Genomic DNA, 228548 nt, shown 5'->3' with positions numbered 1-228548 from the left:
GCGTGCGGGTCGCCGTAGCGCAGCGCGTACTCCTCCACCGTGTCGGTGTCGTCGTACGTCTTCAAATGCGCCATCAGCCATGAGCCGCCGCGCTTGATGGCGGTGTTCGCGTTGAAGTCCCCCAGCACCACGGCGTGCGCGACCTCACGGTGGCGCAGCAGCGCGTTGAGCTGGCGGAGGTTTCGCGCGTTGATTCCAGAGTCCCCCAGCGTGTGGTGCACGTTGTAGAGGACCACCGGGTGGCCCTCCGCCTCCAGGCGGACGTAGAGCGCGCCGCGGTCCTCCGGAATCTCGCACGGGTCTCCGTTCCGGCGGGCGATGGCGGCCTCCCGCTCCCCGTCCGGAATGGAGTAGGTGAAGTGGGCCGCGTCCACCAGCGGGTGGCGGCTGAGGAAGGCCTTGCCGTTGACGAGCCGCCCGCTGGCGCCGCCGTCATGGCCCTGGTAGGCCATGTGGAACCCATAGCGCCGCGCCAGCAGCACGGTGATGGGCACGTTGGCTTCCTGCAGGCCGATGACGTCCGGCATCCGGCCCTGTTCCTCCAGGTGGTCGAAGTACGCCAGCAGCGCTTCGCGGCGCTGCCCGCCGAGCAGGATGTTGTAGGACATCACCGTCAGCCCGGGCCCCCGTGGCGGCCGGGGAGACGGGCTCCGGACGATGAAGGTACGGCCATCCCCCAGCTCCCGTTCCGAGTTCGGCTGGGGAACGGCGTCGAAGTCAGGGAACGTGACGGTGGGCTCGCGACGGATGGGGGGCTCCTCATGCCCGGCCGGCATGCGGGTGAGCAGGGGGCCCACCCCCGGCAGATGCTCCAGCAGCTCGGGCACCTTCATACACGCTCCCCCTCCGGGAGCCGCGCGTGCGGAGCGAAGACAGAACAGTCATGCTGGATGTCGACGTGGGACACCGGTCCTCCTGTGTGGCCTCAAGTTCTGTGCTGATCCGCACGGCGGCCAGGGGGCACACGGGCCTTTGAGGGCCGGCCGGTCCGCCTTGTCAGCAAGAGGGGCGAGCGGGCAGCCGACCGGAGGTCATCGCTCCCTCCATGCGGCGCTCGGTGGGGACCGGGGGACCACGCCAGGGCAGGACGTCCGCTATGCCGGGCACGGCAGGAGGACGGGCAGGCGGCCTCGGGGCGCCCGTGGTTGAATGGCCGCCATGCGGCACATGTGGCTCATGGCGGTGATGGCTCCCCTGCTGGTGGCATGTGCCACGAAGGGGCCGGTATCTCCTGTCACGGCCTGCCAGAAGGGCGTGGCCTCCGCCTGCGGCGAGTGGGGCGACGAGCTCCTCCGCCAGGGCGCGCGGAGCGAAGCGGACACGGCATTCGGCGCGGCGTGCGAGCGGGGGGACCTGGAGTCCTGCCTGGCCCAGGGGCAGTTGCGGATGGAGGACGGCGACCTGGCCGGCGCCGAGCCTCCCCTCGTCAGGGCGTACGAGGCCGACTGGGAGCAGGGCGCCGAGGCGCTGGCGGACCTGCGCGAGGCCCGGGGCGGAGCGGGAGACCTGGAGGCCGCGGCGCGGCTGCGGCGGGAGGCCCCCGCGCTCGACAAGCCTGCCTTCGAGTTCGTCTTCGCGTACCGGGTGGACGTGTCGAACGGCGTGGGGCCCGACATCGCCCTCAACATCCAGCCCATGGGCCTGTTCGAGCGGCGGCTGTCCTTCGGCGCCCAGACCGCCTTCACCCACTCCGGGGCGGGGGAGCTCAACGGCTTCGTGGGCTACCAGCACTTCCTGTCGTCCTGGCTGGTGACCTACGCGCGGTTCATGATGGGCGCCGCCCTGCACGCCGCTCCCGGCCAGGGGCCCAATGTCGGGGCCGAGGTGGGCGCCAAGCTGTGCCTGGGCTCCATCGGCCACCTGAACCTGGCCGCGGGCAGCTCGCGGGTCAACCCCGGCTACGTGTCGATGGGATTCGGTCTCGACGGCATCCTCGTCCTCATCATCGCGGCGCACGCGCGCTGACTCAGCGCGTGGGCATGCCCAGCACGTAGCTGATGAGGGGCTTGCCGGGCGCCCGCGCCTCGCCCACCTCCCAGGTGTAGCCCTCGCGCGCCAGCGACGCCGTCAGCGCGCGCAGCTCCTCCGGACGGTGGACCCGCAGCGCGGACACCAGCCCGTCCCAGAAGATGATGAGCGGCGCCACCGGAATCACATACGTGAGCAGCAGGCGCAGCGGCGTCACCGGACGCACCATGGGCGTGAAGAGCAGCACCAGCAGCGGCACCAGCAGCATGGACAGGATGCCCGAGGGCGTGCGCCGCACCGTCTCGAAGGCGGCGAAGGGGACACTCCGGGCCTGCGCGTCCGCCAGCACCGCGCGGGCGTCCTCCGGCCGGAAGTGGTGCAGGGCGTTGAAGAGGGTGCGCATGCCGCGCAGGTCCGCCGGGACGCGCAGGGCGTCCACGGAGCGCTCCAGGTAGGTGGCACCCTCCGCGCGGGCCCGCTCCGCGGCCTGGGCGTTGGGGTACTTGTCCGTGAGCACGGCGTCCGCTTCCAGGCCGTACTGCTCCGCCAGCAGCCGCCGCAGGCGGGGCAGGGGCCCCCGGCCGCCGGAGGCCAGGTCCAGCAACTGATTTCCGCCCGAGGCGCGCAGGCCTCGCGCCAGCACCTCCGCCGCGGCGTCGAAGAGGCCCAGGCGGGCGCTGACGGTGTGGAGGTAGTCGGTCGTCAAATCCCTCAGCGCGGAGGGCCACCAATCCTGGTCCGTGAACTCGAAGAGATGGATGCGGGGAACCAGGGCCATGGAAGGAGTCTCGTTCATGGGGCAAGGGTGCCGGCCCGGGAGCGTCCTCGCACTGTCCGCTGACGACAGAATGGCTTGCCGCGCGCGCCAGCCCGCCGCTACGGTGGCCCGCGTGGCGAAGGTGCCCACATCGTCCGTGTCCGAGCCCTCCCTCTCCGCCCGGATGGCGCGCCAGGCGCTCCGGCTGGCCGTCCAGCTCGGGCTGCCGGTGGAGTCCCTCTGCCGCGAGGCCGGCCTGCGCATGGAGGACCTGGATGACCCCGAGCTGCGCATCCCCTACAGCGTCCTGGACCACCTGACGGAGCGGATGGTGGCGCTGTCCGGGGACGCCAACCTGGGCCTGCACCTGTCCCGCATGGACATGGCGGACCTGGACGACCCGGCCACCTTCGTCGTCCTCACCAGCGCCACGCTGCGCGACTCCATGGAGCGGGGCTTCCGGTACCAGCGCGTGTGGGGGGACGGGGAGCGCTTCCGCCTGGAGGACACGGAGCGCGGGGTGCGCATGCGCTTCACGCCCATCGGCGTCTGGCGCCCCGCCCACCGGCACCTCGCCGAGGTCGCGCTCGCGCAGTTCGCCACCGGCGTGCGCTTCCTCACCGGTGAGGACGTGCGGCCCCTGCGCGTGCGCTTCGTCCACCCCGCCCCGGAGGACACCCGCGAGCACGAGGCCGTCTTCGGCGGCCCTCTGGAGTTCGGCGCGCCCGCCAACGACATCGAGTTCTCCCAGGAGGACGCGCGGCGGCCCTTCGTCCACGCCGACGCGCTGCTGAACGCGATGTTCGAGCGCCAGGCCCGCCACGCGCTGGAGCGCCTGCCCCAGCCCACCACCGCCAGCGAGCGGGTGCGCGAGGAGGTGCGGCGTACGCTGTCCGGAGGAGACTTCTCCTTCGCCGCGGTGGCCCGGGCCCTGCGCCTGCCGCCGCGCACGCTCCAGCGGCGCCTCGCGGACGAGGGGCAATCCTACGCCTCCATCGTCGAGTCGCTGCGCCGCGAGCTGGCCGAGGCCTATCTCCGGCGCCGCATGTCCATCGCCGAGGTGTCCTTCCTCCTCGGTTATGCGGAGCCGGCGGCGTTCCACCGCGCCTTCAAGCGCTGGTGGGGCACCAGCCCGGAGTCCTTCCGGCGCGGGCTGAACGCTCCCTGAGAATAGGGAAGCTCCACCGTGGCGGCGTCGCGGTAGCATCGGCGGTCCGCCCACGGAGGTTCCCATATGTCCACGCTGAAGCCGGTCCTTCGCTCCGTCCTCTTCGCCTCGGTACTGCTCGGCGCCGCCGCCGCCCGCGCCGAGGACGTCATCCACAGCATCGTCGCCGTGACGTACGAGGGCGACTGCACGAGCGCGCTCGGCTACGTGGTGGAAGTGGGGGACGCCGACAAGGTGGCGAAGGCGGCGGAGGAGAAGGCCCGGGCGCGGTACCCGGCGCTGAAGCGCCTCCACCACAAGGACAACGACAAGAAGGGCAAGAGCCTGGGGCGGTACATGGTGGTGGTGTCCGCCGGGGTGGGCAAGCCGGGCTGCACCGGACGCGCCATGGGCGTGGGGTTCGGCACCGACGAGGCCACCGCGCGCAAGGATGCCCGGAAGAACCTGGGCAAGAACTTCCCGCTCCACGCCGGGGACGTGAAGGTCGAGCACAGCCAGGCCTACTGAGCCCCTCCTGGCGGGCAACCGCGAGGAGGGCGGGCCGGGACGCGAGCCCGGCAGGTGCCCCTGCCGGTGGCGCGGGAGCGTCCCCATGATGCAGTCATGCACCGTGTTCCCCGCTCGGTTCCAGGGCCCACGCAGGGGGCGGCGGCGACGCAGGTGTGCGAGAAGGTCCTCCTGCCCCGGCTCGGCGTGGAGGAACATGCGTGCCTGCGGTCGGCGCTCAGCTCCCTGGGATGCGAGCCCGTGGAAGCCGAGACGGCCGAGCGGGCGTCGGAGCTCCTGCGGGACGGGAGCATCGAGCTGCTGGTGCTCGATGCCGAGGCGGAGGACTGGAGCGCCTGGGCGCGGAGCATCCAGGGGGCCATGCGAGCGCGGGAGGGGATGGCGCTGCTGCTGCTCGTCTCCTCCGCGCGCCCCGAGGGCGCGTTCCTGTCGGCGGTCCTGGCGGGTGCCCTGGCGTATGCGGTGCGGCCCCTCTCCCCCGATGCGGTGGCCCACGCCCTGCGCTCGTTGCTGGAGGGGGATGCGGCACTCCGTGAGCAGCGGGGCGAAGCGGTGAACCTGCTGGCCTCGGAGTGGAAGGCGGAGCTGCGCCGCGAGCGGCGGGCCCGGGCGGCCGTGGAAGTCCGGCTGCGGGAGCTGCTGCGAACCGAGAAGCGCCTGCACGCCTTGCTGGAAGCGACGACGAGCGTGATGTGGACGCTGACGCTCACGGGCGCCGCCGTCGAGCGGAGCCAGTCGTGGGAGTCCTTCACGGGCAAGCGCTTCGAGGACTACCAGGGCTACGGCTACATGAACCTCATCCATCCCGAGGACCGCGAGCGCGTCCGGAGGGACTGGGCCCGGGTCATGGGGAAGAGCACTCCCTACGTCTCCGAGTACCGGCTGCTGCGCCACGATGGGCGCTGGCGGCAGGTGCGGTCGCGCGGCGTCCCGGTGCTGGGCCCGGACGGGCGCGTGCGGGAATGGGTGGGCTGGCTGGTGGACATCACGGAGGAGCGGGAGCGCGAGCAGGCCCTCCGGGAGAGCGAGGCGCAGGCCCAGCGCGCCATCCGGCTCCGCGACGAGTTCCTGTCCATCGCCAGCCATGAGCTGAAGACGCCCCTCACGCCGCTCGCGCTCAAGCTGCAGGGCATGGTCCGCTCGCTCTCGGTGGAGGAGCTGGGGAACGCGGCGGAGCGCCTGCGCGCGGACCTGGAGATGGCCCAGCGGCAGGTCCGCCGGCTGGCGGAGCTCATCGACGGGCTCCTCGACGTGTCGCGCATCTGCGAGGGGGGGCTCCATCTCCTGCTGGAGGAGGTGGACCTGGCCGTGCTCCTCCGGGAGATGGCGGCGCGCTACGAGCCCCAGGCGCAGCGCGCCGGGTGCCGCCTGTACGTCCGGGCCGGCCACCCCGTGGTGGGGCGGTGGGACCGCTCCCGGCTGGAGCAGGTGGTCTCCAACCTGATCTCCAATTCCCTCAAGTACGGCGCCGGGAGGCCGGTGCACCTCAGGGTGGAGGCCAGCGACGGGATGGCCCGGCTCATCGTTCGCGACGAGGGAATCGGCATCGAGCCGCAGTCGCTCACCCGCATCTTCCAGCGCTTCGAGCGCGCCGTGTCGGACAGGCACTATGGGGGCCTGGGCCTGGGGCTCTACATCACCCGGCAGATTGTCGAGGCCCACGGCGGGACGGTCGTGGCCGAGAGCGCTCCGGGCCAGGGAGCGGCCTTCACCGTCATCCTCCCGCTGGAGGGCCCCGCGCGGGAGCCGGCCCCGGAGTGCTTCCAGGGGGATTGAGCGCGCGGGGCGCCGGGCTTCACGCCGCCTCGCGCCCGTCCTCCTTCGCGCCGCGAGCCAGCCGCTTCTGGATGGCGAGGAACAGCGCCTCGTGCGTGGCGGGCGAGGCCAGGTCCACCTCACCGCCGGGCTTGCCGAACGCGGCCACCGCGTCCCGCAGCGCCTCGCGGGCGGCCAGCGCGAGCATCAGCGGCGGCTCCCCCACGGCCTTGCTGCCATGAATCGTGTTGTGCTGGCGCGCGTTCTCCAGCAGCCGCACGCGGAAGTCGATGGGCGCGTCGCTGAAGGCCGGCACCGCGTACGTGCTGGCCGAGTGCGTCAGCAGCCGGCCGTTGGCGTCCCAGCGCAGGTCCTCGCCGGTGAGCCACCCGAGCCCCTGCACGAAGCCGCCTTCAATCTGCCCGCGGTCCACGCCCGGGTTGAGCGAGTCGCCCACGTCCTCCAGCACGTCCACGCGCAGCACGCGCTTCATGCCGGTGTAGCCGTCCACCTCCACCTCGCACACCGCGGCGCCGTAGGCGAAGTAGAGGAACGGCCGGCCCCGGCCGCGGGCCTTGTCGTAGCCGATGCCCGGCGTCTGGTAGTAGCCCGTCACGGACAGGCCCACGCGGGCCAGGTACGCGGCCTCGGCCACGGCCGCGAAGGGCAGGGCGGCCTCGGGCTCACCCGGCGGCCCCACGCGTCCGTCCTGGAACACCAGCGCCTCCGGGGCCACGGAGCGCCCGTGCTTCTCCGCGAGGAGCCGCGCCGCCACGGGGGCCAGCCGCTCCCGCAGGGGGACGCACGCGTCGCGCACGGCGGCGCCATTCAGGTCCGAGCCGCTGGAGGCCGCGGTCGCGGACGTGTTGGGCACCTTGTCCGTCGCCGTCTTCGCCATCCGCACGGCGCTGGCGGGCAGGCCCAGCTCGCGCATGGCCACGCCCTGCACCTTGGTGTGCAGGCCCTGGCCCATCTCCGTGCCGCCGTGGGACACCATCACCGAGCCGTCGCGGTACACGTGCACCAGCGCGCCGGCCTGGTTGAGGAAGGTGGCGGTGAAGGAGATGCCGAACTTCATCGGCGTGAGCGCCAGGCCCCGCTTGATGCGGGGCGACCGGGCGTTGAAGGCCTCCACCTCCTGACGCCGCCGCGCGAAGTCCGAGGACTCCTTCAGCTCGCGCCACAGCTTCGGCAGGCGCTCGTCCTCCAGCTCCTGCCCGTAGTGCGTGGTGTTCGTCTCACCCGAGCCCGAATAGAAGTTGCGCTCGCGCACCTCGTCCGGAGGCAGGCCCACGGCGCGGGCCACGCGGCCGAGAATCTCCTCGCACACCAGCATGCCCTGGGGGCCGCCGAAGCCCCGGAAGGCCGTGTTGGACACCAGGTGCGTCTTCGCCACCCGGCCCGAGAACTCCACGGCCGGTACGTAGTAGGCGTTGTCCAGGTGGAAGAGGGCGCGGTCGAGGATGGACTCGGACAGGTCCAGGGACCAGCCGCCGTTGGACACCAGTCGCGCGCGCAGCGCGAGCAGCCGTCCCTGCCCGTCGAAGCCGGCCTCGAAGGTGGCATGGAAGGGGTGGCGCTTGCCGGTGAGCATCATGTCCACGTCGCGGTCGAGCATCCACCGCACCGGCCGGCCCGTGTGCCACGCGGCCAGCGACACCAGCGCGGCGGGGGCATTGCCCTGCGTCTCCTTGCCACCGAAGCCGCCACCCATGCGCGGGGCCTGCACCACCACCCGGCTGCGCGGCAGGTCCAGCACGTGCGACACCACGGCCTGCACCTCGGACGGGTGCTGGGTGGAGGACGTCACCGTGAGGTCGCCGTCGTCGCCGCGCTCGGCGAAGGCGGCGTGCGTCTCCAGGTAGAAGTGCTCCTGGCCGCCGATGGAGAGCGTGCCGGACAGGCGATGGGGGCTGCTCGCGAGCGCCGCGTCCACGTCACCCCGGCGGATGACGTGCGGCTCCGTGTGGTAGCTGCCCTGGGCGATGGCGTCCTCCACGGTGAGGACGGCGGGCAGCGGCTCGTACTCCACCACCACCGCGCGAGCGGCGGCGCGGCAGGCGTCCACGGACTCGCCCACCACCAGCGCCACCACCTGTCCGTGGAAGAGCACCTCCCGGTCCGCGAGCAGCGGCTCGTCGTGGCGGATGGGGCCGGTGTCGTTCATGCCGGGGATGTCCTCGGCCATCAGCACCGCCACCACGCCCGGCAGCTTCCGCGCCGCGATGGGGTCCCTCCGGAGGATGCGGGCACGCGCGTGCGGCGAGCACACGGGCCACACCTCCAGCATGGGCCGTTGCTGCGCCAGGTCATCCACGTACCGCGCGGCGCCCGTCACGTGGCCCAGCGCGCTCTCGTGCCGCAGCTCTCGCCCGGCGTCGGCCGGGGCCCCCGGCTCGCCCAGGGTGAAGCGGGGCGCGGCATCGATGGACGGGCTGCGCTCGCCGGAGAAGAACTTCTCGAAGAGGCCCGCCACCAGCCCGCGCCGGTACTCCGCGCTGCCGCGCAAATCACTGATGGGGGTGATTTCCTCCGACAGCACGGGCAGCACCCGCGCCACCGTCTCCCGGGTCCACGGCTGCCCGGTGAGCAGCTCCTCGGCACGGCGCGCGCGCACCGGGGTGGCCGCCACGCCGCCGTAGGCCAGCCGCGCCAGCCGCACCACGCCGTCCGCGTCCAGCTCCACGCGGAAGCCCGCGGCGACGATGCTGATGTCCAGCTCGCGCCGCTTGGACACCTTGAAGGAGTCGGACAGCCGCTGGCCGCCGGCCGGAGCGGAGGCGTGGGGAATGACGATGTGGCGCACCAGCTCGTCCGGCCGCAGCGCCGTCTTGCGGTACGCGAGGAAGAAGTCCGCCAGGGGCACCACGCGCTCGCCCTTCACCGAGGCGAGCACGAGCTTCGCGTCCAGCGCGAGCAGCACGGGCGCCATGTCGCCGATGGGCGAGGCCGTCACCAGATTCCCAGCCAGCGTGGCGCGCTGGCGGATCTGCCGCGAGGCGAAGACGTTGAGCATCTTCGCCACCTCCGGGAAGCCGGCGCCGAGCGCGTCCTCCAGCTCCACGAGCGAGGCCGCGCCGCCCACGTACCACCCGTCCGCCTCGCGGCGGATGGCGCGCAGGGACTCCACGCCCTCGGTGGAGATGAGGAACGGGTAGCGGCGGGCCTTCTTGGTGATGTCCACGCCCAGCTCGGTGGCGCCGGCCACGAGGTGCGCCTCGGGGTGCGCGGCCCGCAGCGCGAGCAGCTCCTCGTAGGACGTGGGACGGAGGAAGGTCTGCCCACGCGCCTCGTAGCGCAGGGACGGCAGCGAGGTGGCGGGGCCGCCCAGCGGAAGGCCCGGGAGAGGCTCGCGCGTGGCGGCGGCGTCACGCCCCGCGAGCGCCTCCATCATCGCGTCGCGGATGGGGCGGTAGCCGGTGCAGCGGCAGAGGTTTCCGCAGAGCTGGTCCGCCACGGCCTCGGGCGTGCAGACCTCCTTGCGCGAGTACGCCTCCGCCATGGAGACGATGAAGCCCGGCGTGCAGAAGCCGCACTGCGAGCCGTAGTGCTTCACCATCGCCTGCTGCACGGGGTGGGGCTGCTCGCGGCGGCCCACGCCCTCCACCGTCACCACCTCCCGGCCGGCGACCATGGGCAGCAGGGCAATGCAGCTATTGAAGGCGCGGAGGACGCGCTGGCCCTGGGCGTCCCGGTCCACCATGGCCACGGTGCACGCGCCGCAGTCGCCCTCGGCGCAGCCCTGCTTCGTGCCGGTGTGCCCGCGCGAGCGCAGGAACTCCAGCAGGGTGGTGTTGGGGGACACGCCGTCGACGCAGACGGGCGTGCCGTTGAGCAGGAACTCGAACATGTCGCTCATTCTCCCGAGGATACCTCTCGCAAGCGGGGCGGCTCGGACGCCGCGGTATCGGAGTGTGTCTGGGCGCTCTGCCCGTGGTGCACCTGGAGCAGGCCCGCGGCGATGCTCACCGCGACCTCCTGCGGCGACTTGCCGCCAATCTGCACTCCCATGGGGCACTGGACCCGGTCCATCTGCCGCGCCGTCATGCCCCGGGCCTCCAGCCGCTGGCGGAAGCGGGCCCACTTCGTCCGGCTGCCGATGAGCCCCAGGTAGCGCGCGGGCTTCTCCACGGCGAAGGCGATGATGTCCTGGTCCAGGTCGTGCCGGTGCGTCATCACCGCGACGTAGGTGCGGCGCGCGTCCCAGCGGGCGCGGGAGGCGAACACGTCCCAGGGCTCCTCGTGGCGCACCACGGAGGCGGGGATGCGCTCCCCGTGGAGCCACTCGGGTCGCTCATCCACCAGGTGGATGCGGAAGGGGGTGTCCTCCAGCGTGCGGCACAGCGCCTGGCCCACGTGCCCGGCGCCGAAGAGGTACAGGCGGGGGCCGTGGTTGACGGGCTCCACGAAGACGTCCACCACGCCGCCGCAGCACTGGCCCAGCTTCGCGCCCAGGGGGTAGCGGAAGCCGCGCGCCTCGCCCTTCTCCAGGCAGGCCCGCGCGTCCGCGAGCACCAGCTGCTCCAGGTGTCCGCCTCCGACGGTGCCGTGGAATGCCCCATCCGCGCGGACGAGCAGCTTCGCGCCGGGCTCGGCGGGCGTGCTGCCCTGATGGCCCGTCACGGTGGCGACGGCGAAGGGCTCATCGGCTTGTGACCACTCCGCGAGCTTGCGGACCCAATCCCACATGGTCCGAGCGAGTCTGCCACAGCCCGGGCCCCCACCGTCATGACTCTCACGGGTGGTGTGGGTCGGAGAGCATGTCCCACCCGGGACGAGCCCACCCTTGGCGACGAGCACGAGGACGAGGCCGGGGACCTCGTCCCCGAGGCCGCCGCCGGCTCCGAGGACGTGGCGGCCGGCGAGCCGTAGCTCAGAAGACCAGGGGGACGTCGAGCTGGAAGACGGAGTAGCTCGCCGTCTTCATGGGGGCGTCGAGCGCGAAGGCGTAGGACAGCCCGGGGCGGAGCACCAGGCTGTCGCTCAGCTTGAAGTGGAGGCGCGGGCCCGCGGCGACCGTGAGGTTGTCTCGCAGCTCCTCCGACGTCACCGTCGACGGAGTGGACAGCCAGCGCTGGTAGCGCAGCTCCCCGCCCAGCGACACGGCGGGGTGGACGAAGTAGCCCAGGTGCAGGCCCGAGGTGAAGTTGGTCCTCGCCTTGTCCTGCTGCACCGCCTCGCCGCGCACGCGCGTGAGCTGCAGCACCGTGGCCTCCACCTGGGCCGTGAAGCCTCCCGCCACGTACGACAGGCCCACGCCCGGGAAGACGGTGAAGTCGTTCACCGCGAACATGGCGTTGTCCATCGCCGAGCGCGTCAGCACACCCGAGCGCGCCGCCGCCGCCGTCGCGGCCCTGGGCGTGTTGCCGCCCCCCATGCCCACGGGCAGGGTGAAGCCGAGGAAGAAGCCCAGCCGCAGCGTCTCGCTCAGGTCGTGCGAATAGATTGCGCCGAGCACGGGATTCACCAGCGCCGCGCCCGGGCTGCCCGTCCCCGGCGCATGGTCCACGTAGCCCACGCGCACCAGCGGCGCCAGGCTCGGGGTGACCTTGTAGCTCACCAGCAGCAGGGTGGCCGTGGTGACGCTGTCACCCGTCGCATCCGCCGAGGACAGGGCGAGCGACGTGTCCGAGCGCACCACACTCACCGCCGCCGTCGGGCGCAGCTGCCAGGGCAGTGAGTAGGGCGCCCGGGGCGCGGCCCGGGCGGACAGCGGCCCGAGCGCGGCGAGGAGGGAGAGTGAAGCGAGGGCCCGGGAGATGTTCGAACGCATGGGAATCCTCCAGCTCACGCGTGGGGCGTGGGCTCACCGAGAGAGAGGGGGACGAGGAAGAAGGCCCACAGCGCCGTCGCGGCGAGGAAGGCCGCCGCCGCGATGCCCAGCCAGAGCGTGAAGTGTCCGGCGGTGAAGGGCACGAGCAGCCGCGCCACCATGGCCACCCCCATCAGCGCGCCCACGGTCCCCACCTGCCACGGGTGGCCCATGAGCAGCCTGCCGTGCCCGCCGTGCGCGAGCACCACGTGCGTGGAGACCGCGAGCGCCATCAGCGCGAAGCAGCCGAGGAAGACGACGTGCAGCCCCGCCGTGCGCAGCTCGGGCCGCAGCGCCACCGCGGAGTAGCCCAGCGGCAGCAGCCACGCGGAGGCCCAGATGAGCCAGCGGTGGAGCCCGGACTGCGACGGCGCGCGCCACAGCCGCGTCGGCCCCACCAGGGCCGCCGCCACCACCACGGCCCGCAGGCCATGGCCCCACCGCGAGGACACCAGCGGCTCGACGAGGAAGCTCGCCACGAAGCAGAGCGCCGCGGCCACGTGGAGGCCCTGCCTCACGCGCCGCCGCGCTCCGGTGGCCACGCCCGGGGGCTCGCCGTGGAGGAACATGGGCAGCAACATGCCGCCGACGCCCAGCACCAGCCCCGCGAACAGGCCCTGGAGCAGCAGCCCCGTGCCCAGGGCGTGCAGCCAGGGCGGCCCCATTCCCGGAGGCACGGCCGTCAGCACCGCGCCGGCCGCGCCCAGGCCCAGGGCGATGGGCACCCACACCATGCCCTCCGGTACCGTGCGGCCCGGCCCCGGTGCGCGCAGGCGCGGCACGATGAAGGACAGCAGCACGCCGAGCTGCGCCAGGAAGAAGGCCTCCGTCAGCCACCAGGCCTCCCACCACGCGCTCGCGGTGACGGCCACCGGCAGGAACAGGGAGACGCCCACCCGCGCGGCCGACGGGCCCTCCGTCCCCGTGCGGCGGGGGATGAAGGTGTAGAGGAAGCCCAGCGCGAAGCAGAGCATGAAGCCCTGCACCAGGGTCAGCGCGTGCGACGTGGAGCGCCACGTGGAGTCGACGCCCAGGGCGTACAGCAGCCAGTGCACCACGCCCACCTGGCCCAGCACCACGCCCAGCGGGAAGAACAACCGGTACGGCTCCCGGCGCCACACGGGCTCGGGCTTGGACGAGGACGGGGGCATCATCATGGCTCTCCTCCTTTGCCTCGGGGACTCGTCCCCGGGGCCCGCCGCGCGCGCATCTCGGCCAGCACCGCGCGTGCTTCCTCGGGCGGGAGCAGCTTCCGGGCCTCGGGGAAGAGGGACTGCTCCTCCAGGTACAGGTGCGCCTCGAGCCGTGCCGCGAGCCGCTCGCTGTCCCCGGCCAGCTCCGGCGCCAGCGCCGGGTGTCGCCCGGGCGCGGCGGCCAGCTCGCTCCAGACGGGGAGCAGCGCCGCCAGCAGGGCTTCGATGTCCGCGTGTTGCCGGGACATCTCCGCGAGCGCCTCCCGGCCCGCTGGAGAGAGGCCGGCCTGGAGCAGCCGCGGCGCCAGGGATTCGTCCTCATCCGCTACATGCCGGGGAAGCGCCTCGGTGAAGTAGCGCGTCAGACGTCCGGCGGCCTCTGAACGCTCGTGCGGTGGCGCCTCCACCTGGCGGGCGAGCCTCAGCGCGACGAGGCAGAACTCGCGGATCCGCACATGACACTCGAGGAGGAGCTGGAAGGCGTCCTCGGGTGCGGCTTCGGCGGGCTTGAAGCGAAGCTGGATGTGCATGGCGTCTCCAGCTCCGTGTCCTGCAACGCGGGCGCCAGCCCCGGGTACGAGCGCGGGGCACGTCCCTCGAGCGCAGAACCTGCGGCCCGCCGGAAGGTCACGCAGGTCATGCGCCGCCGGGAGGGAGCTCTCCCTCTCAGACGGCGGTGGGCGCCCGGTGTGCCGTGTAGGTGTCGCGGCGCATCGGTTGGGCCTTCCCGTACGTCAGGGAGCGCCACACCCACTCCACGGGGCCGAAGCGGAAGCGCGACAGCCACAGGTGGCTCCACACCACCTGCACCGCGAAGATGGGCAGGCAGAGCGCCGCGCAGGCGGCGGGGCCGAGCTTCGTTATCTGCCCCAGGCCGTACCCGTAGAAGATGAAGAGGCTGATGACGGTCTGCGACAGGTAGTTCGTCAGCGCCATGCGGCCCACGGGCGCCAGCACTCCCAGGAGGCGCTGCCACGTGGCGCGCTGGAAGAGCAGGGTGAGGCCCGACACGTAGACGGCCGCGAAGCCCAGCTCGCCCACGTGCCGCAGCGGCGCCATGGCGAGGGGCAGCCACACGGGCAGGGTCTCCGGGGTGAGAATCTTCCGCATCATGAGCTGCTGGAAGACCAGCCCGGTGCTACTGCCAATGATTCCGGCCACCAGCCCCCAGACGAGCAGCCGGCGGAAGAGGCGCAGGTGCTGGTGCGCGTCATGGAAGATGCGGCGGCGCCCCGCCACCAGGCCCAGCAGGAACCGGCCGAAGGTGGCGAGCATGGTGGCGGCAATCATCGGCAGGAAGTCGCGCACATAGAAGTTGCCGCCTGACCTCACCACGTCCCACCAGCTTCCTCCCGAGAATGCCGCCAAAGCCTCCGCCTTGATGGCCGCCGAGCGCTCCGCGGCCGCCTTCGCGATGGCCGCGCCGGCTTCGGGCGTCTCCGCGAGGAGCTGCGGCAGCCGCAGGATGGCCATGCCGATGATGGGCCAGACGAGGACCAGCACCGCCGTGAGGATGAGCAGCGTCCGGTCCGAGCGCTTCCGGAGCAGCAGCAGCCCGAGGCCCAGCACCGCGTACGTGCTGAGGATGTCGCCGTACCAGAGCAGGAACAGGTGGGCGAGGCCCATCACCAGCATCACCACCAGCCGCCGCGAGTACACCGGGACGATGGAGGCGCCCCGGTCCTCCGCGCGCCCGAGCTGCACCGCGAAGCCCAGGCCGAAGAGGAACGAGAAGAGGGTGATGAACTTCCCGGACACCAGCAGCATGAAGGCTTGCAGGGTGACGGTGTCCGGGAGCGAGGCGTTCGCGAACGCCGCCTCCATCTGGGGCCGCGGCAGGAAGGTCCTGCCGCTGAACCACATCATGACGTTGGAGACGAACACGCCGCAGAGCGCGAAGCCCCGCAGCGTGTCGAGCAGCGCCAGACGCTCGCTGGACTCGATGGGACCGGCGGAAGGAGCTGGGTTCATGTCAGCGCGGCCGAACCCGAGCCCGGCTGCCTGTATTCCCTGCGCTCATGCGTCCCATGAGCGGACAATCATGTCCCGCAACCGGTCACACGCCGATGCGCGGACAGAGGTCCTTGAAGATGCACTCCTCGCACTTCGGCTTCTTCGCCGTGCAGGTGTACCGGCCATGGAGCACGGTGGCGGGACCGAAGAAGGTCCACTGCTCCTGGGGCACCAGCTTCATCAGGTCCTGCTCGATGACGTCCGGCTTGTCGTGCTTCGTCAGCCCCATGCGCTGGCTGACGCGGGCGACGTGGGTGTCGACGATGATGCCGGAGGGCAGGTTGAAGGCGGTGTTGAGGACGACGTTCGCCGTCTTCCGCGCCACGCCGGGCAGCGTCACCAGCTCCTCCACGGTGCGCGGCACCTCGCCGCCGAAGTCCTCCAGCAGCGCGCGGCTCATGGCCTGCACGGACTTCGTCTTCTGCTTGTAGAAGCCCGTGGGCTTGAGGTCCTCCTCCAGCTCCGCCGTGTCCGCTTCCGCGAGCGCCTTCGGGCCCGGGTACTTCGGAAAGAGGGTGGCCGTCACGCGGTTGACGCGCTCGTCCGTGCACTGCGCCGCCAGGATGGTGGCGACGAGCAGCTCGAAGGGGGTGGACCAGTTGAGCTCGTAGCGCGCGTCCGGGTGGGCTTCGCGGAGGCGCTCGAGGAGGACGGGGATTTTCTCGGCGGGTTTCATGGTGGCTCGCTTGTCCAGAAACCTACCTGGGGTGTCTGACACGCGTCACGCATTCCGCGCGCCGCGCCGGCACCCCGTGGAGCCTCCGTCCTCCTCGTGTGTGGGCGGGGTCAGCCGCCCCGGGGCGCGAGCTGCTGGAGCAGGCGGACCGTCTCTGGCGCGGCCAGCGCCGGCGCGTACGCGGTGAGCGCGACGCCGGACACCACGCGGGTGATGTTGTGGTCCACCCGGCCCGCCTGGGACCAGACCTCGGCGGTGGGGGCGGTGATGTACGCGGAGAAGGTGTGGTGGCCCGTGCCGGGACGCTCGCCGATGACGTGGATGATGGCGCGGTGCGTGGCGGGGTCTCCCAGGCCGCTGTAGAGCGCCTCGCCCACGCGGTAGCCGGCGCGCACGCGGCCGGAGGTGAGCAGCAGGTGCTCCGGGGCCACGGTGTAGCCGGCGGTGGTGAGCGCGGAGCGCAGCGCGTCCAGGTAGGGCAGCAGCTGCCCGTCGTCCATGATGGCCAGCGCGTTGAGCCCGTCGGACACCATGAGCTGCACGTCGTACCGGCCACCGTGCCGCGCGCGCAGCGAGCGCAGCGCGTCCAGCGACGCGGCGTCGAGCTGCTCACCCGTGTCCGGGTGGAGGATGTACTCCGTGCGGTCCTTCGACTTCGTCACCAGCCGCACGCCATCCGGCACCGTGGTGATGAAGGACTGCGTCAGCTCCGTCCACAGGCTCTTCTTGGAGTCCGCGTAGACGCGGCGCAACTCCGTCTCCAGCGCGGGCTCCAGGTCCCACGGGTTCGCGCCATGCCCCCGGGCGATGGCCACGCCCCGGGCGCGAATCTCCTCGAGCCTCAGGGTGCCCTCGGCGCGGATGTCCGCCTCGGGCCGTGTGTCGCCCTTCGCGCGCAGGTACTGCAGGTAGACCCAGAGCGGGTCTCCGAAGTGCTCGGTGGGCCGGCCTTCCGAGTCGATGACGCCCAGGCGCTGGAAGAAGGCCCACATCCGGTCCTCCACCTTGTAGCCGAAGCGCTCTCGCAGCCGGACGTGGTCCTGGAAGCCGGTGGTGAGGTAGCCCAGCATCGGGTCGTTCTTGGTGGGCAGCCCCATGAGGTACGCCGGGTTGGCCGGCATGATGCGCTCCAGGCACCAGTCCAGGTCGTCCAGCGACACGTCCATGTGGAGCGTGGAGCAGACGTCCAGGCCGATGGTGAGCCCGTGCAGCTTGCCCATGACGATGTCCTCCAGGCAGCAGCGCACGAGCTGCTCCCGGGTGCGGAACACCTCCGGACCGATGAAGCCCGCCACGTCGTTGAGGTGGACCCACGGCGCGGCGGCGCGGCCCGCGCGCTCCTGGGCCCGGGCCACGCGCCGGGTCAGCGCCCGCGCGAAGCCGTACTTTCGCGACTCGTGCAGCACCATGTCGTAGCCGTGCGCATGGCCGTTGGTGAAGTCCGCGCCCTGGCCCGTCTCGAAGTAGAGGCCGTACTTCCCGGTGCGGCCGTCCGCGTACCCGAGCATCTTCTCCACGGAGATGTCGAAGGTGCCATTGGCGGTGTCGCTGCCGGCGATGCTCTGGAACCAGATGCCGGTGCTGCCGGGCTGCTGGCGCTCCACCTCCGCCTGCACGTCGATGTGGGCCAGCACGCAGTGGGGCAGCACGTCCTCCAGGCCGAACGTCACCAGCAACTCGTGCAGGGCGGACTCGATGGCGCCCACCGACTCCGGCGCGGAGGACACCGGGTTGCAGCCGAGCACCACGTCGCCCACCGCGTACGCGAAGCCGTCGAACACCTGCCAGCGGATGTCGTCCACGTTGTCCGTGGGCGAGTTGGGCTGGATGCGCGCGCCCAGGTAGCCCCGCGCGCCGAGGTTGCTGCCCGGCAGCGGGTTGAACACCTTCCGGGCCACGGCGATGAGCTCCTCGTCGCTCATCAGCTTGACGACGCAGGCGATGACGTCGCTGCCCAGGCCCGGCATGAGGGACTTGATGGCGGCCTCGTCGCTCTCCAGCAGGAACTGCTTCAGCCGGCCCAGCGTCCAGCCCTCCGCGGCGGCGGCCGCCACGCGGTCCTCCGTCTCCAGCAGCAGCGCGTGGAGCTGGTCCTTCCGCACCGGGTGGCCCTCCAGGTCCACCAGGCGCGTGTTCTCCAGGAGCCGCCGCGCATTCTCACGCGAGGCGTCGTCCGCCGCGGCCACGCCCACCAGCGCGTCGCCCTCCTTGAAGGCGTTGGCGGCGCCCAGCACCTGTTTGTAGAGCGTCTCGTCGAAGGCGCCCTTCACGCGCTGGACGTAGCCGAAGACGTCCTCGCCGGGACGCACCTCGGGAATGAGCACTCCTTCGGGCGGCGGGCCCGGAGGTGGGCGGACCACGGCGGAGTCCTTGCCGCAGCCCAGCAGGGACGCCGCCGTGCCGCCCAACATCGCGGCCAGCACGGTGCGCCGGTGCAAAAGGAACCGAGGTCCCGAAGCCATGTCCTGTCCTCGCTTGTGACGCGCTCCAGGAGGCTCCGGCCTCCCTTCCCCCGCGCGTCATCCGGACATGCTCCGTGCATCCAGCAAGCACCGACAACCCGGCATCCAGGGACAATGACGTGCAGCTGACGCCTACAGGCCCGGCGGGCGGAGCCGGGCCGCGAGCGCCGGACAGTGCGTCTCGTACCTCCCTGTCGGATTCCGGGCGGACGCGGACCTCGCGGTGCGAGTGGCGGCCCTCCGGGGGCCTCGCGGCCGGTGGTTACGGCGTGTCCACGGCGCTGGCGACGTTCTCCGGCATTCCGTCCGGGTGCGTGCGCACGTCGAAGGTGGCGCGGACCGTCGTGCCGGGTGGGAGCGACCGGCGGAGGAACGCCTCGACGGACTGCTCCCTCGGGATGCGCCTGCCGTCCAGGCGCGTCGCGTGCGTGACGCGCAGGGGGACGGCCGGCCCGCGCTCGCTCTCGATATAGAGGACGCCCGGGCTCGCCCCGAGCACCCGGCCGCGAAGCTCCTTCTGCTCACCCTCGGGAGTCTCGGTGTCGGACCCGGCGGGGAGTGCCGGAGTGGAGCTTTCGCCCTGCGCGGCCGGTGGTCGCTCCTGGGCCGGCAGGGCAGGGGAGCCCCACGCCACCGCCTGGGCGCCCAGCAGGAGCCCGGCGAGCAACCCCACGCTCTTGCGCTTCATCCGCTGCCACCCCCTGCGCGGCCGCACGCCCCGCCACGGCGGAAGCTGGCCATCACCCGGAGTGCCGGCAGCGCGCGCTTCCCTGGACGGACGCTGGCACCGGGCCTACCGTCCGCGGCCGTTCAACCTCTTTCCCAGAGTGACACAGCCATGGTCTCGGCCATCTTCAACCCGGCCCGTTGGAAGCCCGTCGAGGGCTTCAAGTTCAAGGACATCACCTTCCACCGCGCGGTGGACCAGGGCACCGTGCGCATCGCCTTCAACCGGCCCGAGGTGCGCAACGCCTTCCGCCCCCGCACCGTGGACGAGCTGTCCCGCGCGCTGGAGGCCACGCGCTTCATGACGGACGTGGGCTGCGTGCTCATCACCGGCAACGGGCCCTCGCCCAAGGACGGAGGCTGGGCCTTCTGCTCCGGTGGGGACCAGCGCATCCGCGGCAAGGACGGCTACAAGTACGAGGGCGAGGAAGGTGAGTCCGACCCGGCACGTCTGGGCCGGCTCCACATCCTGGAGGTGCAGCGGCAGATCCGCTTCCTCCCCAAGGCCGTCATCGCCGTGGTGCCGGGCTGGGCGGTGGGCGGCGGCCACAGCCTGCACGTGGTCTGCGACATGACCATCGCCAGCAAGGAGCACGCCGTCTTCAAGCAGACCGACGCGGACGTGGCCAGCTTCGACGGCGGCTACGGCTCCGCGCTGCTGGCCCGGCAGGTAGGCCAGAAGCGCGCGCGCGAAATCTTCTTCGTGGGTGCCAACTACTCCGCGGACGAGGCCCACCAGATGGGTATGGTCAACGCGGTGGTGCCACACGCGCAGCTCGAGGACTTCGCGCTGGACTGGGCGGCGGAGATCAACACGAAGAGCCCCACCGCCATCAAGATGCTGAAGTACGCCTTCAACCTCCCCGACGACGGCATGGTGGGACAGCAGCTCTTCGCCGGCGAGGCCACGCGCCTGGCCTACGGCACCGACGAGGCACAGGAAGGCCGCGACGCCTTCGTGCAGAAGCGCAAGCGCGACTTCAAGCGCTTCCCCTGGACGTACTGACGCGTCCGCGCGTTGGCTCATCGCGTTTCATGCGGCGCGTCACCTGAAACGCCTCTTTGTTTCAGCCTGTGATTTCACGGACTTGAGGTCATTTCTGAACCTCGAGTCCGTGAGGTATTGACTATGTGAATGGAAGGATTTAGAAACACGGAAATACAGAGCGCGGTGCAAAACGGACTCAGGGGGCTCAAGAAGGAGTCCGGGCGTGCCGCGATCACCAGGAGAACGCACCTTGGTCCTTCCACGAGCAGTGGCCGGTGTCATGGTCCAGCAGCAGCAGGACGCGTACTTCCTCCTGGACACCGAAGGTGGCGAAGTCTTCCGGGTAAACGAAACCGCCGCTCGCATCTTCGAGCTGTGCCGTAGCGGGAGCACGCTCGAGGCCGCGGTGGATGCGCTCGCCAGCAATCTGGGCGCATCTGCTCCGCGACATGAAATCGCCGAGGACGTTCAGAGTACTGTAGCTCAGTTCCTGGAGCTCGGACTCTGCGAGGCGTCCGGAGTTTCCTGAGACGTCCCCCCACCCAATGTAACGCATCAGGTTCTTCCCTGGCCTGTCTGGCCATGGCCGCGCCTTGCGCGAAGAACCGCCAGCTGTGTGTGTTTCGCCTTGTGAAACACACACGAAGCCTGTGACGCGGAACGAGGTGTTTCACTGCACAGGCCCAACCCAACACCGATGAGGTTCACCATGTACGTCAAGGCCCAGATCGTCCGCGTCTCCGCGTCGTCCGACAAGTGCTCCTGCGGCGGCACCATGACGGTGCTCACCGTCGCTGAGTAGTCTCCGCGCGGTAACCCGAATCACTACCGGGCGGGGAGGATTTCCTCTTCGCTCCAATCCCTCTCAGCACCTCGTCCGCATCAGCCGGCTCGCCGGAACGGGAGAGGTGTGTCTCCACACCCGAAATCGAAGAGGTCCACCATGTACGTGAAGGCCGAGATCGTCCGCGTTGCCGCGTCGTCCGACAAGTGCTCCTGCGGCGGCACCATGACCACTGTCAGGGTGCTCGAGTAGTAGTGACGGTGCGGCGCGAAGAAATCCTTCGCGCCGTGTCGCCCGTAGTGCCCCGTGCGCGCTCCGGCTCATCGGCGCGCGTGCGGGTTCAACCCCAACACCGAAAGAGGTCCACACATGTACGTCAAGGCCCAGATCGTCCGCGTCTCCGCGTCGTCCGACAAGTGCTCCTGCGGCGGCACCATGTCCGTCGATACCGCCACGGTCATCCAGTAGTCGCCACGCGGTTGCAGTTCCGCAGTCGTCGTGCCGGGCGAAAGCCCTCAACCCGCAACACCGAAAGAGGTCCACACATGTACGTCAAGGCCCAGATCGTTCGCGTTTCCGCCTCCTCCGACAAGTGCTCCTGCGGCGGCACCATGACCGCGACGGTGCAGGTCGCGGAGTAGTTCTCACCACGGGCGGGGAGGGCTTCCTCCCCGCCCGTGTCGTTCGCGGAACCCTCAACCCCACACCCGAAAGAGGTTCGCCATGTACGTGAAGGCTCAGGTCGTTCGCGTTGCCGCGTCGTCCGACAAGTGCTCCTGCGGCGGCACCATGACCGTGTCCACCGACACGCGCACCGTGGAGTAGTCGCGGCTCGCGGGCGGGCGGCACCCTCAGCGGCGCGGCCCGCCCGTGGTTTCCCAATCCCTTCCTTTCTTCCTTCCCGTCCCGTGACTTCTTCTTCCACGCCACTCCTGCTGCTCACCCAGGCGGACCTCCAGGGCGCCCCGCTGTTCCGCGCCGTGTCCGTCGACGTGTCCGTGCGCCCGGGGGAAGGGCGGCTCTGGGTGGACCTGTCCCGGGACACCGGCTACGCGCCGGTCTGGCAGCAGCACCTGCGCCACCTGGCGGCCGTGGGCCGCGGGCGCTACGCGCTGCCCTGGGACGAGACGGACCTGTTCGTGTCGGTGCGGGGCCGCAGGGTGCTGCTCGACGGGCGCAGCGCGTCCCTCCCGCTGTTCGTCGCGTGGGTGGCGCTGCTGGCCGGGCGCGAGCTGCCCTCGCCCTTCCTGGCCACCGGCGTGGCGCTGGACGCGGGGGACGCACTCCTCGCCGCGCCGCTCGAGAAGCTCCAGGGCAAGCTGGTGGTGGCGGATGGTTATGTGCGCCAGGTCCACCCGGCCGCCGGGCGCGTGCCGGTGTGGGTCCCCGCCGGCAGCCAGTGGGACGCCGCGCCGCTCGTGTCGCTGGATGTCCGCCCCGTCCCCAGCCTCACCGCGGGCGCCGAGGCCGTGCTGGGCGCGCTGCCGCTCCGTCAGGATGCCGCGGCCACCAGGGGAGCCGGAGGGGGGGCGGCATGATTGCCCGGGGCGTCCGCGCGGTGCGCGAGATGTACGAGCTGTCGCGCGGGCTGGGCAACCTCCGCGTGCTGCTCGTGTCCGGCCTGGTGGGCACGGTGGCCGGGGGCCTGCTCAACCCGGTGATGCCGCTCTATCTCCAGTCTCGCGGGCTGGACCTGCAAGGCATCGGGCTGGTGTACACGGCGGGCTCGCTGGTGCCCATCTTCCTGCAGCCGGTGATGGGGGCGCTGTCGGACCGCTACAACCGCAAGGCGTTCGTGGTGGGCCTGTCGCTGGTCACCTCGCTGCTGGTGCCGCTGATGGCGCTGTTCTCTCACCCGCTGCCGCTGGCCGCGGCGCTGTCGCTCAAGCTGCTGCTGGCGCGCAGCGCGCAGCCGGTGAACGGCGCGCTGGTGGCGGACTTCGCGCCGTCGAAGAAGCGCGCCACCATCTTCTCCCTCCTGGACGCCACCAGCAGCCTCACCTTCGTGGTGGCGCTGTGGGCCTCCGCGCCCGTCATCCGCTGGCTGTCCACGCGCTACACCTTCTTCCTCGCCGGCGCGCTCTTCCTCGTCAGCAGCCTGCTCCTGCTGCGCCTCCAGGAGCCGGCGCGCGAGGCCCCGAAGGCGCGCGCGTCCGGCGGCCACCTGCGCACGGCGCTGGAGGCGGTGCGCGCCCCGCTGGACTACATGCGGAGCTCGCCGCGGCTGGTGGGGCTGTTCGCCTGGCAGTTCTTCTTCGCCTTCTCCCTCAACCTCTTCCCCATCTACATCCCGCTCTACGCGCAGCAGCTGGGCGCGCCGCCCGAGGCCGTGGGGCCGCTGGTCTCCGTCTCCTGGCTCGTCTACGCCTTCGCCCAGCCCTTCGGCGGGCGGCTGTCGGACGCGCTGCCCCGGCGCAACGGGCTCATCCTCGCGGGGCTCGCGGGCATGGTGCTGATGAGCACCGTCCTCGGGCTGGCCGGGTGGCTGCCGGCGCCGTACGGCCTCGCCGTCATGGTGGCCGCCTGGGCGCTGCTGGCGGTGCCGGACGGCCTGCACCGTCCTTCCGCGCAGGCGGTGGTGGTGGAGGTGGCCCCGGCCCCGGAGCGCGGCCGCTTCCTGGGCGCGCTGGGCGCGTGCGCGGCGCTCGCCCAGGTCCTGGCCCCGCTCAGCTACGGCTTCGTCGCCCGGAACGCCGGGCTGTCCAGTGCCTTCCTGTTGTCCTCCGGCGCGTTGCTCCTGTCCCTGGTCGCCATGGCCTGGGCACCGGACCGAACCGCGCCGGCCGCAGTGCCCCACACCCCCGTCCTCACCCCATCCCAGGAGCCCGGATGAAAACCTCAACCCGAGTCTGGGGCGCCGCGCTGCTCGGCGCGTGTCTGCCCACCCTGGCCCTCGCCGACTCACCCGCGGACAAGCAGCACTACAACTACAAGGCCACCTTCACGCCCGACCCCATCACCATCGACGGCAAGCCGGACGAGGCCGTGTGGCAGACGGCCCCGGAGGTCGACGGCTGGCACCTCACGCGCATCGACTACGGGCAGCCCGCGCGTGACGACACCCGGGTCCGCATCCTCTACGACAAGCACAACCTGTACGTGCTCTTCCACTGCCTGGACAAGGACCCGTCGAAAATCACGGCCTACAGCGTCCAGAACGAGAGCTTCCTCCACCAGGAGGACAACATCACGGTGATGCTGGACACCTTCCAGGACCACCGCAACGCGTACTACTTCTGGACCAACCCGCTGGGCGTGCGCACCGACGGGCGCATCGTCGCGGACGGCGAGGCCTTCACCACCTCCTGGGCGGGCGAGTGGGAGTCCAAGTCCACCATCGTCGATGACGGATGGATTGCCGAGGTGCGCATCCCCTTCGCCAACTTCCAGTTCCCGGAGAAGGAGGAGATGACGTTCGGCCTGATGCTGGACCGCGAGCAGGCCCGCACCCAGGAGTGGAGCAACTGGACGCCCGACGGCGTCAACAGCGCCAAGGTGAGCCGCTTCCCGCACCTGACGGGCCTCAAGGGAATCGAGGGGCGCCGCAAGTGGAGCGTCACCCCGTACGTGGCCACGGACCTGGCGCTCCAGACCACCGAGGACCGGAAGATGTTCCGGCCCAAGGCCGGCTTCGACGCGCGCCTGGACCCGGTGCCCTGGGCGGCGCTGAAGCTGACCGTCAACCCGGACTTCTCCGACGTGGAGGCGGACCAGGACCGGCTGCTGCTGGACACCGAGGAGCCGCTGCTGCCCGAGCGCCGGCCCTTCTTCGTGGAGAGCGAGCACCTCTTCCTGGCGCCCATCAAGATCTTCACGTCCCGCCGCATCGCCATGAAGCCGCATGACCAGGTGCTCGGCGGCGCGCAGCTCACCGGCAAGGTGGGCGGCCTGGGCTTCGCGCTCCTCGACGTGCAGCACAAGGACGACCCGGGGGACGGCACCAACATCAAGGAGAACCTCAACTCCGGCATCATCCGCCTCCAGCAGGACATCGGGAAGCGCTCGGCCATCAACCTCATCGGTGTCAGCCGCTACGGCGACAAGTACGGCTGGTTCCGCACCACGGGCGTCGACGCCAACATCCACATCTGGGAGGAGATCTTCATCCAGGCCCAGGCGCTGAAGAGCTGGAGCGACGTGGCGGGCTCGAAGGACTCGGACGCGTACAAGTTCGCCATCCACCGCTTCGACACCAACTCCGAGTTCTGGATCCACCTGGAGGACATCGGCGCGCGGTACGCCAACCCGCTGGGCTACACGCCGGTGCTCGACAAGCAGGGCTGGAACACGCACCTGTACCTGACGCCGTTCCCCAAGCTGCGCTTCCTGCCGCAGGTGAACATCACCTGGGACACCCTCTGGCGGCGCAACCACGAGCACGTGCGCACCCGCTACCGGCAGCGCTTCAACCTCCAGCCCTACCTGCACCACAACTTCGCCCTCTACGCGGACTACGTGCACGACGACAACGAGGGCTTCGAGGACCGGGTGGCCACGGGCGGCTTCATCCTCTTCCCCAACGACTGGCAGAGCCTGACGCTCACGGCCTTCGGCGGCCGCTTCCTGGGCGGCCCGGTGCGCGGCGTCAACGGCGCGCTCAACCTCAAGGTTGGACCTCGCTTCCAGGCCCGCCTCAGCGGCTTCTACAGCCGCAGCGAGGACGTCCCGGAGAACAGCGAGCTGTATGGCGACTCCGGCACCGGATACTCGTGGAGCGGCTACGCCCAGCTCCGCTACCAGTTCAACCCCAACCTCTACACCCGCCTCACCCTGCAGCACGGCAAGGTGCACGAGCTGGCCGACTACAGCAACGTGAAGGGCACGCTGGTGGACGCCGTCTTCGGCTGGCACTACCGCCAGTGGAGCGACATCTTCCTCGTCTACTCGGACCAGCCCTTCAACGGCGCGCAGGAGCGCCGCATCCTCTCGAAAGTCTCCTTCACGTACTGAAGCCGCCGGAGAGCCCCGACATGAGCACCGCCACCGTTCCCCAGCCCCAGTCCATCTCCAGCCGCTACGACCAGGTGTCGTCCACGTACAACGCCAGCAACTACACCAAGGCGGCCCACAAGCTGTTCTGGGTGGTCTACGAGCACCTCACCTGGAAGGCGGTGGAGAAGGTGCTGCCCCCGGCCGGCACCGTCTGGCGCGTGCTGGACGCGGGCGGCGGCGGCGGCAAGTTCAGCGCGCGCTTCGCGGAGGCCGGCCACCAGGTCACCGTGCTGGACATCTCCGCGGGCATGCTGGACGCGGCGAAGGCGCACCTGTCCTCCAAGGGGCTCCTGGAGCGGGCCACCTTCATCGAGGGCACGGTGGCGGAACTGCCCTTCGAGGACGCGTCGTTCGACCTGGTCTTCAGCGAGGGCGACCCGGTGTCCTACTGCCTGGACCAGTACCCCAAGGCCATGAGCGAGCTGGTGCGCGTGGTGAAGCCGCGCGGGCCGGTCATCATGGGCGTGGACAACCGGCACGAGCACTTCATGTTCGAGCTGAAGCACGGCAAGAAGGCCGAGGCCCTGAAGATGCTGCTGACGGGGCGCGGCAAGTGCCCGTACGGGTTGCCGGTGCACCTCTTCACCCTCAAGGAGCTGCATGACGGCGTGACGGCCGCGGGCGCGGAGGTGGAGGAAATCTTCGGCAAGCCCGTCATGTACTTCGAGATGCTGGAGGCGATGCAGGCCGAGCGCGGGCCGGACTTCGACGTGTGGGCGGCGCGCGACGAAATCATCGCGCTGCAGGAGAAGTTCGCGCACGAGGGCTTCGCGTTGCAGGGGCAGCACTTCCAGGTGATGGCGCGCAGGAAGTAGGAGGTCCGTCGTGGCGGCGATTCCATACCTCGGAGTGGGGCTCAGCTACCGCTGGGACTTCCAACCGCACCTCGGCCGGGGCAACCCGGGCGTGGACTGGCTGGAGGTGATGCCGGAGCACTTCTTCCCGCTGACGGAAGACACGGTGCGGCGGCTGGAGGTGCTGGCGAAGCGTTACCCGCTGGCCGGCCACGGACTGGAGCTGTCCGTGGGCTCGGACGGCGTGGACGGGCCGGACTACCGGGAGAGCCTCAAGCGGCTCCTGGGCCTCACCCGGGCGGCGTGGCACTCGGACCACCTGTGCTTCACGCGGGCGGGCGAGCTGCCGGTGCGCTCGCTCACTCCGGTGCCCTTCACCGAGGAGGCGCTGGAGACGTGCGTGCGCAACATCCGCCGTGTCCAGGCGGAGCTGGCGCAGCCCTTCATCGTGGAGAACATCGCCTGGTTGTTCGACACGCCGCTGAGCACGCTGGACGAGGCGGACTTCCTCACCCGCGTGGTGACGGGCGCGGACTGCGGCCTGCTCCTGGACCTGCACAACGTCTACGCCAACGCGGTGAACCACAAGTTCGACCCGTACCGCTTCGTGGACCGGCTCCCGCTGGACAGGGTGGTGCAGATTCACCTGGCGGGTGGGGTGACGATGGAGGGCGTGTACGTGGACAGCCACTCCTCGGTATCGCCGGACGAGGTGTGGCGGCTCTTGGAGTACGTGGCGCCGCGCTGCCCGGTGCGCGGGGTGAACTTCGAGATGGACAGCGGCTTCCCGCCCTTCCCGCGGCTGGTGGAGGAGCTGGCCCGTGCGCGGGCCATCCTCGAGCGCTGCGGCGCGAGCGCGGCCTGAGGGGACGACACCATGGGTTACTCGGAGACGCTGGAGGTGCTGGCGCGGCTTCACGTGGATGCGCGCTTCCGCGAGGCCTGGCTGAGGGACGCGAACGCCGCCCTGGCGCCGTACGCGCTGACGCCGCGTGAGCGCGAGGGCCTGGCCGCCACGGACGCCATCGTGGTGGAGCGGGCGGGGCGGATGCTGGACGGACACCGCCTGTCGCGCGTGCACGAGCACCTGCCGTGGGCGGACCCCGCCGTTCGGCCCGGCCTGCTGCCGGTGCTGCGCGGCTTCCTCCAGGACGCGCTGCCGGAGCTGCTCAACCGCGAGGAGGCCATCGCCTTCTGCCGCTACCTGGAGGCGGCCCCGCGCGGGACGCTGCCGGCGTACATGGCGGACCTGGCCCGCTGTGAGCGGCTGCGCATCGCGCTCGCGTGGGGCCTGCATCCCATGTCCGGGCCGAGCCACTTCGAGGACTTCCAGTACCCGGTGACGGAGCTGCTGGCCGCGCTGGCGCAGCCGGGCTGGCCGGAGGTGCCGGTGCGCCCCACGCGCGTGGAGTTCCTCAAGGTGCCGGGCCTGCCCGCGGTGCTGGTGCGCGCGTAGCTCACCGGCTCCACAGGACGTCGATGAGCACGCCGTAGTGCACGCCGGCGGCGGCGATGACCATGAGGTGGAACACCTCGTGGTAGCCGAACACCGTGGGCTTCGGGTCGGGCCACCGGCGCGCGTAGACGCCCGCGCCCAGCGCATAGAGGACGCCGCCGGTGACGAGCCAGGCGACGCGCCCCGGGCCGATGACGTCCGGCAGCAGCAGCATCACCGGCGCCGCCACCGTGCCCAGGGCGACGTAGAGCGCGGAGCGCAGCCCCCGTGACGTGGAGATGCCGAGCAGGGTGAGTGACGCGCCGAGGAGGGCGCCACCCCACATCACCGCGAGGAGTGTCCCGCTCCAGCCGCTCTTCGTCTCCAGCGTGGCCATGGGCGTGAAGCTGCCGGCGATGAGGAGGTAGATGGCGGCGTGGTCACACCGCTGGAGGCGCCGGTAGGCGGCGGGGCCCCAGGTAGGCCAGTGGTACGTCCCGCTGACACCGAACATCAGCACCAGGCTGACGCCGAACACCAGGGCCGCCAGGTACTGAGCACCCTGGGCGGGGGCCAGCGCGAGCTGGATGCAGCCGGCGAGCGCCGCCACCGCCGCGAGCAGGTGCGACAGGCCCCGCAGCCGGGGCTTCACGCTTTCATCGATGAAGAAGGGGTGGAGGGCTTCTCGGGGCGCCATGACCTGGACGTATGCACTCCAGGTCACGGAGGCGTCAGCGAGTGGGCCGTGCGTCCACGGCTGGACGCACGCCGTGCCGGAGCGTCGACCTCTTCACATGGAATTCCATGGGGTTCCTCCTCGGTGGTATGGCGAAGCGGACATGAAGCCCCGCCTGCTGACCTTCTTTTGTGAGCTGGAGTCCCGTCCGCTGTGTGAGCTGTTCGCCACTCCGGGCGTCGTCGAGGACCTGGTGGCGCTGCAATCCGGGGTGAGCCTCGGCCTGCTCGACCTGGGGCCGGAGCGCGCGGAGGTGGTCCGGCACCTGAACCGGGAGGGCATCCCCGTCACGGCGTGGCTGCTGCTGCCGGAGGAACAGGGCTACTTCTTCCACGTGGGAAACCTGGCCCAGGCCTCGGCGCGCTACGACGCCTTCCTCGCATGGACGGCGGAGCACGGGCTGAAGTGGGCTGGAGTGGGTCTGGACCTCGAGCCCGACATCCAGGAGCTGCGAGGCTTCATGGAGGGCAGGTGGCGGCGGCTGCCGCGGCTGCTCCCCAGGCTGCTGCTCGGCTCGCGCCTGCGGAGGGGCCGCGCCGGCTACTCCGCGCTGGTGGAGCGCATCCGGGCGGACGGCTACAAGGTGGATACGTACCAGTTCCCCTTCATCGTGGACGAGCGGCAGTCCCGCTCCACGCTGCTTCAACGTGTGTCCGGAGTGCTGGACCTGCCGGCGGACCGCGAGGTGCTGATGCTCTACACCAGCTTCGCGCGCCCCCATGGGGCGGCGGTGCTGTGGAGCTACGGTCCCGGCGCCGCCTCCATCGCGGTGGGCATCACGGGAGGCGGCATCGAGTTCCCGGGCGCGAAGCTGCCTCCGCCGCTGGACTGGACGGAGCTGTCGCGTGACCTGCGGCTGGCGGTGCGGTGGACGCACGACCTCCATGTCTTCAGCCTGGAGGGCTGCGTGCGGCAGGGCTTCCTGTCGCGGCTGCGCACGTTCGACTGGGACGCTCCGGTGGACCCGCCCGCACTCCCGGCGCGACGGGTGGACGCGGTCCGCCGGATGGCGCGCGCCGTGCTCCGCGCGAGCGCCCACGTGCTCCGCTGACACCCCTCCAACCAGCCGAGGGGGCAAGGCGCTGCGCGTCATGTCCTCCCAGGTACGCTCGCGGAGACGGTGAAGGTTGACGCTTGGGGGAGGGGGAATGGAACCTCCATTCCATGACCGACCCCCGCAAGACGTCGACGAGGCTCCTCGGCGCGCTCCTCGTGTCCGTGGGCGCGCTCCACGCGACGCCCTCCCTGGCGGCACCCGCCGCCACACCCATTCCGGTGCCCAACGGCGGCTTCGAGCTGGCGGGCGGCACGTCGGGACTCCCCGCGTTCTGGACGTCGAAGGGGCAGGGCAAGGTGTCCGGCTCTGGAGAGGCGAAGGTGGAAGGCGCCCGGGGTCTGGCCATTGAAAGCCCGCAGGGCGGCGCGGAGACCACCGTCGAGTCCGAGGCCATGAAGCTCCAGGTGGGCCAGCTCTACCGGGTCAGCGCCTGGGTGCGCACGCGCGGCGTCCAGGCGGACCCGCAGGCGCGCTACCCCACGGCCCACGGCGCCTGCCTCTCCATGAAGAGCTTCCCCTTCACCAACTGCACGCCCGCTCCGGCCACCGAGGCGGGCGGCCGTGTGTCGGCGCTCTTCTTCGCCACCCAGGGCTCGGACCGCGTGCAGCTCCACCTGGGCCGAAACGGCAAGGCCACCGGCACCGCGTGGTTCGACGACGTGCGCGTGGAGAAGGTGGACGACATCACCGCCTACGTCCCGCTGGAGTCCGTGCGCTGGGCGGGCAAGGGCTTCCGCTACGACGACGGCGGGTGGATCTACGTCCACATCGAGGGCGAGCCGTACGAGCGCGGCCATCAGCTCGGCGAGCTCACGGCGCGCGAAATCGTCAGCTACATGGAGAAGCTCGGCATCCAGAAGGACAAGACGGATGCGGCGAAGGGGTGGGGCCACGCGCGGCTGCTCGCGGACGCGCTCTTCCTGCGCAAGTACGACGCCGAGTACCTGGAGGAGATGAAGGGCATCGCCGACGGCGCCAACAAGGCCGGCGTGAAGTTCAAGGACCGCGAGCTGGACCTGCTGGACATCGTCACCCTCAACTCCGCGGTGGACGCGGGCCAACTGGAGGAGGCCAATCGCGCCACGGCCACGCCCCTGTCCGGCCGCACCTTCCTCAAGGCGGAGGACGAGACGGAGCGCGCCGGCAAGGGCGACCACTGCTCCTCGTTCGTGGCCACGAAGTCCGCCACGAAGGATGGCCGCGCCATCATCGGGCAGATCTTCATGTGGAACGGCTACACCGGCGTCCACTGGGATGTGATTCTGGACGTGCAGCCCACCAAGGGGCACCGCTTCGTGATGCAGACCTTCCCGGGCGGCATCCACAGCGGCGCGGACTGGTACGTCAACTCCGCGGGCATCGTCATCGGAGAGACGACGGTGGGCCAGACGCCCTTCGACATGAACGGCTCGCCGCAGAGCAATCGCATCCGCAAGGCGGCGCAGTACGCGTCCAGCATCGACGACGTGGCGCGCATCATGAAGGACGGGAACAACGGCCTCTACACCAACGACTGGACGATGGCCGACACCAAGACGGACGAGGGCGCCTGCCTCCTGCTCGGCACGAAGAAGACGCGGCTGTGGCGCACGGGCAGCAAGGGCAACGCCGCGGACACGCCGGGCAACCTCAAGGACTTCATCTGGGCCAACAACAACAACCGGGACATGGAGGTGCGCAAGGAGTACGTGCCCAACCCGGACAACGCCCCGGTGGACCTGGCCTTCAACACGTGGAACCGGGACATCGCCTTCTGGGAGTACTACGCGAAGTACGGCAAGAAGGGCTTCGACCTGGACACGTCCATCCGGATGCTGGCCTCCAGCCCCATCAACCGGCCGCACGCGTGTGACGGGAAGATCACCACGTCCGAGATGGCCGAGAAGCTGATGTTCCTGGCCCACTACGGGAAGACGACGCTGCGCGAGAAGATGATTGGCAGCCGGTTCATGCCGGACCTGCCGGGCGCCACGCCGCACCTGTCCCTGGGCTACACCGCCTTCAGTCCCGTCGTCGTCGCGGACCGCCTGAAGGAGGCGCGCAAGGGCTGGAAGGCCCCGGAGGAGCCGGCCACGCCGAAGCGCGACCTGTCGAAGGTGAAGGACGCCGTCCGCTTCGACTCGAAGCTGCTGTGGTCCAACACGGTGTTCCCCGCCTCGGACGCGGACAACTGGCTGGCCAGCGGCACCTCGGCCTACTGGAAGCTGCTGAAGGAACTGCCGGAGGGCGAGGACAAGGCGTTCGAGCAGCAGCGCGACGCGCTGGCGGAGCTGAACGCGCGCTTCCTCTTCATGTCCTCGCGCGAGCCGGACGTGGCGCCGGTGAACGCGAAGACGGACTACGGCCGTTATGGCGCCTATTCGGTGCCGCGCATCAAGGGCACCGTCGCGCTGCACCAGCTCCGGCTGCTGCTGGGCAACGAGGCGTTCGGCAAGGCGATGGGCGCCGTGCATGCGCGCTACGCGAACAAGGACATCAGCACCGCGGACTTCAAGCGCACCGTGCTGGAGGCCACCAACAAGGACGTGGGGGCCTTCGTCGCGCAGTGGCTGGAGCGCACGGGGCTGCCCCAGCCGCGCATCCGCGCCACCGCCGCCCAGGGGAAGGACGGCTACGAGGTGACGCTGAAGGTGGAGCAGCCGGGGGCCCGGCCGTGGCACTTCATCACGATGGTGGAGGTGCGCACCGCGAAGGGCTCCACCTTCGAGCGCGTGGAGGTGAAGGGGCCGAATGAGACCTTCACCTCCCGCACGGCGGAGGCGCCGGTGCGCGTGGTCTTCAACGCGTCCAACGACATCCCCGTGCCGCGCGAGCGCTTCCAGGTGCTCTACAACCAGACGGATGCCTGGGAGCGGCTGCTCCTGGTGCACGGCACCGCGCGGCAGACGGAGTCCATGCGCACGCTGGCGCTGGGCTACCGCGACGTGCTGGCGGATGCCTTCACGGAGCTGCTGCCCCCCGTCAAGCCGGACGGCGAGGTGACGGACGCGGAGCTGGCGGACCGGGACCTCATCCTCTTCGGCGGAGCGGAGGACAACGCGCTGCTGGCGCGGCTGGCCGAGGAGAAGAAGCTGCCGGTGGAGCTGGGCCGGCGCTACTTCCGATGGCAGGGGAAGACCTACGGCCGTCCGGATGACGGGCTGGCCCTGGCGCTGCCCAACCCGTGGAACCCGAAGCGGACGCTCTACGTGTACACGGCGAACAGCGCCCTCCAGCTCTGGCGGATGACGCGTACCTTCCAGCGCAACCTCCAGGGCTGGGCTCGCTTCCAGGGCACGGACGTGAGCGCCAAGGGCTTCCACGACCTGGAGTCGCTGGCGCAGGACCTCACGGTGACGCCCGCGCCGGCCCCCGCGCCGACTCCGGCCCCGCAGCCCGCCCCGCCCGCCGGACCGCCGGCTCCCAAGCTGGGACAGCTCATTCAGTGAGGGCGTCCGCTGGCGGCCTGGTGGGCTGTCCGCCCGGGCCGCCGCTCCGCGCGGGTGCCGGCGTACGGCCGCGAGCGTGCACGAAGTCCTCGGCCGGGACGCACCTTGCGTGGGGACGGGGAGGGAGGTGAAGGCCGCCAGGAAGGCGAGGGGCCGGGTGGACAGTCCTTCGCGGGTGCTTAGGCTGGGCGACACTCCTGATAGAGGTCCTGTGTGAGCTCCCTCGTCATCCGGCTGGTCTGTGGCCTGCTGTTCTCCGCGATTGTGCTGGGAGCCGTCGTCCGGCCACCCGACAACCTCACGCAGGGCCTGGGAATGCTCCTGCCCGCGGCCATGCTGCTGAGCGTCGCCCTCAAGGGGCCGCGGCGCTCCATCATCCCGAAGAAGAAGCGCGCTCCGGCCCCCGTGCCCACGGGGGAGCTTCCTCCCGGAGTCTGACTCCGGAGGACTGGCGCGCCTCGCGCGCCCCGCTCCCGGGCTCAGGCCTTCTTCGCGGACGGCTTGTTGATGTTGGCGAAGAAGTCGTTGCCCTTGTCGTCCACGACGATGAAGGCGGGGAAGTCGACGACGTCGATCTTCCAGACGGCCTCCATGCCCAGCTCCTGGTACTCCAGGACCTCCACCTTCTTGATGCAGTCCTGGGCCAGCCGCGCCGCCGGGCCGCCGATGGAGCCGAGGTAGAAGCCGCCGTGCTTCTTGCACGCCTCGGTGACGGCGGGCGAGCGGTTGCCCTTGGCCAGCATCACGAAGCTGCCGCCCTGGGCCTGGAACTGGTCCACGTAGGCGTCCATGCGTCCCGCCGTCGTCGGGCCGAAGGAGCCGGAGGCGTAGCCCTCGGGCGTCTTCGCCGGGCCGGCGTAGTAGACCATGTAGTCCTTGAGGTACTGCGGCATGCCCTGGCCGGCGTCCAGGCGCTCCTTGAGCTTCGCGTGGGCGATGTCGCGCGCCACCACCATGGGGCCGGTGAGCGACAGGCGCGTCTTGATGGGGTAGCGGGACAGCTCGGCGCGAATCTCGCTCATGGGCTTGTTGAGGTCGATCTTCACCACCTCGCCGCCCAGGTCCGAGTCCGTCGTCTCCGGCAGGTACTTCGCCGGGTCGGCCTCGAGCTGCTCCAGGAAGATGCCGTCGCGGGTGATCTTCCCCAGCGCCTGCCGGTCCGCCGAGCACGACACGGCGATGGCCACCGGGCAGGACGCGCCGTGGCGGGGCAGGCGGATGACGCGCACGTCATGGCAGAAGTACTTGCCGCCGAACTGCGCGCCGATGCCCATGCGCTGCGTGAGCTTCAGCACCTCCTGCTCCAGCTCCACGTCACGGAAGCCGCGGCCCTGGGCGTTGCCCTCGCGCGGCAGCGTGTCCAGGTAGCGGGCGGAGGCGTACTTGGCCGTCTTGAGGGCGAACTCGGCGGAGGTGCCGCCGATGACGATGGCCAGGTGGTACGGCGGGCACGCGGCGGTGCCCAGCGAGCGGATCTTCTGGTCGAGGAAGTTGAGCAGGCTCTGCGGATTCAGCAGCGCCTTGGTCTCCTGGTAGAGGTAGCTCTTGTTCGCGGAGCCACCGCCCTTGGCCATGAAGAGGAACTTGTAGGCGTCGCCCCCGGTCGCGTAGAGCTCGATCTGCGCGGGGAGGTTGTTGTTGGTGTTGACCTCCCGGTACATGTCCAGCGGCGCCATCTGCGAGTAGCGCAGGTTGGACGTCTGGTACGTGTCGAAGACGCCGCGGGAGATGGCCTCCTCGTCGTTGCCGGTGGTGAGGACGTACTGGCCCTTCTTGCCCATGACGATGGCGGTGCCCGTGTCCTGGCAGGAGGGCAGCACGCCGCCGGCGGCGATGTTGGCGTTCTTCAGCAGCTCCAGGGCGACGAAGCGGTCATTGGAGGACGCCTCGGGGTCCTTGAGGATGTGGGCGAGCTGGCCCAGGTGGCCTGGACGCAGCAGGTGCGCGATGTCGCGCATGGCCTGGCGGGTCAGCAGGGTGAGCCCCTCGGGCTCGACCTGGAGGAAGGTGCGCCCCCCGGCCTCGAACGTGGAGACGTAGTCCTTCGTGAGGAGCCGGAAGGGCGTCTCGTCCTTGCCCAGCGGCAGCATTTCCTGGAACTGGAAGTCGGTCATCGCGTGGCCTCTGCGAGAGTGCTGAGGGGTGTAGGCGTAGCGCCGATGCCCCCCGGTTGGGTAGCTGGAAGGCGGCTGCCCGGAGGGCGTGCCGGGGCGAGGCGAGAACCTCTCCCCATGGGAGCTACAAGCAGGGGTGGGGGAGTGTCAGTCTTCCAGGGGCTCGAAGCCGGCCTGGGTGGCGCCCTCCGGGGGGCGGGGAGGAGGGCGAAGGGTCGGCTGGTCGTCAGCCCCGCGTGCCGACAACTCGCGATATGGCCGGGTTGTGAGATGCTGTAGCCCCCCGTGGCTTCTCTCTCCTATCAGGCACCGCTTCTCGTCATCGTGGGACTGCTCGCCGCCAACGCGCGCGCGGCCGAGCCTTCGTCCGTGGAGCAGCGGGCGCGCGAAGACCTCGACAGGCAACTCCAGGCGCTCGTGCAGACGCCGCCGCCAGAGGTGGTCATCTCCTACGAGGGGCTCCCCGGCGCCGGTACGACGCGTGGCTACAAGCTGGTGGAGGCGGATTTCTCCCTCAACGGCCAGCCGCTGGCGGTCCCCGGGCCGGACAAGCTGAACGCGCCGGGGGTGCACCGGCTGGCGGTGGTGAAGGTGGAGGAGGGCTCCTTCACGCTCGTGTCGCGCGTCACCTATGCGAACGACGCGTGGAACCTCTTCAGCGAGGAGAGCGGCTTCCTGTGGAAGCTGACGGCGTCGGTGACGTTCCAGGTGCAGAAGGGGCTGCGGGTGCGGGTGAAGGTGATGCCCGGCATCAACCCCACGGCGCCGGACCCGCGGCTGAAGCTGAAGCTGTCGCATGATGTAGCGGCGGAGATGACCGCGCAGCTCGCGGACGTGGCCATTCCGGATGCGCCGGATGCGGGGACACCCTCGAAGGTGGCGCAGACGCCCACGACGCCCGTCACCTCGCCGGTGCAGCCGGTGTCGGGGACGCAGCCGGCCTCGGGGAAGGCGCCGGTGGTCCTGGCGGCGGAGCGCCCGGAGGAGGGCCCCGCGGCGCCCGCGCGGCTGTTGCTGAAGGTGCTCGCGGGGAAGAAGCCGCTGGCCGCCACGGTGTACCTGCGCGGGAAGGGCGCGCCGAAGCAGGTGCTGGTGGACGCCAAGGCGCGCAAGCCCACGCCGGTGCTGCTGCCGCCGGGCGAGTACACGGTGGACGTGCTGTCGCGGGGCTACCTGGCGCAGACGCGCAAGGTGAAGCTGACGCGGGAGACGGAGCCCACGGTGTCCTTCACGCTGGCGAAGGCGCCGGCGAAGAAGACGCAGCAGGCCCGTGTGAAGAACGAGCGCGTGGAGCTGCCAAAGGAGCCGCGCTTCGAGGAGAAGCAGTCCGCGCCGCGCAAGGGCACCACGGTGGGGCTGGCGCTGCTGGTGGACATGCTGGTGCGTGACGAGTCGCTGCGCCTGCGCATCGAGGGCCACACGGACAACCGCGAGGGCCCGGCCGCGTCCCGGCAGGCGCTCTCCGAGGCCCGTGCGAAGGCCGTGGCGGCGCTGCTGGTGGACTCGGGGCTGGACGCTTCGCGCATCGAGACCGGGGGCATGGGGGATACCCGGCCCAAGGCGCCGAACCTGATTCCCAAGGGCCGCGAGCTGAACCGCCGCGTGGAGTTCGTGCTGCTGCGCGGGAAGTAGGCGCGCCGCTTCTCGTTGGGGCTACAGGCCGCTCGGGAGCCGGGAGCGCCAGTCGCGGTAGCGCTGGCGGGCGGCGTTTCGCTCCTCGGGGTTGCGGAAGAAGAGGCCGGCTCCGCCATCGTAGGGAGCGTACACGTGTCCGGTCGTGCACGAGGCGAGGAGCACCATCCGGGGCGCGTCCTCGGCGACGGCTCGTAGTCCATGGCGGCAGCCTACCTTCGCGTTAGCGGCCTGGCTTTGTGTTTCGTGAGGTGGCGCGCTGGCCAATCTCCGGGAAGCGCTCGTAGGCGCGCACCCGCGTGTCGAGGTCGAGCGGCGCTTCGGTGAGCCGGACGATCCACCCGCCTTCGTGGTGTGCCGCGCTCGGGAGAGCAGGTCCGCGTCGCGCGATGAGTCCGGGAACCCATGGCGTGAGACTTCTATTCGTCCCCTGGCCTGGTTTCCCGGGGCAGTTCAAGAAGCGGCCTGATTCAGGACGCGGATGGGTCCTGCCATGGAGCCGCCTCGGCCACGCGGTAGCCGCAACGGTAACTCGGGCATGTTCGGAGTGCCGGGAGACCGAGGACCCGCGAAGCTCCAGGCCCTGTCTCCCATGCCACGACTTCTGGCCATGTCAGTCCCCGAGCGGCCATGCGCGGAATGGAGCGTCCATTCCGCATGTCCTGTCAGGCGCTCATCGCTCATGGGCCCGGCCTCACCGTCCGGCACGTCAACCCCGGGCCGCCATGCACGGAATGGAGCGTCCGTTCCGCGTGGTGCGCGCAGTCCTCACCGCTTCACCAGCCTGACCTCCCCCACCTTGTCATCTGTTCCTGGCCGCCATGCGCGGAATGGAGCGTCCATTCCGCGTGACCCTCCGGGTCCTCGCCGGTGGCGGGCTCCAGCCTCCCCGCCATGTCAGACCCCTGGGGGAGACACCATGCCGCGGGAGGAGTGCCCCTTTCTGCGGAGCGCCACCCCAGGGGCGAGAGGGAGGGGAAGGGGTATGTGGACGGCGGAGCAGTTGTACCTCATGCGCATGCGGGACCCGGCGGCGGTGCTGGCACCGTGGGGCTCCAGCACGCTTGCGCCTGGAGCGGAGCACGTCGAACCCGTCATTGAGGGCCGCCCCGTTCGCGCCTTCTCCGATGCACCGCCATGGCCCAGGCACCGCCAGGCGGCGCCCTGCCTCGTGCGAATTCCTGCCGCGCCACGCATGAGTCGAGGCCCGGGACCGCCATTCTCGAGTTCTCGTCGGGGGGGGCCTGCATCGTCGAGTTCTTCCGGTAGACTCCCGCCTCACCGAAGAGCCCGGATGCCGTGCGCCGATGGGCGGCGCCGCTCTGGAAGAGGGGGCCCATGCAGAGCTCGAAAGAACCGGTGCGCAACGAGTACCTGGACCAGGTGCGCGAGCAGCAACAGCGCCTCGAAGTGGACCTGAAGGCGCGCAAGGTGATGTCGCCCATGCAGGCGCAGGCCAACGCGCTTCCCATGCGGCGCGCGGCGGGGCCGGCGGCCGTGGCGGAGCGGACGGGGAACGCGGTGGACGTGCGTATCACCGGCTTCTGGCGGTGGAAGACGGTCATCGTCCCGCCGAACGCCTACGTCGTGCACACGCGGCGGGGCCACTCGCAGCCGCTGCACATCGGTCTTGGGGTGTCGTTCCGGTTCGACCCGGCGCAGGACTCGTTCATCGTCGCACCGGGGGCGATGCAGACCATTATCATCAACGCGCACTGCATCTGCCGCGAGCTGCAGGGGCTGCTGGTGCAGGGCTATGTGCAGTGGATCATCGAGGATTTCGGCACCGCGTACCGGAAGCTGGACTTCACGGACGCGGAGGACCCGATGCGCGTGGTCAACGTGCAGCTCCGCGAGCAGGCGGAGGCGGCCATCAAGGACAAGGTGGCCACGATGAGCATCGACGCGGTGCTCTCCGACAAGCAGCCCATCATCGAGGAGCTCACGGCGCGGCTCCGGCACGTGGCGGAGGGCGGTGGCGGCGGAGACAAGGGCCTGGGCCTGCGCATCGTCACGGTGCAGATCAAGGAGGCGGTGGTGAGCTCCGCGCGCCTCTGGGAGAGCCTCCAGACGCCGTTCCGCGCCGAGCGCGAGCGGATTGCCCGGCTGGCGGCGCTGGGGACCGAGGAGGCCCTGGCCCAGCGCGAGCTGGAGGTGGAGCAGGCTCGGGAGCGGATGCGGCTGGAGAGTGATGGTGAGCTGGCCATGCTGAAGGCCCACAAGGACGCGGAGGCGTACGATCGCGAGCAGACCGAGCGGCTGCGGCGCCAGCAGCGCGAGGAGGAGGACGCGCGGAGGCTGGCGGTGGAGCGGCAGCAGTCCGCGCTCCAGGCCGCGGAGCTGGAGAAGGCCCGGCTCGCCGTGGAGGCGGAGCTGACGCGGCTGAAGCAGGAGGCCGAGGCCGTGAGGCTCAAGCGCGAGGCGCTGGCCGCCACGGAGGCCGGTGACGTGCAGCGCGCGGCGAGCAACCGCCAGGCACGCGTGGAGCTGGAGCTGCTGGAGGCGCGGCAGCACATCCTCAACGGGCTCACTCCCGCCAACGTGCAGGCGCGGCTGGTGGAACTGCTGCCCGACATCGCGGAGAAGCTGCCGAAGCCCCAGGAGCTGCGTTCGGTCTCCATCGGAGGCAGCGGCGGTGCGCAGGATGGGCAGGGCGTGACCACGCTGGTCGCGCAGATGATGGCCCTGATGAACGTTCTCAAGGCCGAGGGCTCCGGCCGTGCGCCGACGACGGCCGCGCGGGAAGGGCAGGGCGGAACCTCGAAGGAGCCCGAGCTTCGCTGAGTCCATCCGCGATGTGGCCCATACCCTGGATCACTTCACGGCTGCGGGCTCAGGCATCGGCGTGGCGCGACGTGCACGTGCGACTTGCCCGCGGCAACTTCGCTATGGCACCCACTGCGTGTCGTATGCGGGGCCGGCCGCCAAGAATGCGTTGCGAGGAATGCGGCATGATGCGGTCTGGCTGGAGCGCGGGAGCGTGCTGGTGGCATCACGCCTATGCCCACACGAACCACTCCCAGTCGTCCTCATCCACCGTGACGCCGCTCCACCGTCTCCACGCGAGCACCTCCGCCTGCCACACCTCCACTCCTCCCTCGATGGGCCGCAGCACCGTCTCGGGGGACTCCACGAGCGCGCGGCCCGTGCGCCGCGCCCAGGCTTCCCACCAGGGTGGGGGCCCCGGTGTGTGCGTCACGGCGCGAAGCAACAATCCCGGGCCCGCGACGGGCAGGTACCAGTCCTCGGTGTCATCGGGGGGAATGACACGCCCGGATTCATGCGTCCCACCTCACAGGCGAGGGGGGATGATGCCCGGAGTCGGGTTGCTTTCGACAGTCCACGGCTGCCATTCCGTGGAGGGGCCCGTTGCGGCCCACCAGGTACAGGCTGACCTCGTGTTCGGCCATTGATTTCCGCGGAGGGCTCGCATCTTCTCGTAGGGCAGGGGAACCCCAGGAACCATGCTGCAACCACAGCCCGATGCCACGTTGAAGACCCGTCTCGCCCAGCTCCGTGACTGTCTTTCCACGGACCTCATCGAGCGAGAGACACCCATCCGCCTCGCGCTGTTAGCCGCGCTGGCCGGAGAGCACCTGCTGCTGGTCGGACCTCCCGGCACGGCGAAGAGTGAGCTCGCTCGCCGCCTGCGCCTGGCCTTCCGGGATGCCCCTCTCTTCGAGCGCCTGCTGACGCGCTTCACGGTGCCCGAGGAGTTGTTCGGCCCACTCTCCATCAAGGCGCTGGAGGAGGATCGCTACCACCGGCAGACGGAGGGCTACCTGCCGTCGGCGGCGTTCGCCTTCCTCGACGAAATCTTCAAGGCGAACAGCGCCATCCTCAACTCGCTGCTGACGCTGCTGAACGAGCGCGAGTTCGACAACGGCACGCAGCGGGTTCCGACGCCGCTCATCTGCGTCATCGGCGCCAGCAACGAACTGCCCGAGGGCGAGGAGTTGGGCGCGCTCTATGATCGCTTCCTGCTGCGCTGCCGCGTTCCTCCGGTCTCGGCCGAGGGCTTCGATGCGCTGCTGAACCTGCGGAGCACCCGGCCTATGGAGCCGGACGTGGCCCTGCGTCTGACGAGGGCCGAGCTGGAACAGTTCCGCGAGGCGGCTCGGGCGGTGGTGCTGCCCCCGGACGTCAGCGCCCTCATCAAGGCCCTGCGTGCCTTCCTGGAGACCCAGAAGATCGCCGTTTCGGACCGGCGGTGGCGGAAGATTGTCTATCTTTTGCAGGTGTCGGCCCTCAGCCACGGCCGCATGGAGGTGTCTGTCTGGGATGGTTGGCTGTTACAACACTGTGTCTGGGAAAAGCCCGAGCAGTGCGCCGCCATCTTCGACTGGTACCAGTCCCGGCTGGGGACGGCCTCCGCCTCGGAGCCCGAGCGCTTCACTCGACTGGTTGCGGCCCTCGAGAACCAGCTTGAGTTCGAGAAGAAGACCCGCTCCCAGGCACGGGATGAGAAGGGACATCCGCTCTACGTCGACCACAAGGGCAAGCCCACCGCCGAGGCGCAGGGCTGGAAGCGGAAGGCCAACTCGGCTCAGGAGCCGTTGTTCCTCGCGCCTCCGGGGCGGAACGCGGACCGGACCGTCGGCGGTGAGGGTATGACGCGGCAGGAGATCCGCGCGTATTTCAGTAACAACTACCATCTGGATGCCGACTGGCAGAAGTATGTCGCCAACGAGAACAACTTCTACTTCGAGTCCACGACGCTGCCGCCCTTGATGGAGCCGACCCGATATTCACAGCTCCACATCGATGGCCGTGTGCGGCAGGTGTACGAGCTGTCCGCGGAGCTGGCGGCGTATTCGCGCGGGCTCGACGAGCAGATTCAATCGGTGACCTCGGTGGTGGAGAGTCATCTGTGGATCGCCCCGGGCTTCTCCCGCCCCGCGCGCGCCAACCTGGAGCTGCGCCGGGAGCACGTGAAGCGCCTCGAGGGCCGGCTGACAGCGCTCCACGCGGGGTTCCTCGGGCTGCCCCGGAGTGAGGTGTGAGCGCCGTCAGCGCCTTCGACGCGGGCGCCTTGGAGCAGCGCTACACGCTGCTGGACCGGCTGCCGGAGTCGCTCTTCCACGCCGCCGCGACGCACCTGCACGGCACGCTGCGGGAGCGGGTGGACGGGTTGCTGCAATGGCATGACGCGCTCCTGAAGGGGGCGCTGCCCGAGCTGGACGGGCTGAAGTGGCCGGACCGTTCGAGCGCGGAGCTGATTCGCGCCGAGCTTACCGCGCTGCGTCTCCCGCACTTCTGTCAGGGCGAGAAGTCCCTGGTGGAGGCGCTGCTGCTGGATGTGCTGGAGGCGGCTTCGACGGGCATTCTTCCCCGCTCGGAGTGGCAGGCCCAGTTGCTCCAGCAGTTGCGGGAGCAGCGGGGGCCTCGCGTTCGGAGGAAGGTGTCTGGGCGGGCAGCGCCGGCCGAAAAACGTGGCCAGGGTGCCTCTGGGACCGGACACGCCCGGGAGCGGGAGGTTCCTCCGGGGGAGGGGGCGTCCGCGAGTGGAGGGGGCACCTCCCCGGGAGAGGGGAGTGGGGACGCCGGTGGTGTCGCGGAGCAGGAACTGGATGCGGAGACCCTGGCGGAGCTCGAAGCCGAGGCTTCGCGGCTCGCGGACCTCCGGGTGGCGGACTCGATCCGCAAGAGATTGCGAAGTCCCTGGGAGGAACGCGTTCGTCTCTGGGCCGACCTGGAGGACGTCTTCGGCGAGCTGGCGATGCTGCTGGGGCGAGGCTGGGACCTGACGCGCGGCCTGCTGCGCTCACAGGGCTGGCTGGAGGTGGTGCGGCTGCGCGAGCTGCTGGAGCGGCTTCCCGCACTGCGTGAGCTCGTCCGGGTGCTCGGGAGGATGCAGACGTCGGAAGACCCGAACGTGCCTCCCGTCATGGAGTCCATCATCGGTCCCCTGCGGCGCATCTTCGAGGAGCGCCGCGAGGTATACAGCCCGCTCGCGCGCTCGGAGACGCGGGGCATCGAACGCTCGGACGACGTGCAGCGCATGTTACCCTTCGAGGCCGCACTGTTGGGACATCCGGTGTTGCGGCTGCTGTGGCATGCGCGCCGGGCGGAGCGGGCGCTGCTCACCTACCGGGTCGAGGGGCTGGATTTCGAGCGCGTCCAGGTCGAGACCGAGGTGCACGCGTCCCAGCAGCATGTCCGACCCGCGGAGACGCGAGGGCCCATCTTGATATGTCTCGACACGTCCGGTTCCATGGAAGGCACGCCGGAGGTGGTCGCCAAGGCGCTGGTGCTGGAGGCGATGCGCGTGGCCTTCGGGGAGAAGCGGGCCTGCTACCTGTATGCCTTCAGTGGGCCAGGTGACGTGGCGGAGCACGCACTGGAGATGACGGAGGCCGGGCTTACCCGGCTGATGGCCTTTCTCACGCAGTCCTTCTCGGGAGGCACGGATGTGACGGCACCCCTCGTGCGCGCCGTCTCCAAGCTCGACGCCGAAGGATGGGAGCGTGCGGACCTGTTGCTCGTCAGCGACGGCGAGTTTGCGGTGCCTCCAGCCACCCGCGAGCTGCTGACCCGGGCCAGCTCACAGAAGGGGCTGCGGTCTCACGGCCTCCTCATCGGCGCAGGGGAGGGGGCGGCAATGGCGGCCATCTGTTCGCCAGTGCACCGTTTCAACGACTGGTCGGTACTCCTGGGCAATCACTCCGCGCGGTGACACTCCGGCGAGCCCCCGGTGTTCCCTGGGAGTCCACCCCAGCGGAGACATACCCATGGTTCGCAGGCGCGTCATCGCGTGTCTGACGAGTGCGCTCGCACTCGGCGGATTTTCCGGATGTACGGACCCGATTCAGACCGAAGCTCGGGCACCGGAGGTCCCGCCCACGGCGGAAGCCCACGCCGTCACCCAGTCCCAGGCTGAACTGGGAAGCACCCACACCGGCAGAAGGCTTTTCAGTCAGGCCTTTCCCGACACCAATGGGCGCTCCTGTGCCACGTGTCATGTGCTCGATGAGAGCACGGCCCTCAGGCCCGCGAACGTCGAGGCGCGGCTGGCCGCCAATCCCAGCGACCCGCTGTTCAACCGCATCGACGCGGATGACCCGAACGCGGCCGTGCCCACCTATGAGCACCTCAAGAAGGGGCTCGTCCGCGTCGTGCTGCCGCTCCCCGCGAACATGGACGTCATCGACGTCGACGGCAACGTCGTCACTCCTGCTGACCGGAAGGTCGCCGTCTGGCGCGCGGTTCCGAGCATCCAGGACACCGCCATCACAGGCGCATTCCAGTACGACGGCCGCGAGGCGAGCCTGGAAGGGCAGGCGCAATCCGCCATCACCAGTCACAGCGAAGGCGGCCAGGTGGCGCTGTCTCAGTTGCGCGCCATCGCGGACTTCCAAAGGGGCGTGTTCTCGTCACCCCGCGCACGGTTCGTCTCGGAATGGCTGGATTATGGCGTCCCGCGTGAGCAGGTCCCCATCCCGGAGGACTCCATGCCGCTCACTGCCCAGGAGCGGCGCGGCCGGGAGGTCTTCAAGCTCGCCTGTCAGGGCTGCCACGGTGGTGCACCGATGACCGACATCACGCACCCCGGGCTGAACGAGTTCGCGCGGCAGGGCCGCGTGACAAAGCCCGACGGCAATGTCGTGTTCAGCATCATCCCGGGTGTCGGCCCCGTCCCGGTGACGGCGTCACGCGCGGATGACAAGTTCATCAACGTGGGGGCTGGGCTCTTCTCCTACCTGGGACAGATTGGTCAGTTCCCGGCGTTCAACGCCCCCGTGGAGTTGCCGCGGTACCGCTTCCGCTTCTACACGGACAGCACGCGCCAGCAGCAGGTGACGGACCTCCCGCCCATCCCGGTGACCGCCAGCGGTCACCCATACGACGTGAACCCGGCGCTGGACGAGAACGGGGCCCCCATTGTTGGTCCCAACCTCCTGCCCCAGTGGTTCACCACCGATCCGGGCCGCGCCCTCATCACCGGAGACCCACTGGACTTCGAGGCCTTCGACGTCCCGGCGCTTCGAGGCGTCGCGCGGACGGCACCGTACTTCCACGACAACAGCCATGAGACGCTGCGGGACGTCGTCAACACCTACAGCCAGTTCATCCTGCAGTTCACCCCTCCGTTGAACCTGCCCGCGGTCCACCCGCCGGAGACGCCCACCGGGCCCCCCGAGTCGCTCAGTCCCGCCCAGAAGCAGGACCTGCTCCAGTTCTTGAACAGGCTCTGAGCGACCCGGGCGCGTGCGCTACGAGGTGACGGCGTCGTACTCCTCCCAGTTGGGGATGGGGGGAGGGATGTCCTCGGCGGGACGTCCCTCCTGCCGCGCCAGATGGCACTCCAGCGCCCGGTCCATCATCGGGGAACCCCAGCTCCGCACCGATGCATCGAGCAGGGCGGAGAGGTCCTCGGTCGAGCCCAGCCGCGAGAGCGCCCAGGCCGCTTCGTTCAATTCCGCAATGCGCTGCCTGGAAGGCCGGAGTTCGTCCTCGGCGAGCACCTTCCTCAGCACGGGTCGGCTGGCGTCCGCGTCCACATGGGCAAGCCAGCGCACCGCCTCGGCGCGCAGTCGCGGCTCGGAGGGGTCGAGGGCTGTCTGCTGGACCAGCGGGAGCCACTCGCGCTTGCCCTCTCGTGCGAGGCACGCGGCCGCGCGGAGGCGCACCCGGGCATGGTTCGAGTGGACCAGGGAAGTAAGCCGGTCGCACCAACCGGCCCCGGTTTCGCCCAATGCGAACAGCCCCTCCAGGGCGGAGGCCCGTGCCTCGTCATCCGTGCCTCGCAGCGCGGCCAGGAACAGGGGACGGTCTCCAAGCTCCGGCTCTTGGGCCGCGCGCCGGAGGACGAAGCGGACGAGGGGCGCGTTGTCGGGGTACCTCGCCGCGACGAGAGTCCAGCGGACCACCATGTCGCGGTCGTGGTCTAAGAGGTGGTCGAGCAGCGCGCGACGTACCCCCTCCGCGATGTTGAAGTCGCAGAGGAGGGAGCAGAGGAGCGGGCGGGCGTCCCGCCATTCCACCAGCAATTTCACCGCTCGGGAGAAACCCGGTGGGCTCCTCATGATTCTGTAGGAAACGGTCTGGGCAACGCTCTCCGCGCGCGCGATGCGGCGCAGGCGGCGCAGCAGCACTTCCTGGCCGAAGTGGGCGAGCAGGTCCGGAAGCGGCAGCCGGAGCAGGTCAGCGGCACATTGCTGGAGCTGGGGATTCGCGCGGACAAGGCGTGCCAGTTCTTCGGCGGACATGATCCGGAACTCGAGCCATTCCAGCTCCTGGGTGGCCATGTCGCGGAGCCACTCATCGAGGAGCATCCCTGCCTCCGGGCGTTCACGATGGGCCAGCGCCACCTTGAGGTTGGCCTCGCTGCCTCGGGGCCCTTCCGCCGCGAGTTGATGGCGGTCGCACGAGTACCAACGCGTGTAGAGCCACTCGACGAGCGGGGAGGGCAGGGGTGTGGTTTCCGTAGCGGTAAGCACGCTCGTCCGCTCATGGGGCGAGACCTCTTGCAATGCGGCCTCGGCGGCTGCCCATGCATCCTCCGTTTGCGCCAGGGTGAGGACGGATTCCAGCGGTGGGCGACAGCACGGACACATGTGCGACAGGGGCAGTTCGAGCAACCGGGTGAGCTCTGGCCCGGAGAGCCGCTGACCATGCGTCGCCAGGACTCGTAGCGCCACGCTTCGAGTGGTGAGGTGCTCCCGGGAGTCGAAAACCAGCGGGAGCAGGAGCGAGGACAACTCCGGCCCTCCGAAGATGCCGAGCAGGCGGACGAGCCGGCGCCGAAGCTCGGCGTTCTCCGGTGGAGTTGTTCGCAGGATGGACAGCAGTTGCGCGCGGATGTTCTCGCGCGAGGACCACACCAGACTGGGGATTGGGGACACTCCAGACGCCGAGTTGGGGCCGGCTGGCGAGACCGGCTGCGAGGATGCAGGAATGCCCGTAAGGTAGCCGGCGTCTGTCCCGACGGCAACCCGGGCTGAAGGAATGGCGGTCATCGTGAACAGGAAGAGCCCAGGAGGTGCATCGTGATGGCGGAGCGCGTGGCGGACCTGCTCCGTGAGCTCGCGGCGGTACTGCCGGCCGAGTCCTTCGTCACGGACGCGGACGTCCTCGAAGCGCATCGTCGAGACCAGGCCGAGTGGGCTCCGGCCGGAGTGCCTCACGTCCTGGTCCGCCCGTCCTCCACCGCCGAGGTGCAGGCCACGCTCCGCGTCGCCTCCGCCCTCCGCGTTCCCGTGGTGCCGCGAGGCGCGGGCTCGGGGTTGTCGGGTGGCGCGAATGCCGTGGACGGTTGCATCGTCCTCTCGCTCGCGCGGATGAACCGGGTGCTGGAGGTGGACCGGCGCGGCATGTTCGCCGTCGTCCAGCCCGGCGCGCTCAACGCGGCGGTCAAGGCCGCGGCGGCGGAGCAGGGGCTCTGGTACGCGCCCGACCCCGCGAGCTGGGAGTTCTCCTCCATCGGCGGCAACCTGGCCACCAACGCGGGCGGCCTGTGCTGCGTGAAGTACGGCGTGACGGGGGATGCCGTGCTGGGGCTGGAGGCCGTGCTCGCGGATGGCTCGGTCGTCCGCACCGGCGGGCGCACGATGAAGAGCTCCGCTGGCTACGGCCTCACCCGGTTGTTCGTCGGCTCCGAGGGGACGCTCGGCGTCATCACCGAAGCCACGCTGAAGCTGCGGCCCCGGCCGCCGAAGGCGACGACACTCGTGGCCTCGTTCCCGACGCTCGTCGGCGCCGGGGTGGCGGTGACGGAGATCATGGCCTCCGTTCGCCCCTCGCTCCTGGAGCTCATGGACCGCGCCACCGTCCGCGCCGTCGAGTCCTTCGGCTCCATGGGCCTGGACGTGGATGCCGCCGCGCTCCTGCTGGCCCGCTCCGACGCGGGAGGCGAGCAGGGCATCGCGGAGATCTCCCAGATGGCCGCGGCCTGTGAGGCCGCCGGAGCCACCTTCGTCGCGCACTCCGCCGACGAGGCCGAGGGTGAGCTCCTGATGCAGGCCCGCCGGCTCGCCTATCCCGCGCTGGAGAAGCAGGGGGCCACGCTGCTCGATGACGTGGGGGTTCCGCTCTCGCGCATCGCGGACCTGTTGGCCGCCGTCGAGCGGATTGCCCTGGAGCGGGGCGTGCTCATCGGCACCTTCGGCCATGCGGGCGACGGCAACATGCACCCCACCGTGGTCTTCGACCGGAACGACCCGGCCGAGCTGGAGCGGGCGAGGGCGGCCTTCGACGACATCCTCCGCGCCGCGCTCGAGCTGGGCGGCACCATCACCGGCGAGCACGGCGTTGGCGCGCTCAAGCGCCCCTTCCTGGGCGAGCAGCTCGGCCCGGGAGGTCTCCGCCTCCACCACGCCATCAAGGCCGCGCTGGACCCGCTCGGCATCCTCAACCCCGGCAAGGTGTTCTGACCTCCGGGCCGGCGTCCGTGCCAGAGTACGCCCCCGGAGACACCCCATGCCCCGCCTCGTTCCACTCCTCGCCGCCCTCGCCCTGGGAGCCCTCGCCTGCGAGCGGAAGGCTCCGCCCGCAGCGCCGCCGGCGCAGCAGGCCGCCCCCCAGCAGCGGATCGCCTCGGGGTCGGGCCCCATCGTCATCGGCACCCTCGGCAGTCTCACGGGCTCGGAGGCGTCGTTCGGCACCGTGGTGCTCGACGGCATCCAGTTCGCGGTGGAGGAGGTGAACGCGGCGGGTGGGGTGAAGGGCCGGAAGGTGGAGCTGCGCTCCTACGACAGCCAGGGCCGCATCGAGGAGTCCGTGGCCGCCGCCCAGCGCCTGCTCACGCAGGACCGCGTGGTGCTCATCCTCGGGGACGTGACGTCGTCCGGCTCGCTGGCCATCGCGGACGCGGTGCAGGCGGCGCGGGTGCCCATGGTGACGCCCTCCTCCACGCACCCGGACGTGACGAAGAAGGGCGACTACATCTTCCGTACCTGCTTCATCGACCCCTTCCAGGGAGGCGCCATGGCGCGCTTCGCCCGGGAGAACCTCAAGCTGGACCGGGTGGCGGTACTGCACGACGCCAAGAACGCGTCCTCGCTCGGTCTGAGCGAGGCCTTCCAGGACGCCTTCAAGAAGCTGGGCGGCACGGTGGTCGCCGTGGAGAGCTACGCCAAGGGTGACACCGACTACCGCGCGCCGCTGCTGGCGGTGAAGAAGGTGAAGCCGCAGGCCCTGTACCTGCCGGGCTTCTACAGCGAGGTGGGTGTCATCGCCCGCCAGGCCCGCGAGCTGGGCATGACGCAGCCCCTGCTGGGCGGAGATGGCTGGGAGTCCGACCGCATCTTCGAACTGGCGGGCGGCTCGCTGGAGGGCGCGTACTACTCGTCGCACTACGCGGAGGACAACCCCGCGCCGGAGCTGCAGCGCTTCATCTCCGCGTTCCGCACCCGCTACGGCCGCTCACCCGAGGCCGCGTCCGCGCTGGGGTATGACGCCGCCCGGGTCGCGCTCGCGGCCATGGAGCGGGCGGAGTCCCTCACCGGCCCCGCCATCCGCGACGCGCTCGCCGCCACGAAGGACTTCCCCAGCGCCACGGGCACGCTCACGCTCGATGCCAATCGCAACCCCGTGAAGCCCGCCGTCATCCTGACCATCCGCGACGGCAAGCGGAAGTTCGCCGCCGCCGTGACGCCCTGACGTCACCGGCGCGTGCTGCTCGCACCGCGAGCCTGGCGCGCCGGCTTCACCACGTAGGCGCCCGTCTTCGGGTCCACCGACGTCACCGGGAGGTGCCGGGCCTCCTCGAAGAAGGTGTAGGCCGGCTGGAGGCTGCGCCAGAACGCCACGAGCGGGTCGGTGCTCGAACGGCCTCCCTCCAGGGCCTTCATGCCCTTGTCATCGAGCCGGCGCGGGAAGATGTGGATGGGGACGTTCCGCTTCGTCTTCTCGCGGGTGTCCAGCACCATCAGGTACAGCTCCTGGATGGGTTCATCCTCGATGGCGATGCAGCCGATGCTCACGCAGTCACCGTGGACGAAGATGTTCCCTCCCGGGTCCGCGGCCGTCTTGTGGCGCTTGTCCGCCTCGTTCGGATAGCTGACGCGCATGGACAGGTGGTAGTCGCTCCACGGGTTGAACAGGTCGATGGTGTAGAAGCCCTCGGGTACCTGCAGGTCGCCGCGCTGGCGCTTCGGCCCCAGCTCGCCCGACGCGGCGCAGAACGGGTACGTCTTCACCTTCACCAGCGGGCCCGCCTTCGCGCCCGCCCAGACCTCCAGCTCGCGCTCGTGCTTGAAGGCCCGCACGTACATCTGCTCCGGGGGCCAGGCCACCCCCGCGGCCTTGAAGAGCCCGGCGACGACGGGCGCCTTGCTCTTCCTCGCGGAGGCGACCCGGGGGGGCTCCGCGTGTGCGGAGAGGGCGAAGAACATCAGCAGGCAGGTGGCAAGCGTCCTCATGCCGCCTGGGACACCCCGGGTGTGCCGGCCGTTCCCCGGGCCTTGCTCAGCGTGCATGCCGCTCCCTCCTCAGGGGTCTCCAGCGGTAGGCGCACTCGGTGAGGTGCAGCACCGAGTCCAGCCTCGCGCCCGGAGCCAGCGGCCCCTCGTCGAAGTACTCGCAGTAGAGCTGGACGGGCCTGACGAAGCGCGCGTTCCATGGCTCGCGGTCGATGGTGAGCACGTAGACGAACCCCTCCGCCACGCCGAGCGCGTCGTAGCACTCGACCAGCGGCTCGTGCAGGTCCTCCAGCCCCCGCCACACGCTGCCCGCGGGGGGCAGGGTGCTCGGGCGCGTGTCGAAGACGCCCACCAGCCGGCCGCCGGGGAACTCCGGTTCCGGGTCCACCGTGGTCGTGAGCAGGTCCCCCTCGCGGGCCATCACCATCCGCGCCTCGCCGAACTCGTGGAACTTGAACTCCTTCAGCGCGTTGCCCACGCGGCGCATCACCGGGTCGTTCGTCTCACTGCGCACGAAGTAGCCGCCGCGCCGCCAGTCCCCGTTCGCGTTCCGGTAGCGCACCGCCGCGCGGTAGCTCACCTGGTAGAAGCACACGCCCAGCAGCGGAATCAGCCCCTGGGGCCGCATGTCCCGCAGGGACGACATCAGCACCTGCACCCACGCGGTGCCGTGGAATACCTCCGGCTCCAGCGGCGCGGGCAGCAGGCGGGCCAGGCGCTCCGGCTCCACCGCGTAGTTGATGGACACCGCCTCCACCCAGTGCGTCTGTACCTGGGTGAGCCAGGGCACTGACGGGCACTCCTCCATGCCCGGCGTGGTGGGGCTCGGGTCATGCGCTCCCGCGAGCGCATCGTGCGCCAGGCGCAGGGCCTCGTGTCCCGCCGGGCTCAGCGACCACAGGCGTCCCTCCGCGCGAGCCAGTCCCGCGCCGGTGAGCCCCCGCAACACCGCGCCCGGGTCCTTCACCCCGGCGTCCGCCAGCCGCTGGCGGAGCGACTCCTCGGGAAGCCCGAGCGGCTCCACGGCCAGCGCCACCAGCGCCGCGAGCGACTCCGGGCTCATACCAGCCGTGCCCCGACGCTCCCCGAGGCCAGCCTGCGCAGGCGGGCGCGGTGGAGGGCGAACCCGCCGCCGAACTGCACGGCGAACCACAGCCCCGCCAGCACGAGGAAGGCCTGGTCCGGAACCCGGGTCATCCCCAGCGCGGCCAGCGCGAAGGCGGCGGCCACCAGGAACCAGACGCGGCCCATCAGCGCCCCCATCATGGAGAACGCCGTGGCGAAGAGGACGCAGGCCATCGCCGGCATGAAGAGCCGGTCCAATCCCAGCAGCCAGTTGATGAGCGCCACCAGCACCATGCCTCCGATGAAGGTGGTCCAGATGGCCCAGATCTGCCGCTCGACGAAGGAGCGCGCTCCAGCCGTCTGCCCGCGCTTCAGGATGAAGATGGTGAGGATGTTGAAGCCGAGCAGTCCGGCCCAGAGGAGGGCGTAGGGGCCGGGCACGCGGTGGCCCTGGCTCCAGAGCCAGTGGGTACCCACGAAGCCCCCGGCGTTGACGAAGGCGTGGAGCATCCAGATGACGCCCCAGTTCTGCAAGGCGGTGTCGTCGCGAGCCTGGGCGACGACGCGCCGGATGAGCTCGAGGGCCTGGTTCGCTTCTGCGCGGTTCATCGTGCGCGGCAGTGTATGCCACCGCCACGCGTCCTGCTGGGGCCCGCTCCCGGCGAAAGGCCCGGGGCGGTAGAGTGCCCGGCGGCGCCTCTCCCAGCGCCCAGGCGGGAGCCCCGTGACGAGACGCTTCAGGCAGGTGGCCGGCATCACCCTGTTGGGCCTGGCCATGCGCCTGTGGGGCGCCCTCGCGCAGCCCATGGACTACGACGAGCCGTTCTATCTCGGCGCGGGGCTGGACTACGCACGGTTGATGCGCGACGGGCGCTGGGCGGACATCCCCCGGTACACGCTCAACATGGAGCACCCGGCGTTTTTCAAGCTGGTGTACGGCGCCGCCATCGCGTCGCTGGGGCCGGTGCCGGAAAAGCGCGAGGTGTTCCAGGGCAACACCTTCTCCCGGCCCGTGGGCCTGAGGTACGGCGGCACCGCGCGTGGAATCTCCGTCCTGTTCGGCACGCTCGCGGTGCTCGTGCTGGCGCTGGCGCATCCGCTGGCGGGGCTGGCGCTGGCGCTGCATCCGCTCGGCATCAAGTACACCAGTCAGATCTATCTGGAGGCGCTGCCGCTGCTCACCAGCCTGCTGGTAGCGCGCTACTACCTGCGCTGGCGCGAGGCGCCGCCCGGGGCCGCGCGTTGGGGGGCTCTGGGGCTGTCCGGCTTCTTCCTCGGCATGACAGCGGCCTCCAAGTTCGTCTATTGCGTGGTGGGTCTGGTGGTGGTGGCCCACGCCGTGGGAGCGGCCCTGCGCCAGCGGCGGGGCGGGTGGTGGCGGCCGCTGCTCGCCTGGGGCGTGCTGTCGCTGGCGACCTTCCTCGCCCTCAACCCCGTGCTGTGGCCCGCGCCGCTCACGCTCCTGTCGCGGGTGCTGGACTACCACGTCGGTTTCTCACAAGGCGGCTACGTCCAGGCGCGCGCGTGGCCGGTGTGGCAGCCCCTGGCCTGGCTGGCGATGCCGCTGGGGCCCGCGGAGAACTTCCTCTACGGAAACTCGCTGAGCACCCTCCGGCTCTTCAACGTGAGCCTCACCGCGCTGGCGCTGCTGGGACTGCCCCGTCTCTTCCAGCGCGACCGGTTCCACTTCGTCTGGCTGGTGATGGGGCTCGTGGTGGTGCTCTCCTGGCCCACCAAGTGGGCCCAGTACCTGCTCATTCTCATCGTGCCCCTGTGTGTCTCGGCGGGCCACGCGCTGGAGGCCGCGGGCGAGTGGCTGGAGCGCTGGGAGGAACGGCGGGTCAGCGCCTGAGGATGTGCGGCCCGGGGGCGGACCTCGGAGCCGGGAGGGTCCACCTCGTTCGGCCAGGGGATGTGGCCGAACGAGGGGATGCGGGGTCCCCCGAAAAATTTACTCGCCGAATTTCCCGCAAGCGCGGAGGGTCTTCTCCGACCGCGCGACCCGGCCTGGAGACACAAATGTCTCGGCTATTTTGATTTCAAAACGATTTCAGGGATTCCTTGCGGGATTCTATTTAAAGGAAAAATCCTTTATCATTGAACCGTCTCCCCCCCACAGCACGTCGTCCCCCATCACCGTCAGGAGCGAGGATGTCTCAGCTGAAGAAATGGCACCGGTTGGTCGCAGCAGCGGCAGTGGTCCTGAGTGGGTCTTCCATGGCGGGTGAGAAGGATGATCCCAACGGCCGCCGGCGGGCCATGGACGAGTGGTACAACGAGTCGTACGGCAAGACCTACGGCAAGTCGAAGAAGGGCGGCCCGTGGTCGGCTGAGTTCCGCAGGCACATGAACGAGGCCGCGGCGAAGGAGCGCGCGAAGTACTCGTCGCTGCTGCCGGGCACCGCCACCTCCATCACCGCCTCGGGCGACCCGACGGCCGCGCTGGCCGCCACCGGCACGACGTGGGTGAACATCGGCCCCACGAAGTCCGACTACATCCAGAACGGCAGCTACTCGCTGAACAAGACGGACACGGGCCGCGTCCGCGACATCGTCATCGACCCGACCAACCCGTCCATCATCTATGTCGCCTTCTCCGGCGGCGGCGTCTGGAAGACCACCGACGGCGGCGCGACCTGGACTCCCAAGTCCGATACGCTGGGCAGCCTGTCCACGGGCTCGCTGGCGATGGACCCCAACAACAACAACACGCTGTACGTGGGCCTGGGCGACCCGTTCGACGGCACGGGCATCGGCCTGGTGAAGTCCACGGACGGCGGCAACACCTGGTTCAACCCGGTGTACCTGGGTAGCGCCACGGAGATTCCGGACCTCATCGTGGCGCCGGGCAACAGCAACATCGTGCTGGCGGCCACCAACGCGGGCCTGTTCCGCTCGGTGGACGCGGGCGCGACCTGGTCCGCCATCTCCCTGAGCACCGGCTACACCGGCGCCGCGTACGGCTGGTCCATCGAGTGGGCCGGTGGCACGAAGTTCGTCGCCGCCATCGACGCGGACCCGGCGGCGGCCAGCGGCACCAACCAGGGGCAGATCTGGGTCTCCAGCGACAACGGCGCCACCTGGACGCGCAGCACCGGCATCACCTCCAGCGCGGGCATCGAGCGCATCACCATCGCCTCGGCGCCCTCCAACCGCAACACGCTGTACGCGCTGGCGGCCAACCCCAGCGGCGGCCTGGCGGACATCTTCAAGTCCACCAACGGCGGCACGAGCTGGACGGCGCTGTCCGCCGGCGGCAAGCGCTACAAGAACGGCAACGCCGAGGGCCGCACCGTCAGCACCATCTTCAACGGCCAGGGCTGGTACGACCACATGATCGTCGTCCACCCGACGAACCCGAACCTGGTGTTCTTCGGCGGCGCGCTGCACATGGCCAAGACGACGGACGGCGGCACCACGTACTACCAGGTCACCAACTGGCTCGGCCAGTTCAGCCTGCCGTACGTGCACGCGGACTTCCACGCCGCGGCCTTCGACGCGTCCGGCAAGCTCTACGTCGGCAATGACGGCGGCATCCACGTCTCCAGCGACAGCGGCGCCACCTTCAGCGACGCGCTCAACGTGGGCATCGCCTCGCACCTCATCTACGACATCGGCATCTCCGGCGCCAACCGCAACGCCGTCATCGCGGGCCTCCAGGACAACGGCACCCGCGTGCGCGTGGGTGACACCGGCGTCTACAACCAGGAGATTGGCGGCGACGGCTTCGACTGCGAGATCCACCCCACCAACGCCAGCCTGATGCTGGGCTCGCTGTACTACTCGCGCATCCAGCGCAGCACCGACGGCGGCCTGAACTGGGTGTCCTCGTGCTCCGGCATCACCGAGTGCAACAACAGCAGCAGCGCGCCGTTCGTCACCCGCATGGCGCTGGGCCCCGCTGACGCCACGGGCAACACCGTGTTCACCCACACCAACGCCAAGGTGTACAAGTCCACGAACTTCGGCAGCTCGTGGACGGCGCTCGGCACGAGCGGCCTGCCCACCACCAGCCTCTACCTGCGCAACGTGGGCGCGGCGAAGTCGAACGCGAACGTCATCGGCACGGTGGCCAACGGCGGCCGCGTGTTCCTCACCAACGATGGCGGCTCCACCTGGACCCAGGCCGCGGCGCTGCCGAACAACGGCCTGAGCCTGAGCGACATCACCTTCGACCCCACCGACGCCAACGTCATCTACGTCGGCTCGGTGGCCGCGGACGGCACGAAGAACCACCTGTGGAAGTCCACGGACTTCGGCGCCAGCTGGACGGTCATCGAGAATGGCCTGCCCGCCGGCGTGCCGGTGAACACCGTCACCGTGGACCCGGGCAGCAACGTCACGCTGTACGCCGCCACGCACCTGGGCGTGTACCGCTCCACCGACGCGGGCGCTTCCTGGACCCGCTTCGGCGCCGGCATGCCGCTGGTCAACGTGACGGACGTGCAGATCCTCCCGGACTCCAGCCTGGTGCGCGCCGCCACGTACGGCCGCTCCGTCTGGGAGCTGCGGCCGTAATCCCGGCCACACCGGCCTGAAGTGACGGGGGCTCGGACCACGCAGGTCCGGGCCCCTTCTTCTTTCAGGGCCTCCGTCCCCGATGTGGCCTCCACGACGTGGCAGCCGGTCCCCTCGAGGTCTCGGCGCCTGGACCTGCCGGGAGCGGGAGCCACTGCCCCCGGCCCTCGCTCAGGGACTGTTCGAATAAAGGCGGACGCCTCCCGTCCATCTTCAAGAACAGGACAGCGGGCCCGAGAGCCCATGAGGACACCGCCATGAACCGCATCTCTTCCGCACTGGTCGCCGCCCTTCTCTTCGCTGGCAGTGCGCAGGCCCAGGAGCGGCGCAACCACACGGAGCGTGCGCAGGACCGGCGCGAGATTCGTCAGGACCGGCGTGAGGTGAGGGACGACCGCCGCGACCTGGAGGAACTGCGCGGCGTCCTCACGCGCTTCGACAGCGCCTGGTCCCGCCGCAACGAGCGCGACATGTCCGAGGTGGAAGCCACGCTGCGCAAGCTGCTCCGCGCCGAGCTGGCGGAGAGCCACGCCGAGCTGGAGGCGGACCGGGCCGAGGCCCGGCGCAGCTACCGCGAGGTGCGCGGGGCCCGGTGGGAGGCCCGCGACGACGCGGGGTGGCGCCGGCGCAACGTGGATGACCGGAAGGACCTGCGGGACGACCGGCGCGACGCGCGGGACGACGCGCGGGACGTGAGGGCGGAGGCGGCCATGCTGCGCACGCGCAAGGCCATTGCCCGCGAGCTGGCGGCCATCGAGGGAATGCGGCAGGGCGGGGCGCTGCACCGCAAGCGCGACCTCATCGTGGAGCTCATCCAGCTCGGTGAGAAGGAGCTTCGTGATGGAAAGCAGGAGCTGCGCGAGGACCGGCGCGAGCTGCGCGAGGACCGCCGCGAGACGCGTGAGGACCGCCGCGACCCGTACGGGCACCGCCGCCACACCGTCGGTGGTTGGCGCCGCGCATAGTCCCGGAGGGTGACTGTCGCCTGGGGAGAACGCTGTTCTCCCTTTCGCCGGAATCAGGCGTGGTGTTTGCCTGTCGCTGCTGGTGGGCCTGGGGCTGGAGACGTGGCTGCGCCTCAGTCACGCCTTCGCGGGCACGGGCTCGAAGTGGATGCGCCCGCCCCCAGGGCGGGCGAAGAAGAGGCGCACCGTCATGTGCGGGTACGCCTTGTGCAGTTCCTCGGCGGCGTGGCGCAGGTCGGTGATCTGCTGCTCGGCGATGAACTCCGGGCCCAGGGCGCCGTGCCGGGCCCGGTAGTAGCCGCAGCCCGCGTGGGCCAGCAGCAGCACCTCGGTGATGTGGTGGCCCTCGATGAGGAAGCGCGCGGCGCGGGTGACGACGTCGCTCTCCAGGTAGTCCGCCACCCAGCGGTTGAGCAGCGCGGGGCCGCCGGGAATCGTGAGCGTGTCGATGCGGTCGTGTCCCAGCGCCTGCGCCAGGTCCTCGACGCCGTCCGTGAACCGCCCGTCCGAGCAGTAGATGGCGAGGACCGTCGGGTGCGTCTCTTCGTAGGGGACCTTGGAGATGAAGGGCTGTTCGTCGGACATACCCTCCACCTTATCCGCCACGTCAGGCCGGGTGCAGCACGATGGGGAGGGTGGCGGGGCCGCGGACCACCAGCGTGCGGTGCCACGTCATCGGCTCGGGGCCGCGCTCCAGCCGGCCCACCCGGTCCAGCAGCGTCTCCAGGGCCAGCCGTCCCTCCATGCGCGCGAGCTGCGCGCCCAGGCAGAAGTGCACGCCGTGGCCGAAGGGCAGGTTCTGCGGACCGGGCCGGTCCATGTCGAAGCGGTCGCCGTCCGGGAACTGCGCGTCGTCATGGCAGGCCGAGCCGATGAGCACCAGCACGCGCGAGCCCGCGGGGAGGTGGACGCCTCCCAGCTCCACGTCCTGGGTGGTGACGCGGGGGGCGGCCTGCGCGGGCGGCTCGTAGCGGAGGATTTCCTCGATGAATGCGGGGATGCGCGAGCGGTCCGCGCGCAGCGTGGCCAGCAACTCCGGCTGCTCCAGCAGCACCACGAGCGAGGCGCCCAGCATGTGCACCGCGGTCTCGATGCCGCCCACGAGCAGCAGGGAGCAGAAGGCGATGAGCTCGTCCTTCGTCAGGGACTCGCCCTCCACGCGGGCACGGACGAGGTCGCTGAGGATGTCCTCACCGGGCTCCACGCGGCGCCGGTCCAGCAGCTCGCCGAAGTAGCCCTTCAGCTCCTTCACCGCGTCGCGCGCGAGCTGCTTGCGGTCCTCCTCGTCCGGGCGGACGGTGGTGACGCCGCCGGTGATGAGGTCCGCCCACCGCTTGAGGCGGGTGTGCATCGCGGGCTCCACGCCCAGCAGGTCGCCGATGACGCTGGCGGGGATGCGCAGGGCGTAGGGCGGCATGATGTCGAAGGGCTGGTCCAGGGGCAGCTCGACCACGGCCTCTCGGGCGAAGGTGCGCACGCGCTGCTCCATGCGGGCCATGGCGGTGACGCCGAAGGCGCGGGAGACGAGCCCCCGCAGCCGCCCGTGCTGGGGCGGGTCCATTGCGAGCATCGACTCGGAGAACGGGTTGCCGCCGAGCCAGGGCGGGTTCGTCGCCGCGCCGAAGCCCTTGGACGAGAAGACCTGCGGGTTCTTCAGCACGTGCATCACGTCTTCGTACCGGGACACGGCCCACATCCCACCCGGGTCCACCTGGCACACCGGGGCGTTGCGGCGCAGGTCCGCGTACGCGGGGTACGGGTTGGTCTTCAGCTCGGGTGACAGCAGGTTGTAGCGGGCGGTCATCGTGGGCGTCTCGCGGGTGGGGCCAGTCAAGGAGGATACGAAGGAAAAGGCCATTCCTGGCCATGGGAACGTCCGGTACCGGCGTCCGGGCCACGCGCGTCCCGGTCCGAGACACCCCATGGATGGCCCCGGGGGCTCGGCGGGCCGGCCGCCCGGCTTCAGGGGCCCAGGGGCATGCACATGATGGGGGTGGTGTCACCCCTGGAGGGGGTCCACCCCCTGCCGGGCTGACAGGCACCGCGCCGCATGTCAGCCTTCACTCATGAGGACACAGCCCATGAAGAACAAGAACTTCCCCGGCAAGGCGTCGACGTCGAGCTGGCGTCCGCCCTGGCCCAAGAAGCAGGGCAACCCGGTCTCGAAGATGACGCAGGTGGCGGGGCGCCGCATCGGGGGCGCGCTCCGCGCGGAGCAGGCGCGCCAGCAGAAGCGCCGCGACAGCCGCTGACACACTTCTTTACACGGGCCGGGTGGCCAGGGGAGCGCGGAGGCGTTAGACACGCGCCATGGCTCTTTCTGGACTCCGACTCGAGCGGGTGCGCGCCTCCAGGCAGTTCGCGGACGGCCGCTTCCGCAACACGGCGCCCGTTGGCCCCGGCATCCAGGGCAACCCGCTGCCGTTGCTGGGTGAGTACTTCTTCAAGGGCGCGCAGCGGACGCCCCCCGCGCCCCTGCCGCTGCTGAGCCCGCTGGAGGCGTGGACGCGCCGGCCGGAGAGTGGCTTCCGCGTGACGTGGCTGGGCCACAGCACGATGCTCCTGGAGCTGGACGGCGCGCGCATCCTGACCGACCCCGTCTTTGGCGAGCGTGCCTCGCCGATGGCCTTCGCCGGGCCGAAGCGGTTCCACCCGGTGCCGGTGCCGCTGGAGTCCCTGCCGGAGCTGGACGTGGTGCTGGTGTCGCACGACCACTACGACCACCTGTGCCGCGCCACCATCGCCGCGCTCGCGAAGCGGCGGGTGCCGTTCATCACCGCCCTGGGCGTGGGTGCGCACCTGGAGGCGTACGGGGTGGCGCCGGAGTTGATTACCGAGCTGGACTGGTGGGAGGAGGCGCGGGTGGGGCCGGTGGGCTTCACGGCCACGCCCGCCCAGCACTTCTCCGGCCGGGGCCTGGGGGACCGGAACGGGACGCTCTGGGCGTCCTGGGTGCTGACCACCGACAGGCGCCGCGTCTTCTTCAGCGGGGACACGGGGCTGACGTCGGAGTTCGAGGAGATTGGCCGCCGGCACGGGCCCTTCGACCTGGTGATGCTGGAGGTGGGCGCGTACCACCCGAGCTGGGGCGGCATCCACCTGGGGCCGGAGAACGCGCTCAAGGCGCACGCGATGCTCGGCGGCGGCCTGCTGATGCCGGTGCACTGGGGCACCTTCAACCTGGCGCTCCACGCCTGGGACGAGCCGGCGGAGACGCTCGTGCGTCTGGCCGAGGAGCAGCGCGTGCGCCTCTTCACGCCGCGCCTGGGCTCCGCCGCCGAGCCCGCGCACGTGGAGAGAGCGACGCCGTGGTGGCGCGAGGTGGGCGCGGTGGAGCTGGCGATGCGGCCGGCGACGGGCGGGTAGGGGAGACGGCGGGTCTGCTATCGCGCGGCGCGCGCCGCCATCCACCGCTCGATTTCAGCGAGCTCCGCGGCGCGCTTTCGCGGGAACCTCCGGTTGTACTCGCGCGCGGCGTCAGCGAGCCGCCGCGCCTTCTCCAGCTCCCCGGCCTCGCTCGCGAGCGCCTGGGCGAGCGCGAAGCGCGCATCCGCCAGGTCGTCATCGGACGTCCCGGCCGGCTGGCGCTCGAGGAGTGCGACCGCGCGCTCCAGCGGCGCGCGGGCCTTTCTCGGCGCCTTCAGCCCCAGGAAGTCCCTGCCCAGCCCCATCAGGTCGATGGCCACCGGTGGGCTCTCCGGACCCAGGGCCGCTTCACGAATGGCGAGCGCGCGCTGGTGATGTTCCGCCGCTTCCGCGTAGCGCCCCTGCTTCGCGAGCGCGCGCCCCATGCCCGACAGCGAGGCCGCGAGCTTCGCGTCCCGGGGCCCCAGCTCCTTCTCCCGGATCTTCGCCGCGCGCTCGAAGGAGTGGAGCGCCTCCTCCGCGCGGTCCAGCTCGAGCAGGAAGCCTCCCAGGTTGTGGAGGGTCCCCGCCGTCATCGGGTGCTCGTCGCCGTAGACGCGCTGGAAGATGCCCAGGGCCCGGCGCCCATGCTCCAGCGCCCGCTCGGGGGCGCCGGCCTGCACATGGTGGACGGCGATGGTGTCCAGGACAACGGCCAGGTTGGGGTGCTCCGGGCCATAGGTCCTTCCGTAGACGGACTCCGCTTCGAGCAGGAAGGGAAGTCCCTCCTCAGGGCGCCCGAGCAGCCCGAGCATCTGGCCCACGCTGAGCAGGGCCGTGGCGAGCTCCGGCTCCTCCGCGGTGTAGACCTTCCGAGCCATGTCGAGCGCGCGGTGACTCTCCGCCAGGGCCTCCTCCATCCGGCCCCGGGCGCGATGCAGACTGGCGAGGTTCATGGAGAGCGTGGCCTCGATTCGCGCATCGCCTCCCAGCCGCTTCAGGGCCGCCGCCGCGTGGCGTGGAGTCTCCTCGTCCGGGTCCAGGTCCGCGCCCACGAAGCTCAGGAGCCGGACCAGCCCGGCCCAGGACTCCGCGGCCTGCCGGTCATGCCGGCTCGCCTCCGCCGCCTGGATGGCCCGGTGCAGCGTCCGGATGGCCTCCCGGTACTGACGCGCCTGCCCCTGCGTCTCCGCGAAGAGGTCGAGGACCTCGGCCTCCAGGGGGCCGTAACCCACGTCGTGGGCCTCCCGGGCCACCGCCGGCGCGAGCTCCAGCGCGAGCTTCACCTGACCGGCGTTGAGCTTCGCCCGCACCGTGGCACGCCGGGTCCGGAGGTCTTCCATCCGGCGCCGGGTCTCGTCATCCAGGGGAGGGGGCTCGGGAGAGGCGAGGGTCGCGATGTCCGCGCACGGGGCCAGACCCTCCAGGCCATGGGCCGCGCGGGCCGCGTTCTGGATGACCTGGGCGTCCGCGGCCGCCAGCGTGTCCACCACGGCCGCCAGGTCCTTGAGCCGCTGGTCCAGGCAGACGACACGCCGGTCGAGCAGCCGCTCCGGCTGGTGCCCCGCCACCCGCGTGGCCACGCACGCCTCGTGGCTCGCGGCCACCCAGTCCCGCGAGTAGCCGTCCAGCGTGCGCTCCACCTCGCTCCAGGCGCCGCGGGCGTAGGGCAGGGGACTGGCCTCGAAGACGGCCCGCACGGCGCTCTTCCGGGGCGCGTCCCAGACGCCGGCGAGCGCCTGCTCGCTGCCTCCACACGGGTCCCCCGACGTGGACCGGTGGAGGACCGCTCCCCCGGCGACGAGCGCCAGGCCCGCGGCGACGGCCACGCCGGCCCGGCGCCACTTCGCGCCCGGCGCGGCGCTGAGTCGCCGGAGCAGCACGTCCATGGAGGCATGTCGCGCCTCCGGCGACTCGGAGAGCCCCTGAAGGATGGCTCGATGCACCCACGCCGGTACGCCGGAGTCGCGCGGTGGCCGGGGACCGGAGGCCCGCTTCACTTCCTCCCCACCGGTACCGTTCGCCTGAGCGGGAGGGGAAGGCCGCTTCCCATACAGCGCTTCGTGGAGCGCGACGCAGTAGCTGTACTGGTCGCTCCGGGCGTCGGAGAGCTCCCCTCGCGTCTGCTCCGGCGCCATGTAGGCCGGCGTGCCCAGCACCAGGTCCGAGCGTGTGAGCAGCCCGTGCCGGAGGTCCCCCGAAGCCGGCTCCCGGGCGTCGTCCATGCCCTCGATGATGCGCGCGAGGCCGAAGTCGGTGATGCGCACGCGCCCGTCGCGGCCCACCAGGACGTTGTCGGGCTTGAAGTCCCGGTGGACGAGTCCCTGGGCGTGCGCCGCGGCCAGCCCCCGTCCCGCCTGGAGGAACAGCCCCAGCAGCTCACGCCAGCGCCCCGGGCCGCGCTGGCGGTGCATGTGCTCGCGCAGGGTGGTGCCGTCCACCAGCTCCATGGCCAGGAACACGTGCTCGCCGAAACGGCCCACGTCATGGATGGTGATGACGTTGGGGTGGACGACGCGGGCCGTGGCCTGCGCTTCCCGCAGCAGCCGGGCCTGGGCCTGCTCCTGCTTCGCCGGGCTCACCGCGTCGATGCGGATCAGCTTGAGCGCGACCCGCCGGTCCAGCTCGGGGTCGTACGCGGCGTGGACGACCCCCATCCCTCCCGCGCCGATGCGCTCGAGCACCACGTAGCGGCCCAGGAGGGCGCCTCGCTCGAGCCACGAGTGGACCGGCCCCGACGCCGCGTGTGGGGGGCTGGAGGGCGCTGTCCGCGCTCCGCTGGGAGCACGGGCGGCTTCCGCGACGAGCGCTCGACAGACGGCGCAGGAATCAAGATGCTGCTCCACCGACACCGCTGCTTCGGCGCCCATCTCACCTTGTGCGAAGGCGAAGAGCTGTCGGGTGTCGAAACAGTCCATGGCGGGCGCAAGATACCCGACGTGGGTGGCGGTGACGATGAACGGCACGGACCTTCAGGAAGACCTGGCCTTCGCGAGAGCCTGTGCCCGGGGCGACGCGGAGGCGCTCGCCGGCTTCGAGTCACGCTTCATCCCCCCGCTCCGGAAGTCCCTGCTCCAGCGGGGAATGGACATCGCCACCACGGAGGAAGCCCTCCAGCTGCTGCGCGTGAAGCTCTTCCTGCCCAGCGGAGAGCGGCCTCCCCGCATCGCCGACTACGGCGGGCAGGGCTCCCTGCTGGCCTGGCTCCGCGTGGCCGCCCTGCGCACCGCCCTCAATCTTCTCCGCGAGCGGAAGGTCGCGGTCGGCCTGGACGATTCCAGGCTCGAGGAGGCCGTCTCTCCCGCCGACGAGGCGGACCGGCGCTACATCAAGGACCGCTACCGCAAGGACTTCACCGAGTCCTTCCAGGAGGCGCTCAAGGCGCTGGAGCCCCGGGCGCGGACGCTGCTGCGGCTGCACCTGGTGGACGGGCTGGGCACGGCCGAGATTGCCCGGGCCTATCGCGTCGACCGCTCCACGGTGAAGCGCTGGCTCGCACAGTCCCGTGAATGGCTGCGCGGCGAGGTCCGCGCGCGCCTCGCGGCCCGCATCGGCGTGGACACGCCCGCGCTCGGCAGCCTCCTGCACGAGCTCCAGAGCCAGCTCGACCTGAGCATCCGCTCCGCGATGCGCGAACCGACGCCCGGCTGATTCACGGCCATGTGCGGGCAGGTGGCCCGGTGCCGCCACGCGGCTCGACGCCGGGTGGCGGCCGAGGGGGACTGCCGCTCCTGTCCGTTACTCGGTCCAGTAGGTCTCCGTCAGCACACTGAAGCCGGACTCCGTGTCGACGAAGAACGCGACATTGTTCCCGCTCCACGGGTCGTTCGAGTAGCCGAAGTAGCAGCCCTTGAACGAGCGCCCGGCGATCCGCGCGTCGAGGTTCGCCATCCCGCTGGCAATCACGCTGCTGGAGAGCTGGCCGCGACGGTTGGCATGGTTCACGGAGCTCTCGACCTCGGTACGCACCTCGGCGGCGTCGGCCAGGTTCGGCCGGATGCTCGCCCCGTAGGGAAGGTGGTTCGGGTCGAGGCCGAAGCACTCCAGGTAGTTGAGCCGGTAGCTGCCCTGGCTCCACACGATGTCGTACCGGTCGAAGTGGCGGGCCATCTTCGCGCCGAAGTCAGGCTGCGGCAGCGCGTTCACCGCGTTGATGAGCTGCTCCAGGGGCCGGCTCAGCGTGGCGGCGTTCCGGATGTCGCGGAGGCTCTCCACGCCGATGCCCGCCGTATTGGAGATGGCACGGGCCGAGGTGAAGGGGCGCAGGTTGAGGAGGTTCACCGCGCCATTCCACGCGTACGGCAGGATGTCATGCAGCTCGGTGGAGCTGATGCCGTTCACCAGCGCCACCATCGCCGCCTCGTCGTCGGCGGAGATGGCCAGCTCGTCCATGATGCCGATGCAGGAGGGGCCGATGAAGCCCTCGGTCCGGGCGCCGAGCTCGAGCTCCGCGAGGCGGCTCTCGCCCACCAGCCGGACGGAGGAGACGTCCTCCAGCGACACGAAGGGCAGCGCCGTACGCCGGGTGACGAGGTTGGTGACGACGTCGCTCGGCAGATACGCATCCAGCGTCTCGAATGGCGCCGTGTTCACGAAGGTGAGGAGGCCCTGGCACTCCGGGGCGACATCCACGTCCGTCTCGGTGAGCGGCGCCTGCTGGCGCTCGACGGACTCAGGGGAAGACGGTTGGGTGTCGGTACCACCACAACCCACGAACAGACTCACGGCAAGAAGGGTCGAGCCAAGACGACGCATCGGGGGAGCTCCTCGGGGTGAAACAGCAAATGGAGACGGCTTGATACACCGGCACACCGACATGCCGGCTACACGACTGCCAGCGTTGGCGGGCGACTGTGGGGAAGGAACCCCAACGTGTGGGGCGCATCCCCCGGCCGGCCCCCGCAATCGCTCGAAGCGCGCGTGTCGCCCGCCATGGTGCTCGGGCGCGACTCCGGCGTCGTGAGTCCGTGGCACATGAGTTGCTCAGCGGCGGCGGATGAACCCGCGCATCTCGAACGTACGCAACGCTCGCCAGGCGCCACCTGCCCCGCGTCGCGGGCCGCTGCCCACCGCGAGTCCTCTCTGGTGGGCCCTGCCCTTGATGGTCTGTGTGGCCTGCTCCGGTGGAGGCAACGCGCCCAATGACCCGCCTGGAGATTCCCAGGACGCGGGCTGTGTCGAGCCCCCTCCCACGGACACCTCCGACGCTGGCGAGAAGAGCGACGTCCTCACGCCGAGCCGCCTGTTGCGGCGTGCCTCGCTCGCGCTGCGCGGCACTCCCCCGACCGACGAGGAGTATGCGGAACTGGAGGCGGCGGGCGACGAGGCCGCGCAGCGGGCGTTCGTCGACGCCTTCGTCGACCGGATGCTGCACCAGCCCTCCTTCTACCGGACGATGTTCGAGCAGGCGCGAGACTGGTTCAACCTTCCGCTCACCCCGCGGACCGCCGACGCGCCGGAGTACGGGGTGCAGCAGCAGCGCTCCATCCAACGGTGTCCGGCGGGCACGGCCAGGGCCGGTGCCTGGAAGTACGTCCGGGGCGACACGTCTGCGTGCAGCGGCCAGAAGGCGGATGGCTCGCCGGTGGATGAGCGCTCCATCGAGCCGTGGTGGGCGCCCGGCACGACGGTGACGCTGGTGGGCTTCGCGGCCAGCACCTCGGCCACCGGTACCACGTCCGTCAACGGCAACCCCGTGACGATTGCCTGCGCCACCTCCGGCCCGGAGGGCACCTGCGGCTGTGGCCCGAACGCCGTGCTGTGCCATGCCGACTACCAGCAGTACCCGGGGCACGAGGACTACGTGGCCCACAACCCGGAGGGCCAGCGGCGGCTCGTCTCCGAGGAGCCCGCCCGCCTCTTCGCCCACCTCGCGTGGCACGACCGGCCGGCGACGGACCTCATCCTCGGCACCTACTCCGTCGCGCCGACCCGCCTCCAGGCCGCCTATGTGATGCAGGGCCTCGCGGGAGGCGTGACGAGCCTGCTCGACGACGATTCGTGGTGGCGGCCGTCCCGCTTCTCCGACGCGCCGGTGGACCCCGAGCACGCCCAGGGAGACCCGCTCGCGTGGCGCGAGTACCAGGTCCCCTCGCGCAACCCCTTCTTCCTCGCGGAGCGCGACTACCGGTTCGACCCCCGCACCCAGACGGCCGCCTCGCGGGGCATTCCCGCCGCGGGCATGCTCACCAGCCTGGGTTTCCTCACGGCCTACCCGCGTGAGCGCGTGCGCGGCGCCCGGGCGCTGGAGACGCTGGCGTGCGAGGTCCTCGCGCCGCCCTCGGAGCAGAGGTTCAACGAGTACCGGAGGGACCCGGGGACGGAGGGGCCGTGCCAGCATTGCCACCGCCGGCTCGACCCCGCGGCCATCCACTTCAAGCGCTACGCGAAGCAGGGCGCGGCCTTCGAGGGCTGGGGCGCGAAGTACCTGATGCCCGGTGTCGGCACGGTGTGGCACTGGCCGGCGCGGTGGCGCGCGGGTGCGTACCCCTACGGGGGCGACCCGTTCAGCCACTGGAACCGGTGGTACACGCCCGACACGTTGCTCACGCCCGTCACCGAGGCCCAGGCGCAGGCGAACCCCGAGGCGCTCTTCCTCGACTTCCTGCCGCCGGAGCAGACCCTGCTCGGGCAGGTCAGTGACGGGACGGTGGGCCCGCTCGGCTTCGCCAAGCTCATCGTCGCGGCGGGCACCTTCGACCGGTGTGTCGTGCGGCACCTGCATGCCCAGGTGATGGGACGGGACATCGACCCGGCGAGAGAGGCGGGCTACCTGGACGACCAGGTGGCGCGCTTCGTCGCGGGAGGACGCAAGGTCCGGCCCTTCGTCAAGTCACTCACCCAGTCGAACCTGTTCCAGAGGGGGCGCTGACATGAACCGCTTCATATTCCTCCTCGTGATGTCCGGGTTGCTCTCGTGTGGCGGGGAAGGTGCCCCGCAGGCGCTCCGCGCGCAGGGACAGGCGGCGTGCTCCACGCCGGCCACCTCGGAGACGGTGCGCATCATGCAGGGCCTCAAGCCCCACTGCGAGGGCTGCCACGCGCAGGGCGCGCGCGGCTACTTCGCGTCCACCGAGACCTTCCAGGCCCTGCTGGTGTCCGACGTCCGGATGGTGAAGCCCGGCAGCCCGGACGACAGCGAGCTGGTGCGGCTGCTGGAAGGCCGGGGCACCGGCGCGTTCAAGCAGATGCCCATTGGCCAGAAGTCCTATGCCCAGCTCGTCGCGGACGGCACGGCGACACTGTCCGTGGCCGAGGTCCGCGCGTGGATTCAGGGGCTCGCGACGCAGCAGCGGGACTCGCGTCCGGACCCCGACGCGCCGCGCATCACCCGCCTCAGCGCCACCCAGATGCAGCGGGCGCTCTACCAGCAGTTGGGCCTGAGCCACGAAGACTTCTTCACCGCGGCGAACGAGTACGGCATTCCCATGGCGGAGTCGCGGGGCGACGACTTCTATCCGCTGCAGCCGCCGGATGCCCTCCCCACGCCGAGGCAGAACGCCACCGCGGAGCGCTATCACGCGCTGGGGGGCGGCTCCGTCCTCAACCAGGTGTCCCAGGACCGGAGCGCGGCTCCGTCCTTCGTGCTCACACTGACGCAGGTCTCCCAGCGGTGGTGCCGCCGCGCGCTGGCCAAGACGGGGAATCAGGCGCTGTTCTCCACGGGCACGCCGCGCACCGCCAACCCCGAGGACGTGAAGGCCACGCTGCGGCGGTGGTCGCTGCACTTCCTGGGCGAGCGGTTCACCGACGCCCAGGTGGAGGCGCTGTACCAGGACGTGTTCGTGCCGCTCGCGACGCCCACGGATACCGAGCCGGCCTATGTGGGCGTCTGCTCGTACTTCATCCGCCACCCGCACTGGATTTTCTACTGAGGCACGCATGAAGCTCTCTCGTCGCAAGCTGTTCGAGCTGGCCTTCGGGGCCGCTCACCTCGGACTGATGGCGCGCTTCGGATTCCCGGTGGCCTCGGCGCAGTCGACGCCGGGCAGGCCGACCAAGCTCCTGGGCATCTGGCTGGATGGAGGGCTCCACTGGGAGACCTTCTTCACGCCGCTGACGCGCGCGGGCATCGACAAGTTCATCCCCACGCCCAAGGGCGGCCTCATCCCCCATGGCTACCTGCCCGAGCAGGTGGAGAACTTCGACCGCTCGCCGGTGGACCTGGATGCGCCCGGGCCCGTGCGGAAGCTGCGCGGCCCCGTCTTCTGGAACTGGGCGAACCCGGCCGACGCGAGCGGGCAGAATCCCGCCTCGGGGAACCAGCAGAACTTCCGGCCCTGGGGCTACGCGTGGGCGAACCCCACGTACCGGCTCTACGACAAGGCCGCGGTGCTCGTGGGGGCGGACCAGAACACGGCCGCGCACACCAGCGGAATCATCGCGAGCATGTGCGGTGTGGCGGGCTCGAACTTCCGGGCCCCCGCGGTGCAGGCGGTCATCGCCAACGCCCTGGCCCAGCGGTTCCCGGACCGGCCCATCCCCAACGTCAGCCTCGGCGGTACGTTGCCGCGCGCACTCGGACTGCCCGCGCTGGCGAACCCGACGGTGTTGCTCTCCGCGTCCTCGGTGGAGCCGACGCTGTCCGACAAGCGCGACAGCGCCTGGAAGGGACTCCGCGCGCGGAGCGACGTTCCCGACGTCGCCTTCGACGGCTCGGCGCTCCCGGGCACGGTGCCCGCCACCCCGGTGGACGCGGCCCTGATGAAGGCGCTGCGCCAGGAGCGGGGCATTTCCAGCAGCGGCACGGACGCGATGCTCGAGCAGCTCTATGACACGTACAAGGGCGCGAGCAGGACCCTCCGCCGGGACATCCTCTCGGTGCTGTCCAACACGCCGTCCTGGGAGAAGCTCAAGGACGACCCGGCCTATCCCGTGGACTGGTCGGCCTGCATCGGCTACGCGGACTCCTGCGGCACGGGCACGTCGATGGGCGCGTATTCCTTCGCGCTGCAGTTGCTGAAGTCCGACCTGGTGACGTCGGTGAACCTGCGGGCCTCCAGCTTCGCCAACAACACCTTCGATACCCACAGCGCGAACGGGGTGCAGCTCCACACCAACCACCTGCGCATCGCGCTGGAGATGGTGGGGCGGATGTGCATCGAGATGAGCCTGACTCCGAGCCGGTCCGACCCGTCCCGGTCGCTGCTGGACGAGACGCTGGTCTACGTCTACAGCGACTTCGGGCGCACCTTCCCGAAGCACGGCAGCGACCACCACCCGGCGACCTGCGCCATCCTCGTGGGCGGCGGCATCCAGGGGAACCAGATGCTCGGAGGGTACGACGAGACGATGAACGGCTCTCCCATGGGCGTGCCGGTGACGCTGGTGGAGGAGTCCGGGGAGCGGGTGACGCGCACGCCGCGCTCGCAGGACATCGCGGCGACGGTCATCCGGGCCTTCGGGCTGGAGCCGGGGAAGGACTTCTTCATTCCTGGCGGCTACGGCGTCTACGACGGCGTCGTGAGGGGCTGACGTGTGAGCTCTCCGTGGACCCTCGCCGCCTCCGGCGTCAGCACGAAGTCGCCGCCGTTGCGGACCACCCAGCCGGCGATGTCCACGACGGGCCCGCCCACCACTTCGACTCCCGCGGGCGTCTGACAGATGTCCACCTGTCCCAGGTGGGCACAGGTGCTGACCGTCACGCGCATGCCGGGGTGGGCCGCTCCTTGCGCCAGGGTCCTGGCGTGGAGCTCCCGTCCCGTCTCCACCAGCCGCCGGGGCGCCGTGGGGGAGGTGTCTTCCAGCAGGTAGACACCCAGCAGCGTCATGCCGGTGCGCACCGTGGGGATGAACCCCAGGGTGCGCAGCTCCCGCTCGAGGCCGTCGAGCAGCTCGGAGGTGGTGACGTACACCTGGTCGTCCTCGTCGCCCTCGGGGACCACCGCCACGTGGAGGGCGAAGGCCCGGGTGCTGCGTGCGCGGGAGGTCCCGCACTGAGAGGCGGGGAGCACCGCGGCCCGCAGCGCGGCCAGGAAGGAGGCCACGTCCGGGTAGCGCCTTCCGGCCTCCTTCTCCAGGCAGCGCAGCACCACGGCATCCAGCGCGGGGGATACCGGGACCCACGCGCTCGGGGGAGGCGGTGGCATCTCCAGGTGCATCCGCTCCAGCTCCAGCGGGTCATTGGAGTGGAAGGGGTAGGAGGCCGTGAGCAGCTGGAAGAGCAGCACGCCCAGCGCATAGATGTCCGTGGCGGGGCTGATGGGGCTTCCCCGGAGCTGCTCCGGTGCCATGGCGTGCAGGCTGCCCAGCCGCTGCCCCACCACCGTCAGCCCGCCGAAGTCCTGCTCCGGGTGGATGAACTTGGCGATGCCGAAGTCCAGCAGCTTCACCCGGGGCACCACGCCCTCGGTCAGCACGGCCACGTTGCTGGCCTTCAAGTCGCGATGGACCACTCCCGTCTGGTGGACGGCCTCCAGCGCGACGCACACCGGCTCGAGGTACGCCAGCGCCCGCGCGGGTGGCAGCCGCCCCTTCTCCTTCAGGAGCTGGCTCAGCGTCCGGCCCGGCAACAGCTCCATCACGAGGTAGGGCCTGCCATCCGGCAGCAGGCCGAAGTCGTGGATGTCCACGACGTTGGCGTGGCGGATCTGGTTCACCACCCGCGCCTCGCGCACGAAGCGCTGCATCATCTCCCGGTTGTCGGCCAGGTGGGGGTGCAGGATTTTCACCGCGGCGGGGCGGCCGAGAATGCGGTGCTCCGCCTTGTAGACGATTCCATGGCCGCCCTGACCCAGCTCCTCCTTCAGGTAGTACTCCCCGGCCAGCACAGCCGCCGCCGGGGCCCCGCTGCCGCTGGTGCCTCCCAGTACCCGCGAGAATGGGCCTTGCGCAGTGGGCTGCGTCGTTTCGTCCATGGCACACCCGCCGATAGGGAAACACCTTGGAGCAGATACCTCCCGGTGAAACATGACAAGGCATACAACCCCCGCGAACGAGGGGGCTGGCCAGCGGACGTCACCGGGCTGGCATTCGCGGGTCGCGGATTGGCGGCTCTCGAACAGGTGCGTCTGGAATGAAGACGGATTCGCCTGCTTCACATGAAAAAGCCGCTGGCGGCGACTAGTCTGTCAGGACTGGGCGGGCCCCACGGGGGGCGTTCCGAAGTGTCTTGGATTGAAGGGCCCTGGAGGTGGCTGAGTGCCGCGCTGCCACACATGCGGACGTCGGTGGGTGGAGGTCCATGCGGATTGCCCGCCAGGCGCGGCTCCCACCCCGGCGCCATCCGCGACGCGTGAGCGCCCTCCGGGGGACCTCGTCCTGGCCGGCCATCACCTGGAGGAGGTGATGGCTCGAGGCGGCTTCGGGCTGCTGCTGGCCGCGCGCCGGGAGGTGGATGGCGCGCCGGTGGCCATCAAGGTGGCGCACCCCGAGCACCCGATGGCCGGGGCCCAGTTGAGCCATGAGGGACAGGTGCTGCGCGCCATCGGCCCGCCCACCGTCCCGGCGGTATACGAGGTGGGGCGGCTTCCCGGGGACCGGCCCTACCTCGTCATGCAACGCCTCGAATCGCCCACGCTGGCCGGGCTGCTGGAGCGGTGTGCCGGTCCGCTCCCGCGCGGGGTGTTCGCCCCGTGCGCGCTCGCCCTGGTGGATGCGGTGGCCGCCGTGCACGCACGCGGCTTCCTCCATGGTGACCTCAAGCCGGAGCACGTCTACGTGGACTCCTCCGCGGGCCGGGCCACCCTCATCGACTTCGGGCTGGCTCGGCCGCTGGCCCCGCCCGGCGAAGTCCCACCCTTCCTCTGCACCGGGGGCGCCTTCGCGGGGACGGCCGAGTACATGGCCCCGGAGCAGTGCGCGGGAGCGCCGGCCCTGGACGCGCGCGCGGACCTGTATGCGCTGGGCGTGCTCTTCTACGAGATGCTCACCGGTCGGACGCCCTTCTTCGGTGCCCAGGCGGATGTGTTCCAGGCGCACCTCTCGCTGCGTCCCCCACGCCTCGTGGAGCTGACGTCCGTGCCGGAGGCGCTCGAGGCGGTGGTGCTGCGCTGCCTCGCCAAGGAGCCGGAGCGGCGCTTCGACAGCGCGGTGGCGGTGCGCCTCGCCCTCCAGGAGGCGCTCGCCCGCGAGGAGCGGCCGTCCGCCATCACCCGGGCTCCCGAGGCTCCGGCGCGGCCCGCTGTTCCGAACCTCAGCCGCCGCACCGTCGCGGTGCTCTTCTTCCACTCCGGCGCCACCGCCGTCACCCTCCAGAAGCTGATGGCGGATTTCGGCGGACATCTGGCCTTCTACGAGGGCACCCGGTTCGCCGCGGTGTTCGACCCGAACACGGGCGAGAACCCCGCCCAGCGCGCGCGGAGGGCGGCGGAGGGGCTCGCCGCGCACGAACTGGCGCCCGCCGTGCTGCTGGACGTGACGTCGGTGACGGTGCAGCAGTCCCCCGGCGCCCCAGCGCGCTACTTCGGCGGCGTCCTCACCCGGAAGGACCGCTACCCGGAGGACGGCGACCCCGCCACGCTCCTGCTGACCGCCGCGGCCATGGAGGCCCTGCCCGAGCTGCCCTGTCTGGCGGTTCCGGGCCGGCCCGGCCTCTTCCGGCGCGCCTCGCGCGCCACGCCGCAGCAGGACCTCACCACCATCCTCCCCGGCGCCGAGCCTTCGGGGCTGGTGGGCCGCGAGGGGGAGCTGGCGGAGCTGATGGGGAGCGCGAGGGCGGCGCTGGAGGAGCGGGCGCCCACGCTGGCCTCGGTGGTGGGAGAGTGGGGCTCGGGCAAGTCATTCCTGGGGGCCTGCCTCGCCCAGCGGATGCGAGAAGCGCTTCCCGGCGTGCAGGTGTACGCGTGGCGGGCCCGCCAGCCCGCGCCGGGGGCTCCCGAGGGCACCCTGCGCGCCCTCATGAGCGGGGCGCTCGGTGCCTTCCATGGAGAGGGGACCGGCCCGAAGGAAGAGGGGCGTGCCAGCCTCTTCCACCTGCTGGGAGCCGAGCTGGGCGAGGAGCTGTGGCCCGTGGTGGCCGCCACGCTCGGGTGGCTCTCCCCGGACGCGGACGAGCTGCGGGAGCGGGCCGTGGCCCCGGGCGCCCTGCACTCGCTGGCCCTGCGCGCCGCTGGCGAGCTGCTGGCCGCGCGTGCCCGCCGCCAGCCCCTGTGCCTCATCATCGACGACGCGCACGAGGCCGGAGAGGCGGCGCTGGACGCCCTGGAGTACGCCACGCTGGCCGAGTCGCACCTTCCCCTCTGGGTGTGTGTGCTGGCGCGCCCGGGATTCCAGCGCCTGCGTCCCGAGTGGGGCGCGCGCGCGGCGCGCAGCCACCTCCTGACGCTCGGCCCCTTGCCGAGGGATGGCGCGGTGGAGCTGTGCCGCAACCTCCTGGAGCCGGCGGAGAACGTTCCCATCGAGGTGCTGGAGCGGCTGGCCGAGCGCGCCCAGCGCGTCCCGCGCCTGCTCGTGGAGCTGGTGCATGGACTCAAGCGCCAGGGGCGGGTGCGCCAGCGCCCCGGCGGTGGGAGCTGGTATCTGACCACCGACCAGCTGGACGAGGTGCCCGAGCTGCACCTGGTGGAGTGGCTGGCGGAGCGTGAGCTGCGGGCATTGCCGGCGACGCTGGCGGCCCATGCCCGGCTGTGCGCGCTGCTGGGCACGGGCTTCACCACCGCCGAGCTCGAGGGCGTGGTGCGCGAGCTGGAGCAGGACGGAGGCGCGGCGGACTTTCCGTTGGATCCGCTCTACGCCACGCGGCGGTTGCGGGAGCTGGGGCTGCTGGTGGCGCAGCGGCAGGGGGGCCACGGCTTCCGCGACGAGCTGCTGCGCGCGACGGTGGCGCGCGAGCTGCCCGAGGCGGAGCGCGTGCGCATCCACCGCGCCGCCTACCGCTACTTCCAGGGCCAGCCGCTCGCGACCGACCGCCAGCGCCTGCCGAAGCTGGCGCGCCATGCCGCCGCCGCCGGCCTGAGCGAGGATGCCGCCGCCCTCTACATCCAGCTTGCCGAGTCCGCTCGCGGACGCCACGCCTACCTCGAGGCGGAGTCGACGTACACCCGCGCGCTGGAGCTGCTGCCGGAGGACGACGCGCGGCGCCGCCTCGCCGCCCTGCGCGGGCGGGGCCTGATGCGCTACCGCGTGGGGCGCTACGAGGACTCGCAGGCGGACTTCGCCGAGGCCCGGGCGCTGGCCCGGTTCCTGTGCGCCGCCGGGGACGAGGTGGAGCTGCTGCTGGACGAGGCCATGGCCCTGGACTGGACGAACGACTACGCCAGCTCCGAGGCGCGAGTGGGCGAGGCCCAGCGGCTGGCACGGGAGCGAGGGCTCCAGTCTCCCCAGCTCCAGGTCCGGCTGCTGCTGGGCTGGGGACGCGCGCGGCTCCGCGCCGGCCAGTGGGCGGAGGCCTGTGTCCCGCTGGAGGAGGCCGCCACCCGCGCGCTCGCCCTGGGCGACGCCGGCTACGAGTCCTGGGTGGTGTCCCTGTTGCTGCTGGCCGCCATCCTCCCCATGCTGGGCCGCATCGATGACGCCGATCGTATCTTCGATGAGCTCATCGCCGCCTGTTACAGGCGTGGGGACCGGCTGCACCTGGGCAGCGCCCTCAACAACCGCCGCAACCTCCGGGTGGCCCGCGGGGACCTGCCCGGCGCGCTGAGGGACCAGGAGCAGTTCATGCGCCTGGGGCGCGAGCTGGGGATGGTGGGGTGGGAGTACTTCGCCGAGTACAACATGGGCGAGCTGCTCTACCAGGCGGGGGACACGGAGGCGGCCCTGCCGCACATCACCCGCGCCATCAGCCTGGAGCAGCGTCACCGCGAGGTGGCGCCCCGGCCGTGGGCCCTGCTGCTCCATGCGCGGGTGCTGGCCCGTATGGGAGAGGACGCGCGGGCGCGGGAGCAGCTCGCCGAGGTGCGGCGGAGCGTGTCCTCCACCGGCACGCCCCTCAGCCCCTCCGAGGACGTGCTCCTCAGCCTGGTGGAGCTGGCCACGCGGGAGTCCAGCCCCGAGGAATGGCGCGCGCTCCAGACCCGCGCCGACGCGTGCTCGGTGGAGCAGGAGCCGCTGGAGGTGCTGGAGCTTCAGGCCGTGGCGCGGCTGCGGCGGGGCGAGCGCGAGGCGCCGGTGGGCCTGCTGGAAGAGGCGCTGCGCCGCGCCGCCGGCACTCCCAACCTCATGCAGGCGCGGCTGCGCCGCGGCCTGGAGTGGGCGCGCGGCCGGGCAGCCGGGTGAGGAGGCGGCGGCCCGCGTGGCTCGCGTGGGTCATTGGGGGCAGTCGCCGCAGTCGCTCTCGCAGGCGTTGTACCGGTTGTTGGTGGAGCGAAGGTCCGGGTCACACGACTCGGAGACCTGACAGATGCCATCGCCGCACCGGTAGATGTCCGAGGACCGGATGCGGGTGGTGAGCGGCAGGTAGGTGAGCCCGTTGACGGTGCATCTCGTGTAGTGGGCCTTGCCCTTGTCCAGGACGCAGACACTGCCGCAGCTACCGACATGCTGGATGGGGGGGCACTCCGGGCTCAGTCCGCTGGCCTGGGACGAGAGGGCGCAGGCCCGGGCGCTGCTCTCCTGGCCGCTGAGGTTGCGGTCACTGCACGCGAAGACGACCCCGTCCGTGACGAGGTTGCCGAAGAAGGCGGCCTCCTTCTCGGAGAACTCGGTGGACTCCTCCTTCGTCACGGACAGCAGGGCGCCCGTGGCGGTCGCCCCTCGGATGGAGACCTCCATCTGGATGCCGAACTTGTTCACGTGCGCCGCGAGGCACCCGGTGATGAGCTGCTCCTCGTCCGGGGAGATGGGCAGGCCGCTGGCCCATCCAGGCGTGAGCCCCAGCAGCCCGTACCAGGTATAGGTGACCATCGTCGTGCTGCTCCGGTAGGTGAGCGAGGTGCCCTCGGCGTAGGCGCAGGACACCACGTACTTCATCACCATGTCCGAGAACTCCAGAGCGTTGGAGTCGAACCATTGGTTGAAGCTGGGGGTGCTCACCCCGAGGGAGGTGAGGCCGTTGGTGATGAGGCCATTGGTGATGAGGCCATTGGTGATGAGGCCGTTGGTGATGAGGCCGTTGGCGGACCGCAAGGGATGCAATGCGCTCTCGGCGGCGCGGAGCTGTTCCTCTCCGCTGGCGGAAGCGTCTGAGGGCGGGGCCTCGCAGGCGAGCGTCCCCAGCCCGAGTGCATGGACACCCAGGAGTAGCGCCACCCGGTTGCCAGGGGCCTTCCGCGGTCTGGATGGGAAAGTCCTCTGTTCACTCTCGCCGGAACGCTTCATGGGGCCATCTCCTGTCGGGTGTTGCAGCCGTCAGGGTAGCGAACCGGTGGGGTGGGCGAGGCGGGGCCACCCATTCGGAGCCGGGAAGCACTTCAGCGGAAGACACTGGCTGCCCGGGGCGTTGGACAGGCTGTGAAGGAATGACCCCGTGGTCCGGGGCCATTTCACACCCCGGGCGTGCCGTCACTCCGCCTTCTTGGGCGCGGTGGCGGCTTCCACGACGCGGTGGACGGGGTACAGCTCGCCCGTGGAGATCATCCCGTCGAGGAACTGCCAGCGGCAGAAGCCGTCGTCGGAGTGCGGCTCCAGCAGGTACACGGCCAGCGTGCCGGCGCGCTGCGCGGTGGGGACGTACAGCGTCCCCGCGGGGAACTCGCGCGTGGTGCGCTCGGGGGCGACGGTGAGCACCGTCTCGAAGCGCACGGGCTTGGGCTTCTGGCTGAGCGGCACCTCGGCCTCGCCGGGCGGCGGCACGTTCGCGGCCACGTCCGGGCTGAACGTCTCCTCGCGCCGGGCCACGCGGTAGCTGTCCACGGTGAAGCGCCGCGGCTCGGGCAGGCGCTCGAAGCGGATGCCGTGGCCCTCCAGGCGCGACGCCAGCTCCGCCGGCGCGAGGTACGCCGCTGGAGTGCTCACCGCCTGCGTGGGCACGAAAGTCCGGTAGTGCGGAGTCTTGTAGGTGCGCTTGCGCTTCCCGGGGTAGCGCCGCTCGGTGATGCTCGCCTCGTCGAAGGCGAGGATGCGGGCGATGTCGCCGGGCTTCGCGTAGGCGGGGTACTCGAAGGTGAGCGCGCCCTGGCCGTCACGGGTGGCCACGCCGTAGTTGATGCCCACCAGCTGCTGCACGTCGGGTGTCTGGCCGCGGGCGATGATGCGCGCCTCCTCGGCCTCGGTGATGGCGCGGTAGGCCCTGGCGTTCTTCGCGGCGTCGCGGATGAGCTCCAGCAGCCACGCGCGCATCACCGCGCAGCGGCGCGGGAAGTCGATGTAGCTGTAGGTCTCCAGCAGCACGTCCATCCGGCCGAGCAGCCCGCGGTAGTGGCTGCCGAAGCGCGGCAGCGCGGGGTAGGTGTGCCAGCCGGAGTTCGGGTCGCCCTCGACCTTGTAGTTGCCGTACCAGAAGCTGTCGAAGTCGTGCCGGCTCTTCACCGCCGCCGCCACGCGCTCCAGCATCGCGCGGTTGTAAGCGCGCAGCTCCGAGAAGAGCGGCTCGTTGGAGTGGGACGTGTCGTAGGTGAGGTCGAAGGCGTGGATGCTGCCGTCGGTGGTGTGGCAGTCGATGAAGAGGTGCGGCCACCACGTCTGGTACAGCGCGGCGAGCGCGCGCGTCTCGGGGGCCTCCTGCTTCGTGTTGTCGCGGTTGAGGTTCCAGCCCTCGCCCGTGTAGCGCGTGCCCACGCCGCCCTCGGGGTTCACCTGGCCCTCGAGGTCCTTCAGGTTGAGCTTGCGGTTGTTGGGGCTGATGCGGTCGTTGCCGTCGGGGTTGAAGTCGGGCACCAGCACCAGGCACAGCTTGTCCAGCAGCTTCTTGCCCAGCTTCGTGAGGGTGAGGTCGCGGGCGAGCGCGAGCAGCGCCTCCTTGCCCTCCACCTCGCCGGCGTGGATGTTGGCCTCCACCAGCACCACGGCCTTCTTCTGCTTGCGCGCCAGCTCCGGCGTGAAGCAGTTGCGGTCGCTGACGATGAGCGCGACCAGGGGTTGCCCCTCACCGCTCTTTCCGAAGTCGGCGCGGCGCGCGAGCTTCGTGCGGCGGCACAGCTCGTCGACGAAGGCGAGCACATCCGAGTGGCGTGAGGTCTGCGTGTAGTTCGACGCTTCAGCGCGGGTGAGCAGCTCGGTCATGGGCGCGCATCCGAGCGTTCCCCACGGACAGCGTCAAGCACTTACTCCCGCCCAATCGAGTGTCTACTTTCGGCCTGAAGCGGGACGCCGCGCGGGAGCCACCAGGGAGAAACCCCGCATTGTCCCCGCGTCCGCGAGTCGTAAAGTATGGGCCATGTCCCTCCCTCCTCGCTTTCCGATGCCGTCTCCAGAACTGGAGCACGAGTCAGTCGGCCGGCCGGAGGCGGGGGACCCCGAGCGGGTGGACACCGGGACTCTCCCGCCGGGCGTCCTCCTCGTGGACGACAACCCGGCCAACCTGCTGGTGCTGGAGACCGTCCTCGCTCCGCTGCACGTGAGACTGCACAAGGCCACCTCGGGCCGGGAGGCGCTGCGCTACCTGATGCGGGAGGACTACGCCGTCATCCTCCTGGACGTGCAGATGGAGGGACTGAGCGGCCTGGAGACGGCCGCGCTCATCAAGCAGCGCGAGCGCTTGCGCGACGTGCCCATCATCTTCATCACCGCGCACCAGTGGAGCCAGCAGGAGGTCCTGGCGGCCTACGTCTCCGGCGCCGCGGACTTCCTCACCAAGCCCTTCGTGCCCGAGGTGCTGTGCGCGAAGGTGTCCGTCTTCATCGACCTCTACCGCGCGCGCCAGGAGGTCCGGCGCCAGGCGGCACTCGTCCAGGCCCGGGAGCATGAGTTGCTCGAGCGCACCCACCAGCGGGCGGAAGCCCTGGCCGAGGACCTGCGCCGCAACGCGGAGCAGCTGGAGCGGTGGGACCAGCTCTTCCACCACGCGGGCTGGGGTATCGCCAGCACGGACCCGGAGACCTGGCGCCTCAAGGCGGTCAACCCCGCGTTCGCGCGCATGCATGGGTACGGCTCGCCCGAGGAGCTCATCGGGATGCACATCCAGGAGCTGCTCGCGCCCGAGTCCTTCGCGGCCTTCCGCGTGGAGCTGAATCGCACCATCGAGAAGGGCCACCACACCTACGAGAACCTCCACCTGCGCAAGGACGGCAGCCGCATCCCCATGCTGGTGGACGGGGTGGCGCTGAAGGACGCGAACGGAAACGTCACGTACCGGGCCGCGAGCTTCCAGGACCTGACCGCGCGCAAGGAGGCCGAGGACCGCTTCGCCTTCCTCGCGAAGGCCGGGGAGGTGCTGGCCTATTCGCTGGATGGGGGCACGGTGCTCCAGCGGCTCGCGGAGCTGTCGGTGCCGCAGCTCGCGGACGGCTGCGCGGTGGACCTGCTCACCGAGCAGGGTGGGGTGGAGCGGCGGGTGGTGGTGCACCGGAACCCCGAGCGGGTGGCGCTCGCCTTCGAGCTGGCCCGTCGCTGTCCCGTCGACCTGGGCTCCGGCATCGGCATCGCCCGCGTGCTGCGGACGGGAGAGCCGCTGTGTCTGCCGGAGCTGACGGACGCGGCGCCGCCGGCCTTCGCGCGCGAAGAGGCGCACCTGTTCCTGGGCCAGCAGCTCGGCGTCAAGTCCCTCCTCTGCGTCCCGCTCCAGGTGCGAGGGCGGGTGCTGGGGGCGCTGACCCTGATGAGCGAGTCGGGCACGCGGCGGTATGGGGTCCGGGACGTGGAGCTGGCCCGGGAGCTGGCCCGCCGCGCCAGCCTCTGCCTGGACAACGCGCTCCTGTTCGAGGAGGCGAAGGATGCCCAGGCCCTCACGGAGCGGCTCCAGGGCATCACCGCCGCGCTCTCCCGGGCGGCCTCGGTGGAGGAGATGGCGGAGGTCATCATCCACGAGGGGCTCCAGGTCACGCAGGCGCAGCGGGGCGCCATCCTGCAGCTCCGGGACGGGGCGGTGCGCCTCGTGCGGCACTTCGGTTATCCCGACACGCTCGCCGCGTCCTTCGACCGGCTGTCATGGGAAGAGGGCAGCGGGCTGAGGGCGGTGGTGCGCGGACGCCAGCCGCTGTGGTCCACCACGCTCGCCGAGTGTCTGTCCCACGTGCCGGAGCTGGCCCCCATCACCGCGAGTGCCGGAGAGGGCGCGCGGGCCATCCTGCCGCTGGTGACGGAGCGGCGGGTGCTCGGGCTCATCATCCTGGGCTGGTCGCGGGAGCGGCCGTTCCGTCCGAGGGAGAAGACGTTCCTGGAGGCCGTCTCGCGCCAGTGCGCCCATGCACTGGAGCGCGCGGAGCTGTACCGGGATGCCCAGGCGGCCATCCGCATGCGGGACGAGTTCCTCTCCGTGGCGAGCCATGAGCTGAAGACGCCGCTCACCTCGCTGCGGCTGCAGCACGCGCTCGTGGAGCGGGCGGTGTGCGAGAGCCATCCCGAGAAGACACGGAGCCGGCTGAACGCGGCGATGCGGCAGGTGGACCGGCTCACCTCGCTGGTGGACAGCCTCCTCGACGTGAGCCGCCTCTCGCTGGGAAAGCTCGCGCTGGAGTTGTCGGAGGTGGACCTGGTGCAGGTGGTGAAGGACGGCGTGGAGCGGCTGGAGGCCGTCTTCGCGCAGGCGGGCTGCGAGGTGCACCTGACGGCGGCGTCCGAGGTGCGTGGGTACTGGGACGGCTCGCGGCTGGAGCAGGTGGTGGTGAACCTGCTGTCGAACGCGGCGAAGTATGGCGCCGGCAGGCCCGTCCGCATCGAGGTGGACGTGGACGAGGGCCAGGCGCGGCTGCGCGTGCGTGACGAGGGCATCGGCATCTCCGCCGAGGCGCTTCCGAGGCTGTTCGGCCGCTTCGAGCGGGGCGTCTCCGACCGCCACTACGGCGGCCTGGGGCTGGGGCTCTACATCTCCCGGCAGATTGTCGAGGCGATGGGCGGCACCATCCGGGTGGAGAGCCAGCAGGGGCAGGGGGCGCTCTTCACGGTGCGCCTGCCGCCGAGGGGGCGGGGGTAGGAGGCCGGGAGAGGCTCATCGGGCGGAGAGCGCGCGGATGACGGCGTCATACCCGGCGGCGTAGGTCGCCTCGAAGGCGCGCCCGTTTCCGCGCAGGGCCTCGTCGGCGGGGTGCTCCAGCTCGACCTGGACCTCCCACACCTCGCAATCCATGTCCGTCCGGTAGAACGCCGGCTCCTCGGTGACGTTGATGGCGATGAGCCGCGAGCGCGGAAAGAGCGTGCAGGCATCGTGGACGGGGACCGCCGAGACACGGTCCGCCCCCGGGTCGATGCGCTCCAGCGTCGCGTCCTCGAAGAGGAAGGGGTTGGCCGCGCTGGCGGCCACCGCGTCCGCCACCGGCCCCCGGGTCACCGTCACCCGCCGGAGTCCCTGGCCCGTGGGCTGCTGGTAGAAGGTGACGAAGGGCACGGGCAGTTCCTCGATACGGGCACCGCCGTAGAACGCGTCCAGCACCTCGGTGAAGCGCTCATGGCTGAGCGGCGGCACCGTGGCCGCCCCACCCGCCGCGCCGAGCGCGCCCACCGCGATTGCAGGCGCGAGCGAGCCACCCGACAGGAGCACCGCGAGGAGGCCGATGGCCGCACCCACGCCGCCGCGCTTCTTCGCCTCGCGCACCGTCTCCTGCTCGTAGGTGGCGAAGAACTCCTGATAGCGGGTCCGCAAGTCCTCCCGGGGCGCCGAGGCGTAGAGGCTGCCCACCACGGCGCCCATGCTGTTGCCCACGACGCAGTCGATGCGCACGCCCCGGTCCGCCAGCGCGTCCAGCGCCCCCACATGGGCGAGTCCCTTGGAGCCACCCACGGACAGCACCACGCACGTGCGCTCCGGTGCCCGCCGCGCCACGGGGTGGCCGCGGTGGCACGAGGCCGCCCCCAGCAGCAGCGTGGTGAACAGCGTGACGCGGAGCCGCCAGTGCATCGAGTCCTCCCGGACGAGGGAGCCGACTGTACCGCGTGACAGGGGGGCGCGAGGTAGCCCCCATGGCCCCCTGTCAGGGAGGCGCCAGGGAGGGCCCGCTCACCGGGACTGAAGCGGCGGGCTGGCGCATGCGCCGGGGGGATTGCCACATCCAGACTGAGGGGCCTGCCAGCACGCGCCCCGTCACCCACCCACGATGAGGAGAGACACCATGGCGAGCGAGAAGGAAAAGCGCGGTGCGAGCAGTGCCAGCGAGAAGGAAGAAACCCCGGGCGTGCCCCAGGCCCAGGGCAAGGGGGCCGCCCCGGGAGAGGAGGCAGAGGCCGCTCGGAAGAAGGAGCCCTCCCTCCCCGAGCATCGGACCATGAGCGTGCGACGGGACCTGGGCGAAGGGGACATCGACGTCTCCCGCTGGGAGGACGAGATGAGCCACGAGCCCTCGCGCTCGTGACGGCGGGCTACTTCTTCGCCGCGCGGCGCTTCTTCCAGGCCTTGTACTCGGGGCTCTTCACGAAGCCCTGGTACTCGGCCACGCCCTCCAGGTCATTGAGCTGCACCAGGCCCGTGGCCTCGATGGCGTCGAGCCGCTCACCCAGCTCCTTGTACTGCTTCTCCTGGAGCGCCAGCCCAGCGAGGCTCCAGTGGCCCACGAGGAGCGTGGGCTCGGCGGTGACGGCGGCCACGTAGTGGCGGCGCGCCTCGGCCGTGTCGCCCTTGTCGAGCATCACGTTTCCGCGCAGCACGGACAGGTACGGGTCTCGCACGCGCCGGTCGAGCTTGTCCATGGCGCGGATGGCTCCAGCGTGGTCCTTGCGCAGCAGGTAGCCGTCGAAGGAGACGAGCTCGACGCTCGGGTCGTTGGGCAGGGCCTTCTCGTAGTCGGCGATGGCCTGCGCGTAGGCCTCGCCCTCCAGCGACAGCGCGGCGGCGGCCTGCAGCCGGAGGAGCAGGACGATCTTGTCGGTCTTGAAGGCGGCGGGGAGCTGGCCGTAGAGGCGGAGGACCTCCTCGTGATTGCCGGCCTGGAAGGCCTTCTGCATCGCCTGCAGCCGGGGCAGGTTCTTGAGGTACGTCTGCTCCTTGCCCATCAGCCGGTCCACGAGGCCCTGGTTGGCGTCCGCGGCGGCGGCGAGGTAGGCGCGGCGCAGCGTCTCGCTGATGAACTCGCCGGCGACGTACGGGTAGATGTCCACCACGCGCACCTGCCCCTTGGCGTCCCTGGCCAGCTCCAGGTCCAGGTAGTTGAGGCCCCGCGTGGACAGGGAGCGGAAGAGGGCGCGCGGTACACCCTTGACGGCGCGGGCGCGCAGGAGCGTGAAGGTCGACTCCTCGTTGAAGGTCGAGATGAGCTGCTTGCCGAAGCCCAGGGCGGCGCCCTGCTGGAGGCCCTTCTTGAAGCCGGCGGCGAAGTCCGCGGGCACCTGCACGCCCTCGGTGGACTTCTTGAAGATGGCGTCCTTGTCGATGTGCGCGTCGAGCGCGTCGGCCTCACGCGCGTTGATGCCCTTCTCCACCGCCTGGGCGAAGGCGAGGTAGGCGGGGTCGAGCTGCGAGGCGCGCGATTCCTCACCTGCGGGCGCCTGAGCGGCGGCGGCGGGAGGCGCGGCGGGAGTTACGGCCAGGAGGGCAATCAATGGCAGGAGCATGGGCCAGGACCATACACCTCTCCGGGGGAGCGCGTATGGCATTGCCCATGGGCCCCCCGCTCCGGGGGCTCCGCGTGGGCCTGTGGCTCCGAGGAACGTGCCGCCAACAATGAGGCTGCCTTCGCCGGAGGTTCTGTAGGATGCCCTGACACTCGCAGACAAGGACAGAGATGACGGACACGGAACTTCTGAACGAGGCGGAGCGGCTCTCGACCCTGCTGGCGGAGCACGCATCGAAGCATGACCGCGAGACGTCCTTCCCCGTGGAGGGCAAGGCGGCCATCCTCCGCTCCCCGCTGAATACGGCGCTGCTGGAGGGCGCCTCGTTCCTGACCTTCGGGCGGGCGCTCGCAACCCTCTGCCGGGGAGATGCCTCCTTCGGCACGGCGTGGCTGATGCACCAGGGGGCGGGGCTGAGCTCCCTGGCCCTGACAAACCCGGCCCAGCGGGACTTCTTCCTGGCCGAGTTCCGCGGCGGCGCCTGGTTCGGCAACGCCCTGGGCGAGCCCACCAGCGGCAACCTGTTCCTGACGCCGCTGCAGCAGGCCCGGCGCGTGGAGGGCGGCTGGCGCCTCAACGGGGCCAAGCGCTTCGTCTCCGGCGGCGAGCACGCGAAGTACCTCGTCACCAGCGCCATCTGCGACGGGCAGCCCGGCTTCTTCCTCATCGACAAGGACGACTCCGTCCGGGTGGAGGAGATCTGGGACCCCATGGGCATGCGGGCCACCCGGAGCCAGCTCCTGCACCTCCAGGACACGCTGCTGCCCGACTCCCGCCGGATGGTGTTCGACCCCACCCAGCCCAATGCCATCGCCGCGGGGCTGCCGTGGATCTCCATCGGCATCGCCGAGGCGGCGATGGCCTTCGCCATCAGCTACGCGAAGGAGCGCAAGCTCCCGCCGGAGAACCGGCCGCTCGCCGAGCTGCAGTGGGCCCAGTTCTCCGTGGCGGACATGAGCATCCGCCTGGAGGCGGCGCGCTCCATCGCCATGCGCTCCGCCATGGCCACGGACCAGCGCGCGGCGGACTTCCCCATCCTGCAGATGCAGGCCAAGACGGTGGCCAACGAGGCCGCCGTCGCCATCGCCAACGCGGCGCTGGAGCTGGCGGGAGGCACGGGCTACCTCAAGAGCCGCCCCATCGAGCGCTACGTGCGCGACGCCATGAGCGGACCGCTGATGGCCTGGTCCGGCGCCCTCGTCCGGGACTTCCTCGGCAGGACGCTCCTGGGCCTGAACGGGCCCGGCGGACGCTGACGCCCGGAAATGGTGAGCCCGGTCAGGCTGTCCTCCTGACCGGGCTCGGGGTGCTGCCATGGATGAGGCCCGCACGTTTGAAGTCTCCGCTTCAGGCTATACCTCGCGTCCTGCGATTGAACGACCGCCGCGCAAGGCGGGATGGAGCGGCGGGCTGGAATTGCACCAGCATCTCGAGGTGGGGAGCGGAAACGGTTGATCGGGCCTGCGACAGCGAATGCTGAGTCTGGAGTGAGAGTCTGATGCTGGGGTGCGTCGCGGTCTCTTGTTGCCGCTTGCCTCTACCGATTGGGCTACCCCGTCGCACGGTGGGATGACGGGGGCAGGGTTCGAACCTGCACTGAAGGCGGCCCGGGAACGCTTCGCGTGAGTCTGCTGCTGAGTTTGAGTCTGTACTCCGAAATCTCGTGGCGCCGGGGCTAGCCGAACACGTAGCCGAGGAGCACGTCGCCCGCCTTCAGCTCCTCCACCTCCACGGCGTTGGCCTCCTCGCGCGCGAACTTGACGGCCTGCTGCAGCTTCTCGACGCGCTCCAGCATGTCATTGACCCGGAGGGCGGGGAGGGCGCCGGAGAACTTCACGGTCTTCCAGTAACCGACCACGATGTCCTCGTAATACACCTCGACCTGCGCCGGGTGCTTGTCCGTGGCCTCGGACTTCACGTGGTTGCGCGGGACCTTCTTCGTCTTCGCCGTCTGCACCGGCTCGGTGGCCCACAGGCCCTGGGCGGGGTCGGGGACCCACGTCTCGGACGGGTCCAGCGTGGGCAGCTTCTTCACAAAGGTGTGGAGGTCCACGAGCTGCTTCTCCAGGAAGAGCAGGTACGTGGCCGGAACGCCCTTGAGCACCACCTTGCCGTCCACGCGCACGTCCGCCTTCGCGTGGCAGTTGGTGAGGTCCTTGGTGGCGGTGACGTCGAAGAGGCGGGTGAGGATCTCCCGGGTCTTCTTCAGCACGTCGTCGGTGCGCACCTGCACCCGCGTGGATTCGGGCGGAAAGCGCTCACCCTCCTCGTCACGGGGTTGGTAGGTGCGGGAGATGCCGCTGAGGAGTTGTGGCTTCTGGAGGTCGTGATGCGCCTGGGTCAGCTCCTGCTGGGAGCGGTTCTTGACGCCCTTCTCGACGGCGATGATCTGGTTCAGCTTGGGCATGGCGTGTCTTCGTTCGTGTCCGTGCGTTTGGCCCATCCGACGGGACCCGCCGCCGCCACCTGACAAGGCGAGAACATCCGCGCGACAGTCTTGGCGGAGATCCACGCGCGCCGTGCTTATCTGCACCGGAACCTCTTCGAGCACCGTGGAGACAGCACCATGCGCACGTGGATGAAGGCCCTGGGGCTCGCCGCCCTCGTGTCGGGACTGGGGCCGGCATATGGCCAGAGCGCTCGCCAGCCCTCGGGCGAGCGGGGCAACCTCGCCCCGGGCCGCGCGGGCGGCAGCCAGCAGACGCAGCCCCGAGAGACTCCTGGCCCCGAGGCGGCCCCGCTGGAGACGGCGCCTCCGAACGTGCCCGAGTTCAAGCCAGCCTTCCCCGGGCAGACCCGCGCCCCGGGCGTCCAGACGCGTACGCCCTTCCAGGTCACCGAGATTGCCTCCGGCTTCAACAAGCCCTGGGCCATCGCGTTCCTGCCGGACCGGCGCATGCTGGTGACGGAGAAACCGACCGGGGACCTCTTCATCGTCACCCCCGACGGGAAGAAGTCCCCGCCCGTCGCGGGGCTGCCGCCCGTGGACGGGCGCAACCAGGGCGGTCTGCTCGACGTGGAGGTCGGCCCCGACTACCCGAAGAGTGGCCTCATCTACTGGGCCTATTACGAGCCGCGCGAGGGCGGCAACGGCCTGGCGGTGGCGCGCGCGAAGCTCGTGGACGGCGCGAAGCCTCGGGTGGACGACCTGCGGATAATCTTCCGCATGCAGCCCACGCTGGAGTCGACCCTGCACGCGGGCGGGCGCCTCGTGTTCACGCCCGACGGCAAGCTGTTCATCACGCTGGGGGAGCGGTCCATCCTGGCCGGCCGGGTCCAGGCGAGGGACTTGAAGAGCCACTTCGGGAAGCTCGTCCGCATCAACCCGGATGGCTCGGTCCCCAAGGACAACCCGTTCGTGGGCCGCGAGGATGCCCGGCCGGAGATCTGGTCCCTGGGCCACCGGAACATCCTGTCCGCGGCGCTGGACTCCCGGAATCGCCTCTGGGTGGTGGAGATGGGGCCGCGCGGTGGCGACGAGCTCAACCTCATCGGAAAGGGCAAGGACTATGGCTGGCCCACCATCGGCTACGGCGAGGAGTACTCCGGCGCGCCCATCCACAAGAGCACCCAGGGCCCGGGCATGGAGCAGCCCGTGTACTACTGGGACCCGGTCATCTCCCCCTCGGGCATGGTCATCTACTCCGGGGAGCTCTTCCCCGAGTGGCGTGACAACATCTTCATCGGTGGCCTGTCCAGCCATGCCCTGGTGCGGCTGGTCATGAAGGACGACCGCGTGGTGGGCGAGGAGCGGCTACTCACCGAGCTGGACGCTCGCATCCGCGAGGTCGTCCAGGGCCCCGAGGGCGCTCTGTATGTGCTCACGGACGCCTCCAACGGACGCCTCCTCAAGCTCACGCCGCGGTGACCCGTTACGCGAAGCAAGACGGCTCGCCCGCGACGGTGAGCCATGGGAGAGGTGCCATGCGTGCGATGCCGATGCTGCCGTTCCTCCTCCTGCTCGTCTGCGTGGCCGCGTGCAGCGGTACGCAGACGGCGGGAGACCCCAGCAATCCGCCTCCTCCGACGACGACCGTCGAGGTGAGGAACCTGAAGACCGTCGACTTCAACCTCTACGTGCTGAATGCGACGCGCCGGGTCCGCCTGGGCACGGTTCCGGGAATGACGACCCGCGGCTTCGTCATCCCGCCCCAGCTCCTGGGCGACAGGGACCGGATCCGCTTCGGCCTGGAGACCATCGGTTCGGACGGGAGCTCGCTCAGCGAGGAAGAGCTGCCGGTTCGCGCGGGGGATCAGCTCTCCCTGACCATCCAGTAGGCCCGCGGGGAATTCACGGAAAAGTGGATTGCGCTTCAGGCCAGGAAAAGCTCCCATGCGTGAAGTCCGGGATGACCCGGGCATTCACCTCAGGAGCCACCATGCGTTCCCCCCTGCGATTCTCCGCGATGCTTCTCACGAGTTCCGTCCTCTTCCTGGGCTGCGAGGGAGCGCCCCGGCAGGATCCGCTGTCGGCGACCGAGGTGGTGCCGGAGATGGCGGAGGTGAAGCAGGGCGCGGTCGGCGACACGCTGCTGCGCTGCGACCAGCCTCAGGACGGCTCGTACCTGGAGGTGGTGCAGACGGCCACCGGCTACGAGGCCGCGCACGTCTACGAGGAGTACGACCCGTGGGACTGCCGCTGCACCTACACGAAGCGTGACGTGCTGGGGCAGTACACGGTCTGCTACAAGTCCACGGTGGACGCGCGCATCATGAACTGCTTCCGCGTCGAGCCTGGCGGCACGACGGGCAAGGTGGTGCTGTCCACCACGCGCGTGCAGAAGACGCAGATGGTGATTGGCGGCACGCAGACCGTCTCCTACAGCGAGCTGGACATCGCGGCCATCAACCAGGACCCCGGCCAGACGCCGCGCAGGGACTTCAACTACGGCCTGGACGACTGCCAGTAGCCCTTCGGGCCCGGGGGCGGACGGCATGGCCCTTTCGCCCCCGGGACGGCCGCTTTAAAGAGGCGAGGACGCGTTCCACCAGGAGTCCCGGGCTCTTCTCGGCGAGTCGAGGTATACCCGCGAGACCCATAGCAACAGGAAGATCAACGTGGCCGGAAGCAGCCTCTTTACCCTGATTGACGACATCGCCAGCCTGCTGGACGACGTCGCGGCGATGACCAAGATCGCCACCAAGAAGACCGCGGGTGTGCTGGGTGACGACCTCGCGCTGAACGCCCAGCAGGTGGCGGGCGTCAACACCGATCGCGAGCTGCCCGTGGTCTGGGCGGTCGCCAAGGGCTCGCTGGTCAACAAGGCCATCCTGGTCCCCGCCGCCCTGGCCATCAGTGCCCTGGCGCCCTGGCTCATCACCCCGCTGCTGATGCTGGGCGGCGCGTTCCTCTGCTACGAGGGCTTCGAGAAGCTGGCCCACAAGTTCCTGCACAGCAAGGCGGAGGAAGAGTCCCACCACGAGGAGCTCGTCAAGGCCGTCGCCAACCCGGCGGTCGACATGGTCGCGTTCGAGAAGGACAAGATCAAAGGCGCCATCCGGACCGACTTCATCCTCTCGGCGGAAATCGTCGTCATCTCGCTTGGCACGGTCGCCGCCGCGTCCTTCGGGCAGCGGGTCGCCGTCCTGGTCGGCATCGCCATCATCATGACGGTCGGCGTCTATGGCCTGGTTGCCGGCATCGTGAAGATCGACGACGCGGGGCTGTACCTGAGCCAGAAGCCGAGCGCCGCCCAGCGCAAGCTCGGCCAGGGGATGCTGGTGGCTGCTCCCTTCCTGATGAAGGGGCTCTCCATCGCCGGCACGGTCGCCATGTTCATGGTCGGCGGCGGCATCCTCGGCCACGGCATCCCCCCGCTGCATCACCTCAGCGAGAGCCTCGCGCATGGGGCGGGGAGCGTGCCGGGCATCGGTGGTGTCCTGGCGGCGCTGCTGCCCACGTTGCTGGATGCGGTGACCGGCGTCGTCGCCGGGGCGCTCGTCCTGGTGGTCGTGACGGCCGTGACGCGGGTCATCCAGGCCGTGCGCCCGAAGGCGAAGGCCGGGTAGGGACGCGGTGGCTCGGCGCAGGGGCTGCGCCGAGCCGTGCGCCGGTGAGCGCGTCAGCCCGAGGGATTGCGTTCCCTACCGGGACTGTCTGCGGACCTGCTCCCAGGCTTCGATGATGCGGCGCGTTTCTTCCTGGGCCAGCGCCTGGAGCTTGGGGCCCAGCTGGGCAACCTTGTCGGGGTGGTACTGCGCCACCAGCGCGAGGTAGGCCCGCTTCACCTCTGGCAGCGGCGTATCGCGCGAGACTCCGAGCACCTCCCACGGAGAGGGCGGAGGCGGCTCTCTCGAGGCGGCTGGCTCTCGTGGAGCCTCCTCCTCCTCGGGCTCGTCCTCCGGTTCGTCCTCCGGTTCCTCCTCGGGCTCGTCCCGTTGCTCCTCGTCCGCCGCGGCCTGGGGCTCCGGGGCTTCCGGGGCCGGGGCGAACGCCCCTCCACACGTCGAGCACAGCAGCCGCTCGTGTTGCTCCCCGGACTCCGCCGGGACGACGCGGAGGTCGAAGCAGTCCCCGCAAACGATGTTCCGGCACTGCTCACAGCGCGCGGCGGACTGCGCTTCCTCCAGCTCCAGCCCACACCGTGGGCAGTCGTCGGGAAGTGGCGCTTCTTCTCCGCAGCGCACGCAGAAGGCCCAGGCCCGGTCGAGGCTGCTCTCACACGCCACGCACTCCAGGCCACCGTTGCCGGGGTGCTGCCAGTGCTTCTCCGCGCCGCACCAGGGGCAGTGGGGCATGAGCCAGGCCACCTTCCCCGTGCAGTCATCGGAGTCGCAGTCGAACTCGAGCCGGTACCCCCGGGCGACCGTCTGGGGCGGGTTCTCCTCGTCGAACGACTCGCCGCAGGCCCAGCAGCAGTTGAAGAACCGATGGGAGGGCGCGCCACACGCTTCGCAGGCCGGGTTGCCGTGCTCGGCCTTCCAGGCGACCTCGTCACCGCAGTCAGGACAGAAGCCCATCCACGGCTTTACGTCCGGATGGGTGCAGGACTCCCGGGCGGCCCGTGCCGCGCGCTCGCGTTGCCCGGGGGGCGCGGGGAAGGGCGGCCTTTCGCCCCGTTCCGTGAGGAGCTCCCACAGGCAGGAGCGGCACACGCGCCCCTTCACCTTCCGGTGCTCCTGTCCCGGCACGCCCACGCGTTTCCGGAACACTCCCGCTTCGAGCACCTGCGTGCTCATGCAGGTCTGACAGACGGCGTCGCCACAGACCTCGCAGGTCCCCGCCAGACGGCGGCCCCCGAGGCCCAGGAGGCCGGGCGTCAGCTTCTCCATGCAGCACGGACAGGCTCGCATGCACTTCCTTCACCGGGTGGTGCCCCGTCCCTGGACGGGGGACGCGAGACTTCGCCATGCCCCAATCCGTCACCGAGGTCCAGAACCCGGCGGTGTACCGCGGGTTCAGTCCGCGAACGTGCCGGGCTCCTTGCTGAAGCCCGGGGTTTGCGTCGATGTGCTCCTTCAGCCACGCCTTGAGCTTCTCTCCCTCGGAGGCGACCTTCTTGTCGGCGGCGTCGAGCTTCGTCCGCGCGGCCCGCCGCCGGATGAAATGCCCCCCTGCGTCAAGGTCAGGGCTCCATGCATGCCGAGCCGCGGAGGCGGAGCCGCATGGACCGGCTCGCGGCGCCCTGTATGAGACAGTTCGGCACGGCCTCGGATGCGACACGTCCCGGGGCCGGAATGAAGGCATAAGGTGCGGTGACGCGAATGGATGTGTCGCGCTACTGAGTCGCTCGGAGGACGCGCCATGGCTCGGGACTCGCGACTGCACGATTGACCCGGAAAGCAGCGCGCAGCAAGAATCCCGGGGAGAACGACGCAGCCTGTCAACACCGTAACCAGGACAGTGCCGGAGCCCGGCCCACCCTCACCCCAGACAGCGACCCATGCGACTGATTCTGCTTGGCCCACCCGGTGCTGGTAAGGGAACGCAAGCCGCGTTCATCAAGGAAGCCTTTGGCATCCCGCAGATCTCGACGGGGGACATGCTGCGCGCCGCGGTGAAGGCCGGCACGCCGCTCGGCCTCGCGGCCAAGAAGGTGATGGACAGCGGGCAGCTCGTCTCCGACGAGATCATCATCGGCCTCGTCCTGGAGCGGCTGAAGGCTCCCGACTGCGCGAGGGGCTATCTGTTCGACGGCTTCCCACGCACGATTCCGCAGGCGGAGGCGATGCGGGCCGCCGGTGTGCCCATCGACTACGTGCTGGAGATCGACGTTCCGGACGCGGTGACGGTGGAGCGCCTGAGCGGCCGGCGCACGCACGTCGCCTCGGGACGGACCTATCACGTCAAGTACAACCCGCCCCGCGTTCCGGGGAAGGATGACGTGACGGGCGAGGACCTCGTCCAGCGCGACGACGACCTCGAGGAGACGGTGAAGAAGCGGCTCGCGGTCTACCACCAGCAGACCGAGCCGCTGGTCGCGTACTACTCGCAATGGGCGGCGACCGGGGACACGCGGGCGCCGAAGTACCGCAAGGTCGAAGGCCTCGGGACGGTCGAGGCGATTCGCGACGCGTGCCTCGCGGCCCTGGGCCGCTGAGCGCGGCCCGTCACGGCCACCCTGCTTCTGCCTGACGGTCAGTGTCGGGCAGCGTGCACCTCCTCCGCCTCGCGGGTAATCGCTCCCGAGCCCTGCCCCTGGCCCACTTCGGTGCCGGGCCGGGCCCATCCTGGGACGGCCCCTTCGCGGGGGGAGAGCATGACGGCCGACAGGAGCACCCGGCAGGCGATGAAGGCCGGGCATGAGCAGGCGGTGGCGGTCGTGAACCGGCGCACGGCCGTGCTCGAGCGGCAGCGGCGGGAGGCGGTCCTGTCCCGTGGAGGGCGCGGCGCCGTGGAGGCACCCCGGGTCGCGCCGCGGTTCCGGGTCGCGGTGAGCCGGCCGGCGCCCGTGGGCCTCCTCGTCGCCGAGGGGGACTCCTGGTTCGACTATCCGTTTTTCGACATCCTGAAGCTCCTCGAGGACGAGCACGGCTATGACGTCCGGCACGTCGCGCACATGGGCGACCGGGTGGAGGACATGGCCTACGCGGGCGAGGCGGGCGCGGGTGGGGGAGGGCAGCTCGACGAGTTCGCCCGGCTGCTGGAGAAGCTGCTCCGGGAGGACAAGGTCCCCCGCGCGATTCTCCTGTCGGGCGGAGGCAACGACGTCGCGGGCGACGCGTTCTCCATGCTGCTCGAGCACCGGAACTCGGTGAGCCCCGGCCTGAATGCGCAGGTCGTCGCCGGAGTCATCGACCACCGCATCCGCCTCTCGTATGTGACGCTGCTGAGCGCGGTGACGCGCATGAGCGAGCTCCGCACCGGGAAGCGGATTCCCATCGTGCTCCATGGGTACGACTACCCCGTGCCGGATGGCCGCGGATACCTCGGAGGCTGGAGCATCCTGCCCGGCCCCTGGCTGGAGCCGGGCTTCCGGCAGAAGGGCTACGCCGGCGCGCAGGAGCGCATCGACCTCCTGCGCGCGCTGATGGACCGGTTCAACGACATGCTGAGGGGCGTCAGCGAGCTGCCCGGGTTCGAGCACGTCGAGTACGTCGACCTGCGCGGGACGTTGAGCACGGACGCCGGCTACAAGAGGCTGTGGGACAACGAGCTGCACCCCACGCGCAAGGGCTTCCAGAGGGTGACCGAGATGGTCGCCCGGGCCATCCAGGGCCTGCCGGTGCCGTGAGCCTCCGCGCGCCTGGGCCTGTTCGACGGCCGGCTGGTGGGGTGCGTGGAGGAGCCGTGTCTCACATGCCGGAGGGGAGGGGCGCTGCTCACCCCTTCCGCTTGCGGCGGCGCGACATGATGCGGCTCAGCGCCTCCTCGGTGATGCCGAGGTAGGCCGCCACGTCGCGCTGGGGGACGCGGCCCTTCAGGTGGGGGTGCTCCTCCCAGAACCGCACGAGGCGCTCCTCCGCGGTCAGGTCCAGGAACTCCTGCTCGCGGCGCTCCTTGAGGATGAAGTGGTGCTCCGCCACCCGGCGCGCCAGCCGCTCCCAGCACACATGGCCCTGCTCGAGCGCGTGGAGGTCGCGGGTCTGGAACACCAGCACGCGGCCTGGCTCGAGCGCTTCAATCGCCGTCATCGAGGGCTGCCGCTGCAGCATCTCCGCATAGGCGCCAATCAGCTCCCCCTCCGCGCGGAACGCCTTGACGGACTCGACGCCCCGCGCCGACACGCGCACGGCCCGGAAGACGCCCTGGAGCACCACCGCGAAGCGGTCCGCCGGCTCTCCGGGCCGGACGAAGAGCTCGCGCTTCGCCAGCACCCGCTCGGACGCCAGCGCCTCGGCCTTCTCCCACTCCTCGGAGGGGAGGGGGACCTGCGCGGTGAGCCGCTCGTAGAGCTTCGGGAATCTCATGCGGGAGTGCTCTCGGGTTGACCCAGGTCAAGGCGGAGACCCGTCCGGATGCCGTACACCGGCGCGTATGACCCTGAACGTCTATGCCGTGGCCACGCCCTTCGTCATCGCCCTGGCACTCGCGGAGTTCGCGTACTGCGTGGCAAGGCGCAACGGCTACTATAGCTTCCAGGACTCCATCGCGAGCATGGGCACCGCGGTGATGAACCAGTGCGTCAACGTGGCGGTGGCGCTGCTGGTGCTGCCCCTCTTCGCGCAGCTGGGCCAGCTCGCGCCGTGGCGGCTGGACGCCTCCTCACCGCTGGCGCTGGTGGCCCTCTTCCTCGGCGTCGACTTCCTCTTCTACTGGTTCCACCGCTTCGGCCACCGCACCAACATCGGCTGGGCGGCGCACTCGCCGCACCACTCCACGGAGGAGCTCAACTACGCGGTGGCCCTGCGCGCGAGCGTGACGCAGCGGCTCTTCTCGTTCCTCTTCTACTGGCCGCTGGTGCTGGTGGGCTTCCCGCCGGAGGCGGTGCTGGCGATGGTGGCCTTCCACCTGGTGCTGCAGTTCATCCCGCACACCCGCGTCATCCCCAAGCTCCCCCGGTGGGTGGAGTCCTGGCTGAACACGCCCTCGCATCACCGGGTGCATCACGCGCGCAACGACGCCTACATCGACAAGAACTACGCGGGCTTCCTCATCATCTGGGACCGGATGTTCGGCACCTTCGCGGAGGAAGTGGAGCCCTGCTCCTACGGCCTCACCACCCCGGTGAACACGTGGGACCCGACGGTCATCAACTTCCAGGCCTGGGCCCGGCTCGTCGGCGACGCGCTCGCGACGAAGAGCTGGTGGGACCGCCTGCGCATCTGGGTGATGCCCACGGGCTGGCGGCCCGCGGACCTTCCGCCGCGCTCGCTGGGCTACTGGAAGCAGAACGGCGTGGAGGTGAAGTTCTCCTCGACGGAGCTGCCCGGCATCCGCGGCTACCTCGTCTTCCAGTTGTTCGCGTCCATGCCGTTCATGCTGCTGGTGAGCCACCATGCCTCGCCGCTGTCGGGCTGGAGCCAGCTCGTGCTGAGCCTGCTGCTCTGGGCCATGGCGACCGCCTGGAGCGGGATGCTGGAGTCGAAGCGCTGGAGCGTGCCGCTGGAGCTCGCGCGGGTGCTGGCCACGGGCGTGGCGGTGACGGTGTGGCTGCTGCGGGCCGGGGCGCCCCAGGCCTGGAGCGTGCTCTCCGCGGCCTGGCTCGTCCTCTCGCTCGGCTGGCTGCTGGTGGGAGTCGCCGGGCTCACCCCGGCCCTGCGCGATCGCGGGGCCTGAGCAGCACCTCACGTCAGCGTGAACCGCGCGGTGCCCCACTTCCGCGGGCCCGGCATGGGCTTCGGGCGCTACGTACGTCGAGCACCCGAAGCCCGGGGCGCGTCACGGGAAGTTGACCGAGGGCTCCGTGCGGCGCTGGTAGATGTCCCAGAACCGCTCGGCGATGTCGGACGCCTCGAGTCCGCCGTGGCCCGAGTCGAAGGCGGTGCCCTTGACGGTTCCGCCCACGACGACCTCGCCGACGTAGACGCCTTCACGGGCGAGCCGCTGGTGGAGCAGCCCGACGGTCTTCAGCTGCGCGGCCTTCTCGATGGAGAGCCCCATCAGGTTCCACTGGCTCGCCATCGCCTCCATCCGCGGGTTGAAGTACGCGAGCGCGCCACCCGTGACGAGGACCGCGCCCTTCTGCTGCTTCAGGTCGGGCAGCGCCTCCTGCACGCCGGTCACCAGCCCGAGCACCGACACGTTGAACGACGCGAGCAGCTCCTCGGTGCTCGCGGTCGTCAGGTCGCCCGCGCGGGCGGAGTACGCGTTCCAGTGGAGGACCGAGATGGGGCCGAGCGACGCGCGCACCTCGCGGATGAGCGAGCGCACGGACTCGGGAGAGCCGAGGTCACAGGGAAAGGGCTTGGCGGTGATTCCCGCGCCCGAGAGCGTCCTGGCGGCGGCCGCCAGCCGCTCCCCGTTGCGGGCAACGAGCGCGACCGCGAACCCTGCCTTGCCGAACCTGCGCGCCACGGCATCGGAGATGCCGGGTCCATGGCCACACACGACAATGGTTGGTGTCATGGCCGCCATATAACACGCGTGACCCGGGGTGGGCGCGCCACAAATCCCGCTCATTCTCGCCGGCTCTTCGAGCGTCGCGGGCCTCAGGTCCAGGTGCGCTGCTGGTTGCGCGCGTTCTTCTCGCGGAAGGCCTTCTCCAGGTCCACGCCGACGCGGTTGGCGATGGCCAGCAGGTAGTTGAAGACGTCCACCAGCTCCTCGCCGACCTGGGCGCGCGCCTCCTCCGTGGGCGTGCCGCGCCCCTCGTCGTAGAGCTTCTCGTGGCGGCGCACTGCCTTGAACACCTCGCCCACTTCCTCGCCCATGAGGAAGCAGTTGTGGACGAGGTCCAGCTTCAGCCAGCCGTGCAGGGCCTCCAGCTCATGGATGTAGCGCTGGTAGTCCTTCATGGAGGCGCCTTCGGGGAGTGTAATCATCCCCTCGTCCTAGCAGGTGGAGCTCGCCCTGTCGTTCGCGCACCTGTCAGCGATTTGGGTTGAGCGCGGCCAGCCGGCTTGTCATGGTCCGCGCTTCACCATCAATGGAGAGACTCCATGGGATTGTTTGACAGGCTGATTGGCCACGCTGACGTCAATGCGAAGTCGTCGTACAACCTCGAGCGGTTCCTGGGCGAGGGCGAGAAGCTGATTGCCGTCTTCCGCTTCGCGCGCGACGAAATCGCGGTGACGAACAACGGTGTCTTCACCGTCGACGTCCAGGGCATCATGGGCTCGAAGAAGGAGTACAAGTATTTCCCTCTCAAGGGCGTGAAGTACGTCTCCTATGAGAGCGCGGGCACCTTCGACGCGGACGCGGACATCAAGATTGGCATTGATGGCAACACCGAGCTCGTCAACAACATGCCGGTCAGCAAGCCGCTGTCCTTCAAGATTCCGAAGTCCCAGGCCGCCGAGGGGGAGAAGTTCTTCAAGCTCCTGAAGGCCGCGCTGGACGCCTGAGCGTGCCGACCCCCTGCCCGACGGGGCAGGAGGAGTGTCGGGCGGTGGATTCCGGACGCTCCCGCGTTCTGGATTTGACTATCGCGTTCTCAGAAAGGAATGGGCACGGGCGCTGTCCGGCAATCATGGCTGTCCATGCGAACCGGACACGCCCAGATAGACCGTCGTTCCTTTCCGCGTCTCCAGGCCCCGCTGTACTCGCGGCCGGCGCGGCTGCATTTCGGTGAGAAGCGGCAGGTGCTGGACGTCAGCAGGTGCGGCGCCCGCATCTACTCCGACGAGGAGCATGAGGAGGGCAGCCGGCTGGAGGTGGAGCTCTTCCTGCCGGATGGCGGCTCGCTGGAGTGCACCGCACGCGTGGTGTGGACGGCGAGGCTTCCCAGGGGCGCCGCCGCCCGCTACGAGGTAGGGCTGGCCTTCCTGGACGCGCCGTTGACCGTGTGGAGGCGCCTCCAGCCGCTGCTCGTCCCAGACTCGCTGGACGGGGGCGGCTCGGGGCCGGAACGGGCGCATCCGCGTCCCACCCTGCATCGGTTCTTCACTTCGTGGACGGCGCTGGGGCGCCGGCTCGTGGAGTTCTCGCGCGGCTTCCAGCTCATTGCCCAGCAAGGGGCCCCAACGGGCTCGCCCGGAGACGAGCAGCGCTGACGTGCCGCTCGCAACACGCGCGGTGCGTTCTACGCCGGCTGGAGGAAGCGTCCGTCCACCAGGTGGTCGATCACCTCGCGAGCGGAGCCCGGGTCGAGCTTCGCCTTCGTCCCCAGCTCCTTCACCCCGCTGGCGACTGTCGTGGGGCGCTCGAAGGCGGCCAGGGCCGCCAGGAGGATGGCTCCGTCCTCGCCCTGCGTGAGCGTTGGGTCCGAGAACCTGCGCGGACTGAGTGAAGGGGCGCAGCTCAGGGTGATGCCGTCGACCGAGCGCACGACGGTCACCTGCTCCTTCGCCACCTTCGCCGGAGCCCGGTGGCTCCCCAACCAGTCCCCCAGCGTGAACTGTTGCGTCCAGGGGGCGGTGTTCCGCAGCCGCGTGCGTCCATCGACGGCGATGCTCCGCTTCGCGTCCCTGTGCTGCCACGCCAGGGCATCCACTCGATCGGAGTTGCGCTGCACCGCCGCCTCGAGCTCCGCGTCCCGGAAGCGAATCATCGGCACCGAGACGTCGCCCGGCTCGCGCCGCTCGAAGTAGTCGAGGAACTCCGTGAAGGTTCGCGCTTCGGTCACCATGTCGAACCGCGCGGGGTGCTCGGTGACCAGCGCCCCGGGTTGTGCTTCGAGCCGCTGATAGCCCACCACGCAGTCGAGGCTGATGACGCGCTCCACCAGGCGCAGCTCCTCCGCGAGCGTGGCCTGGCTCGCGAAGGGGAGGCCCCCGATGCCGGAGATTTCGACGTCCAGGTTCGGATGGCGGCGGCAGGCCTCGATGAGCGCGAGCAGCTCCGAGTCCCTGGCGCACGGCTTGAGCAGTCCGCGGCGCATCTGCTCGAGGCGCTGCTGTTCGGAGAAGCAGCCGATGTCGACCACCATGTAGACGCGCTGGAACGTCCCCGCCAGCGCGTCGACGAGCTCGATTCGAGGCACTCCCCACAGGAAGTACGTGCAGCAGTGGCGCGAGAGGTCCACTCCCGCCCAGGTGCTCCCCAGGAACTCCGCCGAGCTTCCCGAGAAGTCGTAGCGAAGCTGCCAGGTCCGGCCGGCGATCTCCTGGTGGTCACGGCGCACACTTTCCTCGGCCCGAAGGAAGGGCTTCGCGCGCCCGAAGCCCGCCTTCTGGTTGCCGCGGGCCCCGCCACAGTAGAGGCAGTTCTCGCCGCACCCCTTGCCGGGCGCGACCCAGCCCGAGAAGGAGTGCAGGTCCATCTGGCTCAGGAAGAGCTCGTGGAAGTGCGAGTAGTAGATGTCCTCGCTGTTGGTGGCGCCCTGTACGTAGGCCAGCGGCAACCTGCGAGGACGTCCGTCGGGGGCCCGCGTCACGCGGTTGGGAGGGGAGGGGTCTCCACGGCAGAGCGCCAGCAGCGGCACCTCGCCGTCTCCCAGGACGATGTCATCGATGCAGTCGTAGGCGTGCAGCTCCCGCCACCAGTACGAGGCGGAGTTGCCCCCCATGACGATGCGTATCGTGGGGTCGATCTCGCGCAGGGTCCGCGCGATGAGCAGCGCCCGGTCCACGTGGTGGAACCACTTGAGGCTGATGCCGACCAGCTTCGGACGCACGCGGGTGACGAGGCTCTCGAACGAGCGCGCCACCTCGTCGTCGGTCTCATCCCCGTCGTACAGCCGGACGAAGGCCTCGATGCCGCCGCGCCGCAGGTAGCTCGCCAGGTAGAGGATGCCGCACGTGGCCTCGCCCGTTCCGGCGCCGACGAGGAGAACTGGCGAGAGGACACGACCACCACTCATGGGATGCGCACCACGACCTTTCCGAGAGGGGGCAGAGTAGACGATCTCGGGGCGGCCGGCGCGGAAGGGTTGGCACCCGACCATGCGGGCCCTCAGGCGGCTTGAGGGCTACCCACACGCCCAGTGGGTTCTGACGTAAGCGTTCGGAATCACGCTGCTTCCGAAGAATCCGCGGGGCCATGTCGATCTGGCGCCCGGATACTCGTCGCCAGGTTGAAGGGCGGGAACGCTCCTGCCTTCGAACCAGGAGACGAACATGCGCGTGATGGTGATCGTGAAGGCGAGCCCGAATTCCGAGAAGGGCCTCATGCCGAAGGAAGAGATGCTGGCGGCGATGGGCAAGTACAACGAGGAGCTGGTGAAGGCGGGGATCATGCTCGCCGGCGAAGGCCTCCACCCCAGCAGCAAGGGCAAGCGGCTGGTCTTCCAGGACGGGAAGAAGCCGAGCGTCGTCGACGGCCCCTTCACCGAGACCAAGGAGCTGATCGCCGGCTACTGGCTGTGGCAGGTGCGGTCGATGGAGGAGGCGGTGGAGTGGGCGCGCCGTTGCCCGAACCCGATGCCGGGTGAGGAAGGCGTGCTCGAGCTTCGCCCGGTGTTCGAGGCGGAGGATTTCGGCCAGGAGTTCACGCCGGAGCTGCGCGCGCAGGAAGATCGTCTCCGCGCGGAGATGGAGCGGCAGCAGCGGGCGAAGTAGCAGGGGCCGCAGGGTTCATGCGCTGTCACGCCGGGCGCAGCAGAGTTCCGTCGGCGCACCGTCATCCGCCAGCTCCGGCGGCAGCCGAGCCCCCGCGCGAGCTGTAGAAGACCCAGGCTCGCTCTTCGGGCGGGCTCACGCCGCCGGCGCTGCACGGACGTGAGCCCGTCAGGGCGGGCCGCGGCTGTTACCGGATCACCCTCGCATAGACGAAGTACCCGATGCCGACGGAGTTGAGGGGCTCATTGAGGCGGCTCTGGGTGTGGCAGGCAATCAGCTTGCCCTTCTGCGCGTCCACGCCGGTAATCACCGCGGCGTGGCTGAAATCGATGTCGGAGCCCAGCTTCTCGCCGTGGCGGACCGTCTTGGCGGAGTAGAAGATGATGTCGCCCCGGAGGTCCGCGAAGGGGACCTCGAGCTCCTTCTGGGTCTTGGCGTTGTTCGGGTGGTAGAAGAGCTCGTTCCGCAGGTTGCCCGCGTCATCGAGGAACATGATCTTTCCTCTCCCCTTCAGGTAGGTGATGAGGGGGTTGGGCATGGTGAAGCCGTAGGGCTGGGGCCGATTGCTGGGCTTCGGGAAGAATCCCGCGGGATCCAGGAAGAGGCCGCCCCCGGAGATGCGGTGGTCGGTGTCCCTGGGCGGCTGGCCGATGCAGCAGCTCACGAAGTGGGTGCAATCCATCTCGTTCCCCACGCTGCCCTGGGGGTTGTCGGGGAAGTAGTGGGGGCCCGACTTGCTGAAGAGGTAGCGATCGCTGCAAATCCGATTCGCATAGGCCTCGGCGTATTTGACGACCGCGTCCCGGTCGTAGCGCATGGGCGCCCCGACGGAGGCCTTCAGGTTGAAGGCGATCTGCAGGTTGGGGAGCCCGGCTCGGCCATCCGAGACCATCTGCTCGAACTGCCGCAGGAACTCCGCGAAGGAGATCTCCGTCTCCCCCGCCGCGGCGGGGTCCATGAGGACGAACGTCGTTCCGTCGGCGGTGCCGTCCCCCTTGATGGCCACCAGGAGGTAGGCGTGGGGGGAGAGCATCCCTGAAGCCTGGTTGTCGTCGAGGGTGAGCCAGAGGGGGCCGTACTCATCCAGCAGATCGGCGTAGAGGTCGATGGCGTAGTTGGCCACCGGCTTGAACCCCAGGTGGAGCTTCTGGAAGAAGGGCTCCATCAGCTTGGAATCCAGCCCCTCTCCGTTGTCGAGGAGGGCGCGGAACTCCGGTCCGGCCTCGTCCACCACCTCGGCGACGCCGAGGAGCTGTCCGGCCTGCCAGGACTTCAGCATGGTGGCGGCCGCGGCCCAGCAGGTATCGCCTGGAGGCTGTGGGACGAAGGGGACCGGCGGGGACACCCGCAGGTTGTAGAGGGCCTTGGCGCCCGGGAGCTGTCGGGGCGTGGTGGTTTCCAGCTTCGTCACCGACCCGGCGGGGGTCTGGTGCTCCACCTGGATGTCCTTGCCCTGCTCGGTGGCCTTGGTGAGCGCATGGTTGAAGGTCGCGGTCTCGGAGAAGCTGCCCGCGTCCTCCTGCTTGGCGGGTTTGGCCGCCCCGCTCAGGTGCTCGAAGTAGTCGTTGGCGTGCTTCTGCATCTGCTCCTTGGAGATGATGCCGTCCGCCTGGGCGCGCTTGAGGGACTGGATGAAGCTGTCGTTGCCCTTCAGCGCGGCCTGCTGGCCCACCAGATCCTTGGCCATCTTGCCGAAGTTCTCCGCCGTGCTCAGGGCGGAGGTCATCGCGGTGATGGCGTTCTTCTGGTTGCCCTCCAGGCCGGTGATGTCCTTGAAGGCGCTGGGCGCCGCCAGCATCTCGGCGAGGTGCTGCATGCCGCTGGGATTGGGGGCGGCCGGCGCGTTCTGGATGTTGAGGAGGGTCTGCGGGAAGTCCTTCGGCTGCAGGTTGCCGGGGTCCGCCCGCCGCGAGTCCGTGCTGATGGGCGTGAAGGGCGTGGGGCTGTCGGGGATCGGCGACTCCTCCCAGCGCCAGTACCGGTGCTCCTCCTTGACCTCGCAGCTGTTGCACTTGCCCAGCACCGCCTCGGCGAACACGCCCTTGGTGGGCACCGAGACGCACAGCGGCTCGGAGGGAGGACCCTCGTAGTACTCCTTGAGGTCCACGACCTCGCCAGTCTCCGGATTCGCCATGTGGAGCTTCAGGCTGGGATCCAACTGGATGCCCTTCACCACCGGCATCACCATGCAGTTGCCGACGATGCCCACCACCCGGTTCTCCACCACCGAGGCCACGCTGCGGCCCCCCGCGGTGTTGGGGGCGATGATGCCGTCCAGCAGCATGAAGCGCCGCTCCGGCGACATGTTCAGCCAGATGACCCGGTGGTAGTACTCGAGGTTCTCGTTGAGGTGGCGCAACAGCCGCTTCGCCCGCTCCCGGTCATCCTCCTGGGGATTGCGCAGCTCGGCCTGGCTGGGGGCCGCGTAGATGAGCACATCGTCGCCGAAGAGCAGGTCGTTGTTGATGGTCGCCTGATTGAAGATCTGCCCCGCGTAGTGCCGGGTCCGGTAGCTCAACGAGCCGCTCCGCACGATGACCTGGGAGCCGGCGGGCAGGAGGTTCGAGAAGAACTCGGTGGCGAAGGGGAAGTGGTCGGCGATATCGGGGCGCTTGGAGATGACGAAGTATTCGATCTGCTTGCGCCTGGGGAACGTCGTCCCGCTCATGCGCAGGGAGACCGACAGGGGCGTGTTCTTCTGGTAGCGGGAGAGCAGGGTGGAGTCGATATTCAGGGGGACCCGGGTCCCCAGGGCGTCCACCGCGTGGAAGGTCACCAGGCTCAGGAAGCGGTCCACGATCTGCTGGCCATAGAGCCGGTGGAAGACCTCGTCCTTGTCCTTCTGCGTCTTGAAGTACTCGTTGTACTTGTCCTGGTCGATGCTGATGCCGAACACGGTGGTGAGGGGCAGCCAGGCCTGGGGGTCGAAGAGGGTCGCCTTGGCCTCGGCGTCGTACTTGTCCTGGGGCCGCCTGAGGCGGAACTCGATCCGCAGCTCGCCCGAGAGGCTCACGATGTTCTCGTCGGCGTACTGGGTATTTGGGATATCGGAGTGCTCCCAGTTGGAGACGACCCGCTCCATCGAGTCGAAGGCGCTCGCCAGGGAGCCATCCAGGAGGCGCTTCTTCAGGACCCCCCTCCAGCGCAGCGCCTTTTCCTCGTCGAAGACCGACATCATGAGGGGCACGAAGAGGCATTCCTGCACGTCCACGAGCTGCTGCTGGACCTTGAAGTGGCGAAGCACCTCGAAGTACTCGATGGTGAGCGCGTGGCAGTGGTTGTAGTTGGCCACGGTCTCGGACTGGGCGGAGAAGCGCTCTCCCTGGGCCACCGTCTGGATGACGGTGGAGCGCTGGCTGCGGACGTTGTTGGCGGACTGGGCGAGGCGATCCCTCACCGTCTGCATGTTGCTGGCGGAGATCTTGCGGCTGTTCCGCTGGGTGGCCTCGGAGCCGGAGTGGCCGACGCCGAAGCCGAGCCCGACGGCGGCTCCCAGGCTCAGGATTCCCATGGAGCCACTGCCGGCCGCTCCTCCCCCCGTGCCGAACCCGACGCTGGTCGCGTCGGATTCTCCGTACATGCTCTCCTGGAGGGAGCCCCTGGCCATCTCGTTGATGTCGCGGTCGTGTGACAGGGTGGCGGAGAGGGCGTCCTCATAGCTCAGCGCCTGCCGCTGGGTGGCGGACTCCCTCCGCTCCCAGTCGAAGATGACCACCTGCTTCTTCTGCCCCGGGGCCAGGGGCAGGCTGTAGAGGAGATCTCCGAGGGAGTAGCCATCGGCCATCCACTGCTGCCGGTACTGGAGGATGTGGCCGTGGGCGATGCTCGCGGCCTGGTAGATGGTGGGATCGTCATCCCAGTCGATGGGGTTCGAGGCGGTCAGGGGATTGCGGCCTGGCAGCCTCGACCCCGGGGAGAGGAGCCTCGGGGCGTCGGATGGGCCCGCGGTCCTTGAGCGCACCATCAGGTGGTCATCCGTGTCGAACGCCATGCTCTTGATTTCCGCGGGCTCGGTGGTGCGGACCACCGCGTGGTAGGAGAACTCGTCCAGGATGCGCTTTGAGTCGTGGAAGCCGAGGTCGTCGCACGAGCAGCCGGCCTTCTTGTCGGCGGGCTGGGCGGCCCCCTCGATGACCAGGAGGAGGGGGGAGGGGAATTCCCCCGTGCCGGCCTCATCCATGTCGATGAGGGAGATGGGCACCTGGTTGTTGGCCTGCGCGATGCCGATGCGCGCATAGGCCGCGGTGAACCGGCCGGACGGGCAGGGCATGTAGAAGTAGCCCTTCGACTCGGTCTCTCCGGAGTAGAGCGGCTGGAAGTCCGCGGCCGTGGGGTTCGGCCGGGTGGCGGTGTAGATGATGAACTGGGTCTCCTCCAGGAGGAGTGCCCCGAAGGCATCCAGGATACGGCCCACCAGGGTGGACGGCCGGGGGGGCGGCACCGGCAGCGGCGGCGGCAGGGACGCGGGGGTGAACTCCACGTGGACCTCACGGGTCTGCCCCTGGAGCTCCGAAATGTCGGCGGCTTCCTTGTGCAGGATGGCGCCGTCGGGCCCCTTGATGGCGAGGCCCACGCGGCTTGCGGGGGAGCCGGAGTAGGGGATGGACGCCGCCGCGAGCCCTTCCGTGTCGATGGGGAAGGCGTGGCGGAGGGTCAGCGAGGTGGTGCCCTGGAGCACGGCGAATTCCACGAGGACGCTGAAGCCGGTCCAGTGCGTCGCGCCGGTGTCGTTGATGGCCTTCACCGTGAACTCGAGCCGCTGCGGGGAAGGAGCTGGCGCCTCGGCGAGCTCCCTTTCAGGGAGCGCGAGCGCGCTGTCGGGAGTCACACGAGAGGGAACCAGGGCGGTGCTCTGGCCCAGCAGCTCCGCGAGCCTGGCGAGCGCGGTGGGGGAGAGGCCGGGAATGGCCTGGAGCTCCTCGAATGAAAGGGCATTGCCCCTGTTCTTGCGCAGGGCCAGGAAGTGGGAGGCCTGCTGGCGCGTCAGACCGTACCGGGTCTGAAGACCTTTGCTCGTGATTCTCTTCGAGGAGAGCTGGGCTTGAGGCATGACGGCTCCAATCGCCCCGGAGTGCGGCCCGCTGGGCCACCTCCCTCTCCGGGGGCTGGGAGACAGACGTCACGCACGCTTCTTGTTACGTTACGCGGGCTGGAAGCTGAAGTTCTGTTTGTGCCCAAAGGGGCTGCGCGGCCTCCACGCCGGCACGGCATGCAGCCCGGGTGGCACCGGGGTCTTAAATCCAGATTTCCCAGCTTATCCGGGCGGGCACCGGCTGCCGCGCCCCGGGGCCGCTCCCTCAGCAGGCCCCCCATCCTCGTAATGCGCCGAGGAGACTCCCAGCTTGCGCCGAAATCCCGTATAGGCCCTCCGCACCAATTGTGCGGCACGCGAGCGATCCAGAGGGGGAGGTCAGGCCCCGGGACTGCTCTGGAGGAATGGATGGAGTTGTCGAGTCTCGAGTCGAGTTTCTGGGCAGTCGCACCGAGCGTCATCGGCGCCGTGGGGCTGCTCTTCGCTGCGTTCTTCTACTTCCGCGTCAAGGCGCTCCCGGACGGTGACGCGACGATGAACCGCATCGCGGGCTACATCCGCGAAGGCGCGATGGCGTTCCTCGTCCGCGAGTACAAGGTGCTCGCGGTCTACTGCGCGGTCATCGCGGGGGTCATCGGCCTGGCGCTGGGGTGGACGGCGAGCGCGAGCTTCGTGGTGGGCGCGTTCCTCTCGCTGCTCGCGGGCTACATCGGCATGAAGGCCGCGACCTACGCGAACGTGCGCACCGCGCAGGCCGCGCGCACCGGCTCGAAGCCGAACGCGCTCCTGGTCGCCCTCGATGGCGGCGCCGTGATGGGGCTCGCCGTCGCCGGCCTGGGCCTGCTCGGGATGGGCGGCGTCTACTACGTGTTCCAGGGGAGTGAGCAGCTCTCCCCCATCCTCCACTCCTTTGCCGTGGGGGCGAGCTCCATCGCGCTCTTCGCGCGTGTGGGCGGCGGCATCTACACCAAGGCCGCAGACGTGGGCTCCGACATCGCCGGCAAGGTCATCGAGAACATCCCCGAGGACGACCCGCGCAATCCCGGCGTCATCGCCGACAACGTGGGCGACAACGTGGGCGACGTGGCCGGCATGGGCGCCGACATCTACGAGTCCATGGTGGCCGCCCTCGTCGCCGCGATGGCGATGGCGCTGACCGCCAATGCGACGGAGCTCTCCCGCCTCGTGGTGGACCCCTCGGCGACGGGGACCGCGAAGGTGGCGGGCGTGGTGCTCCCGCTCGTGCTGTCCGCGGTGGGCCTGGTGGTCAGCTTGCTGAGCATCTTCATCGCGCGCGCCCTCAAGCACATGAACCCCGCGCAGGTCCTGCGCAGCGCCCTCATCATGCCCCCCGTCATCCTGGTGGGGCTGTCGTTCGTGATGATGCAGGTGTTCGGGCTCTCCCAGGCCATCACGGTGGCGCTGGCCGCGGGCGCCTTCGGCGGCGCCATCATCGGCCTCGTCACGGACTACTACACCTCGTCCAGGCCGGTGCAGCGCATCGCGGAGGCCTCCGTCACGGGCGCGGGCACCAACCTCATCCGCGGCCTCGCCGTCGGCATGGAGAGCGTGGGAATCTCGATGGCCACCATCGCGCTGGTGGCCTACATCGCGGACCGGGCGCTCGGCCTGTACGGCATCGCGCTGTCGGCCGTGGGCATGCTGGGCGGCACGGCCGTCGTGATGACGGTGGACGCCTACGGCCCCATCTCGGACAACGCGGGCGGCATCTCCGAGATGTCGGGGCTCGGCCCCGAGGTGCGCGCCATCACCGACGAGCTGGACGCGGTGGGCAACACCACGGCGGCCATCGGCAAGGGCTTCGCCATCGGCTCGGCGACGCTCACCGTCATCGCGCTCTTCTCCGCGTTCAACCTCGAGGTCAACCACACGCGCGTCGCCGCCGGCATGCCGGAGATGAGCCTGCTGCTGACCGACCCCAGTGTCATCGTGGGCCTGCTGCTGGGCTCCATCCTCCCGTTCCTGGTGGGCGCCTCGACGATGCTCGCCGTGGGCCGCGCGGCGGGCGCCATCGTCGAGGAGATTGGCCGCCAGTTCCGCGAGATTCCGGGGCTGATGGAGCTCAAGGCCGATCCGGACCCCAAGAAGATCGTCGACATCTCCACCAAGAGCGCCCTGCGCGAGATGATCTTCCCGGGCCTCATCGCCGTCGTCGCCCCGCCGCTGGTGGGCTACCTGCTGGGGCCCGCGGCGCTGGCAGGCCTCCTGGCCGGCGCGCTCGTCGTCGGCGCCACGATGGCCCTCTACATGGCCAACGCGGGCGGCGCGTGGGACAACGCCAAGAAGTACATCGAGAAGGGCAAGCTGCCGGGCCACGCGAAGGGTTCGCACGTCCACAAGGCCGCCGTCGTCGGCGACATGGTGGGCGACCCGTTCAAGGACACGTCGGGCCCTGGTGTTGCCATCCTCATCAAGGTCATGAGCGTCGTATCGCTGCTTGTGGCCTCCCTCATCGCGCTCAGGTAGTCAGTGCTCGTGGTGCGGCGCCCTGAGGTCGAGGCGCCGCACCGTAAGCGGCAGTTCGCACCACGCTGCCCCAGGGGCCGCGTGGTGCCTCGGAGTTCCGGCTGGAGGCAGGTGCGGGTTGGGACGCACCTGGCCGATGGAGGTGCGCGCCGGACGGGCGCGCGACCCCGGCAGCGGCTCGAGCCGGTGATGTAGTGCAGCGAACACCCCGCCAGGAGATGCCGGACAGGGCCCCGGGGGTGGGGGCGAGCGCGTGCTACGCTTCTTTGTGTTCCGCGACCGCCTGCGCGCCAAGCATCAAGAGCAGCATCGGCCCCCGCGGGCCTGACGCGCGCGCGCTCGCACCCGCTCCCTCGGGTGTGAGGGAGGAGTGCCACCGCTGTTCCGCTGACCGAGAGGTGTCCCATGGTCCTGGAGCTCTCCCAGCAGCAGATCCACCTCCTTCATGCCAGCCTGGCTGAAAGCATCGAGGAACTGCACGACGAGGTCCTCCACACCGACGAGCGCGAGATGCGCGAGGAGCTGAGGGAGAAGCTCCACCGGTTGCAGGCCCTCCATCGCCAGGTGGAAGCCCTGATGCAGCGGGAGCAGCCGGCCCTCTGACGCGGGCCGCGCGGCCTCCACACCGGCACTGGAGCCAAAAAGCACCGAGGCCGGAAACCGCTGGGATTCCAGCGGCTTCCGGCCCCGATTGAAGTGTCCCCGACGGGATTCGAACCCGTGTTACCGGCTTGAAAGGCCAGCGTCCTGGGCCTCTAGACGACGGGGACGGCTCTTCTTCTCTACTACATGAGTCGCGGGGGGCTCGAACCCCCGACCCTCGGCTTAAAAGGCCGGTGCTCTACCAGCTGAGCTAGCGACTCGCACTTCTTTTTTTCAGCCACCCCTCGAACACCCGGAGGGGCCCTGGGGGCAGGCGCTTCCTACCAGCACTCCCCAGCGCTTTCCACTGGCGAGCACACCCCCGTCTTCCTGACATCATCCCGCCGACTTCCGGTGAACGCCCGGCCCGCCGCCTCCACTCCACCGTCACCGTCCGGCTGTATACATGGGGCATGTCCCAGGACGTACACCCCGATAAGGACGACATCGAGGACGACGAGGAGCGGGCCCCCTTCCGCCGCTACCTCACCCGGGCGGGTGCCGAGCGCATGCACCGCGAGCTGGTCCACCTGCTCAACGAGGAGCGCCCCAAGGTCACCGCCGAGGTCTCCGCCGCCGCCGCCCAGGGCGACCGCTCGGAGAACGCCGAGTACATCTACGGAAAGAAACGCCTGCGGGAAATCGACCGCCGCCTCCGTTTCCTACAGAAGCGTCTGGACACCGCCACCATCGTCACGCCCGCTGAACAGACCGACCGTGAGCGAATCTACTTTGGTGCCACCGTCACCCTGGAGGACGAGGACGGAGGCAGGACCACGTACCAGATAGTCGGCTCCGATGAGATCGATGCCGCCGGAGGCCGCATCAGCGTGGAGTCCCCCATCGGCCGGGCGCTGCTGCGCAAGGCCGTGGGTGACTCCGTCGAGGTGCACCGCCCCCGGGGCGACATCGAGCTCACCGTCGTGGACATCCGTTACGAATAGGGAGCCGTCATGCCTCGGACCCAGCCCGTCAACACCCGCTACCGCCGCATCTACCAGCACCTGAGCGGGGCGGACCTGGGTGCCTCCGAGGACCAGGCGCTCTCCCTCGAGGAGCTGGGCCTGGGGGACGCGAAGAACGCCCGCGTGGACCTCCTCTTCGGCATCTACAGCCCCCAGGGCATGGAGCGGGCCCTGCGTGCCTACGGACTGCTCGAGCGCGTGGAGGAGCGCGTGGGCCCGGTGGAGCTGCGCGTCCAGTTCCAGGACCCGTACCGCCCCCGCATCGTCGTCTGGAGCCGCCGCTTCTACGCCCCCGTCGCCGACCTGTGCCTGCGCAAGACGGTGGGCGCCGAGGTGGGACTGGGCGACGCGCTCGCCCAGGCGCCGCTCCTCTACGTGGACTCGCTGCTGCTCCAGAACCCGGCCCGCTCCTTCGACTGGAACCGGCCCCCGCTCCCCGGGCAGAACCACCCCGGGCTCTCCCTGGCAGGGCAGCTCCTGGACCTGCTGCTCCTCATGGCCCGCCGCATCGGCGCCGAGGCCCTGGCGCTCGTGCCCTCCACCTTCGCCGCCGCCTGCGTCTACGAGCGCCGCTTCCTCTTCGTGGACGGCGACGCCCAGGGACGCTTCCTCGCGCTGAAGGGGGCGGGGCAGGGGCGCCCGCGCTGGCTGCTCGCCTGGGCCGTGGAGCTGGGCTGCATGCGAGACGCCCAGGGCCGGCCCGTTCCCTTCATGCCCAACCCCATGCTGTCCCCGCTGAGCAGCCGGCTGATCCAGCACTTCGACGCGCGGGCCTGGGATGACGCACTCCAGGTGGCCGCCCGGCAGCCGCTCACCCTCGACGAGGACGTGCTCCAGCAGCGCTTTCCCTGGGAGCGCATGCCGCCCGGGCCGCCCCCCGAGCGGGTGGCGGAGCTGCTCGGGTACGACCCGCTCGCCCCCGTCATGGCGCACTAGCGACGCACCGCTACAGGGCTGTCGCACCGGGACTGGAGGCATGGGCTCCAGGCGTTCCAATGCCAGGGCCCGAGACCGCGCAGGCTCGGGCGCGCCGGCGTGGGGTATCGGACAGCCAGCCTTCCGGGCGATATGCTGGCTGTTTCCCCCAGGGGCGGTGTCTATATTGGGTGGGAGGAGCCCACCCAGGGCCGGAGACGCCCCCCGTCGCACGCTCCCAGCGGTCGCACCCGAACCTTCATCAGGTCGCGCAACCCACGATGCGAAAGAACTTCATCCTCGACACCAACGTCCTGCTTCACGATCCGCGCAGCATCTACGGGTTCAAGGACAACAACGTCATCATCCCCATCTACGTCATCGAGGAGATCGATCAGTTCAAGCGCGACCTCTCCGAGCTGGGGCGCAATGCGCGGCTGGTGGCCCGCTACCTCGATTCGTTCCGCGCGGAGGGCTCGCTGAAGGAGGGCGTGCCCCTGCCGCACGGGGGCATGCTGCGCGTCAACTTCACCGACCGCGAGCTGCCGCTGTCCATGGCGGACAGCAACCTGATGGACAACCGCATCCTCGCGGTGGCCATCGACCTGATGGAGAAGGAGCCTGATACGCAGGCCGTCTTCATCACCAAGGACACCAACCTCCGCATCCGCGCGGACGCGCTCGGCCTCATCGCCGAGGACTACGACGCCGAGCGGGTGGAAATCACCGAGCTGTACACCGGCTTCACCGAGCGGCTCGTCCCGCGCGACCTGGTGGACCAGATGTACAAGCAGGGCGCCGAGGTGGAGCTGCCCGGCGCGGACTCGCTCGCCCCCAACCAGCTCGTGCTGCTCAAGGACGAGACCAACCCGTCCCACACCGCCATGGGCCGCTTCCATGGCACGAAGAGCCGGCTGGTGCCGCTGCTGCGCTCCATCAAGGACGGCACGTGGGGCGTGCGCCCGCGCAACATGGAGCAGACCTTCTGCCTGGACCTGCTGCTCAACGACGACATCAAGCTGGTGACCATCGTCGGCAAGGCGGGCACGGGCAAGACGCTGCTGGCCATCGCCGCGGGCCTGCAGAAGGTGACGGAGGAGGGCCTCTACCAGAAGCTGCTGGTGAGCCGGCCCATCTTCCCGCTGGGGCGCGACATCGGCTACCTGCCGGGCAGCGTCGAGGAGAAGCTCAACCCCTGGATGCAGCCCATCTTCGACAACGTGGAGTTCCTGATGAACCTCAGCCGCGCGGACAAGAAGGCCGGCCGCGGCTACCACGAGCTGTTGGACCTGGGGCTGATGGAAATCGAGCCGCTCACGTACATCCGCGGCCGCAGCCTGCCCAACCAGTTCATCATCGTGGACGAGGCGCAGAACCTCACGCCCCACGAGGTGAAGACCATCATCACCCGCGTGGGCGACAACACGAAGATCATCCTCACGGGGGACCCGTTCCAGATCGACAACCCGTACGTGGACTCGACCAACAACGGCCTGGTCCACGTGGTCAATCGCTTCAAGAGCGAGAAGATCGCGGCCCACATCACCATGGCCAAGGGAGAGCGCAGCGCCCTGGCCGAGCTCGCCGCCAACCTGCTGTAGCCCTGCGCGAACTGACGAGACGTGCCATGACGAAGGACGGCCCCAAGAACACGCCCCCCGCCGGAGAGGAGGAGAAGAAGCCCCTCATCGAGTACCCCTCCGTCTACACCTTCAAGGTGATGGGCCGGCAGGAGCACGGCTTCCTCGACCACGTGCGAGCCCTCTTCCGGAAGCTGATGGGCGCGGAGATTTCCCCCGACTCCATCCGCGAGCAGCCCAGTAGCAAGGGCAAGTACGTGTCGCTGAGCGTGTCCGTGTACCTGCTGTCCGAGGAGCACCGGCGCACCATCTACGCCGAGCTCCACAGGGACGAGCGCGTCATCTACTACCTGTGAGGCACGGGGCCGCCCGCCCGGCGACGGCCGCCGGGGGGCGTGGCTGGAAGTCCGAGCGGGGCGCGGGTATATGAGGAATCCATGAGCCCGGCAGAGCCCTTTCCGCTGTACCACCCCGCCCAGGTCCGGCGTGCCTTTGGCTCGGACGACTCGACACGGCGGTTCGCCAAGGTGGCCCAGCTCGAGCCGGGCTCGCGGGTGCTGGTGCTCGGCTGCGGCCCGGACGGCGGCGCCGCGCTGCTGCTGGCGAAGGAGATGGGCTGCTCGGTGGTGGCCGCGGACACGGACGAGGCGGTGCTGGCCCCGCTGCGCGAGCGCGTGAAGGCCCAGGGCCTGGCGGACCGGCTCGAGGTGCGGCGCGTGGCGCTGGATTCGCTCGGCCTGCCGGAGGGCGGCTTCAACGCCATCCTCATCCAGGGCCACGTGCTGTACCCGCTGCGGCCCACGCTGGCCGGAATGCGCTCCCTGCTGGCGAAGCGCGGCCGCCTGGGGCTGACGTTCCCCGCGAGGGTGGGGCGCTTCGCGCCCAAGGCCGCGCTCGACTTCTGGGAGCGGCGCATTGGCGGGCCGCTGTTGCTGCCGCGCGAGCTGTTGCAAGTCTTGGAGGCCGCCGGCTACGAGCCCGAGTCCGCGGAGACGCTCCACGACGCGGAGCTGGACGCGCTCTACCGGGACGTGGAGGCGCACCTGGCGTCCGAGCCCGAGTCCGCCGAGCCGCGGGCGGCGGGGCTGCGCGAGGAGTTGGCCCTGCACCGCGAGAGCAACGGCAAGGCCAGCGTCAGCTATGCCTTCGTCGTGGGCCGCCGCAAGGAGCCGGGCGAGAAGCCTCCGGCGTCGAGAGATCGCGGGTAGCCGGGGCGGAGCAACCCGCGCTTCGCGTGAGGGAAGGGCAGGGGGCGGGTGCCCCCGGCCTCCAGACTCAGTTCATGGAGCCGCTGAAGTCCACCAGCTCGATGGATTCGGGGGCCACGGACAGCGTCACCTGGTCGCGGTAGCCGGCCGCGTCGCCGCCCACCTGGAAGGGCATGGGACGGGCGAAGCGGATGGTGACCTCGCGGGCGTGGAAGTCCTGGATGCCCTCGGGGAACCAGCGGCCATTCCAGAGCTGCGGCAGGTGGGCGAGCACCTGCGTGGGCTTCAGCTGGCCCATCCGCAGGTGCATGAAGCCGCGCCGGTCGCCGGCGAAGGGGAACATGCGGAAGCCGTAGCCGTAGAAGGGCATGGTGCCCGCCGCCGCCATCATCAGCCGGCCGCGGAACAGCGTGGCGCCGGGGGCCAGCGCGTCACCCACCGCGCGGCCGTCCGCGCCCAGCCGGTACGCCTCGCCGGCCTGGCCGTTGATGACCTCGCACTCCACCCAGGTGGAGTGGGTGAGGTAGTGCGGCACCGTCTTGCAGGCCACCGCGGAGAAGTAGCCGCCGCTGCCCGTGAGGACGCTCTTCAAGAGGCCCTTGCCCAGGTTCTCCTTCACCCAGATGTAGTCGTTGAGCACCTTGCCATCCACGCCCAGCCCGGCGAACGGCGCGCGCTGGCCGTCCACCATCAGCAGGTCCATGGGGCGGTAGCCCGGAATCTCGCCCGTGCGGGCGCGCAGCACGTCATTGAGGATGCCGTCCCCGCGCGTGCCGGAGGCGTTGACGTGATTGGCGATGCCGTTGCCCGTGCCCAGCTTGAGGATGCCGAAGCGGGGCGCCTGCTGGCCCGCGAAGCGGCCGCGCGGCCCCACCTGGTGCAGCACCTCGTTCACGAAGCCCATGAAGGTGCCGTCGCCGCCCCCGGTGAAGACCATGGGGTAGCCCCGCTCCAGCACCGTCTGGACGATGCGCCGCGCGTCCAGCTGCGAGCGCGAGAGGAACAGGTCCTGCTCCGGCACCACGTGTGACAGCGACTTCACCACCCGCGCGTCCACCTTGCGGGCGTTGGCGTTCAGCAGGACCGCGACCTTCGGCTCGGCGGCGACGTCCGACGCGGGGGCACGGCGGAAATCCGGAGAGCGGAGGGGCTGGACGAGCATGCGGCTGGCTCCTGTGTAGGCGCGGGTGGGGGAACCCGGTGGCGACGCGAGCCCTTCTGTGCACTTTCATTGCCAAGCGCTGACGCAGGGCGTCAGCAGGCGGGCAGGCATGTCATTCCGAGGGGTTGCAGCGTTGCCTGCTGATCTCCAGGCCGCCCGGTTGCTACCGCGGGGTGACAGGGGTGTAGAGCACGTTACGCACCCGTGCCGCGTTGGTGGCGCGGGCGTGACGCGGCGCATGTCTGCCTGCGCACTGCGCTACGCACCCGGGAGTACCACCTTCTCCAGGACGCGCCCGAAGTCCTCCTCCCGGTTTGACAGCCAGGGGTGGGTGGTTACGTTGGGCGTACATCAGGAGTTCGCAGAAAAACGCAGTCTTTTCCGGAGGATACGAACCGTGGGCAAGATTATCGGGATCGACCTGGGCACCACGAACAGCGTGGTTGCGATCATGGAGGGTCGCGAGCCCAAGGTGATCGTCAACGAGGAAGGCAGCCGCATCACGCCCTCGGTGGTCGCGTTCACGAAGGATGGGGAGCGCCTGGTCGGTCAGGTGGCGAAGCGGCAGTCCATCACCAACCCCGAGCGGACGGTCTACTCCATCAAGCGCTTCATGGGCCGGCGTCACGATGAGGTGACGGAAGAGGCCAAGCTGGTGCCCTACAAGGTGGCCCGCGGCCCCAACGGTGACGCGCGCGTGGACATCGACGGGAAGCAGTACAGCGCGCCGGAGATCAGCGCGCAGGTGCTGCTGAAGCTGAAGCGCGCGGCGGAGAACTATCTGGGTGAGAAGGTGACGGAGGCGGTCATCACCGTCCCGGCGTACTTCAACGACGCCCAGCGGCAGGCCACCAAGGACGCGGGTGAAATCGCGGGCCTCACCGTGCGGCGCATCGTGAACGAGCCGACGGCGGCGGCGCTCGCGTACGGGCTGGACAAGAAGAAGGACGAGAAGATCGCCGTCTACGACTTCGGCGGCGGCACCTTCGACATCTCCATCCTGGAGGTGGGCGAGAGCGTGGTCGACGTGCTCGCGACCAACGGTGACACGCACCTGGGCGGCGACAACATCGACCAGCGGATCATGGACTGGCTGATCGCCGAGTTCAAGAAGGACACCGGGCTCGACGTCAGCAAGGACAAGATGGTGCTCCAGCGCCTGAAGGAGGCGGCGGAGAAGGCGAAGATCGAGCTGTCGAGCGCGATGGAGACGGACATCAACCTGCCGTTCCTCACGGCGGACGCGTCCGGTCCCAAGCACCTCAACGTCAAGCTCACGCGCGCCAAGTTCGAGGCGATGATCGACGACCTCATCGAGCGCTCGCTGGAGCCGTGCCGCAAGTGCCTCAAGGACTCGGGCGTGGACCCGAAGGACCTGAACGAGGTGGTCCTGGTGGGCGGCACCACCCGCATCCCGAAGGTGCAGGAGGCGGTGAAGCGGCTGTTCGGCAAGGAGCCGAACCGCTCGGTGAACCCGGACGAGGTGGTGGCGGTGGGCGCCGCGGTGCAGGCGGGCGTGCTCTCCGGCGAGGTGAAGGACATCCTCCTGCTGGACGTGACGCCGCTGAGCCTGGGCGTGGAGACGCTGGGCGGGGTGATGACGAAGCTCATCGAGCGCAACACCACCATCCCCACGCGCAAGTCGGAGGTCTTCTCCACGGCCGCGGACGGCCAGACGCAGGTGGAGATCCACGTGCTGCAGGGTGAGCGCGAGATGGCGGGCGACAACCGCAGCCTCGGCCGCTTCCACCTGACGGGCCTGCCTCCCGCGCCGCGCGGCATGCCGCAGATCGAGGTGACGTTCGACATCGACGCGAACGGCATCCTCAACGTCAGCGCCAAGGACAAGGCCACCAGCAAGGAGCAGAAGGTCACCATCACCCACTCGTCCGGCCTCGCGAAGGACGAGGTGGAGAAGATGGTCGCCGACGCCCGCGCCAACGAGGCGGCCGACAAGTCCCGCCGCGAGCTGGTGGAGGTGAAGAACCAGGCGGAGAGCCAGGCCTACGCCGCGGAGAAGCTCATCAAGGAGAACAAGGAGAAGCTCTCCGCGGACACGGCGAAGGGCATCGAGGACGCGGTGGCGGAGCTCAACAAGGTCCGCGAGGGCCAGGACAAGGACGCCATCAAGTCCGCGCTCGATAAGCTCCAGGCCGCCAGCTACAAGGCCGCCGAGGAGATGTACCGCGCCACCGGCGGCGTCCCCGGCGCCGAGGGCGCTCCGGGCGCCGGCCCCTCCGCGGGCCCGGGCTCGCAGGCGACGGGCAAGAAGGACGACGTGGTGGACGCCGAGTTCCGGCAGTCGTGATGCCGGGGCCGTAACGCCCCTCCGTTGAAGCATGAGGGCCGGTGCTCCCGCGAGGAAGGCGGGGGGCCGGCCCTCTGCCTTGCGGGCACGCGCGGTGGGGCTCCCTCCGGAAACGTGGACGGCCGTACGAGGCGCGGGACGTGCGGGGGGCGGCAAGTGCTTGATGGGACTGGGATGGGCGCTGGCGGAGGGGCTGCAACGGGCCGGGGCTCCTCGTGCCTGCGAAAGGGCGCCCCCCATGTCCCGTATCGAGTCTTCTCCGTCCTCTCTTCAGCCTGCCACCATCGACACCGAGGGGGCTTCCTCCCTCCAGTCCGCGCCTGTCCCGCGGCCCGCCCCGTCCCGTCCGGCGGCCTCCGCTCCGGGCATCACCGTGGAGGTATTCCGAGGCCCCGAGAGCGTGGCGCGGGAGAGCCTCGTGGTGACGGGGCCCCGCTCCGGCCTCCGGACGGGAGCGGACAACGGGTTCGACTTCGCGATTGGTGGCTCCTTTCCCCCGCAGCCCATGGGCAACCTGGCCGAGCAGACGAAGCAGATGGGGTTGACGGCCTCGCAGTCGCAGGCCGCGGCGGCCAGCCGGGTGATGGGGGACGGTGCCATCGTGGATGCGTACGCGCGCAAGCACCTCCATGGATTGAAGGAGAGCCCGCCCATCCAGGGGGCGCCCACGTCGCTCACGGACTACACCAGCTCCATTCCCGGCGTGCGGCCGGAGGTGGCCTATGAGTACTTCGTGCGCAACCCGGCGGCGGTGTTCGGGGCGGCGGACATCGTCATCCGGCCGGCCACGGCGGCGCTGAAGGACGGGGCCCGGCTGTTCCTGGAGGAGAAGGGCATCCCTCCGGTCTGGGCGCCCATCACCGTCCGCCTGGAGCCGGAGGCGAACACGGTGCACATCACCACCCTGGACGGGCACCCGCTGCGTGGGACGAACCGCTTCGTCTTCCAGGATGACGGCCAGGGCGGCACGCGGCTGCGCCAGTACTCCGCCTTCCAGGGCAGCTCTCCCGCCACGTCGGTGGGGATGGCGCTGATGGACCCCATCGAGCGGCAGCACGACATCTGGCGGAGCGTGCATGGGCACCTGCACGACAGCCTGCGGGAGCGCTGACCTTCACCCGGGGTGGGCGCCGGTGCGCTTCAAATGGGGCGACGGCGGCGGATAGCATGGGCGCATCCCCGCTACCTCCAGGTCGCCCGTGCAACCTCATCCGCCTCCGTACCTCCAGGCCGCTCGGGCCTTTCGTCACTTCTTCGGAGAGCTCCGGGATGCGTACCTGGAGCGTGAGACGCTTTTCACGCAGCTCGAGCTGGCGCTGCTGAGCCGGGAGCACGTGCTGGTGGTGGGCCCTCCGGGGACGGCCAAGAGCGCCATCGCCAGCGCGGTACTGGGCCGAATCACCGACGAGCGCACGGGGCTGCCGTCGCTGTTCTCCAAGCAGCTCGCGGAGTCCACCGTGCAGACGGACCTCATCGGCCCGGTGGACTTCAAGGTGCTCACCGAGACGGGCCGCACGGAGTACCTCACCGACGAGGGCATGCTGGGCTCCGAGCACGCCTTCCTGGACGAGGTGTTCGACGGCCGGGACATGCTGCTGCGCTCCATCCTCAACGTGCTGTACGAGCGCGAGCTGAAGCACGGGCGGCGGGTGACGGCGGGGCGCACCGAGTGCGTCATCATGACGAGCAACCGGTACCTCTCCGAGGTGCTGGCGCGCTCGCCGGAGCTGCTGCTGGCCTTCGCGGACCGGCTGAGCTTCATCTGCTTCGTGCCCAAGTCCTTCGCCCGGAAGGAGAGCCGGGCGGCCATGCTGCAGCGCTTCGCGCACGGGGCGCGGCCGGACCTGCGGGCCCAGCTCTCCTTGCAGCAGGTGGACCTGTTGCAGGAGGCGGTGACGCGGGTGACGGTGCCCAGCCACGTGCTGGAGGGCGTGGAGTTGCTGGCGGACGCGCTGGAGCGCGCGCTGGCGGCGCAGGTGTCCAAGCTGCCCGACTACGTGCCCACGAAGTACTTCTCCCAGCGCTCGGCGGTGAAGGCGCTGTGGGCACTGAAGGCGGCGGTGGTCAGGGACCAGGTCTACCGGCGGGCGGACCGGCCGCTGGAAGCGACGGTGGAGGACCTGGACTCGCTGCGCTGGTTCTTCCTGCTGGGCGGCCCGCCCGCGGCGGAGACGGAGGCACTGCTCAAGTCGGTGGTGGACCCGCGGGAGCGCGCGCAGCTCGAGATTGTCCGCCTGGAGCAGCGGGCCTTCGACGAGGCCCTGGCCAGGGTGCGGCAGGAACTGGGCGGCGGCGTGGAGCGCGAGGCCCAGTCCCTGAATGCCAACGAGGAGGTGACGGCGGCCGAGGCGCTGGCGCGCAACTGGCAACCCACCGTGGTCTCCACGACCGTTCGGAGCCTGATGACGAAGCTGGTGCCGGGGCCGCGCCACGCGCAGAACCGGGCGCCGCTGGTGGGCGCGGCGCGGGCCCTGGTGGCGGCCATGGAGCAGAGGCTCGCCCGCGGCATGGCGGGGCAGGGCGAGGGCCGGGGCGGGCTGGCGCTCCTGTCGTCCTTCCGCGACGTGCTGGAGCTGTGCCGCGCCGTCCCCGAGCTTCGTGCCCACCATGCCCCCGTGTGCGAGGCCACCGCGCGCTTCCTGGAGGGGGCGCTGGAGATGATTGCCCTCTCCGCGGAGAGCGTGGACTTCGAGGACGGGCTCAAGCTGGAAGGGCTGGTGGGGCTGGCGGACAACCTGGAGGAGGAGCTGTCCCAGACGACGGACCTGGCCGGCCAGCTCGCGGAAGGGGCCCCGGCGGCCCTGGAGCACCTGCGCGTGGCGGAGGTCGCGGTGCGCAGGAGGGTGGTGTCCGCCCTGCGGCGCCGCGCGGCCCTGGCCTTCCAGGGCTCCCCGGGGCGGGCCCGGAAGGAGCCGCTGGATGCGCTGTCCGCCGACTCGCGGCGCCTCACGCAGCTGGAGCACTCCCTGGCCGTGCTGGACCCGTCCCAGCAGGGGCTCAAGCAGGAGCTGTTGCTGCCCCTGGGCATCACCTACGCGCGCGAGGTGCTGTCCTCCACGCCCTTCGAGCGCATCGAGCAGTACGGCCGCGCGGTGCAGTCCGTGGCGGAGAACCTGCGGCGCGAGGGCCTGTCCGTGGAGACGGTGATGGCGGAGTGCCGCGACATCATCGAGTCCCGCCTGAGAGAGCACGCGAAGGGGCTCTCGCGCGAGGTGGCCAGCCCGCCTCCCCAGACGACGGCGGTGCTCAACGGCGACGCGTACGTCTTCTACCGGGGCGAGTTCTCCGCCCGGGCGCCGGACGGGGAGCTGGCCGCGCTGCTGGGACTGGACGGGCAGCTCGCGCTCTCCCGGAACGGGCCCGCGCCGGGCTTCCTGTCGGAGAACGTCCGCGCGGCGGTGGCGCAGGCGGAGCTGGCCTTCGTCCACTCGCGCATCAAGTACCTGCGGAGCTGGCTGACGCAGCTCCTCACGTCGCTGCCGGCTCCGGACTCGCTGAAGGAGCGCGCCGAGGCGGAGCGCACGGTGGACCGGCTGGTGCGCAGCCGCTTCCCCCTGCTGGCGCTGAAGGAGGGCGAGCTGGTGCGGTTGCGGGGCGTGCTGTCGCTGCTGGGCTCCATGCCCGGCGACCTGGGCGAGAACGCGCGCCGGCTGGAGGGACAGCTCCGGGGCATCGACGAGGACTTCGGGCGCTTCAGCCGGCAGGTGCTGGAGCGGCGGACGGCGTCATGAGGTGGCCACCGCTGTACGGGCCGGGTGAGGCGGAGAGGGGGCGTTGAGCGTGCTGGCGCGGCGACTCACCGAGCTGCGGCGGCGCCTGGACGCCCTGCGCCAGCCCGCGCCGGCGCCGGGCGGCTGGCGGGGGTGGACGCTGGGCCGCCGCGCGCGGAGCCCGGAGGACCTGGCCCTGCCGGTGCTCACGGCGTTGGACCGCGAGCTGGACAGGGTGGGGGTCCACACCGCCGCGGACGCGCAGCTCCTGCGGGAGCTGGGCGTGCGCAAGGGCCGGGCGGGGGCGCTGGCCCAGGGGCTCCAGGAGCGGGCGCGGCAGGCGCTGGAGGAGCTGGAGGAGTGCGTGCTGCGCGTGGAGCGGGCGTGGCGCGCGGGGGAGCCGCCGCCGGGCGCGCTCACCCTGCTGGAGAAGGCCTTCGTCAAGCTCGCCCGGGCGGTGAAGGTGGCGGAGCTGTTCTCCCGGCCGCCCTCCCAGGACACGGACGAGGCGTTCGAAATCTACGTGCGCCCGGAGGTGACGCGGAAGGACCGCCCGCCCACCAGCGCCCGCCTGGCGGCGGCCGAGTACTTCGCCGAGCGCGCCCGGGAGAACACGGGGGACGTGGTGCAGAAGCGCAGGGACCTGGACCTGGCGCACGAGCTGCTGCTGCGCCTGGGCGCGGACCATGACCGGGAGCGCGGGCTGGCCCTGCGCCGCCAGGTGGTGGAGGCCCGCGAGCGCGCCCGCTCGGTGCCGGCGGTGCGCTCCCTGGACGAGCTGCTGCGGCACGTGCGGCACACGGCCCGGCGCGAGCCGCAGGTGGCGTACCGCTCGCTACGAGGGCTGTACGAGCGGGCGCTGGAGGCCGGGGACGCGGAGCTGGCGAGCGCCGCCCGCACCGCCCTGGAGCCCCTGCTGCCCCAGCGCCAGCAGCTGTCGTCGCTGGTGGAGCGCGCGGAGCGGGACTCGCTGGCGCACTGGTTCGGGGAGACGCCCGAGGAGGGCGGGGGAGAGGCCGCGCCCCCGCGCCCGGACGAGCTGCTGGCGGACCTGGCCTTCTCGCTGAACCCCGAGCAGCTCTCCACCTTCGAGCTGGCCGCCGGCTGTGCCCGCTACTTCGACGTGGAGGACGCCCTTTCGGAAGAAATCGTCCTGGCGGACACGAAGGCGGCGCGGCCCGTGCCCCGGCGCGTGCCGTACCCCACCCAGACGATGACCTTCGAGACGACGGGCAGCCTGCACGAGGTGCACAACTTCGTCATCTCCGACCCTCGGATGCTGCTGCAGGACCTGGCCGCCAACCGCCAGCTGGTGCGAGCGTACCTGGAGGACGAGCCTCCGCCCCGCCCCCGGAAGGTGAAGCGCACCGCGGTGCGCGTCTACGTCTGCGACGCCTCCGGCTCCATGCACGGCAGCCGCGCGCGCTTCCGCGACGCCATCGTCATCGCCGAGCTGAACAACCTGCGCGTCAAGGCGCGCCGGGGCGAGCAGTTCGACCCTCTCTATTTCAGCTTCTTCAACGACGTGCCCACCGAGCTGGCCCGCGTGGACACCGCCGTCGAGGCCACCCGGCAGATCGAGAAGCTCTTCCGGGAGTCTCCCGCCGAGGGACAGACGGACATCACGCTCGCGCTGATGTCCGCCTTCGACTCCATCCGCGCCGCGCAGGGGAGGGACCCGTATCTCGCCCGGGCCACCGTGGTGCTCATCACCGACGGCGAGGACCGCGTGGACCTGGAGCTCATCCGCCGCACCCGCGCCCCCATGGGCGCGCTGGACATCGCCCTGAGCTTCATCTCCCTGGGCGAGGAGAACCCGGACCTGCGCATGCTGGTGAAGGAGCAGCGCGCCGCCGGAGGCCGCGCCTTCTACCACCACCTCTCCGACGAGGAGATTCAGTGGGCGCGCACCGAGTTCGACACCCCCTGGCGCACGCTGCTGCCGGGGGACGTGCCCGCCACGGTGGAGGCCCTGGAGCTGCTCTCGCCCCACCTGGAGGCCCTGGAGGCCGTGGCGGCCGGACGGGGCTCGCCCGCGCAGGTGGCGGTGGAGGCCTCCTTCGATGCGCTCTTCCCGGAGACTCCCTCCGCCCCTCCCGGCATGGAGGTGCCCGGCCCGGACGGCGTGAATCGCGTGGTGGACATCCTCGGTGCGCTGGTGGAGGCGGCCTCGCTGGCCCCCGCCGACCGGCGCGCGTCGGAGAGCGTGGTGCTGCTGCAGCACCTCCTGTCCGTGTACGGACTCACCCCGGCCCGCTACCTGTCCGCCCTGTCCGCCGGTGGGCCTCCGGTGCGAGAGGCCCTCGAACGGGTGCGGCTGTTGTGCCGGCCCTTCAGCTAGGCTTGCGGACGCCCATGTTCTTCGGCCTCTTCAAGAAGCAGAAGAAGGAGTCCTCCCGGCCGGCGGACCCGCTGGTCGCCCTGGACCAACTCCTCGAAAACCTGGAGCGCCAGGCGGCCGAGGTCCGCAAGTCCGCGGCCACGCTGCTGGCCCTCAAGGGAGACCTGTCTCGCGCGGTGGAGCGCTACACGCGCCGCCTGGAGGACATCGCCTCGCGCCGCGCCATCGCGGAAGGCAAGGGGGATGCCAGGGCCGTGGCGGTGCTGAAGCGGGACCGGGAGCAGGCGGAAGCACTGCTGGGCTCCACGCGTGACTCGCTGGAGCGGGCGGACTCGGACGCGCGGTTGCTGCTGGAGGCCGCCGCCGAACTGGGAGACCGCGTGGCGGAGTTGCGCCGGGAGCGGGAGAGCGCCGCCGCGAGACTCACGGTGGGCGGCATCGTCACCGAGGCCCTGCGCGAGCGCGTGGCCCGCTTCGAGCAGGCCCTGGTGGTGGACGCGGCCCGCGACGAGGTGGAGCGCGCCCATGCCCTGGCGGACATCTACCGCGAGGAACTGCGGGAGAAGGAGGGCTGACCCGCGCGCGTCAGGTGCGGCGCGCCGTCTGGTGCAGCTCCAGGACGATGTTGCCGCCCTTGAAGAGGCGCACCGCGCCGGACGTCTGGCTCACCACCAGCGCGATGCAGTGCGTGGTGGACGTAATCCCCGCGGCGGCCGCGTGCCGGGCGCCCAGGCCGAGCGGAATCTTCACCGCGTCATCCGTGGCGGACAGGTAGCGGCCCGCCGCCAGCACCACGCCGTCCTCGCGGATGACGAAGGCACCGTCCAGCACGGAGAAGTTCTTGATGGCCTCGCGAATCTTCGGGTCCAGCACGTTCCGTTCCGCCTCGGAGAGGCCCTGGAACGGGTTGATGGTCATCTGCCGGCTCTTCTCCAGCACCGTGGTGTGGTCACCGATGGTGATGATGGTGCCGATGGGATGGCCCTCGAAGCCCTCCTGGCCAATCTGCAGGGCGAGCTGGATGAGCGCGTCCACCACCTGCGAGTTGAACTCCTCGCCCAGCTTGACGCCTTCGATGGCCAGCCGGTCGTCGAGCGAGCCTCCGATGCGCATCTGCATCAGCGTGTCCGGCGGGCGGCTCACCTTGCCCGTCATGCAGAGCACCAGGTCGCCCTCCTTGAATGCTCCCTGGGAGAGGGCGGACACGAGCGCCACCTTCACGCGCTCGGTGCGGGAGTAGTCGTAGGCGGGAATCACCAGGGCCCGCGTCTTCTTCGCCAGGTGCTCCTGCGCCAGCTTGTCCAGCGTCACCGCATACACGAGCTTCTTCCGAGCGGGCCTGCCCCGGAGCTCCTCGGGAGGAATGGGCGTGTCGCAGATGTAGAGGAAGTGATCCACTTCGCTCTTGCCCGCTAGCGAGAGGGCCGAGCGCAGGAACTCCCGATCGAACTTCGTGTTCTCGGTCAAGAACCCCTCCCTTCACCCACAGTCTGCACCCAGGTCAGCTTGACACCGAAGGGTACATGAATAAAGCTTTCGGGCCCTTTTTTTAGGGGACAGGGCCCCAAACCCTCGCTGGACTGGAGCGAAGGCTGTGAACCAGAAAGATCTCAAGCGTTACAAGAAGATGCTCGAGGACAGCAAGACGAGCCTGCTCGAGAGCGCCAAGAAAACCCTGGTGGAGGAGTCCAGTTTCGACACGGACGACCTCCCGGACGAGATCGACCTGGCCTCTTCCGAATATGCGCAGTCGATGGTGTTTCGCCTGCGCGACCGTGAGAAGTTCCTCCTGCAGAAGATCGAGAAGGCGCTGGCTCGTATCGAGGACGGCACCTTCGGTATCTGCGAGCGCTGCGAGGAGGACATCTCCCCCAAGCGGCTCGAGGCGCGTCCGGTGACGACGCTCTGCATCCGCTGCAAGGAGGAGCAGGAGAAGAAGGAGAAGTCCTACGGCTGAGCGCCGGGGCGCCCAGGGCCGCGCGGGGGGCTCCCCCGTGCGGCCCGGCTCCCAGCCGGCGTCTCACCGTAGCGGTAGCGACGTCCGGATGCCGCCAGGCGCCTCAGGCCATGGGCGCCTGGATTTCCACACGCAGCAACTGGCGGCCGATGAGGAAGTGGTCCCCGTTGTCCACGAAGGTGGGGCCCGCCAGACGGATGAAGGTGCCGTTGGACGAGCCCACGTCCCGCACCTGGAGCCGGTCCTGCCGCACCTGCAGCACCGCGTGCCGCCCGGACACGAAGCCGTCCGTGGGGAAGGTGAGGTCGCCCTGCTCGCGGCCCAGCAGGTTGTCTCCCTCGCGGAGGGGGAAGGCCGCGCCGCGCAGTCCACCCTCCAGCAGCTGCACCAGCCGCAGGCGGTAGCCGGGATCCGGTGAGCCCCACACCTGGGTGCCGCCCGGGCCCATGGCCGCGGCGGGAATGGGCTCCAGGACGAGGCGCTGGCGGCCCAGGCGCAGCTCGCCGCCGGGGGACAGCTCGCGCTCCTGGCGCAGGCGGATGAAGACGCCGTTGGCGCCGCCCACGTCCTCCACGGCCAGCCGGGCTCCCGAGAAGAAGAAGCGGAGCTGGACGGGCATGATGAAGGGGTCGTCCGGCAGGGCGATTTCTCCCTGCTGGCCGCAGGTGAGGGTGTCGCGCTGCATCCGGACGACGGACTCGGGGCCTCCGTCGGCGCGCACCACGCGGATGGAGACCTGCGGGCGCGCGGAGACGCTGGCCACGGCCATCACCATCGTCCCGGAGCGGATGGGGGAGCCACACGCCCGGCAGACGGTGGCGTCCCGGGCATTCTCGGTGTCACAGCGGGGGCAGTATTCCACGGCGTCCATGGCGTTCTGGGGGGTTCTACCAGGGGCCGGGCCGGGTTGCTCGCCTTGTGCGCGGCTTGCCCGTCACCCGAGCGACGTGGTGAAGTCCGGGCCCCACCCCCTTGGGGAACGTCGACTTGTACTGCCCCTCCTGCGGCGCTGATGCCCGAGAATCCTCCCGTTTCTGTCCCGCCTGCGGCGCCACCCTCGTGCGCGCGGCCGACGCGGACGAGTACGTCGGCAAGACGATTGCCCTGAAGTACCGGGTGGAGGCCCTCATCGGCGAGGGAGGCATGGGCAAGGTGTACCGGGCCCGCCAGCTCGCGCTGGACAAGGTGGTGGTGCTGAAGGTGCTCCGCCAGACGCTGCTGTCGGACGAGCGCACCGTGCAGCGCTTCCAGCGCGAGGCCAAGGCCGCCAGCCGCCTCAACCACCCCAACTCCATCAGCGTGCTGGACTTCGGCCAGGCCGAGGACGGCGCGCTCTTCATCGCGATGGAGTACGTGGCGGGGCAGGACCTGCATCAAATCCTCAGCCGCGAGTGGCCGCTGGGCGAGGCGCGCGTGGTGCGCCTCGTCACCCAGGTGCTGAGCGCGCTGTCGGACGCGCACGGCGCCGGCGTCATCCACCGCGACTTGAAGCCCGAGAACATCATGGTGGAGCGCCGCAAGGAGGGCGACTTCGTCAAGGTGCTGGACTTCGGCATCGCGAAGATTACCGACTCCACCGACGACGGGCCGGCGCTCACCCGCGCGGGCTTCGTGTGCGGCACTCCCGAGTACATGTCCCCGGAGCAGGCGCGGGGCTCGGCGCTGGACCACCGCTCGGACCTGTACGCGGTGGGCGTCATCCTCTACCAGTTGATGACGGGGCTGCTGCCCTTCGAGTCGGACTCGGCGGTGGGCTTCGCCACCAAGCACCTCACCGAGGAGCCGCCACCTCCCACGCGGCGCCGGCCGGACGCGCGCATCTCCCCGGGAATGGAGCGGCTGATTCTGCGCGCCCTCTCCAAGAGCCCGGATGACCGGCCGGCCAACGCCGAGGCCTTCAAGGCCGAGCTGCTGGCCGTGGACAAGGAGCGCCGCCGTGCGGACGCCGCGCCACGCCGCGCGCAGCCGTCCGCGGTGCTGGCCCCGCTGCCGCGCAAGTCCACGGGCGGCCCGATGGGCGACGGCCGGGACACCACCGTGCCGGGGTGGGACAACAACGAGGTGACGGTGGAGGCCACGGTGCGCGCGCTGCCGGGCGTGCTCGCGCCGCTGCCCGCGGACACCAATGACATTCCCGCCACCGCGGAGCAGACCGACTCCATCGTCCCCACCCACTCCGGGTCGGGCGGCAGTGGGGTGGCCTTCTTCTTCAAGTCGCTGACCATCCTCCTGGTGGTCGCGGCGGTGGGCTTCTTCGCCTACTACTTCACATACGGCGCCGGCAGCGGGACGCAGGACCTGCCGTACGCACTGCCGAAGAACGCGCCGGTGCCGGGAGCCACGTCCAGCAGCAGCGCCGAGGTTCCGCTCTATGACCGGCAGATTTCGGCCGGGGAGCGCAACGTGGAGCGCGCCGGGCAGCTCACGCTCGATGGCGACCGGGCCTTCCAGCGCCAGGACGTGGGGCTCGCGACGACCCTGTACCTCGAGGCCTTCAGCCTGAGCGGAGACCCGGAGCTCGCGCTGAAGCTGGGCAACGCGTACTGGCATCGCCCCAACCCGGACGTGCAGGAGGCCCGGAGCTGGTGGAACCGCCACCTGCGCGAGGTGCCCAACTCCAAGGCTCGCCCCGTCATCGAGGAGCACCTGGGCGGGCCCATCGCCCGGCCCGCCGCGCCCTGACGGCGCGCGGCCCCGCGCGGAGGCTGTCTCGCACCGAAGCGGGAGGGGGCTCGGTCCAAACGTCTCCGCCGGAGGCTCGTGCGCCCCGGGCGGAGCCGGCTCAGCCCAGGTTCTCCACCTGGAGCACGTGCTGTCCCAGCCGGACGCGGTCTCCGGGGCGCAGGGGGCGTTCGACTCCCGCCGCCAGCCGCACGTACGTGCCCAGTCCGCCGGACAGGTCTCTCAGCAGGGCCCCGGTGGGGGTGGGGGACAGCTCGCAGTGGCGGCCAGCCAGGCCCTCGTCTCCCGGGAAGCTCAGGTCGCAGTGTGCCTGACCGAGGGTGAGCAGCGGCGCCGCCGTCACCACCGCACGGCCCGCGCGCCCGCCCACCAGGATTTCCTCCACGCCGTACACGGCCTGCCCGAGCGGCACGGGCGCGCCGTAGATGGCGGGGCGGCCCGCCGCGGGCGGAGGCAGCTCCAGCCGGCCCGTGAAGCGGAACAGCCGCTGGCCCGCGCTGAAGAGGGCGCGCGGCGCCAGCGCCTCGGTGCCGGCGACCGCGACGAATACGCCCGAGGCGCTCGACTCGTCGCGCACGAACAGCGCCCCGTCCTTCACCAGGAAGGTGGCATGCAGGGGCGAGACGAAGACGTCGTCCGGGAACAGGATGGCGCCCCGCTGCCGGCCCACGACGCAGCCGGTGACGGGCAGCTTGTAGCGCTGGCCCCGCGAGGAGCCGGAGATGACCGCCAGCCCGAACCGGGAAGCCGCCGGAGGCGCCGGGCGCGCGGCGGGCGCGGCACCGGCGGGAGGCGGCCCCCCCCTGGCGGGCATGGCGCTGTCGGGTACCGGGGGTGGGGGACGGGTGACCGCGGGCCCCGGAGGCACCGACGCCGGACCGCCCGGTCCCCGCGCGGCGACGGGCGCCACGGCGGGGGCTCCCGGATGGGCCGGGGCGCGGGCGGGACGCTCCACCTGCAGTCCCGCCGCCGTGGGCGGAGGGGTGCGCGCGGAGGGGCGCAGCCCGGGGGGGATGGCGCTCGGAGGGGGCGGGGTGACGTGGGCACCCGGCTCACCGGCCCTGGGGCCCGGGAAGGTGGACACCGCCACCGGGCGACCGGCGGCCGGTGGCGCGGTGGGACGGGCCGCCGGCACGGCGGGCTTGGAAGCGGGCGGGCGGGCGGGGGAGGCTTCCCCCAGCGCCTGGCCACATAGCGCGCAGGAGGCCGAGCGAGGCGAGTTATACCCGTCACAGTTCGGGCAGACCACGGCGAGAGCGGACAGCAGGAGCTGTGACATGGGAGAGCGCGAATTTAGGGGCCCGAAAAACGTCGGGTCAACGAAAGCGAACGCGTGGAGTGGGATAGGCCCGACAATCCCGGACGTGAATTGGAACACCCCAGTGTGGGGCGACGTTGCCCCCCCATGGGGGCAAAGTTACGATTGACCCTCCCTCGATGATCCGCCTGAACGACATCCTCCAACGGGTCTCCTCGTATCACCCGGACCCTGACCTGGACATCATCAAGAAGGCTTACGTCTACTCGGCCAAGGTCCACCAGGGCCAGCTGAGGAAGTCTGGCGAGCCCTACCTTGTCCACCCGCTCGAGGTGGCGGGCATCCTGGGAGAGCTGAAGCTCGACGAGGCGTCCATCGTCACCGGCCTCCTTCACGACACCATTGAAGACACCCTGGCCACGGCCGAGGAGCTGACCGAGCTGTTCGGCGCCGAGGTCGCCCAGCTCGTCGACGGCGTCACCAAGCTGTCCAAGTTCTCCGCGTCCGCCACCCTCTCCCAGGAGGAGAAGCAGGCGGAGAACTTCCGGAAGATGATCATCGCGATGGCGCAGGACATCCGCGTCATCCTCGTGAAGCTGGCCGACCGCACGCACAACATGCGGACGCTGGACCACATGTCCGAGGAGAAGCAGGCGCGCATCGCCCAGGAGACCCTGGACATCTACGCGCCGCTGGCGAACCGGCTCGGCATCTCCTGGATCAAAACAGAGCTGGAGGACCTGAGCTTCCGCTACGTGAAGCCGCAGGAGTTCTTCGCCCTCCAGGAGAAGCTGAACAAGCGCAAGAAGGAGCGCGAGAAGTACATCGAGGACACGTGCGACCTCATCCGCTCGAAGCTGGCGGAGCGGGGGCTGAAGGGCGAGGTGAGCGGCCGCTTCAAGCACGTCTACAGCATCTACAAGAAGATCAAGGCGCAGGGCATCGACTTCGACCAGATCCACGACATCATCGCCTTCCGCATCATCGCCCCCACGGTGCCCTCCTGCTACGAGGCGCTCGGGCTGGTGCACGAGATGTGGAAGCCGGTGCCGGGGCGCTTCAAGGACTTCATCGCGATTCCGAAGCCCAACATGTACCAGTCGCTGCACACCACGGTGATTGGGCCCCTGAGCGAGCGCGTGGAGGTGCAGATCCGCACCTCGGAGATGCACAAGATCGCCGAGGAGGGCATCGCCGCCCACTGGAAGTACAAGGAGGGCAAGGCCGTCATCTCCAAGGATGACGAGAAGTTCGCCTGGCTGCGGCAGCTCATGGAGTGGCAGCAGGACCTGAAGGACCCGAAGGAGTTCCTCGAGACGGTGAAGGTGGACCTCTTCACCGACGAGGTCTTCGTCTTCACGCCCAAGGGCGACGTGCGCTCGCTGCCGCGCGGCGCGACGCCGGTGGACTTCGCCTACGCCATCCACTCGGACGTGGGCAACCGGTGCGTGGGCGCCAAGGTGAACGGGAAGATCGTCCCGCTGCGCTACAAGCTGAAGAACGGGGACACGGTGGAGGTGCTCACCAACCCGCAGCAGCACCCGTCCAAGGACTGGCTCACCTTCGTCAAGACGAGCCGCGCCCAGCAGCGCATCCGCGGCTTCATCAAGCAGCAGCAGCGCGAGAAGAGCCTGCAGCTCGGCCGCGAGCTGACGGACCGCGAGCTGAAGCGCTTCCAGCTCAACTTCAACAAGCTCCTCAAGTCCGGGGAGATGAAGAAGGTCGCCGAGGAGCTGGGCTTCCGCGTGGAGGACGACCTGCTGGTGGCCATCGGCTACGGCAAGGTGACGCCGCAGCAGCTGGTGCAGCGCCTGGTACCGCAGGAGAAGCTGTCCGCGGTGGAGAGCGCCAAGGGGGACGCCTCGGGCGCCGCGGGCGCCAACACGCTGAGCGGCGGCTCCATGCTGCCCGGCCTGTCGCGCGTCACGGACCTGGCGAAGAAGCTGGTGGGCCGCAGCAACCGCAGCGGCGTGCAGATTGGCGGCGTGGACGACGTGCTGGTGCGCTTCGGACGGTGTTGCAACCCCGTCCCCGGCGACCCCATCGCCGGCTTCATCACCCGGGGACGGGGAGTGACGGTACACACGGTCGGCTGTGAGAAGGCGCTGGCCACGGACCCCGAGCGGCGCGTGGACGTGACATGGGACGTGCGCGGAGACTTCAAGCGCCCCGTCACCCTGCGCGTGCTGACGGCGGACCGGCCGGGCCTGCTGGCGGACATCTCCAACACCTTCTCCAAGAAGGGCGTCAACATCTCCCAGGCCAACTGCCGCGCCACGGGGGATGACCGGGCGGTGAACACCTTCGAGGTCACCATCTCCGACCTCAAGCAGCTCACCGACCTGATGCGCACCATCGAGCGTCTGAACGGCGTCTACTCCGTCGAGCGCATCTGACCGCGCCCGGCTTGTGGTAGAGCGCCCCGGAAACAGTGGGCGGCCACCCGAACCGGGGCCGCCCCTCTACTTCCGAGGTGCCCGCATGGCTCGCAAGGCAATCCATTCCGATCAGGCCCCCAAGGCCATTGGCCCGTACTCCCAGGCGGTGCAGGTGGACGCTGGGAAGATGACGTTCCTCTCCGGCCAGATTCCCCTGGACCCCTCCACCATGGAGATGGTGCAGGGTGACGTCGTCGCGCAGGCCGAGCGGGTGATGGAGAACCTGAAGGCCGTGCTCGCCGCGGGCGGCCTGGACTTCTCCCACGTGGTGCGCTGCACCATCTTCCTCACCGACCTGGGTGACTTCGCCCGGGTGAACGAGGTCTACGGCCGCTACTTCACCGGCGCGCCCCCGGCCCGCGCCACCGTGCAGGTGTCCGCGCTCCCCCGCGGCTCCAAGGTGGAGATCGACGCCATCGCCGTCTCCTGAAGGCCCGAGTCACACCCCTGAAAAGCACGGAGGCCGCCGGACCCGCGAAGGTCCGACGGCCTCTGGTGCTTCAGGCCCGGAGGGCCGTCAGCGGGACTACTTGGCCTCGGCCGCCACCACGCCGCCGGCCTTCTTCAGCTCCTCGTCGATGACGCGCTTGAAGGCCTCGAGCGGCTGGGCGCCGACGAGCGTGCGGCCGTTGATGAAGAACGTCGGGGTGCCGCTGGCGCCCAGGCGCTGGCCCTCGGCGGCGTCCGCGTCGATCTGCGCGTTGAACTTGCCGCTGTCGAGGTCGGCCTTGAACTTGTTCATGTTCAGGCCCAGCTCCTGCGCGTACTTCTCCAGCGAGGCGCGGTCCAGGGCGCGCTGGTTGGCGAAGAGCTTGTCGTGCATCTCCCAGAACTTGCCCTGCTCGTGCGCGGCCAGGGCGGCGGCGGCGGCGGGCTTGGCGTTCTGGTGGAAGGGCAGCGGCTGGTTCTTGAAGGCCACCTTCACCTTGTTGCCGTACTGCTCCTCGATCTGCTTCAGCGTGGGCAGCACGCGGCTGCAGAACGGGCACTCGAAGTCGGAGAAGGCGACGATGGTGACGGGGGCGTTCTTCGCGCCCTTCACCGGAGCGTTGCCCACGTCCACCTTCTGCACCGGCGGCTCGGCCGGAGCGCCCGGGGCGGGAGCGGCGGGGGCGGCGGCGATGTTCTTGGCGAGCAGCTTGCCGTAGAGCTCCTCGGGCGTCGTGCCGCTCTTCAGCAGCTCGTCCGCCTTGCCAATCTCCTCGTCGATGAGCTTCTTGAAGCTCTCGAACGGCTGGGCGCCGACGAACTCACGGCCGTTGATGAAGAAAGTGGGGGTGCCGTTGGCGCCCACGGCGCTGCCAGCGGCCATGTCGGCCTCGACCTTCGCCTTGAACTTGCCGCTGTCGAGGGCGGCCTTGAACTTGCCGACGTTCAGGCCCAGCTCCTGCGCGTACTTCTCCAGGGAGGCGCGGTCCAGGGCCTTCTGGTTGGAGAACAGCTTGTCGTGCATCTCCCAGAACTTGCCCTGCTCGTGCGCGGCCATGGAGGCCTCGGCGGCGAGCTTCGCGTTGGCGTGGAAGGGCAGGGGCTGGTGGCGGAACACCACGCGCACGTCCTTGCCGTAGTTCTCCTTGATCTTCGTCAGCGTGGGGGTGACGCGGCTGCAGAAGGGGCACTCGAAGTCGGAGAACTCGACGATGGTGACCTTGGCGTTGGCCGGGCCGAAGACGGGGGAGTCGGCGGGGACGTCCACCTTGCGGACGGCGGCGGCGGCCTGCTGCGCGGGGTTCTGCTTCGGGGCGGCCTTCTCGGTGCCCTTGGAGATGATCTTCGCGTACACCTGCGAGGCGGCGATGCCCTCCTTCACCAGGGCCTCGGCCTTGCTCATCTCCTCGTCGATGAGGGCGCGGAAGTTGTCGATGGGCTGCGCGCCGGAGAGGAAGCGGCCGTTGATGAAGAAGGCCGGGGTGCCGCTGGCGCCGAGCTGGCTGGCCAGGGCCTGGTCCTTCTGGATGGTGTCCTGGAACTTCGGGTTGGCCAGGTCGGCCTTCCACTTGTTCATGTCCAGGCCCAGCTCCTGCGCGTACTTCTCCAGGGACGCGTCATCGAGCTGCTTCTGGTTGGCGAAGAGCTTGTCGTGGTACTCCCAGTACTTGCCCTGCTCACCGGCCGCCATGGCGGCGATGGCCGCGGGCTTCGCGCGCGGGTGGAAGGAGAGCGGGTTCTGCTTCATCACCACGCGGAGCTTGCTGCCGTACTGCTCCTGCAGCTTCTGCACGGTGATGTGCGCGCGGCTGCAGAAGGGGCACTCGTAGTCCGAGAACTCCACCAGCGTGATGAGGGCCTCCGGGCTGCCCTTCACGGGGGCGCCGTCGATGGGGACCTTGAAGACGGTGGGGTCCACCGGGCGGCGGCTGGGGGCCGCCTTCGCGGCGGTGGGGGCGTTCGCGGAGGGCGTGGCGCCATCGGTCTTCCCGGGGCCGCTGACGACGCGGCCGCCGAGGAAACCGAGCACCAGGCCCACGATGAGGGCCACGATGACATTGGGCTTCATGGGTTGGTCATGCTCCTTCGCCATGGGGTCCGACTCCGGTCCCGAGAGCGTGGGGGTTTAACAAGGGCAGAGGGCGGGGTTCTTAACAGACGGATTTCAAGACACGCAAGCCAACTGGCCTGCTTATCCGAGGGGACCACGCCCCCTTAGGGGCCCGGAAACAGGGGAGTTTTTGGAAAAATTCCGTCAGAGTGAGGATCATGGAAGCCGACGTCCGCCTGGACACCTCGGGGGCGCTCTGCCCCATGCCCATCCTGGAGATCGCCAAAGCCATACGTCGACTCTCTCCAGGCACGGTGGTGGAGCTCATCTCCACGGATCGGGGCCTGGAAGCAGACCTCCCGGCGTGGTGTGAGGCCACGGGCCATGTGCTCGTCCGCATGGAGCGCCGGGGGACGAGCTACGTGGGCTGGGTGCGCAAGGCGGGCTGAGCGGCGCCCCTGAAGGCGGCCGCCCGGTTGCCGGCCCCGTCAGAGGAGCTGGAGGACGCGGTCCTCCAGGCGCTGGCCGCGGCTGACGCCGAGGATGAGCACGCCGTGCTGGAGCAGGTGCCCCACCACGCGGCTGATGACCTCCTCGGGGCGGACGCCGCCGCGGATGCGCACGCGGAGCACCGACTCTCCCTCCATGCGCGCGTCGGTGACGTCGGCGAGGGCGGCAATCTCCGGGATGAGCACGTCACCGCGGGCAATCTGCACGCGGAACTCGGAGCCCTGGCCGGTCAGCTCGGACATGGTGCCGGCCTGGGCCAGCGAGCCCTTGTCGAGGATGGCGGCCGCGTCGCACAGCTCCTCCAGCTCCTGGAGGTTGTGGCTGGAGACCACCACCGTCTGCCGCTTCTCCTTCATGTCGCGGATGACCTGGCGCACCTGCGCGGCGATGCGTGGGTCCAGGCCGGCGGTGGGCTCGTCCAGCAGCACCAGCGGCGGGCGGCCCATGAGGGCCTGGGCCATGGCGGCGCGCTTGGCCATGCCGTGGCTGAGCGCCTGCGTCTGGACCTTCCACGCCTCCATCAGCCCCACCTGCTCCAGGGCCTCGCGGGCCTCGCGCTCCGGCTCGGCCAGGCCGGACAGGCGTGCCCAGTAGGTGAGCAGCGCGCCCGTCTCCCAGCCGGGCGGGAGCACCGCGTCCTGGGGCAGCGCGCCCAGCCGGCCCTTGAGGGCGCCGGGCGTGGCGGGGTCCACGTCCATGACCTTCAGCGAGCCCTCGGACGGGTAGAGGTAGCCGCACATCATGGAGAAGGTGGTCGTCTTCCCGGCGCCGTTGGGGCCGATGAGGCCGAACACCGCGCCCCTCGGCACGGAGAAGCTGACGTTGTTGACGGCCACCTTGGGGCCGAAGCGCTTGGAGACGCCGAACAACTCGATGGCCAGGTCGCTCACAGGTCCCTCGCGCGCAGGACGGCGTAGGCGCCCAGCAGGAAGACGGTCGCGAAGCCCGCGTACGCGGCCCCGCTCGCGCCGAACTCGGCCAGCTTCGGATGCAGGAGGTCCCCCGCGTAGTACGAGGGCGACAGGTAGCGCAGGAAGCGCAGCTTGCCGTCATCCCCCGAGGCACGGCCGATGGTGTCCATCAGCCAGAAGACGAACAGCAGGATGAAGTTGAAGACGAGGCTCACCGCGGGGCTGCGGAAGAGGCTGGAGCACAGCGTGGTGAGGGACACGTACGCCAGCGAGAAGACGATGGCGGCCAGCCAGAACTTGAGGAGGTTGAGCACCACGTCGGCGAAGCCGAAGTCCGGGTTGGCGATGCGCGCGTAGATGAAGATGGCCAGGTCGATGAGCAGCACCAGCCCGACGAGCAGCGACGCCTGCGACAGGAACTTGCCCAGCAGCACCGACGAGCGCCGCGCGCGCACGGTGAGGTAGCGCATGGAGCGCGGGCCCACCTCGCCGCTGAGCTGGTCGAAGCCCATCAGCGCCACGTAGGCCGGCAGGAAGAAGAGGGTGATCTTGAAGACGACCAGCACCTCCAGCGGCACCTGCGCCAGCGCCTCCATCATCGCGGTGTCGTTGCTGGTGAGGAAGCCCAGCACGCCCTTGCGCATCTCCTCGCCGACCTGCGCCGTCGCGTTTGCGTCCGCCCCCGCCGTCTCGAGCTGCTTGCTCACCGCGGAGCGAATCTCCGAGGCGAGCCAGCCCACGACCAGCAGCACCAGCGCGGAGAACATGCTGTAGAGGCCGAGCAGCACCACCGCGCGGCCGCTCCGCACGGCCCGGCGCAGCTCGGCGCTCCAGATGACCAGTGTCTCTTTCAATCCGTCCAAGATGTGGGCGAACCTAGCGGAGTCGCGCACCCTTGAGCCAAGTTTCTGACGTCAGCGCCCGGAGAAAGGCGGCCGAGGAAGCGTCAATGGACAGCGCGCCGCCAGCCGGTAGGATTCGCGCTCAGCTCACTCCCAGGCTCGCCCGGAGCCGTCGGAGCCCCCCGGAGCCCCCGCGCAGCAATGACGATCCGCCGCCGTCTCCTGTCCGCCGCCGCGCTGTTTCCCCTCGCCCTCCTGCTCGGGGCCGATGCGCCTCAGCCCCTGGCCACGACGGCCGGGCCCGCCGACGCCGGCACGAGTGGGGCGGGGGATACCACCGCCGCGGCTTCCGCCGTCTCGCTGCAGGTCGCCACGCCTGAGGGCACTCCTGCGTCCGGCGCGGGCGGCGTGGGGAGCGCCACCGCCGGAGCCGCCGCCACCGCACCGGCGGGTACTCCGCACGATGGCCACCCGGCTTCCGGCAAGGGCGGAACGACGGGCGCGAACGTCGAGGCCGCACGGACCCCGTCAGGGGTTGCCTCACCCGATGGCCAGCAGACCTCTGGCATGGGGGGCGCCACCTCTCAGCAGTCCTCCGCCGACGCCGGGACTCCCGAGTCCCATGCCGCCGCCGCCGCGGTGCTGGGTGGCGCTTCACCTGACGGGGGTCTCGCCGCGCTGGCCGCGGAGCCGGGCCTGGTGCCGCCCGCGCCGGTGCCCTCGCGCGAGAAGTCGCCGCCCATCGCGAAGCTCCAGCCGCTGCCTCGCGCCGCGGACCTGCTGGCCCGCGCGAAGCTGGAGGGCGAGCGGCTGGTGGTGAAGGAGAAGGACGGCCGCAAGCAGGTGCTCACCGTCGACCCGGTGCTCCAGGCCTCGCTCACCAACATCATGCGCTCCTACGAAGTGCCGTACGGCGCGGCCGTGGTGCTGGAGCCGTCCACGGGGCGCGTGCTGGCGCTGGCGGAGCACTCGGCGGCGCGGCCGGAGATGCGCGGCCTGCCCGTGCGCGCGGTGTTCCCCGCGGCCAGCATCTTCAAGATCGTCACCGGCAGCGCGCTGCTGGAGGCGGGCGTGACGCCGTCCATGGAGGAGTGCTTCCACGGCGGCAAGCGGCGGCTGTCCGCGAAGCACCTGGAGGACAGCGAGCGCGACGGGGCCTGCTACTCGCTGGCGCTGGCCATGGGCAAGAGCGCCAACGTCATCTTCGCCAAGCTCACGAACAAGCACCTCACCGCGGATGCGCTGCGGCGCATGGCGGCCCGCTTCCGCTTCAACCGCGAGATTCCCTTCTCCGTCCCCACGGACGTGTCGCTCGCCGCCATTCCGGAGGAGTCCTTCGGCCTGGCCAACACCGGCGCGGGCTTCGGCGACGTGTACCTGTCCCCGCTGCACGGCGCCCTGGTGGCCTCGGTGGCCGCCAATGACGGCCGCTGGGTGGACCCCATCCTGGTGGAGCCGGAGGGAGGCCCCATGCTTCCTCCCGAGGGCGAGCCCGTCCTCACACCGGAGGCGGCGAGGGACCTCACCGCCATGCTGGAGGAGACCGTCACCCGGGGCACCGCGCGCGGCGTCTTCCGCGAGCGGGGCTTCCGCGTGGAGGACGCGGTGGGCAAGACGGGCACGCTGGCGGACCGCGAGCCCTTCCGGGACTACTCCTGGTTCGTGGGCTTCGCGCCCAAGGACAACCCGCGCGTGGCCGTGGCCGCCGTCATCGTCAATGACCCGAAGTGGCGCATCCGCGGCACCTGGCTGGGGCGCGAGGCGCTGCGCCTGGGCCTGGAGCGGGTGCCCGCGCCGGTGGAGCTGACCGCCCCCGCGTCGGCGGCGGGCAAGCACTGAGCACGGCTCCGGCTGCTTCGAGCGGGCCTCCACCGGGGGCCGCCAGGGCAGCGGCCTCGGAGCGGGGCGCCTCCGCTCAGCGCATCGCGAGCTTCACCAGGTCCCGGTCCAAGAAGCCCTGGAAGAACTTCAGCGCGTCCAGCTCCTGGAGCGGGGACACCTGGACGATGGCGGCCACGTCGCGCCGGCCGTCGATGCGTGACAGCAGGTAGCGCTCGGGCGCGGAGAGCTGCAGCGTCTTCAGGTGCGCGGGTGCCACCAGCAGCGTGGGCACGCGGGGCGGCTCCGTCAGCTCGCGGCGCAGCTCCACCAGGAGCCGGGACTGGGCCTCCTTCAGCAGCTCCGTCGTCTGGGGGGAGGCGGACATCTCGTGCGCGCGCCGCGCCAGGGCCTCGGCGTCCCGCGCGTTGCCCGCGTCCAGGAAGAGCCGGGCCGCCTGGAGCACCTCGTCCGACGAGGACTCGGAGCCGATGACACCCGTGTCCTTTTCCTCCTCCACCACCACGGCCGTCTCGGGTTCCGGCGCCGCCTCGGACACCTTCACCGCGTCCAGCCGGTAGAGCGCGTACAGCCGCTGGTAGAGGAAGAAGTCCGTGGCGTGCAGCGCCAGGGCGATGCCGTCGATGCTGAGCCCGTCCTTGATGAGCTGGACGATGCGCTCGTCCATGCTGCCGGGCTTGCGCTCGGGCAGCTTGCGCTCGTCCACCGACAGCCGCACCCCTCCGGAGGGGAATACCGCCCGGATGGCCTGCCACGCCGTCTCCCGGAACTCGCCCTCGCGGTGGATGTCCAGCAGGTCCACGCTGACGTCCAGCCCCGCCACCTCGGGGGCCGAGTCCGACGCCTCGAAGACGAACTGGCCCTCGCTCCAGTGGAAGGCGTCCAGGAGCATCTCCCGGAACTTGTGGCTCAGGGTGCTGCGCACGGTGGCCTCGGGCACCAGGCCCGTCGTGACGAGAATCTTCCCCAGGAACACGCGCGTCTTCGCCTGGGTGCCGAAGGCCTTCTCGAGCTGATCCTCCGTCAGGTGCCCCATGTTGATGAGGAACTGACCGAAGAACTCGCGGGGCTGGTTGGAGCTGGCGCTCACCACATGGCCGTCGCGCAGCTCCAGTTGCTTGCGCACGTCCCCACGCTCCACCTTCAGCGCACCGGTGGCCCGCCGGTTCCCGAGGTAGACGACGAGGTCCTTGAGGGGCATCGTCGAGAAGTCACCAGACAAGCCACGCATCGGCCGCCCATCCTGCACCGCATGAGAGTCGATATCTACTCGAAACCCAAGTGCTCGCTCTGCGACAAGGCAGCCGACGTCGTGGAGTCCGTGCGCGCTCGCATCCCCTTCGAGCTGCGGATCATCTCCATCCTGGAGGACCCGGCGCTGTTCTCCCAGTGGCGCTACGACATCCCCGTCGTCGTCATCAACGGCGTGCCCACCTTCAAGCACCATGTGGATGCCGCTGCGCTGGAGGCGCGCCTGCTTGAGGCCCAGGGTGGCACACCCATTGCTAAAACCGCTGCCCAGGATGGGTAGTCCAGTGCCCTTCCCCTGTAAATCCGGGGAGATGAAGAGGCCAGGGGAGGGCGAGGGACTGTAAATCCGGGGGGCGGGCCGGAGGCGCGGTGGAGAAGAAAATTCTGGCGGGGAGGGTGGAGCGGTGGGCGTGAGACGGAAGCGGGTGGGCAAGGCCGGTCAGCCGCCCACCGTGCTCGTGGTCGAGCCACGGGCGGAGGACCTGGAGCGGACCCGGACGCTCCTGGGGGAGGCCGGCTTCCGGGTGGTACCGCTGACGCGCTTCGACGCGGCGATGCCACTGTTCGAGGTCATCCGTCCGGACGCGGTGCTGCTCGCGGCGCAGGGGCCTGATTATTTCGCGGTGCAGGTGGCGCGGCGGTTGCGGCAGGTGAGCCATGGCACCGTCCCGCTGCTGTACGTGGTGGACCCTCAGGACCTGGAGTCCTACCGGTACTGCCTGGAGAAGGGGCAGGGCGTGGACCTGGTGCCGCGCTCGGCCAGCGCGGCGGAGCTGGCGGTGAAGCTGCACGCCCAGTTGAAGCTGAAGGCGGCGGTGCTGCGCGCGGCGGCGGGCGAGGAGTCCGGCACGGCGCTGGCGCTGCATGACGCGGTGACGGGGCTCTACAACCGGCCCTTCCTGCTGGCGCTCATCGGCCAGGAGGTGCGCCGGGCGGAGCGCTACGGCGGGACGTTCTCCCTCGTCGCGGCGGAGGTGGGGGGCTGGGGGGCCTTCCGCAATGAACATGGGCGCGGCATGGCGGAGCGCCTGCTGGTGTACAGCGCGGTGGTGCTGGGGCAGACGGTGCGCGAGGCGGACGCGGTGGCCCGGGTGGGTGACAGCCAGTTCGCGCTGCTGCTGCAGGGCACTCCCGCGGAAGGGGTGCCGGAGGTGCTGGCACGGGTGAGCGCGCGCTTCGAGTCGGCGCGCTTCCAGGTGGAGGGCAGGGTGGTGCGCACGCCGCTGGAGCTGGGGGCGGTGAGCTTCCCGGACGTGGTGGGCACGCCCACGCAACTGCTGGGGGCGGCGCTCCAGGAGCTGAGGCGGACACGCGAGTTTCGTCGCACGGTCGGGGGGATTACCCGGCTGTCGGTGTGAGGATGGCGGGAGGTTCGATGCAGAGGGCGAGCGGAGGCGAGGGGATGGATCGGATCGCGGTGCTGGTGGTGGATGACGAGGAGTCGGTGCGCACGTTCCTGTCCGAGCTGCTCGGCAGTGCGGGCTACCAGGTGCGCTGTGCCGCGAGCGGCGCCCAGGCGCTGGAGATGCTGTCGGGGGGCTCCTTCGACGCGGTGCTGCTGGACGTGGTGATGCCGGAGATGAGCGGGCTGGAGGTGCTGCGCCGCTACCGGAGCGCGGGTGGCAACGTGCCGGTCATCGTGCTCAGCGCGCTGGCGGGCGCGGACGACGCGGTGCGGGCGATGAAGATGGGCGCCAGCGACTACCTGTCCAAGCCCTTCGGCAACGACGAGCTGCAGGACGTGCTGGCGCGCGCCCTGGGGACGCGGGCCCCGGAGCGTCAGGCCGTGGCGCCTCCGCCTCGCGCCGTGGCCCCCCCGGTGGACCCCATGGCGGACGCGCGGGTGCTCATCTCCACGTCCCCGGCCATGCGCCGGGCCCGGGCGCTGGTGGAGCGCATCGCCGACACGGACGTGCCGGTGCTGCTGCTGGGGGAGTCCGGTACGGGCAAGGAGGTCATCGCCCGCGAAATCCACGCGCGCAGCCAGCGCCGGGGCAAGCCGTTCATCAAGGTGAACTGCGCGGCGCTGCCGGGCGAGCTGCTGGAGAGCGAGCTGTTCGGCCACGAGCGCGGCGCCTTCACCGGTGCCACGGCGGAGAAGCCCGGCAAGTTCGAGCTGGCGGACCAGGGCACCATCTTCCTGGACGAGATTGGCGAGATGGCCATCCGGCTCCAGGCCAAGCTGCTCCAGGTGCTCCAGGACGAGGAGTTCTTCCGCGTCGGCGGCAAGAAGAGCGTGCGCGTGGACAGCCGGGTGGTGGTGGCCACCAACCGGGACCTCGAGAAGGAGATTGCGCTCGGCAACTTCCGCGAGGACCTCTACTACCGCCTCAACGTGGTGGCCATCCGCCTGCCGCCGCTGCGCGAGCGCCGCGAGGACGTGGTGCCGCTGACGGACCACTTCCTGAAGAAGTACGGCCGCCACTACATCAGCGGCGTGTCGGAGCTGCCGAAGGAGGTGCTCCAGGCCTTCGCGGACTACGACTGGCCCGGCAACGTGCGCGAGCTGGAGAACATGGTGCGCCGGCTGTGTGTGTTGAAGGACGCGACGCTGGTGCTCGATGAGCTCAGCGCCGCCGGCCGCGCCCCCGCGAGCGCGCCGTCGCTGCCCACCGCCTACGGCGGCGATGACGGCACCTACGGCCGCGTGCCGGAGGAGCCGGTGCGGGCTCCGCCGTCCTCGTCCGTGCAGGTCCTGGAGCTGCCGGCGCGCGCGGCGGCCACCGGGGCCTCGGCCGCGCCCGCTCCCGCTCCGGCCGTGCCGGAGCCGGTGAACTCCGTCATCCCGACGCCGCGCTACGCCAACCCGTTCGACGTGCCGCAGCCGCCGCCGCCTCCCGCTCCGGCGGGGGAGCCGTCGCTGAAGGACATCGGCAAGCGGGCGGCGATGCTGGCCGAGCGCGAGGCCATCCTCGCCATGCTCCAGCGCACCGCGTGGAACAAGCGCCGCGCGGCCACCAAGCTGCGCATCAGCTACAAGGCGCTGCTGTACAAGATCAAGGAGTGCGGAATCATCGACCCTCGCGCCAGCGCGGAGCTGTAATCCGCCTGCTCCCGCACCTTGCTTTCCCCCCCGCGGTCCCGCTATCGCGGGGGGCATGACACCTCCTCTCGTCCTCCTGGGCTCCGGGTACACGCTCACGCGGCTCGCCGTGGCGGAGGCCCGGGCGGGCCGCGACGTGCTGGCGGCCACGAGAGATTCCGCGCGCCGGCGGGAGCTGGAGCGCGCGGGGGCCCGCGTCACCTCGCTGGAGGACGCGCTGACCCGGACGGCCGGGGCTCACTGTGTCGTCTCCGTGCCACCGGACGCGGGGCTGGACGCGAGCATCGCCCAGGCGCTCGCGCGGCAGCCTCCGTCGCGCCTCGTCTACCTGTCCTCCACCGGCGTGTACGGCGCGGCGCGCGGGCACGTGGACGAGGACACGCCGGTGGAGCCGTCCTCTCCCACGGCGCTCGGCCGCATCGAGGCGGAGTCGCGCTACCTGCCGCTGGGCGCGGTGGTGCTGCGCATCGCCGGCATCTACGGCCCGGAGCGGAGCACGCTCTCACGCCTGCAGGCGGGGGCCGTCCGGCTCCCGGAGGGCGGGGGAGGGCGCATCTCCCGCATCCACGTGGACGATCTGGTGGAGGCCATCCGCGTGGTGCTCCAGCGGGGCGAGCCCGGGGCCATCTACTGCGTGGCCGATGACCGGCCCGCGTCCCAGGGGGAGACCGTCTCCTGGCTGTGCCAGCGCCTCGGCCTGCCGCTGCCGCCCAAGGTGCCCCTGGAGAGCCTCCACGAGTCCCTGCGGGGAGATCGCGCGGTGTCCAACGCGCGCCTGAAGGCCCTGGGGTGGCGGCCTCGCCATCCGGACTACGTCTCCGGATTCACCGCGCTGCTGGAGGCCGAGGGACGGGGCGGAGGACCCGCGCCCCTCACCCTCCGGAGGCTCCGGCCGGACGATGCGGAGACGTTCTGGGCGCTCCGGCTGCGCGGGCTCCGGGAGCAACCGGAGTCCTTCGGCGCTTCGTTCGAGGAGGACCAGGCCCTTCCGATGGAGACCGTGCGCGCGCGGCTCGGGGGCGGCTCCCAGGTCGTCCTCGGGGCCTTCGCTGGGGAGCGTCTGGTGGGCGTCGCGGGCCTGCGGCGGGAGGAGCGGCGGAAGCTGGCGCACAAGGCCCTGGTGTGGGGGATGTACGTGATGCCGGAGTTCCGCTCGCGCGGCATCGGCCGGCGGCTGCTGACCGCCCTCATCGAGGAGGGCCGGAAGATGGAGGGCGTCGAGCGGCTCCTGCTGGTGGTGGTGGCGGGCAACGCGTCGGCCCAGGCCCTCTACCGCGGGCTGGGGTTCCGGACGTACGGCGTGGAGCCGGCCGCGCTGAAGATTGGCGGGGCCTACATCGACGAAGAGCTGATGTGCCTGCCCCTGTGATCCACGTCCCGGTCCAGACGCACAGTGTCTCACCCCGGCCCCTTCCCCCGGAAGGGAGGCCCCGGCGCAATCGTCACGAGCGCGTGGCGTCCCCGGGTGACAGTTTCCACGGGCGCCGGTGTTCGATGGGTGGCGCGCCGCGCCGCGCTGGAGGCTCCTTGAGCATGGCCCTGAGCACCCCTGACTGGTTGCTGGAGCGAGTCGCCCTGGGCGAGCTGCCCTCGGACGTGCTGGCCGACGCTCGCGCGCGGCTGGAGCGCGAGCCGGATGGGGCCGCCCGCCTGGCCCGGCTGGAGGAGGACTCTCGCCGCACCCTGGAGCGCCACCCGCCCGCCGCCGTCGCCGCCGAGGTGGAGCGACGCCGCGCCAGCCTCGCCCGCATGGAGGCGGCCCGGAGGCCCGCGCTCGATGGGCGGAGGGACGTGTCGCTCGGTGTCCCGGTGGCCGCCTCGCTCGTGCTGTTCTTCCTGTCCGCCGGGCATTACCTGGCCGCGCCCACCTTGCCGTCATCCCCGCTCGCGTGGGCGGACACCGAGCGCATCAAGGGCACCCCGATGCTGCGCGTGCACCGGCAGGGCACGGGCGAGAGCGAGCCGGAGCTGCTCGCCGACCGTGCGCGGGCCCGGCGCGGGGACGTGCTGCAGCTCAGCTACGTGTCCGGCGGACGCCCCTATGGGGTGGTGGTATCGGTGGACGGGCGCGGCGCCGTGACGCTGCACCACCCGGCGACCGTCACCGGGTCCACGGCGCTGACCTCCGGCGAGCCCGTGTCACTCGCCCACGCCTACGAGCTGGACGACGCGCCCGGCTTCGAGCGCTTCGTCTTCGTCACCTCCAGGCAGCCCCTGGACGTGGCGCTCGTGATAGAGGCGGCGCGCGTGCTCGCCCGCCAGCCCTCCGAGGCACGCCTCCGGCCGCTCCCGCTGCCGGATACCCTGGCCCAGACTTCCTTCACGTTGGAGAAGGTGCCGTGATGACGCGGTCGCTCCTGTTCTCGCTCCTACTCCTTCCCGCGCTGGCGTCGTCCGCGCCCGCCGCCGCGCCGGCGGCTTCGACCCGGCCGGTGCGCCGCTTCGCGCTGCTGGTGGGCGTCAACGACGGTGGCCCCGGCCGCGCGAAGCTGCGCTACGCCGTCACCGACGCGCGCTCCTTCGGGGAGGTGCTGGAGGAGCTCGGCGGCGTGCAGCCCCAGGACCGGCTGATGCTGATGGAGGGCGGCCGCTCGGAGTTCGAGGCCGCGCTGACGCGCTTCAAGGGGATGATTTCCGCGGCGAAGGCCTCCGGCGGGCGCACCGAGGCCCTCATCTACTACTCGGGCCACTCGGATGAAGAGGGCCTGCTGCTGCAGAAGGACAGGTTCGGCTACCGCGAGCTGCGGCAGGCGCTGGAGTCGCTGCCGGCGGACGTTCGCATCGCCATCCTCGACTCGTGCGCGTCCGGCACGCTGGCGCGGCAGAAGGGCGGGGTGCGGCGGCCGGCCTTCCTGGTGGACGCGTCCACCGCCGTGCGCGGGCACGCCATCCTCACCTCCTCGTCCGAGGACGAGGTGTCCCAGGAGTCCGACCGCATCGGTGGCTCGTTCTTCACCCACAACCTGGTGTCCGGCCTCCGCGGCGCGGCGGATGCCACCGGCGACGGCCGGGTGACGCTCCACGAGGCGTACCAGTTCGCCTTCCACGAGACGCTGGCGCGCACGGAGCAGACACGGGCCGGCGCGCAGCACCCCGCCTATGACATCGAGCTGGCCGGCACCGGCGAGCTGGTGATGACGGACCTGCGCTCCACCGCGGCGGTGCTGGTGCTGGGGGAGATGGTCGACGGGCGCCTCTACGTGCGCGACGCGCCGGGGCGGCTGGTGGTGGAGCTGAAGAAGTTCGCGGGGCGCGCCACCGAGCTGGGCCTCCAGCCGGGACGCTACACGGTGATGCGCGAGGCGCACGGCGAGGCCTCGCAGGCGGAGCTGGTGCTGGACCAGGGCGGGCGCGCGGTGCTGAGCGAGTCCGCCTTCCGCCCGGTCAGCCTGGAGCTGACGGCCATGCGCGGCGGGGGCACGGTGGCGTCTTCCATGGACGTGTCCCCGAACAAGTACCGCCCCATCAACGTGGCCCTGCTCCCATCGGTGCAGACCAACGACCTCTTCGGCGGGCCGGTGGACAACACCTTCTCCTTCGCCCTGGGGGCCAGCCGCATGGCGCGGCTGAACGGCGCGGCGGTGGCGCTGGGCGCGAACTGGGCCACGGACTCGGTGAGGGGTGTCCAGATGGCCATCGGCGGCAACGTGGCGCGCGCGGACGTGACGGGCGTGCAGGTCGCCGTGGGAGGGAACTGGGCCGGCGACAGGGTGGGGGGCGTGCAGGCCTCGGTGGGCGTCAACGTGGCGCGCCAGGGCGGCCTGATGGGGCAGCTTTCCGTGGGCGGCAACCTGTCCTCCACCTCCATGGAGGGCACGCAGCTCGCGGTGGGCTCCAACTGGACGGCGGGAGACTTCGAAGGCGTTCAGGGCGCGGTGGGCCTCAACATGGTCCAGGGGCACATGTCCGGCGTCCAGATGTCGGTGGGCCTGAACTGGGCGGACGCGGCCCGGGGCGCGCAGCTCTCGCTCCTCAACGTGGGCGGCGACGTGTCGGGCATGCAGCTCGGGATCATCAACGTGGCGGGGAAGATGAAGGGCCTTCAGCTCGGCCTCGTCAACGTCGCGACGGAGATGGAGTCCGGCCTCCCGGTGGGCCTGCTGAGCATCGTGGGCAACGGCCAGTTCCACGTGGAGGTGTACGGCAGTGACACCAACCTCGCCAACGCCGCCATCAAGGTGGGCAGCCGCCACTTCTACACCACGTTCGTGGCGGGCATGGGCGCCTACGGTGACACGCGAGGGCCGAGCCACTGGACGCTGGGCCTGGGCATCGGCGCGCACCTCCCCTTGTCCGAGCGCATCTTCCTCGACGTGGACGCGGTGACGAGCGGCGTCTATGCGTGGGATGCGAGCTTCACGAGCGACCGCATCCTGAATCAGCTCCGGGTGATGGGGGGGATTCAGCTCGCGAAGCGCTTCGCCTTCATCGGCGGGCCCTCGTTCAACCTCCTGTACTCGGTGGAGGGCGAGCCCATCACCGCGCTCAGCAGCCTTTCCCGCCAGGGGCCCCGGAAGTTCATCATGTGGCCGGGCGTGCAGGCGGGCATCCGGATGTGACGGCCCGGCTCCCCAGCGCCGGGAGCGGGGTTTGAATGGTTCCCATCAGCGGGACGTAACGCGCCCGGAGGGACGGCTTTTCACGTCCCGCTGGCGGTGACAGGCTTGCTCCCGGCCGTCGCGCGCGGCCCGAGCAACCCGTTCCCGAGGGCACGATGTCAAAGTTGCTGTTCGCGGCATTCAACGAGGGCGTCAAGCTCTCCATGTCCGGCATGCACGAGGCCGCGATCCTCGCGTTCGACAAGGTCCTCGCCGTGGACCCGAAGCACGTCCCGGCGCTCACCGCCAAGGGCTCGTCCCTGGCGGAGCTGGGCCGCACGGAGGAGGCGCTCCGCTGCTTCGAGCGCGCCATCGAGGTGGACCCCACCGCCGCCGACCCGCACCGTGACGCCGCCTTCTGCCAGTTGGAGCAGGGAGAGCCCGAGGCCGCCGCGCAGCTCATGCAGCGTGCCGTGCAGCTCAACCCCGACCCGGGCTATCGCGAGGCCGCCGCCGTGGAGGTCTACAACGTGGGCAACGCGCTGCTGACGCGCGGCTCCCGCCGGCCGGACAAGGCCCGCTACCGTCAGGCCCGGTACACCTTCGAGCTGGCCCTGGAGCTGTCGCCCGCATACGTGGAGGCCGCCAAGGCGCTGGCGGACGTCTGGGAGCGCCTGGGGGACACGGCCCAGCGCGACCACTACGTGCAGCTCGCCAGCCGGCTCCGTCCCGCCGCAATCTGAGCAGGCGGCGGGGCAGGGGCCCGGGCGGTCCGATGCCCGAGTCGGCGCTCCTCGAGGGCGGCCCGACAGTCGAGCCTCACGGCGCGGGGCTCACACTGGACGCGCCGGGTGTCTCCAGGGTGTTGCATCCTACGCGACCGCATCCGCTATGGTTCACGGTCAGCACGACAACGCCGCGAGGGAGAACCGAAGATGATCGTCATGCTCGAGCCGGACTCGCCTGAGTCCGTGGTGTCCACCGTCCTCCAGGTCGCCTCCCAGTACAAGGGAGTGACCCCCCGGAAGCACGTCATGGAGGGTGCCGAGTACACGGTCACCGAGGTCTACCTGCTCGGCAACACCGCGCAGATTCCCATCGAGCCCTTCGAGCAGATTCCCGGCGTGCGCCAGGTGGTGCGCGTGTCGCAGAAGTACCGGGTCATCGGCCGCCACAAGGGCCAGCGTGCTTCCTCCGGCTTCGACTACAACGGCGTCACCTTCGACGAGAAGTCCGTGCAGGTCTTCGCGGGCCTGTGCGCGGTGGACAACCGGGAGAACGTGGACACGATGATGGCCGCGCTCGCGAAGTGCGGCATCAAGACGACCCGCATGGGCGCGTACAAGCCGCGCACCAACCCGTACGAGTTCCAGGGCCTGGGCTCCGCGTGCCTCCCCTGGGTGTTCGAGTCCGCGGGCAAGCACGGCATCAAGGTCATCGCGATGGAGGTGACGCACCCGCGTCACATCGACGAGATTCGCGACGCGCTGGAGCGCTCGGGCAACGCCACGGGCGTCATGCTGCAGGTGGGCACGCGCAACGCGCAGAACTTCGAGCTGCTCAAGAGCATCGGCCAGCAGCGCAACTTCCCCGTCCTCTTCAAGCGGGGCATGGGCATCACCCTGGAGGAGTCCCTCAACGCGTGTGAGTACGTGGCGAGCGAGGGCAACCCCAAGATTGTCTTCTGCCTCCGCGGCGTGAAGACGCACCTGGGCGACCCGCACCGCAACATGGTGGACTTCGCCCACGTGCCGGTGGTGCGCCGGCTGACGCGCATGCCGGTGTGCGTGGACCCGTCGCACGCCGTCGGCCAGGCCGCGGCGCCGCCGGACGGGCTGCCGGACATCTTCCACGCCATCGGTCAGGGCCTCATCGCCGGCGCGTCCATGGTGCTGGTGGACTTCCACCCGCACCCCGAGGCCGCCCTGTGCGACGGCCCGCAGGCCCTGCGGATGGAGCAGCTCCCCGCGCTCCAGAACTACGTGCGCATCGTCCGGGAGGCGTACGTCGCCGCCGTGAAGAGCGGCGACGGCACCCAGTCTCCGTCCGCGTCCTGAGCCGGGACGTCACGCCACGCCGTAGCTGCCGAGCACCCGCAGGGTGATGCAGGCGCCCTGGGCGGCGTCCACCGCCTCGCGCACCCGCGGGTCCTCCAGCGCGCCGTCCACGTCCATGCACCACACGTACTCCCACGCGCGGCGCTGCGGCCGGGACTCCAGCCGCGTCACGTTGAGCCCGCGCGAGGAGAAGGCGCTCAGCACCCGGTAGAGCGCGCCGGGTGCGTTCTCCACCGTGAAGGCCAGCGCCGTCTTCCGCCGGGTCCACGCGCGCTCCGGTGCCCTTCCCAGGATGACGAAGCGCGTGTGGTTGTCCGGTGAGTCCTCCACGCCGGCGTCCAGCACCGCCAGCCCGTACAGGTCCGCGGCCATCCGGCTCGCGATGGCGGCGGTGCGCGGCGGCGCCTCCTCGGCCACCCGCCTCGCGGCGATGGCGGTGTTCGCCTCCGGTACCGGGGTGATGCCGCGCCGCCGGAGGTAGCCCGCGCACTGCGCCAGCGCCTGGGGGTGGGACATGGCGCGCTCGATGCCGTCCAGCGTCCGGCCCGGCGGAGCCAGCAGGCAGTGGCGGATGCGCAGGGACAGCTCGCCGGTGATGGGCAGGTCGTGCTCCAGCAGCAGGTCCACGTTCTCCGCCACGGGGCCGCCCAGCGTGCTCTCCACCGGCACCACGCCGCCATCCACACGGCCCTCCGCCACGGACTCGAAGACGGCGCGGAACGTGAGCAGGGGCAGCGACTCCACCTGGGGGCCGAACAGCGTGCGCACGGCCTCCTCGCCGTAGGCGCCGTGCTCTCCCTGGAAGGCGATGCGGCGCCGCGTCTCAGCCATGGGGGCCCTCCGCGCGCGCGTACGTGCCCAGCACTCGCAGGAACGAGGTCAGCGGCCGGATGTCGTCCAGGGCCGCCATCAGCGGCGCGGAGGCGGCATGGCCTTCCACGTCCAGGTAGAAGCGGTACTGCCACGGCTGGCCGGGGATGGGCCGCGACTCCAGCTTGCTCAGGTTGACGCCGCGCAGGGTGAGCCGCTGCAGCATCTCCCCCAGCGTCCCTGGCTTGTGCTCCAGCACCACCAGGAGCGACGTCTTGCAAGGCACGCCCGGCGCCAGCGGCGTGGCCTCGCGGCCCACCTCCACGAAGCGCGTGTAGTCCGACGCGGGCTGCAAATCCCTGGCGAGCACCTCCAGCCCGAAGCGCTGCGCCGCCGTCTCGCTGGCGATGGCCGCCACCGCCGGGTCATTGCGCTCGCGCACCTTCTGCGCCGCGCCGCCGGTGTCCACGTCCGGCACCTGCCGCGCCCAGGGCACGTGCGCGCGCAGGTAGGACTCGCACTGGGCCAGGGCCTGCGGGTGGGAAATCACCTCGCGCAGCCCCTCCAGCTTCGCGCCGGGCAGCCCCAGCAGCCGGTGGTCCACCTGGCTCACCAGCTCCGCGGTGATGACCACGCCGCCCTCGGCGAGCAGGTCATAGGTCTCGTTCATGCTGCCGGCGGTGGTGTTCTCGATGGGCAGCAGCACCAGGTCCTGCTCGCCGCGGCGCAGGGCCTCCACCGCCTCGCGCGCCAGGTCGAAGCCGGTGAGCAGCACGCCGCCGGGCCGGTTGGCGTAGCGCTGGCGCGCGGCCAGGTGGCTGTACGAGCCCTCGACACCGGGGTAGCCCACCCGCAGCGGCGTGGTGTCCTGCCGCGTGACGAGCGCCTGCTGCCGCGCGACGGACATGTCGATGAACAGCCGCCAGACGCGCTCCACCTCGTGCGGATCCATCCCGTGCTCGGCGGCGCGGGTGCGGATGCGGCGCAGCAGCAGGTCCTCGCGGCGCTGGTCGCGGAAGGGCGCCGCCGCGGCCAGCTTCGCGCGCGCCACGTCGTCCGCCAGGTCCATGCGGCGGCGGAGCGCGTCGAGAATCTCCTCGTCGATCTTCTCGATGGCGACGCGAATCGCTTCCAGGTCGGGGAGGGTCGTCATCGGGGAGACTCGAGGCTGCTCCACATGAAGTAGTGGAGGCCGATACCGGGAAGCTCGAAGGGGTCTCCCTTCTGGGAGAAGCCGAGCGAGCGGTAGAAGCCCGACGCGGTGGAGCGGGCGTTGCACCACACCTGGGTACCGCCCTGCTGCTTCGCGTATTCCAGGCAGGACCGGAGGAGGGTGGCGCCATAGCCGTAGCCCTGGAGGGCCTTGTCCACGGCCATGCCCCTGAGGCGCCAGGCGGTGGTGGTCCTCAGCGAGTCCGGGGGCGGCTCCCGGTAGAGGGAGGCCACCCCGATGAGGCGGCTCTCCCGGTACAGGCCCAGGTGGAGGGTGTCCGAGTCATCGTCCCCGGGGTAGACGGCCATCTCGGGGGGCTGGTTGGGGCGGAGCACTGCGTGGCGGAGATGGCGGGTCTCCACGGCGCGTATCCGGCGAATTTCAGGGGCACTCACGGATTCGAGTATGCCGGTTTCCCTGCCCGTGCGTCCTCATTCGCGTGGAAGTCGATGGGAGGTCGTTTCGCCGTGAAGGGCACCGCCATCCTGGAAGAGCCTCGGAGCCAGCCGCGAGCCCCGGCCGCGCCGGGCTTCGACGCGCTCCTGGAGGCGGAGCAGGGCGGGCTGCTGCGGCTGGCCCGGAGGCTGGTCTGGGATGGGGAAGAGGCGAGAGACCTGGTGCAGGCCACCCTCGCGGACGCCTACGAGAAGCGCCACACGCTGAGAGACCTGAAAGCCGGGCCTTCATGGCTGCGGAGCATCCTGGTGTCCCGCGCCATGGGGCACCTGCGCCGGCGCCGGGTGTGGAACGTGGTGCGCGAGGCCCTGGACCTGGGGCCCGCCCCGTCGCGCTCACCCGAGGAGCACTTCGCCGGGGCCGAGCGGTGGCACGCCTTCGGCCGCGCGCTGCGGACGCTCCCCGCGCAGCAGGCCACCGCCTTCACCCTCCGCTACCTGGAGGGCCTGGACCTGGATGCCATCGCCGAGGCCATGCGCATCGGCCGGGGCACCGTCCGCATCCACCTCTATCGCGCACTCAAGAAGCTGAAGGCCGCGGACGCACTGGAAGGAGACACACCATGAGATGTCACGACGCGGCCGCCGCCCTCGTGGACGCGAGCCAGCCCCGGTCTCCGGAGGTGGAGGCCCATCTGGCGGGCTGCGAGGACTGCCGGACCCTGGCCACCCTGCACGCGTCCGCCTCCGCGCTGCGCCTGCCGTCACCGCCCGCCCTGGCCCCCGTCTCCCGCGAGGCCGTACTGGGCGAGGTGCGCCGCCGCGTCGTCCGCCGCCGTGCCTCCGCCGGCGCCGTGGCGGCCCTGGGGCTGGCCGCGCTGGTGCTCTGGCTCCGGCCCGTGGCGCCGGGGCGGGTGGCGCCGGTCGAGGATTTCGAGACGGAGGGAGCGCCCCGGCCCGAGCTGGGGCTGTCGGCCGGGCCCTCCGGGGACGCGCTTCCGGAGTCCCCGGAGGACGACACCGCCCTGGCCGCGCGCGCCGGGCGGGGCTCCCTGTTGGATTTGATGGGCGAGGTGCGCGGCCTCACGCGCCGCGACCTGGTGGTCCACGACGAGACGTACCGGCCCTTCGGCACGCTCGCCGTCTGGGTGCGCCCTCCCGATTCCCGCGCGCTGGAAACGCCGCCGTTCCGAACGGCGGTGATGGCTCTCTATCCTCAGGAGTGAACCGATGAAGACACGCGTTTGGAAGCTGTCGAGCACCCTCGTGGCCGCGCTGCTGCTGGCGGCCCCCACCCTGGCCCGGGCCCAGGCGGCCGATGATGACGTCATCATCGAGAACGTGCACGGGGATGCCCTTCACGGGCCGGTGCTCCCGGGCGGACCGATGGTGATGCGCCTGGGGGCGATGCCCGCGCCCTCCAACGGAATCCCGCCGCACGTGGCGGAGAAGCTGGGCATTCCGCGCGACGTGGCGAAGCGGGTGCAGGACCTCACCTTCGAGTCCAATGAGGCCCTCATCCCCATCGAGGCGGACCTCAAGCGGGCGCAGCTCCGGCTGGAGCGGCTCCTGAGCGCGCCCACGCCGGACGAGCGCGCCATCCTCCAGCAGGTGGAAGAGGTGGGCCGCGCGGAGACGGCGGTGCGCCGAAACCGCGTGGGGCTGATGGTGCAGATCAAGAAGCTGCTGGGACCGGACCTCTGGCAGAAGCTGGAGGCGGAGATGGGGGCCGTGCGCATCGAGAAGCGCATCCAGATTCACAAGGGCCTGCCCGGAACCCCGGGTGAGCCGGCGCGCCCTGGCGCCCCGGCTCCGGCGCCGCGCAAGCCGTAGCGCTTCGGACGGACACGGGCCCGTTGCCCCGGAAGGCCGCGGCTACTTCGGCAGCGCGGTCTTCCCCATCTTCAGGATGAGCTTGAAGTGCTCGGTGGTGACGGGCACCACGCTGATGCGGTTCCGGGTGAGGATCTGGCAGTCCTTCAGCTCGGGCGTGGCCTTGATGGTGGCCAGCTCCACCGGCTGCTTCAGGGCGACGACGGGGCCCACGTCCACGGAGGCCCAGTCCTCGCCGGGCGCGGTGGGGTCCGGGCCCGCGGCGGTGAGCACCTTCGCCACGGCCACCACGGCCTTGCCCTCGTTGGAGTGGTAGTAGAGGCACAGGTCGCCGGGCTTCATGGCCCGGAGGTTGTTGCGCGCCTCGTAGTTGCGCACGCCGGTCCAGTCCGTCTTCCCGTCCTTCTCGAGCTGGGAGTACGCGTAGACCGAGGGCTCGCTCTTGATGAGCCAGTACTGGGGTTTCGCCATGGCGGCGCACCATAAAGCAGGGCCGGGCGCCGTGGGCCAGTGGTGATTGTCCGGGCTCACGAAGCGCGGGAGACGGGCGGGGCCGGAAGGTATCGGGTCCCGCTGCCGAGCCGCGTCTCCAGCACCTGCTCCAGGAAGCGCACCTGCGCCTGCTCCTCCAGCCGCGAGAGCAGCGTCAGCTCGCGGCCCGACGCGTCCAGGGCATTCAGGTCCCATCCCCGGCCGTGCCACGCGAACAGCGGCCTCCGGGCGTTCTCCCTGCCGTGGAGCTGCTTCAGCGAGTGCCTGGGCAGGTCCTGGTTGCCGGGCCAGGGCAGGGGCCCATGGCGGATGACGAGCCGGTCGGAGCGCACGTCGACGGTGGTGGTGTTGAGGAACCCCGTGAGCGCGCAGTACGTGAGCCCCACGCCGCCGGCCAGGAGCACGCACAGGAAGGCCAGCGCGCCGGGCTCTGGTGGGTACTTCGCGGACAGCCCCTTGACGAGGAGGAGGGTGCTGAAGACGTCCAGCGCGAGGCCCCATGCGCCCACGAAGACGTACTCCATGCGGAACCAGCTCCAGGAGATGCGCGTGCGCTCCCCGGTCTCCTCGACGTCGAAGCCTCCCGGTACGGGGAGCTCCGGTGGGGGCTCGCGCGAGGCCCGGGTTGGCACGGCGCCCTCGCGCTCCTCCAGGTCGAAGACGGCATCACACGCATGGCACTTCGCCAGCTTCAGCGCCAGGCTCACGTCATTCGCGTGGTAGGGCGCGGCGCAGGCTTCGCAGCGCAGTGGCATGTGGGAACCCCCCGAGGCTCTCGACGGTGCGGAGTCTAGGGCGGCCCCGCCGCCATCCCCAAATTCACGGGGAGTCCATGTGTCCTCAGGTGACGTGGGTCTTCAGGAAGACGCGCAGCGCCTCGGCCACGCTCCACGCCTGGGCGATGCAGCCCCGGGGCCGGTACGGCTCGGTGGCGTCGAAAATCTCACTGATCTGCCCGACGCCCGAGTGCAGCAGGTGGTCCTCCAGCCCGTGCAGCAGCGCGCGCGCCGCCTTGAGGTCCGGGTTCACCTTCAGCGTCGCGTCCACGTAGTGGCCGATGAGCCAGCCCCACACCGTGCCCTGGTGATACGCCGCGTCTCGCGCGCGCAGGTCGCCGTCGTAGTTCGCCTTGTAGTCCGGGTGCCCCGCCGCCAGGCTGCGCAGGCCCACCGGCGTCACCAGCTCGCGCCGCACCAGTTCCAGTACGGGCTCCCAGCGGTCGCGGTGCAGCACCGGGTGCTTCAGCGATATCGCGAACACCTGATTGGGCCGGATGGCCGCGTCCTCCTTCCCGTTCTCCCCATCCACCACGTCGAAGAGGCACTGGAGCTTCTCGTTCCAGAAGCGCCGGTTGAAGCTGCCGTAGGCCTTCTCCGCCGCCGCCAGGTACGGCTTCGCGTCGTGGCCGAGCTGCTCCGCCCAGGTGGCCATCAGCCGCAGGGCGTTGAACCACAGGGCGTTGATTTCCACCGCCTTGCCGCGCCGCGGTGTCACCACCCAGCCGTCCACCTTCGCGTCCATCCAGGTGAGCTGGTAGCCCTCCGCGCCCTGCCGCAGCAGGCCGTCCGCCGGGTCCACGCCGATGTTGAAGCGCGTGCCCTTCATGTGGTGCTCGATGATGGAGCGCAGCGTGGGGAAGATGTCCCGCAGCAGCTCGGTGTCCTTCGTGCAATCCAGGTACCGGTCCACCGCGTGGAAGAACCACATCGTCGCGTCGGCCGTGTGGTAGACGCCCTCGTTCTCGCCGTCCGGGAAGTAGTTGGGGATGAGGCCGTCCCACACGTAGTGCTGGAAGGTGCGGAGGATGGCGACCGCCTCCCGGTATCGCCCGGTGCACAGCGTCAGGCCGTCCAGCGAAATCATCGTGTCCCGGCCCCAGTCGGTGAACCAGTGGTAGCCGGCGATGACGCTGCGCGCGTCCAGGCCCATGGAGCGCGCCCAGGCGTCATCCGCGGGACGCGGCGGGTCGATGATGAACTGGTCCGCCGCCAGCACCAGCCGCGCGGGCACACCGGTGCGCGCCTCCTCGGGCGCACGGGACAGGAGCCGCCGCTCGCGCGCCAGCTCCAGCGCGAAGACCTCGGCCGGGTCGCGCTCCAGGCTCGTCCAGGCTTCCGTGGTGATGCCCAGCGCGAGCAGCTCGCCGGGCCGCAGGGTGCACTCGAAGTAGCCGGGAGAGTGCTGCACCTCCGTGTGCTCGTACCCGCGGGACTTCTCCACGCGGTAGAGCTGCACCGGCGAGGTCTGCGCCAGGCCCACGAACGGCGCGGGGCAGCCCGCGTACATCCGCATGCGCATGGGCGGAGCCTCGTCCTCGCTTCGCATCTCCAGCTGGGAACCCTTGAGGACGACGGTGGGCTGGCTCTGGTGGGAGGGGATGGGCCGGTCGTGCGGCCGATCCACGGGGAAGGGACGCAGCCGCAGGGCGACCTCCGGCCCGGATACGTGCTCCCAGGCGATGAAGACGGTGTTCTCCCCGTGCACCATCACCAGCTTGCGCCGCAGCCGCGCCGGGCCGGCCTGGTACTCCCAGACGGGCACGAGGCCGTCCAGGTGGAAGCTTCGCAGGTGGCGCGCCCCGTCCTCGTGCGTGGCGCCGTCCGAGCACTCCTCGGAGCCGAGCCGGTACGACTGTCCGTCCACGTGGGCGTGCTCCACCAGGCGCGCGAGCAGCACGGTGCGGCCGCGCTTCTCCATGCTGGGGATGAAGAGGCCGTGGTAGCGGCGCGTGTTGCAGCCCACCAGCGTGCCGGACGCGTAGCCGCCGCGGCCGTTGGTGACGAGCCACTCGTGGGAGACGTCCTTGGCGAAGTGGGCGCCATCGGGCCACTCGAAGGCGATGCGGGGCAGGGCAGGGGAGGAATCAACCGGGGTCACGCCTACTTCTCCTCGGTGCTCGTCAGCACCAGCGCTGTCTGTCCGGGAACGTGCAGCCGCCCGTCCTCGGGTAGCGGCGGGGTTCCCATGCCACCGTAGCGGGCATGCTCGCTGGACAGAAGGAGGCGCCAGTTTCTTCCCGCCGGAGGGGCCACCAGCGGCTCCGGACACGGGTCGAAGTCCAGCGCCGTGCCCAGGTTGAGCAGGAGCAGCCGGTCTCCCTCCTGCTCGCTCCCGAAGTACCGCAGCAGCAGCGCCGCCGGGCCCAGCACCGCCCCGTCGAGGCGCGAGCGGTCCTGCGCGGCGAACACCGGGTCCTCCCGCCGCAGCCGCAGCAGGTCCTGGTGCAGCGCCACCGCCCCCGCGTTCCGGACTCGCTCGCTCCAGTCCAGCTTGGAGCGCTGGAAGGCCTCGTCGCCGATGGGCATCTGGAAGCCCTCGGCCTCCACCGCGTGCCAGGCGCCGTCGAACTGGGACAGGAACGCGTCACGGCCCTGCTTCACCAGCACTTGCAGCTCGGGCTTATGGTCGACGAAGTAGAGGAAGGGCGAGGACGCGAAGAACTCCTGGCCCATGAAGAGCATGGGCGTCTGCGGCAGCAGCAGGAAGAAGGTGGTGAGGGCGCGCATCCGCGGCTGGCCCGCCAGCAGGTGCAGCCGCTCGCCGCGCAGCGTGTTGGCGAGCTGGTCGTGGTTCTGCAGGTAGAAGATGACGCGCTCGGCCGGGGTGCGCAGGAGGGGCGAGCCGCGGCGCTTCTTCTGCCAGCCGTAGTACTGGCCCTGGTAGAGCGAGTTGCGCAGCGCGCACGACAGCAGCTCCTGCGCGGTGCCGCGGTAGTCCATGAGGTACGCCTCGGGGCGTCCCACCATCGCCACGCGCGCCGTGTGGTGGAAGTCATCCACCCAGACGCCGTCCGCGCCATGGCCTCCGGCCCCGGGCGGTGTGACGAGCTTCACGTCCTGCGGCTCGTTCTCCGCGATGAGGAGGACGTCGCGTCCTCCCGCGGCGGCGCGGGCGCGCTCGATCAGCTCTCCGACGATGTTGCGGGGAGACGCGTCGTAGAGGCTCTGGGTGGCGTCCAGCCGCAGGCCGTCGAAGTGATACTCGGCAATCCAGTAACAGGCGTTCTGGACGAAGAAGTCGCGCGAGGGGCCGGCGGCGTCGCCGTCGTCGAAGTTGGTGGGGTCGCCCCACTCGTTGGGGTACTTCGGGTTGAAGTACCCGGGGGAGAACCGCGCGAGGTAGTTCCCGTCCGGACCGAGGTGGTTGTAGACGACGTCCAGGATGATGCCGAGCCCCAGCCGGTGGGCCTCGTCCACGAGGCGCCGCAGGTCGTCCGGGTCTCCATAGACGGCGCAGGGCGCGAAGAGCGTCACGCCGTCGTAGCCCCAGTTGTAGCGGCCGGGGAAGGTGTTCAGGGGCATCAGCTCCACGGTGGTGACGCCCAGCTCCTTCAGGAGCGGCAGCTTCGCGGCGGCACCGGCGTAGGTGCCCTCGGGCGAGAAGGTGCCCACGTGCAGCTCGTAGAGGACCTGTCCCTTCGCGGTGACGCCGCGCCAGCCGTTGTCCTTCCAGGTGTAGCGGTGCGGGTCCACGACCTGTGAGGGGCCGTGCGGTCCTTCCGGCTGGAAGCGCGAGCACGGGTCCGGGAAGCAGTCCCCTCCGTCCAGCCGGTACTTGTAGCGGGCGCCGACGGGGACGGGGTGCGTGCCTTCGAAATAGCCATGCTCCGTGGGCCGGAGCGGCAGGTGGCGCGCGAAGCCGTCGTCATACAGGCATACGTCCACGGTGCGCCGTCGCGGGGCCCAGACCCGGAAGCGCGTGCGCCCGTCTCCAAGTAGCTGCGCACCGAGGGTGAGCTGGAAGGGAGTGGGCCGCATGTGTGTCGACGTTGTGCATCTGCGCGGAGGGGGGAAAGGCCCAGCGGTCCAGGCCTGCCCCGCTCATGCGTGCACCAGGCAGGGGGCCGGGAGAGGGGTTATCTTTCAAGGGCATGCCCCCTAGCCTGGGGGCAGGGGCGCTGAAGTACGGAAACCTCGGGCTTGCTGCGGTGCCGACACGTGAGGACGGCACCGCCAAGCCAGGCATCAGTGCACCGCGAGCCGTGCCTCGTGGGCGACGCGGCGTTCCTTCCCCTCGACAGTGATGACGCGGAGAGTGTATTCGCCGGGCTTCAGGCCCACCGCCGCGCGCACCGTGGAGCGGCAGCGGCAGCGGCAGGCTTCGCCAGAGAGTGTCTCGGTGAGAGTCACGACGGCGCCCTCCAAGGTTGAGTCCACGTCCGCTTTGGTGCAGCAGTTGTGATCAAGCTCATGGGCTACGAGTACGCCGTTTCCCAGCGGCTCCACACGCACGGCCGGGCTGGAGCCGTTGCGGGGGGCCTCGGCTGCTGCGGGAAATCGCGAGGCCACCTCCTCGGGAGCGCCCGTCAGTGACAAGCACCCGTCTAGCGTCACTCGCGCACGCCCTGCCTCCGAGGGAGGCACGAGGATGCGTTGGAGCGCCGACGCGGGCCTTGACGGTCCTCCCTCCGAGACACGCTCAGGGTTGGGCAGCCCCGCTACCTCAGCTCCCAGCGCCGTCGCGGGGGACGAGACGGGCGCTGATTGCGCGGTGGGCTCGGCGGACACCTCGGGCTTTTGGCGGTTGCCGCAGCCGAAGGCCAGCAACACGAGCACGAGCATGCGGAGGGGCTTCATGGCTGCACCCCGACGTTGTACGCCGTGTCACCCTCTCCGGTGTAGTCGGCGACGCTCAGGATGCCGAAGAGGCTGGTCCCACTTGGCAGCCTTTCGAAGGTGAGTCCGATCGCCAGCGTCGCGTCGAACTCAGCGCCCCCGCTGGCGAAGGAACTGCCGGCGGTGGAGAACACTTGAACCAGGGGGATGAGGCGAGCTCCATCCACTGGAGACAGTTGACCGAACCCACCCTCCGACTCCACATAGAAGATGTCCTGCATCACGCTGCCCGAGCCGTTGATGAGGATCATGCGCAGCGCATATTGCGCGGAGGCACCCGCCGCTTCCCGGTATGCGAAGGGAATGATGACGGAGAGATGGCCGTCATCCGTGGGGACGAGGCTGAGATAGCCGTATCCTCGCTGCGCACCCTGCGTCAGTACCAGCGCGGTGGTGTTCCACGAGCCTTCCACGTAGGGGGCCGTGCCACTGTTGACCAGTGCCGGTCGATCTCCAAGCGCCACGAGCCTGCCGTCCGACAGCGCGATGCCGTAATACAGCTCCGAGCGGGTGATGAACTCCGCCGACCCGCTCGTCAGGTAGCCCCGTAGCACCATGCCCTCCTGGCCTTGCTGGAGGGTCGCCGTTTCGGACAAGAACGTGGGATGCGTGCCTTGAGCGCCCTCGTAGTAGCGCGCGAGGAACCCGCGCCATGCGGCCACCTCGGAGAGCGCGGCATAGCTGCTGTTGTAATAGTGCGGGAGTGCAGGGAAGTAGATGGATAGCCCTGTCGCGCGCTGGGTCGCGCCACCATTGCTTCGGGCTACCACCGCCTTGAGGAGGGCGGCTTTGATTGTATCACGCGTCGGAGCCAGGGTGGGAACCTGCGCGGCGAGCTGATCCGCCAGGTCGCCTAGATCCACCATGTGCGTGGACTGCGAAGGGTCCGGAGAGGCTCCGAATGACAGGGTCGCATGCAGCGCGCGACCGAAGGATGTTGCCAGCGCCGGGTTGCCCGGCGTGTATGCGTCCGCGAGCCGCCCCACCGCGCCCACCAGGTCATTCAGCGCATACAAATCCGTAAGTGACAGGGTGACCTTCGAGGACGTCCGCTGCTCCACCGCCTGTGCCAGGAAACCCTGGATGATGCGCTGGCCAAGCACATGGGGTGAGGCGCGCGGGTCATCCTTGAGCACCTGGAGCGAGCGCCAATCCCAGCCATGACCGGGCTCCAGTTCCTCGGAGGCCAGCAGGTACTCGCCGTAGGGCCGCATGGCCAGTGCCACCTCGTAGGTGGCCATGAGGCATGCGTCGTATCCAATGAGCGCGAACTGCCCAAGGCCCGCTGCCTTCATTCCCGAGTCGATGCCTGCCTTCAGCTCGGCAATGCTGAGCAGGTCGTGGCCCGGAGTGGAGTTGTCTCCGCCGAACCCCGGCCACGCCCCTCCATGGTCCCAGAAGACGAGCGCGTAGCGGTCGGCGGGATAGCTCCTCACACCCCAGGCGATGAAGTCCGAGAGCGTCTGCTGGACGCCCATGTTCACCTCGCCCAGATCCGACAGGGCCTCGACTCCACCGGGGACCACCCGCAGCCGTTTGGTGGTCGTGAAGTCTGGCAGCGAGCCGATGCTGCTACTGCTGTATCCCACCGCGCGGTCGATCTGCGCCACGATAGTGAGGCTCCGGCCGGAGCCCACCTGCATCATTTCCTCCAGGTCCTGCAACGCGAAGGGCTCGAGATCGTTGTCAGCCACCATGTAGACGAGCACCGTCCAGCTCTCACCCGAAGCCGGGTGCTCGCGAGGTGGAGGGTTCGTGCCCGCATCCGTGCCCGGAATCGTCCCCGCGTCGGTGGAAGGTGGCTGATGGCTGCCCCGCGATTCTTCTTCCGTATCACCACACGCCGCCAGTGCGCAGACCGCGAGCGCGGCCGCGACGTGCCTCAATTCCTTCCAAGACATTCGGGTTCCCCTCCGTGCTCCCGCGCGTCCGGAAGATCCCGGTCGCTCGCGAGAGGCTACAGAGCAGATAGCAAGGAGTCCTCGGTCTGTTCGATACCAACGTAGTGGTATGGATTTCGCCAGTGAGTCACTGGAGCCCCATTCTACAGTGGGGCGAGGGCGCATGGCGATGGCGTTGGCGAGAGTGGTAGCCTCCGCCAGCACCTGAATGCGGCGCTCTCTGGAGGCAGGGATGCACTGGCGGACGGTCAGTGGCTGTGTGCTCTTGCTTGGAGCGGTGACGGGCTGCCCGCACACCCTCTCCAAGGAGGGATTTACCAACCGGGCGATACGCGCGGACATGCGCGACCGGGTCGTTCAGGAATGCCCCAAATGGGTCTTTGACGATTTCTGTGTGGGTGGTCGCCACGAGACCCAGAAGTGCATTGAGCGATGTGCCGCGGCAATCAAGGCCCACGAAGAAGAGGATGAATGAGAACGCGTGAGGTGGCAGGCATCATCGCGGCTTTGTTGTTGCCCCTGCCCCTGGTGCTGCTGGTGCTCGGCCTCAAGTTGCCGGAGCGCTGGGAGCCAGACACGCGGAACACGCGCGTCAGTCCTGTCCTGGGCTCTCAGGACAGGATGCGGCTGGATTCGTACCAGCGTAAATGTCAGAGCAGTATGCAGTGCGAGTCTCCACTGGGGTGTCTGGAGGACATCCGCACCAGGACCGTGTACTGCACGGACAGTCAATGCGCGGCGGATGAGCAGTGCCCGGAAGGACAGGTGTGCCGCGGCGTGCCGACCCTGGGTGGCGGGCCGCTGGTGCGGCTCTGCACCCTGGTGGGCGCGCGGCAGGAGGGACAGAGATGCTGGATGGTGCCGCCCGACGAGGAGTCCGCGTGCGGCGCGGGGCTGTTGTGTGGAGGGGAAGGCTGGTGCGCGAGGCCCTGTCGGAGACAGGAGTCCACCGCATGCCCGGCGGGCTTCTTCTGTGCGGACGTGACGCCGGAGCCGGTCTGCCTCCCCACCTGCCAGGGACGGTCCTGCCCGGAGGGCGAGCAGTGCGTGCGGCACAAGGACGGAGTCTCGACCTGTGCACGCGTCTATGGCCCCCCCTGCCAGGACGATGCTTCCTGCCCCGAATGCAAGGTCTCGGTCTTTCCACAACATACGAGCGAGGCATGGATGGAATGCGTCCAGCGGTGTGGAGAGGGAGAGGACCCGCCGTGTCCCGAGAGCAGCGTCTGCCACATCGGGACATGCTCGCTCCGCTGCGACCGCGCGGTGCCGGACTCCTGCCCCGAGGGCTTCTTCTGCGCACGGCCCTGGGCAGGACAGCCATCGGTATGTCAGCCGGATTGGATTCGGCGCAAGTGAGGGGCCCGCTCCTTCCTCTTCCTACGCCTGCTTCGCCACGCCGCCGGTCGTCGCGGGCGTCTTGCCGTTGAGCAGCGAGCTGCTCGCATACAGCGCCAGCCCCACGACTCCCAGCACCGCCGCTTCCACATGGATGGCGAGCGCCATGCCCATCAGCGTCATGGCTCCCGTGCCCATCGCGAACGCCGCCGCCACCGCCCCCGCCGCCTTCCTCATCCGCCTCTCTCCCGGGCCGCCTGGCCTGCTGTGAATCCGAGTTCCTTCACCACCCTCTCCAATCAATCCGCATGCCACGCACGGCGCGTGCGAAATGGGAAGCCGTGTCGCCCGGAGTGGGCAAACCTCTTCTCCAAGCCGCCCCTGCTCTGCGGAAAGCACGGCACTGGACGCCAGGGCGATACCGGAAAATTTTCCCGGACCCGAGGACCTCTCCAGGTGGGGCACTGCGTAACCCACTGCGATCCATGGCCTTTCCCTCCCCGCGGGACGTGGCACAGCCGGTGCTAAGGCAAGGCCGCCGGAAGCGTTTGCCCCAGCGGGAGAAGGGGCACGTGCGAGACATTCGCGGCGAGGGAGAGCAGACGATGGGCAAGACGAGCGCGGGGTTCTGGACGGTGTTGGGCGTGATGCTCCTTGCGGGGTGCGCCCACCAGCCTCAGTTGAAGGTGGACAACTCGGAGCAGCCCTACCGCATCGGCCGTGAGGACGTGCTGGACATCGCGGTGTGGCGCGACCCGGAGCTGTCGCGCACGCTGCCGGTCCGCCCGGATGGTTTCATCTCCATGCCCATGGTGGGCGAGGTGCAGGCCGCGGGGAAGACGCCCACGGAGCTGGCCGAGTCGCTGAAGCAGGGCCTCCAGCCGTACGTGCAGGAGCCCCGCGTGACAGTCATTGTCCGCGAGGTCAACAGCAGCCGCGTGTTCGTCACCGGTGAGGTGGCCAACCCGGGCGCCTACCCGCTGCGGGGCCGCGTGTCGCTGCTGCAGGCCATCGCCCTGGCGGGTGGCTTCACGGACTTCGCCAACTCGGACGGCATCGTCGTCATCCGCACCGACGCCAACGGCGGCCAGATTCCGGTGCGCTACAGCGACCTGATTTCTCCCGACGGTGGCCAGGAGCTCATCCTCCGGCCGGGGGACACCATCGTCGTGCCGTGAAGGCGTGTTGACGTGTGGGCGTGGGTGTCCGGGACGGTGGGTGGCGGGTGGGACGGAGGGCGACGGTGAAGGGCAACTGGAAGAAGTGGCTGCTCGCGGGCCTCATGCTCGCCGCGCCGGCCGCGCGGGGAGCAACTGTCTGGGAGCCGAAGCTGCGGTTCACGGCCGAGGAGCGCTACGACGACGACCTGCGCCTGGGGGACGGTGAGGCCGGCGGCCAGCTCATGACGAAGCTGTCGCCGCGGGTGGGGCTGGAGGGGAAGGACGGCCGGCTCACGCTGGACGGCTTCTACGCGGCCGACCTCCTGATGCGGCACGGCTCCGGCAAGGTGACGCTGGACCACCGCGCGGCCGTGGAGCTCCGGCACGCGCTGTCCCGCCGGCTGCGCGTGGACTCGGCCGTCCGTGTGTACCGCGTGACGGACCCGTCCTCCCTGCCGCGTGACGGGCTGGCGCGCTCGACGTCGCCCACCTTCTTCACGCAGGCGGCCCTGGGCTTCACCGGCCGCGTCACGGAGCGGCTGGACCTGCGCACCGGCTACAGGTTCGAGGCGGTGCGCATCCTCGAGTCGGGGCAGGACGCGGGCTACGCGCACACGCCGTCGGTGGAGGCGTGGTACCGCTCCACGCGGAGGCTCGGCCTGGGCCTGGAGTACCGGTACCAGGCCTTCGTCTTCCAGAGCGCGGTGGGCCAGGCACACGGCGTGGCGGCGGGGCTGCGCTACCGGCTGACGCGGCCCACGACGTTCATCGCCCGGGCGGGCCCGGTGCGCTACTCGGCGCCGGACGGCCAGGAGGGCGGCTGGGTGCCGCGAGTCAATCTGGAGCTGTACCGGGAAGGGGCGCTGTTCGACGTGGGCGTGGTGCTGGGCCACGACCTGGTGGGCGCCAGCGGCTTCGCCAACGCGCTGTGGGCGGACTACGCGGGCGTGGTGCTGGCGCGGCGCTTCACCCAGCGCTTCTCCGCGTTCGGCGCGGCGAGCTTCTTCCGCAACGGGCGGGCCCCGTCCCGGGACTGGGGCGTCTTCGGTGGCTCGCCCACGGTGTCCCAGGGTTACGCGGTGAGTGGCGGTGTGGAGTACCGCCTCGGCCGGCGCCTGTCGGCGCAGGGGGCGGTGGACAGGATTGCCCAGGTCGGGGTGGCGGAGTCGGCGGGCGCGGGAGACCTGACGCGCAACGTCTTCGCCGTCCGGCTGGTGGTGACGCCTTGGTAGCAACAGCGAGAGGGATGGAGGAGGAGCGGAACATGGAGCGAGGGATGACGGCGGACCAGCTGCTGGCGGCCCTGTGGCGCCGCAAGGCCCTGGTGGGAGCCATCGCAGCAGCGGTCTTCGCGGTGGGCGCGGCCATCGTGATGACCCGGCCGAGCATGTACGAGGCGTCGGTGGTGGTCCGCGTGGAGCCGCAACGGCCGGGCGAGGAGATGGTGCAGCGCACGGTGAGCGAGCTCATCGAGCAGCGACTGCTCACGGTGAGACAGGAGCTGCTGGCCCGACCCGTGCTCCAGAAGGCCATCGAGGAGATGAACCTCTATCCGGACATCGTGTCCGAGAGGGGCATGGAGGCCGCCGTCGCCCAGATGCGCAAGGACCTCACCGTGCGCGTGGAGGGGGAGACGGCCTTCGAGCTCACCTACGCCAACCGCGACCCGCAGGTGGCCGCGCAGGTGGCCAACCGGCTGCCGGACATCTTCTCGTCGGAGACGCTGAAGATCCGCCAGGCCCAGGCCGCCCGCGCCACCGACCTCTTCAACGAGGAGATGGCCCAGCTCGGCACGGCCGTCACCGCCTGGGAGCGCAAGATTGCCCAGTTCAAGGTGGACCACCTGGGCGAGTTGCCCGAGCAGATGGAGATGAACATGCGCGGCCTGGAGCGCGTGTCCCATCTGATGCAGACCAAGTCCGAGGAGCTGCGCGTGGCCGAGGCCCGCCGCTCCGACCTGGCCCGCGCCCGCAACGCCGTGGACAGCGAGGCCGGCCGGCTCGAGGCCGCGGAGAACGGCCTCACCCGCGCCCTGGTGAACGCGCGCACCCAGTGGACGGAGGACCACCCTGAAATCAAGCGCCTGAGCAGCGAGCTGGACAACATGACGGCCAAGCGCAAGGAGGCGGAGGGCCGGCTGTGGGCCGAGCGCGCCGAGCGCACCCGCGTGGCGCAGCTCATCGAGTCCATCCAGAAGGAGATTGTCGACCTGCAGCAGCAGGCCGAGGTCTACCAGCAGCGGCTGAACAACACCCCGCGCTGGACGCACGAGCTGGCGGTGATGAACCGCGACTACGAAATCGCCCGCACCAAGTACCAGAGCGTGGTGAGCCGCAAGGTGGAGGCGGAAATCGCGCAGGAGCTGGAGGCCAAGAGCGCCAAGAGCCTCTTCAACGTCATCTCCCCGGCAGGCGTGCCGGCGATGCCTGCCCGGCCGGACCGGGTGACGGGCCTGCTCGTCTCCCTGCTCGTCGCCCTGGGCCTGGGCATCCTCACCGGCGCGGTGCTGGAGATGCGTGACGACAGCCTGCGCGACGGCATGGAGGTGCGCGAGCGGTTGACCCTGCCTGTGCTGGCGGTGGTCCCGGATATGCATGGCAAGACGGAGCGGCGGGTTCTCATGCCGGCTTCGGGGGCTCGGAACAGCGTGTCTTCCCCCACGTCGTTGAACTGAGCCGCCGGAGAAAGGACGGGAGACGGGAATGGATCAGACGATGGAGCGGGCGGGCAACTTCCTCCCCCGGGTCGACGAGAACGCGTCGGGCGGCAACGTGGTGGACCGCCGCGTGGTGACGCTGACGGCGCCAGCCTCGGTGGCGGCGGAGCAGTACCGGAGCCTCTACTACCGGCTGGAGCGGATGCGGGAGCTGCGGCCGATGAAGGTGGTGGCCTTGACCTCGGCGATGCCGGGGGAGGGCAAGACGGTGACGAGCGTGAATCTCGCGCTCGCCGCGGCGCGGGCGAACCCGGAGCGGCGCATCCTGCTGGTGGACGCGGACCTGCGCCGGGGCGGGGTGGCGGCCATGCTGGGCATGCGCAACAAGACGGGCCTGGCGGAGCTGCTGGCGGGTGACTGCGAGGTGCGGGACGTGGTGCGGCGCTTCAACTCCACGCGCCTGGCCGTCATCCCCGCGGGCGCCACGCCGGAGGAGCCCACGCAGGTGCTGGCCAGCGCGAGGATGAAGCAGTTCCTCAAGGCCGTGCGCGAGGGCTTCGACGAGGTGTACGTGGACCTGCCGCCGACGCTGCCCTTCGCGGACGCGGCGATTCTCAGCCACCAGGTGGACGGGGTGCTGATGGTCATCCGCGCCAACGTCACGCCGGGCAAGTCCGTCCACCAGGCGGTGGAGAGCCTGGGAGGCGCTCCCATCCTCGGGTGCGTGCTCAATGGCGCGGAGCTGCAGTCGACGCCGTACCTGAAGAACTACGAGAAGAAGTAGCACCGGGCGGCCTTGGCCCGCCTCCCGTGCGGAAGCGGGGGGCGGGGCCGGAGGCGGGAAGCGGGTCGGGCGGGTTGGTTGGAGGGGCACGTGCTCCGCGTCTTTCACCACTATTTCTCTGCGAAAAAACTGACGTTCTTCCTCGCCGAGAGCTCGGCGATTGCGTTGGCCTGTGTGATGGGCGCGGCGGCCTGCGCGGCACTCTTCGCTCCCGCGGGGACCCAGCCCCCGTTCTCCGAGATGTGGCCCACCCTGCTGTGGCTGGGCGCGGCCTTCGTCGTCACCTTCCAGTTCACGCTGTACCTGTTGGATTTGTACGACTTGCGCGTCGCCGCGGAGGACCGCGAGCGGGGCTACCGGTTCCTGAAGGCCGCGGGCGTCACGGCCATGGTGGCCGGCGGGGTGATGCTGGTGGTGCCGCTCATCCTCCCGGTGGCGCTGCCTCCGGGCACGCTGCTGGGCGGGGCCATGGGGGCCCTGGCCGGAACGCTGATGGTGCGGGTGTCCATCCGCGCCCTGGTGGGGGCGCCGGACGCCGTCCTGCTCGTGGGGGATGGCCTCAAGGCCCGCGCGGTGGCGAGCGCCATCGAGGCGGGCGGTGAGGGCAGCTACCGCGTGGTGGGCATGGTGGACCCGCGCAAGGCGGGTGAGCCGCTGGAGAAGCTGGCGGCGCGGCTCAACGCGGCCTACGTCGTGCAGGCGGCGGACGACATGCGCGGGGCCAACTGGGTGGAGTCCCTCTTGAGCTGCAGGCTGCAGGGGCGCCGGGTGTACGAGGCGGCGGGCTTCTGCGAGCGGGTGCTGCGCAGGATTCCGGTGCAGTTCCTCCGGGCCAGTGACTTCGCCTTCGCGGACGAGCTGACGGTGTCTCCGCTGCGGCGGGCGCTCAAGCGCGTCTTCGACATCCTGGTGGCCTCGGTGCTGCTCATCCTGGCCGCGCCCTTCCTGCTGGTGGTCGCGGTGGCCATCAAGCTGGACTCGAAGGGGCCCATCTTCTACCGCCAGGAGCGCACGGGCCTGGGGGGCAGCACCTTCTACTTGTGGAAGTTCCGCAGCATGCGCACCGACGCGGAGAAGGACGGGGCGGTGTGGGCCCGGGCCAATGATGACCGCGTCACCCGGGTGGGGCGCTTCATCCGCCGCACGCGCGTCGACGAGATTCCCCAGGTCTTCAACGTGTTGATGGGAGAGATGAGCTTCGTGGGGCCGCGGCCGGAGCGCCCCGTCTTCGTGGAGCAGCTCAAGCAGCAGATTCCGTTCTACGGGCTGCGCGAGGCGGTGAAGCCGGGCCTGACGGGGTGGGCGCAGATCCGCTACCCCTACGGGGCGTCGGTGGAGGACGCGAGGAACAAGCTGGAGTTCGACCTTTACTACGTGAAGAACGGCTCGCTGTTCCTGGATGTGGGAATCATCTTCCACACCGTGAGGCATGTGCTTCTCGGTCGTGGGGCTCGGTAGGGGTTCTGGGAGTTCCACCGCCCTGGCCTCCTTCTTGGAAGCGGGGGCGGTGGGCCCGCCAGGGGCGGCGGGTTCGGGCGTCGTGGATGGGGGTAGGGACATGGTGGGAATGGACATGGAATCGCCGCTCCCGGAGGGCTGGGAGGAGACGCGCCGCCGGCTGGAGCTGGAGCGGGAGCGCAACGAGATGCTCCAGCCGCGGGTGGAGCGGCCGACCCGCATCGTCGCCATCGGTGGCGGCACGGGGCTGCCCATGGTGCTCCGCGGCCTGGCCCGGCGCGCGATGCCGAAGTCCGGAGACCCGGGCGTGGACATCATCGCGGTGGTGGCCATGAGCGACGACGGGGGCAGCTCCGGGCGCCTGCGGCGCAACCACGGGGCACTGCCGCCGGGGGACATCCGCAACTGCCTGGTGGCGCTGGCGGGAGGGAAGAACGCGCTGAAGGACGTCTTCCAGTTCCGCTTCGGCGGGGCGCGCGGCCTGGCCGGGCACGCGGTGGGCAACCTGCTCATCGCCGCGCTGGCGGAGCTGAAGGGAGACTTCCTCGAGGCGGTGCGCATGTCCGGCGAGCTGCTGGGCGCGCGGGGCCGCGTGCTGCCGTCCACGCTGTCCTCGGTGCAGCTGGTGGCGCTGATGCACGACGACACGGAGGTGGTGGGCGAGCGCAACATCTGCCGCGCTCATGGCCGGGTGCGCCGGGTGTCGTTGAGCCCGCGCTCGCCACCGCCGGTGGATGGGCTCCTGGAGGCCATCTACACCGCGGACCTCATCGCCATCGGCCCGGGCTCGCTCTACTCGAGCGTGCTGCCCAACCTGCTGGTGGACGGCGTGGCCCAGTCGCTGAAGGAGTCGCGGGCGCTGAAGGTCATGGTGTCCAACCTGATGACCCAGCCGGGCGAGACGGACGGCATGACGTGTCTGGACCACGTGCAGGCGGTCATCGACCACGTGGGTCCGGTGCTGGACGCGGTGCTGGTCAACGGCACCCCGCCTTCCGACGAGTCCATGAGGCGCTATGGCCGGCGCGGCTCCTTTGTCGTGCCGGTGAACCCTCGCGACCTGATTGGCGCGGGCGTGGTGCCGGTGCAGGCCGACCTCCTCAAGGAGGGGTCCAGGATCCGACATGACAGCCGCAAGGTCGCCTCCTGCCTCCTGAAGATGGCCCGCAGCGGCTTGTAGCCGGGCGGCCCCGTCACCACCTTTGGCGCCCGACAATGGAAGCCAGACACCTCATCGCCCGGCCATCCGTCGTGGAGGTCACCGACCGGGCGGCCTTCATGGCCCTGGAGTCCGAGTGGAACACCCTCGTGGAGGCCACCTCCAACGAGCTGTTCTACCGGCACGAGTTCCTCCGCATCTGGCTCGACAACTTCGCCCCTGGAGCGCGCCTTCGGGTGCTGACGCTGCGTGACGCGGAGGGCCGTCTGGCGGCGGCGCTGCCGCTGTGGGAGGAACGCGCCTCCCTGTACGGCGTGCCGGCGCGGCAGCTCTCGGCCATGGCCAACGTTCACTCGTGCCGGTTCGACCTGCTGGCCCGGGAGCCGGGGGCCGCGGCGGACGCCTTCCTCGCGCACCTGCGCGCGGCGGGCGGGTGGGACGTGCTGCGGCTGACGGACGTGCCGGAGGGGGGGGCGGCCTGGCGGCTTCACGCGGCGGCGCGCGAGGCGGGGCTGCCGGTGGGCGAGTGGGAGTCGCTCCTGTCGCCCTACATTCCCCTGCCGGCGAGCCGGGAGGCGTACCTCGGCACCTTGCAGTCCAAGTTCAAGGCCAACTGCCGGCGGCGGCGGCGCAAGCTGGAGGAGAAGGGCCGCGTCACCTTCGAGCGGGTGGATGGCGGGCTCGCGCTGGAGGGGACGCTGGAGGAGGGCTTCCTCCTGGAGCAGAGCGGCTGGAAGGGCGAGCGCGGCACGGCCATGGCGCAGGACGCGCGCACCCGTGGCTTCTACACGGAGCTGGCGAGGGACGCGGCGTACCGCCAGCGGCTGGCGCTGTACTTCCTGCGGGTGGACGGCCGGCCGGTGGCCTTCCACTACGGCCTGGAATACGGCGCCCGGTACTTCCTCCTGAAGCCCGGCTACGACGAGGGCCTGCGTGAGTGCAGCCCGGGGCAGCTCCTCATGGAAGAGGTGGTGGGGAGCTGCATCGACCGGGGCTTGAGCGAGTTCGACTTCCTGGGGCCGGACATGGTGTGGAAGCGCGACTGGACGGACAGGGTGCGCAGCCACACCTGGCTCTACGTGTTCAACGACTCCGCCTTCGGCCGGGCGCTGTGCGCGGCCAAGTTCCGGTGGGGCCCCGCGATGAAAGAGGTGGTGGCGAGATGGACGCGATGAAGCGCTCGGGGAAGCTGTTCGTTCCGTCCCTGCCGACGCTCTGGCCGCACATGCTGATGTCGCGGCCGAAGCCGGGGGCGCTGCCCCCGTTCTCCTCGCCCAACGTCCGTTACTTCTACTTCGCCCGCAACGCCATCTGGCTGACGGTGAAGATGCTGGGGCTGGACCAGGGCGAGGTGCTGATGCCGGCCTACCACCATGGCGTGGAGGTGGAGGCGCTGGTGGACGCGGGCGCCACGCCGCGCTTCTACCGGGTGGGCAGCCGCTGGGACGTGGACGTGGAGGACGTGGCCCGGCGCATCGGCCCGAAGACGAAGGCCCTGTACCTCACGCACTACGCGGGCTTCCCGGGCCCGGTGGCCCAGATGCGCAAGCTGGCGGACGAGCACGGCCTCGTCCTCATCGAGGACTGCGCGCTGTCGCTGCTGTCGTCCGACGGCGCGGTGCCGCTGGGCACCACGGGGGACGTGGGAATCTTCTGCCTCTACAAGACGCTGCCGGTACCCAATGGGGGCGCGCTGGTCGTCAACGGCCCGCGTCAGTACAGCCTGCCGGAGCCGCCGGCACCGCCGTCCGCGTCCACCTTCAGCCACACGGTGTCCGCGCTCCTGCAGAACCTGGAGCTGCGGGGCGGGGTCTTCGGCCGGACGCTGCGGAGCCTGGTGCGCGCGCTGGGGCACGGCACGGTGAAGGCCGCCAGCATCGAGCGCGTGGCCACGGGCACGCAGCACTTCGACCGGAAGCACGTGGACCTGGGCATGAGCCCGCTGACGAAGCGCATTGCCCTGGCGCAGGACCTGGAGTCCATCGTCGAGCAGCGGCGCCGCAACTACTTCTTCCTGCTGGGCCGGCTGCGTGACGTGTCGCCGCCGCTGTTCAACCAGCTCCCGCCGGGCGCGTGCCCGCTGTTCTACCCGATGGTGGTGCAGGACAAGGCGGAGGTGCTGGCCCGGCTGCGGGCGCAGGGCATCGACGCCATCGACTTCTGGAAGCGCTTCCACCCGGCGTGTGACGCGACGGCCTTCCCGGAGGTGGCGCAGCTCCGGCGCGGCATCGTCGAGATTCCGTGCCACCAGGACCTCTCGCCGGAAGCCATGGCGGACGTGGCGCAGGCGGTGCGGGACGCGTTGAAGTCGGACCGGCGGACGAAGAAGCGCGCGGGTTGAGCGGACACGGGGCACAGGGGAGGGACGCGGCGTCCCTCCAGGGGAGGACGGGCGGTGATTCGCGAGGACGAGCTGACGCAGGGGCCACACACCACGCAGTGGCTCGCGGTGGGGGCGGTGGGCAGCGCCTCCACGCTGGCGGGCATGCGTGCGGAGTGGAACGCGCTGCTGGACGCGAGCGAGGCCGGCCCCTTCAACGCCTGGGAGTGGCTCTACCCGTGGTGCCGGCGCATCGCCACGGACCGGCGTCCGCTGGTGCTGACCGCGCGTGACAGGGGTGGCGCGCTGGTGGGGCTGCTGCCGCTGTGCGTGGAGTACCGGAGCGTGGCGGGCGTGCCGGTGCGGCGCCTGAGCTTCCTGGGCGAGACGCACGTGGGCAGCGACTACCTGGACGTGGTGGCGAAGCGCGGCCAGGAGCGGGAGGTGGCCGGGGCCTTCGCGCGGATGCTGTACGCGCTGCGCGACGAGTGGGACGTGCTGGACCTCACGGACCTGCACGAGAGCTCGCCCACGGTGGAGGTGCTGCGCGGGGTGTTTCCTGGCGGGGACGTCCGGGTGGCGGAGCGGTACGTGTGCCCGTACGACACGTTGGAGCCGAAGGAGCCGTTCGACGCGTTCCTCAAGCGCACGGGCCGGCGAGACAACTTCCTGCGGCGGCGCAAGTGGCTGGAGAAGCAGGCGGGCTACCGGATTGAGCGCACGGAGGCTCCGGGAGCGCTGGCCGCGCCGCTGACGGACTTCTTCCGGCTGCACTCGGCGCGGTGGGCGGCGGATGGAGGCTCGCAGGGCATCAAGGGCTCGGGCGTGGAGGCGTTCCACCGGGATGCCACGCAGTTGCTGGCGGAGCGGGGCCGGCTGCGCATGTACACGATGAAGGTGGGCGGCCGGGCCGTGGCATCGGTGTACGGCATCCTCCACCGCGACAGCTTCGTGTACTTCCAGTCCGGTTATGACCCGGAGTGGCGCAACCGCAGCGTGGGCCTGGTGCTGGTGGGCGAGACGTTCCGGGACGCGCTGGCGTCCGGCCTCACGGAGTACGACTTCCTCCGGGGCACGGAGACGTACAAATCCGACTGGGTGACGAAGCAGCGGCGCACGGTGTCCGTGCGCGTGCACGGTGACTCGTGGACAGGGCGCTGGTTCACCCGCGCTGAGGAGCTGGCGCGCGAGGTGCGCAACGGCGCCAAGGCGGTGATGCCGGACACGCTGGTGGAGAGGGTGCGGCGCTTCCGCCGGCGCAGGGCGGCGGTGCCCTGATTCGCGGCGCGGCACTCGACCTGCGTATCCCTCCATCGAGCCCCCTGGCATCGGTCCCTCGAAGGCCAGGCGGCGCGACGCCCAGGTGACACGGCCAGGCGCTCGCATTGCCGGGAAGCGCATGGGGGCGGGGACGCGGCGTGCGTTGAGAGTGCGCGGCGCCAGCGCCCCCTCGCGCTCACCGAGGGCCAGCACCTCGCGCACCAGCGCCCGTGCTTCGCTCCCGAGGGACTGCGGCTCGAGCGGGGTCACGCGGAACGGAGGCTCCGTTCCGGGCCTGGGCGGCCCGAGGCAGCTGACAAGGCGGAGAGGGGGCCCATGGGGGAGGTGCGTGCCTGGCGGGCTACGCGGAATGGATGCTCCATTCCACGCAGGGTGGCCCGGGGGCTGACAAGGCGGAGAGGGGGCCCATGGGAGGTGCGTGCCCGGCGGGCCACGCGGAATGGAAGCTCCATTCCGAGCCTGGGCGGCCCGGGCGGAGGTGCCGACAAGGTGGAGAGGCGAAGCCCCTGAGTGGTGAGCGCCTGACAGGCCATGCGGAACGGAAGCTCCATTCCGCGCATGGGCGGCCCGGGGGGCTGACCGAGTTACCATTGCGGCTACCGCGTGGTCGGGGCGGCTCCATGGCAGGACTCATCCGCGTCCTGGATGAGCCCGGCCGCGGAACGGACTCTCCGAGGAGTCGGGCACGGCTCGGAGACGGGAGTCCGGCGGGATGCCGGTCCTCTGTTCCGGATGACCCGGTTGTATTCCCCGGGGCGTTGAGGTTCCTTGCGCCCCATGGATGAGAGCTTCCTCCCGGACATCCTCGACCAGGTGGGCCGCCAGCCGCGTGAGTTCGGCACGGTGCAGCTCCACGTGGACCCGGTGGTCCGCGCGCCCGAGGGCACCCGCGCGACCGCGAGCATCTGGTTGCAGGGGGCCTTCTCACCCATGGCTCCGGGCGCGAGCCTCCGCTTGCTCGACGCCGAGACGCGTCGCGAGGTGCTGCACGTGCCGCTTCCTTCGCTGGAGCGCGGGCAGGTGCTTCGCTGGACGTTGCCCCTGAGCCTCGACGCCGACGTGCGCGAATTGCTCTTCCAACCCGTGGCCCCTGTTCCCGAGGGCGCCGCGCGCGTCCGCCCGCCGTGGCGCCTCTTCGACACGCTCGAGCTGGTGAAGGAGACGCGCGTCGTGGGGAACACGGACTTCATCACCGCGGGCGCGGCGGTCTCCCTCGCCATGGGACGCTTGCCGGTGGGAGCGCTGCTGCGGGCCTCCAGCGCGTCGGTTCAGGAACAGATTCGTACGAGGCAGCATGCGGCGCGGGCCATGCCCGAGGGTTTCGTGGTCGAGGTCACCTCGGGCCCGGCGCCGCAGGCTCCGTCGGAGGGGCCAGCCGCGGTCACCGTCTGGGAGCCCGGACAGCCGTTCGATGCGGCGCCCTGGCGTGACAGTCTCTCGGCGCTCCATGAGGGAGACTCCCGCCGCGTGCGGTGCGAATGCGGCACGGTGGCGCCTCGGGGGACGGAGTTCTGCCCGAGCTGCCTCGCATCTCTCACGGGGGCAGCCGCGGCCGTGGAGGCCGTCGCCTCGCCGCCGTCCGATGCAAGCATCACGAGCGGGGCGGCGGCAGGCCACGCGGATGCGGTGCCGTCCGCCGACTCCGGCCCTCGCTGTCCCCGGCACCCCCAGGTGGAGGAGACACGTACCTGCCCTCGCTGTGGCGGTTTCTACTGTGACGGGTGCCTGCCGGAGTCACTCGAATCCGAGCGAACGCACTGCCCGGCCTGCCTGGAGCGAGACAGGGTGATGGACCCGGTGCGCCTGCGCCGCACGCTGGTGCGTGACATGGCCCTCGTCCACTGTGGCGTCACGGCGGCACTGGTCATCACGGGCCTGCTGGGGGCCATGGCCGCTCCCGCGGACAAGGAGCTCTACGCACTCGCGGGAGGCGCGTGCTTCGCCGCCGTCTACATTGGGCTCGCCGGACTGCTGGCGTTCACCCGGAGCACCGTGGTCGGCTGGTGCGTCCTCGCGCTCGACGCCCTCATCGGATGCGCCTTTCTCTTCTTGGGTGGCATCCTGGATGGCGGCGTCGTCCTCATCGCGGCCGTCATCTCCTGCCTGCAACTCAGCAAGGCGCGGGGGCTGTCACGCGTTGGCGAGCCCTCCTGACTCAGCCCGCGTTCGCTCCAACGGCGGCCGAACAACAGTGTGAGCCGAAGCTCGATGCTCGACTCGCCTCGTGGGGGCTGCCCGGTGTCCAGGCTCCAGTCGTCGTCGCGCATCTGGACGCATCACTTTCGCTACCTCACGGAACGCCGCCGCCGCTGACCTCGGCCCGGAGCTGGGCAATCGCCGCGCCGAGCTGCGGCGGCTGCATGTTGCGCGGCACCTCGACGGAGAAGCGCTCGAAGTGCTCCAGCGCCTTCACCTTGTCGCCGCGCCGCAGCGCGAGGCTGCCCAGGAAGATGAGCGCCTCCTGCGCGTCCGGCCACGTGTCCACCAGCTCGGTCAGCTCCGCCTCCGCGCCTTCCATGTCCCCCTTGGCGGCGCGCAGCACGCCCCGGTGCACACGCATCTCCACGTTGAACGGGTCCGCGGCCAGGCCCTTCGCCGTCACCTTCGCGGCCTCCTCGAAGTCCTGGCGGCGGATCAACTCGTGGCTCAGCAGGGCCGCGGACTCCACGTCCCCGGGGTTCGACTGCAGCCGCGCCCGGGCCTCCTGCATGTCCGGGCTCTCCTGCATCTCCCCCATGCCGGCGCCCTGCTGCTGCTGGCCGCCGCCAGGAGGCATCCGGCCCGTGGCCTCCTGGCCATCCGTGCGCGGCTGCTGCTCGGAGACGAGCAGGTAGCCCAGCCCGCCGAAGAACAGCACGATGCCCGCGCCCCACAGCGCGCCCGCGAGCTGCGGATTGCGCGCCGCCCAGCCCGTACCCGCCGGGGCCCGCGGGGCCTTCGCCCGCGCGTCCTCGTCGGACGCCTTGCGCTTGAGGTGCTCGTCCTTGGCGCGCAGGGCCGCCGCGGCCTCGCGCTCCAGGCGGGACTTCTCCGCCGTGTACTGCTCGGCGCCCAGGTTGTGCTTCTCCGCCTCCAGCGCGCGGAGCTGGTCGATGAGCGACTGCGCGCGCTGGGTCAGGTCGTCCAGCACGCCGTCGCGCGGCTCGTTCTTCGCGAGCGCGCCCTTGCTGCGCTGGAAGAGGAGCCAGGCCGCGGCCGCCACGAAGGCGACCACCAGCACGATGATTCCGGGAACCCAGTTGGTCGGTTGCGGCTGCATGGCTTAGCGCTCCAGCTCCCGGCGCACGGCCTGGAGGTACGGGTCTTCCTCATCCGGCGAGGCAGTGCCCGCCGGCGCGGCCGGGGCCGCCGTCTGCTGCGTCGTCGGTTGCGCCGGAGTGGGCCCGCGCTGGAACTGGCGCCAGATGACGAAGCCGCCAATCGCGATGAGCGCCACCGGGCCCAGCCACACGAACCAGTTGAAGCCCGTGGCCCGGGGCTCCAGCAACACCCACTCACCATAGCGGGCGATGAAGTAGTCCATGACCTCCTGGTCCGTCTTGCCCTCGGCCACGAGCTCCCGGACGGTGTCGAGCTGGGCCCGCGCCATGGAGGCGGGGCTGTCCGCGATGGAGACGCCCTGGCACACGGCGCAGCGGAGCTGCTTGCCGAGCGTCTGGACACGGGCCTCCAGCTCTGGTGCCAGCGGCTCGCTCCCGCCCTGCTGGGGCGCGTGCTGGCCGGTAAGGAGACTGAAGGCGAGGGTGAGGGACAGGAGGGCGGCGGTCATCGGACTCCCTGGAACCGTCCCTACCTAGCGCCACCGGGCCCGTCTTGGACAGCGAAACCTGAGCGGGAAGCGCCTGTCCCCCCGGCCGCCTGGAGGGCAGCCTGGGCCACGAGAGGGCCGCCTGGTCAGTTGAGGGGCTCGAAGATGGGGCCCAGGGCGGGGTCCACGGTGAGGAGGTAATCGTACTCGCTCAGGAACAGCTCCATCGGCAGGGCGACGGGATGGCGTGGCTTCATGGGGCCGTGCCGTTGCCCGGTTCCCGGGTGCAGCACCGTGCCGTCCTCCAGGAGGATGGCCCAGGTCAGCTCCCCTTTGCTGTAGAACGCGATGTCGTAGCGAACCACTGCGGCGCGCACGGCCACCGGCAGCGTGCCCAGGGGGGTCAGCCGCGCCGGGGACTCCAGCCGTCCGTCTGGCCGGTAGTGCAGCTCCACGAGCATGGCCCGGCGCGGGTTCTTTGCGCTCGCCGCCACGATCGCGGCACTCAGGCGCCCCGCCGAGTCAATCCACAGCCCGGGCTCGGACTGGGGCATCGCGCGCACACCGCGGACCAGGGTGCTTGCCGTCCGGGTGAGGCGGCCCGAGGTGGTGGTGCGGACGTGGTGGAAGTCCATCCCGCCCAGGGACTCTTCTACCAGCAGCACGCTGAGGCCGTTGCCCACCGAGGCGGGCTGGATGGTGGCCCTGGCGGCGATGGGTGTTCCCGGCAGCGGGACTCGGCCCACCTCTCGCCCCGGGGTGATTTCCGTCGCGTCGAAGGAGGTCTGGAACCGGATGAGCCGCAGGCTCCTGCCTCCAGCGGCAACCACGGGGATGAAGAGCTCACCCGCCATGGTCTGCAAGGGTGGCCGGACGACGCGCTCGGGAGGCTCGCCCAGGTCGAAGCGGAATGGGTTCTGGGTCGTCGCCGGACCCGCCCACGCGAAGAGCGACGCGCCCCTGCGCCACATGAGCCAGTTCGCGGGCGAGTGGCCTTGAGGATCGTTCGACCAGGGGTAGAGCACATCCGCGGAGCCGGGCTCGACGGGACCCAGGGCGTTCGCCGCACTCCTGCTCACACCTCCTGTCTCGTCGGCGTCTGAATCGCTATAGCCGCTCACCATGAGCACCGGCTGTCCCCCCACGTCCTGAAGCCATACCGCAGAGCCACTGTGCGAAAACAGGTCGGCGATGTCGAAGCCCAACGAGGCCGGGCCCGCCGTGGAGGGTACGATGTCGAACTCGATTGGAGTGGCCGTCGCGGTGGAAGCGTCGTGGGTCAGTCGGGCACTCAGTCTGTAGCGCCCGGGACGTGAGGCCGGCCACCACTCGTAGAGATCGACGGTGGATTCGATGGTCCGTCCGGCGTCCAGCCGGATTCGCGGAGCCTCGTCGATGATGAGGACGTAGGCGGGGTTTCGCAGGTAGAACGAACGCCAGGTGACGCTCCGGCCCTCGGGGTACTCGGGCCCGGTCAGCGTGTACGTCAGGGATTGGTCCGCGTTCCTGAAGGGGTCCGGCAATTCCACGGGCGCGGTGCCCTCGTTGCGCAGGGTGACACGCGCAGTGCGGTATTCCGCCGCGGTGAAGCGCTCCTTGGGCAGATGGAACTGGATGCGCACGGAAGAACCTCCGCTTGAGGTGGAAGGATTCGCCGCGATCGGAATGGGGCGTGGGGGGGCGCTGCTCGTGAGCACGGCCGTGACGAGCAGGGCGGGACATGCCAGGACAAGGGGGCTCATGGCTGGGCGTTCCGGCTCCCATCACTGTTCAACATCTGTTTGTTCCATCCCCGGAGTCGCAGGAGGCAGAGCCCACAGAGCCGCCGCTCCATGGAGTAGTCGTAGCCCATAAGACAGTCGGTTCCGTCCTGGTCGTGCTGTGTCGCGATGGCCCCGGTGGGCTTGCCGTGGATGGGAAAGGGAGCGTGGGGCAGGAAGAGCTGGTGGCCAATCTCATGGGCGATGGTCTGCTCCAGCGTGTTGGAGTTGCTGGCGTAGTTGGTGGCCTGGCCACACTGGACGACCGCGCAGCGGGTCCGGTCGTGGGAGGGAAGATCCTTGGAGAACCCGTTGACCGTGACGCCACCCGGTGCTCGCTCCAGGTTGTAGAGGCCCGAGAACTGGAGCAACAGGATGCCCGGCGTACCCCTGCCAGGAGCTTCATCGAACGCTTTGACGATGATGTCCTTCGCCCAGTCCTTGCAGGCACGATGGTAGGCGCTCTCATCCGGCACCGGAGTGTCAACCTCGGGCTTCGAAAGCAACCGGGGGAGCGCGGCGTCATCGCAGCGCTTCAGGCGCTTCACTTCGGTCCGGAACTCCGCGTACGTGCGGAAGGTGAGCGCATGGGCTCCGGCGGCGTACTGGTCCACCGTGGGGTCGATGGCCGCCTGGCCCTCCCAGGGAAGCCGCTTCACCGCCGCCGCGATGCGCCGGTTGTAGTCCGCCGCGTCCACGTCCGTGACACCGCCACCGCGGTCCACCAGCCGCAGGAACGCGCGCTCGAACTGCTCCTGCACGGGGGCCAGCGAGAAGCCGGAGACACTCGGATGCTTGCGGACGACGCGGGAGATGTGGACCTCGCGCCATGTCTCGAAGACACCGGTAGAGGCGCGCACCGCCGCGGGCAGGGGCGCGTCATCCTCCACGTCCAGCGCCACGCCGCCGTCCTTGCGCCGCTCGTAGGCGAGCTGCACCGTGACGCGCCAGGCATCCCCGGCGATGCGCGAGGGCTGGAACAACACCCCCGTCCTCCCGGCGAAGGCGCCGGACGTCCACGCCTCGCTGTAGGCGGCCCACCCGCGCTTGCGGCAGGGCACGACGCGGAAGGGGAAGACGCCCTCACGCGGCCGGGACTGGGGCGCGTAGCCGCGCTGCTTGGGGAACACGGCGGAGGAGGGCAGGCCCCGCTTTCCACCCACGTCCTTGTGGGCGTTGTCGCCCCTGGGCCGTGAGGCGGAGCACTGCCGGTTCAGCGCCTGCTCCAGGAAGGCGCGGGCGCGAGGCGCATGGCGGGACACGTCCTCGGCCTCGTCCTCCCAGTCCCAGAGGAAGCGCACCCGGCCCAGCGCCCGGGGGGCATCCACCCTGCGGCCCTGGGAGTCCTTCAGCCATGCCCGGGCGAAGATGGGGATGTCCGGCCCGTTGCCCCACGCGGCCCGGTGGTGACGGAAGTCGGTGTCGTCGTTCATCTCATGGGTGTCCGTCTTGAAGACGTTGCTGACGAGCCGGACCTCCGCCTTCTGTCCGGGCGCGGGGAGTCGCCCCAGCGAGGCGGCCAGGTCGCGGTCTCTCGCTTTCGCCAGTACACGCGGGTCGCCGAGCTCCAGCTCGAGTCCATCCACCAGCACGTGGAAGTACGTCCAGGCCACCGGGCACTCCGCCCACCCGCTGCCCTGGAGTGTGAGCTTCAGCTTGTATGGCGAGTGCTCCACGGTGACGACGCCATCCGGGAAGGCCTCGCACACGGCCACGCGGCCGTCCCAGGGAAGGCGATGGTCCCCCGCGGTCAGCTCCTCGCCGGACAGCGCTCGTGTCCACAGGGGCTTCTTCTGGTGGCGGGTGAAGAGCTCCAGCGTCCCGGAGTGCGCGAGCCCACCGGTATGGGTGAGCTGATATCGGAGCTCCACCGGCTCCACCTCGGGCGCGAAGTGGAAGCCGTCCTCACCTCCTTCTGGCGCGGGGAAGGGAGCGGGGCGGTGGCACCGGGACGAGGCGCCGCCGGGCGTGGCGAGCCGGAAGTCCGTCACGCCGAAGTGGGCGGGGCGAAGCCGGTTCCGGTTGCGCCCTCCCGGGGGCGTGAAGGCGACAGTGGCCGTGAGTGCGATGCGAGACATGGAGCCGGGTCAGGCGTCGTGCTGGCGGATGCGCTCGCGCTGGACATCCGCGAGCTGTCCTGTCTCCGAACGGCCGTGGTGCCGCTGGAAGGCGCTCACCTCGGCCCGCGTCCGGGCCCCCCCCGGCGCGCCGCGCCCGGTGTCGAGAAGGTAGGGAGCCTCACGCGAGTCCATCAGGACGATGTGCAGCCGCCGCTGCTTGCTCGTGAAGGTGCTCGTATTTCCCGTCCGGATGGGTGCCGTCCTCGGGCTGACCATGCCGCGTTCCCCCGTGCCTGGATTCGCGATGGTGCCGTGACCTCGTTGAATGCGGCGCGAAGGTACGCGAAGCCCGTACGGCGTCGCGCATGCGAAGAAGCGAAATTCCGCGATGTGTTGGTTGGGTTAACGCTGCTCAACCTGCCGGGTCGGGGAGGCGACGGTGGTCCGGCCGGGTGTACAGGACGGATGATCGCTGGCGGACGTGTCCGGAAGGTTCCTGCCGGATGCCAGCCGGCCACCCGGCCGATGGCGCGGCTCCACGCGCGGGGCCTTCGCGTTGGCCGCCACGAGCGCGGCGCTGGGGCGCCCCGCGGAGTCGCTCCACGGCCGCCACTGTGGCCGTGAGCGTGAGGCGGGACACGGTGCCTATCAGGCGTCGTGCTGGCGGATGAGCTCGCGCTGGACGTCCGCGAGCTGCCCCGTCTCCGGCAGGCCGTGGCGCCGCTGGAAGGCGCGCACCGCGGCCCGCGTCCGGGGGCCCGGTGCGCCGCGCTCCCCGTCGATGGAGAAACCGAGGTTGTGCAGCCGCTCCTGCGCGGCCCGGGCCGCGTCCGAGTCGAAGCCCGCGGGTGACTGGAGCTGGAGCACCCAGTGCAGCGTCACTGACTCCCGCGCGTCCGCGGGCGTGGCGTCCGGGAAGTCCTCGTCGGAGATGGGAGGCGGGTAGGGCGGTGGTGCGCCGCGCGGGGCCGCCGAGGCGGGCACGGACTCGGCCGCGCAGTGGGGCCCGGGGCCTGACGGCGCGGGGAGCTTCAGCAGCAGCTCTCCCGCGGAGAGGCCCGGGACTTCATGGGTGAGCGAGCCGTCCGCGGCGGTCCGCCCGCAGTGCTCCGTCCTTCCCACCGTGAGCACGTATTCGTGGTTGGCGTAGGGCACCTCACGCGGGTCCAGGAGGACGATGTGCAGCCGCCGCTGCTTCAGCGTGAAGGTACTCGTGTTTCCCGTCCGGACGGGTGCCGTCCTTGGACTGACCATGCCGCGCTCCCCCCGTGTCTGGATTCGCGATGGTGTCGTCTTCTTGTTGAAGGCGGCGTCAAGCTAGGTATGGGCCGCAAGACCTCAAGCCCCTGAAGGACCCGGAATCCCGCGAGATGTTGGTTGCGTTGACGCTGCTCAACCTGCCGGGTCGGGGAGGCGACGATGAGTCGGCCGGGTGTACGGGAGGGATGATCGCTACGTGACGAGGACCTGTCCGAGGCGGGCAGTGCCCAATCACTCTTCCGGTTCGTCGGGGTAGGCCGGCTCGCCCTCACGGAGCTGCATGGCGGCGACGAAGCCCACCGCGCCCAGTCCCATGACGAACACGACGGGCCCCAGGGCCAGGCGCATGTTCACCGCCGCCCAGACGAGGCCCAGCCCCACCGCGCCCGCGGGCACGAAGCGCGCCCACGACGGGCGCTCCACCTCCGGCCGCAGCGCCAGCAGCGCGAGCACGGCCAGCAGCGCCAGCTCCACCACCACGGACGCCGGCAAATCCCAGCCGGACAGCGAGACGAAGTCCCCGCCCCGGCTGTAGAGCACGTCATCCGAGGGCCGCCGCGTGTCGATGACCCGCAGCTCTGGAGGGCCTTGCGGCACGGGCGCGTTCTCCGGCAGGCCGTCGAGCCCCGCGCGAACCGTGGCCCACGGCGCGAACAGCGTCAGCAGGCACACCGCCACGCCCGCCAGCGCCACCACGCGGGGCATGAGCACGAGCTGGCGCGGCTCGAACCAGCGCTCCACGACGCCCTCCGGCCCCGCGAGCACCTTGCGCCACTGGTCATGGACGACGAGTCCCGTGCCCGCCAGCCATAGCAGCGGGGTGAGGCCCAGGCCCGACATCCGCACCGCGAGCGCCGCGAGCACGGCCGTGCAGAGCGCCGCGGCCTCGGGGCGCAGCAGCACCTCGGGGACCACCTCCGTGAAGCCTGGAGCCTCGCCCGCCTCGCGCAGCTCCCGCGCCACCAGCAGCACGCCGGCCGCCAGCGCCAGCAGCGTGCCGGGCACTCCCGCGTCGGCGAAGAAGGGGAGGATGGACAGCACCAGCGCGAGGCCAATCAGGCCCACGCCCACCACGCTGGGAGAGTGCGCCGGCACGTTGGCCAGCCACTTCGGCCCGTCATACGCGGGCCGGGACAGCCCGGGGTCCGTCTTGTCCTCGGGCTCCAGCGGGGGCGCGCTGCCGACGGCGTACGGCCGTGCGCGCTCCTCCACCTCCTCGAGGATTTCCTCCGCGTACGCCGGCTCCTCGGCCTTGCGGCCGGGGCGGGAGGCGCGGAGCGCCGGGCGAGAGCCGGTGGCCTGGGGGCTCACCGGCATCTTCGCGCCGCAGTTCTCGCAGTACTTCAGCCGGCCATTCGAGGCTTCGCCGCACTCCGGGCACCGCATGCGTCCCACCTCGTCGGTACAGGCTTGCTAGCGCGCCGCCTCGGCGGGGGCGGAGGGCGCGCTCCCGGTCAGTTCGCGGATGCGCGTGGCCAGCGACTGCGGGTCGATGGGGCCCACGTGCTTGCCCCGGATGATGCCCTGCGGGTCGATGAAGTACGTCTCCGGCACTCCCGCCACGCCGTAGTCCACCGCCATGCGCGAGCGCGGGTCCATGAGCTGCGGGAAGCTGGCCCCGTGCCGCTGGAGGAACTGGCGCGCGTTGTCCTCGGTGTCCTCGAAGACGACGCCCAGGAACACCGCCTGCGAGCCGAACTCGCGGGCGCCCCACTCCAGCACCGGGTGCTCCATCTGGCACGGCGTGCACCAGGACGCCCAGAAGTTGATGACCACCGGGCGGCCCTTCAAGTCCTTCAGGCTGACCCGCTCGCCGCTGTCCAGCGCGCGCAGCACGAAGTCCGGAGCCGGCTGGCCCTTCAGCATGAAGGGCACCTCATGCGGGTTGCGCCCGAAGCCCTTGAAGAGGACCCCGAGCAGCGCCGCGCTGAGGGCCACGAAGCCCAGGGTATAGCGCCAGTTCCACATCACGCCGCCCCCCGCTCCGCGTCACCGCCCGCCAGCGGAGGCGCCGCGCCGGCCTCCGGCGCCGCCGACGTCGCCAGCACCGCCTTCCGGCGCGGCCACAGGGCGATGATCGTGCCCAGCACCAGCAGGGGAATGCTCCACCAGATCCACCCCACCAGCGGGAAGACCCAGACGTTGAAGCTCGCCGTGCCGGCCTGCTCGGAGAAGGCCATCATGGAGATGTAGAGGTCCTCGGCCGCCGTCTCGCGCACCGCCGGGGTGCCGATGGGGTCCGTGCTGCGCTCGTAGTAGTTCAGGCGCGGCCGCTGCTCGGACACCTGGCCGCTGGGGGACGTTACCTCCAGGCGCGCCGCCACGTAGGTGCGGTGGGGCTCCTCGCCGCTGACCAGGCCCAGGTACTTCATCTGGTACCCGTCCAGCTCCAGGCTCTGCCCCTTCCTCACCGTGCCGGACGTGTGCTTCACGTACGCGGACGACGCCGCCACCGCGACGATGATGAGCACGATGCCCAGGTGCACCACGTAGCCGCCGAAGCGCCGCTGCGCCTTGGTGGCGCTCGTCACCAGCGCGGTGAAGAGGCCTTCCTTGCGCTCGGACATGCGGACGCGCACCGGCGCCACCAGCTCGCGCAGGGTGATGAGGGTGACGAAGCCCGCCAGTCCGAAGGTCAGCAGCGGGTAGACGCCACGCAGGCCCGCGGCATAGCAGGCCGCCGTCACCACCAGCCCCGTCACCGCGGGGATGATGAACTGCCGCTTGAGCGTCGCCTTGTCCGGCGTGCCCCACGGCAGCATCGGGCCCACGCCCATGAGGAACAGCACCGCGATGCCACCGGGCACCGCCATCTTGTTGAAGTACGGCTCGCCCACGCTCACCCGGACGCCGCGCACCGCCTCGGACACCAGCGGGTAGACGGTGCCCAGCAGCACGGTGAACGTAATCGCCACGAACACCAGGTTGTTCACCAGGATGCTCGCCTCACGCGACAGCGGAGAGCTGAGCTGTCCCTCGGGCACCAGCAGGTGGCCGCGCGAGGCCAGCAGGCCGATGCACACCAGCAGCAGGATGCCGAGGAACACCAGGAACGTGGGGCCGATGTCCGACTGGGTGAAGGAGTGGACCGAGTTGAAGATGCCCGAGCGCGTCATGAACGTGCCGAGAATGGTCAGCACGAAGGAGGCGAGCGCGAGGCTGAGCGTCCACAGCTTCAGCATCCGCTTGCGCTCCTGCACCATGGTGGAGTGCATGAACGCCGTCGCCGTCAGCCACGGCAGGAAGGACGCGTTCTCCACCGGGTCCCACGCCCAGTAGCCCCCCCAGCCGAGCACGGCGTACGCCCACCACGCGCCGAGGATGATGCCAATGGAGAGGAAGATCCACGCCACCAGCGTCCAGCGGCGCAGGGGCGCCATCCACGCCTCGCCAATCTCCCCGCGCAGGAGGCCCGCGACGGCCACGCCGAAGGGCACCGTCATGCCCACGTAGCCCAGGTACAGCATGGGCGGGTGGATGATCATCAGCACGTGGTTCTGCAGCAGCGGGTTGGGGCCGGGGCCGTCCGCCGGCACCGGGGACACGGCCCCCCAGGGGTTGGCCGGGCCGGCGATGAGGAAGGCGAAGAAGACGCCCACCGCCAGCATGGTGCCCAGCGCGAGCTGCATGTACCGCGCGTGCTCGCGCCGGTGGATGAAGGCGAAGGCGGCGATGAAGCTGCCCATGATGAGCCCCCAGAAGAGGATGGACCCCTCCAGGGCGCTCCACAGAGACACCACGGTGTAGACGAGCGGCGTGTCCCGGCTGCCCACCTGCGCCACGTACTTCACGCTGAAGTCGTGCGTGACGAGCGCGTTCACCATGACGAGGTTCGCGCCAATCATGCAGGCGGCGAAGCCCCACACGGCGCGCAGCACCCACGGGTAGCCCGCATCGCTGCGGCGCATCCCGCTCACCAGGCCAATGAGCGCGCCGAAGGCCGCGAACGCGAGCCCTCCGAGCACCAGGCCGTTTCCGACGGTGCCGTTCACTTCGCCCCCGTGCCCGTGCTGGCCGTGGTGGCGTCGGAGAGCGTCTCACGCCACTTGTTCGGGTCCTCGCCCTCCTTGGGGGCGCGGTACTCGTTGGAGTGGTTCACCATCAGCCGGTTGGAGCTGAAGACGCCGGACTTGTCGTAGGTGCCCTCCACCACGACGCCAATCTTGTCGCGGAACATCTGGGGCGGCGTCTCCGTGGAGCGCACCAGCACGCTGGCCGCGCCCTCCTGGACGCCGTCCGCCACGCGGAAGTGCAGGGTGGTGTGCTCCGCGTTCCACTGGATGCTGCCCGGCTGCACCACGCCGCCCAGGCGGATGGTGGCCGTGTAGGCCTTGTCCCCCTGGCGCAGCATCTCCGAGGGGCTCCAGTAGTAGACGAGGTTCTCACCGATGTCGCCGAAGGCCACGAAGGCCAGACCGGCGCCTGCCACGAGCAGGGCCCCCAGGGCGATGATTCGGTTACGGGCGACGGGCGTCATGGTGGTCACTCCTTGGCGTCGGGCGAGGCCCGGGGACGGCGAACCCAGAGGGACAGGGCGTAGAGGGCGAGCGTGGCAATCGTAATGGCGTAGCAGGCCCAGACATAGCCCCACCCGCCCTGGATGCGGCCGCTGCCCACCTGGGCCAGGAGCATCAGCGTCGAGAGCGTCATCATGTTCAGGCCACCTTCGAGGGGTTGTGGGACGCGCTCATGGGCACGTCACCGGGCAGCGCGTCGGGGAGGGCCACCTCCGCCTGCCGCTCGGCCAGGGCCTGCCGGTAGCGCACCGCCATGAAGAAGAGGGTGATGAAGAGCATGCCGAACGCGGAGACGCGCAAGGGCAGCACCATCTCCGGGTCCACGGTGCGGGGGCTGGACTGCACCTGGTGGAGGCTGCGCCACCAGCGCACGGAGAACCAGACGATGGGCAGGTTGATGGCGCCGATGATGGCCACCACCGCGCTCCACGTCGCGCGCTTCTCCGGGTCCTCCACGAAGCGCCGCAGGACGAGGTAGCCGGTGTAGGTCACCAGCATGATGGCTTCCGACGTCAGGCGCGGGTCCCAGGACCAGTACACGCCCCACGTGGGCCGCCCCCAGATGGCGCCGGTAATCATCCCCGCGGTGCCCAGCACCAGGCCAATCTCCGCGGACGCCTCCGCCGCGGAGTCCAGCTTCCAGCTCGCCTTGAAGAGGTAGGCGACCGCCGCCACGAAGTTGATGAACATGGCCAGCATGGCCATCCACTGGAGGGGGACGTGGACGTACATGATGCGCTGCACGTCGCCCATCTCCCGGTCCGGCGGCGCCCAGGCCAGTCCCAGCCACCAGCCGGCGCCGAGCAGCCCCAGCGCCAGCACGAGCAGGCCCCACTTGATGAACTTGTTCATCCGTCAGTCCTCGATGATGCGCGGGAACAGCACGAACCCTACGCCCCAGTAAATCAGATTGAAGCCGCCCAAAAGTCCCAACCATGAGTTGAACTGATTCATGGGGTCTCCCTGCAGCACGAGGGTCGTCGCCTTGGCTGCGGAGAGGAGGGCCGGGATGACGAGCGGGAACAATAACAGAGGGAGCAGCACGTCCCGTGCCCGGGCATTGCTGGAAATCGCGGCGTAGACAGTGCCCGGGGCACTGAGGGCCAGGCAGCCGAGCAGGAGGATGAGGCCCAGGTCCATGAAACTGGTGACGATGCGCACCCCGTAGAGGGCCACCATGACGGGGACGAGCAGGGCGCCCAGCGCCGTCAGCAGGAGGGTGTTGCCCAGGGCCTTGGAGAGGAAGATGGCGCGCGCGTCCGCGGGGGCGAGCCGCACGCCGTCCATGCACGCGTTCTCCGACTCCACGCGGAAGGACTCGCCCAGGGCGAGCACGCTGGCGAAGAGGATGGCGAGCCAGAAGTAGCCGCCGGCGTTCTTCTCCAGCAGCTTCGTGTCCGGCCCCAGCGCGAAGGAGAACATCAGCAGCGTGGCCAGCGCGAAGAAGATGATGGCGTTGAGTCGCGCGCGGGTGCGCCACTCGATGAGGAGGTCCTTGCGCAGCAGGGCCAGGGTGGCCGCGACGAGGCCGATGGCGCGGGGACGCGGGGGGGTGGTGCTCATGCGGCCACCGCCCGTCCGTCCTGCAGGTGCAGGCGCTCCTCGCACAGGGTCAGCCCCTGCTCGATGAGGTGGGTGGCGAGGACCACGGTGACGCCGCTGGATTTCAGCTCGCCGATGATGCGCTCCATGTCGCGGATGCCCTGGGGGTCCAGCTCGCCGAAGGGCTCGTCCAGCAGGGCAATGGCGGGGGCCTTCAGGAGCAGCCGGGCGATGGCCAGGCGCTTGCGCATGCCGGCGCTGAAGCTGCGCACCGGGCTGTCCGAGCGCTGCGTGAGGCCCACGCGGGTGAGCAGCGCGCTGGCGGCGTCCTGCGGGGAGGGGATGCCCAGCAGCCGGGCCAGCACCGTGAGGTTCTGGTGCGCGGTGAGGTCCTCATAGAGGAAGCTGGCGTGGGACAGCAGCGCCACGTCGCGGCGCACGGACTCGCGATCCGCCATGGCGTCGCGGCCCAGCACCTCCACGCGCCCGGCGGTGGGGCTGAGGGCCGTGGCCACGAGGCGCAACAGGGTCGTCTTACCGGAGCCGTTGTGTCCGGTGAGCAGGAGGGAGCGTCCGGCGGGCAGCGCGTAGGTGAGACGCGCCAGGGCCCAGCGGCGCCCATAGCGCTTGCTCACGTCGTGCAGCGCGAGCGCGGGGGCGGGGAGGGGTGGCATCGGCGGCTCGGATTCGTATCTGGAATCGGGACTGTCCACCAGTGAAACCCGGGCGGACGGCAGGTCGGTGACGGGGCGGGCCCCTGATCGGAAAGGCTTTTCTCACGAATGGGGTCCGAGGTGCCCGCACGGTGCGTCCGGTTTCCACCGGCGGGAGCGTCCACCGCTCGCCAGCTCCCCGGCCCCGCCGGGCGTACGGTCGCCGGGGACCCATCGGTGCCTACCCTCGGAATGGCATTCCCCCTGCACATGCGCGGCGAGGGTTCTCCTCAGGGGAGGAGGCGGGCGAGAGGGGTCTCCTCCGCGCGGAGGGCGTGATGGCGACGGGCAAGGTGCTACGCAGGGCGGTCAAGGCAGCGGCGGCGGGGGTGATGCACTACAGCGGGCTGCGAAGGGCGATGGCGGCATACCGGCGTTCGCAGTCCGGGGGGCGGCGCATCCTCATCGTCAGCTACCACCGCGTGGTGAGTGACTTCACGGGGGAACTGCAGCGCTCCATCCCCGGGCTGCTCATCTCCCAGGAGACATTCCGGCGTCACCTGGAGGAGGCCCAGGCGGCGGGCTTCGAGCTGGCCTCCATGGGGGACGCGGTGGACGTCATGGCCGGACGCCGCGTCGCGAAGAAGGACCTGTGTGTCGTCACCTTCGACGACGGCTATCGGGACGTGTACCGGCATGCCCGGCCGATCCTCAAGCAGATGGGCGTGCCGGCCATCATCTATCTGCCCACGGCCTTCATCGGCACCGACAGGCGCTTCAACCACGACCGGCTCTTCCACCTGCTGCGCCGGGCCCAGGAGCGGCACTACCGGCCGGTGTACGACACGTTGCCCGCGCCGTCGCTGGAGCTGCTCGGGCCCATCCTCTCCGGACAGAAGACGGTGTCGGCCGCGCTGGACGACTTCATCGGCGAGCACCCGACGTGCGTGCTGACGGACATCATCGACGCGCTGGAGCAGCAGCTGGGCGGCGGCAAGGACCTGGTGCCGGAGCAGGGCGACATCATGAACTGGGACGAGGTGCGCCGCATGGCGCGCGACGGCTTCGAGTTCGGCGCGCACACGCTGGGCCACACGGTGCTGACGCTGGAGCCGACGGAAGTCGTGGAGCGGGAGATTCTCGAGTCCAAGCGCACCATCGAGCGCGAGGTGGGCATCACCGTCCGAGATTTCGCCTACTGCAATGGCTGGTACTCGGACGAAATCATCCGCGTGCTGTCGTCCAACGGCTTCCGCTCGGGCGTCACCACGGAGGACTTCCCCAACCGCATCGGCGGCGACCCGTTCACCCTCAAGCGCAAGGTGCTGTGGGAGAACTTCAGCCTGGGCATGACGGGGGATTACTCGTCGGCCCTCACCGGCTGTCAGCTCGACGACTGCTTCGGGGTGCTGGGCATGAGCCACCCGGTGCCGGGCAAGCGCCCCCACCAGCTGCGCGCCGGCGCGAGGGGAAACGAGGCGGTGGTGGGCCCGGCCGTCCAGCGCTCGGAGGCCTCCCGCTCCGTGGTGTCGGCGAACGTGATGAGCGCGGAGGCGGCGTCGGCGGTGAAGGAGGTTCCGTGAGCGGAAGTCCCACGCCGGCCGCGTCCGGGGATTCGTTCCTCGGCCGCGCCGGCCCCCTGGTGCTGGCCCGGCTGTTCACCGCCGGGCTGACGCTGTCCATTCCCCTCGTGCTCGCCCGGGTGCTGCACCTGGACGAGTACGGCACGTACTACCAGCTCTTCCTCATCGCCACGACGCTCTACTACGTCCTGCCGTTCGGCGTGGTGCAGAGCCTCTACTACTTCCTGCCCCGCGCGGAGGCGAAGCGGCCGTACCTGGGGCAGACGCTGCTGTTCATGTCCGCCGCGGGCCTCGTGGGTGCCGCGGCCGTGTGGGGCCTGCTGGGGTACGTGGCGGGGTGGTTCTCCAACCCGGCGCTGGCGGAGTACCGGCTGCCGCTGGCCGCGTACACCGCCTTCCTGCTGGGGAGCTTCCCGCTGGAGGTCTCCCTCACCGCGCAGGGGCGCACGCGCGCGTCCGCGGCCGTCTACCTGGTGTCCGACGCCGCGCGCGCGGCGGTGATGGTGGTGCCGCCGCTGCTGGGCGCGTCCCTGTACGGGATGATGGTGGCGGTGGCCGCCTTCGCGGCGCTGCGCTACGTGGCCACCTGGGCGGTGTCGCTGCGCGGCCTCACCGGCCCGCTGGTGAGCCGCGCGCTCTTCCGCGAGCAACTGGCCTACGCGGCGCCCTTCGGCGCGGCGATGTTGCTGGCCATTCCGCAGCAGAACGCGCACCTGTACGCGGTGGCGGGCACGGTGGCGCCGGCGCTCTATGCGCTGTACCGCGTGGGCTGCTTCCAGCTCCCGGTGGTGGACCTGCTCTACACGCCCACCAGCGAGGTGTTGATGGTGCGCCTGGGCGAGCTGGAGCACGAGGGCCGCGAGGAGGAGGGCGTGGTGGCCTTCCGCGAGGCCTCGGGGAAGCTGGCCTATGTCTTCCTGCCCTTCGCGGCCTTCCTCTTCGCGGCGGCGCCGGAGTTCATCGCGGCGATGTTCGGCGAGAAGTTCCTGCCCGCGGTGCCCGTCTTCCGCGTGAGCGTGCTGGGCGTGGTGCTGTCCATCCTGCCCATGGACGGGACGCTGCGCGCCCGGGGGCAGACGCGCGCCATCTTCGCCTCGTACGCGGTGAAGGCGGCGGTGACGGTGCCGCTCGTCTGGCTGGGCGTGAGGCACCTGGGGCTGATGGGAGGCATCGGCGCGTGGGCGGTGGCGGAGGTGGTGGGCAAGGCGATGCTGCTGGCGCGGGTGCCGGCGGCGCTGTCCACGTCCCGGCTTCGGCTGGGGGTGGTGGACGTGATTCCCTGGCGGGAGCTGGGCAGGGCCTCGCTGGCCGCGGGCGCCGCGGCGGTGGGCGTCTTCCTCCTGAGGGCCGCGGCGGAAGGGGCCTTCGGCCACCTGCCGGAGGGCTTCCTGTGGCGCGTGCTGCCGCTGGCGTCGGCCGGGGTGCTGTTCGTCATGGCCTACGTGGCGGCGCTGTACGCCACGGGGGTGCGTCCGCTGCGCCTCCTCGCGGCGCTGCGTCCGCGCAGGGAGGGGTGAGCGTCGGGAAGTAGACGCGTGGGGGGCACTTCCGTCCCCACGGGTGGGTACCTAGTTTCCTGGCCGTCGGGGAAACGGGGTGAGGGAGGCGTGATGGGTGTCGACGCGATGACGTTCTACCGGCTCGCGCGCGGGCTGAAGAAGCGGGGAGTTCCCCTGCTGCCAGCCCTCCTGCGCAAGGCCATCTACCATCTGCACAGCTCATACATCCCCGAGGACGCCGAGATTGGCGAGGGGACGCAGCTCGGCTACGGCGGCATCGGCGTGGTCATCCACAAGGCGGCGAAGATAGGGAATCACTGCCTCATCTCGCAGCAGGTGACCATCGGCGGGCGCTCGGGGCTGGAGGGCGCGCCCGTCATCGGTGACTACGTGCGTATCGGGGCGGGGGCGAAGATTCTCGGCAACATCCGCATCGGTGACTTCGCCGTGATTGGCGCCAATGCGGTGGTGCTGAAGGACGTGGCTCCAGGCACGGTGGTGGCCGGCGTGCCGGCGAGGGTCATCCGCCAGGATCCGGATCCGCTCACGACCTACGAGCGGGAGATGGGGCTGCTGCCCCAGCGCGCACGGCTGACGCCCGTGCCTCCCGCGACATCATCCCTGCGGCAGTAGGTGGGAGGCGCCATGAGAGTGCTCCTCGTCGGGGACTACCCGCCTCCGTACGGCGGTGTGGCCATCCACGTACAGCAGCTACACGGTTACCTGCGCGGCTGTGGGGTCGAAGCAAAGGTGCTGGACATCGGGAAGGGCGGCCGGCCGGCTCCGGACGTCCTCCCGGTGCGAAGCCCCACCCACTTCGGCCTCCGGCTGGCGGGGTTCATCTCCTCGGGGTGGACGGTGCACGTCCACACCAGCGGCAACAACCCGAAGTCCTGGGTGCTGGCGGGAATGGTGGGCGGGATGCCGGGCTTCCGGTCATCCCGCGTCATCACCCTCCACTCGGGGCTGCTTCCGGACTACCTGGCGGCCTCTGGAGCCCGCCGCAACTTCGCTCGCGTGGTGCTGGCCGGCTACGCGCGCGTGGTGGCCGTGTCCGGCGCGGTGCGGGACGCGCTGGTGAAGTGCGGTGTGCCCGGGGAGAAGGTCGTCGTCCACCCGGCCTTCTGCGCCTCGCAGGTGCGGCCAGGAGGGGTGCCTCCCGTGGTGGAGGCGGCGCGCGCCCGGCGCAAGCCGCTGCTGGCCATGGCGCACCACCCCTCGCCCGTGTACGGGCGGAAGCTCGCGTTCCGCGCACTGCGGCTGCTGGCGGAGGCGTACCCGGACGTGGGGCTCGCCCTGTTCGGGCCGGGGACGGACTCGGAGGCGTTCCTGCGCGACGTCCGCGAGCTGCACGTGGCGGGGAACCTGGAGGTCCTCGGGGAGCTGGAGCACTCCGCGGCGCTCGGGCTGATTGCGCGCAGCGACGCCTTCCTCCGGCCCACCACGCATGACGGGGATTCCATCTCCGTCCGCGAGGCGCTGGCCCTGGGGGTGCCGTGCGTGGCGAGCGACGTGTGCCCCCGGCCCGAGGGGACGCGGGTGTTCGCGGCGGGTGATGCGCGGGACCTGGCCCGGAGCGTGTGCGAGGCCGTGGCGGCGGGGCCGGCGCTCCATCCGCCGGTGGACGTGGGGCCGGACCTGCTCGCGCTCTACTCGGAGCTGGCCGGCGGGGCGCCGGACGCGGCGACTCATTCCAGGAAGTCACACGAAGAAGGACTCGACACAGGAGAGACGAGACATGCGGCGCAGTGATGACATGGACCTGGCGCGCCGGGCGCTCCGCGGGCGTGACCTGGTGGTGTTCTCCAACGACTGGGATGGGGACCCGCTGTCCAAGGTCCACATCATGCGGATCCTCTCCCGGGAGAACCGCATCCTCTGGGTGAACAGCATCGGCAACCGCGCGCCGCGCGCCAACGCGCACGACGCGAAGCGCATCCTCGGCAAGCTGGAGAAGTTCACCCAGGGCATCCAGGAGGTGGAGCCCAACCTCTTCGTGCTGTCGCCGCTGGCGATTCCCTTCTACGGCTCGGAGCTGGCGCGCAACGCCAACCGGCACCTGCTGCGGCTCCAGGTGCTGCGGGCCATGAAGCAGCTGAACTTCAAGAGGCCCATCTCCTGGAGCTTCCTGCCCGCGTCCGCGCCGGTGTCCGGCACCCTGGGCGAGGACTTCGTCGTCTACCACTGCGTGGACGAGTTCTCCGCCTTCAGCGACACCAACGGCCGCCACATCGCGGAGCTGGAGGCGCGCCTGCTGCGCCGCGCGGACCTCTGCATCACCTCCGCCGAGCGGCTGCGGGACAACAAGTCGAAGCTCAACCCGCGCACGGTGCTGGTGCGGCACGGCACGGACTTCACGCACTTCGTGAAGGCGTGCGACGCGGCCACGCCCATTCCCGCGGACATCGCGAACCTGCCCAGGCCCATCATCGGCTTCTTCGGGCTGGTGGCGGACTGGGTGGACCAGGAGGCCCTCATCGCCACGGCCCGTGCCCACCCTGAGGGCTCGGTGGTCATCATCGGCAAGACGACGCCGGACTGCGACGACTCGGCCCTGCGCCGGGAGCCCAACATCCACATGCCAGGCCGCAAGCCGTACGCGGACCTGCCCGGCTACAGCAAGGCCTTCGACGTGGCGCTGATGCCCTTCAAGGTCAGCGAGCTGACGCTGAACGCCAACCCGCTGAAGGTGCGCGAGTACCTCGCCGCGGGCCTGCCGGTGGTGTCCACGGACCTGCCCGAGGTCCGCAAGGTGGGGCTGTGCAAGATTGCCTCGGACACCGGGGACTTCGTGCGCAAGGTGGATGAGTGCCTCGCGGAAGGGCCCGGGCCCAGCCGCGAGCGCGCGGAGAAGATCTTCAGCGAGAGCTGGGACGCTCGCGTCGAGGAGATCCGCCACCACGTGGGCGTCGCGATGACGGCGGCCGGGAAGCAGCTCTAGGTGCGGCCCGTCACGAGGCGTTCCAGTTGCGCGTAGCGGCGGGCCACGCGCGCGTAGTCGGCCGGACGGATGGCCGGCTGCGCGTGCGTCCGCGCGAGGTCCGCCTTGGCCTCCAGGTAGTCCGTTCCCCCTCGCTCCATCAGGCGGGCGGCATCCGCGTCCGCCAGCGAGAGGGGGATGCCCAGCCGCTCCTGCATGAGCTGGCGCAGGGAGCGGTCCAGCTCGGGGAGCAGCTCGCGCTCCACCTTCGCGCGGCGCATCAGCCAGCCCATGCTGCGCACGTACTCCAGCGCCGAGCGGTGCCGCTCCACGCGCAGCGGGCGGGGCGCACCGAAGCGGGTGCCCCGGGACACGGTGTAGAGCAGTCCCACCGCCAGCACCTGCGCCACGAAGACCCAGATTCCGCGCGACAGGGGCGGCGGTGGCGCGAGCTGGTGGTGGAACTCGTCGAACAGCAGCGGCCCCCGCGCCGAGAGCGCGTCCCAGAAGCGCAGGTTGTCCAGCAGCTCCATGCGCCGGTTCTCCGCCAGGTCCGCGCCCGCGAGCACGTACACCTCGCCGGAGCCGAGCGGCCAGCGCCACACCGCCGCCGCGCCGCCCAGGCCCGCCAGGGGCACGGCGTCCTCATGGCCCATGCGCACGCCCCTGTCTCGCGACACCCGCAACCCGGTGAGGCCCCGCAGCGGCCCGGCGGGAATCCACACGTCCACCGTGGTGCCCCCCGCGTCCGCGAGATTCGAGTCCAGACCGCGGCTGCTCGCCGGCATCAGCGGGCCCGCCTCCAGCCGCAGCCAGTCCTCCAGCGCCGCCTGGTGCTGCCCCAGCTCACGCGGGGACAGGTACACCAGCGTGCCGCCGCCCCGGACGAAGCGCTCCAGCGAGGACACCTCGTCCTCCGACACCGGTTGGCCCCTGGGCGCCGCCAGCACCACGGTGCGCGTGGCCGGGGAGAGTGACTCCAGCGAGGCGGTGTGCGCGTCGACGGCCCGCCCGCCCTCGCGCAGGTAGAGGTAGAGCGCCCTGGCTCCCTGGGGACCGGTGTTCTCCACGGTGGGCACCACGGACTCGGGTGCCTCCTCGCGCGTGGCGAGTCCCACCGCCAGGGCCAGTGAGATGAGCACGCCGAAGACGAGCGCGGTCCGGAGGTTCTTCACCGCGAGCCCTCCACCGCCAGCGTGCCGTTCAGGTGCTCCACGGCCGCGACGAAGCGCGCCGCCTCGTCCGCCGGCACCGGGGCCAGCGAGTAGAAGGCCCGGTCATACCAGCCCACCAGCCGCTCCACCTCGCTCACCACCGGCGCGGGCGCGCCCCGGCCCGGCAGCTCCGCCGCCAGCTCGCGGTTCGTCTTCACCCGGTCCGGCCGCGCCAGCCGCTTCTGCTCCAGCGCGGACAGCAGGCCCAGCAGCCCTTCGCGGATGGCCTCTCGCGCGTCGGCCGCCAGCGCTTCCCGCGCGCGCCGCAGATGCTCGCCCGGCGAGTCCAGCACCAGTGGCGCTTCGGTCAGGGCCAGCGCGCCGGGACTCGCGGTCTTCAGGCCGCGGCGCCTGCTCAGCTTCAGCACGCCCCACAGCACCACGGCCAGGGCCAGTCCCAGCATCACCGCGCGCGTGGCCACCGCGAAGCCCTGGGCCTCGCTCGACTCGAAGAGGCTCTCCAGCCACGCCTCCAGCTCGCGCATCAGCCGTTTCACCACGTCTCCATGGCGCTGGCGCGCGCGGGCGAACTCCGGCCGGTCGAGGATGGCCTTCAGCCGCTCCGGCTCACTCATGGGCGGCGCCGCGGTGGCCTTCTCGGCCGCCTCCTGGAGCGCGCAGGAGTGTTCGAGGAAGGTGGCCAGTTGCTTCGCGCGCTCGGGCGCGGAGGCGTCCCTGGCGGCGGGAGGCAGCGGCATGCCGCCCAGGCGAGCGGACAGCCCTTCCACCATCGCGGGGAGCTCCGCGGGGCGTGCCTCCGCCGTCTCCTCCAGCAGCCGCGTGGTGGACTCGCGCTCGGCGCAGGGCAGGGCGGCCAGCAACATCAACAGGGACAGGCCAGGCACGGAGTCCTCGCGAAGAAGGGGGCGTCAGGCGGCCTGGGGCGCGGCGGACGGCGCTTCCATCCGCCGCTCCAGGTCGAGCCCCTCCCGGCGCACGCGCATGTCCAGGTAGAAGATGGAGCAGAAGACGAAGTAGATGGGCGTGAAGCACGCCTGCGCGGCGACCTGCAGCAGCTCCGCGGGGACCAGCAGGTACTGGGGCGTGCGCGACAGGGTCCCCGCGTCGAAGGGGCTGCCGTATTGCGCCAGCACCAGCCAGGTCGGAATCTGCGACACGAGCTGCACCGAGATGAGGATGAGGCTCATCACGGTGTAGAGGACCATCGCCCGCACCACCACCCGGCCCAGGAAGCCCGGCTCGACGCGGCCGGACAGCAGGGCCCCCGAGCGGCGGAAGGCCTCCCACGCCCCCACGTCCTCCATGGCCATCACCGGGGGCAGCAGCAGGAAGCGCAGGAAATACCAGAGCATCGCGGCGATGAGGCCCAGGCCCGCGAGCAGCGCCCCCACGCCTCCGAGGACGGCGCCCAGGACATTGGAGCCGCTGGCGACCGCCGCCGCGATTCCCAGGCCCGCGACGACGGCCCCCGGAACGAGGAACAGCAGGGTGACAAGTGTCGACCAGCCCAGCGAGATGACGTAGGCGCCCGTCAGCGGGCCCACCCGGGAGAAGGCACGGCGCAGGGCGTCTCCCGGGCGCACGGGCTCTCCCAGGTGCACCGACACCACGTACCGGGAGGCCGTCAGGGTGGCCAGCCAGTAGCTCCAGAAGAGGAACACGAAGAGCACGGCCCACAGCGCCATGGCCACGCCCGCGTCGCCCAGGAGCGTCATCGGGTCCAGCTCCGAGCGGGACTGTGCGTCCCCGGAGTAGAGCAGCGGGGCCAGACGCTGGATGGCGAGCGTGGTGGCCTTCGTCGCGATGAAGTTCACCAGCGAGAAGCCGAAGCTCAGCACGAAGAGCGGCTTGAAGTGGGCACGCCAGAAGGTGGCGGCACGGTCGATCATCTCGCCCATGGCGAGGGGGCGCAGCTCGGGGACGGCGGAGGTGGGGCTCACGGTCGGCGCAGCATAGCCTGCGCGGGGCACGCGGCCAGCAGGGCCCGCGCCGCCGCCGCCGGGTCCTCCGCCTCCAGCACCGCGGAGATGACCGCGAAGCCCGCGGCGCCCCGCACGTCTCCTGCTCGCTCGGGGGTGATGCCGCCGAGCGCCAGCGCGGGGCAGGGCAGGGCGGCCGCCAGGGCCTGGAAGCCGTCGGGGCCGAGCTGAGCCCGCGTATCCCCGGGCTTGGAGCCGGGGGCGAACACCGGGCTCACCAGCGCCAGGTCCGCTCCGCTCGCGGCCCGCGCTTCCTCCATGTCATGCACGGCCGCGCTGATGAGACGCCCGGAGGGCAGGTGGGGGCGCACGTCCTCCGGCGCCGCTCCCTGGGCGGGCAGGTGCAGGTGCGCGCCGAGGAGCAGCGCCACGTCCAGCCGGCCATTGATGAACAGCGGGTTGCCCCGCTCCCGGCACAGGTCCGCCAGCAGGCGGGCCTCTTCCAGGAAGCGGCGCCCGGTGGCCTCCGGGTGGCGGTGCTGCACGGCCACCTCGGGGCCCGCCTCCAGCGCGCGGGCGAGCGCGCCCAGCAGCCGCCCGGGCGGCAGCCGCCAGTCGGTGATGACGACGAGCCGGGGGAGGGCGGGCGGCGCCACCACGGGCCCTCGGGGGCTACTGGTGGACGAGCCCGTCGATGGGGCTGGACGCGGAGCCGTAGGCCTTCCTCGGGATGCGGCCGGCGAGGTACGCGTCGCGGCCCGCCTCCACGGCCTTCTTCATGGCCACCGCCATGCGGACGGGGTCCTTCGCGCCCGCGATGGCCGTGTTCATCAGGATGGCATCCACGCCGAGCTCCATGGCGATGGCCGCGTCCGACGCCGTGCCCACGCCCGCGTCGACGATGACGGGCACCTTCACCGTCTCCAGGATGAGGCGGATGTTGTGCGGGTTGCGGATGCCCAGGCCGCTGCCGATGGGAGCCGCCAGCGGCATCACCGCCGCGCAGCCCGCGTCCTCCAGCTTGCGCGCGGTGATGGGGTCGTCGCTGGTGTAGGGCAGCACGGTGAAGCCCTCCTTCACCAGGATGCGCGCGGCCTTCACCGTCTCCTCGACGTCGGGATAGAGCGTCTTCTCGTCGCCGAGCACCTCGAGCTTCACCCACTTGCTCATGCCCAGCTCCTCGGCGAGCCGGCAGGTGCGCACCGCGTCGTCCGCCGTGTAGCAGAGGGCGGTGTTGGGCAGCAGGCGCAGGCGGTTGCGGTCGATCCAGTTCATCAGCGACGCCTCGCCCGTGGCCTTCAGGTCCAGGCGCCGCACGGCCACGGTCACCATCTCCGTGCCGGAGGACTCGTGGCAGCGCTTCATGACCTCGTGGCTGGGGTACTTCCCCGTGCCGAGGATGAGGCGCGAGCTGAACGTGACTCCGGCGATGGTGAAGGGCTTGTCCTGGATGCTCATGGCAATCTCCTAGCCGCCACCGACGAAGGTGACGATTTCCACGCGGTCCCCGGGCTGGAGGCGGTGCTCGGGATGACGTGCGCGGCGCACCACCTCCGCGTTCACCTCCACGGCCACGCCGGGACCGCCCACCTGGAGCGACTCCAGCAGCGACGAGAGGGTGATGCCCTCCGGCACCTCGCGCGTCTCTCCGTTGACCCAGACCTGCACGGCGTCGTGGCTCCTTGCGACAGGGACCTGGGCACGGACTACAGGGGGCACCCGGCGCTGTCAACGCGCTCTCCCATGGATGCGTCCGCCCGCGTCATCGCTATACTCGCGGTCATGCTCATGGCTCCCAGCAGGCATCTCGCCTCCGCGCTGGTGTTGACGCTGTCCCTGCCCGCCATCGCCTCCGAGCCGGCCATGCTGGATGCGCCGGTCCACCGCGACGCCCCCGTCCTCCATGGCCACCGCTACGCCTTCGTCGCCGGGGGCGTGCTGGCGCTGGGCGGGCTGGGGTTGGGCTTCCTCGCCCAGGGAGAGGCGAAGCGCGCCCAGAGCCTGGAGTCCGCCCGGGACGCTCGCGCCACCCTGGACCGGGCTCGCACCGCCGCGGCCACCGCCAACCTCCTCCACGCCACCGCGGGCGCCGCCGTGCTGTACGGGCTGGTGCTGGAGCTGCTCCCCCCGCGGGCCGCCGACGCGGCGAGCCTCACCTATCGCTTCTGACCGGGGCCCCCTTGTCCGCCCGACTTCCGCCCCGACTGCTCGCGCTGGCCGCCGTGCTGGCCGCCGCGGCCTGCTCCATCGAAGTGGACGACGTGGCCGGCCGTACGTGCACGGACGACTCCGAGTGCCCGGCCTCGTACGCCTGTGTGGAGGGGCCGGACGGCCAGCGGGGCTGCGAGGTCATCTACCCGCCGCGCTCCACCGCGGATTCCGGCACCGACGCGGGGACGGACGCCGGGAGCTGAGCCCCACCATGAAGAGACTCCTCGCGAGCGCGTCCCTCTCCGTCTGCGCGGCCCTGGCCTGCACCATCGAGGTGGCGGACTTCACCGGCAAGAAGTGCGAGTCCGCCAGTGACTGCCCGGAGCCGTACGTCTGCGTCGCCGCGCGCCCGGGCGAGGGGCGCACCTGCGAGGTGCTGGGCCTGCCGGGCACCCGTGACGTGAACGCGGGGCCCGTGCCCACGTGGTGCGCGGACATCGAGCCCATCCTCGCCGCGAGCTGCGTGAGTTCGTGCCACGGCGCGGACACCTCGGGCAGCGGCAACTCCACCTTCCGCCTGGACTACTACGCGCCGGACGCCGGCGGCGTCCCGGGGGCCCGGGCGAAGGCGGAGCGCATCCGGCAGCGCGCGTCCGTCTTCCAGGACATGCCGCCGCCGGAGGGCTCCGTCCCCATTCCCACGGCGGAGCAGCGCGCCCTCATCGCCCGCTGGGCGGAAGGGGGCGCCCCGCTGTGCGTTGACGGAGGCGTGGACGCGGGCCTCCCCGACGGTGGTGCGGACGGCGGCTCCTGACGCCAGTCACATCATCCGGTGTGCCCGGAGGAGGGTAGGCCAGGGACTCCCGGTGGGAATGCGCATTCCCACTCGCGGTACGGCCCAGGGCCTTGTTCCCGCCATGGCGGCCGGGCGGCCGGGCGCTCCGTGTGCGGCCCGGTGCCCCTGTGTCATCCCGCGCTCCTGACAAGCCCTGTTCAAGGTCCGAGGCCACGCTCACTTTCAGCCCAACGCCGGGGGAGACGCCCTTCCGGTCCACAGGGAAAGGAGCAGGGATATGCGCAAGCTCATGATGGCGGTCACCGCGGTGGCGGGACTGGCGCTGGTTTCGGGTTGCAAGCGTGAAAGCGTCGAGTCCGAGCAACGCGATGTCGCCGAGGCCCAGCAGGAGGCCCAGCAGGAGACGGCGGAGGCCCGCCAGGAGGCGCAGGAGGAGTCGGCCGGCGCGCAGCAGGAGGCGCAGGAGGAGATCGCCAGCGCGCAGCAGGACGTCCGCGAGGAGGAACAGGACGTCACCGAGGCCCAGCGCGAGCAGCAGGAGGAGCTGCGCGAGGACACGGCGCAGGGGGGCTCCGGCATGGCCGGTGCCACCGCGGCGGCCACCAGCGTGAATGGCCGCGTGCTCTCCACCGAGGGTGACTCGCTCACCCTGGTCGACACCAGCACCAACAAGCAGATCAAGCTGAAGACGAACGACCAGACCCGCATCCTGCAGAACAACGCCCCGGTGAAGCTGGATGACGTCACCGAGGGGAGCCAGGTCCGCGCCTCCTACGTCATGGAGGGCAAGGACATGGTGGCCCGCGAGCTGACAGTCACCCAGCCGGCGCAGAAGAAGCAGTAGTCCGCGAGGCGCGGTGGCCGGCCCGTTTTCTCGCGGGCCGGCTCGGACGGCTCCCGTTCCGGCGGGGGCCGTTCCCTTTTATTCCTGAATCCGTGTTGGGAGGTTGGGAGGGTGTGTCGGACGTGGGTGGTAGGAGGGACCCGTGAGGTTTTCTCACGCCTTCCCAACCCAGGGGAGGACTTTCCGCCCAGGAGGCATATGGCCACCCACCACCCGGAGCACCCCGCTTCCAAGCCCTTCATCCTCTTCTCCACCGGGGCCACGTCGTATGAGCTGGTCCGGTTCCTCGGTCCCCGGGGGCCGGGGGAGATGCTGCTCGCGCGCCGGCACTACGCGGACACACCCGGTGACCTCGTGGTCATCAAGCGGTTGCAGGACGCCGGGGATGCCCAGGGACGCGCGCGCCTGCGCGAGGAGGTCAAGCTGCTCATGCAGCTCAGCCATCCCGCCATCGCCCAGGTGTTCCTGGTGCGCGTGCACGAGGGCTCGCCGCACCTGGTGATGGAGTACGTGGAGGGCCACAGCCTGGAGACGCTCACCAGCTTCGCGGCGCTGCGGCGCAGGCCCTTCTCGGAGGCCTTCGGCGCCTACGTGGGCGCGGAGGTCGCGGACGCGCTCCACCACGCCCACACCCTGGAGGACGCGCGGGGCCAGCCGCTCGGCATCGTGCACCGGGACGTGTCTCCGCGCACGCTGCGCCTGGACGTGCATGGCCGGGTGAAGCTGGCGGACTTCGCCATGGCCTGGGCGAAGCTGCCGGGCCGCGTGGGCACGGAGGGCCATGTCGTCCGGGGGGACCTCGCGTATGCCTCCCCGGAGGCGCTCATGCGCCGGCCCCTGGACGGGCGCTCGGACCTGTTCTCCCTGGGCGTGGTGCTGCTGGAGCTGCTCACCGGACTGCACCTGCTGGACCTGGAGGACGTGGAGCGCGCCGCGCTGGCCACCGGCCCCCTCCCGGAGGCGGAGTCGCTGCTCGCGGAGGTGCCCAGCTGGCTGCCCGCGCCCATGATGGCGGCGCGCATGGCGTGCCTCACCCCGGAGCACGTGGAGCGCGCCACGCAGGGGCTGTCCGGCTCCATGCGCGCCATCCTCGGGCGGCTGCTCCGGCGTGAGCCTTCCGAACGCTTCCAGTCGGGGCTGGAGCTGAGGGACGCGCTGCGCGGCGTGCTGGCCGGGCTGGGCTACACCTACGGCCCCCGTGAGGCCGAGCGCGAGGCCGCCCAGGTGCGCCGTGATGCCCGCTCCCGCCGCCGGTCCGCGGACGTGCTGCGGTGGGAGGACTCCGCGCCGCCTCACTCCCACCGGCCGGCGTCCACGCCGGAGTCATGAGCGGGGGCCTGGAAGCACGCATTCGTGTCGGACACTGGCGCCAGGGCGCGGGTGGCGCTTGTCTCGCGCTCCCGGCCGGGCAGACTGCCGCGCATGGGTGACGTGAACGAGCTCCACCAGCGCTGGTGCATCGCGGACGGACACGCGGACTCCCTCATGTGGAACCGCGACCTGTGCGCCCGCTCCGAGGAGGGACATGTCGACTTCCCCCGCCTGCGGGAGGCGGGGGTGAAGCTGCAGTGCTTCACCATCGTCACCCGGGGCTTCCCCTTCATCGGAGGCTTCCCGGTGTTCGCCGCGTGGCGGGGCTGGCCTCGCGAGGCACGCGCGAGCGAGTGGACGCGCGCCCTGTGGCAGATAGAGCGCATGGAGGCGTTCTGCCGCGCCTCCGGGGATGCCGCGCGCATCACCACCACCGGGGCCGCGCTGGAGGACAACCTCGCCCAGGGAAGGCTGTCCGCGGTGCTGGGCGTGGAGGGGGGACATGCCATCGAAGGCCGGGTGGAACGGCTGGCGGAGCTGCACCGGCGCGGCGTGCGCTTCATGGGCCTCACCCACCTGTCCAACAATGACCTGGGGGGCTCCTCGTTCCCCATGATGGGCAACCGGGGCCTGACGCCGCTGGGCCACGAGGTGATGGAGGAGATGGCCCGCGTGGGCCTCAGCGTGGACGTGGCCCATGCCTCGGAGCGCACGCTGGAGGACCTCTTCGCCCACCCCACGGTGCGGTTCTTCTGTTCACACACGGGGGTGCGGGCGGCGGGGGGCGGCTGGCGCAACCTCACCGACGCGTCCCTGCGCCGAATCGCGGACCGGGGTGGGGTGGTGGGCATCATCTTCGCCCCCGTGTACCTGGGCGGGGACGCGGTGGACGACGTGGTCCGCCACATCGAGCATGCCGTGGACGTCATGGGCGAGGGCGGGGTGGGGCTGGGCTCCGATTACGACGGCATGGTGCCGCTGCCCAGGGGGATGAAGGACGTCACGGACCTGCATCTGCTCACCGAGGCCCTGTTGCGGCGGCATCCGGAGTCCTGGGTGGAACGTGTCATGGGTGGAAACTTCCGGCGTTTCTTCCATGAGACACTGGGTGGTTGACCCGGAGCGGGACGCTCGAAATATTGGCCGGAGCCCATGAACCGTCTCTCTTTCGCCGCTGTGTCCCTTGTTGCCTCCCTCCTCCTCGCCGGCTGCGGTCAGAGCGCGGGAGATAGCTGTGAGGGGAGCGGCTTCGTCTGCCAGGAAGACGTCCTCGCACTGGAGTGCCGGGGCGGTGTCTGGCGGGAGGTCCCCTGCCGCGGCCCGCTCGGCTGCCGCGAGACGGACGACGCCGTGCGCTGTGACACGACGAACAACCGGGCCGGTGATGCCTGCGCCTCCAGCGCCGAGGGCAAGGGGCTGTGCCGCGCGGACGGGCTGGCCGTGCTGGAGTGCCGGCAGGGCGTGCTGGAGGAGACGGCCACCTGCTCCTCGTGCTCGGTCACCAATGAGCAGGTGACCTGCCAGCCCTGAGTCCGTTGAGCCTCCGAGGCCCGGGCGTTTTCCCCGGGCCGTCAGGAATCTCCGTACCGCAGGGACGACAGGAAGCTGTCCAGCACCGCGTTGAACCGCTCCGGCTGCTCCTGGTTGGGCAGGTGCGCGGCCCCGGGAATCACCTCCAGCCGGGCGCCGGAGATGAGGTCCGCCATGGCCTTTGCCTTCTCCAGCGGGGTGATGGCGTCGTGCTCGCCCACCACCACCAGCGCCGGGCCGGCGTAGCGCGCCAGGATGTCCTTGCTGTCCGGCCGCAGCGCCATGCCCCTCTGGGCCGCGGCGATGCCCTCGCGCGAGGCCGTGCGCATCAGCGCCTCCACCTCGCGCCCCACCGGTGAGTCCGGCCCGGTCGCCACCAGCCTGGGCAGCAGCGTCTGGACGAGCGGGTCCACGCCCTTCTCCAGCGCCTCCTTCGCGGAGGCCTCCCGGCGCTCCTTCCCGGCGGCGTCGTCCGCGCTGGCCTGCGTGTCCACCAGCACCAGCCCGGCCACCCGGCCCGCGTCCTCTCGCAGCAGGGCCATGGCCGCGTAGCCGCCCATGGACACGCCGCCCACCACCACCCGGTCGAGCTTCAGCGAGTCCAGCAGCGCCAGCGTGTCCCGGGCGATGCGCGACATCTCCGTGGGCCCGTCGCCCAGCTTGCTCTGCCCGAAGCCCCGGTGGTCCGGGAGGATGAAGCGATAGCGCCCCGACAGCGCCTTCACCTGCTTGTCGAACGCGTCCCCGCTGAGCGGGAAGGCGTGCAGCAACAGCACGGGAGGCCCCTGGCCCACGTCGCGGTAGTGCAGGGGGATTCCATCCACGGACACCGTCAGCATCGTTCGCCTCCCGGAGACGTCAGAGCCACTGCTTGTGCTTGAACCACAGGACGAGCGCCACCGGGAACCCGATGATCATCACCCACATGGCGTAGTAGTAGCCAGTCGATGACAGCGCCTCGAAGTTCTGCCCGAAGAACCCGACGATGAACGACAGCGGCAGGAAGAGGGTGGCGAAGATGGTGAGCTGCTTGGTGATGTCGTTCGTCTTGTTGGCCACCATGGACAGGTAGCCGTCCATCACGTTGCCCAGGATGTCGCGGCCCGCGTCGATCTGCTCGTACAGCCGCACCAGGTGGTCATACACGTCGCGAAAGTAGAGCGTCGTCCGCTCGTTGACGTGGACGATGCCCCGCCGGGACAGCAGGCCCACCACGTCCCGCTGGGGCGACAGCACCCGGCGGACCTGCACCAGCATCCGCTTCATCTCGAAGATGCGCTGGAGCTGCTGGGGCTCCACCTTCTCGAAGATGGCGACCTCCAGGTCCTCCAGCTCGTCGCTGAACGCGTCCAGGATGGGGAACTGCGCGTCCACCAGCCCGTCCGCCAGCATGTAGAGGATGAAGTCCGTCCCCCGCTCCAGCGTCGCCTTCGGGTCGTCCCGCACGCGCTTCATCACCGCGTCGAACCCGGCGAAGGGGAAGTCGTGGACGCTGATGATCCACTCCGGGGCCAGGAAGAAGTGGTGCTCGTGCAGCGTCAGGTCACACACGTCCTTGGTGGCGGTGGTGAAACCCTGGAGGACGATGAACTGGTGGTTGGGGTATTCCTCCAGCTTGGGCCGCTGGTCCAGGTGCAGGCAGTCCTCCACGGCCAGCTTGTGCAGGCCGAACCGCTCGGCCAGGCGGTTCAACACCTCCTCGGTCGGCTGCTGTACGTCGATCCACTTCCGGCCGTCCTGGGAGAGGAGCTCCTCCCCCCCGCTGACCACCTGACCGTCCTTCAACAGACAGACCTGGATCATCCCGTAGCGCTCCCGAAGAGGCGGCCCCGCCTGGAACCGAGTGCTAGAACTCCCCCGCGCGGAAGTCGAGCGCTAGTAGAGTACCCGCCCGTGTCCGAAGCCGCAGAGACCCCACAGGCCTCGCTGTCCCCGAGGCTCGAAGCAATCCTGAAGTCCATCCCCGACCGCGCGTTCGCCGGCCGGCTGCGCAAGGTGTACGCCGCCGCGGCCCAGGCCATCGCCCGGCTGAGTGACATGGACCTGGTGAAGTACGAGACGCCCGTCGTGGACTCGTCCCCGGACCTGTCGCTGTGGGAGGAGATGGCGCCCGTCATCCGCGACACGGTGGTGGACGTGAACGCGCTGCTCAACGTCATCCGCGAGGAGTTTCCGGTGGCCACGGGCGCGGCCGGCCCGTCCGCCAAGGGCATGGAAGGCTCGGCCGGCGTGCTCCAGGAGGCCATGCGGCAGATCGCCCAGGGCGTCACCCAGCTCGGCGAGGCCATGCGCAACCCGTCCGTGGTGAGTGACCGGTGGACGCTGCTGTCGGAGATCCAGCGCTTCCGCGCCCGCTTCCGCGAGCAGATGAGCAACCTGGTGTTCGAGTCGGTGAGCACCTTCGGCGAGGTGACGCGGGCGCAGGTGGTGCCCGGCTACGAGGTGGAGGTGAAGGCCGCCGTGACGGTGCGCGCCATCACCTCCGACCTGGCCCGCATCATTGCCGCGCGGCTCAAGAAGGTGCGCGAGGCCGAGCCCGAGGACGTCCAGTGGAACGCGCAGCAGCTCCAGACGGAGCTGGACGCCTTCGGCCGCACGGCCGCGTACCGGAACCTGCGCGCGCAGGACAAGCGCCGCATCGTGGAGATGCGCGCCGAGGTGGGCCGGCTGGCCATCCTTCCCAACCCCGCCAGGCCGGAGCTGGTGGCGGTGGTGGAGCAGCTCGACGAGTTCGTGCGCGGCCTGTCCGCGGTGAACCAGCGGCAGGTCCTCATCATCCATGACCGTGAGGTGTGGGCCTCCTGTGGCGTGCGGCTGGAGCGGGCCCTGTCGCTGGTGGGCTCGGACCTGGCGGGCGCCGCCAAGGCCCTGGCGGAGGCGGCCAGCAGCGCCCAGTCCCTCTACGGGAGGGACGGGGAGCTGGATGCCTTCCTGCGCAAGGCGCGCAAGCTGCAGATCGGTCAGCTCCCCGCGCCCGAGCTGAAGAACACCATCGAGACCTTCCAGGGGCTGTTGGCCTCGCTGGACGTGATGTGATGACGGCCCCCAGCAAGGTGGCACTCCCGCGCCCGCTGCGCGAGGCGGACCTGTCCCGTGTGAAGGGCGTCTTCACCGACGTGGATGGCACGCTCACCACCGGGCACAGGCTGCGCTCGGACACGGTGCGGGCGCTCGAGCGCCTGTCCGCCTCCGGCCTGCACGTGGTGCTGGTGAGTGGGCGGCCGGCGGGGTGGGGCGAGGCGTGGGCACGGCAGCTCCCCGTGGACGGGGTCATCGTGGAGAACGGGGGCCTGTTCTTCCTACGGGGGAAGCACGGGCGGATGCGGAAGGTGTACGCGGAGGCGCCGGCCGAGCGGGCGGCGAACCGGCGGCGGCTCCAGGCCGAGGTGGGGCGGGTGCTGCGGCAGGTGCCCGGTGCGCGGCTGTCGCTGGACAGCGCGTACACGGAGGTGGACCTGGCCGTGGACTACAACGAAGAGGCACGGCTGGGGGACGCGGGGGCGTCGCGCATCGAGGCGCTGCTGGCTGCGCGCGGGGTGACGGCGGTGCGCTCGTCGGTGCACGTCAACTGCTGGCTGGGCCGGTTCGACAAGCTGAGCGCCACGCGGCGCTTCGCGAAGGTGGCGTGGGGCGAGCGGCTGGACCCGAAGGACGGGCGCTACGTCTACGCGGGGGATTCTTTCAACGACGCCCCGATGTTCGCTGCATTTGCACTGGGCGTCGGGGTGGCCAACGTGAGGTCCGTGCTGGACCGGATTGACGCGCCACCGGCCTTCATCACCCGGGCGGCGGAGGGGCGGGGCTTCGAGGAGCTGGCGCGAGCCATCCTCGCCCGTCGGGGCCGTGCGGCCCGTGAGGAGTGAAATCGTGAATGTCGTGAAGCTGGAGCTGGCGCGAGGACTGGGGCGCCACCTGCGCGCGGGGCACCCGTGGGTGTTCCGCAAGGCGCTGGAGCATGTGCCGAAGATTCCGCCCGGCTGCGTGGTGGACCTGACGGAGAACGGGAAGTTCGTGGCGCGCGGGTACTACGACCCGCACTCCGCCATCGCCGTGCGCGTGCTGACGCGGGATGCGCGCGAGGCGGTCGACGCGGCCTTCATCACCCGGCGGGTGCGGCAGGCGCTGGCCGGGCGCCAGGCCCTCATCGACCTGACCGACACGGACAGCTACCGCCTGATTCATGGCGAGGGCGACGGCCTGCCGGGTGTGGTGGTGGACCTCTACGCGGGCTGGGCGGTGATGAAGCTGTACTCGGCGGGCCTGACGCCCTACCGGCCGCTCATCCTGGAGGCGCTGAAGGCGGGCGTGCCGGGGCTGAAGGGCGTCATCGGCCGCGACGAGGTGGGGCGCGACGACGTGGACGAGGACGAGGGCCGCGGCTCGGGGAAGATGCTGTACGGGCACGAGGCGCCGGAGCAGATTGCCATCCGCGAGCGCGGGGCCACCTTCCTGGTGGACGCGTGGCGCGGGCAGAAGACGGGCTTCTTCCTGGACCAGCGGGAGAACCGCTACCTCATCCGCCGGCTGGCGAAGGGCCGGGACGTGCTGAACTGCTTCAGCTTCAGCGGCGGCTTCTCCGTCAACGCGGCGCTGGGCGGGGCCAACAGCGTGTTCAGCGTGGACCTGGACCCGGACGCCATCGCCCTGGCCCGTGAGAACTTCACGCGCAACGGGCTGCCGGCGGAGAAGCACGACTTCCTGGCGGCGGATGTCTTCAAGATCATCCAGTCCTTCAAGGAAGAGGGCCGCACCTTCGACCTCATCATCCTGGACCCGCCGGCCTTCGCGAAGAGCCAGCGCGCGGTGCAGGCGGCCATCGACGGCTATGCGTCCCTCAACCGGCAGGCGCTGGGCATCCTGCGGCCGGGGGGCCTGCTGGCCACGGCGTCCTGCTCGGCGCGCGTGAGCCCGCTCGACTTCATGGGCGCGGTGCGCGAGGCGAGCTTCAAGGCCGGCGTGGACCTGGCGCTCGTCGAGGAGCGCTACCAGCCGCCGGACCACCCGGTGCGCCTGCAGTTCCCGGAGGGGAAGTACCTCAAGTTCTACGTGCTGCAGTCGGTGTAGCGGGCCAGGGCCCGGGAGACTCCCGGGCCCTGAAGCACGGCGTGGCGCAGTCCTACTTCTTCGCGGCGGCGTTCACCTTCGTGGCGACGCGGTCGAACACGCCCTCGCCCCAGGCGAGGCTCGCGCCCATCAGCCGGTTCATGTCTTCCGTGAAGGACGCCTTGTCCGGCGGGGCGGCCGTGTACGTGCGGCTGAGGAAGAGGCTCTTGCTCTCCTGCTCGAAGTCCACCGCGCCGCCGCCGGTGTCCGTACCGGCCTTCTCCTCGTCGCGGAAGCCCTCGAGCACGCCGGGACGGGGGGCATCGCGGAAGCGGTAGATGAGCGCGCTGCACTTCAGTTCGCCCGTCTTGGGGACGAACTCGAAGTAGATCTGCGCGTCACCCACCGCGGCGCCGCCGAAGCCCTGGGGGTTGAGGCCCGGGCTCAGATTCTCGCCGTGGGCCCGCATGAAGGACTGCACCAGCCACTGCGCCTCGTCGATCCTCATGGGACTCTAGATATCACGTCCCGAGGGTCAGAAGCGGCCGGCGCGGGCCTCGTCGAAGGGGACCCGGTGCTTCATGTACGTGTCGGCCAGCGCGTGGGCGCCGCTGAACATGTTCTTCTCGGAGAAGTAGTGCACCTTGGCGCCCTTGCCCGCGTCGCGAAGGAAGTCCAGCGGGCTCTTGCCGCTGCCGCCCAGGCCGAAGAGGGTGGGGACGATGTCCTTGTCGTTGACGTAGTGCACGTAGTTGGGGCCGTCCGGGTACCGGGCGGCGGCGGCGCCGAACGTCTCCACGTTGAGCCTGCTCATCGTCTGCTCGACCTGGGCCTTGGACATCCCATCTTCGATGCGCAGCCGGTTGGCCACGTCCTTGAGTGCCCGCGAGGTGATGAGCCCGCCGTGGCTGTAGCCCATCAGGTGCACCGAGCGGCCCGCCTTCAGCTCGGAGTAGAGGGTGTCCGCCAGCGTGTCCACCGCGGGGTTGTGGCCCTTGCCCAGCTTGTCCTTCACGCACTGGATGAGGTCGGAGACCACGCCCTCGGTGGCGTTGTGGATGCCGATGGCCCTCATGCCCGTGCGGTCCGCGATGGACTGCAGCTCACCGGACTGGCCGTTCTTGTCGGTGGAGATGCCGTTGACGTAGATGACCGTGGCCGTCGCGTTCGGGTTGTTGCGCGGGGTGACGGCGGGAATCTGGCTCAGCGGTGTGCCGGGCTCGAACGTCTGGCCGCCCGCGCCCACCAGCTTGCCGTCGTAGACCTTGTCCTTCGCGCCCTTCGGAGCGGTGAAGACGCCGGCCACGGTGCTGGTGGCCTTCGTGGACTTGCTTTCGAAGCCGTCCACCACCGTGTTGAGCTTCTGGCCCACGTTCTCCGCGGTCGTCTTCACCGTGTTCGCGGCCTGCGTCGCCCCCGTCTGGACCCTGGCCGCGGTGTTCTGGGTACCGGTGCCGACCTTCTGGAACAGGTTCCGGGTGCGATCGATGAGGCTCATGGCGGGGGGGCTCCTGCGCAATGCTCGGGGGAGGACAAGAAACGCCGTTTCCGCATTGTCTCCGGGAGCCGGTGGAAGTTGCGTGGGAGCGGACGATTTCGTGTGGGCGGGTGTAGCCCAAGAGCGGGCCGAGGCCATCCCACACCCGACGCATTAAGGTGGGAGCATGGTCCAGAAAGGTCAGTTCCTGGAGCGCGCCACGCTGGTCCCCGTGGGCCGCGAGGTGATGGAGGGCACCTGGCACCGGGGGAGCCGGGTCCCACCGCTGCTGGTCATTCCACCCCGTCCAGACGAGGGGGGCGGCATGGACCACGTCATCGCGTCGGAGCTGGTGTGGGCCGCGGCCAATGCGGGCTTCCCCACGCTGCGCTTCAACCACCGGGGCGTGGGGGCCAGCCAGGGCCAGCGGGGCAGGGACCTGGCGCTCCTGGAGGACGCCGAGGCGGCCATGCGCATGCTGATGGAGAACACGGGCACCTCGGCGGTGGCGGTGGCCACGTTCCATGGCGGGGCCCAGGTGGCCCTGGCGCTCCAGGCGAAGTACCCCTCCGTGGGCGGGCTGTGTCTGGTGGCGCCGGCGGACATCTCCCCGGAGGTACTGGCCCGGGTGGCGTGCCCGCTCCTGGTGGTGCAGGGCGAGGAGGATGCCCGCCTGCCGCGCGCCAGGATGTCCGCCGCTGTCGCCCAGGCAGGGGGCGATTTAGAGGTCATCGACGATGCCGGCCCTACCTTCCAGCGCAACCTCCCCCAGGTCGGACGGGCCGTGGCCGCCTGGCTGCGCCGGCTCTCCGGCGGATGACCGATGCCCGCGCAACCCCGTGGACTTCTTCACGTTTCTTCATCCCCTCGCCCTTGCACGCCGGGAGAGGGGGCATACAGACTGTGAGTGCAGACCCAATCGTTCCGCCGTTCGTTCGTAGGGGTCTTCTGAAGCGTGCCCTGTGCCTGAGGAGTAGCCCGATGCGGATGGTGCGAAGGACCCTGGGTGGCGCGGTACTGGCCGTGACGCTGGCGACCGCGTGCACACCTCCCTCGCGGGAGCAGGAGGCGCTGCCTCCCGCGGAGGCGCTGGCGCTCGACCCGATGGACGTGGTGGAGAACGCCATCGTCGTCGACTTCAAGGACGGCACCACCAAGGCGGACTTCGACGCCTGGGAGGCGGACTGGGGCGTCGACCTGGAGCTCAACTCCGTGGAGAGCGCCGACGAGGCCCTCACCCTGGCGGTGGGCGTGGACGACGTCGAGGGCGTGCTGGCTCGCATCCGCCAGCACCCCGAGGTGGAGGCCGCCGAGCCGCTGATGGAGGTCCGCGCCAGCTACACGCCGAACGACCCGCGCTACTCCGAGCAGTGGAACCTGAAGATGATTGACATGCCCATGGCCTGGGAGCGCAACCGGGGCAAGGGCGTGGTGGTGGCGGTGCTCGACACCGGCATCGCGTACGAGGACCACGACGAGTTCAAGCAGGTGCCGGACCTGAAGGGCGTGAAGTTCGTCAAGGGCTTCGACTTCGTGAACGACGACGAGCACGCCAACGACGACCACGGCCACGGCACGCACGTGGCGGGCACCATCGCCCAGGCCACCAACAACAAGGAGGGCGTGGCGGGCGTGGCCTTCGAGGCGACGCTGATGCCGGTCAAGGTGCTCAACCACTTCGGCGGCGGCACCACGGCGGACATCGCGGACGCCATCCGCTTCGCGGCCGACAAGGGCGCCAACGTCATCAACATGTCGCTGGGTGGTGGCGGGTACTCGCAGGTGATGGCCAGCGCGGTGGAGTACGCGCGCAAGAAGGGCGTCACCGTGGTGGCCGCGGCCGGCAACGGCGGTCGCGCGCGGGTGGAGTACCCCGCGGCCTACCCGGGCGCGGTGGCGGTGTCGGCGGTGGGGCCGGACGGCACGCTGGCTCCGTACTCGTCCTACGGCAAGGAGCTGGACATCGCCGCGCCGGGTGGTGACAAGCGCCGCGGCGACCAGGGCGGCGTGCTGCAGAACACCATCGACCCGAGAGACCCGGCGCGCTCCGTCTATGCGTCCTACCAGGGCACCAGCATGGCCACCCCGCACGTGGCCGCGGTGGCCGCCATGCTGTATGCGGCCGGAGCCAAGGGGCCGGACGAGGTGGAGAAGGCGCTGTACGCCGGCGCGAAGAAGATGGCCGGCCAGGCGTGGACCGAGCAGTACGGCCACGGCCTGCTGAACGCGGAGGCGTCGCTGGCGGCGGCGCGCGGTGGCATGTCTCAGTGGCCGCCGCTGTACTGGGCGCTGGCGCTGCTGGCGTTCATCCTGCTGACGCTGCGCGGGCGCGCGCGGCCGGGCTACCTCAACGTGCTGCTGAAGCCCGCCTTCCTGGTGCCGCTGCTGCTGTCCACGGTGGGCGCCTTCTTCCTGCGCAGCTGGTTCGGTGGCGCGGAAGGCGCGGCGGGTGAGGTGGTACAGGTGGCCTCGCTGCCCATCCCCGACTGGGAGCGCATCATCTTCGGCCGCGGGAAGACGGTGAGCCCGCTGTTCTACAGCGCGCTCATCCCGCTGCTGCTCTCGCTGCCGGCCATCAAGTGGCGGGGCCTGCGCGCGGCCACCGGCGGCCTGGCGCTCGGCTTCGCGGGCTTCCTGGCCTACTCGGCGTGGGCGGGGGCCCCGGCGCTGGCGTGGATGCCCTTCACCTTCCTGGCGAAGCCCTGGCTGGGCTTCAACACCGTCGTGTGCCTCGTCATCGCCCGCGCGATGCTCAAGAAGGAGGAGCTGTGAAGCTCACCGGCCGCGTCGTCTTCCGCGACATCGAGACGGGCGTCTGGGTGCTGGAGGGGGACGACGGCACGACGTACCAGCTCGCCGGCGGCGACAGGAAGATCAAGAAGGACGGCCAGCGCATCGAGGCCGAGGGCCACGTGGACCGGGACATGCTCACCAGCGCCATGGTGGGCCCCGTGTTCCACGTCAGCTCGTACCGCTTCGTCTGAAGCGGCGCGGGCAGGGCGCCGCCGGGTCAGGGCTTCTGCTTCGGCAGCCCCAGGGCCCGGCGGTGCGCCTGAATCTGCCGCTCCCGCTCCTCGTGGTACGCCTCCATCGGCACGTCTCCCCGGCGCGCGGCGGCTCGGAGCGAGTTCAGCGCTTCGCGCTCGGCATGGAGTCCAGGGGGCGCGTCCTTCTCGAGCACGGGCAGCGGGTGCCTGGCATCGTGGAAGTTGAGGGAGATTCCGCGGGCGTCCACGGCCGCCAGCACTCCCAGCGCCACCGTGGCGCCCACCACCCAGGGCAGCAGGAGCGTCGTCAGCGAGGTCTCCGGCCCGGACTCGCGAGCATCCGCCTCCGGGGGCCGGGGGGCTCCTCCCCAGATAAAGGGGTAGTGGCGCGCGGCGGTCAGCAGCCCCATCAGCCCCACCCACCCCAGGCCCGCCAGCGCCGCCACGGCGCGCGGGTCCGTCTGCTCGTCGGTGGCCTCCTGGCCCAGCGCCTTCGCCACGAGGAAGAGCGTGGAGGACACGAGGTTGTTGGCCGCATGCGCGCCGATGCTCGGCCACAGCGAGCCGGTGCGCAGGAAGAGCCACCCGAAGAGCAGCCCCAGCTCCACGCGGGCCGCGAAGCCCACCGGGTCCAGGTGGAACGCGCTGAACACCACGGCGGACATCACCAGCGCTCGTGCCGGGGAGGCCGGGGACGCGGGTGTCAGGCCCTTCTGGAAGATGCCCCGGAAGAAGAACTCCTCGCACAGGGGCGCCGCCACCGTCACGCCCGTGAGGATGATGGCCAGCTCCAGGGAGGTCTGTTCCTCGAAGAGGCGCGAGCCGTCGAACATCTTCGTCAGCCACTCGGGCGCGACGAGCTGGGCCGCGTACTGGATGGGCACCACCAGCGCGAAGAAGTTGGCCACGCCCAGCAGGAAGCCGAAGAGGAGGGGCGCGCGGGGCACCGGCGACAGCCCCGTGTACACGGTGGGCCGCCACCCGGTGTAGCGCAGCAGCACCCAGCCCAGCGCCAGGAAGACGAACAGCTCCGTGAACCAGATGCCGAAGGCCGGGTTGATGAACTGCACGAAGCCGCCCACGGTGACGAAGAGCGCCAGCGCGAGCGCCCCTCCGCCCAGGGCCAGCACGCGCGGACTCGTCGGCGGAGCCCGTGGCTCCGGAGGTTCGGGCGGCTGTGAGTCGCTGGGAGCGGAATCTTCCACCGGTTCGTCTCCTTCCTATAATGTCGACATCTTGACGTCCTTCATCCTGGCTCGAACAGCGCGGCGGACGTGGCGGAAGTTCTTCCAACCCCTGACGGCCCTGGGAGCCCTGGGGCTCTGTCTGGGCGGGGGGACGTCGCACGCGGCGGCATTCCAGGTGGAGGCGCCCACCGAGGCGCAGGCGTACCAGATCCGCGCGTGGCGTGGCACCACGCCGGAAGACCCGGTGCTGCTGCCGCGCCGGCGCATCGTCCAGTACCTGGGCCTCAACGCCTTCGAGCTCGTCACCGGGCAGGACGTGGGCTTCGAGTCCACCACGCCCGTCGCGGGAGGCACGGTGGCGCCGGACGGCACGCTGCGCATCACCTTCTCCGAGACGATGGACCCGAGCACCCTGCGCCCGGGCATCGCGGTATTCGCCGGCCGGGACGAGGTGGCGCTCACCCTCACCGCGCCCGCCGTGCCGGAGCTGGAAGAGGACGTGGAGCGAGGGGACGTCCCGTACACCGTGGAGGCCACGGCGGCGGAGGGCTCCGCGCTCCAGCCGGGCACGTCCTACACGCTGGTGCTGCGCGACAGCCTCTTGGACCTGGAAGGCAACCCGCTGACCGCCGAGGTGCGCGTGGCCTTCCGCACCACCAGCGGCCCCTGAGACACGGGGGAGGGGCGCACGGCGGACGCGATGACACGCGCCCGCCGCGTACCTTAGAGCGTCACGCCCGCTTGAGGTACTCGCGGATGTCGTCGGCGAGCTGCGTGCGCGCGCCAGCGTCCTGGGCGGCCAGGCCCAGCTCGAGCTTCTTGTCCTTTTCGGTGAGGAACTTCTGGTCCTGGAGGAACGCCACCGCGTTCTCCAGCGTCACCTTGGCCAGCGACTCGGCGGCGGTGATGCGGCCCGCGTGGTACTCCGCGCGGCCCGTCTCCATCGCCAGCTTGATGAAGCTCTTGCGGTCCTCGGCCGCGCCAGAGGCCACGTCGTGCAGCGTCATGGCCGCCAGCAGGTACGACTCCAGGTAGTCGCGCAGCAGGTCCGCCAGGAACTCCAGGTCCGGGCGAGCATGACCCTCGGGCGCCAGCTTCAGCGTGTCGCCCTCGTGCATGAGGATGCCCATGCGCACCAGCCGCTCCACCGTGTCGGCGAAGATGGTGTCGAAGGTGGTGCCCACCCGGTAGATGAACTCCACCTTGAAGAGGCGCGACAGGAACAGCGCGCGCGCCTTCACCGTGTCGTACGGGGCGGGGGCGCCGCTCGCCAGCATCGCGTTGGCCACGAGGCTGCGCGCGGCTACCAGGTTCATCAGCGTGTTCTTGTAGAAGGACATCTCCGCCCGGCGCGAGTCCTCCACCTGGTAGATGACCTCGCCGCGCGCCTCCTGCGTGCGCACCATCTCGTCGGAGATGAAGGTGCGCATGGCATCCTGGATGGGTCCCATCGTCTCCGGGTTGCTGGGGGCGTTGCGCAGCTCGACGGACAGCGGCGCGCCGTCCTCCAGGGCGATGCGGCGGAGGATGCCGATGCGGTCCGTCAGCTCCCGCTGCGCCAGTCCGCGCCGGCGGTGCGCCAGCAGGGCCGTGCTGACCAGCGCGTGCGGCGTCACCGTGGACACCTTGCTGATGCCGTACATCACCCGGTTGCCCAGCGCGCGCACCAGGCCCTTCTTCTGCTCATCCGTCACCGGCTCGTCGGGGTTGAGCCCGCGCGCCTGCATGAACTCCCGGAGCGAGATGGGCTCGTCGAAGCTCAGGTGGATTCGCCCGTAACGGGCCGCTAGCACCTTGGGGGTACTCAAGAGGGCCTTGAGGTCCTCCGGCTTCTTCTCCCCGCCGGCCAGCTCCTTCGAGTAGCTGCCGGACTCCACGACCTTCTCGTAGTCGATGGCCACCGGGACGAAGAGCAGGTCGTTGCGCGCGCCCTCCAGCACGGACTCCACCTGCCAGGTGAACATGCCCAGCTTGGGCGTCAGCAGCTTGCCCGTGCGCGAGCGGCCGCCCTCGGGGAAGAACTCCTGGTGGGTGCCGTCGTGCACCAGCTTGCGCACGTACGCCTTGAAGGTCGCCGCGTAGATCTTGTCGCCCTTGAACGAGCGGCGCAGGAAGAAGGCGCCGCAGCGGCGGAAGATGGGGCCCAGCGGCCAGAAGGAGAGGTTGGCGCCCGCGGCCACCAGCGGCACCGCGTAGCCGCGGTTCCACAGCACCCAGCTCATCACCAGGTAGTCCACGTGGCTCTTGTGGCTGGGGCACAGGACGATGGGGGCCCGGCCGGCCGCCTTGAGCGCGCGGTGCAGGCCCGCCTCGTCGATGTGCATGCCGTCGTAGATGCGGTTGAACACCCACTCCAGCGCGGGCGCCACGAAGGCCAGCGTGGTGGGGCTGGGCCGGGCGGCGATGGCCTCCAGGTTGCGCCGCGCCTCGCGCAGCACGCTCTCCGGCTTCCGGTTCGAGGCGGCCGCGACTTCGTCCAGCGCCTTGCGCAGCTGCCGGTCGCGCAGCGTCTCGTCGATGACCCGCGTCGCGGGCTTCACGGGCGGGCCGAACACCGCGCGCGTCTCACGGGCCAGGTGGACGTGGAGCGCGCCGCGCACCTTGCGCGCCAGCACCTCGTCCGAGTCCTGCGGGTTCTGCTCCACGAAGCGCCGCAGGTCGATGGGCTCGCCCACCCGGAACTGCGCGCGCTTGTAGTTGCGGAAGAAGGCCAGCATCGAGTGCAGGAAGCCCGGGGCCTCGGGGCTTCCGAACACGATGTCCACCCAGTTGGGCTTGAGGCGCGCGGTGCGCTTCTCCCAGACGAACAGCTCCGGCACCAGGTACACCGGCCGGTCGGACTGGCGCGCCATGGCCACGAGGGTGGGGAAGGGGTCCTCGAGGGTCTCCTTCCCCGAAGGGGCCAGGAGGGCCGTGCGGCGCAGGAAGACGAGCCCGCTGCCGCCGCTCCGCCTCGCGTACTCGAAGCGCTCCGCGAAGTCGCCGCGGTGCTTCGTCTGCCGCCAGGGGCGGGTGAACCACGGCCGCAGGTTCACCACGGCGCGTACGGGCGGCAGGGCCCGGCGCACCATGGCCCACGTCAGGTAGAGGAAGTTCACCCAGGCGGTGGTGCGCATCACGTGCACCACGAAGCCCCGGGCGTGCAGCGAGCGCAGCTCCTCCTCCGTCTCCGAGGAGAAGTGCACTCCGTCCAGGTAGCGGGCCCCGAGCGCCCGGCCCATGGGGCCGAACTCCTCCTTCAGCGAGGCCTCTCCCTGATGATTCCCAGTCTGAGTCAGCACGGTATCCACGCTAGCCCCCCGGCTACATGTTGTCCGGCGTCGGAATGCCCAGCAGCGTCAATCCCGCGGCCAGCGTAACCCGCGTCGCGTCCGTGAGGGCGAGCCGCGCGGTACGCAGCGCGTCATTGCCGTCCAGGACGATGCGTTTGTCGCGCTCCTGGTTGCCCAGCGTGTAGTAGCGGCTGAACGCGGCGGCCACGTCCAGCAGCAGGCGCGCGACGAGGCTCGGCTCGTACTGCTCGGCCGCGTCGCGCACCACCTCGGGCAGGCGCATCAGCTCGCGCAGCAGGGCCTGCTCCTCGGGGAGCGTCAGCAGGGCCGCGTCGTAGGTGGCCGGCGCGCCGCCGCCCCTGCGCAGCACGTTCACGGTGCGCGCGTGCGCGTACTGGAGATAGGGGCCGGTGTGGCCCTCGAAGCTGAGCACCTCGTCCCAGTCGAAGGTGTAGTCGCTGGCGCGCTTGTGCTTCAGGTCGCCGAAGACGATGGCGCCCAGGCCAATCTGCTCGGAGAGCTGGTCCGCGTCCGCCGTCTGGATGCGGCCGTCCTCGATGTTCTCCCGCACCTTGGCGGCGGCGCGCTCCTTCGCCTCGTCCAGCACGTCGTTGAGCTGCACCACCTGGCCCTTGCGCGTGCTCATGCCGTGGATGCGGCCGAAGGCCACGTGCACCACCCGGTCCGCCCAGGGCAGGCCCATCTCCTTCAGGGTGCGGAAGACCTGGCGGAAGTGGAGCGCCTGGTCCTGCGCCACGACGTACAGCGACTTGTCGAAGTGGAAACGCTCGTACCGGTCCTGCGCCGCGGCCAGGTCGCGCGTGGCGTACAGCGTGCTGCCGTCGTTCTTCTTCAGCAGGATGGGCGGCTCGTTCTCCGCGTAGGGCAGGTCCACCACCAGCGCGCCCTGCGACTCCTTCACGCCCGGCTTCTTCGCGATCTGGTCGATGACCGCGTCCATCCTCCCCTGGTAGCGGCTCTCGCCTTCGATGTGCTCGAACTCGATGCCCATCCGCGCGTAGATCTGCCGGAAGCCCTTGAGGCTCGTCTCCCGGAACTGGTTCCAGAGCTCCAGGGCCTTGGCGTCACCGGCCTCCATGCGGCGGAAGAACTCGCGGGCCTTCTCGTCGAAGGCGGGCTCCGCCTCGGCGCGCTTGTTGGCCTTGACGTACACCTCCACCAGGTGCGCCATGTCGTCGATGCGCGCCGGGTCGCCGTACTCCTGGAAGCCCACCGCGACGAGGCCGAACTGCTTGCCCCAGTCACCCAGGTAGTTGATGCCCTCCACCCGCCAGCCCAGCGCCCGGTAGATGTTGGCGATGCAGTGGCCGAGGAACGTGGTGCGGATGTGGTGGAAGCCGATGGGCTTGGCGATGTTGGGCGACGAGTAGTCGATGACCACCGTCTTCCCGCGGCCCGCGTCCGCGTCTCCGCCGTAGGCCAGGCCCGCCGAGCGCGCGGCGTCGATGACCTCCGCCGTGAAGGGCAGGGGGGGGAAGCGGGCGTTGACGTAGGGGCCCACCGCCTGGATGTCCAGCCCCGGCACGCTGAGCGACTGGGCGAGCCCGGCCGCGATGGCGGGCGGCGCCTTCTTCTGGGCCTTGGCCAGGGGGAAGGTGGCGAAGCTCAGGTCACCATGGGCCGGCTCGGCGGGCTTGACCTGGGCCTCCACCTCGGAGGCTGGCATGCCCAGGGCACTGGCGAGCGCCTGGGCGAATGAGGCTCGGTATCGGGAGTAGACGGAGGAGCTCATGGGAACGCGCGGGATACTAGACAAACCGAGGTGGCTTCCGGCCACCCTTGTTCGCGCCCGGGGTTCTTCCGTCACTCAGGGTACGGCCGGTGCCCGGCGGCTGGGGCGCACCACCGCCGCCACGGTGTCCAGCAGCTTGGGGAGCTGGAGCGGCTTCTCGAAGAAGCCGTCGATGCGCTCCAGGCCCTGGCCCGAGGTGAGGGACGCCATCTCGCTGGCTCCCGAGATGATGTACACGACGATGTCGGCGAGCGACTCGGTGCCCCGGATGAAGCGCAGCACCGAGCGCCCATCCTCCTCGCTCAGCCGCAGGTCGAGCAGCACCATGGCCGGGCGGATGTGGGACAGGATGGAGCGCGCCTCCGAGGCTCCCGACGTGGCCATCACCCGGTAGCCCTCCTGCTCCAGCACCTGCTGGAGGACCTCGCGGCAGTCGGCGTCGTCCTCCACCAGGAGGATGCCGCCGGACTTGGGCGCCGTCTGGGCGATGTCCGGCGCGCTGACGGCCCCGGCGAACATGGGCAGCACCATCTGGAAGGTGCTCCCCTCGCCGAGCACGCTGGAGGACTCCATGCGCCCGCCGTGCAGGGCGACAATCTTCCCCACCAGCGGCAGCCCCAGGCCCGCGCCCGGCGGCCGGGGCATGCCCGGCTGCGCCCGGTAGAAGGCGTCGAATACGTGCTCCAGCGCCTCGGCGGACATGCCCGGGCCGCTGTCCTTCACCGTCAGGGTGGCCAGCCCGTCCTCGGCGGACACGCGCACCTCCACGGTGTCGTCCGCCTCGCTGTGGTGGATGCCGTTCTCCACGAGGTTGTGGATGGCCTCGGCGATGCGCTCGCGGTCTCCACGGACGAAGACCTCGGAGCAGGGCGGAATCACCACCCGCACCTTGCAGTGCTCCGCGAGGGCGCCCAGGCCGCGCACCACCTCTTCGGCCACCGCCTTGAGGCCGAAGGGGCGCTGGTTGAGCTGCATCTTCCCGGACTGGAGCCGGGACATGAGCAGCAAATCATTCACCATGCGCAGCATGCGGTCCGAGTTCCGGTCGCAGATCTGCACCGCGCGGCGCTGGGAGTCCGTCAGGGGCCCCAGCTTCTCGCGCCCCATCATGGCCAGGTAGGACTTGATGGTGGTGAGCGGGTTCTTCAAGTCATGCGAGACGTTGCCGAGCAGCTCCTCGCGGTTCTGCTCCAGGCTCTTGAGGCCGGCGATGGCCGTCTGCAGGTCCTTGTTGCGGCGGGCGCTGTCGTCGCGCAGGCGCGCCACCTCGTAGGCGGCGGTGAGCTGGGCGGCCAGCGACTGGAGCAGGGTGTCGGAAGGCTCGCGCCGCGCGCCCAGCACCACCAGCACGCCGGTGACGCCGTGGGAGCCCTCCAGCGGGACGGCCACGGTGTCGGCCTCGCGCAGGAGCGTCTTCTGGGAGAAGGCGCGTCCCACCACGCCCTCGCCGGGGACGGCGGCGGTGACGCGGTCGTCATAGCGGCCGCGCACGTGCTCGACGTGGAGCTGCTCACGGGAGGGGAAGTGGCGGGCCACGTAGCAGACCTTCGGCTTCAGCAGCGCGTGGAGGGTCTGCAGGTGGGAGCGCAGGGCCTCCGTGGGCCCCGCGTTGTCCGTCAGGTGGCGCGCCATCTCCAGCAGGGCGCGGTTTGCGGCGTCGGCATCCACCGGCGGGGCCGGCTTCACCGCCCGCCGGGCGGGCTTCTTCGCGACGGGACGCAGCGGTACGACTTCGGCCAGCGGCCCCTTCTTCTTCGAGCGCACGTTGGAATCCTGCTTCAAGTCCCGCGCGCGTGGGAACGGCCCCCGCTGAAGGGGCCTTCCGGAGGACACTGGCCGTGTCGCCTGCCCGACAGGCCCGCCTCAGGCCCGGCGCTGGATGCGGCCGTCCTGACCCAGGGTGTACGGCTCCACCAGGAGCGGCTCCACCTTCTCGCGGTAGCCGTCCGCGGAGAACCCCGCCTCGGCGAGCGCGGCCAGGGCGGCGGTCTGCACCCGGCGGGCCGTGTCCTCGGCGGTGAGCAGCTTCAGCATGGGCTCGCGCGCCGGCTCGTACTTGAAGGAGCCGAGCGCCTTGAGGGCGGCGATCTTCACGTCGTCCCCCATGTCCTCCAGGAAGGGCATCACCGCCGGGGGAATGCGCGGGTCCTGCTTCCCGGTGACGTGGTGGAGGAGGACGACCTTCTTTTCCGGGTTTCGCGTGTAGTGGGCGGACAGGTGCTGGAGCGCGCTCACGCAGGTGGCGATGACCTGGTCCTCGGGAACGAGGTCCCCCAGCAGCCGCAGGGCCCAGGACGCGGCCTGCTCACTGGTGCGGAGGAAGTCGATGATGGGGGGCACGGCCTCCTGGCCGAAGCCCTTGATGAGGTCGAACGTGCGCTCCTTCTCGTCCGCGTCCGTGGTGAGCGGGTCCACGGTGATGGTGAAGCGGCTGAGCAACACGCCGACGGCCTCGGGAATGCGCATCTCCCCGAGCTGCTCGATGGCCTTCTGCCGCGTCGAGGGGTCCCCGTACTTCTGGGTCACCCTGGGCTTGAGCTTGAGGGCTTTGTCCGGGCCCGAGCCGCCCGTGAAGATGTCGAAGAGGCCCATGTGCGCGTCTGCTCCGTTTCCTGCGGAAGCGTGAAGGTGGGAGGCGCCGTCTATGCCGTGGCGGCGCCCGGGACAAGAGACAAGAGGGTCAGAGCGTCAGCTCCCGGCGGACATCTCCCCGGTAGGCGCGAGAGAGTGCCTCGGCGGCGGCCCGGGCCTCGTCGGTGGCTTCCTCGGGGACCTTGACCTGGAGGTGCAGGTAGAGGTCGCCCGGTGAACCGCCCTTGAGGGAGGGGACGCCACGCCCCTTCAGGCGCATGCGCCGTCCGGACTGCGACCCCGGGGGCACCTTCACCGTCACCTCACCCTGGAAGGTGGGCACGCGCACGTCAGCGCCCAGGAGCGCCTCGGGTACCGTCACCGGCAGGTCGATGTGCAGGTCGTCCCCCTCGCGGCGCACCAGGGGGTGATCGGCGACCTCCGTCTCGATGTAGAGGTCGCCCGGAGGACCGCCCCGGGAGCCGGCGGCGCCCTGTCCGGCCAGCCGCACCTTGGAGCCCGTCTGCACCCCGGCGGGAATCTTCACCGTCAGCCGGGTGGACTCCTCCTTGATTCCGGAGCCGCCGCACTGGGGGCAGGCCTCCAGGGCCCGCCCGGTGCCCTGGCAGTTGGGGCACACGGCATTGCCCCCGAACAGGCCCGCCCTGCGGGCCCTGCCGGTGCCGGAACAGGTGGGACAGGTGCCCATGCGCCCGGAGTCCCCCCGGCCGCTGCACGCCGAGCAGCGCCCGGGCCGGCTGAGGGAGAGGGTCCGCTCCGTGCCCGACACGGCCTCCGCCAGGGAGAGCTGGACGCGGGCCGCCAGGTCCTCGCCGCGCTCTGGCCCCGCGCTCCGGCCCCGCCGGCCGCCCATGAAATCGTTGGGGTCCACCCCTCCGAAGCCCGCGCCGCCGCCCCGTCCGCCAAAGAGGTCGCTGAAGAGGTCGCCCAGGTCGAAGCCCTCGGCGCCGAAGGGGATGCCGCCCGCGCCGCCGCTCGAGGCCGCGGACTTGTAGGCGCGGTAGGCCTCCGCCTTCTTCTCGTCGAAGCCGATCTTCTCCGCGTCGGGGCCGAACTCGTCGTAGAGCTTGCGCTTCTTCGGGTCCGACAGCACCTCGAAGGCCGAGCTGACCTGCTTGAACTTGTCCTCGGCCGCCTTGTTCCCCGGATTGACGTCCGGGTGGTACTTGCGCGCGAGCTTGCGGTACGCCTTCTTCACGTCCTCCGCGGAGGCCGTCCGGTCGACGCCGAGAATCTGATAATAGTCGTCCGCCATTTGTTCCCGCCTGATGTACCTGACTGAACGTAACCAGCCGGTGGGAGCGCGCCAGCACGGAGTGTCCGGTTGGCGGAAGATGTATAAAGTCGCCGGAAGAAGATGAGGGAGGCCATGTCAGCGCCGCGCCAGGTTGGAGCGGGGACCCTGTGGCTGGCGGGCTGGCTCCTGCTCGCGCCCGCCGTGGGGGCCCGGGCCGAGCCCCCCCCCGAGGCCGGGGGCCGGGTCGTCGACCGTGTGGTCGCCGTCGTCGAGGGACAGGTGCTCACGCTGAGCGAGCTGCGGTTCGAGGCCCGGGTGGCGCTCGTGCAGCGGGGAGGCGTACAGGCCCTGGAGGCTCCGCTCGACGAGGACACGCTCCGGGGGGCCCTGGAGCTGATCATCAACCAGCGGCTCCAGGTGCTGAACGCGGACCGCCTCCAGGCGTTCCCCGCCGAGCCCACGGAGGTGCAGGCGCGGCTGGTCGCGTTCCAGGCCCGCGTCGGGGGCGAGGCGGCCCTGCGGCGCTTCCTCGCCGCGCATGACGTGTCTCAGGAGGAGCTGGAGGGGGTGCTGGCCCGGGGCTTGAGGGCGGAGCGCATCCTCGACAGCCGCATCCGGCTCCGGGCCCAGGTGGGCGAGACGGAGGTCCGGCGCCACTACGAGCAGCACGTGAACGAGTACCCGGCGGACTACGAGTCGGTGCGCGCCGCCATTCGGGAGAAGCTGGTGAGGGAGCGTTACGGAGCGCTGGCGGCGGAGGAGTTGGCGCAGGTGCGGGCCTCGGCGCAGGTGCGCCGCGTGGCCCCCTTCACCCGGGAGGCGCGGCGATGAGGCGGATGCGCGACGACTCCGCGCCGAGGGCGAAGCATGACTTCCTCATCCGCCAGATGACGGTGGAGGACATGCCGGCGGTGATGGCGCTGGAGAAGCAGTCCTTCAAGAACCCGTGGTCGCCGGAATTGCTCCAGCGGGAGCTGCAGCACGAGTGGTCCACCATCCTCCTGGTGGAGGAGGAGCGGGGGGCGGGCGCCCCGGTGCTGCTGGGGCTCGCCATCTTCTGGATCGTCCACGACGAGGTCCACGTGCTGAACGTGGCCACCGCGCCGGAGCACCGGCGCCGGGGGGTGGCCCGGGCGGTGATGGACGAGGTGCTGGCCCGGGGGAAGGCCCGGCACTGCACGCTCGCCACCCTGGAGGTGCGCCGCAGCAATGAGGCGGCCCTCCAGCTCTACCGCTCGCTGGGCTTCCGGCCGGTGGGCGTCCGGCCGAACTACTACGTGGACGAGGGTGAGGACGCCATCGTGATGGTCCTCGACTTCTAGCCTCACCCGGAGTAGAGCCGCGCCCCGCTGTAGAGCAGCCATGCTCCGGCCTCTCGGGTGTCGGGGAATGGACCCGCGGACCTCTGCCGGTTCATAGGCAAGGGTCAGGCCGTGCTTGACACGGAGGGGTCCCTCCCTATACTCGCGGCCCTTTCCGTAGTCCTGTAGGTAGATATGCGCCGCCTCGTGTCTCTGGCGGCGGCCAAACCCGAAGAAGAGGTATCAGTTGCCGACCATCAGCCAGCTGGTTCGCAAGGGCCGCGAGAAGCTCGTCATCAAGGGCAAGAGCCCGGCCCTCAAGGAGTCCCCCCAGAAGCGTGGCGTGTGCACGCGCGTGTACACCACGACCCCGAAGAAGCCGAACTCGGCCCTCCGCAAGGTGGCCCGTGTTCGTCTGACCAACGGGATCGAGGTCACGTCCTACATCCCCGGCGTGGGTCACAACCTCCAGGAGCACTCGGTGGTGATGATTCGCGGCGGCCGTGTGAAGGACCTCCCGGGCGTCCGCTACCACATCATCCGTGGCACGCTGGACTCCGTGGGCGTGGCGGGCCGCAAGCAGGGCCGCTCCAAGTACGGCGCCAAGCGTCCGAGCTGATCGCTCGTCACGCGGACCACCTTCGTTTCGCAGTTTCGTCGGACGTCTCGCCCCGCACCCTGGGGAGCGTCCCTGGCAGTTCCTCACAGCGGTTCATGAAGCCCCGTTGAATGCTCTCCGAGAGGGGAGTGGGGCGTAAGGGAAGAGAGAAGAGATGCCTCGCCGTCGCGTAGTCGCCAAGCGCAAGATTCTCCCGGATCCGAAGTTCCAGGACCGGCTCGTCACCAAGTTCGTCAACGACCTGATGCGGAAGGGGAAGAAGTCCATCGCGGAGGGCGTGTGCTACGGCGCCTTCGCCCTCATCGAGGAGCGCGCGAAGGAGGACCCCCTCAAGACCTTCAAGAAGGCCCTCGACAACGTCAAGCCGGTGCTGGAGGTCAAGAGCCGCCGCGTCGGTGGCGCCACCTACCAGGTGCCCGTCGAGGTCCGTCAGGACCGCCGCGTCGCCCTCGGCATGCGCTGGATCATCAGCTACGCCAAGGCCCGTGGTGAGAAGACCATGCAGGAGAAGCTGGCCGGCGAGATCATGGACGCCGCCAACAACCGCGGCAACGCGGTGAAGAAGCGTGAAGACACGCACAAGATGGCGGAGGCCAACAAGGCCTTCGCTCACTACCGCTGGTAGGCCCTCGGGGCTTCGCGGTTGCCGCCCGGATGCAGATGCTGCATCCGGGCGGTTTTGTTAGTTGAATCAGGTTCTCTGAAATCGTCCGGCCGGTGGGTGAGGAGGCCTGAAGGCCCGCCCGCTTCCTTCGGAAAGGTATTGAGTCATGGCCCGTGAGCATCCCCTCGAGCGCTACCGCAACATCGGCATCATGGCGCACATCGATGCCGGCAAGACGACGACCACCGAGCGGATTCTCTTCTACACCGGCGCCATCCACCGGATGGGCGAGGTGCACGAGGGGACCACCACCACTGACTGGATGGTCCAGGAGCGCGAGCGCGGCATCACGATTACCTCCGCCGCGATCACCGCCTTCTGGCAGCGGCGCGACCAGCGCTACCGCGTCAACATCATCGACACCCCGGGACACGTGGACTTCACCATCGAGGTGGAGCGCTCCCTGCGTGTGCTCGATGGCGCCATCGCCGTGTTCGACGGTGTGAATGGCGTGGAGCCGCAGTCCGAGACGGTGTGGCGCCAGGCGGACAAGTACAAGGTCCCCCGCATCTGCTTCATCAACAAGATGGACCGGGTGGGCGCGGACTTCGAGATGTCCGTGGGCACCATCAAGGAGAAGCTGGGCGCGCGCGCGGTGCGCATGCAGCTCCCGCTGGGCTCGGAGGACAAGCTCCGCGGCGTCATCGACCTCGTGAAGATGAAGGCGCTGGTGTTCCCCGAAGCGGAACTGGGCAGCCGCGTTGACGAGGTGGACATCCCCGAGGAGTACCGCGAGGCGGCGGAGGCGGCCCGGGGCGAGCTGCTGGAGGCCGCGGCCGAGCAGGACGACGCGCTGACGGAGAAGTTCCTGGAGGGCCAGGAGCTGACCGAGGAAGAGATTCGCGGCGCCATCCGCAAGGGCTGCGTGGGGCTGAAGCTGTTCCCCGTGTTCTGCGGCTCGGCGTTCCGCCACAAGGGCGTGCAGCCGCTGCTGGACGCGGTGGTGGACTACCTGCCCAGCCCGCTGGACATCCCGCCCGTGCACGGCAAGACGCCCAAGGGCGAGGACGCCATCCGCGAGACGCGGGACGACGCTCCCTTCAGCGCGCTGGCGTTCAAGATCATGAACGACCCCGCGTTCCAGTCGCAGACGCTGACGTTCCTCCGCGTCTACTCCGGCCGCCTGGAGGCGGGCACGGCGGTGTGGAACTCGGTGAAGGGCAAGCGCGAGCGCGTCAGCCGCCTGGTGCAGATGCGCGCGGACAAGAAGGACGAGCTCACCGAGTGCTTCGCCGGCGACATCTGCGCCGTGGTGGGCCTGAAGCTGGCCAGCACCGGTGACACGCTCTGCGACGACAAGCAGCCCATCATCCTGGAGCGGATGGAGTTCCCCGAGCCCGTCATCGACATCGCCATCGAGCCGAAGTCGACGGCGGACCAGGACAAGATCATCCAGTCGCTGCAGCGCCTGGCGATGGAGGACCCGTCCTTCCGCGTGAGGACCAACGAGGAGACGGGGCAGACCATCATCGCCGGCATGGGCGAGCTGCACCTGGAAATCATCGTCGACCGGCTCCTGCGCGAGTTCAAGGTCGACGCGAACATCGGCAAGCCCCAGGTGGCGTACCGGGAGACCATCACCGCCCAGATGGAGCAGGAGGGGAAGTACATCCGCCAGACGGGCGGCAAGGGCCAGTACGGCCACATCTGGCTGCGGGTCATGCCCAACGAGCCCGGCAAGGGCTTCTCCTTCGACAACAAGATCACCGGCGGCGTGGTGACGAAGGAGTTCGTGGATGCGGTGAAGGAGGGCGTCGCCGAGGCCATGCAGAACGGCCCGGTGGCCGGCTACCCCATGGTGGACGTGAAGGTAGAGGCCTACGACGGCTCCATGCACGACGTGGACTCCAGCGAGATGGCGTTCAAGATCGCCGGCTCCATGGCGTTCAAGGACGCCGTGCGCAACGCCTCGCCGGTGCTGCTCGAGCCCATCATGAGCTGTGAGATCCTCACCCCCGAGGACTTCATGGGCGACGTCATCGGCGACCTGAACGGCCGGCGGGGGAAGGTGCTGGGCATGGTGCCCCGGCCGGGCCGCGTGCAGGCCATCCAGGCGCAGGTACCCCTGGCGGCCATGTTCGGCTACTCCACCGACCTGCGCAGCCGCAGCCAGGGAAGGGCGACCTACACCATGCAGTTCAGTCACTACGCACCCGCGCCGAAGACGGCGCTCAACCGGTGACGTGGCGCCTGGCGGGACGCCGGCCGGGCGATTTCAGTTGACGTGGCTGCAGGTTTGGAGCAGGACGCAGCACCTTCGCAGTTGTTTTCCGGAATTCGAAACGCGCCGGGTCGCTGACCGGCTGCCCCGCGAGGAGAGGTCATGGCCAAGGAGAAGTTCGACCGTAGCAAGCCCCACGTGAACATCGGCACGATCGGACACGTGGACCACGGCAA

Annotated in this window: 193 protein-coding genes, 2 tRNA genes and 1 pseudogene (1 of these 196 running past the window's edge); 110 read left to right on the top strand and 86 right to left on the bottom strand. The window is 70.4% G+C overall.

The window, feature by feature from the left end; genetic code table 11:
* A protein-coding gene (locus K8638_RS08605; protein ID WP_223753949.1) for an endonuclease/exonuclease/phosphatase family protein crosses the window boundary here: on the bottom strand, positions 1-833 show its 5' portion. The gene continues 409 nt to the left of window position 1, outside the view; 833 of the gene's 1242 nt are visible here — the first part of the coding sequence; it begins with the start codon at positions 831-833; its stop codon lies off the left edge, out of view.
* 325 nt (positions 834-1158) lie between these two features.
* Here K8638_RS08605 and K8638_RS08600 point away from each other — a divergent pair, with 325 nt between their 5' ends.
* Positions 1159-1965, top strand: coding sequence for a hypothetical protein (locus K8638_RS08600; RefSeq protein WP_223753948.1), 807 nt, complete (start codon positions 1159-1161; stop codon positions 1963-1965).
* Position 1966: 1 nt separating this feature from the next.
* Here the strand turns inward: K8638_RS08600 and K8638_RS08595 are convergent, their stop codons facing one another.
* Positions 1967-2746, bottom strand: coding sequence for a hypothetical protein (locus K8638_RS08595; RefSeq protein ID WP_223753947.1), 780 nt, complete (start codon positions 2744-2746; stop codon positions 1967-1969).
* 136 nt (positions 2747-2882) lie between these two features.
* Between K8638_RS08595 and K8638_RS08590 the strand changes: the two genes are divergently transcribed.
* The 3 genes from K8638_RS08590 (at position 2883) to K8638_RS08580 (ending at position 6176) form a co-directional block, all read left to right on the top strand.
* The gene (locus K8638_RS08590; protein ID WP_370643935.1) at positions 2883-3893 is read left to right on the top strand and encodes an AraC family transcriptional regulator ligand-binding domain-containing protein; all 1011 of its coding nucleotides are present in this window, start codon (positions 2883-2885) and stop codon (positions 3891-3893) included.
* Positions 3894-3959: 66 nt separating this feature from the next.
* Positions 3960-4400 (top strand): hypothetical protein, encoded by a 441-nt coding sequence (locus tag K8638_RS08585; RefSeq protein WP_223753946.1) that lies wholly within the window; start codon positions 3960-3962, stop codon positions 4398-4400.
* A 96-nt stretch (positions 4401-4496) separates the two neighbouring features.
* On the top strand, positions 4497-6176 hold the full coding sequence (locus K8638_RS08580) for an ATP-binding protein (RefSeq protein WP_223753945.1): 1680 nt from the start codon (positions 4497-4499) through the stop codon (positions 6174-6176).
* A 19-nt stretch (positions 6177-6195) separates the two neighbouring features.
* Here the strand turns inward: K8638_RS08580 and xdhB are convergent, their stop codons facing one another.
* Together xdhB and xdhC are read right to left on the bottom strand one after the other, a co-directional pair.
* Positions 6196-10014 (bottom strand): xanthine dehydrogenase molybdopterin binding subunit, encoded by a 3819-nt coding sequence (gene xdhB, locus K8638_RS08575; RefSeq protein ID WP_223753944.1) that lies wholly within the window; start codon positions 10012-10014, stop codon positions 6196-6198.
* Positions 10011-10844 (bottom strand): xanthine dehydrogenase accessory protein XdhC, encoded by an 834-nt coding sequence (gene xdhC / locus K8638_RS08570; protein ID WP_223753943.1) that lies wholly within the window; start codon positions 10842-10844, stop codon positions 10011-10013. The genes xdhB and xdhC overlap by 4 nt, the downstream gene beginning before the upstream one ends.
* A gap of 57 nt (positions 10845-10901) precedes the next feature.
* Here xdhC and K8638_RS44515 point away from each other — a divergent pair, with 57 nt between their 5' ends.
* Positions 10902-11027, top strand: coding sequence for a hypothetical protein (locus K8638_RS44515; RefSeq protein WP_255662522.1), 126 nt, complete (start codon positions 10902-10904; stop codon positions 11025-11027).
* Position 11028: 1 nt separating this feature from the next.
* Here K8638_RS44515 and K8638_RS08565 read toward each other — a convergent pair whose 3' ends face one another.
* From K8638_RS08565 to K8638_RS08535, 7 genes are all read right to left on the bottom strand, one after another.
* Positions 11029-11928, bottom strand: a complete 900-nt coding sequence (locus tag K8638_RS08565) for a hypothetical protein (protein WP_223753942.1) — start codon at positions 11926-11928, stop codon at positions 11029-11031.
* 14 nt (positions 11929-11942) lie between these two features.
* Entirely contained in the window at positions 11943-13124 is a 1182-nt protein-coding gene (locus tag K8638_RS08560; protein WP_223753941.1) for an NnrS family protein, read from the bottom strand.
* Positions 13121-13690 carry a hemerythrin domain-containing protein gene (locus K8638_RS08555; protein ID WP_223753940.1) on the bottom strand — a complete coding sequence of 190 codons (570 nt, stop codon included), beginning with the start codon at positions 13688-13690 and terminating at the stop codon, positions 13121-13123. The genes K8638_RS08560 and K8638_RS08555 overlap by 4 nt, the downstream gene beginning before the upstream one ends.
* 136 nt (positions 13691-13826) lie before the next feature.
* Entirely contained in the window at positions 13827-15131 is a 1305-nt protein-coding gene (locus K8638_RS08550) for a DUF418 domain-containing protein (protein ID WP_223753939.1), read from the bottom strand.
* A gap of 85 nt (positions 15132-15216) precedes the next feature.
* A complete protein-coding gene (gene nth, locus K8638_RS08545; RefSeq protein WP_223753938.1) occupies positions 15217-15849 on the bottom strand; it encodes an endonuclease III in 633 nt (210 codons plus the stop codon).
* 110 nt (positions 15850-15959) lie between these two features.
* A complete protein-coding gene (eutB, locus tag K8638_RS08540) occupies positions 15960-18311 on the bottom strand; it encodes an ethanolamine ammonia-lyase subunit EutB (RefSeq protein ID WP_223753937.1) in 2352 nt (783 codons plus the stop codon).
* Between the two features lie 262 nt (positions 18312-18573).
* Positions 18574-18999 (bottom strand): hypothetical protein, encoded by a 426-nt coding sequence (locus K8638_RS08535; protein ID WP_223753936.1) that lies wholly within the window; start codon positions 18997-18999, stop codon positions 18574-18576.
* A gap of 150 nt (positions 19000-19149) precedes the next feature.
* Here K8638_RS08535 and K8638_RS08530 point away from each other — a divergent pair, with 150 nt between their 5' ends.
* The 8 genes from K8638_RS08530 to K8638_RS08495 all read left to right on the top strand — a co-directional run bounded on the left by K8638_RS08530 (position 19150) and on the right by K8638_RS08495 (position 28051).
* Positions 19150-20043 carry a 1,4-dihydroxy-2-naphthoyl-CoA synthase gene (locus K8638_RS08530; RefSeq protein WP_223753935.1) on the top strand — a complete coding sequence of 298 codons (894 nt, stop codon included), beginning with the start codon at positions 19150-19152 and terminating at the stop codon, positions 20041-20043.
* A 262-nt stretch (positions 20044-20305) separates the two neighbouring features.
* Positions 20306-20554: a PqqD family protein gene (locus K8638_RS08525; protein ID WP_223753934.1), complete on the top strand. Its 249-nt coding sequence runs from the start codon at positions 20306-20308 to the stop codon at positions 20552-20554.
* 1163 nt (positions 20555-21717) lie between these two features.
* Entirely contained in the window at positions 21718-22347 is a 630-nt protein-coding gene (locus K8638_RS08520) for a hypothetical protein (RefSeq protein WP_223753933.1), read from the top strand.
* A complete protein-coding gene (locus K8638_RS08515; RefSeq protein ID WP_223753932.1) occupies positions 22344-23642 on the top strand; it encodes an MFS transporter in 1299 nt (432 codons plus the stop codon). The genes K8638_RS08520 and K8638_RS08515 overlap by 4 nt, the downstream gene beginning before the upstream one ends.
* The gene (locus tag K8638_RS08510) at positions 23639-25759 is read left to right on the top strand and encodes a carbohydrate binding family 9 domain-containing protein (protein ID WP_223753931.1); all 2121 of its coding nucleotides are present in this window, start codon (positions 23639-23641) and stop codon (positions 25757-25759) included. The genes K8638_RS08515 and K8638_RS08510 overlap by 4 nt, the downstream gene beginning before the upstream one ends.
* 20 nt (positions 25760-25779) lie before the next feature.
* On the top strand, positions 25780-26616 hold the full coding sequence (locus tag K8638_RS08505) for a class I SAM-dependent methyltransferase (RefSeq protein WP_223753930.1): 837 nt from the start codon (positions 25780-25782) through the stop codon (positions 26614-26616).
* A 10-nt stretch (positions 26617-26626) separates the two neighbouring features.
* Entirely contained in the window at positions 26627-27460 is an 834-nt protein-coding gene (locus K8638_RS08500) for a DUF692 domain-containing protein (protein WP_223753929.1), read from the top strand.
* Between the two features lie 12 nt (positions 27461-27472).
* Complete coding sequence (locus K8638_RS08495) at positions 27473-28051, top strand: hypothetical protein (protein ID WP_223753928.1); 579 nt, start codon at positions 27473-27475, stop codon at positions 28049-28051.
* A gap of 1 nt (position 28052) precedes the next feature.
* Here K8638_RS08495 and K8638_RS08490 read toward each other — a convergent pair whose 3' ends face one another.
* A complete protein-coding gene (locus K8638_RS08490; protein WP_223753927.1) occupies positions 28053-28754 on the bottom strand; it encodes a hemolysin III family protein in 702 nt (233 codons plus the stop codon).
* 115 nt (positions 28755-28869) lie between these two features.
* Here K8638_RS08490 and K8638_RS08485 point away from each other — a divergent pair, with 115 nt between their 5' ends.
* The 3 genes from K8638_RS08485 (at position 28870) to K8638_RS08475 (ending at position 33689) form a co-directional block, all read left to right on the top strand.
* The gene (locus tag K8638_RS08485; protein WP_223753926.1) at positions 28870-29817 is read left to right on the top strand and encodes a hypothetical protein; all 948 of its coding nucleotides are present in this window, start codon (positions 28870-28872) and stop codon (positions 29815-29817) included.
* Between the two features lie 113 nt (positions 29818-29930).
* Positions 29931-33251, top strand: coding sequence for a C45 family autoproteolytic acyltransferase/hydolase (locus K8638_RS08480; RefSeq protein WP_223753925.1), 3321 nt, complete (start codon positions 29931-29933; stop codon positions 33249-33251).
* Positions 33252-33464: 213 nt separating this feature from the next.
* A complete protein-coding gene (locus K8638_RS08475) occupies positions 33465-33689 on the top strand; it encodes a hypothetical protein (RefSeq protein ID WP_223753924.1) in 225 nt (74 codons plus the stop codon).
* A gap of 41 nt (positions 33690-33730) precedes the next feature.
* Here K8638_RS08475 and K8638_RS08470 read toward each other — a convergent pair whose 3' ends face one another.
* Positions 33731-35365, bottom strand: coding sequence for a fumarate hydratase (locus K8638_RS08470; RefSeq protein ID WP_223753923.1), 1635 nt, complete (start codon positions 35363-35365; stop codon positions 33731-33733).
* Between the two features lie 285 nt (positions 35366-35650).
* Here K8638_RS08470 and K8638_RS08465 point away from each other — a divergent pair, with 285 nt between their 5' ends.
* Entirely contained in the window at positions 35651-36997 is a 1347-nt protein-coding gene (locus tag K8638_RS08465; protein ID WP_223753922.1) for an OmpA family protein, read from the top strand.
* Positions 36998-37018: 21 nt separating this feature from the next.
* On the opposite strand, the gene K8638_RS08460 is transcribed toward K8638_RS08465, so the two are convergent.
* A complete protein-coding gene (locus K8638_RS08460; protein ID WP_223753921.1) occupies positions 37019-37165 on the bottom strand; it encodes a hypothetical protein in 147 nt (48 codons plus the stop codon).
* Positions 37166-37220: 55 nt separating this feature from the next.
* Positions 37221-37402: pseudogene (locus K8638_RS08455) on the bottom strand (DUF5953 family protein); the annotation flags it as partial.
* Between the two features lie 933 nt (positions 37403-38335).
* Here K8638_RS08455 and K8638_RS08450 point away from each other — a divergent pair.
* Entirely contained in the window at positions 38336-39781 is a 1446-nt protein-coding gene (locus K8638_RS08450) for an SPFH domain-containing protein (RefSeq protein WP_223753920.1), read from the top strand.
* Positions 39782-39995: 214 nt separating this feature from the next.
* On the opposite strand, the gene K8638_RS08445 is transcribed toward K8638_RS08450, so the two are convergent.
* The gene (locus K8638_RS08445; RefSeq protein ID WP_223753919.1) at positions 39996-40196 is read right to left on the bottom strand and encodes a hypothetical protein; all 201 of its coding nucleotides are present in this window, start codon (positions 40194-40196) and stop codon (positions 39996-39998) included.
* A 292-nt stretch (positions 40197-40488) separates the two neighbouring features.
* On the opposite strand from K8638_RS08445, the gene K8638_RS08440 reads away from it, so the two are divergent.
* The 3 genes from K8638_RS08440 to K8638_RS08430 all read left to right on the top strand — a co-directional run bounded on the left by K8638_RS08440 (position 40489) and on the right by K8638_RS08430 (position 45192).
* The gene (locus tag K8638_RS08440) at positions 40489-42000 is read left to right on the top strand and encodes an AAA family ATPase (RefSeq protein ID WP_223753918.1); all 1512 of its coding nucleotides are present in this window, start codon (positions 40489-40491) and stop codon (positions 41998-42000) included.
* Positions 41997-43673, top strand: coding sequence for a VWA domain-containing protein (locus K8638_RS08435; protein WP_223753917.1), 1677 nt, complete (start codon positions 41997-41999; stop codon positions 43671-43673). The genes K8638_RS08440 and K8638_RS08435 overlap by 4 nt, the downstream gene beginning before the upstream one ends.
* A 286-nt stretch (positions 43674-43959) precedes the next feature.
* Positions 43960-45192 carry a cytochrome-c peroxidase gene (locus K8638_RS08430; RefSeq protein WP_370643934.1) on the top strand — a complete coding sequence of 411 codons (1233 nt, stop codon included), beginning with the start codon at positions 43960-43962 and terminating at the stop codon, positions 45190-45192.
* Positions 45193-45210: 18 nt separating this feature from the next.
* Here the strand turns inward: K8638_RS08430 and K8638_RS08425 are convergent, their stop codons facing one another.
* Positions 45211-46698 carry a HEAT repeat domain-containing protein gene (locus K8638_RS08425; RefSeq protein WP_223753915.1) on the bottom strand — a complete coding sequence of 496 codons (1488 nt, stop codon included), beginning with the start codon at positions 46696-46698 and terminating at the stop codon, positions 45211-45213.
* Between the two features lie 291 nt (positions 46699-46989).
* On the opposite strand from K8638_RS08425, the gene K8638_RS08420 reads away from it, so the two are divergent.
* Together K8638_RS08420 and K8638_RS08415 are read left to right on the top strand one after the other, a co-directional pair.
* On the top strand, positions 46990-48369 hold the full coding sequence (locus tag K8638_RS08420) for an FAD-binding oxidoreductase (protein WP_223754076.1): 1380 nt from the start codon (positions 46990-46992) through the stop codon (positions 48367-48369).
* Positions 48370-48415: 46 nt separating this feature from the next.
* Positions 48416-49597 (top strand): ABC transporter substrate-binding protein, encoded by a 1182-nt coding sequence (locus tag K8638_RS08415; RefSeq protein WP_223753914.1) that lies wholly within the window; start codon positions 48416-48418, stop codon positions 49595-49597.
* Positions 49598-49599: 2 nt separating this feature from the next.
* Here K8638_RS08415 and K8638_RS08410 read toward each other — a convergent pair whose 3' ends face one another.
* Genes K8638_RS08410 through K8638_RS08400 form a run of 3 tightly spaced genes read right to left on the bottom strand, consistent with a single transcriptional unit; the run spans position 49600 to position 52032 of the window.
* Positions 49600-50358, bottom strand: coding sequence for a murein L,D-transpeptidase family protein (locus K8638_RS08410; RefSeq protein ID WP_223753913.1), 759 nt, complete (start codon positions 50356-50358; stop codon positions 49600-49602).
* A 46-nt stretch (positions 50359-50404) separates the two neighbouring features.
* Positions 50405-51421 carry a DUF2071 domain-containing protein gene (locus K8638_RS08405; RefSeq protein WP_223753912.1) on the bottom strand — a complete coding sequence of 339 codons (1017 nt, stop codon included), beginning with the start codon at positions 51419-51421 and terminating at the stop codon, positions 50405-50407.
* Positions 51418-52032 (bottom strand): hypothetical protein, encoded by a 615-nt coding sequence (locus K8638_RS08400; protein ID WP_223753911.1) that lies wholly within the window; start codon positions 52030-52032, stop codon positions 51418-51420. The genes K8638_RS08405 and K8638_RS08400 overlap by 4 nt, the downstream gene beginning before the upstream one ends.
* A 115-nt stretch (positions 52033-52147) precedes the next feature.
* Here K8638_RS08400 and K8638_RS08395 point away from each other — a divergent pair, with 115 nt between their 5' ends.
* The 3 genes from K8638_RS08395 to K8638_RS08385 all read left to right on the top strand — a co-directional run bounded on the left by K8638_RS08395 (position 52148) and on the right by K8638_RS08385 (position 56906).
* Positions 52148-53275, top strand: a complete 1128-nt coding sequence (locus K8638_RS08395) for a hypothetical protein (protein WP_223753910.1) — start codon at positions 52148-52150, stop codon at positions 53273-53275.
* Positions 53276-53640: 365 nt separating this feature from the next.
* On the top strand, positions 53641-55941 hold the full coding sequence (locus K8638_RS08390) for a hypothetical protein (protein ID WP_223753909.1): 2301 nt from the start codon (positions 53641-53643) through the stop codon (positions 55939-55941).
* A gap of 257 nt (positions 55942-56198) precedes the next feature.
* On the top strand, positions 56199-56906 hold the full coding sequence (locus K8638_RS08385) for a hypothetical protein (RefSeq protein WP_223753908.1): 708 nt from the start codon (positions 56199-56201) through the stop codon (positions 56904-56906).
* A 117-nt stretch (positions 56907-57023) separates the two neighbouring features.
* Here K8638_RS08385 and K8638_RS08380 read toward each other — a convergent pair whose 3' ends face one another.
* A complete protein-coding gene (locus K8638_RS08380) occupies positions 57024-57491 on the bottom strand; it encodes a carbonic anhydrase (protein WP_223753907.1) in 468 nt (155 codons plus the stop codon).
* A 22-nt stretch (positions 57492-57513) separates the two neighbouring features.
* Positions 57514-58740, bottom strand: a complete 1227-nt coding sequence (locus K8638_RS08375; RefSeq protein WP_305071149.1) for a cytochrome P450 — start codon at positions 58738-58740, stop codon at positions 57514-57516.
* Between the two features lie 247 nt (positions 58741-58987).
* Between K8638_RS08375 and K8638_RS08370 the strand changes: the two genes are divergently transcribed.
* The gene (locus K8638_RS08370; RefSeq protein WP_223753906.1) at positions 58988-59158 is read left to right on the top strand and encodes a hypothetical protein; all 171 of its coding nucleotides are present in this window, start codon (positions 58988-58990) and stop codon (positions 59156-59158) included.
* A gap of 58 nt (positions 59159-59216) precedes the next feature.
* Entirely contained in the window at positions 59217-60272 is a 1056-nt protein-coding gene (locus tag K8638_RS08365; RefSeq protein WP_223753905.1) for an MBL fold metallo-hydrolase, read from the top strand.
* A gap of 17 nt (positions 60273-60289) precedes the next feature.
* Here the strand turns inward: K8638_RS08365 and K8638_RS08360 are convergent, their stop codons facing one another.
* Positions 60290-63169: a serine/threonine-protein kinase gene (locus K8638_RS08360; protein WP_223753904.1), complete on the bottom strand. Its 2880-nt coding sequence runs from the start codon at positions 63167-63169 to the stop codon at positions 60290-60292.
* Here K8638_RS08360 and K8638_RS08355 point away from each other — a divergent pair.
* The gene (locus K8638_RS08355; RefSeq protein WP_223753903.1) at positions 63168-63902 is read left to right on the top strand and encodes a sigma-70 family RNA polymerase sigma factor; all 735 of its coding nucleotides are present in this window, start codon (positions 63168-63170) and stop codon (positions 63900-63902) included. The genes K8638_RS08360 and K8638_RS08355 overlap by 2 nt on opposite strands.
* An 87-nt stretch (positions 63903-63989) precedes the next feature.
* Here K8638_RS08355 and K8638_RS08350 read toward each other — a convergent pair whose 3' ends face one another.
* Positions 63990-65006 (bottom strand): hypothetical protein, encoded by a 1017-nt coding sequence (locus K8638_RS08350; RefSeq protein WP_223753902.1) that lies wholly within the window; start codon positions 65004-65006, stop codon positions 63990-63992.
* A 346-nt stretch (positions 65007-65352) separates the two neighbouring features.
* Here K8638_RS08350 and K8638_RS08345 point away from each other — a divergent pair, with 346 nt between their 5' ends.
* From K8638_RS08345 to K8638_RS08335, 3 genes are read left to right on the top strand one after another with little or no spacing between them, the layout of a single operon-like run.
* Complete coding sequence (locus tag K8638_RS08345; RefSeq protein WP_223754074.1) at positions 65353-67122, top strand: hypothetical protein; 1770 nt, start codon at positions 65353-65355, stop codon at positions 67120-67122.
* Between the two features lies 1 nt (position 67123).
* Entirely contained in the window at positions 67124-68125 is a 1002-nt protein-coding gene (locus K8638_RS08340; RefSeq protein ID WP_223753901.1) for a hypothetical protein, read from the top strand.
* Between the two features lie 7 nt (positions 68126-68132).
* Positions 68133-69725, top strand: coding sequence for a DUF1501 domain-containing protein (locus K8638_RS08335; RefSeq protein ID WP_223753900.1), 1593 nt, complete (start codon positions 68133-68135; stop codon positions 69723-69725).
* On the opposite strand, the gene K8638_RS08330 is transcribed toward K8638_RS08335, so the two are convergent.
* Positions 69701-71107, bottom strand: a complete 1407-nt coding sequence (locus K8638_RS08330) for a serine/threonine-protein kinase (protein ID WP_223753899.1) — start codon at positions 71105-71107, stop codon at positions 69701-69703. The two genes, K8638_RS08335 and K8638_RS08330, sit on opposite strands and share 25 nt — an antisense overlap.
* Positions 71108-71537: 430 nt before the next feature.
* Here K8638_RS08330 and K8638_RS08325 point away from each other — a divergent pair, with 430 nt between their 5' ends.
* Positions 71538-75404 carry a serine/threonine-protein kinase PknK gene (locus tag K8638_RS08325; RefSeq protein WP_223753898.1) on the top strand — a complete coding sequence of 1289 codons (3867 nt, stop codon included), beginning with the start codon at positions 71538-71540 and terminating at the stop codon, positions 75402-75404.
* Between the two features lie 30 nt (positions 75405-75434).
* Here the strand turns inward: K8638_RS08325 and K8638_RS08320 are convergent, their stop codons facing one another.
* Together K8638_RS08320 and K8638_RS08315 are read right to left on the bottom strand one after the other, a co-directional pair.
* Positions 75435-76253 carry a hypothetical protein gene (locus K8638_RS08320; protein ID WP_223753897.1) on the bottom strand — a complete coding sequence of 273 codons (819 nt, stop codon included), beginning with the start codon at positions 76251-76253 and terminating at the stop codon, positions 75435-75437.
* Between the two features lie 375 nt (positions 76254-76628).
* The gene (locus tag K8638_RS08315; protein ID WP_223753896.1) at positions 76629-78287 is read right to left on the bottom strand and encodes a M14 family zinc carboxypeptidase; all 1659 of its coding nucleotides are present in this window, start codon (positions 78285-78287) and stop codon (positions 76629-76631) included.
* 154 nt (positions 78288-78441) lie between these two features.
* On the opposite strand from K8638_RS08315, the gene K8638_RS08310 reads away from it, so the two are divergent.
* On the top strand, positions 78442-81135 hold the full coding sequence (locus K8638_RS08310) for an ATP-binding protein (protein ID WP_223753895.1): 2694 nt from the start codon (positions 78442-78444) through the stop codon (positions 81133-81135).
* A 15-nt stretch (positions 81136-81150) separates the two neighbouring features.
* Here K8638_RS08310 and K8638_RS08305 read toward each other — a convergent pair whose 3' ends face one another.
* A complete protein-coding gene (locus K8638_RS08305; RefSeq protein ID WP_305071148.1) occupies positions 81151-82056 on the bottom strand; it encodes a patatin-like phospholipase family protein in 906 nt (301 codons plus the stop codon).
* A gap of 211 nt (positions 82057-82267) precedes the next feature.
* Here K8638_RS08305 and K8638_RS08300 point away from each other — a divergent pair, with 211 nt between their 5' ends.
* On the top strand, positions 82268-82507 hold the full coding sequence (locus tag K8638_RS08300) for a hypothetical protein (protein WP_223753894.1): 240 nt from the start codon (positions 82268-82270) through the stop codon (positions 82505-82507).
* Positions 82508-82514: 7 nt separating this feature from the next.
* Here K8638_RS08300 and K8638_RS08295 read toward each other — a convergent pair whose 3' ends face one another.
* Positions 82515-83702: a lipopolysaccharide assembly protein LapB gene (locus tag K8638_RS08295; RefSeq protein WP_223753893.1), complete on the bottom strand. Its 1188-nt coding sequence runs from the start codon at positions 83700-83702 to the stop codon at positions 82515-82517.
* Between the two features lie 170 nt (positions 83703-83872).
* Here K8638_RS08295 and K8638_RS08290 point away from each other — a divergent pair, with 170 nt between their 5' ends.
* Positions 83873-84958, top strand: a complete 1086-nt coding sequence (locus tag K8638_RS08290) for an acyl-CoA dehydrogenase family protein (RefSeq protein ID WP_223753892.1) — start codon at positions 83873-83875, stop codon at positions 84956-84958.
* Positions 84959-85377: 419 nt separating this feature from the next.
* Here K8638_RS08290 and K8638_RS08285 read toward each other — a convergent pair whose 3' ends face one another.
* Positions 85378-86109 (bottom strand): hypothetical protein, encoded by a 732-nt coding sequence (locus tag K8638_RS08285; RefSeq protein WP_223753891.1) that lies wholly within the window; start codon positions 86107-86109, stop codon positions 85378-85380.
* Between the two features lie 159 nt (positions 86110-86268).
* On the opposite strand from K8638_RS08285, the gene K8638_RS08280 reads away from it, so the two are divergent.
* From K8638_RS08280 to K8638_RS08265, 4 genes are all read left to right on the top strand, one after another.
* A complete protein-coding gene (locus tag K8638_RS08280; protein ID WP_223753890.1) occupies positions 86269-87570 on the top strand; it encodes a PQQ-dependent sugar dehydrogenase in 1302 nt (433 codons plus the stop codon).
* 56 nt (positions 87571-87626) lie between these two features.
* A complete protein-coding gene (locus K8638_RS08275) occupies positions 87627-87980 on the top strand; it encodes a hypothetical protein (RefSeq protein WP_223753889.1) in 354 nt (117 codons plus the stop codon).
* 101 nt (positions 87981-88081) lie between these two features.
* Entirely contained in the window at positions 88082-88612 is a 531-nt protein-coding gene (locus tag K8638_RS08270) for a hypothetical protein (protein ID WP_223753888.1), read from the top strand.
* A gap of 148 nt (positions 88613-88760) precedes the next feature.
* Positions 88761-89711, top strand: coding sequence for a DUF808 domain-containing protein (locus K8638_RS08265; protein WP_223753887.1), 951 nt, complete (start codon positions 88761-88763; stop codon positions 89709-89711).
* Positions 89712-89786: 75 nt separating this feature from the next.
* On the opposite strand, the gene K8638_RS08260 is transcribed toward K8638_RS08265, so the two are convergent.
* Positions 89787-90995 carry a DnaJ family molecular chaperone gene (locus K8638_RS08260; protein WP_223753886.1) on the bottom strand — a complete coding sequence of 403 codons (1209 nt, stop codon included), beginning with the start codon at positions 90993-90995 and terminating at the stop codon, positions 89787-89789.
* A 590-nt stretch (positions 90996-91585) separates the two neighbouring features.
* Between K8638_RS08260 and adk the strand changes: the two genes are divergently transcribed.
* Both adk and K8638_RS08250 read left to right on the top strand, forming a co-directional pair.
* Positions 91586-92242: an adenylate kinase gene (gene adk, locus K8638_RS08255; RefSeq protein WP_223753885.1), complete on the top strand. Its 657-nt coding sequence runs from the start codon at positions 91586-91588 to the stop codon at positions 92240-92242.
* Between the two features lie 159 nt (positions 92243-92401).
* On the top strand, positions 92402-93376 hold the full coding sequence (locus K8638_RS08250; protein ID WP_223753884.1) for a GDSL-type esterase/lipase family protein: 975 nt from the start codon (positions 92402-92404) through the stop codon (positions 93374-93376).
* 88 nt (positions 93377-93464) lie between these two features.
* Here the strand turns inward: K8638_RS08250 and K8638_RS08245 are convergent, their stop codons facing one another.
* Positions 93465-94052, bottom strand: coding sequence for a Crp/Fnr family transcriptional regulator (locus K8638_RS08245; protein ID WP_223753883.1), 588 nt, complete (start codon positions 94050-94052; stop codon positions 93465-93467).
* Positions 94053-94119: 67 nt separating this feature from the next.
* Between K8638_RS08245 and K8638_RS08240 the strand changes: the two genes are divergently transcribed.
* Positions 94120-95361, top strand: a complete 1242-nt coding sequence (locus K8638_RS08240; RefSeq protein ID WP_223753882.1) for a sterol desaturase family protein — start codon at positions 94120-94122, stop codon at positions 95359-95361.
* A gap of 102 nt (positions 95362-95463) precedes the next feature.
* On the opposite strand, the gene K8638_RS08235 is transcribed toward K8638_RS08240, so the two are convergent.
* Positions 95464-96150 carry an SDR family oxidoreductase gene (locus K8638_RS08235; RefSeq protein ID WP_223753881.1) on the bottom strand — a complete coding sequence of 229 codons (687 nt, stop codon included), beginning with the start codon at positions 96148-96150 and terminating at the stop codon, positions 95464-95466.
* Between the two features lie 83 nt (positions 96151-96233).
* Complete coding sequence (locus tag K8638_RS08230) at positions 96234-96566, bottom strand: MazG nucleotide pyrophosphohydrolase domain-containing protein (protein ID WP_223753880.1); 333 nt, start codon at positions 96564-96566, stop codon at positions 96234-96236.
* Positions 96567-96683: 117 nt separating this feature from the next.
* Here K8638_RS08230 and K8638_RS08225 point away from each other — a divergent pair, with 117 nt between their 5' ends.
* Both K8638_RS08225 and K8638_RS08220 read left to right on the top strand, forming a co-directional pair.
* Positions 96684-97088 (top strand): PH domain-containing protein, encoded by a 405-nt coding sequence (locus K8638_RS08225; RefSeq protein ID WP_223753879.1) that lies wholly within the window; start codon positions 96684-96686, stop codon positions 97086-97088.
* 135 nt (positions 97089-97223) lie between these two features.
* A complete protein-coding gene (locus tag K8638_RS08220; RefSeq protein WP_223753878.1) occupies positions 97224-97736 on the top strand; it encodes a PilZ domain-containing protein in 513 nt (170 codons plus the stop codon).
* A 29-nt stretch (positions 97737-97765) separates the two neighbouring features.
* On the opposite strand, the gene K8638_RS08215 is transcribed toward K8638_RS08220, so the two are convergent.
* Positions 97766-99484 carry a radical SAM protein gene (locus K8638_RS08215; protein WP_223753877.1) on the bottom strand — a complete coding sequence of 573 codons (1719 nt, stop codon included), beginning with the start codon at positions 99482-99484 and terminating at the stop codon, positions 97766-97768.
* A 256-nt stretch (positions 99485-99740) separates the two neighbouring features.
* On the opposite strand from K8638_RS08215, the gene K8638_RS08210 reads away from it, so the two are divergent.
* On the top strand, positions 99741-100181 hold the full coding sequence (locus tag K8638_RS08210) for a YciI family protein (protein WP_223753876.1): 441 nt from the start codon (positions 99741-99743) through the stop codon (positions 100179-100181).
* Positions 100182-100368: 187 nt separating this feature from the next.
* On the opposite strand, the gene K8638_RS08205 is transcribed toward K8638_RS08210, so the two are convergent.
* A complete protein-coding gene (locus K8638_RS08205; RefSeq protein ID WP_223753875.1) occupies positions 100369-105231 on the bottom strand; it encodes a papain-like cysteine protease family protein in 4863 nt (1620 codons plus the stop codon).
* A gap of 390 nt (positions 105232-105621) precedes the next feature.
* Here K8638_RS08205 and K8638_RS08200 point away from each other — a divergent pair, with 390 nt between their 5' ends.
* A complete protein-coding gene (locus K8638_RS08200; RefSeq protein WP_223753874.1) occupies positions 105622-107700 on the top strand; it encodes a sodium-translocating pyrophosphatase in 2079 nt (692 codons plus the stop codon).
* A gap of 405 nt (positions 107701-108105) precedes the next feature.
* Positions 108106-108303 (top strand): hypothetical protein, encoded by a 198-nt coding sequence (locus K8638_RS08195; protein ID WP_223753873.1) that lies wholly within the window; start codon positions 108106-108108, stop codon positions 108301-108303.
* Between the two features lie 94 nt (positions 108304-108397).
* Here K8638_RS08195 and K8638_RS08190 read toward each other — a convergent pair.
* Positions 108398-108470 (bottom strand) — tRNA-Glu (locus K8638_RS08190).
* Positions 108471-108490: 20 nt separating this feature from the next.
* Positions 108491-108563, bottom strand: a tRNA-Lys gene (locus tag K8638_RS08185).
* 192 nt (positions 108564-108755) lie between these two features.
* On the opposite strand from K8638_RS08185, the gene greB reads away from it, so the two are divergent.
* The 5 genes from greB to K8638_RS08160 all read left to right on the top strand — a co-directional run bounded on the left by greB (position 108756) and on the right by K8638_RS08160 (position 113010).
* Positions 108756-109286: a transcription elongation factor GreB gene (gene greB / locus K8638_RS08180; RefSeq protein WP_223753872.1), complete on the top strand. Its 531-nt coding sequence runs from the start codon at positions 108756-108758 to the stop codon at positions 109284-109286.
* Positions 109287-109295: 9 nt separating this feature from the next.
* The gene (locus K8638_RS08175; protein ID WP_223753871.1) at positions 109296-110243 is read left to right on the top strand and encodes a deacetylase; all 948 of its coding nucleotides are present in this window, start codon (positions 109296-109298) and stop codon (positions 110241-110243) included.
* Between the two features lie 260 nt (positions 110244-110503).
* Positions 110504-111823, top strand: a complete 1320-nt coding sequence (locus K8638_RS08170; RefSeq protein WP_223753870.1) for a PhoH family protein — start codon at positions 110504-110506, stop codon at positions 111821-111823.
* A 26-nt stretch (positions 111824-111849) separates the two neighbouring features.
* Positions 111850-112158, top strand: coding sequence for a YbeD family protein (locus K8638_RS08165; protein ID WP_223753869.1), 309 nt, complete (start codon positions 111850-111852; stop codon positions 112156-112158).
* 81 nt (positions 112159-112239) lie between these two features.
* Entirely contained in the window at positions 112240-113010 is a 771-nt protein-coding gene (locus K8638_RS08160; RefSeq protein WP_223753868.1) for a cyclopropane-fatty-acyl-phospholipid synthase family protein, read from the top strand.
* Between the two features lie 67 nt (positions 113011-113077).
* Here the strand turns inward: K8638_RS08160 and K8638_RS08155 are convergent, their stop codons facing one another.
* Entirely contained in the window at positions 113078-114172 is a 1095-nt protein-coding gene (locus tag K8638_RS08155; protein WP_223753867.1) for a diacylglycerol kinase family protein, read from the bottom strand.
* Positions 114173-114569: 397 nt separating this feature from the next.
* On the opposite strand from K8638_RS08155, the gene dnaK reads away from it, so the two are divergent.
* From dnaK to K8638_RS08130, 5 genes are all read left to right on the top strand, one after another.
* Positions 114570-116480 (top strand): molecular chaperone DnaK, encoded by a 1911-nt coding sequence (gene dnaK / locus K8638_RS08150; protein WP_223753866.1) that lies wholly within the window; start codon positions 114570-114572, stop codon positions 116478-116480.
* 238 nt (positions 116481-116718) lie between these two features.
* Complete coding sequence (locus K8638_RS08145; protein WP_223753865.1) at positions 116719-117591, top strand: hypothetical protein; 873 nt, start codon at positions 116719-116721, stop codon at positions 117589-117591.
* An 88-nt stretch (positions 117592-117679) separates the two neighbouring features.
* A complete protein-coding gene (locus tag K8638_RS08140; RefSeq protein ID WP_223753864.1) occupies positions 117680-120211 on the top strand; it encodes an AAA family ATPase in 2532 nt (843 codons plus the stop codon).
* A gap of 49 nt (positions 120212-120260) precedes the next feature.
* A complete protein-coding gene (locus K8638_RS08135) occupies positions 120261-122531 on the top strand; it encodes a vWA domain-containing protein (protein ID WP_223753863.1) in 2271 nt (756 codons plus the stop codon).
* Positions 122532-122545: 14 nt separating this feature from the next.
* Positions 122546-123106, top strand: coding sequence for a PspA/IM30 family protein (locus K8638_RS08130; RefSeq protein WP_223753862.1), 561 nt, complete (start codon positions 122546-122548; stop codon positions 123104-123106).
* Between the two features lie 10 nt (positions 123107-123116).
* Here K8638_RS08130 and K8638_RS08125 read toward each other — a convergent pair whose 3' ends face one another.
* On the bottom strand, positions 123117-123998 hold the full coding sequence (locus tag K8638_RS08125; protein WP_223753861.1) for a diadenylate cyclase: 882 nt from the start codon (positions 123996-123998) through the stop codon (positions 123117-123119).
* Positions 123999-124125: 127 nt separating this feature from the next.
* Between K8638_RS08125 and K8638_RS08120 the strand changes: the two genes are divergently transcribed.
* Positions 124126-124488, top strand: a complete 363-nt coding sequence (locus K8638_RS08120; protein WP_169350345.1) for a TraR/DksA C4-type zinc finger protein — start codon at positions 124126-124128, stop codon at positions 124486-124488.
* A 103-nt stretch (positions 124489-124591) separates the two neighbouring features.
* Here K8638_RS08120 and K8638_RS08115 read toward each other — a convergent pair whose 3' ends face one another.
* Positions 124592-125359 (bottom strand): FHA domain-containing protein, encoded by a 768-nt coding sequence (locus K8638_RS08115; RefSeq protein WP_223753860.1) that lies wholly within the window; start codon positions 125357-125359, stop codon positions 124592-124594.
* Positions 125360-125475: 116 nt separating this feature from the next.
* On the opposite strand from K8638_RS08115, the gene K8638_RS08110 reads away from it, so the two are divergent.
* Positions 125476-127170, top strand: coding sequence for a serine/threonine-protein kinase (locus tag K8638_RS08110; RefSeq protein WP_223753859.1), 1695 nt, complete (start codon positions 125476-125478; stop codon positions 127168-127170).
* 100 nt (positions 127171-127270) lie between these two features.
* On the opposite strand, the gene K8638_RS08105 is transcribed toward K8638_RS08110, so the two are convergent.
* Positions 127271-128449: an FHA domain-containing protein gene (locus K8638_RS08105; protein ID WP_225937107.1), complete on the bottom strand. Its 1179-nt coding sequence runs from the start codon at positions 128447-128449 to the stop codon at positions 127271-127273.
* A 158-nt stretch (positions 128450-128607) separates the two neighbouring features.
* Between K8638_RS08105 and K8638_RS08100 the strand changes: the two genes are divergently transcribed.
* Both K8638_RS08100 and K8638_RS08095 read left to right on the top strand, forming a co-directional pair.
* Positions 128608-130824 (top strand): bifunctional (p)ppGpp synthetase/guanosine-3',5'-bis(diphosphate) 3'-pyrophosphohydrolase, encoded by a 2217-nt coding sequence (locus K8638_RS08100; protein ID WP_223753857.1) that lies wholly within the window; start codon positions 128608-128610, stop codon positions 130822-130824.
* 85 nt (positions 130825-130909) lie between these two features.
* Positions 130910-131296 carry a RidA family protein gene (locus K8638_RS08095; RefSeq protein WP_223753856.1) on the top strand — a complete coding sequence of 129 codons (387 nt, stop codon included), beginning with the start codon at positions 130910-130912 and terminating at the stop codon, positions 131294-131296.
* Positions 131297-131392: 96 nt separating this feature from the next.
* On the opposite strand, the gene K8638_RS08090 is transcribed toward K8638_RS08095, so the two are convergent.
* Entirely contained in the window at positions 131393-133363 is a 1971-nt protein-coding gene (locus tag K8638_RS08090; RefSeq protein ID WP_223753855.1) for a thioredoxin domain-containing protein, read from the bottom strand.
* 200 nt (positions 133364-133563) lie between these two features.
* Here K8638_RS08090 and K8638_RS08085 point away from each other — a divergent pair, with 200 nt between their 5' ends.
* A complete protein-coding gene (locus tag K8638_RS08085) occupies positions 133564-133794 on the top strand; it encodes a sulfurtransferase TusA family protein (RefSeq protein WP_223753854.1) in 231 nt (76 codons plus the stop codon).
* 39 nt (positions 133795-133833) lie between these two features.
* On the opposite strand, the gene K8638_RS08080 is transcribed toward K8638_RS08085, so the two are convergent.
* Both K8638_RS08080 and K8638_RS08075 read right to left on the bottom strand, forming a co-directional pair.
* Complete coding sequence (locus K8638_RS08080; protein WP_223753853.1) at positions 133834-134745, bottom strand: ABC transporter ATP-binding protein; 912 nt, start codon at positions 134743-134745, stop codon at positions 133834-133836.
* A complete protein-coding gene (locus K8638_RS08075; RefSeq protein ID WP_225937106.1) occupies positions 134742-135629 on the bottom strand; it encodes an ABC transporter permease in 888 nt (295 codons plus the stop codon). Before K8638_RS08075 ends, K8638_RS08080 begins: the two co-directional genes overlap by 4 nt.
* A 180-nt stretch (positions 135630-135809) precedes the next feature.
* On the opposite strand from K8638_RS08075, the gene K8638_RS08070 reads away from it, so the two are divergent.
* Positions 135810-137447: a penicillin-binding transpeptidase domain-containing protein gene (locus K8638_RS08070; protein WP_223753851.1), complete on the top strand. Its 1638-nt coding sequence runs from the start codon at positions 135810-135812 to the stop codon at positions 137445-137447.
* Between the two features lie 76 nt (positions 137448-137523).
* Here the strand turns inward: K8638_RS08070 and K8638_RS08065 are convergent, their stop codons facing one another.
* Entirely contained in the window at positions 137524-138678 is a 1155-nt protein-coding gene (locus K8638_RS08065) for a DUF4388 domain-containing protein (RefSeq protein ID WP_223753850.1), read from the bottom strand.
* A 21-nt stretch (positions 138679-138699) separates the two neighbouring features.
* Here K8638_RS08065 and K8638_RS08060 point away from each other — a divergent pair, with 21 nt between their 5' ends.
* The 8 genes from K8638_RS08060 to K8638_RS08025 all read left to right on the top strand — a co-directional run bounded on the left by K8638_RS08060 (position 138700) and on the right by K8638_RS08025 (position 148336).
* Positions 138700-138978: a glutaredoxin family protein gene (locus K8638_RS08060; RefSeq protein WP_223753849.1), complete on the top strand. Its 279-nt coding sequence runs from the start codon at positions 138700-138702 to the stop codon at positions 138976-138978.
* A gap of 124 nt (positions 138979-139102) precedes the next feature.
* Complete coding sequence (locus tag K8638_RS08055; RefSeq protein WP_223753848.1) at positions 139103-140056, top strand: diguanylate cyclase domain-containing protein; 954 nt, start codon at positions 139103-139105, stop codon at positions 140054-140056.
* 44 nt (positions 140057-140100) lie between these two features.
* Positions 140101-141741, top strand: a complete 1641-nt coding sequence (locus tag K8638_RS08050) for a sigma-54 dependent transcriptional regulator (RefSeq protein ID WP_223753847.1) — start codon at positions 140101-140103, stop codon at positions 141739-141741.
* Between the two features lie 55 nt (positions 141742-141796).
* The gene (locus K8638_RS08045; protein WP_223753846.1) at positions 141797-143110 is read left to right on the top strand and encodes a GNAT family N-acetyltransferase; all 1314 of its coding nucleotides are present in this window, start codon (positions 141797-141799) and stop codon (positions 143108-143110) included.
* 164 nt (positions 143111-143274) lie between these two features.
* Positions 143275-144084 carry an ActD protein gene (locus tag K8638_RS08040; protein ID WP_223753845.1) on the top strand — a complete coding sequence of 270 codons (810 nt, stop codon included), beginning with the start codon at positions 143275-143277 and terminating at the stop codon, positions 144082-144084.
* Positions 144084-146300 carry a caspase family protein gene (locus K8638_RS08035; protein ID WP_223753844.1) on the top strand — a complete coding sequence of 739 codons (2217 nt, stop codon included), beginning with the start codon at positions 144084-144086 and terminating at the stop codon, positions 146298-146300. The genes K8638_RS08040 and K8638_RS08035 overlap by 1 nt, the downstream gene beginning before the upstream one ends.
* 155 nt (positions 146301-146455) lie before the next feature.
* A complete protein-coding gene (locus K8638_RS08030; protein WP_223753843.1) occupies positions 146456-147022 on the top strand; it encodes a tetratricopeptide repeat protein in 567 nt (188 codons plus the stop codon).
* Between the two features lie 192 nt (positions 147023-147214).
* A complete protein-coding gene (locus K8638_RS08025; RefSeq protein ID WP_223753842.1) occupies positions 147215-148336 on the top strand; it encodes a 3-deoxy-7-phosphoheptulonate synthase in 1122 nt (373 codons plus the stop codon).
* A 9-nt stretch (positions 148337-148345) separates the two neighbouring features.
* Here K8638_RS08025 and pheA read toward each other — a convergent pair whose 3' ends face one another.
* The 3 genes from pheA to K8638_RS08010 are packed head-to-tail and all read right to left on the bottom strand — an operon-like array spanning position 148346 to position 150721.
* The gene (gene pheA / locus K8638_RS08020) at positions 148346-149167 is read right to left on the bottom strand and encodes a prephenate dehydratase (protein WP_223753841.1); all 822 of its coding nucleotides are present in this window, start codon (positions 149165-149167) and stop codon (positions 148346-148348) included.
* Positions 149160-150299, bottom strand: coding sequence for a bifunctional chorismate mutase/prephenate dehydratase (locus K8638_RS08015; RefSeq protein WP_223753840.1), 1140 nt, complete (start codon positions 150297-150299; stop codon positions 149160-149162). Before K8638_RS08015 ends, pheA begins: the two co-directional genes overlap by 8 nt.
* Positions 150296-150721, bottom strand: a complete 426-nt coding sequence (locus tag K8638_RS08010) for a GNAT family N-acetyltransferase (protein ID WP_223753839.1) — start codon at positions 150719-150721, stop codon at positions 150296-150298. Before K8638_RS08010 ends, K8638_RS08015 begins: the two co-directional genes overlap by 4 nt.
* 87 nt (positions 150722-150808) lie before the next feature.
* Between K8638_RS08010 and K8638_RS08005 the strand changes: the two genes are divergently transcribed.
* From K8638_RS08005 to K8638_RS07995, 3 genes are read left to right on the top strand one after another with little or no spacing between them, the layout of a single operon-like run.
* A complete protein-coding gene (locus tag K8638_RS08005; protein WP_223753838.1) occupies positions 150809-151381 on the top strand; it encodes an RNA polymerase sigma factor in 573 nt (190 codons plus the stop codon).
* Positions 151378-151980, top strand: coding sequence for a hypothetical protein (locus K8638_RS08000; protein WP_223753837.1), 603 nt, complete (start codon positions 151378-151380; stop codon positions 151978-151980). The genes K8638_RS08005 and K8638_RS08000 overlap by 4 nt, the downstream gene beginning before the upstream one ends.
* A 4-nt stretch (positions 151981-151984) precedes the next feature.
* The gene (locus K8638_RS07995; protein WP_223753836.1) at positions 151985-152587 is read left to right on the top strand and encodes a periplasmic heavy metal sensor; all 603 of its coding nucleotides are present in this window, start codon (positions 151985-151987) and stop codon (positions 152585-152587) included.
* A gap of 42 nt (positions 152588-152629) precedes the next feature.
* On the opposite strand, the gene K8638_RS07990 is transcribed toward K8638_RS07995, so the two are convergent.
* The 6 genes from K8638_RS07990 to K8638_RS07965 form a co-directional block, all read right to left on the bottom strand.
* Positions 152630-153058, bottom strand: a complete 429-nt coding sequence (locus tag K8638_RS07990; protein ID WP_223753835.1) for an EVE domain-containing protein — start codon at positions 153056-153058, stop codon at positions 152630-152632.
* Positions 153059-153114: 56 nt separating this feature from the next.
* A complete protein-coding gene (locus tag K8638_RS07985) occupies positions 153115-153834 on the bottom strand; it encodes a hypothetical protein (protein ID WP_223753834.1) in 720 nt (239 codons plus the stop codon).
* 85 nt (positions 153835-153919) lie between these two features.
* Positions 153920-155956 (bottom strand): amylo-alpha-1,6-glucosidase, encoded by a 2037-nt coding sequence (locus tag K8638_RS07980; RefSeq protein ID WP_223753833.1) that lies wholly within the window; start codon positions 155954-155956, stop codon positions 153920-153922.
* A 2-nt stretch (positions 155957-155958) separates the two neighbouring features.
* Positions 155959-157836 carry a malto-oligosyltrehalose trehalohydrolase gene (gene treZ / locus K8638_RS07975; RefSeq protein WP_223753832.1) on the bottom strand — a complete coding sequence of 626 codons (1878 nt, stop codon included), beginning with the start codon at positions 157834-157836 and terminating at the stop codon, positions 155959-155961.
* Between the two features lie 207 nt (positions 157837-158043).
* Positions 158044-158208, bottom strand: coding sequence for a hypothetical protein (locus K8638_RS07970; RefSeq protein ID WP_223753831.1), 165 nt, complete (start codon positions 158206-158208; stop codon positions 158044-158046).
* A 443-nt stretch (positions 158209-158651) separates the two neighbouring features.
* The gene (locus tag K8638_RS07965) at positions 158652-160595 is read right to left on the bottom strand and encodes a clostripain-related cysteine peptidase (protein WP_223753830.1); all 1944 of its coding nucleotides are present in this window, start codon (positions 160593-160595) and stop codon (positions 158652-158654) included.
* A 232-nt stretch (positions 160596-160827) separates the two neighbouring features.
* Here K8638_RS07965 and K8638_RS07960 point away from each other — a divergent pair, with 232 nt between their 5' ends.
* On the top strand, positions 160828-161070 hold the full coding sequence (locus tag K8638_RS07960) for a hypothetical protein (RefSeq protein WP_223753829.1): 243 nt from the start codon (positions 160828-160830) through the stop codon (positions 161068-161070).
* A 905-nt stretch (positions 161071-161975) separates the two neighbouring features.
* Here K8638_RS07960 and K8638_RS07955 read toward each other — a convergent pair.
* Positions 161976-162170 (bottom strand): hypothetical protein, encoded by a 195-nt coding sequence (locus tag K8638_RS07955; RefSeq protein WP_223753828.1) that lies wholly within the window; start codon positions 162168-162170, stop codon positions 161976-161978.
* Between the two features lie 368 nt (positions 162171-162538).
* Here K8638_RS07955 and K8638_RS07950 point away from each other — a divergent pair, with 368 nt between their 5' ends.
* From K8638_RS07950 to K8638_RS07905, 10 genes are all read left to right on the top strand, one after another.
* Complete coding sequence (locus tag K8638_RS07950; protein ID WP_223754073.1) at positions 162539-163111, top strand: polysaccharide biosynthesis/export family protein; 573 nt, start codon at positions 162539-162541, stop codon at positions 163109-163111.
* Between the two features lie 65 nt (positions 163112-163176).
* Positions 163177-164325 carry a hypothetical protein gene (locus K8638_RS07945; RefSeq protein WP_223753827.1) on the top strand — a complete coding sequence of 383 codons (1149 nt, stop codon included), beginning with the start codon at positions 163177-163179 and terminating at the stop codon, positions 164323-164325.
* A 14-nt stretch (positions 164326-164339) separates the two neighbouring features.
* Complete coding sequence (locus tag K8638_RS07940) at positions 164340-165767, top strand: Wzz/FepE/Etk N-terminal domain-containing protein (RefSeq protein WP_223753826.1); 1428 nt, start codon at positions 164340-164342, stop codon at positions 165765-165767.
* A 28-nt stretch (positions 165768-165795) separates the two neighbouring features.
* Complete coding sequence (locus K8638_RS07935; protein WP_223753825.1) at positions 165796-166533, top strand: CpsD/CapB family tyrosine-protein kinase; 738 nt, start codon at positions 165796-165798, stop codon at positions 166531-166533.
* Between the two features lie 90 nt (positions 166534-166623).
* Positions 166624-167991 (top strand): polyisoprenyl-phosphate hexose-1-phosphate transferase ExoE, encoded by a 1368-nt coding sequence (gene exoE / locus K8638_RS07930; protein WP_223753824.1) that lies wholly within the window; start codon positions 166624-166626, stop codon positions 167989-167991.
* Positions 167992-168091: 100 nt separating this feature from the next.
* Positions 168092-169171 (top strand): uridine diphosphate-N-acetylglucosamine-binding protein YvcK, encoded by a 1080-nt coding sequence (gene yvcK, locus K8638_RS07925; protein ID WP_370643933.1) that lies wholly within the window; start codon positions 168092-168094, stop codon positions 169169-169171.
* A 35-nt stretch (positions 169172-169206) separates the two neighbouring features.
* Positions 169207-170325 (top strand): GNAT family N-acetyltransferase, encoded by a 1119-nt coding sequence (locus K8638_RS07920; RefSeq protein ID WP_223753822.1) that lies wholly within the window; start codon positions 169207-169209, stop codon positions 170323-170325.
* Positions 170322-171491, top strand: a complete 1170-nt coding sequence (locus tag K8638_RS07915; protein ID WP_223754072.1) for a DegT/DnrJ/EryC1/StrS family aminotransferase — start codon at positions 170322-170324, stop codon at positions 171489-171491. Before K8638_RS07920 ends, K8638_RS07915 begins: the two co-directional genes overlap by 4 nt.
* 54 nt (positions 171492-171545) lie before the next feature.
* Positions 171546-172748: a GNAT family N-acetyltransferase gene (locus K8638_RS07910; protein ID WP_223753821.1), complete on the top strand. Its 1203-nt coding sequence runs from the start codon at positions 171546-171548 to the stop codon at positions 172746-172748.
* Positions 172749-173528: 780 nt separating this feature from the next.
* Positions 173529-174905, top strand: a complete 1377-nt coding sequence (locus K8638_RS07905) for a hypothetical protein (RefSeq protein WP_223753820.1) — start codon at positions 173529-173531, stop codon at positions 174903-174905.
* A gap of 136 nt (positions 174906-175041) precedes the next feature.
* On the opposite strand, the gene K8638_RS07900 is transcribed toward K8638_RS07905, so the two are convergent.
* The 14 genes from K8638_RS07900 to ccmA all read right to left on the bottom strand — a co-directional run bounded on the left by K8638_RS07900 (position 175042) and on the right by ccmA (position 188312).
* Complete coding sequence (locus tag K8638_RS07900; RefSeq protein WP_223753819.1) at positions 175042-176010, bottom strand: tetratricopeptide repeat protein; 969 nt, start codon at positions 176008-176010, stop codon at positions 175042-175044.
* Positions 176011-176013: 3 nt separating this feature from the next.
* Positions 176014-176520, bottom strand: coding sequence for a cytochrome c-type biogenesis protein (locus K8638_RS07895; protein WP_223753818.1), 507 nt, complete (start codon positions 176518-176520; stop codon positions 176014-176016).
* A gap of 125 nt (positions 176521-176645) precedes the next feature.
* On the bottom strand, positions 176646-178121 hold the full coding sequence (locus K8638_RS07890; RefSeq protein ID WP_223753817.1) for a hypothetical protein: 1476 nt from the start codon (positions 178119-178121) through the stop codon (positions 176646-176648).
* A 116-nt stretch (positions 178122-178237) separates the two neighbouring features.
* The gene (locus tag K8638_RS07885) at positions 178238-180337 is read right to left on the bottom strand and encodes a hypothetical protein (protein WP_223753816.1); all 2100 of its coding nucleotides are present in this window, start codon (positions 180335-180337) and stop codon (positions 178238-178240) included.
* Positions 180338-180346: 9 nt separating this feature from the next.
* Positions 180347-180595: a hypothetical protein gene (locus K8638_RS07880; RefSeq protein ID WP_223753815.1), complete on the bottom strand. Its 249-nt coding sequence runs from the start codon at positions 180593-180595 to the stop codon at positions 180347-180349.
* A gap of 372 nt (positions 180596-180967) precedes the next feature.
* Positions 180968-181573 (bottom strand): peptidoglycan-binding protein, encoded by a 606-nt coding sequence (locus tag K8638_RS07875; RefSeq protein ID WP_223753814.1) that lies wholly within the window; start codon positions 181571-181573, stop codon positions 180968-180970.
* A gap of 237 nt (positions 181574-181810) precedes the next feature.
* Positions 181811-182965, bottom strand: coding sequence for a zinc ribbon domain-containing protein (locus K8638_RS07870; RefSeq protein ID WP_223753813.1), 1155 nt, complete (start codon positions 182963-182965; stop codon positions 181811-181813).
* Positions 182966-182992: 27 nt separating this feature from the next.
* On the bottom strand, positions 182993-183547 hold the full coding sequence (locus K8638_RS07865) for a redoxin domain-containing protein (RefSeq protein ID WP_223754071.1): 555 nt from the start codon (positions 183545-183547) through the stop codon (positions 182993-182995).
* Positions 183547-185571 (bottom strand): heme lyase CcmF/NrfE family subunit, encoded by a 2025-nt coding sequence (locus K8638_RS07860; protein ID WP_223753812.1) that lies wholly within the window; start codon positions 185569-185571, stop codon positions 183547-183549. Before K8638_RS07860 ends, K8638_RS07865 begins: the two co-directional genes overlap by 1 nt.
* A complete protein-coding gene (locus tag K8638_RS07855; RefSeq protein ID WP_223753811.1) occupies positions 185568-186056 on the bottom strand; it encodes a cytochrome c maturation protein CcmE in 489 nt (162 codons plus the stop codon). Before K8638_RS07855 ends, K8638_RS07860 begins: the two co-directional genes overlap by 4 nt.
* A 5-nt stretch (positions 186057-186061) precedes the next feature.
* Positions 186062-186232, bottom strand: a complete 171-nt coding sequence (locus K8638_RS07850; protein ID WP_223753810.1) for a hypothetical protein — start codon at positions 186230-186232, stop codon at positions 186062-186064.
* Between the two features lie 2 nt (positions 186233-186234).
* Complete coding sequence (ccsA, locus tag K8638_RS07845) at positions 186235-186948, bottom strand: cytochrome c biogenesis protein CcsA (RefSeq protein ID WP_223753809.1); 714 nt, start codon at positions 186946-186948, stop codon at positions 186235-186237.
* Between the two features lie 3 nt (positions 186949-186951).
* A complete protein-coding gene (locus K8638_RS07840) occupies positions 186952-187659 on the bottom strand; it encodes a heme exporter protein CcmB (RefSeq protein WP_223753808.1) in 708 nt (235 codons plus the stop codon).
* The gene (gene ccmA, locus K8638_RS07835; RefSeq protein ID WP_223753807.1) at positions 187656-188312 is read right to left on the bottom strand and encodes a heme ABC exporter ATP-binding protein CcmA; all 657 of its coding nucleotides are present in this window, start codon (positions 188310-188312) and stop codon (positions 187656-187658) included. Before ccmA ends, K8638_RS07840 begins: the two co-directional genes overlap by 4 nt.
* A gap of 398 nt (positions 188313-188710) precedes the next feature.
* Between ccmA and exoL the strand changes: the two genes are divergently transcribed.
* From exoL to exoP, 5 genes are all read left to right on the top strand, one after another.
* The gene (exoL, locus tag K8638_RS07830) at positions 188711-189874 is read left to right on the top strand and encodes a spore coat polysaccharide deacetylase ExoL (protein WP_223754070.1); all 1164 of its coding nucleotides are present in this window, start codon (positions 188711-188713) and stop codon (positions 189872-189874) included.
* Positions 189871-191391 (top strand): spore coat polysaccharide flippase ExoM, encoded by a 1521-nt coding sequence (gene exoM / locus K8638_RS07825; protein WP_223753806.1) that lies wholly within the window; start codon positions 189871-189873, stop codon positions 191389-191391. The genes exoL and exoM overlap by 4 nt, the downstream gene beginning before the upstream one ends.
* Before the next feature lie 93 nt (positions 191392-191484).
* Entirely contained in the window at positions 191485-192006 is a 522-nt protein-coding gene (locus K8638_RS07820; protein WP_223753805.1) for a serine O-acetyltransferase, read from the top strand.
* Positions 192007-192018: 12 nt separating this feature from the next.
* On the top strand, positions 192019-193125 hold the full coding sequence (locus tag K8638_RS07815; protein ID WP_223753804.1) for a glycosyltransferase family 4 protein: 1107 nt from the start codon (positions 192019-192021) through the stop codon (positions 193123-193125).
* Positions 193112-194314, top strand: coding sequence for a spore coat polysaccharide biosynthesis glycosyltransferase ExoP (gene exoP / locus K8638_RS07810; RefSeq protein ID WP_223753803.1), 1203 nt, complete (start codon positions 193112-193114; stop codon positions 194312-194314). Before K8638_RS07815 ends, exoP begins: the two co-directional genes overlap by 14 nt.
* Here exoP and K8638_RS07805 read toward each other — a convergent pair.
* From K8638_RS07805 to thiS, 6 genes are read right to left on the bottom strand one after another with little or no spacing between them, the layout of a single operon-like run.
* A complete protein-coding gene (locus tag K8638_RS07805; RefSeq protein WP_223753802.1) occupies positions 194311-195468 on the bottom strand; it encodes a DUF4350 domain-containing protein in 1158 nt (385 codons plus the stop codon). The genes exoP and K8638_RS07805 overlap by 4 nt on opposite strands.
* A complete protein-coding gene (locus K8638_RS07800; RefSeq protein WP_223753801.1) occupies positions 195465-196352 on the bottom strand; it encodes a DUF4129 domain-containing protein in 888 nt (295 codons plus the stop codon). The genes K8638_RS07805 and K8638_RS07800 overlap by 4 nt, the downstream gene beginning before the upstream one ends.
* A 24-nt stretch (positions 196353-196376) precedes the next feature.
* Positions 196377-197408, bottom strand: a complete 1032-nt coding sequence (locus K8638_RS07795) for a hypothetical protein (protein WP_370643932.1) — start codon at positions 197406-197408, stop codon at positions 196377-196379.
* Positions 197405-198046, bottom strand: coding sequence for a thiamine phosphate synthase (locus K8638_RS07790; protein ID WP_223753800.1), 642 nt, complete (start codon positions 198044-198046; stop codon positions 197405-197407). Before K8638_RS07790 ends, K8638_RS07795 begins: the two co-directional genes overlap by 4 nt.
* Positions 198047-198059: 13 nt before the next feature.
* Entirely contained in the window at positions 198060-198845 is a 786-nt protein-coding gene (locus tag K8638_RS07785) for a thiazole synthase (protein ID WP_223753799.1), read from the bottom strand.
* 9 nt (positions 198846-198854) lie between these two features.
* Complete coding sequence (thiS, locus tag K8638_RS07780) at positions 198855-199055, bottom strand: sulfur carrier protein ThiS (RefSeq protein ID WP_223753798.1); 201 nt, start codon at positions 199053-199055, stop codon at positions 198855-198857.
* A 75-nt stretch (positions 199056-199130) separates the two neighbouring features.
* On the opposite strand from thiS, the gene K8638_RS07775 reads away from it, so the two are divergent.
* The 7 genes from K8638_RS07775 to K8638_RS07745 all read left to right on the top strand — a co-directional run bounded on the left by K8638_RS07775 (position 199131) and on the right by K8638_RS07745 (position 204019).
* The gene (locus tag K8638_RS07775) at positions 199131-199556 is read left to right on the top strand and encodes a hypothetical protein (protein ID WP_223753797.1); all 426 of its coding nucleotides are present in this window, start codon (positions 199131-199133) and stop codon (positions 199554-199556) included.
* 11 nt (positions 199557-199567) lie between these two features.
* Complete coding sequence (locus K8638_RS07770) at positions 199568-199801, top strand: hypothetical protein (RefSeq protein ID WP_223753796.1); 234 nt, start codon at positions 199568-199570, stop codon at positions 199799-199801.
* Between the two features lie 8 nt (positions 199802-199809).
* Positions 199810-200352 (top strand): hypothetical protein, encoded by a 543-nt coding sequence (locus K8638_RS07765; RefSeq protein WP_223753795.1) that lies wholly within the window; start codon positions 199810-199812, stop codon positions 200350-200352.
* A 259-nt stretch (positions 200353-200611) separates the two neighbouring features.
* Positions 200612-201178, top strand: coding sequence for a hypothetical protein (locus tag K8638_RS07760; protein ID WP_223753794.1), 567 nt, complete (start codon positions 200612-200614; stop codon positions 201176-201178).
* Between the two features lie 198 nt (positions 201179-201376).
* A complete protein-coding gene (locus tag K8638_RS07755) occupies positions 201377-202507 on the top strand; it encodes a serine/threonine-protein kinase (RefSeq protein ID WP_223753793.1) in 1131 nt (376 codons plus the stop codon).
* A 93-nt stretch (positions 202508-202600) separates the two neighbouring features.
* On the top strand, positions 202601-203605 hold the full coding sequence (locus tag K8638_RS07750; RefSeq protein ID WP_223753792.1) for a dipeptidase: 1005 nt from the start codon (positions 202601-202603) through the stop codon (positions 203603-203605).
* 36 nt (positions 203606-203641) lie between these two features.
* Positions 203642-204019: a hypothetical protein gene (locus K8638_RS07745; RefSeq protein WP_223753791.1), complete on the top strand. Its 378-nt coding sequence runs from the start codon at positions 203642-203644 to the stop codon at positions 204017-204019.
* Between the two features lie 41 nt (positions 204020-204060).
* Here K8638_RS07745 and K8638_RS07740 read toward each other — a convergent pair whose 3' ends face one another.
* Both K8638_RS07740 and corA read right to left on the bottom strand, forming a co-directional pair.
* Positions 204061-204858, bottom strand: coding sequence for an alpha/beta fold hydrolase (locus K8638_RS07740; protein ID WP_223753790.1), 798 nt, complete (start codon positions 204856-204858; stop codon positions 204061-204063).
* Positions 204859-204877: 19 nt separating this feature from the next.
* The gene (corA, locus tag K8638_RS07735) at positions 204878-205822 is read right to left on the bottom strand and encodes a magnesium/cobalt transporter CorA (protein WP_223753789.1); all 945 of its coding nucleotides are present in this window, start codon (positions 205820-205822) and stop codon (positions 204878-204880) included.
* Between the two features lie 90 nt (positions 205823-205912).
* On the opposite strand from corA, the gene K8638_RS07730 reads away from it, so the two are divergent.
* From K8638_RS07730 to K8638_RS07720, 3 genes are read left to right on the top strand one after another with little or no spacing between them, the layout of a single operon-like run.
* Complete coding sequence (locus K8638_RS07730; protein WP_223753788.1) at positions 205913-207055, top strand: hypothetical protein; 1143 nt, start codon at positions 205913-205915, stop codon at positions 207053-207055.
* The gene (locus K8638_RS07725) at positions 207055-207882 is read left to right on the top strand and encodes an HAD-IIB family hydrolase (RefSeq protein WP_223753787.1); all 828 of its coding nucleotides are present in this window, start codon (positions 207055-207057) and stop codon (positions 207880-207882) included. Before K8638_RS07730 ends, K8638_RS07725 begins: the two co-directional genes overlap by 1 nt.
* 4 nt (positions 207883-207886) lie before the next feature.
* Positions 207887-209083: a class I SAM-dependent rRNA methyltransferase gene (locus tag K8638_RS07720; RefSeq protein WP_223753786.1), complete on the top strand. Its 1197-nt coding sequence runs from the start codon at positions 207887-207889 to the stop codon at positions 209081-209083.
* A gap of 52 nt (positions 209084-209135) precedes the next feature.
* Here K8638_RS07720 and K8638_RS07715 read toward each other — a convergent pair whose 3' ends face one another.
* A complete protein-coding gene (locus K8638_RS07715; RefSeq protein WP_223753785.1) occupies positions 209136-209570 on the bottom strand; it encodes a type III secretion system chaperone in 435 nt (144 codons plus the stop codon).
* Between the two features lie 27 nt (positions 209571-209597).
* Entirely contained in the window at positions 209598-210560 is a 963-nt protein-coding gene (locus K8638_RS07710) for a hypothetical protein (RefSeq protein WP_223753784.1), read from the bottom strand.
* 166 nt (positions 210561-210726) lie between these two features.
* Between K8638_RS07710 and K8638_RS07705 the strand changes: the two genes are divergently transcribed.
* The 3 genes from K8638_RS07705 (at position 210727) to K8638_RS44510 (ending at position 213523) form a co-directional block, all read left to right on the top strand.
* Positions 210727-211359, top strand: coding sequence for an alpha/beta hydrolase (locus K8638_RS07705; RefSeq protein ID WP_223753783.1), 633 nt, complete (start codon positions 210727-210729; stop codon positions 211357-211359).
* A gap of 161 nt (positions 211360-211520) precedes the next feature.
* Positions 211521-213311 (top strand): S8 family serine peptidase, encoded by a 1791-nt coding sequence (locus tag K8638_RS07700; RefSeq protein WP_223753782.1) that lies wholly within the window; start codon positions 211521-211523, stop codon positions 213309-213311.
* Positions 213308-213523: a DUF5818 domain-containing protein gene (locus tag K8638_RS44510; protein ID WP_169346016.1), complete on the top strand. Its 216-nt coding sequence runs from the start codon at positions 213308-213310 to the stop codon at positions 213521-213523. The genes K8638_RS07700 and K8638_RS44510 overlap by 4 nt, the downstream gene beginning before the upstream one ends.
* Positions 213524-213549: 26 nt before the next feature.
* Here K8638_RS44510 and K8638_RS07690 read toward each other — a convergent pair whose 3' ends face one another.
* Positions 213550-214731: a lysostaphin resistance A-like protein gene (locus K8638_RS07690; RefSeq protein WP_370643931.1), complete on the bottom strand. Its 1182-nt coding sequence runs from the start codon at positions 214729-214731 to the stop codon at positions 213550-213552.
* A gap of 31 nt (positions 214732-214762) precedes the next feature.
* Here K8638_RS07690 and K8638_RS07685 point away from each other — a divergent pair, with 31 nt between their 5' ends.
* Complete coding sequence (locus tag K8638_RS07685) at positions 214763-215383, top strand: Ig-like domain-containing protein (RefSeq protein WP_223753780.1); 621 nt, start codon at positions 214763-214765, stop codon at positions 215381-215383.
* A 61-nt stretch (positions 215384-215444) separates the two neighbouring features.
* Here K8638_RS07685 and K8638_RS07680 read toward each other — a convergent pair whose 3' ends face one another.
* From K8638_RS07680 to K8638_RS07660, 5 genes are all read right to left on the bottom strand, one after another.
* Positions 215445-217934 carry a 1-acyl-sn-glycerol-3-phosphate acyltransferase gene (locus K8638_RS07680; protein WP_225937113.1) on the bottom strand — a complete coding sequence of 830 codons (2490 nt, stop codon included), beginning with the start codon at positions 217932-217934 and terminating at the stop codon, positions 215445-215447.
* A gap of 82 nt (positions 217935-218016) precedes the next feature.
* On the bottom strand, positions 218017-219738 hold the full coding sequence (argS, locus tag K8638_RS07675) for an arginine--tRNA ligase (protein ID WP_223753778.1): 1722 nt from the start codon (positions 219736-219738) through the stop codon (positions 218017-218019).
* Between the two features lie 75 nt (positions 219739-219813).
* The gene (locus K8638_RS07670) at positions 219814-221502 is read right to left on the bottom strand and encodes a hybrid sensor histidine kinase/response regulator (RefSeq protein ID WP_223753777.1); all 1689 of its coding nucleotides are present in this window, start codon (positions 221500-221502) and stop codon (positions 219814-219816) included.
* Positions 221503-221601: 99 nt separating this feature from the next.
* A complete protein-coding gene (locus tag K8638_RS07665; RefSeq protein WP_223753776.1) occupies positions 221602-222330 on the bottom strand; it encodes a HEAT repeat domain-containing protein in 729 nt (242 codons plus the stop codon).
* 88 nt (positions 222331-222418) lie between these two features.
* Positions 222419-223585, bottom strand: coding sequence for a DnaJ C-terminal domain-containing protein (locus tag K8638_RS07660; protein ID WP_223753775.1), 1167 nt, complete (start codon positions 223583-223585; stop codon positions 222419-222421).
* 114 nt (positions 223586-223699) lie between these two features.
* Here K8638_RS07660 and K8638_RS07655 point away from each other — a divergent pair, with 114 nt between their 5' ends.
* From K8638_RS07655 to fusA, 5 genes are all read left to right on the top strand, one after another.
* Positions 223700-224398, top strand: coding sequence for a hypothetical protein (locus K8638_RS07655; protein ID WP_223753774.1), 699 nt, complete (start codon positions 223700-223702; stop codon positions 224396-224398).
* Positions 224395-224889 (top strand): ribosomal protein S18-alanine N-acetyltransferase, encoded by a 495-nt coding sequence (rimI, locus tag K8638_RS07650; protein WP_223753773.1) that lies wholly within the window; start codon positions 224395-224397, stop codon positions 224887-224889. The genes K8638_RS07655 and rimI overlap by 4 nt, the downstream gene beginning before the upstream one ends.
* A 226-nt stretch (positions 224890-225115) precedes the next feature.
* Complete coding sequence (rpsL, locus tag K8638_RS07645) at positions 225116-225487, top strand: 30S ribosomal protein S12 (protein ID WP_223753772.1); 372 nt, start codon at positions 225116-225118, stop codon at positions 225485-225487.
* Positions 225488-225641: 154 nt separating this feature from the next.
* Positions 225642-226112 (top strand): 30S ribosomal protein S7, encoded by a 471-nt coding sequence (rpsG, locus tag K8638_RS07640; RefSeq protein WP_044191600.1) that lies wholly within the window; start codon positions 225642-225644, stop codon positions 226110-226112.
* A 145-nt stretch (positions 226113-226257) separates the two neighbouring features.
* Positions 226258-228333 carry an elongation factor G gene (gene fusA, locus K8638_RS07635; protein WP_223753771.1) on the top strand — a complete coding sequence of 692 codons (2076 nt, stop codon included), beginning with the start codon at positions 226258-226260 and terminating at the stop codon, positions 228331-228333.
* Positions 228334-228548 lie beyond the last annotated feature (215 nt).

Origin of the sequence: Myxococcus sp. RHSTA-1-4 (genome assembly GCF_020037125.1) — a bacterium.
Taxonomy (GTDB): Bacteria; Myxococcota; Myxococcia; order Myxococcales; family Myxococcaceae; genus Myxococcus.
Note: the sequence above shows the minus strand (reverse complement) of the source record. Positions and strands in the feature narration are given on the sequence as shown.

What these genes read in the sequence shown, in the direction of transcription:
- K8638_RS08105 (WP_225937107.1), bottom strand. Translation starts at nt 128,449, where the DNA reads ATGTCACAGCTCCTGCTGTCCGCTCTCGCCGTGGTCTGCCCGAACTGT.
- K8638_RS08355 (WP_223753903.1), top strand. Translation starts at nt 63,168, where the DNA reads ATGGCGGGCGCAAGATACCCGACGTGGGTGGCGGTGACGATGAACGGC.
- K8638_RS07920 (WP_223753822.1), top strand. Translation starts at nt 169,207, where the DNA reads ATGGAAGCCAGACACCTCATCGCCCGGCCATCCGTCGTGGAGGTCACC.
- K8638_RS08370 (WP_223753906.1), top strand. Translation starts at nt 58,988, where the DNA reads ATGAAGAACAAGAACTTCCCCGGCAAGGCGTCGACGTCGAGCTGGCGT.
- K8638_RS08050 (WP_223753847.1), top strand. Translation starts at nt 140,101, where the DNA reads ATGGATCGGATCGCGGTGCTGGTGGTGGATGACGAGGAGTCGGTGCGC.
- eutB (WP_223753937.1), bottom strand. Translation starts at nt 18,311, where the DNA reads ATGGCTTCGGGACCTCGGTTCCTTTTGCACCGGCGCACCGTGCTGGCC.
- K8638_RS08325 (WP_223753898.1), top strand. Translation starts at nt 71,538, where the DNA reads ATGGCTCGAGGCGGCTTCGGGCTGCTGCTGGCCGCGCGCCGGGAGGTG.
- K8638_RS08330 (WP_223753899.1), bottom strand. Translation starts at nt 71,107, where the DNA reads ATGGACGAAACGACGCAGCCCACTGCGCAAGGCCCATTCTCGCGGGTA.
- K8638_RS08205 (WP_223753875.1), bottom strand. Translation starts at nt 105,231, where the DNA reads ATGCCTCAAGCCCAGCTCTCCTCGAAGAGAATCACGAGCAAAGGTCTT.
- K8638_RS08000 (WP_223753837.1), top strand. Translation starts at nt 151,378, where the DNA reads ATGAGATGTCACGACGCGGCCGCCGCCCTCGTGGACGCGAGCCAGCCC.
- K8638_RS07785 (WP_223753799.1), bottom strand. Translation starts at nt 198,845, where the DNA reads ATGAGCATCCAGGACAAGCCCTTCACCATCGCCGGAGTCACGTTCAGC.
- K8638_RS08530 (WP_223753935.1), top strand. Translation starts at nt 19,150, where the DNA reads ATGGTCTCGGCCATCTTCAACCCGGCCCGTTGGAAGCCCGTCGAGGGC.
- K8638_RS08390 (WP_223753909.1), top strand. Translation starts at nt 53,641, where the DNA reads ATGGCGGGTGAGAAGGATGATCCCAACGGCCGCCGGCGGGCCATGGAC.
- K8638_RS07705 (WP_223753783.1), top strand. Translation starts at nt 210,727, where the DNA reads ATGGTCCAGAAAGGTCAGTTCCTGGAGCGCGCCACGCTGGTCCCCGTG.
- K8638_RS07765 (WP_223753795.1), top strand. Translation starts at nt 199,810, where the DNA reads ATGAAGAGACTCCTCGCGAGCGCGTCCCTCTCCGTCTGCGCGGCCCTG.
- K8638_RS08130 (WP_223753862.1), top strand. Translation starts at nt 122,546, where the DNA reads ATGTTCTTCGGCCTCTTCAAGAAGCAGAAGAAGGAGTCCTCCCGGCCG.
- K8638_RS07710 (WP_223753784.1), bottom strand. Translation starts at nt 210,560, where the DNA reads ATGAGCCTCATCGATCGCACCCGGAACCTGTTCCAGAAGGTCGGCACC.
- K8638_RS08460 (WP_223753921.1), bottom strand. Translation starts at nt 37,165, where the DNA reads ATGGTGCTCCTCGCCTCGTGCACGACCGGACACGTGTACGCTCCCTAC.
- K8638_RS08380 (WP_223753907.1), bottom strand. Translation starts at nt 57,491, where the DNA reads ATGTCCGACGAACAGCCCTTCATCTCCAAGGTCCCCTACGAAGAGACG.
- K8638_RS08450 (WP_223753920.1), top strand. Translation starts at nt 38,336, where the DNA reads ATGCAGAGCTCGAAAGAACCGGTGCGCAACGAGTACCTGGACCAGGTG.
- K8638_RS08270 (WP_223753888.1), top strand. Translation starts at nt 88,082, where the DNA reads ATGCGTTCCCCCCTGCGATTCTCCGCGATGCTTCTCACGAGTTCCGTC.
- K8638_RS07990 (WP_223753835.1), bottom strand. Translation starts at nt 153,058, where the DNA reads ATGGCGAAACCCCAGTACTGGCTCATCAAGAGCGAGCCCTCGGTCTAC.
- K8638_RS07665 (WP_223753776.1), bottom strand. Translation starts at nt 222,330, where the DNA reads ATGGGCCTCTTCGACATCTTCACGGGCGGCTCGGGCCCGGACAAAGCC.
- K8638_RS08340 (WP_223753901.1), top strand. Translation starts at nt 67,124, where the DNA reads ATGAACCGCTTCATATTCCTCCTCGTGATGTCCGGGTTGCTCTCGTGT.
- K8638_RS07880 (WP_223753815.1), bottom strand. Translation starts at nt 180,595, where the DNA reads ATGGTCAGCCCGAGGACGGCACCCATCCGGACGGGAAATACGAGCACC.
- K8638_RS08560 (WP_223753941.1), bottom strand. Translation starts at nt 13,124, where the DNA reads ATGATGATGCCCCCGTCCTCGTCCAAGCCCGAGCCCGTGTGGCGCCGG.
- K8638_RS07820 (WP_223753805.1), top strand. Translation starts at nt 191,485, where the DNA reads ATGGGTGTCGACGCGATGACGTTCTACCGGCTCGCGCGCGGGCTGAAG.
- K8638_RS08470 (WP_223753923.1), bottom strand. Translation starts at nt 35,365, where the DNA reads ATGACCGACTTCCAGTTCCAGGAAATGCTGCCGCTGGGCAAGGACGAG.
- K8638_RS08410 (WP_223753913.1), bottom strand. Translation starts at nt 50,358, where the DNA reads ATGAGGACGCTTGCCACCTGCCTGCTGATGTTCTTCGCCCTCTCCGCA.
- K8638_RS08030 (WP_223753843.1), top strand. Translation starts at nt 146,456, where the DNA reads ATGTCAAAGTTGCTGTTCGCGGCATTCAACGAGGGCGTCAAGCTCTCC.
- K8638_RS08555 (WP_223753940.1), bottom strand. Translation starts at nt 13,690, where the DNA reads ATGCACATCCAGCTTCGCTTCAAGCCCGCCGAAGCCGCACCCGAGGAC.
- K8638_RS08585 (WP_223753946.1), top strand. Translation starts at nt 3,960, where the DNA reads ATGTCCACGCTGAAGCCGGTCCTTCGCTCCGTCCTCTTCGCCTCGGTA.
- K8638_RS08360 (WP_223753904.1), bottom strand. Translation starts at nt 63,169, where the DNA reads ATGGACTGTTTCGACACCCGACAGCTCTTCGCCTTCGCACAAGGTGAG.
- K8638_RS08480 (WP_223753925.1), top strand. Translation starts at nt 29,931, where the DNA reads ATGACCGACCCCCGCAAGACGTCGACGAGGCTCCTCGGCGCGCTCCTC.
- K8638_RS07850 (WP_223753810.1), bottom strand. Translation starts at nt 186,232, where the DNA reads ATGATGACGCTCTCGACGCTGATGCTCCTGGCCCAGGTGGGCAGCGGC.
- K8638_RS08525 (WP_223753934.1), top strand. Translation starts at nt 20,306, where the DNA reads ATGGTCCAGCAGCAGCAGGACGCGTACTTCCTCCTGGACACCGAAGGT.
- yvcK (WP_370643933.1), top strand. Translation starts at nt 168,092, where the DNA reads ATGGTGGGAATGGACATGGAATCGCCGCTCCCGGAGGGCTGGGAGGAG.
- K8638_RS07840 (WP_223753808.1), bottom strand. Translation starts at nt 187,659, where the DNA reads ATGAGCACCACCCCCCCGCGTCCCCGCGCCATCGGCCTCGTCGCGGCC.
- K8638_RS07900 (WP_223753819.1), bottom strand. Translation starts at nt 176,010, where the DNA reads ATGCAGCCGCAACCGACCAACTGGGTTCCCGGAATCATCGTGCTGGTG.
- K8638_RS07725 (WP_223753787.1), top strand. Translation starts at nt 207,055, where the DNA reads ATGACGGCCCCCAGCAAGGTGGCACTCCCGCGCCCGCTGCGCGAGGCG.
- K8638_RS08280 (WP_223753890.1), top strand. Translation starts at nt 86,269, where the DNA reads ATGCGCACGTGGATGAAGGCCCTGGGGCTCGCCGCCCTCGTGTCGGGA.
- xdhB (WP_223753944.1), bottom strand. Translation starts at nt 10,014, where the DNA reads ATGAGCGACATGTTCGAGTTCCTGCTCAACGGCACGCCCGTCTGCGTC.
- K8638_RS08170 (WP_223753870.1), top strand. Translation starts at nt 110,504, where the DNA reads ATGCGAAAGAACTTCATCCTCGACACCAACGTCCTGCTTCACGATCCG.
- treZ (WP_223753832.1), bottom strand. Translation starts at nt 157,836, where the DNA reads ATGCGGCCCACTCCCTTCCAGCTCACCCTCGGTGCGCAGCTACTTGGA.
- K8638_RS08295 (WP_223753893.1), bottom strand. Translation starts at nt 83,702, where the DNA reads ATGCTCCTGCCATTGATTGCCCTCCTGGCCGTAACTCCCGCCGCGCCT.
- K8638_RS08195 (WP_223753873.1), top strand. Translation starts at nt 108,106, where the DNA reads ATGGTCCTGGAGCTCTCCCAGCAGCAGATCCACCTCCTTCATGCCAGC.
- K8638_RS08580 (WP_223753945.1), top strand. Translation starts at nt 4,497, where the DNA reads ATGCACCGTGTTCCCCGCTCGGTTCCAGGGCCCACGCAGGGGGCGGCG.
- K8638_RS08345 (WP_223754074.1), top strand. Translation starts at nt 65,353, where the DNA reads ATGGTCTGTGTGGCCTGCTCCGGTGGAGGCAACGCGCCCAATGACCCG.
- K8638_RS08335 (WP_223753900.1), top strand. Translation starts at nt 68,133, where the DNA reads ATGAAGCTCTCTCGTCGCAAGCTGTTCGAGCTGGCCTTCGGGGCCGCT.
- K8638_RS08300 (WP_223753894.1), top strand. Translation starts at nt 82,268, where the DNA reads ATGGCGAGCGAGAAGGAAAAGCGCGGTGCGAGCAGTGCCAGCGAGAAG.
- K8638_RS08230 (WP_223753880.1), bottom strand. Translation starts at nt 96,566, where the DNA reads ATGATTACACTCCCCGAAGGCGCCTCCATGAAGGACTACCAGCGCTAC.
- K8638_RS08310 (WP_223753895.1), top strand. Translation starts at nt 78,442, where the DNA reads ATGTCCCTCCCTCCTCGCTTTCCGATGCCGTCTCCAGAACTGGAGCAC.
- K8638_RS07950 (WP_223754073.1), top strand. Translation starts at nt 162,539, where the DNA reads ATGGGCAAGACGAGCGCGGGGTTCTGGACGGTGTTGGGCGTGATGCTC.
- K8638_RS08225 (WP_223753879.1), top strand. Translation starts at nt 96,684, where the DNA reads ATGGGATTGTTTGACAGGCTGATTGGCCACGCTGACGTCAATGCGAAG.
- K8638_RS08260 (WP_223753886.1), bottom strand. Translation starts at nt 90,995, where the DNA reads ATGCGAGCCTGTCCGTGCTGCATGGAGAAGCTGACGCCCGGCCTCCTG.
- K8638_RS08160 (WP_223753868.1), top strand. Translation starts at nt 112,240, where the DNA reads ATGAGCCCGGCAGAGCCCTTTCCGCTGTACCACCCCGCCCAGGTCCGG.
- K8638_RS08085 (WP_223753854.1), top strand. Translation starts at nt 133,564, where the DNA reads ATGGAAGCCGACGTCCGCCTGGACACCTCGGGGGCGCTCTGCCCCATG.
- K8638_RS08420 (WP_223754076.1), top strand. Translation starts at nt 46,990, where the DNA reads ATGGCGGAGCGCGTGGCGGACCTGCTCCGTGAGCTCGCGGCGGTACTG.
- K8638_RS08240 (WP_223753882.1), top strand. Translation starts at nt 94,120, where the DNA reads ATGACCCTGAACGTCTATGCCGTGGCCACGCCCTTCGTCATCGCCCTG.
- K8638_RS08505 (WP_223753930.1), top strand. Translation starts at nt 25,780, where the DNA reads ATGAGCACCGCCACCGTTCCCCAGCCCCAGTCCATCTCCAGCCGCTAC.
- K8638_RS08495 (WP_223753928.1), top strand. Translation starts at nt 27,473, where the DNA reads ATGGGTTACTCGGAGACGCTGGAGGTGCTGGCGCGGCTTCACGTGGAT.
- adk (WP_223753885.1), top strand. Translation starts at nt 91,586, where the DNA reads ATGCGACTGATTCTGCTTGGCCCACCCGGTGCTGGTAAGGGAACGCAA.
- K8638_RS07680 (WP_225937113.1), bottom strand. Translation starts at nt 217,934, where the DNA reads ATGGGCCGGGCGCTCGGGGCCCGCTACCTGGACGGAGTGCACTTCTCC.
- K8638_RS08165 (WP_223753869.1), top strand. Translation starts at nt 111,850, where the DNA reads ATGACGAAGGACGGCCCCAAGAACACGCCCCCCGCCGGAGAGGAGGAG.
- K8638_RS07870 (WP_223753813.1), bottom strand. Translation starts at nt 182,965, where the DNA reads ATGCGGTGCCCGGAGTGCGGCGAAGCCTCGAATGGCCGGCTGAAGTAC.
- corA (WP_223753789.1), bottom strand. Translation starts at nt 205,822, where the DNA reads ATGATCCAGGTCTGTCTGTTGAAGGACGGTCAGGTGGTCAGCGGGGGG.
- K8638_RS08095 (WP_223753856.1), top strand. Translation starts at nt 130,910, where the DNA reads ATGGCTCGCAAGGCAATCCATTCCGATCAGGCCCCCAAGGCCATTGGC.
- ccsA (WP_223753809.1), bottom strand. Translation starts at nt 186,948, where the DNA reads ATGAACAAGTTCATCAAGTGGGGCCTGCTCGTGCTGGCGCTGGGGCTG.
- K8638_RS08600 (WP_223753948.1), top strand. Translation starts at nt 1,159, where the DNA reads ATGCGGCACATGTGGCTCATGGCGGTGATGGCTCCCCTGCTGGTGGCA.
- K8638_RS08145 (WP_223753865.1), top strand. Translation starts at nt 116,719, where the DNA reads ATGTCCCGTATCGAGTCTTCTCCGTCCTCTCTTCAGCCTGCCACCATC.
- K8638_RS08070 (WP_223753851.1), top strand. Translation starts at nt 135,810, where the DNA reads ATGACGATCCGCCGCCGTCTCCTGTCCGCCGCCGCGCTGTTTCCCCTC.
- argS (WP_223753778.1), bottom strand. Translation starts at nt 219,738, where the DNA reads ATGAGCTCCTCCGTCTACTCCCGATACCGAGCCTCATTCGCCCAGGCG.
- K8638_RS07815 (WP_223753804.1), top strand. Translation starts at nt 192,019, where the DNA reads ATGAGAGTGCTCCTCGTCGGGGACTACCCGCCTCCGTACGGCGGTGTG.
- K8638_RS08350 (WP_223753902.1), bottom strand. Translation starts at nt 65,006, where the DNA reads ATGCGTCGTCTTGGCTCGACCCTTCTTGCCGTGAGTCTGTTCGTGGGT.
- K8638_RS07775 (WP_223753797.1), top strand. Translation starts at nt 199,131, where the DNA reads ATGGATGCGTCCGCCCGCGTCATCGCTATACTCGCGGTCATGCTCATG.
- K8638_RS08040 (WP_223753845.1), top strand. Translation starts at nt 143,275, where the DNA reads ATGGCCCTGAGCACCCCTGACTGGTTGCTGGAGCGAGTCGCCCTGGGC.
- K8638_RS08315 (WP_223753896.1), bottom strand. Translation starts at nt 78,287, where the DNA reads ATGACCGAGCTGCTCACCCGCGCTGAAGCGTCGAACTACACGCAGACC.
- K8638_RS07855 (WP_223753811.1), bottom strand. Translation starts at nt 186,056, where the DNA reads ATGACGCCCGTCGCCCGTAACCGAATCATCGCCCTGGGGGCCCTGCTC.
- K8638_RS08005 (WP_223753838.1), top strand. Translation starts at nt 150,809, where the DNA reads ATGGGAGGTCGTTTCGCCGTGAAGGGCACCGCCATCCTGGAAGAGCCT.
- K8638_RS07660 (WP_223753775.1), bottom strand. Translation starts at nt 223,585, where the DNA reads ATGGCGGACGACTATTATCAGATTCTCGGCGTCGACCGGACGGCCTCC.
- K8638_RS08210 (WP_223753876.1), top strand. Translation starts at nt 99,741, where the DNA reads ATGCGCGTGATGGTGATCGTGAAGGCGAGCCCGAATTCCGAGAAGGGC.
- K8638_RS07935 (WP_223753825.1), top strand. Translation starts at nt 165,796, where the DNA reads ATGGATCAGACGATGGAGCGGGCGGGCAACTTCCTCCCCCGGGTCGAC.
- K8638_RS07875 (WP_223753814.1), bottom strand. Translation starts at nt 181,573, where the DNA reads ATGGTCAGTCCAAGGACGGCACCCGTCCGGACGGGAAACACGAGTACC.
- xdhC (WP_223753943.1), bottom strand. Translation starts at nt 10,844, where the DNA reads ATGTGGGATTGGGTCCGCAAGCTCGCGGAGTGGTCACAAGCCGATGAG.
- K8638_RS08045 (WP_223753846.1), top strand. Translation starts at nt 141,797, where the DNA reads ATGACACCTCCTCTCGTCCTCCTGGGCTCCGGGTACACGCTCACGCGG.
- K8638_RS08285 (WP_223753891.1), bottom strand. Translation starts at nt 86,109, where the DNA reads ATGCCCAAGCTGAACCAGATCATCGCCGTCGAGAAGGGCGTCAAGAAC.
- K8638_RS07940 (WP_223753826.1), top strand. Translation starts at nt 164,340, where the DNA reads ATGGAGGAGGAGCGGAACATGGAGCGAGGGATGACGGCGGACCAGCTG.
- K8638_RS07745 (WP_223753791.1), top strand. Translation starts at nt 203,642, where the DNA reads ATGAACCGTCTCTCTTTCGCCGCTGTGTCCCTTGTTGCCTCCCTCCTC.
- K8638_RS07740 (WP_223753790.1), bottom strand. Translation starts at nt 204,858, where the DNA reads ATGCTGACGGTGTCCGTGGATGGAATCCCCCTGCACTACCGCGACGTG.
- fusA (WP_223753771.1), top strand. Translation starts at nt 226,258, where the DNA reads ATGGCCCGTGAGCATCCCCTCGAGCGCTACCGCAACATCGGCATCATG.
- K8638_RS07700 (WP_223753782.1), top strand. Translation starts at nt 211,521, where the DNA reads ATGCGGATGGTGCGAAGGACCCTGGGTGGCGCGGTACTGGCCGTGACG.
- rimI (WP_223753773.1), top strand. Translation starts at nt 224,395, where the DNA reads ATGAGGCGGATGCGCGACGACTCCGCGCCGAGGGCGAAGCATGACTTC.
- K8638_RS07750 (WP_223753792.1), top strand. Translation starts at nt 202,601, where the DNA reads ATGGGTGACGTGAACGAGCTCCACCAGCGCTGGTGCATCGCGGACGGA.
- K8638_RS08215 (WP_223753877.1), bottom strand. Translation starts at nt 99,484, where the DNA reads ATGAGTGGTGGTCGTGTCCTCTCGCCAGTTCTCCTCGTCGGCGCCGGA.
- K8638_RS08025 (WP_223753842.1), top strand. Translation starts at nt 147,215, where the DNA reads ATGATCGTCATGCTCGAGCCGGACTCGCCTGAGTCCGTGGTGTCCACC.
- K8638_RS08035 (WP_223753844.1), top strand. Translation starts at nt 144,084, where the DNA reads ATGACGCGGTCGCTCCTGTTCTCGCTCCTACTCCTTCCCGCGCTGGCG.
- K8638_RS07915 (WP_223754072.1), top strand. Translation starts at nt 170,322, where the DNA reads ATGAAGCGCTCGGGGAAGCTGTTCGTTCCGTCCCTGCCGACGCTCTGG.
- K8638_RS08245 (WP_223753883.1), bottom strand. Translation starts at nt 94,052, where the DNA reads ATGAGATTCCCGAAGCTCTACGAGCGGCTCACCGCGCAGGTCCCCCTC.
- ccmA (WP_223753807.1), bottom strand. Translation starts at nt 188,312, where the DNA reads ATGCCACCCCTCCCCGCCCCCGCGCTCGCGCTGCACGACGTGAGCAAG.
- K8638_RS08250 (WP_223753884.1), top strand. Translation starts at nt 92,402, where the DNA reads ATGACGGCCGACAGGAGCACCCGGCAGGCGATGAAGGCCGGGCATGAG.
- K8638_RS07655 (WP_223753774.1), top strand. Translation starts at nt 223,700, where the DNA reads ATGTCAGCGCCGCGCCAGGTTGGAGCGGGGACCCTGTGGCTGGCGGGC.
- K8638_RS08415 (WP_223753914.1), top strand. Translation starts at nt 48,416, where the DNA reads ATGCCCCGCCTCGTTCCACTCCTCGCCGCCCTCGCCCTGGGAGCCCTC.
- K8638_RS07960 (WP_223753829.1), top strand. Translation starts at nt 160,828, where the DNA reads ATGCACTGGCGGACGGTCAGTGGCTGTGTGCTCTTGCTTGGAGCGGTG.
- exoL (WP_223754070.1), top strand. Translation starts at nt 188,711, where the DNA reads ATGGCGGCATACCGGCGTTCGCAGTCCGGGGGGCGGCGCATCCTCATC.
- K8638_RS07715 (WP_223753785.1), bottom strand. Translation starts at nt 209,570, where the DNA reads ATGAGGATCGACGAGGCGCAGTGGCTGGTGCAGTCCTTCATGCGGGCC.
- K8638_RS08200 (WP_223753874.1), top strand. Translation starts at nt 105,622, where the DNA reads ATGGAGTTGTCGAGTCTCGAGTCGAGTTTCTGGGCAGTCGCACCGAGC.
- K8638_RS08065 (WP_223753850.1), bottom strand. Translation starts at nt 138,678, where the DNA reads ATGCGTGGCTTGTCTGGTGACTTCTCGACGATGCCCCTCAAGGACCTC.
- K8638_RS08090 (WP_223753855.1), bottom strand. Translation starts at nt 133,363, where the DNA reads ATGAAGCCCAATGTCATCGTGGCCCTCATCGTGGGCCTGGTGCTCGGT.
- K8638_RS08175 (WP_223753871.1), top strand. Translation starts at nt 109,296, where the DNA reads ATGCCTCGGACCCAGCCCGTCAACACCCGCTACCGCCGCATCTACCAG.
- rpsG (WP_044191600.1), top strand. Translation starts at nt 225,642, where the DNA reads ATGCCTCGCCGTCGCGTAGTCGCCAAGCGCAAGATTCTCCCGGATCCG.
- K8638_RS08290 (WP_223753892.1), top strand. Translation starts at nt 83,873, where the DNA reads ATGACGGACACGGAACTTCTGAACGAGGCGGAGCGGCTCTCGACCCTG.
- K8638_RS07760 (WP_223753794.1), top strand. Translation starts at nt 200,612, where the DNA reads ATGCGCAAGCTCATGATGGCGGTCACCGCGGTGGCGGGACTGGCGCTG.
- K8638_RS08100 (WP_223753857.1), top strand. Translation starts at nt 128,608, where the DNA reads ATGATCCGCCTGAACGACATCCTCCAACGGGTCTCCTCGTATCACCCG.
- K8638_RS08510 (WP_223753931.1), top strand. Translation starts at nt 23,639, where the DNA reads ATGAAAACCTCAACCCGAGTCTGGGGCGCCGCGCTGCTCGGCGCGTGT.
- K8638_RS08275 (WP_223753889.1), top strand. Translation starts at nt 87,627, where the DNA reads ATGCGTGCGATGCCGATGCTGCCGTTCCTCCTCCTGCTCGTCTGCGTG.
- K8638_RS07755 (WP_223753793.1), top strand. Translation starts at nt 201,377, where the DNA reads ATGGCCACCCACCACCCGGAGCACCCCGCTTCCAAGCCCTTCATCCTC.
- K8638_RS08015 (WP_223753840.1), bottom strand. Translation starts at nt 150,299, where the DNA reads ATGACGACCCTCCCCGACCTGGAAGCGATTCGCGTCGCCATCGAGAAG.
- K8638_RS08220 (WP_223753878.1), top strand. Translation starts at nt 97,224, where the DNA reads ATGCGAACCGGACACGCCCAGATAGACCGTCGTTCCTTTCCGCGTCTC.
- K8638_RS07985 (WP_223753834.1), bottom strand. Translation starts at nt 153,834, where the DNA reads ATGCCACTGCGCTGCGAAGCCTGCGCCGCGCCCTACCACGCGAATGAC.
- K8638_RS08405 (WP_223753912.1), bottom strand. Translation starts at nt 51,421, where the DNA reads ATGAGCCCGGAGTCGCTCGCGGCGCTGGTGGCGCTGGCCGTGGAGCCG.
- greB (WP_223753872.1), top strand. Translation starts at nt 108,756, where the DNA reads ATGTCCCAGGACGTACACCCCGATAAGGACGACATCGAGGACGACGAG.
- K8638_RS08060 (WP_223753849.1), top strand. Translation starts at nt 138,700, where the DNA reads ATGAGAGTCGATATCTACTCGAAACCCAAGTGCTCGCTCTGCGACAAG.
- K8638_RS07955 (WP_223753828.1), bottom strand. Translation starts at nt 162,170, where the DNA reads ATGAGGAAGGCGGCGGGGGCGGTGGCGGCGGCGTTCGCGATGGGCACG.
- pheA (WP_223753841.1), bottom strand. Translation starts at nt 149,167, where the DNA reads ATGGCTGAGACGCGGCGCCGCATCGCCTTCCAGGGAGAGCACGGCGCC.
- K8638_RS07895 (WP_223753818.1), bottom strand. Translation starts at nt 176,520, where the DNA reads ATGACCGCCGCCCTCCTGTCCCTCACCCTCGCCTTCAGTCTCCTTACC.
- K8638_RS07995 (WP_223753836.1), top strand. Translation starts at nt 151,985, where the DNA reads ATGAAGACACGCGTTTGGAAGCTGTCGAGCACCCTCGTGGCCGCGCTG.
- K8638_RS08485 (WP_223753926.1), top strand. Translation starts at nt 28,870, where the DNA reads ATGAAGCCCCGCCTGCTGACCTTCTTTTGTGAGCTGGAGTCCCGTCCG.
- K8638_RS08565 (WP_223753942.1), bottom strand. Translation starts at nt 11,928, where the DNA reads ATGCGTTCGAACATCTCCCGGGCCCTCGCTTCACTCTCCCTCCTCGCC.
- K8638_RS08385 (WP_223753908.1), top strand. Translation starts at nt 56,199, where the DNA reads ATGAACCGCATCTCTTCCGCACTGGTCGCCGCCCTTCTCTTCGCTGGC.
- K8638_RS08115 (WP_223753860.1), bottom strand. Translation starts at nt 125,359, where the DNA reads ATGGACGCCGTGGAATACTGCCCCCGCTGTGACACCGAGAATGCCCGG.
- K8638_RS07965 (WP_223753830.1), bottom strand. Translation starts at nt 160,595, where the DNA reads ATGTCTTGGAAGGAATTGAGGCACGTCGCGGCCGCGCTCGCGGTCTGC.
- nth (WP_223753938.1), bottom strand. Translation starts at nt 15,849, where the DNA reads ATGAAACCCGCCGAGAAAATCCCCGTCCTCCTCGAGCGCCTCCGCGAA.
- K8638_RS08235 (WP_223753881.1), bottom strand. Translation starts at nt 96,150, where the DNA reads ATGACACCAACCATTGTCGTGTGTGGCCATGGACCCGGCATCTCCGAT.
- K8638_RS08515 (WP_223753932.1), top strand. Translation starts at nt 22,344, where the DNA reads ATGATTGCCCGGGGCGTCCGCGCGGTGCGCGAGATGTACGAGCTGTCG.
- K8638_RS08535 (WP_223753936.1), bottom strand. Translation starts at nt 18,999, where the DNA reads ATGAAGCGCAAGAGCGTGGGGTTGCTCGCCGGGCTCCTGCTGGGCGCC.
- K8638_RS08365 (WP_223753905.1), top strand. Translation starts at nt 59,217, where the DNA reads ATGGCTCTTTCTGGACTCCGACTCGAGCGGGTGCGCGCCTCCAGGCAG.
- K8638_RS07905 (WP_223753820.1), top strand. Translation starts at nt 173,529, where the DNA reads ATGGATGAGAGCTTCCTCCCGGACATCCTCGACCAGGTGGGCCGCCAG.
- K8638_RS07885 (WP_223753816.1), bottom strand. Translation starts at nt 180,337, where the DNA reads ATGTCTCGCATCGCACTCACGGCCACTGTCGCCTTCACGCCCCCGGGA.
- K8638_RS08550 (WP_223753939.1), bottom strand. Translation starts at nt 15,131, where the DNA reads ATGAACCCAGCTCCTTCCGCCGGTCCCATCGAGTCCAGCGAGCGTCTG.
- K8638_RS08595 (WP_223753947.1), bottom strand. Translation starts at nt 2,746, where the DNA reads ATGGCCCTGGTTCCCCGCATCCATCTCTTCGAGTTCACGGACCAGGAT.
- K8638_RS08305 (WP_305071148.1), bottom strand. Translation starts at nt 82,056, where the DNA reads ATGCACTGGCGGCTCCGCGTCACGCTGTTCACCACGCTGCTGCTGGGG.
- K8638_RS07865 (WP_223754071.1), bottom strand. Translation starts at nt 183,547, where the DNA reads ATGTGGAACTGGCGCTATACCCTGGGCTTCGTGGCCCTCAGCGCGGCG.
- K8638_RS08155 (WP_223753867.1), bottom strand. Translation starts at nt 114,172, where the DNA reads ATGCTCGTCCAGCCCCTCCGCTCTCCGGATTTCCGCCGTGCCCCCGCG.
- exoP (WP_223753803.1), top strand. Translation starts at nt 193,112, where the DNA reads ATGCGGCGCAGTGATGACATGGACCTGGCGCGCCGGGCGCTCCGCGGG.
- K8638_RS08400 (WP_223753911.1), bottom strand. Translation starts at nt 52,032, where the DNA reads ATGAACCGCGCAGAAGCGAACCAGGCCCTCGAGCTCATCCGGCGCGTC.